171 protein-coding genes, 2 tRNA genes, 12 pseudogenes and 1 riboswitch (1 of these 186 running past the window's edge) are annotated in these 174698 nt (G+C 53.6%); of the genes and pseudogenes, 90 read left to right on the top strand and 95 right to left on the bottom strand.

Going from position 1 to position 174698, the window contains the following annotated elements:
* The 8 genes from Q9J80_RS03655 to Q9J80_RS03620 form a co-directional block, all read right to left on the bottom strand.
* Positions 1-210 (bottom strand): hypothetical protein (locus tag Q9J80_RS03655; RefSeq protein WP_301670202.1); only part of this gene is annotated, 210 nt, incomplete at its 3' end.
* Between the two features lie 118 nt (positions 211-328).
* A complete protein-coding gene (gene hrpA, locus Q9J80_RS03650; RefSeq protein ID WP_301674073.1) occupies positions 329-1720 on the bottom strand; it encodes an ATP-dependent RNA helicase HrpA in 1392 nt (463 codons plus the stop codon).
* A gap of 227 nt (positions 1721-1947) precedes the next feature.
* Positions 1948-3357, bottom strand: coding sequence for a chloride channel protein (locus tag Q9J80_RS03645; protein WP_301674019.1), 1410 nt, complete (start codon positions 3355-3357; stop codon positions 1948-1950).
* A 58-nt stretch (positions 3358-3415) separates the two neighbouring features.
* Positions 3416-4636, bottom strand: coding sequence for a bifunctional glutamate N-acetyltransferase/amino-acid acetyltransferase ArgJ (argJ, locus tag Q9J80_RS03640; protein WP_025457961.1), 1221 nt, complete (start codon positions 4634-4636; stop codon positions 3416-3418).
* A gap of 66 nt (positions 4637-4702) precedes the next feature.
* Entirely contained in the window at positions 4703-5395 is a 693-nt protein-coding gene (locus Q9J80_RS03635) for an LrgB family protein (RefSeq protein WP_301674020.1), read from the bottom strand.
* On the bottom strand, positions 5395-5739 hold the full coding sequence (locus tag Q9J80_RS03630) for a CidA/LrgA family protein (RefSeq protein WP_301674021.1): 345 nt from the start codon (positions 5737-5739) through the stop codon (positions 5395-5397). Before Q9J80_RS03630 ends, Q9J80_RS03635 begins: the two co-directional genes overlap by 1 nt.
* A 144-nt stretch (positions 5740-5883) precedes the next feature.
* Positions 5884-6102, bottom strand: a complete 219-nt coding sequence (locus Q9J80_RS03625) for a hypothetical protein (protein WP_301674022.1) — start codon at positions 6100-6102, stop codon at positions 5884-5886.
* Positions 6103-6120: 18 nt separating this feature from the next.
* Entirely contained in the window at positions 6121-6702 is a 582-nt protein-coding gene (locus Q9J80_RS03620) for a C40 family peptidase (RefSeq protein WP_301674023.1), read from the bottom strand.
* A gap of 244 nt (positions 6703-6946) precedes the next feature.
* Here Q9J80_RS03620 and hslO point away from each other — a divergent pair, with 244 nt between their 5' ends.
* The gene (gene hslO / locus Q9J80_RS03615; RefSeq protein ID WP_301674024.1) at positions 6947-7852 is read left to right on the top strand and encodes an Hsp33 family molecular chaperone HslO; all 906 of its coding nucleotides are present in this window, start codon (positions 6947-6949) and stop codon (positions 7850-7852) included.
* A 68-nt stretch (positions 7853-7920) separates the two neighbouring features.
* On the opposite strand, the gene Q9J80_RS03610 is transcribed toward hslO, so the two are convergent.
* From Q9J80_RS03610 to purL, 4 genes are all read right to left on the bottom strand, one after another.
* A complete protein-coding gene (locus Q9J80_RS03610; protein WP_301674025.1) occupies positions 7921-8235 on the bottom strand; it encodes a hypothetical protein in 315 nt (104 codons plus the stop codon).
* 155 nt (positions 8236-8390) lie between these two features.
* A complete protein-coding gene (gene mgtE, locus Q9J80_RS03605; RefSeq protein WP_301674026.1) occupies positions 8391-9845 on the bottom strand; it encodes a magnesium transporter in 1455 nt (484 codons plus the stop codon).
* Positions 9846-10078: 233 nt separating this feature from the next.
* A complete protein-coding gene (gene gloB, locus Q9J80_RS03600) occupies positions 10079-10831 on the bottom strand; it encodes a hydroxyacylglutathione hydrolase (RefSeq protein ID WP_301674027.1) in 753 nt (250 codons plus the stop codon).
* 94 nt (positions 10832-10925) lie between these two features.
* Positions 10926-14846 carry a phosphoribosylformylglycinamidine synthase gene (gene purL / locus Q9J80_RS03595; protein ID WP_304674154.1) on the bottom strand — a complete coding sequence of 1307 codons (3921 nt, stop codon included), beginning with the start codon at positions 14844-14846 and terminating at the stop codon, positions 10926-10928.
* A 223-nt stretch (positions 14847-15069) separates the two neighbouring features.
* Here purL and Q9J80_RS03590 point away from each other — a divergent pair, with 223 nt between their 5' ends.
* The 3 genes from Q9J80_RS03590 to Q9J80_RS03580 all read left to right on the top strand — a co-directional run bounded on the left by Q9J80_RS03590 (position 15070) and on the right by Q9J80_RS03580 (position 16435).
* A complete protein-coding gene (locus Q9J80_RS03590) occupies positions 15070-15405 on the top strand; it encodes a hypothetical protein (protein ID WP_003754652.1) in 336 nt (111 codons plus the stop codon).
* A gap of 123 nt (positions 15406-15528) precedes the next feature.
* A complete protein-coding gene (locus Q9J80_RS03585; RefSeq protein ID WP_025456947.1) occupies positions 15529-15867 on the top strand; it encodes a P-II family nitrogen regulator in 339 nt (112 codons plus the stop codon).
* Positions 15868-15961: 94 nt separating this feature from the next.
* Positions 15962-16435 carry a DUF2004 domain-containing protein gene (locus Q9J80_RS03580; protein ID WP_003713577.1) on the top strand — a complete coding sequence of 158 codons (474 nt, stop codon included), beginning with the start codon at positions 15962-15964 and terminating at the stop codon, positions 16433-16435.
* A 32-nt stretch (positions 16436-16467) separates the two neighbouring features.
* Here Q9J80_RS03580 and Q9J80_RS03575 read toward each other — a convergent pair whose 3' ends face one another.
* The 6 genes from Q9J80_RS03575 to fetA form a co-directional block, all read right to left on the bottom strand.
* Positions 16468-17226 carry an iron ABC transporter ATP-binding protein gene (locus tag Q9J80_RS03575; protein ID WP_304672859.1) on the bottom strand — a complete coding sequence of 253 codons (759 nt, stop codon included), beginning with the start codon at positions 17224-17226 and terminating at the stop codon, positions 16468-16470.
* Positions 17227-17307: 81 nt separating this feature from the next.
* The gene (locus Q9J80_RS03570; protein WP_304672860.1) at positions 17308-17934 is read right to left on the bottom strand and encodes an FmdE family protein; all 627 of its coding nucleotides are present in this window, start codon (positions 17932-17934) and stop codon (positions 17308-17310) included.
* A gap of 89 nt (positions 17935-18023) precedes the next feature.
* On the bottom strand, positions 18024-18995 hold the full coding sequence (locus Q9J80_RS03565) for an iron chelate uptake ABC transporter family permease subunit (RefSeq protein WP_304671674.1): 972 nt from the start codon (positions 18993-18995) through the stop codon (positions 18024-18026).
* Positions 18985-19953 carry an ABC transporter permease gene (locus Q9J80_RS03560; RefSeq protein ID WP_002242016.1) on the bottom strand — a complete coding sequence of 323 codons (969 nt, stop codon included), beginning with the start codon at positions 19951-19953 and terminating at the stop codon, positions 18985-18987. The genes Q9J80_RS03565 and Q9J80_RS03560 overlap by 11 nt, the downstream gene beginning before the upstream one ends.
* A gap of 163 nt (positions 19954-20116) precedes the next feature.
* Complete coding sequence (locus Q9J80_RS03555) at positions 20117-21082, bottom strand: siderophore ABC transporter substrate-binding protein (RefSeq protein ID WP_304674153.1); 966 nt, start codon at positions 21080-21082, stop codon at positions 20117-20119.
* A gap of 151 nt (positions 21083-21233) precedes the next feature.
* On the bottom strand, positions 21234-23366 hold the full coding sequence (gene fetA / locus Q9J80_RS03550) for a TonB-dependent siderophore receptor FetA/FrpB (RefSeq protein ID WP_304674152.1): 2133 nt from the start codon (positions 23364-23366) through the stop codon (positions 21234-21236).
* 1620 nt (positions 23367-24986) lie between these two features.
* Here fetA and groES point away from each other — a divergent pair.
* The 4 genes from groES (at position 24987) to Q9J80_RS10870 (ending at position 29860) form a co-directional block, all read left to right on the top strand.
* Positions 24987-25277, top strand: coding sequence for a co-chaperone GroES (groES, locus tag Q9J80_RS03545; RefSeq protein ID WP_301674035.1), 291 nt, complete (start codon positions 24987-24989; stop codon positions 25275-25277).
* 92 nt (positions 25278-25369) lie between these two features.
* Positions 25370-27004 carry a chaperonin GroEL gene (gene groL, locus Q9J80_RS03540; protein WP_304671678.1) on the top strand — a complete coding sequence of 545 codons (1635 nt, stop codon included), beginning with the start codon at positions 25370-25372 and terminating at the stop codon, positions 27002-27004.
* A 1231-nt stretch (positions 27005-28235) separates the two neighbouring features.
* The gene (locus Q9J80_RS03530) at positions 28236-29771 is read left to right on the top strand and encodes a sodium-dependent transporter (RefSeq protein WP_304671679.1); all 1536 of its coding nucleotides are present in this window, start codon (positions 28236-28238) and stop codon (positions 29769-29771) included.
* A complete protein-coding gene (locus Q9J80_RS10870) occupies positions 29768-29860 on the top strand; it encodes a methionine/alanine import family NSS transporter small subunit (RefSeq protein WP_118820167.1) in 93 nt (30 codons plus the stop codon). The genes Q9J80_RS03530 and Q9J80_RS10870 overlap by 4 nt, the downstream gene beginning before the upstream one ends.
* A 52-nt stretch (positions 29861-29912) precedes the next feature.
* Here Q9J80_RS10870 and Q9J80_RS03525 read toward each other — a convergent pair whose 3' ends face one another.
* The 3 genes from Q9J80_RS03525 to lptM form a co-directional block, all read right to left on the bottom strand.
* Entirely contained in the window at positions 29913-30344 is a 432-nt protein-coding gene (locus Q9J80_RS03525) for a toxin-antitoxin system YwqK family antitoxin (protein ID WP_304671680.1), read from the bottom strand.
* Positions 30345-30546: 202 nt separating this feature from the next.
* Positions 30547-31767 carry a diaminopimelate decarboxylase gene (gene lysA / locus Q9J80_RS03520; protein ID WP_301674039.1) on the bottom strand — a complete coding sequence of 407 codons (1221 nt, stop codon included), beginning with the start codon at positions 31765-31767 and terminating at the stop codon, positions 30547-30549.
* A gap of 10 nt (positions 31768-31777) precedes the next feature.
* Positions 31778-31969 carry an LPS translocon maturation chaperone LptM gene (gene lptM / locus Q9J80_RS03515; protein WP_003681403.1) on the bottom strand — a complete coding sequence of 64 codons (192 nt, stop codon included), beginning with the start codon at positions 31967-31969 and terminating at the stop codon, positions 31778-31780.
* Between the two features lie 50 nt (positions 31970-32019).
* Between lptM and cyaY the strand changes: the two genes are divergently transcribed.
* The 5 genes from cyaY (at position 32020) to glnE (ending at position 36559) form a co-directional block, all read left to right on the top strand.
* Positions 32020-32343: an iron donor protein CyaY gene (cyaY, locus tag Q9J80_RS03510; RefSeq protein ID WP_301674040.1), complete on the top strand. Its 324-nt coding sequence runs from the start codon at positions 32020-32022 to the stop codon at positions 32341-32343.
* A gap of 32 nt (positions 32344-32375) precedes the next feature.
* Complete coding sequence (locus Q9J80_RS03505) at positions 32376-32795, top strand: DUF2251 domain-containing protein (RefSeq protein ID WP_301674041.1); 420 nt, start codon at positions 32376-32378, stop codon at positions 32793-32795.
* A 21-nt stretch (positions 32796-32816) separates the two neighbouring features.
* Positions 32817-33323, top strand: coding sequence for an S-ribosylhomocysteine lyase (gene luxS / locus Q9J80_RS03500; RefSeq protein WP_107819167.1), 507 nt, complete (start codon positions 32817-32819; stop codon positions 33321-33323).
* Between the two features lie 135 nt (positions 33324-33458).
* Complete coding sequence (locus Q9J80_RS03495) at positions 33459-33671, top strand: hypothetical protein (RefSeq protein WP_308446910.1); 213 nt, start codon at positions 33459-33461, stop codon at positions 33669-33671.
* A gap of 197 nt (positions 33672-33868) precedes the next feature.
* Positions 33869-36559, top strand: coding sequence for a bifunctional [glutamate--ammonia ligase]-adenylyl-L-tyrosine phosphorylase/[glutamate--ammonia-ligase] adenylyltransferase (glnE, locus tag Q9J80_RS03490; RefSeq protein WP_304671681.1), 2691 nt, complete (start codon positions 33869-33871; stop codon positions 36557-36559).
* Positions 36560-36829: 270 nt separating this feature from the next.
* On the opposite strand, the gene Q9J80_RS10960 is transcribed toward glnE, so the two are convergent.
* Together Q9J80_RS10960 and app are read right to left on the bottom strand one after the other, a co-directional pair.
* Positions 36830-37447, bottom strand: coding sequence for a methyltransferase family protein (locus Q9J80_RS10960; protein ID WP_308020923.1), 618 nt, complete (start codon positions 37445-37447; stop codon positions 36830-36832).
* An 800-nt stretch (positions 37448-38247) separates the two neighbouring features.
* Positions 38248-43254 carry an adhesion and penetration autotransporter App gene (app, locus tag Q9J80_RS03480; protein WP_301674044.1) on the bottom strand — a complete coding sequence of 1669 codons (5007 nt, stop codon included), beginning with the start codon at positions 43252-43254 and terminating at the stop codon, positions 38248-38250.
* A gap of 447 nt (positions 43255-43701) precedes the next feature.
* Between app and mnmE the strand changes: the two genes are divergently transcribed.
* A complete protein-coding gene (gene mnmE / locus Q9J80_RS03475) occupies positions 43702-45048 on the top strand; it encodes a tRNA uridine-5-carboxymethylaminomethyl(34) synthesis GTPase MnmE (protein WP_304671682.1) in 1347 nt (448 codons plus the stop codon).
* A gap of 1601 nt (positions 45049-46649) precedes the next feature.
* On the opposite strand, the gene hupB is transcribed toward mnmE, so the two are convergent.
* Complete coding sequence (gene hupB, locus Q9J80_RS03470) at positions 46650-49082, bottom strand: hemoglobin-haptoglobin-utilization protein HupB (protein WP_304674151.1); 2433 nt, start codon at positions 49080-49082, stop codon at positions 46650-46652.
* Between the two features lie 30 nt (positions 49083-49112).
* A pseudogene (locus Q9J80_RS03465) lies at positions 49113-50137 on the bottom strand (transferrin-binding protein-like solute binding protein).
* Positions 50138-50313: 176 nt separating this feature from the next.
* On the opposite strand from Q9J80_RS03465, the gene Q9J80_RS03460 reads away from it, so the two are divergent.
* Positions 50314-51831, top strand: a complete 1518-nt coding sequence (locus Q9J80_RS03460) for a surface lipoprotein assembly modifier (RefSeq protein WP_304674150.1) — start codon at positions 50314-50316, stop codon at positions 51829-51831.
* 58 nt (positions 51832-51889) lie between these two features.
* On the opposite strand, the gene Q9J80_RS03455 is transcribed toward Q9J80_RS03460, so the two are convergent.
* Positions 51890-53776, bottom strand: coding sequence for a bifunctional chorismate-binding protein/class IV aminotransferase (locus tag Q9J80_RS03455; protein ID WP_301674049.1), 1887 nt, complete (start codon positions 53774-53776; stop codon positions 51890-51892).
* 167 nt (positions 53777-53943) lie between these two features.
* On the opposite strand from Q9J80_RS03455, the gene ppk2 reads away from it, so the two are divergent.
* A complete protein-coding gene (gene ppk2, locus Q9J80_RS03450) occupies positions 53944-54873 on the top strand; it encodes a polyphosphate kinase 2 (RefSeq protein ID WP_118792395.1) in 930 nt (309 codons plus the stop codon).
* Positions 54874-54954: 81 nt separating this feature from the next.
* On the opposite strand, the gene aldA is transcribed toward ppk2, so the two are convergent.
* From aldA to Q9J80_RS03435, 3 genes are all read right to left on the bottom strand, one after another.
* Positions 54955-56397 carry an aldehyde dehydrogenase gene (gene aldA / locus Q9J80_RS03445; protein ID WP_301674050.1) on the bottom strand — a complete coding sequence of 481 codons (1443 nt, stop codon included), beginning with the start codon at positions 56395-56397 and terminating at the stop codon, positions 54955-54957.
* 107 nt (positions 56398-56504) lie between these two features.
* A complete protein-coding gene (locus tag Q9J80_RS03440; protein ID WP_301674051.1) occupies positions 56505-57422 on the bottom strand; it encodes a helix-turn-helix transcriptional regulator in 918 nt (305 codons plus the stop codon).
* 19 nt (positions 57423-57441) lie between these two features.
* Positions 57442-57597 (bottom strand): hypothetical protein, encoded by a 156-nt coding sequence (locus tag Q9J80_RS03435; RefSeq protein WP_304678530.1) that lies wholly within the window; start codon positions 57595-57597, stop codon positions 57442-57444.
* On the opposite strand from Q9J80_RS03435, the gene Q9J80_RS03430 reads away from it, so the two are divergent.
* The 9 genes from Q9J80_RS03430 (at position 57596) to Q9J80_RS03390 (ending at position 62909) form a co-directional block, all read left to right on the top strand.
* Entirely contained in the window at positions 57596-58396 is an 801-nt protein-coding gene (locus tag Q9J80_RS03430; protein ID WP_003676043.1) for an ABC transporter ATP-binding protein, read from the top strand. The genes Q9J80_RS03435 and Q9J80_RS03430 overlap by 2 nt on opposite strands.
* A gap of 47 nt (positions 58397-58443) precedes the next feature.
* Positions 58444-59220 carry a lipid asymmetry maintenance ABC transporter permease subunit MlaE gene (gene mlaE / locus Q9J80_RS03425; RefSeq protein WP_127263500.1) on the top strand — a complete coding sequence of 259 codons (777 nt, stop codon included), beginning with the start codon at positions 58444-58446 and terminating at the stop codon, positions 59218-59220.
* A gap of 50 nt (positions 59221-59270) precedes the next feature.
* Positions 59271-59768, top strand: a complete 498-nt coding sequence (gene mlaD, locus Q9J80_RS03420; protein ID WP_301674052.1) for an outer membrane lipid asymmetry maintenance protein MlaD — start codon at positions 59271-59273, stop codon at positions 59766-59768.
* Positions 59769-59804: 36 nt separating this feature from the next.
* The gene (locus Q9J80_RS03415) at positions 59805-60395 is read left to right on the top strand and encodes an MlaC/ttg2D family ABC transporter substrate-binding protein (protein ID WP_301674053.1); all 591 of its coding nucleotides are present in this window, start codon (positions 59805-59807) and stop codon (positions 60393-60395) included.
* Positions 60396-60451: 56 nt separating this feature from the next.
* On the top strand, positions 60452-60730 hold the full coding sequence (locus Q9J80_RS03410) for an STAS domain-containing protein (protein WP_301674054.1): 279 nt from the start codon (positions 60452-60454) through the stop codon (positions 60728-60730).
* Complete coding sequence (locus Q9J80_RS03405; RefSeq protein WP_301674055.1) at positions 60727-61554, top strand: MlaA family lipoprotein; 828 nt, start codon at positions 60727-60729, stop codon at positions 61552-61554. Before Q9J80_RS03410 ends, Q9J80_RS03405 begins: the two co-directional genes overlap by 4 nt.
* 124 nt (positions 61555-61678) lie before the next feature.
* Complete coding sequence (locus Q9J80_RS03400) at positions 61679-62041, top strand: hypothetical protein (RefSeq protein ID WP_002229974.1); 363 nt, start codon at positions 61679-61681, stop codon at positions 62039-62041.
* Positions 62041-62424 (top strand): acyl-CoA thioesterase, encoded by a 384-nt coding sequence (locus tag Q9J80_RS03395; protein ID WP_301674056.1) that lies wholly within the window; start codon positions 62041-62043, stop codon positions 62422-62424. Before Q9J80_RS03400 ends, Q9J80_RS03395 begins: the two co-directional genes overlap by 1 nt.
* Positions 62421-62909, top strand: a complete 489-nt coding sequence (locus tag Q9J80_RS03390; protein ID WP_301674057.1) for a peroxiredoxin family protein — start codon at positions 62421-62423, stop codon at positions 62907-62909. The genes Q9J80_RS03395 and Q9J80_RS03390 overlap by 4 nt, the downstream gene beginning before the upstream one ends.
* Positions 62910-62939: 30 nt before the next feature.
* On the opposite strand, the gene Q9J80_RS03385 is transcribed toward Q9J80_RS03390, so the two are convergent.
* The gene (locus Q9J80_RS03385; RefSeq protein WP_301670277.1) at positions 62940-63455 is read right to left on the bottom strand and encodes an acyltransferase; all 516 of its coding nucleotides are present in this window, start codon (positions 63453-63455) and stop codon (positions 62940-62942) included.
* Positions 63456-63590: 135 nt separating this feature from the next.
* Between Q9J80_RS03385 and rpmE the strand changes: the two genes are divergently transcribed.
* The 4 genes from rpmE (at position 63591) to Q9J80_RS03365 (ending at position 66797) form a co-directional block, all read left to right on the top strand.
* Positions 63591-63806, top strand: coding sequence for a 50S ribosomal protein L31 (gene rpmE / locus Q9J80_RS03380; protein WP_003713538.1), 216 nt, complete (start codon positions 63591-63593; stop codon positions 63804-63806).
* A gap of 143 nt (positions 63807-63949) precedes the next feature.
* Positions 63950-65626 carry an ArnT family glycosyltransferase gene (locus Q9J80_RS03375; protein WP_304671402.1) on the top strand — a complete coding sequence of 559 codons (1677 nt, stop codon included), beginning with the start codon at positions 63950-63952 and terminating at the stop codon, positions 65624-65626.
* A gap of 101 nt (positions 65627-65727) precedes the next feature.
* On the top strand, positions 65728-66333 hold the full coding sequence (locus Q9J80_RS03370; protein WP_301912565.1) for a glutathione S-transferase N-terminal domain-containing protein: 606 nt from the start codon (positions 65728-65730) through the stop codon (positions 66331-66333).
* Positions 66334-66404: 71 nt separating this feature from the next.
* Complete coding sequence (locus tag Q9J80_RS03365; protein WP_025456704.1) at positions 66405-66797, top strand: ClpXP protease specificity-enhancing factor; 393 nt, start codon at positions 66405-66407, stop codon at positions 66795-66797.
* A 2-nt stretch (positions 66798-66799) separates the two neighbouring features.
* On the opposite strand, the gene Q9J80_RS03360 is transcribed toward Q9J80_RS03365, so the two are convergent.
* The 4 genes from Q9J80_RS03360 to ltgA form a co-directional block, all read right to left on the bottom strand.
* The gene (locus Q9J80_RS03360; protein WP_304671403.1) at positions 66800-66931 is read right to left on the bottom strand and encodes a hypothetical protein; all 132 of its coding nucleotides are present in this window, start codon (positions 66929-66931) and stop codon (positions 66800-66802) included.
* Positions 66932-67434: 503 nt separating this feature from the next.
* Entirely contained in the window at positions 67435-67881 is a 447-nt protein-coding gene (locus tag Q9J80_RS03355; protein WP_301668478.1) for a GatB/YqeY domain-containing protein, read from the bottom strand.
* 134 nt (positions 67882-68015) lie between these two features.
* Positions 68016-68228: a 30S ribosomal protein S21 gene (gene rpsU, locus Q9J80_RS03350; protein WP_002214819.1), complete on the bottom strand. Its 213-nt coding sequence runs from the start codon at positions 68226-68228 to the stop codon at positions 68016-68018.
* 288 nt (positions 68229-68516) lie between these two features.
* Positions 68517-70364, bottom strand: coding sequence for a lytic transglycosylase LtgA (gene ltgA, locus Q9J80_RS03345; RefSeq protein WP_304671404.1), 1848 nt, complete (start codon positions 70362-70364; stop codon positions 68517-68519).
* A 480-nt stretch (positions 70365-70844) separates the two neighbouring features.
* Between ltgA and Q9J80_RS03340 the strand changes: the two genes are divergently transcribed.
* From Q9J80_RS03340 to Q9J80_RS03320, 5 genes are all read left to right on the top strand, one after another.
* Positions 70845-71582 (top strand): methionine ABC transporter ATP-binding protein, encoded by a 738-nt coding sequence (locus Q9J80_RS03340; protein ID WP_301674060.1) that lies wholly within the window; start codon positions 70845-70847, stop codon positions 71580-71582.
* Position 71583: 1 nt separating this feature from the next.
* Complete coding sequence (locus Q9J80_RS03335) at positions 71584-72270, top strand: methionine ABC transporter permease (protein WP_301674061.1); 687 nt, start codon at positions 71584-71586, stop codon at positions 72268-72270.
* A 195-nt stretch (positions 72271-72465) separates the two neighbouring features.
* Positions 72466-73332: a MetQ/NlpA family ABC transporter substrate-binding protein gene (locus Q9J80_RS03330; protein WP_301674062.1), complete on the top strand. Its 867-nt coding sequence runs from the start codon at positions 72466-72468 to the stop codon at positions 73330-73332.
* Positions 73333-73393: 61 nt separating this feature from the next.
* Positions 73394-73612 carry a hypothetical protein gene (locus tag Q9J80_RS03325; RefSeq protein ID WP_301674063.1) on the top strand — a complete coding sequence of 73 codons (219 nt, stop codon included), beginning with the start codon at positions 73394-73396 and terminating at the stop codon, positions 73610-73612.
* 97 nt (positions 73613-73709) lie between these two features.
* The gene (locus Q9J80_RS03320; protein WP_304671405.1) at positions 73710-73904 is read left to right on the top strand and encodes a transporter; all 195 of its coding nucleotides are present in this window, start codon (positions 73710-73712) and stop codon (positions 73902-73904) included.
* A 76-nt stretch (positions 73905-73980) separates the two neighbouring features.
* Here Q9J80_RS03320 and Q9J80_RS03315 read toward each other — a convergent pair whose 3' ends face one another.
* Positions 73981-74550, bottom strand: a complete 570-nt coding sequence (locus tag Q9J80_RS03315) for a UbiX family flavin prenyltransferase (RefSeq protein WP_301674075.1) — start codon at positions 74548-74550, stop codon at positions 73981-73983.
* Positions 74551-74706: 156 nt separating this feature from the next.
* On the opposite strand from Q9J80_RS03315, the gene Q9J80_RS03310 reads away from it, so the two are divergent.
* From Q9J80_RS03310 to Q9J80_RS03220, 18 genes and pseudogenes are all read left to right on the top strand, one after another.
* Complete coding sequence (locus tag Q9J80_RS03310) at positions 74707-75567, top strand: ParB/RepB/Spo0J family partition protein (RefSeq protein WP_301674065.1); 861 nt, start codon at positions 74707-74709, stop codon at positions 75565-75567.
* Positions 75568-75799: 232 nt separating this feature from the next.
* A complete protein-coding gene (locus tag Q9J80_RS03305) occupies positions 75800-76153 on the top strand; it encodes a F0F1 ATP synthase subunit I (protein ID WP_301674066.1) in 354 nt (117 codons plus the stop codon).
* A complete protein-coding gene (gene atpB / locus Q9J80_RS03300; RefSeq protein WP_301674067.1) occupies positions 76143-77009 on the top strand; it encodes a F0F1 ATP synthase subunit A in 867 nt (288 codons plus the stop codon). Before Q9J80_RS03305 ends, atpB begins: the two co-directional genes overlap by 11 nt.
* Positions 77010-77066: 57 nt before the next feature.
* Positions 77067-77303, top strand: coding sequence for a F0F1 ATP synthase subunit C (gene atpE, locus Q9J80_RS03295; RefSeq protein ID WP_003676106.1), 237 nt, complete (start codon positions 77067-77069; stop codon positions 77301-77303).
* A gap of 73 nt (positions 77304-77376) precedes the next feature.
* Positions 77377-77847 (top strand): F0F1 ATP synthase subunit B, encoded by a 471-nt coding sequence (locus Q9J80_RS03290; protein WP_301674068.1) that lies wholly within the window; start codon positions 77377-77379, stop codon positions 77845-77847.
* A gap of 4 nt (positions 77848-77851) precedes the next feature.
* Entirely contained in the window at positions 77852-78385 is a 534-nt protein-coding gene (locus tag Q9J80_RS03285; RefSeq protein ID WP_301674069.1) for a F0F1 ATP synthase subunit delta, read from the top strand.
* A 10-nt stretch (positions 78386-78395) separates the two neighbouring features.
* Positions 78396-79943 (top strand): F0F1 ATP synthase subunit alpha, encoded by a 1548-nt coding sequence (gene atpA / locus Q9J80_RS03280; RefSeq protein WP_301674070.1) that lies wholly within the window; start codon positions 78396-78398, stop codon positions 79941-79943.
* A gap of 24 nt (positions 79944-79967) precedes the next feature.
* Complete coding sequence (gene atpG / locus Q9J80_RS03275; protein ID WP_300906352.1) at positions 79968-80843, top strand: F0F1 ATP synthase subunit gamma; 876 nt, start codon at positions 79968-79970, stop codon at positions 80841-80843.
* Between the two features lie 38 nt (positions 80844-80881).
* Positions 80882-82279, top strand: a complete 1398-nt coding sequence (atpD, locus tag Q9J80_RS03270) for a F0F1 ATP synthase subunit beta (protein ID WP_003750991.1) — start codon at positions 80882-80884, stop codon at positions 82277-82279.
* 10 nt (positions 82280-82289) lie between these two features.
* Positions 82290-82712 (top strand): F0F1 ATP synthase subunit epsilon, encoded by a 423-nt coding sequence (locus Q9J80_RS03265; RefSeq protein WP_003750992.1) that lies wholly within the window; start codon positions 82290-82292, stop codon positions 82710-82712.
* A gap of 172 nt (positions 82713-82884) precedes the next feature.
* Positions 82885-83790: a glycine--tRNA ligase subunit alpha gene (gene glyQ / locus Q9J80_RS03260; protein ID WP_002223091.1), complete on the top strand. Its 906-nt coding sequence runs from the start codon at positions 82885-82887 to the stop codon at positions 83788-83790.
* A 76-nt stretch (positions 83791-83866) separates the two neighbouring features.
* The gene (locus Q9J80_RS03255; RefSeq protein WP_002223090.1) at positions 83867-84277 is read left to right on the top strand and encodes a 50S ribosome-binding protein YggL; all 411 of its coding nucleotides are present in this window, start codon (positions 83867-83869) and stop codon (positions 84275-84277) included.
* A 20-nt stretch (positions 84278-84297) separates the two neighbouring features.
* Entirely contained in the window at positions 84298-86361 is a 2064-nt protein-coding gene (gene glyS, locus Q9J80_RS03250; RefSeq protein WP_304672718.1) for a glycine--tRNA ligase subunit beta, read from the top strand.
* 69 nt (positions 86362-86430) lie between these two features.
* Positions 86431-87471 carry a glycosyltransferase family 2 protein gene (locus Q9J80_RS03245; protein WP_304674149.1) on the top strand — a complete coding sequence of 347 codons (1041 nt, stop codon included), beginning with the start codon at positions 86431-86433 and terminating at the stop codon, positions 87469-87471.
* Positions 87471-88310 carry a glycosyltransferase family 25 protein gene (locus Q9J80_RS03240; protein WP_304672876.1) on the top strand — a complete coding sequence of 280 codons (840 nt, stop codon included), beginning with the start codon at positions 87471-87473 and terminating at the stop codon, positions 88308-88310. Before Q9J80_RS03245 ends, Q9J80_RS03240 begins: the two co-directional genes overlap by 1 nt.
* An 11-nt stretch (positions 88311-88321) precedes the next feature.
* Positions 88322-89241, top strand: a pseudogene (locus tag Q9J80_RS03230) (glycosyltransferase family 8 protein).
* 58 nt (positions 89242-89299) lie between these two features.
* A pseudogene (locus tag Q9J80_RS03225) lies at positions 89300-90298 on the top strand (glycosyltransferase family 2 protein).
* A gap of 18 nt (positions 90299-90316) precedes the next feature.
* Positions 90317-91123, top strand: a complete 807-nt coding sequence (locus Q9J80_RS03220) for a glycosyltransferase family 25 protein (RefSeq protein WP_304674146.1) — start codon at positions 90317-90319, stop codon at positions 91121-91123.
* 466 nt (positions 91124-91589) lie between these two features.
* Here the strand turns inward: Q9J80_RS03220 and Q9J80_RS03215 are convergent, their stop codons facing one another.
* Positions 91590-92315, bottom strand: coding sequence for a 16S rRNA (uracil(1498)-N(3))-methyltransferase (locus Q9J80_RS03215; RefSeq protein WP_304671411.1), 726 nt, complete (start codon positions 92313-92315; stop codon positions 91590-91592).
* Positions 92316-92418: 103 nt separating this feature from the next.
* On the opposite strand from Q9J80_RS03215, the gene Q9J80_RS03210 reads away from it, so the two are divergent.
* A complete protein-coding gene (locus Q9J80_RS03210) occupies positions 92419-93213 on the top strand; it encodes an inositol monophosphatase family protein (protein WP_002236180.1) in 795 nt (264 codons plus the stop codon).
* 335 nt (positions 93214-93548) lie between these two features.
* Here Q9J80_RS03210 and Q9J80_RS03205 read toward each other — a convergent pair whose 3' ends face one another.
* The 20 genes and pseudogenes from Q9J80_RS03205 to Q9J80_RS03110 form a co-directional block, all read right to left on the bottom strand.
* Entirely contained in the window at positions 93549-94034 is a 486-nt protein-coding gene (locus tag Q9J80_RS03205) for a YchJ family protein (protein ID WP_304671412.1), read from the bottom strand.
* A 64-nt stretch (positions 94035-94098) separates the two neighbouring features.
* Positions 94099-94845, bottom strand: coding sequence for a 3-oxoacyl-ACP reductase FabG (fabG, locus tag Q9J80_RS03200; protein WP_304671413.1), 747 nt, complete (start codon positions 94843-94845; stop codon positions 94099-94101).
* A 61-nt stretch (positions 94846-94906) separates the two neighbouring features.
* Positions 94907-96472: a glutamine-hydrolyzing GMP synthase gene (gene guaA, locus Q9J80_RS03195; RefSeq protein WP_304671414.1), complete on the bottom strand. Its 1566-nt coding sequence runs from the start codon at positions 96470-96472 to the stop codon at positions 94907-94909.
* A gap of 99 nt (positions 96473-96571) precedes the next feature.
* A complete protein-coding gene (msbA, locus tag Q9J80_RS03190) occupies positions 96572-98437 on the bottom strand; it encodes a lipid A export permease/ATP-binding protein MsbA (RefSeq protein WP_301672755.1) in 1866 nt (621 codons plus the stop codon).
* 123 nt (positions 98438-98560) lie between these two features.
* Positions 98561-99487, bottom strand: coding sequence for an ACP S-malonyltransferase (gene fabD / locus Q9J80_RS03185; RefSeq protein ID WP_301672756.1), 927 nt, complete (start codon positions 99485-99487; stop codon positions 98561-98563).
* Positions 99488-99512: 25 nt separating this feature from the next.
* Positions 99513-99884, bottom strand: coding sequence for a DUF1294 domain-containing protein (locus Q9J80_RS03180; protein ID WP_118811746.1), 372 nt, complete (start codon positions 99882-99884; stop codon positions 99513-99515).
* A gap of 46 nt (positions 99885-99930) precedes the next feature.
* Positions 99931-100893, bottom strand: a complete 963-nt coding sequence (locus Q9J80_RS03175; RefSeq protein WP_304671415.1) for a beta-ketoacyl-ACP synthase III — start codon at positions 100891-100893, stop codon at positions 99931-99933.
* A gap of 26 nt (positions 100894-100919) precedes the next feature.
* Positions 100920-101122: pseudogene (locus Q9J80_RS03170) on the bottom strand (hypothetical protein).
* A gap of 19 nt (positions 101123-101141) precedes the next feature.
* A complete protein-coding gene (locus Q9J80_RS03165) occupies positions 101142-101558 on the bottom strand; it encodes a DUF6911 family protein (RefSeq protein WP_304671416.1) in 417 nt (138 codons plus the stop codon).
* Between the two features lie 27 nt (positions 101559-101585).
* Positions 101586-101720 (bottom strand): annotated as a pseudogene (locus Q9J80_RS03160) (MafI family immunity protein); the annotation flags it as partial.
* A gap of 1 nt (position 101721) precedes the next feature.
* Positions 101722-102150: pseudogene (locus Q9J80_RS03155) on the bottom strand (hemagglutinin repeat-containing protein); the annotation flags it as partial.
* Positions 102138-102521 (bottom strand): hypothetical protein, encoded by a 384-nt coding sequence (locus Q9J80_RS03150; RefSeq protein WP_176608552.1) that lies wholly within the window; start codon positions 102519-102521, stop codon positions 102138-102140. The gene Q9J80_RS03150 and the pseudogene Q9J80_RS03155, both read right to left, overlap by 13 nt.
* A 70-nt stretch (positions 102522-102591) precedes the next feature.
* On the bottom strand, positions 102592-103035 hold the full coding sequence (locus Q9J80_RS03145; RefSeq protein ID WP_107863543.1) for a hypothetical protein: 444 nt from the start codon (positions 103033-103035) through the stop codon (positions 102592-102594).
* A complete protein-coding gene (locus tag Q9J80_RS03140) occupies positions 103029-103415 on the bottom strand; it encodes a hypothetical protein (protein WP_170316285.1) in 387 nt (128 codons plus the stop codon). The genes Q9J80_RS03145 and Q9J80_RS03140 overlap by 7 nt, the downstream gene beginning before the upstream one ends.
* A 23-nt stretch (positions 103416-103438) precedes the next feature.
* Positions 103439-103651: a hypothetical protein gene (locus Q9J80_RS03135; protein ID WP_019272236.1), complete on the bottom strand. Its 213-nt coding sequence runs from the start codon at positions 103649-103651 to the stop codon at positions 103439-103441.
* A gap of 32 nt (positions 103652-103683) precedes the next feature.
* Positions 103684-103800, bottom strand: a pseudogene (locus Q9J80_RS03130) (MafI family immunity protein); the annotation flags it as partial.
* A gap of 135 nt (positions 103801-103935) precedes the next feature.
* On the bottom strand, positions 103936-104991 hold the full coding sequence (plsX, locus tag Q9J80_RS03125; RefSeq protein WP_301672761.1) for a phosphate acyltransferase PlsX: 1056 nt from the start codon (positions 104989-104991) through the stop codon (positions 103936-103938).
* An 88-nt stretch (positions 104992-105079) separates the two neighbouring features.
* Positions 105080-105607, bottom strand: a complete 528-nt coding sequence (locus Q9J80_RS03120) for a phosphoribosyltransferase (RefSeq protein WP_301672762.1) — start codon at positions 105605-105607, stop codon at positions 105080-105082.
* Positions 105608-105781: 174 nt separating this feature from the next.
* The gene (rpmF, locus tag Q9J80_RS03115; protein ID WP_002214744.1) at positions 105782-105961 is read right to left on the bottom strand and encodes a 50S ribosomal protein L32; all 180 of its coding nucleotides are present in this window, start codon (positions 105959-105961) and stop codon (positions 105782-105784) included.
* Positions 105962-105994: 33 nt separating this feature from the next.
* Complete coding sequence (locus tag Q9J80_RS03110; RefSeq protein ID WP_301672763.1) at positions 105995-106495, bottom strand: YceD family protein; 501 nt, start codon at positions 106493-106495, stop codon at positions 105995-105997.
* 147 nt (positions 106496-106642) lie between these two features.
* Here Q9J80_RS03110 and Q9J80_RS03105 point away from each other — a divergent pair, with 147 nt between their 5' ends.
* Together Q9J80_RS03105 and Q9J80_RS03100 are read left to right on the top strand one after the other, a co-directional pair.
* The gene (locus tag Q9J80_RS03105; RefSeq protein WP_301666973.1) at positions 106643-107233 is read left to right on the top strand and encodes a Maf family protein; all 591 of its coding nucleotides are present in this window, start codon (positions 106643-106645) and stop codon (positions 107231-107233) included.
* A gap of 46 nt (positions 107234-107279) precedes the next feature.
* Entirely contained in the window at positions 107280-108005 is a 726-nt protein-coding gene (locus Q9J80_RS03100; protein ID WP_301672764.1) for an SAM-dependent methyltransferase, read from the top strand.
* 96 nt (positions 108006-108101) lie between these two features.
* Here the strand turns inward: Q9J80_RS03100 and yidC are convergent, their stop codons facing one another.
* The 4 genes from yidC to rpmH form a co-directional block, all read right to left on the bottom strand.
* Positions 108102-109748 (bottom strand): membrane protein insertase YidC, encoded by a 1647-nt coding sequence (gene yidC, locus Q9J80_RS03095; RefSeq protein WP_301672765.1) that lies wholly within the window; start codon positions 109746-109748, stop codon positions 108102-108104.
* Between the two features lie 172 nt (positions 109749-109920).
* Entirely contained in the window at positions 109921-110142 is a 222-nt protein-coding gene (gene yidD / locus Q9J80_RS03090) for a membrane protein insertion efficiency factor YidD (protein WP_002214730.1), read from the bottom strand.
* Positions 110143-110206: 64 nt separating this feature from the next.
* On the bottom strand, positions 110207-110572 hold the full coding sequence (gene rnpA / locus Q9J80_RS03085; protein WP_301672766.1) for a ribonuclease P protein component: 366 nt from the start codon (positions 110570-110572) through the stop codon (positions 110207-110209).
* A 2-nt stretch (positions 110573-110574) separates the two neighbouring features.
* Entirely contained in the window at positions 110575-110709 is a 135-nt protein-coding gene (gene rpmH, locus Q9J80_RS03080) for a 50S ribosomal protein L34 (protein WP_002214728.1), read from the bottom strand.
* 429 nt (positions 110710-111138) lie between these two features.
* On the opposite strand from rpmH, the gene dnaA reads away from it, so the two are divergent.
* Entirely contained in the window at positions 111139-112695 is a 1557-nt protein-coding gene (dnaA, locus tag Q9J80_RS03075) for a chromosomal replication initiator protein DnaA (RefSeq protein ID WP_301672767.1), read from the top strand.
* A 79-nt stretch (positions 112696-112774) separates the two neighbouring features.
* Positions 112775-113878 carry a DNA polymerase III subunit beta gene (gene dnaN / locus Q9J80_RS03070; RefSeq protein ID WP_301672768.1) on the top strand — a complete coding sequence of 368 codons (1104 nt, stop codon included), beginning with the start codon at positions 112775-112777 and terminating at the stop codon, positions 113876-113878.
* A 416-nt stretch (positions 113879-114294) separates the two neighbouring features.
* On the opposite strand, the gene ppk1 is transcribed toward dnaN, so the two are convergent.
* The 3 genes from ppk1 to Q9J80_RS03055 all read right to left on the bottom strand — a co-directional run bounded on the left by ppk1 (position 114295) and on the right by Q9J80_RS03055 (position 117483).
* Positions 114295-116352, bottom strand: coding sequence for a polyphosphate kinase 1 (ppk1, locus tag Q9J80_RS03065; RefSeq protein ID WP_301672769.1), 2058 nt, complete (start codon positions 116350-116352; stop codon positions 114295-114297).
* A 165-nt stretch (positions 116353-116517) separates the two neighbouring features.
* Positions 116518-116961 carry a murein L,D-transpeptidase gene (locus Q9J80_RS03060; protein ID WP_118820151.1) on the bottom strand — a complete coding sequence of 148 codons (444 nt, stop codon included), beginning with the start codon at positions 116959-116961 and terminating at the stop codon, positions 116518-116520.
* Positions 116962-116967: 6 nt separating this feature from the next.
* Positions 116968-117483 carry an outer membrane protein assembly factor BamE gene (locus Q9J80_RS03055; protein WP_301672770.1) on the bottom strand — a complete coding sequence of 172 codons (516 nt, stop codon included), beginning with the start codon at positions 117481-117483 and terminating at the stop codon, positions 116968-116970.
* Positions 117484-117747: 264 nt separating this feature from the next.
* Here Q9J80_RS03055 and leuS point away from each other — a divergent pair, with 264 nt between their 5' ends.
* The 6 genes and pseudogenes from leuS (at position 117748) to Q9J80_RS03030 (ending at position 122924) form a co-directional block, all read left to right on the top strand.
* A complete protein-coding gene (leuS, locus tag Q9J80_RS03050) occupies positions 117748-120378 on the top strand; it encodes a leucine--tRNA ligase (protein WP_301672848.1) in 2631 nt (876 codons plus the stop codon).
* 204 nt (positions 120379-120582) lie between these two features.
* A pseudogene (locus Q9J80_RS03045) lies at positions 120583-121373 on the top strand (DpnI domain-containing protein).
* A pseudogene (locus Q9J80_RS10865) lies at positions 121346-121510 on the top strand (DNA adenine methylase); the annotation flags it as partial. The pseudogenes Q9J80_RS03045 and Q9J80_RS10865, both read left to right, overlap by 28 nt.
* Positions 121434-121616, top strand: coding sequence for a leucyl-tRNA synthetase (locus Q9J80_RS03040; RefSeq protein WP_234403386.1), 183 nt, complete (start codon positions 121434-121436; stop codon positions 121614-121616). The pseudogene Q9J80_RS10865 and the gene Q9J80_RS03040, both read left to right, overlap by 77 nt.
* 222 nt (positions 121617-121838) lie before the next feature.
* The gene (locus Q9J80_RS03035; RefSeq protein ID WP_118792450.1) at positions 121839-122573 is read left to right on the top strand and encodes a M48 family metallopeptidase; all 735 of its coding nucleotides are present in this window, start codon (positions 121839-121841) and stop codon (positions 122571-122573) included.
* A gap of 36 nt (positions 122574-122609) precedes the next feature.
* Positions 122610-122924, top strand: a complete 315-nt coding sequence (locus Q9J80_RS03030) for a hypothetical protein (protein ID WP_167435415.1) — start codon at positions 122610-122612, stop codon at positions 122922-122924.
* Here the strand turns inward: Q9J80_RS03030 and Q9J80_RS03025 are convergent.
* The 5 genes and pseudogenes from Q9J80_RS03025 to tpiA all read right to left on the bottom strand — a co-directional run bounded on the left by Q9J80_RS03025 (position 122893) and on the right by tpiA (position 125685).
* Positions 122893-123204 carry a helix-turn-helix domain-containing protein gene (locus Q9J80_RS03025; RefSeq protein WP_301672772.1) on the bottom strand — a complete coding sequence of 104 codons (312 nt, stop codon included), beginning with the start codon at positions 123202-123204 and terminating at the stop codon, positions 122893-122895. The two genes, Q9J80_RS03030 and Q9J80_RS03025, sit on opposite strands and share 32 nt — an antisense overlap.
* A pseudogene (locus Q9J80_RS03020) lies at positions 123201-123570 on the bottom strand (type II toxin-antitoxin system RelE/ParE family toxin). The gene Q9J80_RS03025 and the pseudogene Q9J80_RS03020 overlap by 4 nt, the downstream one beginning before the upstream one ends.
* A gap of 885 nt (positions 123571-124455) precedes the next feature.
* A tRNA-Leu gene (locus Q9J80_RS03010) sits at positions 124456-124541 on the bottom strand.
* A 13-nt stretch (positions 124542-124554) separates the two neighbouring features.
* Complete coding sequence (gene secG / locus Q9J80_RS03005) at positions 124555-124905, bottom strand: preprotein translocase subunit SecG (protein ID WP_301672773.1); 351 nt, start codon at positions 124903-124905, stop codon at positions 124555-124557.
* Between the two features lie 6 nt (positions 124906-124911).
* On the bottom strand, positions 124912-125685 hold the full coding sequence (tpiA, locus tag Q9J80_RS03000; RefSeq protein WP_301672774.1) for a triose-phosphate isomerase: 774 nt from the start codon (positions 125683-125685) through the stop codon (positions 124912-124914).
* Between the two features lie 158 nt (positions 125686-125843).
* Here tpiA and Q9J80_RS02995 point away from each other — a divergent pair, with 158 nt between their 5' ends.
* The 3 genes from Q9J80_RS02995 (at position 125844) to Q9J80_RS02985 (ending at position 127533) form a co-directional block, all read left to right on the top strand.
* A complete protein-coding gene (locus Q9J80_RS02995; protein WP_301672775.1) occupies positions 125844-126371 on the top strand; it encodes a free L-methionine (R)-S-oxide reductase MsrC in 528 nt (175 codons plus the stop codon).
* 102 nt (positions 126372-126473) lie between these two features.
* Positions 126474-127130, top strand: coding sequence for a protein-L-isoaspartate O-methyltransferase family protein (locus tag Q9J80_RS02990; protein WP_304671417.1), 657 nt, complete (start codon positions 126474-126476; stop codon positions 127128-127130).
* Positions 127131-127206: 76 nt separating this feature from the next.
* Complete coding sequence (locus tag Q9J80_RS02985; protein WP_301672849.1) at positions 127207-127533, top strand: rhodanese-like domain-containing protein; 327 nt, start codon at positions 127207-127209, stop codon at positions 127531-127533.
* 54 nt (positions 127534-127587) lie between these two features.
* Here Q9J80_RS02985 and Q9J80_RS02980 read toward each other — a convergent pair whose 3' ends face one another.
* From Q9J80_RS02980 to fba, 9 genes are all read right to left on the bottom strand, one after another.
* Complete coding sequence (locus Q9J80_RS02980; RefSeq protein ID WP_301672777.1) at positions 127588-129606, bottom strand: prolyl oligopeptidase family serine peptidase; 2019 nt, start codon at positions 129604-129606, stop codon at positions 127588-127590.
* Between the two features lie 95 nt (positions 129607-129701).
* Complete coding sequence (argA, locus tag Q9J80_RS02975) at positions 129702-131012, bottom strand: amino-acid N-acetyltransferase (RefSeq protein WP_301672778.1); 1311 nt, start codon at positions 131010-131012, stop codon at positions 129702-129704.
* Positions 131009-131431: an MJ0042-type zinc finger domain-containing protein gene (locus Q9J80_RS02970; protein ID WP_301672779.1), complete on the bottom strand. Its 423-nt coding sequence runs from the start codon at positions 131429-131431 to the stop codon at positions 131009-131011. The genes argA and Q9J80_RS02970 overlap by 4 nt, the downstream gene beginning before the upstream one ends.
* Positions 131432-131504: 73 nt before the next feature.
* The gene (gene pyrE / locus Q9J80_RS02965; RefSeq protein ID WP_301672780.1) at positions 131505-132146 is read right to left on the bottom strand and encodes an orotate phosphoribosyltransferase; all 642 of its coding nucleotides are present in this window, start codon (positions 132144-132146) and stop codon (positions 131505-131507) included.
* A gap of 61 nt (positions 132147-132207) precedes the next feature.
* A complete protein-coding gene (locus Q9J80_RS02960; RefSeq protein WP_301672781.1) occupies positions 132208-132951 on the bottom strand; it encodes a uracil-DNA glycosylase family protein in 744 nt (247 codons plus the stop codon).
* Positions 132945-133385, bottom strand: a complete 441-nt coding sequence (gene rimI, locus Q9J80_RS02955; RefSeq protein WP_301672782.1) for a ribosomal protein S18-alanine N-acetyltransferase — start codon at positions 133383-133385, stop codon at positions 132945-132947. The genes Q9J80_RS02960 and rimI overlap by 7 nt, the downstream gene beginning before the upstream one ends.
* Positions 133382-134059, bottom strand: coding sequence for a tRNA (adenosine(37)-N6)-threonylcarbamoyltransferase complex dimerization subunit type 1 TsaB (tsaB, locus tag Q9J80_RS02950; protein WP_301672783.1), 678 nt, complete (start codon positions 134057-134059; stop codon positions 133382-133384). The genes rimI and tsaB overlap by 4 nt, the downstream gene beginning before the upstream one ends.
* 138 nt (positions 134060-134197) lie before the next feature.
* Complete coding sequence (locus Q9J80_RS02945) at positions 134198-135037, bottom strand: factor H-binding protein (protein WP_301672784.1); 840 nt, start codon at positions 135035-135037, stop codon at positions 134198-134200.
* 156 nt (positions 135038-135193) lie between these two features.
* Positions 135194-136258, bottom strand: coding sequence for a class II fructose-bisphosphate aldolase (fba, locus tag Q9J80_RS02940; RefSeq protein WP_301672785.1), 1065 nt, complete (start codon positions 136256-136258; stop codon positions 135194-135196).
* 196 nt (positions 136259-136454) lie between these two features.
* On the opposite strand from fba, the gene Q9J80_RS02935 reads away from it, so the two are divergent.
* Both Q9J80_RS02935 and dxs read left to right on the top strand, forming a co-directional pair.
* Positions 136455-137372 carry a tyrosine recombinase XerC gene (locus tag Q9J80_RS02935; protein ID WP_301672786.1) on the top strand — a complete coding sequence of 306 codons (918 nt, stop codon included), beginning with the start codon at positions 136455-136457 and terminating at the stop codon, positions 137370-137372.
* Between the two features lie 85 nt (positions 137373-137457).
* Positions 137458-139383, top strand: coding sequence for a 1-deoxy-D-xylulose-5-phosphate synthase (dxs, locus tag Q9J80_RS02930; protein WP_301672787.1), 1926 nt, complete (start codon positions 137458-137460; stop codon positions 139381-139383).
* A gap of 176 nt (positions 139384-139559) precedes the next feature.
* Here the strand turns inward: dxs and Q9J80_RS02925 are convergent, their stop codons facing one another.
* Positions 139560-140528, bottom strand: a complete 969-nt coding sequence (locus tag Q9J80_RS02925) for a hypothetical protein (RefSeq protein ID WP_304671418.1) — start codon at positions 140526-140528, stop codon at positions 139560-139562.
* Positions 140529-140605: 77 nt separating this feature from the next.
* On the opposite strand from Q9J80_RS02925, the gene Q9J80_RS02920 reads away from it, so the two are divergent.
* Entirely contained in the window at positions 140606-141898 is a 1293-nt protein-coding gene (locus tag Q9J80_RS02920) for a DD-carboxypeptidase/endopeptidase Mpg (protein ID WP_304671419.1), read from the top strand.
* A gap of 349 nt (positions 141899-142247) precedes the next feature.
* Here Q9J80_RS02920 and Q9J80_RS02915 read toward each other — a convergent pair whose 3' ends face one another.
* A complete protein-coding gene (locus tag Q9J80_RS02915) occupies positions 142248-142934 on the bottom strand; it encodes a 7-cyano-7-deazaguanine/7-aminomethyl-7-deazaguanine transporter (RefSeq protein WP_301672790.1) in 687 nt (228 codons plus the stop codon).
* 73 nt (positions 142935-143007) lie between these two features.
* Positions 143008-143481 (bottom strand): preQ(1) synthase, encoded by a 474-nt coding sequence (queF, locus tag Q9J80_RS02910; protein ID WP_301672791.1) that lies wholly within the window; start codon positions 143479-143481, stop codon positions 143008-143010.
* 3 nt (positions 143482-143484) lie between these two features.
* Positions 143485-143529: riboswitch (PreQ1 riboswitch) on the bottom strand.
* Positions 143530-143922: 393 nt separating this feature from the next.
* On the opposite strand from queF, the gene Q9J80_RS02905 reads away from it, so the two are divergent.
* From Q9J80_RS02905 to rpmG, 4 genes are all read left to right on the top strand, one after another.
* Entirely contained in the window at positions 143923-145077 is a 1155-nt protein-coding gene (locus Q9J80_RS02905) for an HlyD family secretion protein (RefSeq protein ID WP_301672792.1), read from the top strand.
* A gap of 23 nt (positions 145078-145100) precedes the next feature.
* Positions 145101-146624: a fatty acid resistance MFS efflux transporter permease subunit FarB gene (farB, locus tag Q9J80_RS02900; RefSeq protein ID WP_301672850.1), complete on the top strand. Its 1524-nt coding sequence runs from the start codon at positions 145101-145103 to the stop codon at positions 146622-146624.
* Between the two features lie 249 nt (positions 146625-146873).
* Entirely contained in the window at positions 146874-147107 is a 234-nt protein-coding gene (gene rpmB, locus Q9J80_RS02895) for a 50S ribosomal protein L28 (protein ID WP_002216391.1), read from the top strand.
* A 28-nt stretch (positions 147108-147135) separates the two neighbouring features.
* The gene (gene rpmG / locus Q9J80_RS02890; RefSeq protein WP_002212306.1) at positions 147136-147291 is read left to right on the top strand and encodes a 50S ribosomal protein L33; all 156 of its coding nucleotides are present in this window, start codon (positions 147136-147138) and stop codon (positions 147289-147291) included.
* Between the two features lie 212 nt (positions 147292-147503).
* Here the strand turns inward: rpmG and ubiM are convergent, their stop codons facing one another.
* From ubiM to rplU, 4 genes and pseudogenes are all read right to left on the bottom strand, one after another.
* Complete coding sequence (ubiM, locus tag Q9J80_RS02885) at positions 147504-148688, bottom strand: 5-demethoxyubiquinol-8 5-hydroxylase UbiM (RefSeq protein ID WP_301672793.1); 1185 nt, start codon at positions 148686-148688, stop codon at positions 147504-147506.
* A 149-nt stretch (positions 148689-148837) separates the two neighbouring features.
* Positions 148838-148945, bottom strand: a pseudogene (locus Q9J80_RS02880) (IS5/IS1182 family transposase); the annotation flags it as partial.
* Positions 148946-149027: 82 nt separating this feature from the next.
* Positions 149028-149300 (bottom strand): 50S ribosomal protein L27, encoded by a 273-nt coding sequence (gene rpmA / locus Q9J80_RS02875; RefSeq protein ID WP_002212328.1) that lies wholly within the window; start codon positions 149298-149300, stop codon positions 149028-149030.
* Between the two features lie 24 nt (positions 149301-149324).
* The gene (gene rplU / locus Q9J80_RS02870) at positions 149325-149633 is read right to left on the bottom strand and encodes a 50S ribosomal protein L21 (RefSeq protein WP_301672794.1); all 309 of its coding nucleotides are present in this window, start codon (positions 149631-149633) and stop codon (positions 149325-149327) included.
* A gap of 223 nt (positions 149634-149856) precedes the next feature.
* On the opposite strand from rplU, the gene Q9J80_RS02865 reads away from it, so the two are divergent.
* The 4 genes from Q9J80_RS02865 (at position 149857) to pilB (ending at position 153399) form a co-directional block, all read left to right on the top strand.
* On the top strand, positions 149857-150831 hold the full coding sequence (locus Q9J80_RS02865) for a polyprenyl synthetase family protein (protein WP_301672795.1): 975 nt from the start codon (positions 149857-149859) through the stop codon (positions 150829-150831).
* 3 nt (positions 150832-150834) lie between these two features.
* Positions 150835-151281 carry a DUF441 domain-containing protein gene (locus tag Q9J80_RS02860; RefSeq protein ID WP_301666924.1) on the top strand — a complete coding sequence of 149 codons (447 nt, stop codon included), beginning with the start codon at positions 150835-150837 and terminating at the stop codon, positions 151279-151281.
* Positions 151282-151301: 20 nt separating this feature from the next.
* A tRNA-Arg gene (locus tag Q9J80_RS02855) sits at positions 151302-151373 on the top strand.
* 349 nt (positions 151374-151722) lie between these two features.
* Positions 151723-153399, top strand: a complete 1677-nt coding sequence (pilB, locus tag Q9J80_RS02850) for a type IV-A pilus assembly ATPase PilB (RefSeq protein ID WP_118792469.1) — start codon at positions 151723-151725, stop codon at positions 153397-153399.
* An 84-nt stretch (positions 153400-153483) separates the two neighbouring features.
* On the opposite strand, the gene Q9J80_RS02845 is transcribed toward pilB, so the two are convergent.
* The 5 genes from Q9J80_RS02845 to Q9J80_RS02825 all read right to left on the bottom strand — a co-directional run bounded on the left by Q9J80_RS02845 (position 153484) and on the right by Q9J80_RS02825 (position 158047).
* The gene (locus tag Q9J80_RS02845; protein ID WP_301666922.1) at positions 153484-153693 is read right to left on the bottom strand and encodes a DNA gyrase inhibitor YacG; all 210 of its coding nucleotides are present in this window, start codon (positions 153691-153693) and stop codon (positions 153484-153486) included.
* Positions 153686-154318: a dephospho-CoA kinase gene (gene coaE, locus Q9J80_RS02840; RefSeq protein ID WP_301666921.1), complete on the bottom strand. Its 633-nt coding sequence runs from the start codon at positions 154316-154318 to the stop codon at positions 153686-153688. The genes Q9J80_RS02845 and coaE overlap by 8 nt, the downstream gene beginning before the upstream one ends.
* A 1-nt stretch (position 154319) precedes the next feature.
* On the bottom strand, positions 154320-155180 hold the full coding sequence (locus Q9J80_RS02835; protein ID WP_301666920.1) for a prepilin peptidase: 861 nt from the start codon (positions 155178-155180) through the stop codon (positions 154320-154322).
* Between the two features lie 73 nt (positions 155181-155253).
* The gene (pilG, locus tag Q9J80_RS02830; protein WP_301672796.1) at positions 155254-156486 is read right to left on the bottom strand and encodes a type 4 pilus assembly protein PilG; all 1233 of its coding nucleotides are present in this window, start codon (positions 156484-156486) and stop codon (positions 155254-155256) included.
* Between the two features lie 241 nt (positions 156487-156727).
* Entirely contained in the window at positions 156728-158047 is a 1320-nt protein-coding gene (locus tag Q9J80_RS02825) for an MFS transporter (RefSeq protein ID WP_301672797.1), read from the bottom strand.
* Positions 158048-158364: 317 nt separating this feature from the next.
* Here Q9J80_RS02825 and pgi point away from each other — a divergent pair, with 317 nt between their 5' ends.
* The 4 genes from pgi to fabI all read left to right on the top strand — a co-directional run bounded on the left by pgi (position 158365) and on the right by fabI (position 161977).
* Positions 158365-160008 (top strand): glucose-6-phosphate isomerase, encoded by a 1644-nt coding sequence (gene pgi / locus Q9J80_RS02820; protein ID WP_301672798.1) that lies wholly within the window; start codon positions 158365-158367, stop codon positions 160006-160008.
* Positions 159978-160112, top strand: a complete 135-nt coding sequence (locus Q9J80_RS02815) for a hypothetical protein (RefSeq protein WP_301672799.1) — start codon at positions 159978-159980, stop codon at positions 160110-160112. The genes pgi and Q9J80_RS02815 overlap by 31 nt, the downstream gene beginning before the upstream one ends.
* Before the next feature lie 103 nt (positions 160113-160215).
* Positions 160216-161037, top strand: a complete 822-nt coding sequence (dapD, locus tag Q9J80_RS02810; protein WP_002224875.1) for a 2,3,4,5-tetrahydropyridine-2,6-dicarboxylate N-succinyltransferase — start codon at positions 160216-160218, stop codon at positions 161035-161037.
* Between the two features lie 154 nt (positions 161038-161191).
* Positions 161192-161977, top strand: coding sequence for an enoyl-ACP reductase FabI (gene fabI, locus Q9J80_RS02805; RefSeq protein ID WP_002223367.1), 786 nt, complete (start codon positions 161192-161194; stop codon positions 161975-161977).
* 244 nt (positions 161978-162221) lie between these two features.
* On the opposite strand, the gene ilvE is transcribed toward fabI, so the two are convergent.
* The 5 genes from ilvE to Q9J80_RS02780 all read right to left on the bottom strand — a co-directional run bounded on the left by ilvE (position 162222) and on the right by Q9J80_RS02780 (position 166621).
* The gene (ilvE, locus tag Q9J80_RS02800; RefSeq protein ID WP_304671420.1) at positions 162222-163220 is read right to left on the bottom strand and encodes a branched-chain-amino-acid transaminase; all 999 of its coding nucleotides are present in this window, start codon (positions 163218-163220) and stop codon (positions 162222-162224) included.
* An 81-nt stretch (positions 163221-163301) separates the two neighbouring features.
* Positions 163302-164105, bottom strand: a complete 804-nt coding sequence (locus Q9J80_RS02795; protein WP_301672801.1) for a LicD family protein — start codon at positions 164103-164105, stop codon at positions 163302-163304.
* Between the two features lie 112 nt (positions 164106-164217).
* Positions 164218-164946 (bottom strand): NTP transferase domain-containing protein, encoded by a 729-nt coding sequence (locus Q9J80_RS02790; RefSeq protein ID WP_301672802.1) that lies wholly within the window; start codon positions 164944-164946, stop codon positions 164218-164220.
* Positions 164943-165821 carry a DMT family transporter gene (locus Q9J80_RS02785; protein WP_301672803.1) on the bottom strand — a complete coding sequence of 293 codons (879 nt, stop codon included), beginning with the start codon at positions 165819-165821 and terminating at the stop codon, positions 164943-164945. Before Q9J80_RS02785 ends, Q9J80_RS02790 begins: the two co-directional genes overlap by 4 nt.
* Positions 165821-166621 (bottom strand): choline kinase family protein, encoded by an 801-nt coding sequence (locus Q9J80_RS02780; protein ID WP_301672851.1) that lies wholly within the window; start codon positions 166619-166621, stop codon positions 165821-165823. The genes Q9J80_RS02785 and Q9J80_RS02780 overlap by 1 nt, the downstream gene beginning before the upstream one ends.
* Positions 166622-166921: 300 nt before the next feature.
* Between Q9J80_RS02780 and Q9J80_RS02775 the strand changes: the two genes are divergently transcribed.
* The 4 genes and pseudogenes from Q9J80_RS02775 to Q9J80_RS02760 form a co-directional block, all read left to right on the top strand.
* Positions 166922-167236, top strand: a complete 315-nt coding sequence (locus Q9J80_RS02775) for a LapA family protein (protein WP_301672804.1) — start codon at positions 166922-166924, stop codon at positions 167234-167236.
* 10 nt (positions 167237-167246) lie between these two features.
* Positions 167247-168416 (top strand): lipopolysaccharide assembly protein LapB, encoded by a 1170-nt coding sequence (lapB, locus tag Q9J80_RS02770; RefSeq protein WP_304672720.1) that lies wholly within the window; start codon positions 167247-167249, stop codon positions 168414-168416.
* A gap of 23 nt (positions 168417-168439) precedes the next feature.
* Positions 168440-168856 carry a lactoylglutathione lyase gene (gene gloA, locus Q9J80_RS02765; RefSeq protein WP_301666907.1) on the top strand — a complete coding sequence of 139 codons (417 nt, stop codon included), beginning with the start codon at positions 168440-168442 and terminating at the stop codon, positions 168854-168856.
* A 53-nt stretch (positions 168857-168909) separates the two neighbouring features.
* Positions 168910-169017, top strand: a pseudogene (locus Q9J80_RS02760) (IS5/IS1182 family transposase); the annotation flags it as partial.
* Positions 169018-169134: 117 nt separating this feature from the next.
* Here the strand turns inward: Q9J80_RS02760 and Q9J80_RS02755 are convergent.
* On the bottom strand, positions 169135-172083 hold the full coding sequence (locus Q9J80_RS02755) for a FimV/HubP family polar landmark protein (RefSeq protein ID WP_304672714.1): 2949 nt from the start codon (positions 172081-172083) through the stop codon (positions 169135-169137).
* A gap of 288 nt (positions 172084-172371) precedes the next feature.
* On the opposite strand from Q9J80_RS02755, the gene Q9J80_RS02750 reads away from it, so the two are divergent.
* The 5 genes from Q9J80_RS02750 to Q9J80_RS02730 form a co-directional block, all read left to right on the top strand.
* The gene (locus tag Q9J80_RS02750) at positions 172372-172902 is read left to right on the top strand and encodes a septation protein A (protein ID WP_304672713.1); all 531 of its coding nucleotides are present in this window, start codon (positions 172372-172374) and stop codon (positions 172900-172902) included.
* 2 nt (positions 172903-172904) lie between these two features.
* On the top strand, positions 172905-173195 hold the full coding sequence (locus tag Q9J80_RS02745; protein ID WP_304672712.1) for a YciI family protein: 291 nt from the start codon (positions 172905-172907) through the stop codon (positions 173193-173195).
* On the top strand, positions 173195-173473 hold the full coding sequence (locus tag Q9J80_RS02740) for a BolA family protein (RefSeq protein WP_304672711.1): 279 nt from the start codon (positions 173195-173197) through the stop codon (positions 173471-173473). Before Q9J80_RS02745 ends, Q9J80_RS02740 begins: the two co-directional genes overlap by 1 nt.
* Before the next feature lie 48 nt (positions 173474-173521).
* A complete protein-coding gene (locus Q9J80_RS02735) occupies positions 173522-174388 on the top strand; it encodes a peptidyl-prolyl cis-trans isomerase (RefSeq protein WP_301672808.1) in 867 nt (288 codons plus the stop codon).
* A gap of 69 nt (positions 174389-174457) precedes the next feature.
* A protein-coding gene (locus Q9J80_RS02730; protein WP_301672809.1) for a peptidylprolyl isomerase crosses the window boundary here: on the top strand, positions 174458-174698 show its 5' end (the start). The gene runs 518 nt beyond the window's last position; only the first 241 of its 759 coding nucleotides appear in the window; it begins with the start codon at positions 174458-174460; its stop codon lies off the right edge, out of view.

The raw sequence follows: 174698 nt of genomic DNA, 5'->3' as shown, positions 1-174698 counted from the left end.
GGGGGGGGGGAATGGAATATCCCATTCTAATTGAAAAGAATCAGAACCCTGAGTTAGTAGATTTAAATGATTTTGTAAATAGGTAATACTGACAGATTTGTACAATTCAGCAACTGGTGATGTGGTATTTTGTAAATAATGGGTTATACAGGCAAGTTCATGCATGTCGCTATCAAAATTCAGCTTTTTTCTGACTGTAGAATATTTCATAAATTTCATCTTCCAAATTATATTTTATACACGTTTTTTTGAATTAAAGTGGTAGCCTATTTCAAAGCGGAACCGTCTGAAATATTGAGTTTACTGATATAAACTAAGTATTCTATTTTCAGACGGCCTCCACCGCCCCCAACTCCAACAACACCTGAAAACCGTCATTGATATACCGTGAATCGGGCATTTCTAAAAACGGGAATGCTGCCACATCGCCGAGTTTCAATGCTGCCATGCGCAGGATGACGGCGGCGAGGTTGCTGCGGACGATTTCGGGGTCGGTAAATTCGGTGCGGCTGTTGAAATCTTCTTCTGAAAACAGTCGGATACACACGCCTGCGGAGACGCGTCCGCAGCGGCCGGAGCGTTGGCGGGCGGCGGCTTGGGAGATTTTTTCGATATGAAGCTGCTCCACTTTTGCCCGCGCGGAATAGCGTTTGACACGCGCGAGGCCGGTGTCGATGACGTATTTGATGCCCGGCACGGTGAGCGAGGTTTCGGCGACGTTGGTTGCCAGCACGATGCGGCGTTTCGCGCCTGAGGGGTGGAAGATTTTGTGCTGTTCGGCGTGCGACAGGCGTGCGAATAGGGGCAGGATTTCGTCGTTGCGGCGCAGTGTGGATTTGCGCAGGGCTTCGGCGGCTTCGCGGATTTCGCGTTCGCCCGGCAGGAATACCAAGATATCGCCTTCGCCGTGTCGCGCCAATTCGTCCGCCGCATCGACAATCGCGTCGGTCAGCTCCACTTCCGCGTCGTCTTCGTCTTTGCCGGTCAGCGGGCGGTAGAGGATTTCGACAGGATACGTCCGTCCGCTCACTTCCAGCACGGGCGCGCCGTTGAAGTGTCGGGAGAAGCGTTCTGCGTCTATGGTTGCCGAGGTGATGATGACTTTCAAGTCGGGGCGGCGCGGCAGCAGCTGTTTCAGGTAACCCAGCAGAAAGTCGATGTTCAGGCTGCGTTCGTGCGCTTCGTCGATGATAATTGTGTCGTAGGCGGCGAGATAACGGTCGGTCTGGGTTTCCGCCAGCAGGATGCCGTCGGTCATCAGCTTGACGCAGGCATCGCGCGAGGTGTGGTCGGTGAAGCGCACCTTATAGCCCACCGCGCTGCCGATTTCCGATTTCAGTTCTTCGGCAATCCGCTCTGCCACGGAACGTGCTGCCAAACGGCGCGGCTGGGTATGCCCGATCAGCCCCGCCGCCCCGCGCCCGAGTTCCAAGCAAATCTTGGGCAGCTGCGTGGTTTTGCCCGAACCGGTTTCGCCGCAAATAATTGTTACCTGATTTTCGGCAATGGTTTTTTTGATTTCGTCAAGTTTCTCGTGAACGGGCAGGGTGTTGTCGAACTCGGGTTTGGGTAATGCTGCCAAACGCTTCAAGAAGATTTCGTGCGATTTTCGGTATTTTTCTTCGACTTTGGACAAGCCGCCGTATTTGTTGGGATTTTTGAAGGCGGATTGCAGGAAGTGGCGGTCTTTGGAGAGGGTTTGGGAGAGGTCGGGAAACATGATTGGTGCGTGTGCGGTAAAAAATAGAATTATAGCAAACGCTTTGGTTGGGTTCGGGCAATATCGGGATGGGGAAATGCCGTCTGAAAACCGCATTCTGTCGTTCAGACGGCATTGTTGCTGAAATTTCAAGCGGCGGCGGAACGGTATCCGAATCAAGGCGGTTTGCCCTGCGTCCCGTCCCGGCTGTGTGAAGGGGCGGCTGTCGGCGTTTGATCGGGGGCGTTTTAATTTTCAGACGGCATTCCCGTTTTGCTGTTTGCGGCTTGCGGTCTTGCGGGTGCATTGCCGGTTTGGGCGGCGGTTTCCTGAAGCACGCGCTGGCGGAAGCGCATTCCCGATGCGTGGTAGAACGGACGCGGCGAAAACTGGCGTGAAACCTGCGAGGCGAAAATGCAGGCAATCAGCATCCAAAACAGCAGGCTTTGTCCGCCCGTCATTTCCATGACGACGACGGCGGAAGTAATCGGCGATTGTGTCGCGCCCGCCAGAAATGCCGCCATGCAGATGAGGACGATGATGTTTGCACCCTGCGATATGTCGGCGATGGCGGCGATATGCTTGCCCAAAACCGCGCCTATGGTCAGCGAGGGGGTGAAGATGCCGCCCGGTATGCCCGCCCAATAGCTGAATACGGTGGCGAGCCATTTTGCCGCCGCCAGCCCGACGGGGGCTTCGTAGATGCCGTGCAGGGCTTGGGCGGCTTCGTGGTAGCCGGTGCCGTAGGTTTTGCCTTGGTAGAGCGTGCCGAGCAGGGCGAGCAGCAGCCCCATCAGTGCCGCCAGCAGCAGCGGACGGTTGCGGATAAAGCCGCGTATCTTGCGTGGTGCAAATGCCGCTGCACCCTGATAGAGCAGCCGTCCGAACAGGCCGCCCGCCGCGCCGCAAACCAGCCCCGCCGCCACGACCCACATCAAAATATTTTCCAACACGCCGCCGTTGAAACCCGAAAAATACGGGTTGTTGCCCTGAATGGCAACCTGTATGAAACCGGAGGCGAGCACGCCCAAAAGAATCTGCCGTTCCCAGCGCAGCATAATGCCGCGCCCGAGTTCCTCAATGGCGAAAATCACGCCCGCCAGCGGCGCGTTGAACGCGGCTGCCAAACCGCCCGCCGCGCCCGCCGCCATCAAATCGTTTTCCTGCATCCCTTTGAATGCCAAACCGTGTTTTTTGCACCACGCGCCCCACGCCCCCATCACTGCCGAGCCGACCTGAACGGACGGGCCTTCGCGCCCGATGGACGCGCCGAACAGCATACCCAAAAAGGTCAGCGGAATCTTCAGTAGCGTCTGCCCGAGGCGGAGCAGGCGCGTTTTTTGTGCGCCGTAGGGCAGCGACAGCGAGGCGATGACCTGCGGGATGCCGCTGCCCGATGTGTATGGCGCATATTTGCGCGTGAACCAGACGATGACGGGCAGTCCCAGCGGCAGGGCAATCCATGCGAACCACGGGTATTGTTGAACCAGTTTGGCGTTCAGTTCCAGCGCAAAATCGGCAAGGTGGGCAAAAAACAGCGCAGTCAGGGCAACGAGTGCCGAGCCTGCCAGGAGGAACAGAAAGGCGATGCTTTTGCGCGACAGGCGGCGGGTTTGGCGGATTTTGTGGGCGAGGCGGCGGGGGAATGTGGAGGTCATGGTATGTTGTCCGGCGGTTCGGACGGCATTTATGTATGCCGTCTGAAGCCGTGTCGGGTCAGGAACGGTAGTCGGCGTTGATGGAAACGTATCCGTGCGACAGGTCGCAGGTATAGACGGTGGCGGCGGCTTGTCCGCGATGCAGCTTGATGCGGACGGTGATTTCGTCCTTCGACATCACTGCCTGCCCTTGTGCTTCGGTGTAGCTTGCGGCGCGTCCGCCGTGTTCGGCAACCAAAATATCGTCGAGATACATTTCCACGAGGTCGGTATCGAGGTCGGCAACGCCGGCATAACCGATGGCGGCGAGCAGCCTGCCGAGGTTGGGGTCGGAGGCGAAAAAGGCGGTTTTGACCAGCGGCGAACGTGCCACGGTGTAGGCGGCTTGGCGGGCTTCGTCGCGGGTTTTGGCGTTTTCGACGCGGACGGTGATGAACTTGGTCGCGCCCTCGCCGTCGCGGACGATGGCTTGGGCGAGTTCGAGCGCAAGGCTGCACAACAATTCTTTGAGTTGGGCGTAACGCGGGTCGGCGATGTTGTCGATTTCGCTTTGGCTGTTTTTGCCGGTGGCGATGATGACGAAACTGTCGTTGGTGCTGGTGTCGCCGTCAACGGTGATGGTGTTGAAGGTTTCGTCGGCGATTTCCTGCGTCATCAGTTGGAGGACGGGTTGGGAAACTTTGGCATCGGTGGCGATGAAACCGAGCATGGTCGCCATATTGGGATGAATCATGCCCGAGCCTTTGGCGATGCCCGTGGCGCGGACGGTGTGTTTGTCGCCGACCTTGCCTTCGCGCGAGGCGGCTTTGGGAACGGTGTCGGTGGTCATGATGGCGCGTGCCGCTTCGTTCCAGAAGGCAGGCTGCATTTTGGGCAGCGCGGCGATGATTTTGTCGGCGGGCAGCGGTTCGAGAATCACGCCGGTGGAGAAGGGCAGCACCTGGTTCGGTTTGCAGCCGATTTGCCGGGCGGCGGCGGCACACACTGCCAAAGCATCGATTCTGCCCTGTGCGCCCGTACCCGCGTTGGCGTTGCCCGTGTTGATGACGAGGGCGCGCACGCCGTCTTCGTCGAAAAGGTGCGATTTGGCGATGTGGACGGGAGCGGCACAGAAACGGTTGGTCGTGAAGACTGCACCGACGGTGCTGCCGGCGGCTATGGCAATCAGTGTCAGGTCGGTACGCTCGGGCTTCTTCACGCCTGCTTGGGCGGTGTAGAGGGCAATGCCGTCGATGTCGAGCAGTTGTTCGGCGGTTTTTTCGGTCAGGTTGACAGCCATAACGGTTCTCCTTGCGAGTGTGTTGGCGTTCAGACGGCATGGGTTGAAATGCCGTCTGAAACAGGTTCAGAACCCCAAAACGGGGATAATCAGCGGCGCAATCAGCGCGGTCAGCACGCCGTTGAACGTCAGCCCCAGCCCCGCGTATGCCGCCATACGGCGGCTGCGTTCGAGCGAGGCGGCAATGCCCATCGCGTGCGAGGCCGTGCCGAGCGACATACCCACGGACGAGGGCATGACGACGGTGTTCTTCAGCATTTTGTAACCGGCAATCTGTCCGACCAGTCCGGCAATGATGACGGTGGCGGCGGTAATGGCGGGAATGCCGCCGATGGAGCGGGTGATTTCGATGGCGATGGGGTTGGTCACGGATTTGGAGGCAAGGGAGAGGACGATTTCGCGTTCCGCGCCCAGCCATTTGGCAAAATACATCCCCGTAACAATGCCCGTAACGCTGCCCGCAAGCTGCGAAACGATGACGGGCAGCCACTGGTTGAAGATTTTACGGCGGTTTTGGTAGAGCGGCACCGCAAGCACGACAACGGCGGGCTTGAGCCAGAAATCAATGAATTGTGCGGCGTTGTGGTACACCGCATAATCGATACCGAGGATTTTCAGGTAGGCAATCAGCACGATAGTGCTGACGAGTACGGGGTTGCAGAAGATATTGCCCGTGCGCGTGCGCACGATAATTGCAAGCGCGTACACGGCAAGCGTGAGAAAAAGCAGGATGCCGGGCTGCCTGAGGATTTCGTTCATCAGATAATGCTCCGTATCCAGCGGTGAACCTTGCCCGTAACCAGCAGTACGCACAAAGTGCTGGCGGAGGCGGAAACCAGTATCGAAAACCAATCGTCGGCAATCAAATCCAAATAGCTGATAACCGCCACGCAGGGCGGCACGAGGAACAGCGTCAGGTTTGCCATCAGTGCGTCGGTAAGCTGTTGCAGCCAAGACGTTTTGACCCAACCCGCCTGCAAAAGCGCAAACAGCACGCCCATGCCGACGATGCTGCCGGGCAGTTTGATGCCTGCTAGGAAAACGGCGGTTTCGCCGGCGGCGATGCAGCCGAGGATGATGAGGAGCGCGCGGATGATGTTCATGTTGTGTGTCTGTCTTTTGACGGCGTTGTGATAAATTTTGTTAACTGTTTAATCATAACGTCAAATATGCCGTCTGAAAAGCCGGAGCCGCGCACAAACGCAAAAACGGCACGGATAAACCGTGCCGCAGCAACCGGGGCGTGTTCAGACTTTGCGGTAGGGATTTTCCAAACCTTCAATCAGCGCGAGCAGGTAATCGCGCAACTGACGTTCGCCGCAACCCATCAGCAGCGCGTCTTCAAACGCGTCTTGTGCTGTTTGGTACAGTTCGGTCATGTTTTCAGTCATTACTTTGACCTTTTCGGTACAGGACACGATCTGTCCGTCATCGTCGTACCATTTGGGCATTTCGGGCATACTCATTGCGTATTCCTTGGGAAATCAGTTCAGAAAGCGGGACGGGTCGTTTTTCTTGACGCGGCGGGCGAACGCGTATTTGCCGCTCCAATATTTGTGGCTCAGGCTGGTGATTTCGATATTTTTCCCCGTGCGCGGCGCGTGGATGAAGCGGTCGTTGCCGATATAAAGCCCGACATGGGAAATGCGGCTGCCGCCGAGCGTGCGGAAAAACACCATATCCCCGGGCTGCAATTCGCTTCGGGAAACGGGTGCGCCCATCCGCGCCTGTTCTGCCGCCGTGCGCGGCAGGTTGATGCCCATAGCGCGTTTGAAGATGTGCTGCATAAAGCCGCTGCAGTCGAAACCGGTAGAAACCGATGTGCCGCCGTAGCGGTAGGCGATGCCCAAGAGCCCCATCGCATTGCCGATGAGTTCGTCGGCATTGCCCGACCTTCGGACGGGGGCTTGGTTGACGGGTAAAACGGGCTGTTCGCTTTCGGCAAACTGTTTGAGAATTTGCTCGCGTGTGCTGAGCAGGTTGGTCAACTCGTCGGCAAAGGCGGGGCGGACGGCAAACATCAGCCACAAAACCGCCCAAACTGCCGGTTTGAAAAAAGAATCCATATCGGTGTTTCCGCGCAGGAGGCATCGTGCCGCCGTGCGATGTTATGCTGTATCAGTCGAAAATATCTTGTTGATTGTATATAAAAAAACGGCTGTTTGGCAAAAAACGGCTTGTTAGATTGGGTTAATATATTGATTTTTATATAATTTATTGAGAACTTGGGAAACGCACCCGCCGTCCGCCTTGTTTTCGCGCCGACCGCAACCATATATCCGCCATCCGAACAATTAATCAGAGAGAATAATGAATCAAACCTCCATCAACCGCGCCGATGTGCGTACCCGCTTTATCTTCGACGATATGCCCGTGCGCGGGCTGCACGTCCGTCTGGAAAACGTGTGGCAGCACATCGTGAAGCAGAAAAACTATCCTTCCGCCATCCGTCGTGCTTTGGGCGAGTTGTTGGCGGCGGGTGTGTTGCTGTCGGGCAACCTTAAAAACGAAGGCACGCTGATTGTGCAGGTTCAGGGGCAGGGGCGGCTGAAAATGCTGGTTGCGGAAGCGACTTCCGACCGTACCGTCCGTGCGACCGCGCGGTGGGACGAAACCGCAGAAATAGCCGATGACGAAAGCCTCGGCGACCTTTTGGGGGAGGGCGGCGTGTTCGTATTGACGCTGCAACCCAAAGACGGCGAACCCTGGCAGGGCGTAGTGCCTTTGGAAGGCGACAGCATCGCGCAAATGTTGGTGAACTATATGAAACGTTCCGAACAGCTTGATACGCACATCGTCCTGTCTGCAAGCAGCGAAGCGGCGGGCGGTCTGCTGGTGCAGCGTCTGCCCGAAGCGGAGGCGGACGAAGCGTGGGAACACGTCAGTACGCTGGCGCGCACGCTGACGGCGGAGGAGCTGGCAGAATTGGATGCGCAACACGTTTTATACCGCCTGTTCCACGAAACGCCGCCGCGCGTGTTCGAGCCGGAAATGTTTGAATTTTCATGCACCTGTTCGCGCGGCAAGGTCAGCGATATGCTGCTGATGCTGGGTGGGGAAGAAGTCGGCGGCGTGGTGGCGGAACAGGGCAGCATCGAAGTCGATTGCGATTTTTGCCACAGCAAATATGTGTTTGACGAAACCGATGTCAATGCGCTGTTTGGTGCGGACGTGGTCGATATTGCGCGCAACCGTTCCGACAGCCCTGTGCAGTAACCGTATATTCAAATGCCGTCTGAAAATCCGTGAGGGAGGTTTCAGACGGCATTTTTACGGACAGAGGGTCAAAGTTTGTTGTGTATTTTTTTCAGTGTGAGGGAAATTCCTACCAGCAGATTCAATAGCGCGGCAGTAGAAACCGAACCGATTAGAAAACCAAATCCGATGCCCCCTTGATTATTCTCTGTCGCACTTACAAAAGCCAACAGACCAAACAGGCACATAGCTCCAGCACAAAATCTCAAAAAATTTTCCGAAAAAGATGCTGTCAGCGGCAAGTTCTCTTCCGCTTGAGTTTCCGAAGGGGTTACATTTGTTTCCTGATTTTGATTGTCTGTCGTCATTTCCTTGTTTTCTTTCTCAAAAAATATCGCCGCCACAGTGGACGCATGGCAGCAAGTCTGAAAAGGGATTCTACCCCTCCCTGAATTAATTCAATATTCATTCTCAACAGAGTCGGACTCCGGCAAACGCAAAAATGCCGTCTGAAACAGATTCCGCTTCAGACGGCATTTTCATGTGTTTCAGACGGCATTTAAAGCAGGAACAGGGTGGCGAGACCCAAGAAAATCAGGAAGCCGCCGGAATCCGTTACCGCCGTAATCAGCACCGAGCTGCCCAACGCGGGGTCGCGTCCGAACTTTTCCATTACCACGGGAATCAATACGCCGACGGTTGCCGCCAGCAGCAGGTTGAGCGTCATCGCGGCAACCATGACCAAACCGATGCCGAGGCTGCCGTAAAGCAGCCATGAAACCGCGCCCATGACGGTTCCCCAGATAATGCCGTTGACCAAGGCGACGCCGACTTCTTTTTTCAACAGCCTGCCTGCCTGCATGCCTGTCAGTTGCCCCATCGCCATGGCGCGGACAATCATGGTAATCGTCTGATTGCCCGAGTTGCCGCCGATGCCGGCGACGATGGGCATCAGTGCGGCGAGAGCGACGATTTTTTCGATACTGCCTTCAAATGCGCCGATGACGCGGCTGGCGAGGAAGGCGGTGCAGAGGTTGACGGCGAGCCACATCCAGCGGTTTTTGACGGAATCCAAGACGGGGGCGAACAGGTCTTCTTCTTCCTGCAAACCTGCCATATTCAGCATATCCGCTTCCGATTCTTCGCGGATCACGTCCACCATCTCGTCGATGGTAATCCTGCCGATGAGCTTTTTGTTTTCATCGACGACGGGCGCGGTAACCAAGTCGTAGCGTTCAAACGCCTGCGCTGCTTCTTCCACATCGTCTTCGGCGCGGAAACGCACGACATCTTTCGCCATCACGTTTTCCACCAAGTCTTCGGGATCGGCGACTAAAAGTTTGCGGATGGGCAGCACGCCTTGCAGCACGTCGTTTTCATCAACCACAAAAATCTTGTCGGTATGGTCGGGCAGGCTGTCGAAGCGGCGCAGATAACGCAGCACCACTTCGCAGGCGACATCGGCGCGGATGCTGACCAACTCGAAGTCCATAATCGCGCCGACTTGGTTGTCTTCATACGACATTGCCGCCTTGACTTGGGCGCGTTCTTCCTCATCGCGCGTCTGTAAGGCTTCATAAACCACTTGGTGCGGCAAATCGTCTGCCAGCTCCGCCAATTCGTCCGCGTCCAAATCATCGACCGCCGCCAACAATTCGTCCTTGTCCATCGACTCGATCAGCGTTTCGCGGACTGCATCGGACACTTCCAGCAGCACTTCGCCGTCGTCTTCCGGTTTGACCAGAATCCAGACGATATTGCGTTCGCGCGGCGGCAGCGATTCCAACACCGCCGCCACGTCGGCAGGGTGCAGCTCGCTCAAGAGGACGGTCAGCTCGGTCAGTTTGTCGCGCAGCGGCGCGTCTTCGAGCGGTGTACCGTTTTCGATTTGTTCAAAAGCAGGTTCGAGGATTTCGCAGAGGGAGTGGACACGGTCGAAATCGGCGGAAGGGCGTTCGGTATGGTTTTGACCGGTTTCGCCATCGTGTGTCGGAGGAGTGTGTTCGATGCTCATAAATGCTCCGCCCGCCGTGTGCGGGGAGGCATTCCGGCAGGATGGTTATTGTCGTTTGGAATCGGAAGGGGCGTTCAGTAAAAACGAACTGGGAAGGTCCATAATAAAAGCCTGACGGTACAGGCGCAGGGTTGGAAACGGCACTATTCTACTCCCTTTTGGAACGGTTTACTATTTTTAACGCAAATGCCGTCTGAAACGCGGGTTTCAGACGGCATTTTTCAGAGGGCAGGTCAGCGGTAGGCGTTTTTCAGTTCGCGCAGGGCGGCGAAGACCGCCAAGCCGTTGTTTAAGGTTTGACCCGTCAGGGTTTCGGCACGTTGGCGGACTGCGGGGATTTCTGTCCGCAAAAACGGGTTGATGCGGCGTTCGTGCGCGAGGGTAACGGGCAGGGTAGGCGTGTGTTCTGCCGCTTTCAGTGCCGTCTGAATGTCGGCGTTGTCCGGCTCGATATGGGCGGCGAAACGCAGGTTGGCGGCGGTGTATTCGTGTGCCGGGTAGAACAGGGTGTTTTCGGGTAATTGGTTGAACCGTTGGAAGCTGTCGTAAAGCTGTTCGACCGTGCCGGTAAACACGCGTCCGCAGCCGGCGGAAAACAGGGTGTCGCCGCAAAAGACGTGTATGCCGTCTGAAGTTTCCATGAGGTAGCTGATATGGCGGTCGGTATGGCCCGGGGTTGCCCAAACGGTGATTAACCCTTCGCCGAAGGTAAATTGGGTGCCTGCGGTTACGGTGTGGGTGGCGGCTTCGATGTCGGTTTCACCGTAAACGGGCGATTCCATGTAGCCGCGCCACAGTGCGGCCGCACCGCCTTCGTGGTCGGGGTGGGGGTGCGTTACCCATGTTTGGGCAAGCATGAGTCGGTTGCGTACGAGGAATTCCAATACGGGTGTGGGGTCGGAGGGGTCGACGCAGACGGCATGGTTGCCGTGCTGTATCATCCAGATGTAGTTGTCGGTCAAGGCTTTGACGGGTGTGATTTTCATGAGTGTTCCTCGGTGGACGGATGCCGTTTAAAGGATGGTATGCCGGAATGCCGTCTGAAATATTCTTCAGACGGCATTGGTTTGAGTAGGGCGGTTAGCCCAAGGCTTTTCTTGCACCGGCAAAGAGGCGATACCAGCCGGACAATTCCGTCCAGTCTTCCGGTTTCCAGCTCATTTGTGCGGCACGGTACACGCGTTCGGGGTGGGGCATCATAATGGTAACGCGGCCGTCGGCGTTGGTAATGCCGGCGATGCCCTGCGGCGAGCCGTTGGGGTTGAGCGGATAGGTTTGGGTAACCTGGTTTTGACCGTCTACATATTGCAACGCAATGCCCAAATCGGCAGAAATGTTGCCGCCGTGAAGTGCGAAGTCGGCGCGTCCTTCGCCGTGGCTGACCACGACGGGCAGGCTGGAGCCTTGCATTTCGTTCAGAATCAGCGACGCGGATTTTGGAACATGAACCATACTCAGGCGCGCTTCGAACTGTTCGCTCAGGTTGCGTTTGAACTTCGGCCAGCCTGCCGTGCCGGGGATGATTTCGGCGAGGTTGCTGACCATCTGGCAGCCGTTGCACACGCCCAATGTCAGCGTGTTCGGGTCGGCGAAGAAGGCGGCAAATTGGTCGCGCAGAGCAGGGTGGAACAGAATCGATTTCGCCCAGCCTTCGCCCGCGCCGAGTACGTCGCCGTAGCTGAAGCCGCCGCACGCCGCCAGCATTTTGAAGTCGGCAAGGCGGAAGCGGCCTGCCATCAGGTCGGACATATGCACGTCGTAGGCATCGAATCCGGCGCGGGTGAACGCGGCGGCCATTTCGATTTGCCCGTTTACCCCCTGTTCGCGCAGGATGGCGATTTTGGGTTTCGCGCCGCTGTTGACGAAAGGCGCGGCGATGTCTTCGTTCACGTCAAACTTCACGTCGGCAAACAATGCGCTGCGTTCGTTGTCGTCAATCAGGGCAAACTCGCTGTCGGCGCAGGCAGGGTTGTCGCGCAGGCGTTGGATGGCATGGCTGGTTTCCTGCCATGCGCGTTGCAGGTCGGTGCGGTTTTGTTCCAATACGATGCCTGCTTGGTTGCGGATAACGATTTTCTCGTCAGTACCGATGGTCGCAACGGCATGCAGTGCCAAATCAGCTTCTTTAAACAAAGCTTCTACTGCCGCAACATCTTGTTTGGCAATTTGAATCACTGCGCCCAACTCTTCATTGAACAATGCGCGGATACTTGCTTCATTGACATCGGCTTGGTTGGCAACCAGCGAGGTCAAATCCACATTCAAGCCGCACCGTGCAGCAAACGCCATTTCCGCCAACGTGGCAAACAAGCCGCCGTCGCTGCGGTCGTGATACGCCAAGAGTTTGTCTTCGGCGACAAGCTGTTGAATCACGCCGTAAAAGTCTTTCAGACGGCCTGTATCGTCCAAATCAGGCGCGTCGCCGCTCATATTGTTGTACACCTGACCGAACGCAGAGCCGCCCATACGCGCTTTGCCGAAGCCCAAATCGACAAACAGCAATACGCTGTCTTCGACGTTTTTCAATTCGGGCGTAACGGTTTTTCGCACGTCTTTAACAGGCGCGAACGCGGAGATAATCAGGCTCAATGGCGAGACGACGGATTTTTTCTCTTCGCCATCCTGCCAAACGGTTTTCATCGACAGGCTGTCTTTGCCCACGGGAATGCTCAAATCCAGTGCCTGACAGGCTTTGGAAACGGCTTCGACGGTGCGGTAGAGTTTTTCGTCTTCGCCTTCGTTGCCGCACGCCGCCATCCAGTTGGCGGAAAGCTTGATGTTGCCGATGTCGCCGATATTGGCTGCCGCGATGTTGGTGATGGCCTCGCCGACGCACATTCTGCCCGAGGCAGGCGCATCAAACAGGGCGACGGCCGGTTTTTCGCCCATAGACATTGCTTCGCCGCGATAGGTGTTGAAGCCCATCATGGTCACGGCGCAGTCGGCTACCGGGGTTTGGTATTTGCCGACCATTTGATCGCGGTGCGTCAAACCGCCGACGCTGCGGTCGCCGATGGTAATCAGGAAGTTTTTAGCTGCTACGGTAGGCAGGCGCAAAACGCGGTAGGCGGCTTCGGTAATGTCGATATCGCCGGCGTTAAACGGTTTTTTCCCAAAGGGATTCCCTTCGGTCGCATACGGCGTAACCGTTTTGTCGGTACGCGTGGTTTTGGGCGGTTTGCCGAGCAAGATGTTCAATGGCAAATCGACGGGGTTGTTGGAGAACAAATCGTCGCGCACTTTCAAATGGCCGTCGTCGGTCGCCGTGCCGACCACGGCAAACGGGCAGCGTTCGCGTTCGCAGATGGCGCGAAAGGTGTCCAAATCTTTTTCCAAAATCGACAACACATAACGCTCTTGCGATTCGTTGCACCAAATTTGCAAAGGCGTTAAACCGTGTTCTTCCAGCGGCACTTCGCGCAGCTTGAATACCGCGCCGCGTCCGGCATCGTTGACGAGTTCGGGGAAGGCGTTGGACAAACCGCCCGCGCCCACGTCGTGGATGGAGATAATCGGGTTTTTATCGCCAAGCTGCCAGCATCGGTCGATCACTTCCTGCGCGCGGCGTTCGATTTCGGGGTTGCCGCGTTGTACGGAATTGAAGTCTAAAGAAGCGTCGTTTGTACCGGTATCCATCGAAGAAGCCGCGCCGCCGCCCAAACCGATAAGCATACCCGGGCCGCCCAGTTGGATCAGCAACGCGCCTTCGGGGATTTCGTCTTTATGCGTCTGCTGCGCCTGAATGCTGCCCAAACCGCCTGCAATCATAATCGGTTTGTGGTAGCCGCGAACCTGACCGTCGAACTTCTCTTCAAAAGTGCGGAAGTAGCCCAAGAGGTTCGGGCGGCCGAATTCGTTGTTGAACGCCGCGCCGCCGATGGGGCCTTCAATCATAATGTCCAGCGGCGAGGAAATATGTTCCGGCTTGCCGTAATCTTGTTCCCACGGCTGTTTGAGGCCGGGGATGTTGAGGTTGGACACGGTAAAGCCGGTCAAGCCCGCTTTCGGACGCGAACCTTTGCCCGTTGCGCCTTCGTCGCGGATTTCGCCGCCCGCGCCCGTCGCCGCGCCCGCAAACGGCGCGATGGCGGTCGGATGGTTGTGCGTTTCCACTTTCATGATGATATGCGTGTCTTCTTCGTGGAAACGGTAGCCTTGGTTTTCCGCCGCATCCGGATAGAAACGCTCGATTTTTGCGCCTTCGATTACGGACGAATTGTCTTTATAAGCGACGACCGTGCCTTCGGGATGCGCGTTGTGCGTGTCGCGTATCATGCCGAAGAGCGATTTGGGCTGTTTTTCGCCGTTGAGGATGAAGTCGGCGTTGAAGATTTTGTGGCGGCAGTGCTCGCTGTTTGCCTGCGCGAACATCATCAGCTCAACATCGGACGGATTGCGCTGCAAAGCCTGATAGTTTTCAACCAGATAATCGATTTCGTCGGCGGAGAGTGCCAAACCCATTTCGGTATTGGCTTTGACCAAAGCCTCTTTACCGCCGCCCAAAACATCGACGGTGGAGAAAGTTTCGGATTCGAGATGGTGGAATAATTTGGATGCCGTCTGAAAATCGGGCAATACGGATTCGGTCATGCGGTCGTGCAGCAAAGCCGCCCATTGCTGTTTCTGTTCATCATTCAGACGACCTTCCAGCCACACCGCCATACCGCGCTCGATGCGTTCGATGCCTGCCAAACCGCAATTTTCCGCAATATTGGTTGCTTTGGAAGCCCACGGCGAAATCGTACCCAAACGGGGCGTGACCAAAAACAAATGCAAGCCCTCGCGCGCTTTTGGCGTTTGTTCAACGCTTTGCGCCGCCAACAAGGCTTGCAGTTTTTCGACAGTCGCGGCATCCAATGCTTTCTCGCTGCCGACAAAATACCAAAATTCGCTTTTCAGTTTCACTTCGGGCAGACCGAGTGCGGCGGCTTTTTGCAAGAGTTTTTCAACACGGAAATCGGAAAGGGCGGTAACGCCGCGCAAGGGCAAAACAACAGACATAATTCGGCTCTCAAATGCGGTTGGGAAAATGTCATTATACGCGAAAAGGACGGTTTCGTTAGCGCGTGTAAGCGAAAAAATGTTTACAATTTTACAAATACAATCAATGTAAAAACCTTTGTCATGTCAGTCGCGTTCTGAGAAATGTAATTTATATTCTGAAATATAGTAAAATCACGTCCGCTTTTGAAATTGTTTGGACAAGCTAAGAAGGAGTTATGCAATGTTTATTGTTTGGAGTGGGAAGGGGCTTTTGGTTGTTTTGTCTCTGATTATCGGAGTTATCTGTGGTTTTGCCTTGGGAGATTGGTTGAAAGATGCAATTTCCTCAAATTTCGTTTTTATGTTAAGCCTTTGTATTGCTGCACTTTGCAACTACTTCTTTAGTAAGTGGTTTATTTCCGATAAAGTAAAAACCTATACTGACAATGAAACAGGAGAAATAATCGGCGTGAGAGACAACTCAAGCCTGTTTTTTCTGCGCAACCGGTATTGGACATGGATTTTCGTCTTTTTGGCTGCTGTTTTTTTTGTAATGTTCATAATCGAACAATTTTAGCAACGAGGCATTGATATGTATGTTTTGCATGTCAAACACATTGTTTTATCGGACAGTAATCCCCGCAGGATGTCGACTCAAGAATTTCCGTAGATGCAAATATGGAATCCTAAAGGAACAATTATGAAAAAAATCGAAGCCATCATCAAACCGTTCAAACTCGACGACGTGCGTGAGGCGTTGACGGAAATCGGCATTACGGGCATGACCGTCAGCGAGGTTAAAGGGTTTGGAAGGCAGAAGGGGCATACGGAGATTTACCGGGGCGCGGAATACGCCGTCGATTTCCTGCCCAAAGTCAAAATCGAGCTGGTGTTGGCGGATGACGCCGTGGAACGCGCGATTGACGTGATTGTCGAGGTGGCGCGTTCGGGCAAAATCGGCGACGGCAAGATTTTTGTGCTGCCGGTCGAGGAGGCAATCCGTATCCGCACGGGTGAACGTTCGGACGCGGCGGTTTGAGCGTTTGGAATGGAAATGCCGTCTGAAAGGCGGAATACCCCTTTTCAGACGGCAGGAAAACACCACCCCGCCAATAATTCAAGGAAAACCAATTATGCCTGTTTCACATCCTTATTTTGAAACCTTATCGGCAGGAAGCCCGGAAAACGGACCGGACGTTTGCTGGGAACGCGAGCTGCCTGTCAACGGCGATACCGTCGAAGTCTGTTTATGGACTGGCGGCGACGATGAACTGACTGCCGAAAAATTAGACGCATTCGCCGCGTTTTTAGCGCGTTTGGAAGAAGCGGACAAAATGGCCCGAGCCGCCATTGCCGAATATTTAACCGAAGACGGCGAATATTTGAATTTCCACATCACTGAAATAGAAGATGCGGACTACCCCGACAACCCCGAAGAATTTGCCCGCGCCATGCGTTTGGAGAGCATCTCTTTATGGACGGAGGAACTGCCAGACTGCGACTCGATTGTGATGGACTACATGATAGACCGAGAAAAAAGCGACGAAATACTGGCCGTCAAACTGTTCGCCGACGGCGGCATATGCGGCATCGACTGGGAAAGTTAGCCCCTTTTCAGACGGCATTTTCTTTTTGAGCTTCAGATGTGGTGGACGATGAGTTTTTTGCCTTCGTAGTCGAGTACGTCCACATCCATGTCGAACAGTTCTTTGATGTTGTGTACGGTGAACACTTCTTCGGGCGTGCCGGTCAGGGCGACTTTGCCGTTTTTCATGGCGACGACGTGGTCGGCGTAGGCGGCGGCCTGGTTGATGTCGTGCAATACGACGACGGTGGTGCGTTTGTGTTCATCGGTCAGCCGGCGCAGGATTTGCATGAGGCAGCGGGCATGATACATGTCGAGGTTGTTCAGCGGTTCGTCCAGCAAAACGTAGTCGGTGCGCTGGCAGAACACCATGGCAATCATGGCGCGTTGGCGTTGGCCGCCGGAAAGCTCGGTCAGGTAGCGGTCGGCGAAGTCTTGCAGGTGGAACTCGGCAAGCGCTTCTTCGACGATGGTTTTATCCGTTTCAGACGGCCTGCCTTGATGGTAGGGATAGCGGCCGAACATGAGCAGGTCGCGCACGGTAATGCGGCTCATGATGCTGTTTTCTTGGGTGAGGATGGAGAGCGTGCGGGCGAGTTCGGCGGTAGGGGTGGTTTTGATGTCTTTGCCTGCGTAGCTGATGTCGCCGTGTACCAGAGGCTGAAGCCGTGCCATAAAGGAGAGGAGGGTGGACTTGCCTGCGCCGTTCGGACCGATCAGCGCGGTAATGCCGCCTTCGGGAATGTCGAGGCTGACGTCGTTGAGGATGGGGTTGCTGCCGATGGTGTGGCTGACGTTGCGGATGGTAATCATAGGCGGGTCCGAAAATAGGAAATTGGGGTTTCAGACGGCCTTGAGTTTTAAGGCCGTCTGAAACTTATTGATTATGACGTTTTAGATTTCTTTGACGGTGACAAATTCGGGATTGTCGGCTTGGTCAATCAGGAAGGCGCGGACGCGTTCTTGCCAAAGTTCGCCGAATTGTTTGAGTTCGTCGGCACTTGCGCTGCCGCTGACGGCTTTGGGCATGATGTCGCGCATTTGCGGCGCAAAGGGTTGGAGCGCGGCGTTGAGGCTGACGGCAACGGTTTTGCCGGTATCGCGGCGGCGGAGCGCGAGTGTGCCGTTGATTTCGCCCGCACCAAAGGACAAGAGGTGGCGGCGGGCAAAGCGTCCGGCTGGGCCTACGCCGCCAAAGCCGGTTTCGGGTGCCGCGCCGGTAAGGAGTTGGACGACGGAAGCGGTAACGCCGGTCGTGCCTTCGTCTCGCCCGCCCTGCATAAAGGCTTCGATGTCGCCGCGTTGCGGCAGCTCTGCGCCGTAAAGGGCTTTGAGTCCTTTGATGACCATCAGGTAGGCTCCGGCGACGGTCGGGCAGGAGTGGCCGCACAGGCGCACGGCATCGGCGTAGCGGTAAGTGAGGATGCCGTTTTCGGCCGCGCCGAGGAATTCGGCCAATGCGTCTTGGACGGTAATGGTCGGGGCGTCATCGAAGAATGAAGGGAGGCGTTCTTGTGTCATGAGGGTTGTCCTTTATGGGTTTGCTTAGGCCGTCTGAAGGTTTCAGACGGCCTGAATTTAATTTTTGCGAGTGTTTGGACACGTTTAATTTATTTCTTTTTCAACACCAAATATAAAAATACCAATCCGCCTGCAAATTCAACGACCACGCTTAATACCGCCTTCATGCCCAAGAAGTGTTCGAATACGGTCTGTCCGCCGACCAGGAGGATGCCGCCGATGCAAACCGTCATCGGCAGGCGGACGGAATGGCGGACGGAAGGGGAAAAGTGGTTGGCAAGCGAGGCGGCGAGAAGCCCGAAAAAGCTTACCGGACCGACAACGGCGGTCGCCGTCGCCACCAGCGCGGCAATCCAAAGCAGTATCCATAAGGTGTTGCGCGTGTAGCTGATGCCCAAATTGACGGCTTGGTCGCGCCCCAAAAGGTGTACGTCCAAGCGGTAGCGTTCGCGCCAAACGACCGCCGCGCTGACGAGCAGAATCAGCGCGCCTATGCCCAAAAGCTCGCTGTGGACGGTATTGAATCCGGCAAACATATTTGCCTGCGCCGCCGTAAATTCTTCGGGGTCGATCATGCGCGAAAGCAGCGACGACAGGCTGCGGAACAAAATCCCGAAAATCACGCCGATTAAAATCATACGCGGCAAATCGCGTCCGCCCTGACGGATGAGCGTGTAAAACAGCAGCAGCGAGCCGCCCATCATAACAACCAGTTCAAAGCCGAATTTGCCCGTCAACGGCAGGGAAGCATAGCCCACGCCGCCGAACGTAAACACCAGCAAGGTCTGCAAAAACACATACAGCGAATCGAAACCCAAAATCGAAGGGGTCAGAATCGGATTGTTGGTCAGCGTTTGGAAAAGCTGGGTGGACACGCCGACCGCATAGGCGACCATCAGCAGCGCGGCAAGTTTGGTCAGGCGCAGGTGCAAGACAAAGTCCCAATCGCCTTTGACGTTGAGCGTTAAAAACAGGATGCAGGAAACCAGCAACAGCGCAAAGGCAACCCACAACGGACGGCTGCTTCCTGCCATAAAACCGATATTTTTTTCAGACGGCATGAGCAGGTTTCCTTAACAAAAGCCACAAAAACAAAGCCGTACCCAACACACCAAAAACCGTAGAGACCGGAATTTCAAACGGAAACACAATCACGCGTCCCAAAATATCGCACAGCAGCACCAAAGACGCGCCCAGCAAGGCCACCGCAGGCAGGCTTTGGCGCAGCCTGTCGCCTATCAGGCGGCTGATGATGTTCGGCACGACCAGCCCGACAAACGGAATATTGCCGACCGTAACGATAACCAGCGACGTAATCAAAGCCACAATAATCAAACCCGACCACAACACCGCCGTCCGGTTCAAACCCAAATTCACGCTCACCGTCTCGCCCAGCCCCAAAATCGTCAGCCGGTCGGCAATCAGATAGGCAAACACCGCCAAACCGCCCGTAATCCAAAGCAGCTCGTACCGCCCCAGCAGCACGCTCGAAAAATCGCCCTGCTGCCATACGCCCAACATTTGCAGCATTTCGTTTTCATACGCGATAAACGTCGCCACTGCCTCAACCACGCCGCCAAAAATAATCCCGACCAAAGGCACCATCAGTTGCGCCGTCGGCGGCAGGCGGCGTATCAGCAGCATAAACACCAGCATTCCGATTAGCGCGGCAACGGCGGCAACCGACATTTTGACCGGCAGCGGCGCGGCAGGCAGCAGCAGGGACATCAGAAGCAAACCCAAAGCCGCGCTTTGACCCGCGCCCGCCATAGAAGGCTCGACAAAACGGTTGCGCATCAAAATCTGCATAATCATCCCCGCCACCGCCATAGACGCGCCCGTCAGCACAATCGCAAACGTGCGCGGCAGGCGGCTGATGAACATCACTTGCTGGCTGTCCGACAGCGAAAACACATCCGACCAGCGGAAATCGGCAACGCCGACCGACAGGCTGACGGCAAACAACACCGCCAGCAGCAAGAGGTTGGTCAGGTTGAGGGAAAAAGGTTTGGCAGTCATAAACAGAAGGGAAAAGCGTTAAGGCGTAGAAGATTCAAACAAGGCAGTCCGAACCGTCGGAGCGGAAAGCCTTGTTTGAAGCCTCCGTATCGGGCAATGCCGTCTGAAACACAGGAAGCGGTTTGCATCCGTGTTTCAGACGGCATCGAATGCCGCCGTTTCATTATTTTGCCGCGTTAAAAGCGTCGGTAACCTGTTTGCTTGCATTCAGCAGCTCTTGCGCGCCACCGGCCGCCAAATAAGTTTCAGGAACGAGGTAAACGACCTGTCCTTTTTTCCATGCGGTTGTTTCGGCAACCAGCGGATTATTCAACACGTCTTTCGCCGCCTGACCCTCTTCGCCGATGGCCGCGCTGCGGTCAAGGACGAACAGCCAGTCGGGATTTTTCTCTTTCAGGTATTCAAAGCTGATAGGCTGGCCGTGGCTGCCTTCTTTAATTGATTCATCGACAGCGGGAACGCCGATGTCTTTGTGCAGCCAGCCGCCCAAGCGTGAAGACGGGCCGAAGGCGGACATCTTGCCGCCGTTGACCAAAATCACCAAACCTTTGCCTTTGCCTTGCGCGGCAGTTTTCGCGGCTTCAAACGACGCGTCGATTTCCGCCTTCAGCTTGTCGGCTTCCGCCTGTTTGCCGAAGATTTGCGCCAGCGCGTCGATACGCTCTTTGGCACTTTCTTTGAGGTTGGCGGTTTCGGCGGTCATCTCGATGGTCGGCGCGATTTCGTTCAATTTGTCAAACGCCTTGGCGGCGCGGCTGCCGATGATGATGAGCTGCGGTTTGTAGGCGTTGAGGGCTTCGTAATCCGGCTCGAACAAAGTTCCGGCGGGTTTCGTGGTTTTGAAATATTCCTCTAAATACGGCAGGCGGTTTTTGTCGATGGACAAACCGGTTTTCACGCCCAGTTTGCTTAAAGTATCGAGTACGCCCAAATCGTAAACGGCGATGCGTTCGGGGTTTTGCGGTATTTGAACATCGCCGCGCGCGGTTTTGACGGTAACGGACGCGCTTTCGGATTGTGCGGCGGAAACCGCCTGTTCTTTGGCTTGTGGGGCAGAGTCGGAATTTTGCGGCGAACACGCGCCCAAGGCGAGGACGGTGCAGAGGGTCAATGCGGTCAAACGCAACATAGGTGTCTCCAAAATGGGGATATTGGGGCAAAGCCGCCGGTCGGACAAACCAGAACGGCTTTAGAAAAGGATAAATGATAACCTATATCAAATTATCAGAACAGATGCCGTCTGAAAGGCTTTCAGACGGCATTTTTTCGGGATATGCGTTTTAGAACTTGTAGTTCACGCCCAAGCGTACATCACGTCCCACGCCCGGCAGGGTATTGTTCCAGCGTTGGCTGTGCGGATAGTAGAACTTGTTGAACACGTTGTTAACCGAAAGATTGACATTGAGCGTGTCTTTGCCCAGCGGTTTCCAGTTGGCGAAGACATCGTTCACACCGAAACCTTGGCGTACAACGTTTTCCAATTTGCCGTTGCGGTCTTTTTGACCTGCCACCAATATCGAACCCACGGCTTTTTGAACATAGCGTCCGCGCCAGCCGATTTCCAGATTCGGATTTTGGAAGCGGTAGGCAAGGGAGGCCGTCCAAGTGCGGCCGGTTTGTGCGCCAAACTCGGGGTTCGCGCTTAACAATTTATCTTTGTGCGTATCGTAAAAACGCGGTTTGCTGTGGCTTACGCCGACTTTGGCAGTCAGGCCGCCGGTGCGGTAGGACGCGCCCAATTCGTAACCGTGGTTTTTGATGTAGCCGGCATTGACGGCTTCACGGATGACAACAGAGTCGTGGCGGTTTTGCGGATTGGCAAGCGCGTCTTTGATGGTTTGCCAGAAGTAGCTGCCGTTTGCGGCAAACGTGCCGTCGTTGTAGTTGAAGCCGATTTCGGTATTGCGCGCGCGTTCGGCTTTGGTACCGTCGGCAATCGAGATGATGCCGCGCTTGCCGTGGGTTTGCAGCGCGTCATACAGGCGCGGGCTGCGGCTGGCGTAGTTGTGGCTCGCGCTGAAGCTCCAGTGTTCGTGCGGCTGCCAAATTACGCCGAAACTCGGGTTAAGGTTGCTGCTTGAAACGGTTTTGCCGTCGTGGGTTTTCACCTTGAAGCGGTCGTAACGCAGCCCGCCGGTCAGGGTAAAGCCGTTAATTTCGTGAATGGCTTCGATATACGCGCCGGTATCGGTTTTGGTCGGGTTGGTCAGGCGGTAGGCTTTGACAATTTTTTCATTGTCACGGTTTTTTTGTATTTCTGCCGGGGTTGCACCAGCTTTATCTGTTATTGCAAATTCGCCGTTCAAAAACGCTTGCGGTTTGATTTCCTGATGGCGGTAGTTGATACCGTATTTCAACAGGGTTTGTTCGGCAAGGCGGCTGTCGAAGTTGAAATTCATACCCTGAGTGGTGATTCGGGTATGGTTGGGGCCTTTTACACCGCCTGCGTAACCGCTGCCGCTGTCATCGGCGGAATAGCGTTTGTTTTCCAACACATAGGCATTGGCGTTCAGTTTTTCGACAAAACCCAGGTTTTTGCCCGTGTACTCCAAGTTGGTGTTGGATTGGGTGGTTTCGCGGTATGAGGGTTTCTGCCTGTCGTTTTTAGGATTGGGATCGAAGATTGTAAATTCTTCACGGACGGTACGGATGCCTCGGTGTTGGTCTTTCATATGGCTCAACACGATGCGGTGGTCGCCGTCGCCGAAGCTTGTTCCGATTTTGGCGAGGTAGCTGCGTTTGTCCAGCGCGCTGTACGGTACGGTTTTGCCGCCGTTGGGACTTTTGTAGCCTTTACCTGCTTCGTAATCTTTTTCATCGTTGCGGTTGTAAGAGAACAAGCCGTCGAAGTTGCCCTCTTTTCCGAATACGCTTGCGCCGTAGCTTACGCCTTCGTTGCTGGCAAAGCCGCTGTTGAGGCGTACGCCCCAGTTTTTATCCAAGCCTTTGAGCAGGTCTTGGGCATCGACGGTTTTGGCGATAATCGCGCCGTTGGTCGCGCCGATACCGGCAGAAGCAGAACCCGCGCCTTTTTGTACGGAAACGACTTTAACCAAAGCGGGATCGACAATAAATCTGCCTTGGTGGTAAAGGATTTGGCTGTCGGAATAGGCGTTGTCCACCTTGATGTCGACAGAGTTCTGACCCATACCGCGCAAGGTCATATGTTGGGACGTGCCGTTGCCGCCGCCGAAATCGATGGACGGCTCTTCTTTTAAGAGTTCGCGCATATCGGTTGCGGTGCTTTCGTCTTTTTGTTGAAGCGTAACGATGTTGGTACGGATTTTGCTGCCTTGGCGGTCGCCTTTTACGGTAACGGTATCCAATGCGACATTGGCATTGCCTGCCGCGTGGGCAAAACCTGCCGCCAGGGTAAGCGAGAGCAGGCTGAGGCGGAACAATGGGGCGTTCATTCAGTCGTCCTTTTGAGTATATGAAGGGAAGTTAAGCCAAACCGTTAAGATTTGGCAGAATAAGAAAAATAATTAATAATTATTTTTATTTATATTAACAGGGGGGGGGATTTTTGCAAAGCTGATTATCGTTTTTATTTGCATTGTGTTGTTTTTTGTTGACAGGTTTTGTCGGAAATGTAAAAAAACGGCGGAAATATAGTGGATTAACAAATGCGGGAATGACGAAAAGCAACCTTTCCGCGTCATTCCCGCGAAAGCGGGAATCTAGAACCCCTAACGCGGCAGGAATCTATCGGAAATGACCGAAACCGAACAGACTGGATTCCCGCCTGCGCGGGAATGACGAAGCCTGCGCGGGAATGACGAAAAGCAACCTTTCCGCGTCCTTCCCGCGAAAGCGGGAATCTAGAACCCCTAACGCGGCAGGAATCTATCGGAAAAAACCGAAACCGAACAGACTAGATTCCCGCCTGCGCGGGAATGACGAAGCCTGTGCGGGAATGACGAAAAGCAACCTTTCCGCGTCATTCCCGCGAAAGCGGGAATCTAGAACCCCTAACGCGGCAGGAATCTATCGGAAAAAACCGAAACCGAACAGACTGGATTCCCGCCTGCGCGGGAATGACGAAGCCTGTGCGGGAATGACGAAAAGCAACCTTTCCGCGTCCTTCCTGCAAAAGTGGAAATCTAGAACTCCTAACGCGGCAGGAATCTATCGGAAAAAACCGAAACCGAACGAATCTAGGAACTCAAAGCTGCAAGAATTTATCAGAAACAACCGGAACTTAAAAAACTAGATTCTCGCCTGCGTGGGAATGACGAAAAGCAACTTTTCCGCGTCATTCCCGCGAAAGCGGGAATCTAGAACCCCTAACGCGGCAGGAATCTATCGGAAAAAACCGAAACCGAACGAACCTAGATTCCCGCCTGCGCGGGAATGACGAAGCCTGCGCGGGAATGACGAAAAGCAACCTTTCCGCGTCATTCCCGCGAAAGCGGGAATCTAGAACCCCTAACGCGGCAGGAATCTATCGGAAAAAACCGAAACCGAACGAACCTAGATTCCCGCCTGCGCGGGAATGACGAAGCCTGCGTGGGAATGACGAAAAGCAACCTTTCCGCGTCATTCCCGCGAAAGCGGGAATCTAGAACCCCTAACGTGGCAGGAATCTATCGGAAATAACTGAAACCGAACGAACCTAGATTCCCGCCTGCGCGGGAATGACGAAGCCTGCGCGGGAATGACGAAGGGTTAAAGAAATGACGAGAAACGGCGGTAATTTATCGGGAATAACCGAAAACGAACGGAAATCAGGACAAGGCGACGAAGCCGCAGACAGTACAAATAGTACGGAATCGATTCACTTGGTGCTTGAGCACCTTAGAGAATCGTTCTCTTTGAGCTAAGGCGAGGCAATGCTGTACCGGTTTTTGTTAGTCCACTATAAAAAACGGCGGAAATAAATTTTTTTCCGCCTCACTTGAATTTGCCCGCACACACCCTAATTTTGCCGACTTATACGGGCAGCCGCCTGACGGCAGCCCGGTTTCCACTTCAATCTGTCCGAACCGTTCGGGCAGATGATTGTTTTCAAACCATTTTATCGGAGCATAGATATGACCATCCGTCCTTTACACGACCGCGTTGTCGTCAAACGCTTGGAAGCTGAAGAAAAAACCGCATCGGGCATCGTTTTGCCGGGTGCGGCCACCGAAAAACCCGATATGGGCGAAGTCATCGCCGTGGGTGCGGGCAAAATCGGTAAAGACGGCGCGCGCCGTCCGCTGGATGTCAAAGTCGGCGACAAAATCATCTTCGGCAAATACAGCGGCCAAACCGTCAAAGCCGACGGCGAAGAGCTGTTGGTAATGCGCGAAGAAGACATCTTCGGCATCGTTGAAAAATAAATACGGACACGATGCCGTCTGAAACGGCAAACCGCCTTCAGACGGCATAAACGGTTTTATCAGACAGTTTTAATGATTTTTGGAGAATTGAAATGGCAGCAAAAGACGTACAGTTCGGCAATGAAGTCCGCCAAAAAATGGTAAACGGCGTGAACATTCTGGCAAACGCCGTACGAGTAACTTTGGGCCCTAAAGGCCGCAACGTGGTGCTCGACCGCGCTTTCGGCGGCCCGCACATCACTAAAGACGGTGTGTCTGTTGCAAAAGAAATCGAATTGAAAGACAAATTCGAAAACATGGGCGCGCAAATGGTGAAAGAAGTTGCGTCTAAAACCAACGACGTAGCCGGCGACGGTACCACTACTGCAACCGTATTGGCGCAATCCATCGTTGCCGAAGGCATGAAATACGTTACCGCCGGTATGAACCCGACCGACCTGAAACGCGGTATCGACAAAGCCGTCGCCGCTTTGGTTGACGAGCTGAAAAATATCGCCAAACCTTGCGACACTTCTAAAGAAATCGCCCAAGTCGGCTCTATTTCCGCCAACTCTGACGAACAAGTCGGCGCGATTATCGCCGAAGCGATGGAAAAAGTCGGCAAAGAAGGCGTGATTACCGTTGAAGACGGCAAATCTTTGGAAAACGAGCTGGACGTGGTTGAAGGTATGCAGTTCGACCGCGGCTACCTGTCTCCTTACTTCATCAACGACGCGGAAAAACAAATCGCCGGCCTGGACAGCCCGTTTGTTTTGCTGTTCGACAAAAAAATCAGCAACATCCGCGATTTGCTGCCCGTGTTGGAACAAGTGGCCAAAGCCAGCCGTCCGCTGTTGATTATCGCTGAAGACGTAGAAGGCGAAGCCTTGGCGACTTTGGTGGTGAACAACATCCGAGGCATCCTGAAAACCGTTGCCGTGAAAGCTCCGGGCTTCGGCGACCGCCGCAAAGCGATGCTGCAAGACATCGCCATCCTGACCGGCGGCACGGTGATTTCCGAAGAAGTCGGCCTGTCTCTGGAAAAAGCGACTTTGGATGACTTGGGTCAAGCCAAACGCATCGAAATCGGTAAAGAAAACACCACCATCATCGACGGCTTCGGCGACGCAGCCCAAATCGAAGCGCGTGTTGCCGAAATCCGCCAACAAATCGAAACCGCAACCAGCGATTACGACAAAGAAAAACTGCAAGAGCGCGTTGCCAAGCTGGCAGGCGGTGTGGCAGTAATCAAAGTTGGTGCCGCTACCGAAGTCGAAATGAAAGAGAAAAAAGACCGCGTGGAAGACGCGTTGCACGCTACCCGCGCAGCCGTTGAAGAAGGCGTGGTTGCAGGCGGCGGTGTCGCCCTGTTGCGCGCCCGTGCCGCTTTGGAAAACCTGCACACCGGCAATGCCGACCAAGACGCAGGCGTACAAATCGTCTTGCGCGCAGTTGAGTCTCCACTGCGCCAAATCGTTGCCAACGCAGGTGGCGAACCCAGCGTGGTTGTGAACAAAGTGTTGGAAGGCAAAGGCAACTACGGTTACAACGCAGGTTCCGGCGAATACGGCGACATGATCGAAATGGGCGTACTCGACCCTGCCAAAGTAACCCGTTCCGCGCTGCAACACGCCGCATCTATCGCCGGTTTGATGCTGACTACTGATTGCATGATTGCCGAAATCCCTGAAGAAAAACCGGCTGTGCCCGATATGGGGGGAATGGGCGGTATGGGCGGCATGATGTAAGCAATGCCGTCTGAAGCCTTCAGACAACAAGCCGCACGGTCAACGCCGTGCGGTTTTTTTGCGAATAAGTGCAGCTAAGGCGCAAACCTTAAAATTATAGTGGATTAACAAAAACCAGTACGGCGTTACCTCGCCTTAGCTCAAAGAGAACGATTCTCTAAGGTGCTGAAGCACCAAGTGAATCGGTTCCGTACTATTTGTACTGTCTGCGGCTTCGTCGCCTTGTCCTGATTTAAATTTAATCCACTATACCAACGCCGTTCTTTGCATTTTTGTTTTTTGATACGCGCGCTTTTGTTTTATTTCCCGCCATCCCAAAAACGAAGAGCGGCAGGAATTTATCGGAAAAACAGCAACCTTTCCGCTGTCATTCCCGCGAAAGCGGGAATCTAGGTTCGTCCGGTTTCGGTTATTTCCGATAGATTCCTGCCGCGTTGGGGGTCTGGATTCCCGCCTATGCGGGAATGACGGGACTTTAGGTTTTTGTTTTTCTGTTGTTGCGGGAATGACGAATTTAAATATTGTAGGAATTTATCGGAAATTTAATATTCCACCATAGAAATTTATCGGAAAAACAGCACCTCTCCGCCGTCATTCCCGCGAAAGCGGGAATCTAGGTTTGTCCGGTTTCGGTTATTTCCGATAGATTCCTGCCGCGTTGGGGGTCTGGATTCCCGCCTGCGCGGGAATGACGGGACTTTAGGTTTCTGTTTTTGTTTTTCTGTTTTTGCGGGAATGACGAATTTAAATATTGTAGGAATGACGAATTTAAATATTGTAGGAATGTATCGGAAATTTAATATTCCACCATAGGAATTTATCGGAAAAACAGCAACCTTTCTGCCGTCATTCCCGCGAAAGCGGGAATCTAGGTTTGTCCGGTTTCGGTTATTTTTGATAGATTCCTGCCGCGTTGGGGGTCTGGATTCCCGTCTGCGCGGGAATGACGGGACTTTAGGTTTTTGTTTTTCTGTTTTTGCGGGAATGACGGGGAAGTTGGCGGTTGTTTCTTATGGAGTGGTTTTTGTATCTGAATAAAAAATTTTTTCGTTTTCAAGCCTTCACCGCTTGCCATCGGCGTTAAATTTTTTTACGATAAGCACATAGATTGTAAACAATCGGCCACAAGCCGGTTTGTTTTTTCAGAAGACATTATCCCTGTCAGACGCTGTTTCTATATATGTTTGCCTATAACGGCTTGTTTTTAATAAATAATTCAAGAGGTATCAACGTGTCTGATTCCAAAACGAAAGAACGCGCCACATTCGGCACGCGCCGCGCGTTTATGATTGCCGCCATCGGGTCCGCCGTCGGCTTGGGCAATATTTGGCGTTTCCCCTATATTGCTTTTGAAAACGGCGGCGGCGCATTCATGCTGCCTTACTTGGTCGCCCTTCTGACAGCCGGTATTCCGCTGCTGCTGCTTGATTATGCCATCGGACACCGTTATCGGGGTTCCCCGCCGTTGGCTTTCCGCCGCCTCGGACGCTGGTTTGAACCAGTAGGCTGGTGGAATGTGATGACCAATATCGTCATCTGCATCTATTACGCAGTGATTATCGGTTGGTCGGCAAGTTATGTTTATTATTCGTTCAATGCGGCATGGGGTGTTAATCCGCAAGACTTCTTCTTTAAAGACTTCCTGAATATGGCCGGGCCTGAGGCTTTGGGATTGGATTTTGTCGGTAAAGTTGTCGGGCCGTTAGTCGGCGTATGGGTTTTCACATCGGTCATTATGGCTTTGGGCGTGCAAAAAGGCGTGGCTGGCGCATCGTCTTTCTTTATGCCGTTGCTTGTAATCATGTTCTTGATTATGGTCGGCATTTCACTGACCCTGCCGGGTGCGGCAAAGGGGCTGGACGCATTGTTTACGCCGGACTGGTCCAAGCTTGCCGATCCTAAGGTCTGGGTTGCTGCTTATGGTCAGATTTTCTTCTCTCTTTCCATCTGTTTCGGCATTATGGTTACTTATTCTTCTTACTTGAAGAAGAAAACGGATTTGGGCGGCACGGGCTTGGTAGTCGGGTTTGCCAACAGCAGTTTTGAGTTGCTCGCGGGTATCGGCGTGTTTGCCGCACTGGGCTTTATGGCGCAGGCAAACGGGCAGGCGGTTAATGAAGTTGCCTCCAGCGGTATCGGTTTGGCGTTTATCGCTTTTCCGACCATCATCAATCAGGCTCCCATGGGTGCACTTATCGGCGTATTGTTTTTCGGTTCGCTGGTGTTCGCCGGCGTTACGTCGATGATTTCCATTCTTGAAGTGATTGTGGCGGCGATTCAGGACAAACTGAACATCGGGCGCGTCAACGCCACGCTGCTGGTCTGCATTCCGATGGGCATTGTTTCCACGCTGTTGTTTGGTACGGCGACGGGGCTGCCGGTTTTGGACGTGATGGACAAATTCGTCAATACCTACGGCATTGTGGCATCCGGTTTCTTGTATGTTTTGGCGATTATCGTATTTCGCAGGCTGCCGGAGTTGCGCAAGCATCTTAACGCCTTGTCCTCCATCCGCATCGGCGGCTTGTGGACGGCCTGCGTCGTGTTTACCGTCGTGATGCTCGGCTATATGCTGTATCAGGACACCGCCGGATTGTTGGAGAAAAACTATGGCGATTATCCGGATGGTTTCCTCAATATTTTCGGCTGGGGGATGTCGGCGGCGTTGGTCGTGTTCGGGCTGCTGCTGTCGCTGCTGCCTTGGAAACACGGTCAGGATTTTAATGTCAAAGACGAACACGAACATGAACAAGGAGAAGAAAAATGAGTACTTCCGCCATTGTGATGATGGTTGTCTCAATCGTGATAATCTGGGGAGGGCTGCTGCTTTCCCTATTAAGGTTGCCGAACGAGTAAGCCTTTAGAGCGTTAAAAATGCCGTCTGAACCGCTTCAGACGGCATTTGCCTTTACGGCTGCCATTCGCGTTCCACCTTGCCCGACGCATCCAAAGTTTGCGCTCGGACGATATGCCCGTCCCGGTACAGGATGCGCGTCCGCAATATGCCCTGTTCGGTATAGCCTTGCGACCAGCCTTGCGCCACGCCGTTTTCAACCGGCGTGTGCGAATGCAGTTTGCCGTTTGGGTGGTAAATATCGACAAAGCGGTCGAACACGCCGTTTTTGACGATGCTTTTCAAGACGCGCCCGTTTGAGGCGCGGGTGCTGAATGCGCCGTCCGGCGTGCCTGAAGGCGGCCGACTGTATGGGTTGGCGGGTTGGATGGGTGCGCTTTTCGGCAGGGTGTGAAGCGGCGGCCGGTCGGAGGGAAGGGCGGTGCAGCCCGCCGAAAGGAGGGCAGACAAAGCGGCAAGCAGGAGGATGGTCGGGGCGTGCTTCATTTCAATTCCTTAGATTGCACCCCATAAAAGGGGCGCGTAATTTTTTTCAACCATTCCCTTCGGCAGCCGGGCGAGACGGGGATTTGTTGCGTCGTCATTTGAAAACAGGCTGTGTTTGAATATTCCGCCGATGCGGCCCTAAGATGTCACTTTAAACGGACAATGCCGTCTGAAGGCTTCAGACGGCATTTTGATGTTCGGCTTACAGGCAGGCGAGTTCGTTTGCCATTTGCTGTTCCAAGGTTTCGCGCCGGCGGATGAGTTTGTATCCGCTGCCGTCAACCAACACTTCCGCCGCACGGTTGCGCGCGTTGTAATTGCTCGCCATGCTGGCCCCGTATGCGCCCGCGCTGCGGATAAGCAGCAAATCGCCTTCTTCGCAGGCGATGGTGCGGTCTTTGCCGAGGAAGTCGCCGGTTTCGCAAATCGGGCCGACGATGTTGGCAGTCAGCGGCGAGATGTTTTTGGTTTCAACCGCTTCGATGTGGTGGTAGGCATCATATAGGGCGGGGCGCATCAAATCGTTCATCGCCGCATCGACCATCACAAAGTTTTTCTCTTCACCGTGTTTGACAAACTCGACGCGTGTCAGCAATGCGCCTGCGTTGCCCGCCAAACTGCGGCCGGGCTCAAGAACCAGTTTCAGACGGCGTGTGCCGATCAGTTTTTGAACGGCTTGGGCATACGCGCCCAAATCAGGGACGCTTTCGTCTTGGTAAACGATGCCGACGCCGCCGCCCAAGTCCAAATGTTCCAAAACAATGCCTTCGGCGGCAAGCGCGTCAACCAAAATCAAAATGCGTTCGCAGGCTTCGACAAGCGGGCTGAGGTCGGTCAGTTGCGAACCGATGTGGCAGTCGATGCCGATGATTTTCAAATTGGGCTGTTGTGCGGCATGGCGGTAGGCTTCGAGCGCGTCGGCGTAGGCGATGCCGAATTTGTTGGCTTTCAGACCTGTGGAGATGTAGGGATGGGTTTTGGCATCGACATCGGGGTTGACGCGCAGGGAGACGGGCGCGGTTTTGCCCAAGCGTTCGGCAACCTTTTGAATGCGTTCGATTTCGGGGATGCTTTCCATATTGAAGCATTTCACGCCGGCATTCAGCGCGAACTCGATTTCTGCTTCACTCTTGCCCACACCGGAAAAAATCGTTTTCGCCGCATCGCCGCCTGCCGCTAAAACACGCGCCAACTCGCCGCCGGATACAATATCAAAACCGCTGCCCAACGAGGCGAAGTGTTTGATGATGCTCAGATTACCGTTTGCCTTGACGGCATAGCAGACGAGCGGGGAAAGCGCGGCAAACGCAGTTTGGTAGTGTTCAAATGCTTCGGTCAGCGCGGATTGGCTGTACACATAAAGCGGCGTGCCGAATTCTTCGGCAAGGCGGGGGTAGGGGACTTGTTCGCAAAATAGGGTCATATCTTCGTTTTCATTTTCGGGTTGGTGGGGCAGATTGCGGCTTGCTTTGAAGCTGCAAACCGGTTTGGATTGCGCCGAAACGCGCCGTATCGCCTTCTTTGGGCAGGTAGAGGTCGCCTTTGTAACCGCAGGCAGAGAGCAGCAGAGCTGTTGCCGCTGCAAAAAATACGCCGTATTTCATCAGTAAAACTTTCTTCATCATTACGAATGTGGCAAGATTCGGTATCTTAAACAAAAAACACACAAAAAGCCATGATGACCGAAAGCGAGTTTATCCGCGCGAGCGAAGCATTATTTGAACATATCGAAGACCAAATCGACGAAAACGGCTGGGATTTCGACTGCCGGTTTGCCGGAAACGTCCTGACCATCGAAGCCGAAAACGGCACGCAAATCATCGTCAACCGCCACACGCCCAACCAAGAATTATGGATTGCCGCCAAAAGCGGCGGCTACCATTTCGCCGAACAAAACGGCAAATGGCTGGCAACACGCGACGGATGGGATTTTTACGATGTTTTAAACGAAGCCCTGAGCGCGGCTTCGGGCGAAGCGGTGGAAATTGCCGAATTGTAATTTGAGTGTTATCACAAAGAGAGCGTTACCCAATGGCACAATTACCGCTATATCTGACTTCCGAAATCAAAGACTTTACTGTCGGCACGCCCGAAGTTTTACAATCATTTTTCGAACATGTCCCTTATGGCGTTGTCTTCGAAGACGACGGCGACACAGGCTACTTTTATGCCGCCTCTAAAGATGGGATTCTGGATGCTTTGCATATCTACAATGTCGAAGATGTATCCGACAAACATATCCCCAATCATGTCTTGATTTTATGGGATGATGCCTGCACCATAGCCGCATTGTGTGTCAACGACTACATTCATGCCGTCTATGATTTTGTCGAACAGGCAGGATATTGCCGCAACGGCTTCCCTGAAGCAGGCGGCGAATGGGTGAAAGTCGGAAACCGCGTCTTGGACGATGAATTGCTGGACAAAATCCTATCCCGAAAACCTACATAAACCACTCAAAAGGATACCCAAATGCCCCTGTTAGACAGTTTCAAAGTCGACCACACCCGTATGCACGCCCCCGCTGTACGCGTGGCGAAAACCATGACCACGCCCAAAGGCGACACCATTACCGTATTCGACCTGCGCTTTTGCGTTCCCAACAAAGAAATCCTGCCTGAAAAAGGCATACACACGCTGGAGCATTTGTTTGCAGGCTTTATGCGCGACCACTTGAACGGAAACGGCGTGGAAATCATCGACATTTCCCCGATGGGCTGTCGCACCGGTTTCTACATGAGCCTTATCGGCACGCCTTCCGAGCAGCAGGTTGCCGATGCGTGGCTGGCTTCGATGCAGGATGTTTTGAATGTCAAAGACCAAAGCAAAATTCCCGAGCTGAACGAATACCAATGCGGCACTTATCTGATGCACTCGCTCGCCGAAGCGCAACAAATTGCCCAAAACGTGTTGGCGCGCAAAGTGGCGGTGAACCGAAACGACGATTTGGCTTTGGATGAAAGCCTGCTGAACGCTTAATCTGTTTTGAAATGCCGTCTGAAAGCCGGAATCTGTCTTCAGACGGCATTTTGTTTTCCGACAGTTTATAAACTGTCGTTGTTTCTTGACAGAAACAACGACCTTATTTATTTGAAACGATTGGAGGACATGATTATGGGCTTTTGGGGGAGTGTGGGAAGAGCAGCAAAAGCAGTAGGCGAGGGAATGATTGAAGCCGGTAAAGAGTATAAGGCATTGAAAATGGAATATGCGGAGAAATCAAGTGAGGAGCTGCATGAAATCGTAAAGAGTGATGGTTTTTTTAAAAATTCTACACGGGAGAAAAGTGCGGCTTATGCTGTTTTAAAAGAGCGTGGCGAGGTGTGAACAGGAAACGGCGGCATTTGCCGCTGTTTTTTATCGGTAGGAGTCCGTCCGAATATTGGGGTAAGGTTTCAGGCGGCATCGAAGATTGCTATGATATAGTGCCTTGACTTTAAACCAAGACAGCATTGTCTCGCCCTGTCCTGATTTAAAGTTAATCCACTATCCCATTCCCATCATCCTTCCAAACGGAATCCAAAATGTCCGACCACCGCCTCGACACCGCCCGCCGCCATTCCCTGTTCCTCGCCCGCCAGCTCGACAACGGCAAACTCAAGCCTGAAATTTTCCTGCCCATGCTGGCCAAGGTGTTGACCGAAGCGGATTTCCAAGCCTTTGCCGACTGGGACAAAATCCGCGCGGAAGAAAACGAGGAAGAATTGGCGCGGCAGTTGCGCGAGTTGCGCCGCTATGTCGTGTCGCAGATTATCGTGCGCGATATCAACCGCATCAGCGATTTGAACGAAGTAACCCGCACGATTACGCTGTTTGCCGATTTTGCTGTCAATACCGCGTTGGACTTTGCCTACGCCTATTATCGGGACATGTACGGTACGCCGATCGGGCGTGATACGAAATCGCCGCAGCATTTGAGCGTGGTGGCGATGGGTAAGGCGGGCGGCTATGAGTTGAACGTGTCTTCCGACATTGATTTGATTTTCGTCTATCCCGAATCGGGCGACACCGACGGCAGGCGCGAACGGGGCAATCAGGAATTTTTCACCAAAGTCGGGCAGAAACTGATTGCGCTGCTGAACGACATTACCGCCGACGGTCAAGTGTTCCGCGTCGATATGCGGCTGCGGCCGGACGGTGATTCGGGCGCGCTGGTATTGAGCGAAACCGCGCTGGAGCAATACCTGATTACGCAGGGGCGCGAATGGGAACGCTACGCGTGGTGCAAAGGCCGCGTGGTTACGCCGCATCCGAACGACATCAAAGTGCTGGTGCGCCCCTTCGTGTTCCGCAAATATCTGGATTACAGCGCGTATGAAGCGATGCGCAACCTGCACCGCCAAATCCGCAGCGAAGTCAGCAAAAAAGGCATGGCGGACAACATCAAACTCGGCGCGGGCGGCATCCGCGAAGTCGAATTTATCGCCCAGATTTTCCAGATGATACGCGGCGGGCAAATGCGCGCGCTGCAACTGAAAGGCACGCAGGAAACGCTGAAGAAACTTGCCGAGCTGGGCATCATGCCGTCTGAAAACGTTGAAACCCTGCTTGCCGCCTACCGCTTCCTGCGCGACGTCGAACACCGCCTGCAATACTGGGACGACCAGCAAACCCAAACCCTGCCCACCTCGTCCGAACAGCAACAACTGCTCGCCGAAAGCATGGGTTTCGACAGCTACGCCGCCTTTTCAGACGACCTCAACGTTCATCGGAACAAGGTCAATCAGTTGTTCAACGAAATTTTGAGCGAACCCGAAGAACAAGCACAGGACAACAGCGAATGGCAATGGGTATGGCAGGAAAAGCCCGACGAAGAAGAGCGGCAATGCCGTCTGAAAGCATATGGGTTTGATGCCGAAACCATCGCCGCAAGGCTCGACCAAATCCGAAACGGTCATAAATACCGCCACCTTTCCGCACACGCCCAGCCGCGTTTTGACGCCATTGTGCCGCTGTTCGTACAGGCGGCGGCAGAGCAACCCAACCCGACCGATACATTGATGCGGCTGTTTGACTTCCTCGAAAACATCAGCCGCCGCTCCGCCTATCTCGCCTTTCTCAACGAACATCCGCAAACCTTGGCGCAACTGGCGCAGATTATGAGCCAAAGCTCATGGGTGGCGGCGTATCTGAGCAAATACCCGATTCTGTTGGACGAACTCATCAGCGCGCAGCTTTTGGATACCGCTTTCGACTGGCAAGCCCTCGCCGCCGCCCTTTCAGACGGCATCGAAGCCTGCGGCGGCGACACCGAGGCGCAAATGGACACCCTGCGCCGCTTCCAACACGCCCAAGTCTTCCGCCTCGCCGTCCAAGACCTCGCCGGACTGTGGACAGTAGAATCCCTCTCCGACCAACTCTCCGCCCTTGCCGACACCGTCATTGCCGCCGCCCTTTCGTGCGCGTGGGCGGACATGCCCAAAAAACACCGCGACACCCCGCAATTCGCCATCGTCGGCTACGGCAAACTCGGCGGCAAAGAACTCGGCTACGCCTCCGACCTCGACTTGGTCTATCTTTATGACGATCCCCATCCCGATGCAGGCGACGTGTACAGCCGCCTCGCCCGCCGCCTGACCAATTGGCTTTCCGCCGCCACCGGCGCAGGCAGCCTCTACGAAACCGACCTGCGCCTGCGCCCCAACGGCGACGCCGGTTTCCTCGCCCACAGCATCGCCGCCTTCGAAAAATACCAGCGCGAAAACGCCTGGACGTGGGAACACCAATCCCTCACCCGCGCCCGCTTCATCTGCGGCACACCCGAAATTCAGACGGCCTTCGACCGCATCCGCACCGAAATCCTCACCACCGAGCGCGAACAAACCGCCTTGGCAGGCGAAATCATCGAAATGCGCGAAAAAATGTTCCCCACCCATCCGCCTGCCGACAGCAACGTCAAATACGCGCGCGGCGGCGTGGTCGACGTCGAATTTATCGTCCAATACCTCATCCTTGCCCATGCCCGCCGATATCCGCAACTCCTCGACAACTACGGCAACATCGCCCTATTGAACATCGCCGCCGACTACGGCCTCATTGACAAAACCCTCGCCGGACAAAGCCGCACCGCCTACCGCTTCTACCGCCGGCAGCAGCACAACACCAAACTGCGCGACGCGGCAAAAACCGAAGTAACCGGCGAACTGTTGGCACATTACGGCAATGTCAGGAAATTGTGGCGGGAAGTGTTCGGGGAGGACGTGAAATTCAAGTAAAGCAGGTATTGCGAAGGGGGGATTAAGTCATTAGCCGCATAGCGTGGGTTCTACGATCTACGCCATCAAAACAAAAGGTCGTCTGAAAACGCTTTTCAGACGACCTTGCTAGCAATAATCTCCCCGTGTGCAAAGCCCATACTAGGGGTTCTATAGTGGATTAAATTTAAACCAGTACGGCGTTGCCTCGCCTTGCCGTACTATTTGTACTGTCTGCGGCTTCGTCGCCTTGTCCTGATTTAAATTTAATCCACTATAACTATGTGTGGTTTACAGCAAAAACGGTATAAACCTGTTTTTCACACGCGATTTATATTCCCTGTATTGCTCATTGCGGCTAAGCACCTGTTCTTCATAATTCATGCGTAAAAACTGAAGCAGATACAATAGGGTCAACACTTCAATATTCCACAATGAGAAATTGTTGAGTAGAAACGCCATATGCCCGATGAAATAGCCGAAATAAATCGGATGCCGTACCAAGCGATAAGGGCCGGTATCCACCACGGTTCGACAGGCAGGTAAAAGTCCGAAGCTCCTGCCCAGATAAATTTTGGCGTAAATCTGCCAACAGATACCGAAAACGAGCAAGACAGATGCAACATTATCGGAAATCAATTTGCCCCCCCCCAACGCAATGGCAAAAAAATAAAAAGTCGCCCCCATCGTTGCCAATACGGGTAAAAGAGAGAAATTTCGAGTATCCGTAAATTTAGAGAAAACCACGAGAAAAACCGTAATACACTCCCCTGCCAACAACAGCAATACGACTGGATTTCCCGTCATCATATAGTTTTCTAAAACGGTTTTGATAAAATAACTCAAAGCCGTAACCGCCATTATTTTCATGGTCAGCTCTAAGGCAAGCTGCCTATAATTCAGCTTCATAACTTTCCCTTTATTGATATTTTTTAAGCAGATAATGCAGGTTTTGTTGGCTTTGAACCCAATCTACCCAACCCGTAGCGCGGGCTTTGCCCGCGAATCAAACCCAAAATTTCAGACGACCTCTTTTACCCGCCATTATCGTGGGCAAAGCCCATGCTACAACAATACGAAACACGTAGTAACACATCCCCGCCACACACAACCTATCGGCATGGTGTGGGTAAAAAATTCTTAGTACATATAGGTCGGATTCTCGAATCCGACATTTCAATCATTCCCGAATTTTTGCAATGTGTGAACATCGGTTCTTTTGTCGGATACTTGTATCCGACAAAAGCCTGCCATCTCAAATAGCCGTCGGATTCGAGAATCCGGTCTGTCAAACCGATGTTGGAAGTCCCTGAAGCCGAGTTGGATTTGGTGAAAGAAAAACTGCCGCAGATTATAGCGGCAGTGGGTCGGGTATGAATTGGGAAGAGGCGCATTGATGTTGCAGAAACTTATCTGAAAAAACCTTGTCGCCGTCATTCCCGCGAAAGTGGGAATTTAGTCTGTTCGGTTTCTTTGAGTAACTTTTAATTCGTCATTCCCACGAAAGTGGGAATCTAGTCCGTTCGGTTTCGGATTCTTTTGAGTTTTGAGTAACTTTTAATTTGTTATTCCCACGAAAGCGGGAATCCGGAAACTCAAAGAGGCAAGAATTTATCGGAAACGACCGAAACTCAAAAAACCGGATTCCTACTTTCGCGGGAATGGCAATATGGCTATTTTCTATTTTAATGATAACCCCTTTTGTTTGCTTACCAGCGGTAGCCTAATTTGATGCCCGCGCTGTGCTGCGCTTCCAATTGCGGTCCCTTGGCGGCGGCAGCGTGTAGGGACAGCGTGAAACCTTTGATTTCGGCGTTTACGCCCCATTCCGCACTGCGGGTTTTGCCGAAATCCTGAGCCAATACGGCGGTGTTGACGCGCGTCCGGACTTTGCCGGAAGCGGCATCGGTATAGGACAGGCTCAAATAAGGCGTGATGGAAATGTGTTGCGCCGGTTTGAATGAATAATCTGCCTTAATGCCCGCGCGGTAGCGGTTGAATGCAAGGCCGGGGGTGGCGATATTGACGTTTTCGTAGCGGTAATCCGCCTTTTGGACGAAATAGCGCGTTGCGCCGATGTGCGGTTCGATGCCGAATCCGCCGAAACCGGCGCGGTATCGTGCCTGAATGCCGTAATGCAGCACGCGGCGGCGGATTTTGCTTCCGATGCCGTCTGAAAGGCTGCCGCTGCTGAAACCCGCGCCCGCGCTGATGCCGATGTCGAACCTGCCGATGCCGTATTGTCCGAAAACGGCGCTGTGGGCAAGCCGTGCCGAGTTGCCGCTGCCGTCGTCGAAGGTGTTTTCGGTCCGGTTGTGCGAAAACAGGATGCCGACGCGACCGCTGCCGAGGTTTTTCTGCATACCGATTTGGCGCAGGTCGGTTTGTTGGCGGTAGGCGCGGAAATCTTGCGAACGGTAGTGTTTGGTGTCCCGGATGCCGCTTGTCCAAACGGCGTTGCGGCGGTCTTCGGCAAACACGCGGTCCAATTCGTCCTGTACGGCGAAAACGCTGTTGAGCGTGGCGGAAAATTCACTCAAACCGCTATTGGCATAACGGCTGATCAGGTCGCGTTGCGGTTGGGGCTGCGGTTGCGGCAAATCCCGGCGGGCGCGGCGGAAGGCGGAGGTAACCGGCCGGGTTTCCGCTTCGCGCTGTTTCGCCAAGGCGGTGTCTTTATCCGCCTGCGCCTGTTTTTTCTCTTCCTCCGCCTGCATAATGCCGGCATTTTCCCCGCCTGCCTGCCGGGCCAGTTCGGCAACGCTTTCTGCCTTCTCGGCGGCATCGCGCCCGGCCGCATTCAGCGCGTCAAGGCTTTGCGCGTTGTCTTTTTCCGCCTGTTTCTTGGCTTCCGCCGCGCCTTCGCGCGCCGCTTCCGATTGCCGGGCGGCGGTTAGGGCGGTTTGCGCCTCCTGTTCTTTTTGCGCTTTGTCGGACTGCCTGCGTTCCAACAAAGCCCGTTTTGCCTCCAGCCCTGCGCGTTCGGCTTTGGCGTTTTGCAGTTCCGCCTCCGTTATAACCAGCTCTTCCTTCACGTTCGCCAGTGAAAGCACCATTGATTGCAAATCTTGTTTTTCTTTCGCCGTTTCCTCGATTTTGTCGGCAAGGGCTTTTGCCTCCCCGGCGGCGGCAACGGCTTTTTCACGTTCGTCCCTGATTCGGTTCAGGCGCGTCAATTTGGCTTCCGCCAAATAGATTTTGGCGGTTTGTTCGGCAATTTGCGCCTTCGCCAGCGCAAGGTTTGCCGCGTCCGCATTTTCCGCGCCTTCCAAGGTGTTGCCGCGCCGGTAGCCGGCATCGGCTTCTTCGGCGCGCCTGCCTGCTTCGGCCGCCGCCGTTTTTGCCTGCGCCCACGCGGCTTCTTTTTCCGCCTGTGCGGCTTGGGCGGCGGCGGTTTGTTTTTTTGCCTCTTCAAGTTCGGCATTGAGGCGGTTCAATTCGCTTTCAGACGGCACGGCCCCGGAAATTGCCGCCTTTTTCAAGCGCACCTTTTCTTCTTCCTCCTGTTGTCTGGCGGCAAGTTGCGCCTGTTTCGCCGCCAGGGCGGCTTCTGTTTTTCCCGCTTGGTCGAGTTTGTCGGAAAGCTCTTGCTCTTTGACCGGATTATACAGGCGGAACTCGCCGTCTTTGCGGATAAGCTGATAACGCCACGCGCCGGCATCGACGTGTTCGTTTTGCAGGGTGAAATTAAGGTTTTCGGACAGCGGTTTGTTGTCTTTCCCTTCCACTACCGTCAATTGCTCGAGGCTTACGGGTTCGTTGCCGGTATTGTTGACAGCCAAGGTGTAAGTGCCTTCGGAACTTTCCGCCAGCTTCAATTTGTCGCCGCGGTAGCCGAAGAGTTCCGACATAAAGCGGAATGTTCCCTGACCGTTCAATTTGCCGTTTACCGTCAGCGTGTTGAAACGGGATTCTGCCGAAGCCGGAGGTGTAACGGATAATAGGGAACGGCGCGAACGGCGGCGCGGCGCATCTGCCGCACTGCCGGTTTGCGCGCCTTCCGTATCGTGTCGATAGGCGGAATTGAGTGTAATGGTGGCGTTGTCAAGGTTTAAATTGCCTAATTCCGTGCCCGACGGCAGCGTCCATTCGCTGTCTTTTAAGTGTAATGCCGTATCCTTGCCGCCGCTGATTTGTCCGGTAAAGCGGCTGTTTTCAAAATGGAATACTGCCTTATCGGCTAGGGAGACATTGCCGTTGAGTGCGGAATGGCTTACGTTTGCCTTAGCGTTGTCGGAAAGCGTCAGACTGCCGTTTTGTGCGGCGTTGTTGCTTAGATTAAATGAAGCATTGCCCGAAGCCGATGTGTTGCCGTTTAATGTGGCTTGATTAAATGTTGCTTGGGCATTGCCCACGAGGCTAAGGTTGCCGTTTTGGGTGGCGTTGTGGCTGACTGTATAACGTGTATCGCCATTTGCACTAAGATTGCCGTTGAGTGTGGCAAGCCCCGTGAGATTTAAATGAGCGTGATCGGCAAGGCTGACATTGCCGCTGATGTCGGTCTTGGTCAATGAAGCAATCACTTTATCGTCGGTAATGGTTTTTTCGGTACAGCTTGTCAGACCCGTCCAGTCCGAACGTGTACAGATTGTGTGGCTTTGATGCGGTGCGACACCAAAAACTGCTTGGGCGTGATTGCTCAAATGCCAATCGCCTTCCACTTTGGCAACATTGCGGGAAACCACCGCCTGTCCGCCCTGAATATGGAAATTTTCCGCTTTAAACGTGCGGTCGATCCAGTCGTTGTCCCACACGATTTCTCCGTGCGGAATGCCCTCTTTTTGCGACCAATGGTTGTTTAAATGATTGTAGGCGTGCGGTGTCGGTCTGCCGCTGAAAAACAGTTTGCCGTTTGTTTGCGTGATGTTGCCGTTTAAATTTGTTCCGCCGGAAAGCAGTAAAGTGCGATCCGCTTCTGTCGGTTGGTAATTCAGATTGAGCCGACCGTTCGTTTTGGCCGCATCTTTCTCGCCAAACCAGCCGTTGTAGGCAATTTCTTTTTTGCTATCCAAGCTGTTGTTATTGCCGGTTGTGGCAATATCTTTATTGCCTGTAATGGTAACGGTGGATTCTTTGTCTTGATTGTGGTTGACAATCATCGCCCCTTCATCGGTATTTTGAATGCGGTGGAACGAAAGCGAATGCCCGTTCAAATCCAAACGACCGCCGCGAAAGCCGAAATAGAGTTTGTCGGGGTTGAACTGATTATCGGCATTCAGTTGCACCGTACCCCTGCCACTGACCAAGCCGATTTCGTTAAAGGCTTGTTTTTTGTGTTGTTCATCCTCTTGCTGATCCAAGATGACTTTACCGTCGCCCACGCTGATCGAGCCTTGGTTTTCCCCTTTGGCTTGAACCAGCAGCGTGCCTTTGCCGATTTTGGACAGGCGGTCGTTTGCCATGCCGTTTACTTTCCAAGTAACGGTACTGCCTTCGCTGGTATGGATGCCCGCGCCTTGCCACGTTTCGTTGTTTTCAGGCGAGACCGTAAAATTACCCTCAAAATATAAACCGCCCGCGCCTTGGTTGATGTTGGTGGACAAGGTAACAGTGCCGTTTTTTTGGTCTCCGAAATACAGGTTTCCACCGTTATTCAAACGAGGCAGGTATATATTTGGCCCTTGGTATTGGTAAACGTCGTCTTTACCTTCGGCAGGCAATTTGTCGTCTTTCAAGCCGATTCGGACTTCAGATGGTCTTCCTGTTTGTTGTTTGACAATGCCGCTGCCGTCGCCTTTGTCTGTAATGGTGTATGCACCATTGCCCGACGGGCTATAAAACGATGTACGCAAATCTTTTTCAAGGATTTCATCAAAAAAAGACTTGCGTACCAGTTGGAATGTATTCTCTTTCCCCGCCCAAGGGTTGCCGGTTCTCAATACGCCGTTAATCAACCATTTTTGTTTTTCCGCATCATAAATAAACATAGGCGAGCCGCTGTCGCCGCTTGAGCCTGCAATAGGAATGGGACCGTAATTGCCCGCTTGGCGCACATCACCGCTCAGACTTGACCAGCCGCCCCCTGCTCCGCCTTGGTTGTGTGTATTGCCTGCTGTCAGGTAATGATATGCGCCGGCAACTTGGTCGCCGCTGTCTTGATCGTTTCGCCAAAACTGCCACCCGGAGCCGATACGGACGCGTTCGGGATATTTCGTCCTATCTGTATATTTGTTGCCGTCCATATCAGAAGTCATATCGATTGGGGCGGCTTCCGTAACAAATTTATGTAAGCGTGGGTTGTGGTAGTCTTTCTCATAAGGATGCGTTTCATCGTTTTTATAGTTATTCCGTTTTGCAATCTTATAAGAAAAACGGTGCTGATCGGGATTGCCTCCCTCCGCACCAAAATCAACATCGCGATAACCTACATTATGCGCCACGCTCACAATATATTGATCGCCCACCAATGCCGCCACGCCGTTACGCGATACCACAGAAAAATCAATCATCGGGGCTTTCGTCATCGATTTGCCGACCAACTCCCCTTTTTTGTTGTAAACCTCAATATCTTTCGCCCCGACTGCAAACTTGCCTTTATTTTCGGCAAAGTCGCGATAGTATTGGTAGTTGATGCCGAAATAAGTGTGTCCCGCCCGGGCTTGGGGCAGAATGCCGAACGACAGGCATATGGCCAAGTAAGCGGGCGAGAAGCGGATGCGGCCGGTTTTCGGGGCTGTGCGGTGTGTTTCGGTTGTCCGTTTGTCGGTTGTTTTCATTATTTTTCCTTATCTGACGGGATTCGGGTTTGTTTGGGAGGACGCGGCTTCCGCTTCCGCGCGGCGCGCGGGATGTGCCTATATGTGCGGTTCGGCGTATTTTGCCGCTTCTGTTCGGAGATGGTGCAGGGAAGGGCGGGAAGGAAAAAAACGGGGATTTTTATCAACCCGCCGGAGCCGGGGCAATTGATGGGTTGCACATAAAGGTATCATTCTGAATGCGAAATCATATCACACTTTACTTTATCCCCGTTCCTTTTCGGTCGGAACCCCGCCGTTTTCGGCGATAAAAACCGACCGGAGGCGGAATGCGGGGCGGGGTTGTGCCGTGCGGTGTCGGAATATCGTTTTACACAAGCCGGCAATGCCGTCTGAAAGCCGAACCGTCGGACTTCAGACGGCATTTGCTATAATCGCGGCTGTTTTTGATTGTTTTTCGGGGGTTTTATGTCGGATAACGTTCCAACGATTGCGGCAGTCGCTACCGCGCCCGGACGCGGCGGCGTGGGCGTGATACGCATATCGGGGAAAAACCTGCTGCCGATGGCGCAGGCTTTGTGCGGAAAAACGCCCAAGCCGCGCGTGGCAACCTATGCGGATTTTACGGACGCGGACGGACAGGCAATCGACAGCGGGCTTTTGCTGTTTTTTGCCGCACCGGCAAGTTTTACGGGCGAAGATGTTATCGAGCTTCAGGGACACGGCGGGCCGGTGGTGATGGATATGCTGCTGAACCGCTGTTTGGAACTGGGCGCGCGCCTTGCCGAGCCGGGCGAGTTTACGAAGCGTGCGTTTTTGAACGACAAACTGGACTTGGCACAGGCGGAAGGCGTGGCGGATTTGATTGACGCATCCGGCCGTTCGGCGGCGCGTCTGGCGTTGCGCTCGCTCAAGGGCGATTTTTCGCGGCGGATACACGGTCTGGTCGAAGACTTGATTACCTTGCGGATGCTGGTCGAAGCGACGCTGGATTTTCCCGAGGAAGACATTGATTTTCTCGAAGCGGCAGACGCACGCGGCAAACTGGACGGCTTGCGCCGCGCCGTGGATGATGTGCTTGCCAACGCGCAGCAGGGCGCGATTTTGCGCGAAGGTCTGAATGTCGTATTGGTCGGCGCGCCGAATGTGGGCAAGTCCAGCCTGCTGAACGCGCTGGCGGGCGACGAAGTGGCGATTGTTACCGATATTGCCGGAACGACGCGCGACGCGGTCAGGGAACGTATCCTGATTGACGGCGTTCCGGTGCATATTGTCGATACGGCAGGTTTGCGCGAGACTGACGACGTGGTCGAACGCATCGGCATCGAACGCAGCCGCAAAGCCGTATCCGAAGCCGATGTCGCGCTGGTGTTGGTCGATCCGCGCGAAGGCGTGAACGACAAGACACGGGCGATTTTGGACGCGCTGCCGTCGGATTTGAAACGCATCGAAATCCACAGCAAATCCGATTTACATGCACACGCGGCAGGCGGGTTCGGTACGGGCGCGGAAACCGTCATCGCGCTGTCGGCGAAAACCGGCGACGGCTTGGACGCGCTGAAACGGACGCTGTTGCGCGAGGCCGGTTGGCAGGGCGAAAGCGAAGGGCTGTTTTTGGCGCGGACGCGGCACGTCAACGCACTCAAAGCAGCGCAGGAAGAATTGTCGCTGGCGGCATTGTGCGGCAACCATCAAATCGAGCTGTTTGCCGAACACTTGCGGCTGGCGCAGGTCGCTTGCGGCGAAATTACGGGCGAGTTTACGGCGGACGACCTGCTCGGCGTGATTTTTTCGAGGTTTTGTATCGGAAAATAAACGGATCGAAAGCATCGTGGCGGTGTCCGGCTGAACATTCCGTTATCCCATAAAAACGGGAATCCGATCCGTTTGGTTTTGGTTTTTTTTTGAATTTCGGGCAACACTTGAATCTTCATTCCGCGCAGGTGGAAATTATCGGTGCGGTACGGCAACTTTTTTCGATATGAAAAGACCGTCATTCCTGTAAAAACAAAAAAATCAAAAACAGAAAACTGAAATACCGTCATTCCCGCGCAGGCGGGAATCCAGGACGTAAAATCTAAAGAAACCGTTTTTCCCGATAAGTTTCCGTGCCGACAGACCTGGATTCCCACTTTCGTGGGAATGACGGTGGAAAAGTTGCCGTGATTTCGGATAAATTTTCGTAACGCATAATTTCCGTTTTACCCGATAAATGCCCGCAATCTCAAATCCCGTCATTCCCCAAAAACAAAAAATCAAAAACAGAAAACTGAAATACCGTCATTCCCGCGCAGGCGGGAATCCAGCCCCGTCGGTGCGGAAACTTATCGGGAAAAACGGTTTCTTTAGATTTTACGTTCCGGATTCCCACTTTCGCGGGAATGACGGGATTAAAGTTTCAAAATTTATTCTAAATAACTGAAACTTAACGAAATAGATTCCCACTTTCGTGGGAATGACGAATTTTGGGTTTCTGTTTTTGGTTTTCTGTTCTTGTGGGAATGATGAAATTTTAAGTTTTAGGAATTTATCGGAAAAAACAGAAACCGCTCCGCCGTTATTCCCGCGCAGGCGGGAATCCAGCCCCGTCGGCATGGAAACTTATCGGGAAAACGGTTTCTTTAGATGTTACGTCCTAGATTCCCGCTTTCGCTGGAATGACAGGATTAAAGTTTCAAAATTTATTCTAAATAACTGAAACTCAGCGAACTAGATTCCCACTTTCGTGGGAATGACGAATTTTAGGTTTCTGTTTTTGGTTTTCTGTCCTTGTGGGAATGATGAAATTTTAAGTTTTAGGAATTTATCGGAAAAAACAGAAACCGCTCCGCCGTCATTCCCGCGCAGGCGGGAATCCAGCCCTGTCGGCACGGAAACTTATCGGGAAAACGGTTTCTTTAGATGTTACGTCCTAGATTCCCACTTTCGTGGGAATGACGTGGTGCAGGTTTCCGTGCGGATGGCTTCGTCATTCCTGCGCAGGCGGGAATCCAGCTCCGTCGGTACGGAAACTTATCGGATAAAACGGTTTCTTTAGATTTTACGTTCCGGATTCCCACTTTCGTGGGAATGACGGGATTAAAGTTTCAAAATTTATTTTAAATAACTGGAACTCAACGAACTAGATTCCCACTTTCGTGGGAATGACGTGGTGCAGGTTTCCGTGCGGATGGCTTCGTCATTCCCGCGCAGGCGGGAATCCAGGTTCGTTGAGTTTCAGTCATTTCCGATAAATTCTTGCAGCTTTGCGTTTCTAGATTCCCACTTCCGTGGGAATGACGGAGAGTTGCGGGAATGACGGAGAGTTGCGGGATTGGGCTTGGTACAAGCCTGAAAGGGGGCGGCGGTGCGACCGTAAAAAATGCCGTCTGAAACCCAAATCATCGGGTTTCAGACGGCATTGGCACATCAGGAGCTTAGAACTTCGCTTCGATGGTGAAATTGTAGCTCCTGCCCGGCGAGGTAAAGCGTTGGATGCCGGCGTGGGTTTTGTTGTCAACGCGGTTGACCGTGCCGAACTCGCGGATGCTGCGTAAAGATTCCCAAGTGTAGTACTGCTTGTTGGTAATGTTGTACGCGGCGGCGCGGAGCGTAACCTGTTTGCCGATGTTGAGGTAGGCGGAAAGGTCGAACAGCGTATAGGCCTTGCTGTGTTTGGCATAAGGCCACGGGTTGTTCAAATCGTCGTTGCTGTGGACGGTGTCGGACGGCTTTTTGGCGGCGGTGCGCGTGGCGTAGGCGTTGATGCCCCAGCGTTTGGAAGACGCGTCATAGCCCAAGCTGTAAATTGCCGTCCACGGCGAAAGCGCGTTGATGGGCGTTTCTTTGCCGTTGTTTTGCGTTGCCTTGCCTTTGATGTAGCTGACGTTGAGGCCGGTGTGCAAACCTTTGGGCAGCCCGATGCTGTCGAGGTTCCAAGTGCCGTTAAACTCTATGCCTTTCACCCAGGCGGCGGTGCGGTTTTGGTTTTGCCAGACGGGCGAGCTGACCAATGCCGTGCCCGTGCCGTCTGAAAGCGGGGCGTAGGTGGGTTTGTTCGGATCATCTGACGAAACGCCCATATACGTCAATTCGATAAAGTCGCGGTATTTGGTTTTGAAGCCCGAGAGCTTGAAGTTGCCCGCCTTGCCGCTGCCCGCCAGACCCAATTCCCAGTTTTTGGCTTTTTCGGCTTTAAGGTTGGGATTGGCTTTCAGGTAGAAATCGGGGTGCGGGAATAAGAGCCAGGTTTCGTCCGAAGTCGGCGCGCGGAAGCCGGTGCTGTATTTTGCCAACAAGTGCAGATGCTTGGTAAACCGCCAGTCGAACCCCGTGCCGTAGCTGAAGCCGGCGTGCGCGCGTTCCGAACCCAAATGGGGAATCTGCCCTCGGATGGCGGTGGTGTATTTCGGATTGTCTTTCGCGCTGCTGCTGTTTTTGTCGTAGCGTATGCCCGCATTCAGGCGGAAGCGGTCGTTGCCGCCCAAGTGAAACGCATTGTTCCAATAGGCAAATTTATATTTCGACCGGTTTTCGATCAGCATCGTGATTTTGGCATCGTTGGACGTGAGGATTTTGGGGTCGTACAGTTTTGCGAAATAGCTGTAATCCGAGTTGGCATTGTCCCCCCTGCCGCCGCCCAAGCCGTATTGCGCCGCCCAAACAGCTTTGGAAAAGTCGAGTTGTTTTTCAAAATCGGCAGTCCATTGCGCGGTGTTTTGGCGGATGTGCCGGAACGAATGGTAAACCTCGCCGTTGATGCCGTTTGTATCGTAATTTTTCGGGACGTCCCAAGTCCAAGTGTTCATATCGATGCGTTGTTTGTCGTAACGCAGCTTGAGGCTGTCCCACGGGCCGTGTTCCAATTCGTTTTTGTATTCGACGCCGGTGCGGCGGCGGTAGCTCACGTCTTGGCGGTGGCGGTAGTCGCCCGTCGCGGGAGAGTAAATTGTACCCACCCACAAATTAGACAGCTCGTTGGTAAAACGGTCGGTGCGCGAGTCTTCAAAAATCCAGCCGATGCGGTTGCGGTCGTTGAAATTGTAGCCCAGCTTGAACAGGGTGCTTTTGTTTACCCATTCTTGCGGGTCGGGTCGGGAGCGCGCAACCCCTGTGGCAACATAGGTCTGGTACTTGCTGAATGGTTGGGTTGGGCTGAAAACATACCCCTTGTTTTCAATTTTGACATCGCCCTCGGTCGAGCGGTTTTTGGTTTCTTTGCCGAAGCGGCGGGTATAAACCAATAAGGCATCCAAACCAAAGAGCCGGCCGGCGGCGGTGATGCTGCTGAACTTTTGGCTGTTTTTGCCGACGCTGCCGCCCTTTATCCCCAAATGGTAGGGCTTGTCTTCGGAAACATAGTCGCTTGCGGATTTGGTCTGATAATTGACTGCGCCGCCCAATGCGCCGCTGCCGGATTTGAGCGAGTCCGCGCCTTTGGTGATGGTAACTTCCGAGAAGTTTTCGGGTTCGGAAGTATTGCGGTTGGCATTGAAGTTGCCGTATGCGCCGAACAATTCTTGGAAGGCTTCAGACGACCTGCTTTCTGCTTGTGCCAGTCCGTCCACATTGATGGCGACGCGGTCTTTATCGACACCGCGTATGGTAAAGCCGTTGGAGCCCGCCCTGCCGCCTTCGACGACGGAAATGCCGGGGTCGTAGCGCACCAGGTCGTGTTCGTCGTTGACCAAGAGCTTGTCTAAGGTTTTGCGGCGGATTTTTTCTTCGCCGAGTTTTTGGGTTTTGTGCGTGCCGGTAACGGTAATTTCGTTCAGCGTTTGGGCGGACTGCGGCGCGGGGTCTGCCGCAAAGGCGGGAAACGCTTGGGCGATGGCGGCGGCAGCCAATACGGGCTTGAAGGGGATGTGCATAAGAAAACCTTTTTAAAAGCGGATTAATTATTATTTTGTGAGATGGGTGGTCTCTTGATCGGTGGTGTTGTTAAGTTCTTTTTTATAACTCACGCCGCCGAATACGGTATCGAGGGAGCGGTCGCCGTCAAAGGTGATTTTGCCGCCTATGCTGGTGTCGCTGTCGTAACTACTGTTGAACTTGCCAAAAAACTTGCCTTCCAATTTGCCGTTTTTGCCGCCGGACGTGGCATCGCCGGAAAAGGTCAGACCGGTAATCGTTGCGTTTTCAATTTTCACACTCGGCCCGTAATCGCTGTTGCCGCGGATTTCGCCTGCCAGTTTGTTGCTGTTGAAATTGGCGGTGATAAAGGAAAGGACGGGGGTGTTGGTGTAACCGGTAAAAGAGCTGCCTTTGGGCGGCGTATAAGAGGAGGTAACAAATTGCCCGTCTTTGACGCGGATGCCCCAAACCTGATAAGTGATTTTGCCCTTGCCGGTGGTTTCGGGAGTGTCGTCGCCCCAGGAGTATGCCGGTTTCGGCGTTTTGCCGACGGGGAAGCCGCCGGCGAAGAGGTCGATTTCGCCGTTGGGGCCTATCCACGCCCCGAATTTCATATAATCTTGTTTGGTAATTTCCGCTTCACTGGTTGCCCCGGAGTCGCTGCAGCAGATAAAGATGCGGCTGCCGTCGGCAAGCCGTTGCCCTGCGTAGCGGTCGGGAATTTTGTAGTCGGGGGAGGAATAGCTGGGGACAATGGGGTCGGAATAAGATGAAAGGGTGTATTGCGCGCCGCCGGGTGTTTGGAAGATGAATGATGTTTCTTTGGTTTTATAGCCGGGGAAAGGTTCTTTTTCTACTTCCCGCTGCTGAATGGAAATACCGGATGTGCTTCCTGTGCCGGCGGTGTTGATGTTTTCGATATTGTTGCTATCGCTTGATAACGTTACCTCGCCGGCGGGCAGCGGCGTGGCGGTGGGAATGGAGAAGGGGACGTGCGGTTCGGCTACCCCCCCCCGGCACAGGCGGCAAGGGCGGCGGCAAGCGGCAGTAAGGACAGGGCTTTGTATTTCATCGCATACTCAATCTTGATGATGTGTTAATAATAGTTTTGATTATCAGTTTAAATGTTATATGATGTCAACTGTTTTGTGGGGCGATGCAAAACCGGTTTTCACGGTTTTCTGCCTGTTTTTCGGATGGTTTGACGTGTTTCGGCGGCGTGTTTGCCGGAAAGGTAAATGACAGGATATGTTGTATTTCAGATACGGTTTTTTGGTTGTTTGGTGTGCGGCAGGTGTTTCTGCCGCCTATGGGGCGGATGCGCCTGCAATTTTGGATGACAAAGCTTTGTCGCAGGTGTGGCGGTCGGTGTCGGATAAATGGGCGGAATCGGATTGGAAAGTTGAAAATGATGCCCCGCGCGTGGTTGATGGGGATTTTTTGTTGGCGCACCCGAAAATGTTGGAACATAGTTTGCGCGACGCGCTCAACGGCAATCAGGCGGATTTAATCGCTTCGTTGGCGGATTTGTATGCCAAGCTGCCGGATTATGATGCAGTTTTGTACGGCAGGGCGCAGGCTTTGCTGGCGAAATTGGCGGGAAGGCCGGCGGAGGCGGTGGCGCGGTATCGGAAGCTGCACGGGGAAAATGCGGCAGACGAGCGGATTTTGCTGGATTTGGCGGCGGCGGAGTTTGACGATTTCCGGCTGAAGTCGGCAGAAAGGCATTTTGCCGAGGCGGAAAAATTGGATTTGCCGGCGCCGGTTTTGGAAAATGTGGGGCGTTTTCGGAAAAAAGCGGAGGGGCTGACGGGCTGGCGTTTTTCGGGCGGTATCAGCCCGGCGGTCAATCAAAACGCCAATAATGCCGCGCCGCAATATTGCCGGCAAGACGGAGGCAGTCAGATATGCAGTGTCAGCCGGGCGGAGCGGGCGGCAGGCTTGAATTATGAAATCGAGGCGGAAAAGCTGACGGCGTTGGCGGACAATCATTATTTGTTGTTCCGTTCCAATATCAGCGGCACAAGCTATTATTTCAGTAAAAAATCGGCTTATGATGACGGGTTCGGCAGGGCGTATTTGGGATGGCAGTATAAAAATGCGCGGCAGACGGTGGGGATTTTGCCGTTTTATCAGGTGCAGTTGTCGGGCAGCGACGGCTTTGATGCGAAAACAAAACGGGTAAACAACCGCCGCCTGCCGCCGTATATGCTGGCGCACGGAGTCGGCGTGCAGCTGTCCCATACTTACCGCCCAAACCCGGGATGGCAATTTTCGGTCGCGCTGGAACATTACCGCCAACGCTACCGCGAACAGGATAGGGCGGAATACAATAACGGCAGGCAGGACGGGTTTTATGTTTCGTCAGCAAAACGTTTGGGCGAATCGGCAACTGTGTTCGGCGGCTGGCAGTTTGTGCGGTTTGTGCCGAAACGCGAAACGGTGGGCGGCGCGGTCAATAATGCCGCCTACCGGCGCAACGGTGTTTATGCCGGTTGGGCGCAGGAGTGGCGGCAGTTGGGCGGTTTGAACAGTCGGGTTTCCGCGTCTTATGCCCGCCGCAACTATAAGGGCGTTGCGGCTTTCTCGACAGAGGCGCAACACAACCGCGAATGGAATGTCTCGCTGGCTTTGAGCCACGACAAGTTGTCGTACAAAGGTATCGTACCGGCGTTGAATTATCGTTTCGGCAGGACGGAAAGTAATGTGCCGTATGCAAAACGCCGCAACAGCGAGGTGTTTGTGTCGGCGGATTGGCGGTTTTGAATGGTGGGATAATGCCGTCCGAACTTTGGAAACAGGTTCGGACGGCATTTTTGCGCGTTCAGGCAAGGGCGGCGGCAAATACGCCGCGCAAGGCGTTGGAGAGGCGGATTTCTTCGGCTTCTTGCAGTGTTTTTTGTGTGATGTGTGTTTCGATCACTTGATTTGTGTGCAAATATTTTTGCGGTTCGTCCAACACGGCTTGGCGCATTATGCCGTTTAAAATGTCTAAATCTGAAGAGGGCGTAAGCCATTGTCCGCGATGTTTGATGAAGACGTTGCTTCTGCCGCCTTCGAGCAGGATGCCGTCCGAATTGAAAAACAGGCTGTCGAACGCGCCTTGTGTTTCGGCGGTTTGCCACGCTTGGTCGAAGAGGGCGCGGTGTGTGGTTTTGAAGCGGCGCAGGTAGTTTTGTGCGGACAGGACGGTGGGCGAAATGATGACGCGCTGTTTGTCAGCCAAATGGTTTAAAACGGCGCGGGACAGGCTGATGCCGTCTGAAGAGAGCAGGGCTTTGATGCGGAACACGCCGTCGGGCAAGTGGGCAATGTATTGTTTGATTTGATTTTCGCAACCGTCGGGCAGGGGCAGGTTGAGGGCTTGCGCGGAGGTTTTCAGACGGCATAGGTGGCGGTCGAGCAGGGTGCATTGCCTGTTTTCCACGCGCAGGGTTTCAAAAATGCCGAAGTCGGGGCGCAGTTCGTTGAGGAAACGGGCTTTCCAGCCGCATTCGCGATATTCGGCGGCGGGGTCGCTGTCGATGACGATGCCGGAACCGACCCCGTACACGCCCCGATACGGCGGATTGGCTTCAAACGGATACGGCGTTGCCCCGCCTTGCCCTGCCGTTCGGGCTTGCACGTTTGAATCTGGGCTGCCGATGCCTGAAACAATGCCGTCTGAAGCCGGGTTTGAAGCGGGTTTGAGCGACAGGGTGCGGATAACGACGTTGAATATGCCTTCAAACCCCAAGCCGCCGGAACACGGGTTCAAATAGCCGATGCTGCCCGTATAAAGTCCGCGCGCTTCGGTTTCGAGCGTTTCGATAATCTGCATACTCATTTTTTTGGGCGCGCCGGTGATGCTGCCGCAGGGGAAGGCGGCGCGGAGGATGTCGGCGACGGTGATGTGCGGCAAGGCTTGGGCCCGGATGGTGCTGGTCATCTGCCAGACGCTGCCGAAACGCGATACTTTAAACGGCTCGGGTACGCATACTTTGCCGGTTTGGGCGATTTTGCCGAGGTCGTTGCGCAGCAAATCGACAATCATCACGTTTTCGGCGCGGTTTTTCGGGTCGGTTTGCAACTCGGCGGCGCGGCGTTCGTCTTGTCCGTCGCCCAAAATCGGCGCGGTGCCTTTCATCGGTTCAGTGCCGATGGTGCCGTCTGAACCGATTTTGAGGAAGAGTTCGGGCGAGAAACACAGCGTCCACGCGGATTGCCCCTCCGCATCGGGCAGGTGGGACAAGACGGCATAGGGGACGGGCTGGCGCAGGCGGCGGTAGAGGCTGACGGGATTACCGTAGGCTTGCAGGTGCAGGCGGGTGGTGTAGTTGATTTGATAGGTGTCGCCGCGCCGGATGGCTTCGTGGATTTGGCGGATGTGGTTGAGGTAATCGGCTTCGGATACGGAGGATTGCGGCGTGGAAATGCCGGCGGGGATGCCGTCTGAATGTCGGGCAAGCCAGCTTGCGGCATCGGTGTCGGCGCAGTCGGTAAACCAGTGCAGGGCAAGATTGCCGCCGCGTTCGGACTCCATCCCCATCAGCGGCAAACCGAATTCGTAGTCTGCAAACAACACGGCATGCAGCCCTTTTTGCCAACCCTTTTGCAGCGTATCGTCCAGCGAATCCAGTTCGTTATGATGGAAAAGGCGGCTTTCTACATGATTTTGATAGAGTTTTGCGCGGCCGCTTACGGCATCGTCAAACAAGGCGAAATAGGGCATGGCGGTTCAGTCAAATGGTTTGATTATACGCCCTTTTTACACATATTTTCAGATGATTCGGCAAATATCGGCAAAATGTAATTTTATGTAGAGAAAGTGGGGGCGAAGGTGTAAAATTGTGAAAACAGATTTTGTTTTCCAACCTGAACACAACCAAGGAGGCCTTTATGGCAGACCACCAGCTGCAACCGTTTGAAAACGTAGAATTGGGCGAAAAGCAAGACCAGCTCCAAGTATTTGAAAAAGCTGTTTTGGAACACGAAGGCAAAGGTTCTGCCGAAGATTCCGGCACTGCCCCGCTGCCCGAAAACTACCCCTACCGCAAACGTATGCGCCGCGCCGCCTACGAAGCCGAAAAAGCCAAACTACAAATCGAGCTGCTGAAAGTGCAAAGCTGGGTTAAAGACTCCGGCCAGCGCATCGTCAGCCTGTTTGAAGGCCGCGACGCGGCAGGCAAGGGCGGCACCATCAAACGCTTTATGGAACATTTAAATCCGCGCGGCGCGCGCGTGGTCGCTTTGGAAAAACCGACTGACACCGAACGCGGACAATGGTATTTCCAACGCTACATCCAAAACCTGCCGACTGCGGGCGAAATGGTATTCTTCGACCGCTCGTGGTACAACCGCGCCGGCGTGGAACGCGTGATGGGCTTTTGCGAACCCAACGAATATATGCTCTTTATGCGCCAAACCCCAGAATTAGAGCGTATGCTCGTTGCCAGCGGCATCCATCTGTTTAAATTCTGGTTCTCCGTATCCCGCGAAGAACAACTGCGCCGCTTCATCTCCCGCCGCGACGACCCCCTGAAACACTGGAAACTGTCCCCCGTGGATATCCAGTCGCTCGACCGCTGGGACGACTACACCGAAGCGAAAAACGCGATGTTCTTCCATACCCATACCGGCGACGCGCCTTGGGTCATCATCCGTTCCGACGACAAAAAACGCGCCCGTTTGAACTGTATCCGCTACTTCCTGCACCAGTTGGATTACCCGGGCAAAGACGTGAAAGCTATCGGCAAAGTGGATGAAAAAATCGTCCTCGTCCCCGATACGCGCTACAAAGACAAAAACATCGACCTCGGTCATGACTGATTGCCGGTGAAGCAATAAAAATGCCGTCTGAACCTGAAAACGGGTTCAGACGGCATTTTCTATCGGGGTTTTAAAGCGGCATTAAATGTCGGTTTCCAGATAAACGACTTGGGTTTGCAGATATTCTTCCAAACCGTGTTTGCCGTCCGCGCCGCCGATACCGGATTTTTTCCAACCGGCGTGGAAGCCCTGCATCGCTTCAAAGTTTTCGCGGTTGATGTAGGTTTCGCCGAATTGCAGACGGCGGGTAACGTAGAAGGCTTCGTTTAAATTAGTCGTATAAACAGAACTGGTCAGACCAAACTCGCAATCGTTAGCCAGTGCGATGACTTGGTCGAGCGTGTCGAAAGCGGAAACGGGCAGCACGGGGCCGAAGGTTTCTTCTTTCATAATGTCCATACTGTTGTCAGTGTCGGTCAGCAGGGTCGGCTCGAAGAAATAGCCGCGTCCTTCGGCGCGTTTGCCGCCGCAAACCAATTTCGCACCTTGTTTGACGGCGCGTTCCACTTTTTCGGCAACGGCTTTGACGGCGCGTTCTTCAATCAGCGGGCCCATTTCCAGCGCGCCTGCTTCGGCTTCGGCAGGGTTGCCGTAGCGCACGCCTTTCATCGCGGCGGTCATTTTTTCGATAAACGCGTCTTTCAGGCTGCTGTGGACATAGACGCGCTCGGCGCAGTTGCAGATTTGACCGGTGTTGCCGACGCGGGAAGCCAAGATGGATTTCACCGCCAAATCCAAATCCGCGTCTTTCAAAACGATGGCGGGGGCTTTGCCGCCGAGTTCCAACGAGACTTTGGTAATGTTGGCGGAAGCGGCTTCCATCACTTGGCGGCCCGCTTCGACGGAGCCGGTCAGGCTGACCATATCGACTTGCGGATGGGCGGACAAGGCATTGCCGATTTCCGCACCGGGGCCGTTTACCACGTTGAACACGCCGGCCGGCAGTCCGACCGCATCGACGATTTCGGCGAAGATGTGGCAGTTGATCGGGGTTACGCTGCTGGGTTTGACGACGATGGTGTTGCCCGTTACCAAAGCGGGCCCCATTTTGCGGGCAATCAGGAAGAAGGGGAAGTTCCACGGCAAAATGCCGGCGATTACGCCCAGCGGACGTTTGAACAATAAAATATTTTCACGCGGGCGGTCGCTTTGGATGATTTCACCTTCGTAACGGCGCGCCCATTCGGCTTGGTAATCGAGATAGTCGGCGGTGAACATCACTTCCACGCGCGCCAAGTCTTTGGTTTTGCCGCCTTCGGCAACGATGGTGTCGGTCAGCTCGTCGGCGCGTCCGCGTATGCCTTGGGCGATTTTGCGCAAATACGCGCCGCGTTCGACCGCAGGCAGACGCTCCCATGCCGGTTGCGCCGCACGCGCCGCCGCTACGGCGCGGTCAACGTCCGCTTTGCCGCCTTTGGGTTCGCGGGCGATGACTTCTTCGGTGGACGGGTTCAATACGTCGCGCCATTTGCCGTTGAAGTCGTTTTCAAAGCGACCGTTGATGTACATGGCCAATTGTTTCATTTCGGGTTCTCCAGTTTTGTAGTCGGATGTAGTTTTAGTTTATTCCCAAATAAATTGCCGTACAAGTTTCTTTACACGCGGATTTCGGGTTTCAAATCAAATGCGGCTTACCGGTTTTCTTTTTTGGTTTCCGCAGGCGTACTGCCGAAATATTGCCTGAATGCCTGAGTAAAGCTGGAAACGTGGCGGTAGCCGCATAAATATGCGGTTTCGCCTATGCTTTTACCCCCGTTTTGCAACAGGTAGAGCGCGTGCTGCATTTGTTTGTGGTGCAGCCACTCGCTTGCCGTAATGCCGAAATGGCCGCGCATACGGCGTTGCAGCGTCCTTTCGCTGATGTTCAGCGCGTCTGTCAGCCGGTTGACTTGGTGTGCGCCGCCGTCGAACGCGGCATTCAGGGTGCGGCTGAAGTCTTCAGACGGCATAGCGTCTGCTTCCGCCGTTTCTCCCGCCGTCGGCCCGATGCTGTCCGACACCGTGTCCCACAAATCCGACAGCAGCCGCAAAACGTCTGCCTCGCGGCGCAATGTTTCGCCCAAATGCCCCCTTGGGACGGCTTGCAGGCAGGATGCCGCCAAGCCGCGCAGGTTTGGGGGCAAATCCCATATCCTGACCGGCTCGCGGTAAAGCATGGGGGCGAAACGCGCGTATTCCGGGCGCAACAGCCATTGTTCCATACCTTTAATGGTCATTTTGACCGTTTTGCCGCCGCGATAAAGATAGCGGCTGAACAGGACTTCTTCCCCGACAGCAATCAGAACGATCTTGCCGCCGTCCGCATCGATTTGAAAACGGCGGCGGTTGATGCCGAAGTCCAAAGAGCCTTCCAGCAACAGCACGAACGACACATAAGGTTCGGCGAGGCGGCTGCTGCAAAAATCACACCGTGCCGTTACCGTGCCGCCGTGGATGGAAATGCCGTTGGACAAAGTATCGAAACGGTAGCCGCCCTCCACATAGCTGCCGCCGCCTCTTTTGACCAGATTGACGAACCGGCTGCTGTTCAAATGTTCTGCTTTTTCCATAGTTTTCTGATAAAGGTTATCATTTGAAAGATAACATTTTTCGCCACAGCAAACAATCCGCCGCCGACAACGGCATTTTCACAACACTTGCCGTCCGTATGCCGTCTGAAAATTGCCCGTCTTTCCGATAAGCCTTAAAATACACGCCGTCAAACCTATCGTTTTGCCTGCACATGAGTCCCTTCCCTTTTATCGAAATGAAAGATGTCGCCTTTGCGTATGGCGACCGCCCGATTCTGAAGAACATCAATTTCAGTATTCCGCAAGGCAATTTTGCTGCCGTAATGGGCGGTTCGGGCAGCGGCAAAACCACGCTGATGAGGCTGATTACAGGACAGATTCGTCCGCAGTCCGGGCAGGTTTTGATTGAAGGACGGGATTTGGCGGGCTTTTCGGCTGACGAGTTGTATGAACACCGCCGCCGTATGGGTGTGTTGTTCCAACACGGCGCACTGTTTACCGATTTGTCTGTATTTGACAATATTGCTTTTCCGATGCGAGAACTGACGCAACTGCCGGAAGCGGTGATTCGAGATTTGGTTTTGTTGAAACTGAACGCGGTCGGTCTGCGCGGCGTGGAAAACCTGATGCCGTCCGAGTTGTCCGGTGGGATGTCGCGCCGCGTCGCGCTTGCCCGCACAATCGCGCTCGACCCTGAAATCATGTTGTACGACGAGCCGTTTACCGGCCTCGATCCGATTTCCTTGGGTGTGATTGCCCACTTGATCAGCCGCGTCAACAAGGCTTTGCGTTCGACCAGTATTATGGTAACGCACGACATTGAAAAATCTTTGGAAATCGTCGATCAGGTGATTTTCTTGGCGCACGGCGAAATTATGTTCTCCGGCTCGCCGCAGGAAATGCGCGAACTGGATTCGCCTTGGGTGCGCCAGTTTGTCGGCGGGCTGGCAGACGGCCCCGTAGCATACCGTTATCCGGCGCAAACGTCGTTGCATCAGGACCTGTTGGGATAAATGAGTTGATGCCGTCTGAAACCGTTGAACTTTACATATAGAAATTTATGAATTTTATCCGTTCCGTCGGGGCGAAAACCCTCGGCTTTATTCAATCCCTCGGCAGTATTACGCTGTTTCTGCTGAACATTCTGGCGAAATCCGGTACGGCTTTCGTCCGTCCGCGCCTGAGCGTGCGCCAAGTGTATTTTGCCGGCGTGCTGTCGGTGTTGATTGTTGCCGTTTCAGGGCTGTTTGTCGGCATGGTCTTGGGTTTGCAGGGCTATACGCAGTTGTCGAAATTCAAATCCGCCGATATTTTGGGCTATATGGTCGCGGCTTCGCTGTTGCGCGAACTGGGTCCCGTGTTGGCGGCGATTCTGTTTGCCAGCAGCGCGGGCGGTGCGATGACCAGCGAAATCGGTTTGATGAAAACGACCGAACAGCTCGAAGCGATGAACGTGATGGCGGTCAACCCCGTCGCCCGCGTGGTTGCGCCGCGCTTTTGGGCAGGCGTGTTTTCCATGCCGCTTTTGGCTTCGATTTTCAACGTGGCGGGCATTTTCGGCGCGTATCTGGTCGGTGTAACCTGGCTGGGCTTGGACAGCGGCATTTTCTGGTCGCAAATGCAGAACAACATCACGATACATTACGATGTAATCAACGGTCTGATCAAATCCGCCGCGTTCGGCGTGGCGGTAACGCTGATTGCCGTGCATCAGGGCTTCCACTGCGTCCCGACCTCGGAAGGCATTTTGCGCGCCAGCACGCGCACGGTGGTTTCGTCCGCCCTGACGATTTTGGCGGTCGATTTTATATTGACCGCGTGGATGTTTACAGATTGACAGGCCGTCTGAAGACGAAACGCGGAACATCGGATATTCAAGGAACTTTAATGAAAAAGAATGTATTGGAATTTTGGGTCGGACTGTTCGTCCTGATCGGCGCGGCGGCGGTTGCCTTTCTCGCTTTCCGCGTGGCGGGCGGCGCGGCGTTCGGCGGTTCGGACAAAACCTACGCCGTTTATGCCGATTTCGGCGACATCGGCGGTTTGAAGGTCAATGCCCCCGTCAAATCCGCAGGCGTATTGGTCGGGCGCGTCGGCGCTATAGGGCTTGACCCGAAATCCTATCAGGCGAGGGTGCGCCTCGATTTGGACGGCAAATATCAGTTCAGCAGCGATGTTTCCGCGCAAATCCTGACTTCCGGTCTGTTGGGCGAACAATATATCGGCCTGCAACAAGGCGGCGACACCGAGAATCTCGCCGCAGGCGATACCATTTCCGTTACCAGCTCCGCCATGGTTCTGGAAAACCTGATCGGTAAATTCATGACCAGCTTCGCCGAGAAAAACGCGGCGGGCGGCGACGATGCGGCAAAAACCGCCGAATAAACGTACACCATCATATTCAAACTAGGACACTTAATCATGAAAAAAACCTCTTTCATCAGCGCACTGAGCATCAGCATCTTGAGCATCAGCATGGCGGTTGCCGCCCCTGCCGACGCAGTAAACCAAATCCGTCAGAACGCCACTCAAGTATTGAGCATCTTAAAAAACGGCGATGCCGGCACTGCCCGCCAAAAAGCCGAAGCATACGCAACCCCTTATTTCGATTTCCAACGCATGACCGCACTGGCGGTCGGCAACCCTTGGCGTACCGCGTCCGACGCGCAAAAACAAGCGTTGGCCAAAGAATTTCAAACCCTACTGATCCGCACTTACTCCGGTACCATGTTGAAATTCAAAAATGCCAACGTTAACGTTAAAGACAACCCCGTCGTCAATAAGGGCGGCAAGGAAATCGTCGTCCGCGCCGAAGTCGGCATCCCTGGTCAGAAGCCCGTCAATATAGACTTCACCACCTACCAAAGCGGCGGCAAATACCGTGCCTACAACGTCGCCATCGAAGGCGCGAGCCTGGTTACCGTGTACCGCAACCAGTTTGGCGAAACCATCAAAGCCAAAGGCATAGACGGGCTGATTGCCGAGTTGAAAGCCAAAAACGGCAGCAAGTAATCCATAAGCCATGCCGCGAGTCTGAAGGCGGCATGGATTTTTTCCTACCGAACACTATGCATACAGAACTCAACAACGGAACACTGCACATCGGCGGCGACATTACCGTCAAAACCCTGACCGGGGACGCATTTGAGCGTTTCCGGCAGCAATGCCGTCTGAAAGAAACCATTGCCGTCGATTTCGGCGGTGTCAACCGTGCCGATTCCGCCTGCGTGTCGTTGCTGCTCGAAATATTGCGCCGACGCAAAGACAGTATCAGGCTGACCGGCATTCCCGAATCCGTGCGCGCACTGTCCGAACTGTACGAAATCAAAGATTGGCTGAAATCATGAAAAAAACCGCCTACGCCGCCCTCCTGCTGATCGGGTTCGCCTCTGCCCCTTCATTTGCCGAAACCCGTCCTGCCGATCCTTATGAAGGGTATAACCGCGCCATCAGCAGGTTTAACGATCAAGCCGACCGCTACATTTTTGCCCCTGCCGCGCGCGGCTACCGCAAAGTTGCGCCGAAACCCGTCCGCGCCGGCGTGTCCAATTTTTTTAACAACCTGCGCGACGTGGTCAGCTTCGGCAGCAATATCTTGCGCTTGGACATCAAGCGCGCAAGTGAAGACCTCGTCCGCGTCGGCATCAATACCACTTTCGGCTTGGGCGGACTCATCGACATCGCCGGCGCGGGCGGCGTTCCCGACAATAAAAACACTTTGGGCGACACGTTTGCCTCGTGGGGATGGAAAAACAGCAATTATTTCGTGTTGCCCGTCTTAGGACCGTCCACCGTCCGCGACGCGCTCGGCACGGGCATTACCTCTGTTTACCCGCCTAAGAATATCGTCTTCCGCACCCCGGCCGGGCGTTGGGGAAGCTCTGCCGCTGCCGCCGTCAGTACGCGCGAGGGCCTGCTTGATTTGACCGACAGTCTGGACGAAGCCGCCATCGACAAATACAGCTACACGCGCGACCTCTATATGAAAGTCCGTGCGCGGCAGACCGATGCAACACCTGCCGAAGGTACGGAAGATAACATCGATATCGACGAATTGGTCGAAAGTGCCGAAACCGGAGCGGCAGAACCCGCCGTTCACGAAGATTCCGTATCCGAAACACAGGCAGAAGCAGCAGGGGAAGCCGAAACGCAACTTGGAACACAACCCTAAAGCCATGCCGTCTGAAAATCCGTGTTCAGACGGCATTCCCTTCTGTCGGAACGGACAGTCCGACACTACAGATTGGGCTATAATCCCTTTTTTGCGCATACCGCGCGACAGCAAAGGAAAAACCATGTACGAAGTCAACCGCAGCGTATTCGTCCTCATCCCCTTAGAACCTTTTTGGAACTGGCTGCAAACCCTGCCGGGCAACCACCTCGACGGACTGACCCTCGAAGACATCCAAGCCGATGCCAATTCCTACCTTGTCCGCCCGTGCGAAACCGCCGATGAAGTCTGGGACGAAATCGAAGCCCGTTTTGAAGACATTTTCGCCGCCGAACTTGCCGACTGGTGCGAAGACGAACGCGAGTGGCCCGCACTCGATGCCGACATTTTCAACGAATGGTTCGACATCCAGCTTTCTACCGTCATTACCGACCTCGAACACGAACCGCTTGCCCGCGAAGCCTTCCAACCCATCAATCTCAACTGATGAAGCTGACCGTCCGCAACTACCATCTCGACGGCTACGGCCATGTCAACAATGCGCGCTACCTCGAATTTCTCGAAGAAGCGCGCTGGGCGTTTTTTGAAGAACGCGGACTGCTGCACGAGTTGGCAGACCTCATGCTCATTGTTGCCCGCATCGACATCCGATACAGCCGCCCCGCCGTCGAAGGCGACGTATTGCAGTTTTCATGCCGTCTGAAAACCCCCGGCACGCGGCGCATTGTGCTGACCCAGACGATTATACTGCCAAACGGCAAAACCGCCGCAGAAGCCGACATCACCCTGATGCCCGTCCACGCCGCCGCACAACGCACCGTCAGCCTGCCCGCCACCCTTGCCCGCGCACTGGAAGCCTTGTCCGAATGAAAAAAATACTCACCGCCGCCGCTGTCGCACTGATCGGCATCCTCCTTGCCATCGTCCTCATCCCCGACAGCAAAACCGCGCCCGCCTTCTCCCTGCCCGACCTGCACGGAAAAACCGTTTCCAACGCCGACCTGCAAGGCAAGGTAACCCTGATTAATTTTTGGTTTCCCTCCTGTCCGGGTTGTGTGAGCGAAATGCCCAAAGTGATTAAAACGGCGCATGACTACAAAAATAAAGATTTCCAAGTCCTCGCCGTTGCCCAGCCCATCGATCCGATAGAAAGCGTCCGCCAATATGTCAAAGACTACGGTTTGCCGTTTGCCGTCATGTATGATGCGGATAAAGCCGTCGGACAGGCGTTCGGCACACAGGTTTACCCGACTTCCGTCCTTATCGGCAAAAAAGGCGAAATTCTCAAAACCTACGTCGGCGAACCCGATTTCGGCAAACTCTACCAAGAAATCGATACCGCGCTGGCGCAATAGCGCGTTTGCATTCATGCTTTCAGACGGCATTTAATCATCCAGCAGATTCTTTTTCACCACTGCCGGATTGCCTGCCGCCAAAGAGTAGGGCGGAATGTCTTTTGTAACCACCGCGCCTGCGCCCACGACCGAACCGCGTCCGACGGTTACGCCCGCCATCACAATTACCCTGCGCCCCAGCCAGACATCGTCCTCCAACGTAATCGGACGGATTTCCGTGTAGCCCTCAAAGCGTTTGTTTTCACGGTCAAACTTGTGGTTGGTCGAATAGAACAGGCATTCCGGCCCCATCATCACATTTTTGCCAACCACCAGCCCACGGCAGATTTCACAGTTTACCCCGATACCGGAACCATCGCCCAAAACCGTATCCGGAAACACATAGGCACCGCGTTCGATATTGACCCCGCGTCCGATATGCGGAGAAACCCGCCGTGCCAGAAATATGCGTACGCTTTTGCCGATGATGCCGATGCCGCGCATATGAGACGGCGGCAATAGGGAACCGGCGAAGCGCAGCAGCAGGGAAAAAAACTTCACCCTCATAAAACTTCCTTCAGAGTAACCTTTTTGCATTTTATCGAATATCCTCTTGACGAAACAACAGAAAATAGCGAGAATGCCGAGCTTGTCTGAAGCATAGGTACATCCCCTATGCCCGCTTTTTTGAAAGGAAATCAAATGAAACAAGGTATTCACCCGAACTACCACGAAGTCAACGTTACCTGCTCCTGCGGCAACAAATTCGTAACCAAATCCGCGATGGAAAAAGAAAACTTCAACATCGAGGTTTGCTCCCTGTGCCACCCGTTCTATACCGGCACCCAAAAAATCGTCGATACCACCGGCCGCGTGGACAAATTCAACAACAAATTCGGCAACCTGTTCAAACGCTGATAGCCGATTTGCAAAAAGACTGCCCCGTGCAGTCTTTTTTGTTGCCGGTCTTTTTATGTCTGATGCCGTCTGAAGCAGTCTCTGCACGACCTTTGTGCGAATATTTGCTACACTTGGCAATCCATCCATTTCTTCTTACGCTTATGTTGACCTATACCCCGCCCGATACCCGCCCGCCCGCCAAAACCCACGAAAAACCGTGGCTGCTGATGCTGATGGCGTTTGCCTGGTTGTGGCCGGGTGTATTTTCACATGATTTATGGAATCCTGCCGAACCTGCCGTTTATACCGCCGTCGAAGCACTGGCAGGCAGCCCCACCCCCTTGGTTGCCCATCTGTTCGGTCAAACCGACTTCGGCATACCGCCCGTTTATCTTTGGGTTGCCGCCGCGTTCAAACATTTGCTGTCGCCGTGGGCTGCCGACCCATACGATGCCGCACGCTTTGCAGGCGTATTTTTTGCCGTTGTCGGGCTGACTTCCTGCGGCTTTGCCGGTTTCAACTTTTTGGGCAGACACCACGGGCGCAGCGTCGTCCTGATTCTCATCGGCTGTATCGGGCTGATTCCGGTTGCCCATTTCCTCAACCCCGCTGCCGCCGCCTTCGCCGCCGCCGGACTGGTGCTGTACGGTTATTCTTTGGCTCGCCGGCGCGTGATTGCCGCCTCTTTCCTGCTCGGTACGGGTTGGACGCTGATGTCGCTGGCGGCAGCTTATCCGGCAGCATTTGCGCTGATGCTGCCCCTGCCAGTGCTGATGTTTTTCCGTCCGTGGCAAAGCAGGCGTTTGATGTTGACGGCAGTCGCCTCGCTTGCCTTTGCCCTGCCGCTGATGACCGTTTACCCGCTGCTCTTGGCAAAAACGCAGCCCGCGCTGTTCGCGCAATGGCTCGACTATCACGTTTTCGGTACGTTCGGCGGCGTGCGGCATGTTCAGACGGCATTCAGTTTGTTTTACTATCTGAAAAACCTGCTTTGGTTCGCACTGCCCGCGCTGCCGCTGGCGGTTTGGACGGTTTGCCGCACGCGCCTGTTTTCGACCGATTGGGGGATTTTGGGCGTTGTCTGGATGGCTGCCGTTTTGGTGCTGCTCGCCGCCAATCCGCAGCGTTTTCAGGACAACCTCGTCTGGCTGCTGCCGCCGCTCGCCCTGTTCGGCGCGGCGCAACTGGACAGCCTGAGGCGCGGTGCGGCGGCGTTTGTCAACTGGTTCGGCATTATGGCGTTCGGACTGTTTGCCGTGTTCCTGTGGACGGGCTTTTTCGCCATGAATTACGGCTGGCCCGCCAAGCTTGCCGAACGCGCCGCCTACTTCAGCCCGTATTACGTTCCCGACATCGATCCCATTCCGATGGCGGTTGCCGTACTGTTCACACCCTTGTGGCTGTGGGCGATTACCCGCAAAAACATACGCGGCAGGCAGGCGGTTACCAACTGGGCGGCAGGCGTTACCCTGACCTGGGCTTTGCTGATGACGCTGTTCCTGCCGTGGCTGGACGCGGCGAAAAGCCACGCGCCCGTCGTCCGGAGTATGGAGGCATCGCTTTCCCCGGAATTAAAACGGGAGCTTTCAGATGGCATCGAGTGTATCGACATAGGCGGCGGCGACCTGCACACGCGGATTGTTTGGACGCAGTACGGCACATTGCCGCACCGCGTCGGCGATGTACAATGCCGCTACCGCATCGTCCGCCTGCCCCAAAACGCGGATGCGCCGCAAGGCTGGCAGACGGTTTGGCAGGGTGCGCGCCCGCGCAACAAAGACAGTAAGTTCGCATTGATACGGAAAACCGGGGAAAATATATTAAAAACAACAGATTGAGCCGAATTTCTGGATTAAGTGCCGGAAATTGCGTATAATTGCGCGATTAAATCTTTATAAATCAGCCGTTTTGCAGGCATCACACAGGAGCGACAATTATTATGATGACCCTCTATTCCGGCATTACCTGCCCCTTCAGCCACCGCTGCCGCTTCGTTTTGTACGAAAAAGGTATGGATTTTGAAATCAAAGACGTCGATATTTACAATAAGCCCGAAGACCTCGCCGTCATGAACCCGTATAACCAAGTCCCCGTGCTGGTCGAGCGCGATTTGGTGCTGCACGAGTCCAACATCATCAACGAATACATCGACGAACGCTTCCCCCATCCGCAGCTTATGCCCGGCGATCCCGTTATGCGCGGCAGGGGCCGGCTGGTGCTGTACCGTATGGAAAAAGAATTGTTCAACCACGTCCAAGTTTTGGAAAACCCCGCCGCCACCAACAAGGAACAGGCAAAAGCGCGCGAAGCCATCGGCAACGGTCTGACCATGCTTGCCCCTTCGTTCAGCAAAAGCAAATACATCCTCGGCGAAGATTTTTCTATGATTGATGTCGCCATTGCCCCGCTGCTGTGGCGGCTCGACCACTACGATGTCAAACTGGGCAAAAGTGCCGCGCCGCTGCTCAAATACGCCGAGCGCATCTTCCAGCGCGAAGCCTTTATCGAAGCACTGACACCCGCCGAAAAAGCCATGCGCAAATAAGCCCGGAATGCTTGCAAAACCCGCCGTTTTGCAGGCATTTTCACATTCAGGCACACCACACGGAATCCATTATGCCCACTTCCACCAAACCCTACATCCTCCGCGCCCTCTGCGAATGGTGCAGCGACAACAGCCTCACACCGCACATCCTTGTCTGGGTCAACGAACACACGCGCGTCCCCATGCAGTACGTCCGCGACAACGAAATTATGCTCAACATCGGCGCGACCGCTACGCAAAACCTTCAAATCGACAACGATTGGATCAGTTTTTCCGCCCGTTTCGGCGGACAGGCGCACGACATATGGATACCTGTCGGACACGTCCTCAGCCTTTTCGCACGAGAGACCGGCGAAGGTATGGGGTTTGAATTGGAGGAGTACCGCCCCGATACGCCGCCTGAAAACACTTCTGCCGAAACCGCGCCCCGACCCGCCAAAAAAGGCTTGAAATTGGTCAAATAAATCTATGCCGTCTGAACGGAATCGTGTTTCAGACGGCATTTTGTCCGACGGGGCGCAAACGGAATCCGTTTATCGGCAAAACCCGTTTCGTGCATCGAAACCGCGTTGCCCCTGCCGATTCGATATTGGGACATTATTGCATCAGCATCAGAGCGCAATTATGGTGCAGCTAACCAAGCGATAGAGCAGCAACGCCAAGCAGAGCAGCAGATACAGCGGTAGAAGCAGAGTATAGGTTTGGGTATTGGATAGCGAGAATTACATAATAAGATAAAAAATAAATCCCAGTACTGTAATTACTAAAACGGTTAAAAAGTTTTTTAGTTTTCTCTTTATACCATTTTCTTTCCAAGGTTTGAACTCTGTTAAATCAACAATGAAATCAACAATTGAGTCAAAAAGTGCTGAAAAAAAATTCATCAAATACTCCTGTGGAAAACCCTGTTGCTAGTAGCAACAGGGTGTCAGATTGTTACAGACCCATTAAGGTCATTGTAACAGGAGAACGCCAACGAGCAGCGGCAGTTGCTGCGCATGAGCGTGTTGCAAAATTTTTATAAATATCATCAAACCATGAAAATGCCGTCTGAACCTGCGATACGGGCTTCAGACGGCATTTTGTCCGATATTCGGGCAATCAGGCGGTCAGTACGGCTTTCAGGATTTTGTTGACTTCGCCCATATCGGCTTTGCCGGCGAGACGGGTTTTCAATACGCCCATCACTTTGCCCATATCCGCCATACCTGCCGCTCCGGTTTCGGCAACGGCGGTATCGACCGCAGTACGGATTTCGCCGGCGGAAAGCATTTGGGGAAGGTAGCGGTGCAGTACCTCGATTTCGGCGTTTTCTTTGTCTGCCAAATCCTGACGGCCGGCTTCAGTGTAGATTTTCGCGCTGTCTTTGCGCTGTTTGACCATTTTGGTCAGGATGGCGGTGATTTTGGCATCGTCGGCTTCGGTGCGTTCGTCCACTTCAAACTGTTTGACGGCGGCGTTGATGAGGCGGATGGTGCCGAGGGAAACTTGGTCTTTGGCGCGCATCGCGGTTTTCATGTCTTCGGTAAGGCGGATTTTCAGGCTCATGATGTCCTCGCTGGGATGTCGGATGGAAACGGCGGGTTTCGATGCCGTCTGAAAAGCAAAACACACCGCAGAGCAGGTCTTGCGGTGTGTCCTCATATCACAGGGCTGACCTGTAATCTGTACTGCTTGGATGTTTAGTACATTTTAGGAGGCAGTTGTTGGCTGCGCAGGCGTTTTTGCAGGCGTTTTACGGCAGCCGCTTTTTTGCGTTTGCGTTCGGTAGTCGGTTTTTCGTAGGCTTCGCGGGCGCGCAGCTCGGTCAGCAGGCCGGTTTTTTCTACGGCGCGTTTGAAACGGCGCATAGCGACTTCAAATGGTTCATTCTCTTTTACGCGGATTGCAGGCATTTTATTTCCTTTAATAAATTCGGTTGTTTCATCTGCCCATCATATCGGTGGAAAGGGTAGGGCAGACGGTGTTGAAGGTTTACCGTATCGCTGTGCCTTGCGGCGGCGGGATACGCGCCGTGACGGAAACATCACCTCCTAACGGGTCGGCTTGTGCCGTGTCAAGCTGCTTGAAAAAGCAGGAAAAACAATTTTCGGATTGTCTTATATTTATGGTTCGCCGTCAATGCCGTTCGGGATAAAAATGCCGTCTGAAAGACCGGGCGGGTTTCAGACGGCATCGGTACGTCAGCGTGCAGGAACAATGCCCATACGCTGTTTGAGCGGTATGTGCGGCGCGCCGAAGAGGGAGGCGTAGTAGGCGGCATTGGTCATCACTTTTTTGACATAGTCGCGCGTTTCGGAAAACGGGATGGTTTCGGCATATACCGCGCCCTCAAGGGGGATATCCGCCTGCCATCGGCGCGCCCTGCCGGGACCGGCGTTATAGCCTGCGGTGGCGAGGACTTCGTTGTTTTGCAGGCGGCGTTTGGTGTCCGCCATATACCACGTCCCCATACGGATATTGCCGTCGGCGGTGTAAAGTTGTGCGGCATCCATACCGATTTTGCCGGCGATTTCGCGCGCGGTGGCAGGCATGACCTGCATCAGCCCCTGCGCGCCTACGCCGGATTGCGCGCCCATAACGAAGCGGCTTTCCTGACGAATCAGCCCGTAAACCCACGCCGGATCGACATTAACATTTTGCGCGTGGCGGATTACGGTGTCTTTAAAGGGCGAAATATAGCGCAATGTGTAGTTGAGTTTGCGGTCGGTGCGTTCCGCGCTGTTGACCGCCATATCGTAAAAACCGTGGTCGAACGCGGTTTGCGCGGCGGTCAGCAGCTTGTCCTCATCGAAGCCGCGTGTGGCGAAACGCCATTCCGCCTGAGCCTGACGGCGCATTTTCGCATCGCCGGTGGTTCGGCTGTTTCGGAACAGCACCAGCGCGCGCTTAATCGCGCCGTCTTCCGCCATACGGAGGACGCTGTTTTTGCCGACATCGGGAACATTGTTGCGCGTATCGATTTTGCGCCCCAACTCTTCCCCTGCCAGTACGGCATAAAAATTCCTGCCCGTTGCTGCCGCCTGTTTGTAAAGTTTTTCCGCCTCTTGCGTGTTGCCCGTTGCGGCGCGGCTGCGTGCCAGCCAGTAGAGCCAGGTCGGGCTTTTTTGCAGTTTTTCGGGCATATGCGAGATAACGGAGGCCAGCTCGTCCCAACGTTGGGCGCGCAAGGCGGCGCGGGCGTACCACTCGATTTGGTCGTCGGTCAGTTGGCGGCGGTCGGCAACCTTGCCGTAATAGTCCAAGGCGGCAGGCACATTGAGGTTTTGCGACTGATAATGCCCCAATACGCCCCACGCGAAACTGCTCTGTTCGGGGCTTAAACCGCTTTCCATTTCGGACAGCCGGGCGGCGGCATCCGGCGATTTGCGTGCTTCTTTGCTGATGACGTTCAACAGGGCATATTCGCGCGAACCTTGTGTGCCGCCGTCAAACGGGCTGCCCAATGCGGCGGCAAGGTTGCGCGCGTCTGTGGTTTGGCGGACGGCAAGCAGTCCGCGCACGCGCCTCCAGGCATTGTTGCTGTCCAACAAGCCGGATGCGGCTGCCTGTTCCAACAGTTTGGTGCAGCCCGAAGGCAGTTTGCCCGTATTTTTGACCAGTTCGGCGGCACGCGTATAGTCGTTGCGGCTCGAATCGGCGTAGCATTCGACTTCTTGGGCGCGCCCTTCAGGTTTGAGTTTGGCGTATTCCTGTGCAAACAGCGTCCACTGTCTGCGTGCGCCCAAAGACTTCAGCCACTCGTTGCGGACATTTTCCGCCATCGCGCTGTCGCCGGCGTTTTCCAAATAGGCGGCGACTGCCGCATCGTTTTTCTGTTTCACTGCATCCAGTGCGGACGGGTAGCCGCCGTAATCTGCCAGCGTTTTTCCTTCGGGTTCGGCAGGGCGGGTGGGAACGCTTGCCGAAAGACCGGCAGTTTCTATATTGTCTGCCGGGGTCTTGCCGCCGGGCGCGTGTGTCGAAGAACACGCGGCAAGCACCAAGGCTGCCAGCAGCGGCAGGGAATGCTTCAGAGAGGGTGGGTACATCGGATTTCCTTAAGAATCGGAACCCTGAATGGTCAGGGTTGGAAAAGACAAAATGCCGTCTGAACAGGCGTTTGCCCGAATTATATGCCGAAACTGCACCGCCTTTGGAATGTTTACGACATAATTTATATTTTTCAATCATTTGCCGTTTGGGCGCGAACCGCTGCCTTTGCCCGTTTCAGACGGTATAGTGGATTAACAAAAATCAGGACAAGGCGACGAAGCCGCAGACAGTACAAATAGTACGGCAAGGCGAGGCAACGCTGTACTGGTTTAAATTTAATCCACTATATTGTCCGAAATGGTTGCCCGCTTCCTGCCTTATTGACAAAAAAAGGCTTTCCCGATAATATCCTACGAAAATTAACCTGCCGATTTGACACAGCTTGCGGGCATAACAGCTAAAGCGTTCCGACAATTTCAGCTTTATCTTCCGCGCCCGTTGTGTCCGACATCGGGCTTTGTTTTATGGAAAAGACAATGATTATTTTGGACAAGGTTTCCAAGCATTACCAAACGCGCGACAAGACCCGTTTTGCCGCCGTCGAGTCGACCAGCCTCGAAATCCGCGACGGCGAAATCTTCGGGCTGATGGGCTATTCCGGCGCGGGCAAATCCACCCTGTTGCGGCTGATTAACCTGTTGGAACGTCCCGACACGGGCAAGGTCAACGTCTGCGGACAAGAGCTGACCGCGCTCGATGCCACCGCATTGCGCCGGGCGCGGCAGAATATCGGCATGGTGTTTCAGCAGTTCAACCTGTTGAACAACCGCACCGTCGCCGGCAACGTCGCTTTTCCTTTGGAAATCGCCGGATGGCCGTCTGAAAAAATCAAAGAACGTGTTAAAGAATGCCTTGAAATCGTCGGCCTGACCGAACGCGCCAGCCACTATCCCGCCCAGCTTTCAGGCGGGCAGAAACAACGCGTCGGCATCGCCCGCGCGCTCGCACCCAAACCCCAAGTCATCCTCGCCGACGAACCGACTTCCGCCCTCGATCCCGCTACTACGCGCAGCGTCTTGGAATGTTTGGAAGACATCAACAAACGCTTCAACGTAACCATCGTCATCGTAACCCACGAAATGAGCGTCATCAGACGACTGTGCGACCGCGCCGCCCTTTTGGACAAAGGTAAAGTCGTCGAAATCGTCGAAGTACGCGGCAACCAAATCCACGCCCAATCCGACATCGGGCGCGAACTGATTCGGGAGGACTGATATGGCAGACTTAACATTCGAACAAGCCGTTTCCACCATCGTTGGCATGAAAGACGAAATCGTCCGCGCCTTGGGCGAAACCTTCGTGATGGTCGGCTTGTCCACCACATTCGCCGTCATCTTCGGCACGCTGCTGGGCGTCTTGCTTTTCGTAACCTCCAGCCGCCAGCTGCATTACAACAAGCCGGTAAACTTCCTGCTCGACAACTTAGTCAACCTGATGCGCGCCTTCCCTTTCGTCATCCTGATGATTGCCATGATACCCGCCACCCGCGCCATCGTCGGCAGCACCATCGGCCCGATTGCCGCCTCGCTGGTATTGAGCGTGTCGGGATTGTTTTATTTTGCCCGACTGGTGGAACAAAACCTGCGCGAAGTCCCCAAAGGCGTGATTGAAGCCGCCACCGCTATGGGCGCATCGCCGCTTGCCATCGTCCGCAAAGTCCTCTTGAACGAAGCGCGCGCGGGCATGGTTTCCAGCATTACCGTGCTTGCCATCGGGCTTTTGTCATACAGCGCGGCGGCAGGAATGATAGGCGGCGGCGGCTTGGGTGACCTCGCCATCCGCTACGGCTACTACCGCTACCAAACCGAAGTCATCGTCTTCATCGTCGCCCTCCTCGTGCTGCTGGTCATCCTGATTCAAAGCATCGGCAACGCGTTGGCGAGGAAATTGGACAAACGTTAAACCTAGAATGCCGTCTGAAGCCCGGATGAAGCAGGCCTTCAGGTCTGAGGACGATACGGCGGGGTGAAATATCCGCCGTACTGTTAAAAATGCTATAGAATCTTTTCTGCGGCAAATGCCGTCTGAATGTTAAACTATGACGGATTTATTGCCTGCAGCTTTAGTTTGAAACTTTCCCACATATCAGGAGATAACATGACAAACTTCTTCAAAACCCTTTCCGCCGCCACACTCGCGCTTATTTTGGCGGCTTGCGGCGGTCAAAAAGACAGCGCGCCCGCAGCCTCTGCTGCCGCCTCTTCAGCCAATAACGGCGCGGAGAAAAAAGAAATCGTCTTCGGTACAACGGTCGGCGACTTCGGCGATATGGTCAAAGACCAAATCCAACCTGCGTTGGAGAAAAAAGGATACACCGTCAAATTGGTTGAATTTACCGACTATGTGCGCCCGAATCTGGCATTGGCGGAGGGCGAGTTGGACATCAACATCTTCCAACACAAACCCTATCTTGACGATTTCAAAAAAGAACACAATCTGGACATCACCGAAGCCTTCCAAGTGCCGACCGCGCCTTTGGGACTGTATCCGGGCAAGCTGAAATCGCTGGAAGAAGTCAAAGACGGCAGCACCGTATCCGCGCCCAACGACCCGTCCAACTTCGCACGCGCCTTGGTAATGCTGAACGAACTGGGTTGGATTAAACTCAAAGACGGCATCAATCCGCTGACTGCATCCAAAGCGGATATTGCCGAAAACCTGAAAAACATCAAAATCGTCGAGCTTGAAGCTGCGCAACTGCCGCGCAGCCGTGCCGACGTGGATTTTGCCGTCGTCAACGGCAACTACGCCATAAGCAGCGGCATGAAGCTGACCGAAGCCCTGTTCCAAGAGCCGAGCTTTGCTTATGTCAACTGGTCTGCCGTCAAGACTGCCGACAAAGACAGCCAATGGCTTAAAGACGTAACCGAGGCCTATAACTCCGACGCGTTCAAAGCCTACGCGCACAAACGCTTCGAGGGCTACAAATACCCTGCAGTATGGAATGAAGGCGCAGCCAAATAAGGCAGTCGTATAAGGAGCTGTTCATGCTATCCCAGAACAAATTACCGATGAAGTAGTTGATATGGTTACTAGAATCATCAATGAAATTGCTATTTGCTCTAAACGAATTGAAACAACTCTTGAAGTTACTCAAAAATTACTCTACAAACGTTTTCCTGTTCAAATTCTGATTGGAAAAATTGGAAAAAAACGATTAGGCAAATTGCTATCTAAATGGTTTGAAAGTATTTACAGGAATTTTGCCACTCGCGCGTGTACAAATACTGCTGCCGCTCGTTAGCGCTCACCTGTTACAATCGCCCTAATGGGATTGTAGAATTTATCCCTACGCAAATTCTGCGTAGGGATTTTTTGAATTATTTTATTGAAGAAACAAAATGGAACTATGGAAAGCTATTTGGCACACTGTCTTTGATTTTTTTAGTGAACTTTTTGATGAAAAACCGTGGCAAGAGAAAGATACAAAAAGTAAATTAAAAATACTAGGTGCATTATTGCTAGGTGCTATATTAACTTTTATCTTTTATATTTTATATTTTATAAAAGCCCCCGCTAACAAGCAGGGGCTTTAAATTTGAGTAAGTGCAACCTTGGGTAAACAATGATGCCGTCTGAACCGTATCCGTGTTCAGACGGCATTTTTGTCCTTTAATCCGCCATTCCCTGCCATTCCGCCGAATCCGGCGTATCGATTCCGAAAAGCGACAAAGCGTGTGCAACACTGTGTGTAACAATATCGTCTGCAGTTTGCGGTTTGCGGTACATCGCAGGAACAGGGGGAAACACCACGCCGCCCATTTCCGTTACCCGCTTCATATTGTCCAAATGGGCAAGGTTCAGCGGCGTTTCGCGTACCATCAGCACCAGCCGCCGCCTTTCCTTCAAAACCACATCCGCCGCACGCGTCAAGAGGTTGTCGCCGAAACCGTGGGCGACCGAGGCAAGCGTCCGCATCGAACAGGGTGCAACCAGCATCCCGTCCGTTTTAAACGTACCGCTGGCAATGCACGCCCCGATATTGCCGATCGGATGCACGAAGTCGGCCAAGGCATATACTTCATCTCTCGCATAAGCCGTTTCCGAAGCGCGCGCCATCTCCGCACCTTTCGATACCACAAGGTGCGTTTCGACATCTTGCGTAAGCAGAAGCCGCAATGCCTTAATGCCGTAAGCAAAGCCGCTTGCCCCGCTGATGCCGACAATCAACCGTCGAGTCATCATCCGCCTTTCCGTTATGCCGCTGGCAGCGGCAAAGCGGTTATTATAGTGAAAAAAACGATTCGAGATAAACACGGATACAAATTGTCGGCAACACTCAATATCCGATAAAATACCGACTTTATCATTACATTTGAACACGTAAGGGAGAAAGGCATGGCGAAAGTAAAAGGCGGATTGGGGCGCGGTTTGGATTCGCTGCTCGCTAACGGTGCAGACAACAGCAGCGGCGACCGATTGACCACGGTTGCGGTTAAAGATATCCAGCCCGGCCGCTATCAGGCGCGTGTTCAAATCGATGACGAAGCCTTGCAGGAGCTGGCGGATTCGATTAAGGCGCAAGGCGTGATACAGCCCGTCATTGTGCGGGAACACGGTTTGTCCCGGTACGAACTGATTGCAGGGGAGCGGCGATGGCGCGCCTCCCAGCTTGCTGGCCTGACCGAAATCCCTGTCGTTATCAAGACTATCAGCGACGAAACTGCACTGGCCATGGGGTTGATAGAAAACCTTCAGCGAGAGAATCTCAACCCTATCGAAGAAGCGCAGGGGTTGAAACGTCTTGCCGACGAGTTCGGACTGACCCACGAAACCATCGCAAAAGCCGTCGGTAAAAGCCGCAGCGCCATTTCCAACAGCCTGCGCCTTTTAAGCCTGCCCGAACCCGTGCAGGAAATGCTTTACCAACGCCGCCTCGAAATGGGACACGCCCGCGCACTGCTGACCCTGCCCGTCGTAGAACAGCTCGAGTTGGCGCAAAAGGCTGTCAAAAACGGCTGGTCGGTGCGCGAAGTCGAACGCCGCAGCCAAGTCGCCCTTCAAAACAAACGTTCCGAGTCCAAAAAAACTGCCGCCGCAGATATCGGCCGCCTGAATGATTTGCTGACTGAAAAACTGGGTGTCAACGCTGAAGTCAAAACCGTTAACCACAAAAAAGGCAGGATTGTCCTGCATTTCGACACGCCCGAAACCTTCGACCACATTTTGAAGCAGTTGGGCATAGATTACCGGCCTTAATTTTGCGGGATATGCCGTCTGAAACATAAAACGTAAAGAAATTCGGACAAACTTTCCAATAATCTGTAATTATATGTAATGTGTGTTAGAATAACACCTGCTGCCGTTATTCAGGCGGCGGGCGCGGCGGATTGGGATACGTTGTTTCACAAAGATTAACTGTCGCTTGACGTAATAAGGCTTCTAAATTATATTAGCCGCGCCTCAAATCCGAGGCGGAAACATTCCCTTTATGAAGCAGATTATCGTCCTACAATCCGCCGTATTGTCCATATGCGCCGCAGTTGCCTTTGCCGTATGGGGTTTTGCCGGACTCCTTTCGGCGGTCGGGGGCGGTTTGTCCTATCTGCTTCCCACGTTTGTTGCAGTTTTACTTTTAAAACTTTTCAGGGGAAACCCCTTCCTGCAAAGCAGGATGTTTGTCTTCGGAGAGATTTTAAAAGTAGTGCTGTCGCTGTTGTCCATGCTCGCCGTATTTGCAATATGGCATCAATCGCTGGTGTTCGCCCCGTTTCTAATGGGGCTGCTCGGTGTCAGCCATCTGGTTTTTTTAGTATTGTTGAGAGTGAAAGATTATGGCAGGTGAAACCATTACCGCTGCCGACTACATCAAGCACCACTTGCAGAGCTTGACCAGTTTGTCGGATGTTACTCAGGGTCAGGGACTGAAAAACATTGCTGATTTTTCGTTTATTAACCTTGATGCCGTCTTTTTTGCCGTCCTGTTGGGCGTAATCGGCAGCTTCCTGTTGTGGCGCGGTGCAAAAAAAGCAACAGCAGGCGTTCCCGGACGTTTCCAGGCTGCAGTGGAAATCTTGTTCGAGTTTGTGGACGATATGTGTAAGAGCATCATCCACAATGAACAGTCTAGAAAAGCCATCGCCCCTTTGGGTTTGACGCTGTTTGTCTGGATTTTCCTGATGAACGCGATGGATATGCTGCCGGTCGATTTGCTGCCGATGGTATGGCAGGGCATTACCGGTAACCATCACGCCCTGCTGCGCGTCGTGCCGACTGCCGATTTGAACACCACTTTGGCACTCGCTGTCGGCGTGTTGCTGATTTGTATCTATTACAACATCAAAATCAAAGGATTGGGCGGCTGGTTTCACGAGTTGTTCAGCGCGCCTTTCGGTGCAAAACTCGCACCTGCGAACTTCCTGCTGAATTTGGTCGAGTTTCTTTCTAAAACCGTATCACACGGTATGCGGTTGTTCGGCAATATGTATGCGGGCGAATTGGTATTCTTGCTGATAGCCTTGCTTGGCGGTGCTTGGGCAGCTTCCGGCAGCGTCGAAGTAATGGATCCGATTCTGTTTGTATTCCACATTATTGCCGGTTTGGCATGGGCGATTTTCCATATTTTGGTAATTACCCTGCAGGCGTTTATTTTCATGGCGTTGGCGTTTGTCTATATCGGACAGGCACATGATGCGCACTGATTTTCCTAAGTAGTTTGTTTTTTGTAGTTTAACCTTTGTTTCTTTAAGGAGTTTAAAATGGGTTTGATTGCTATCGCATGTGGTTTGATCGTTGCATTGGGCGCACTGGGTGCCTCTATCGGTATCGCAATGGTTGGTTCTAAATATTTGGAGTCTTCTGCTCGCCAACCTGAACTGATCGGTCCGCTGCAAACCAAACTGTTCTTGATCGCTGGTCTGATTGATGCGGCATTCTTGATCGGTGTGGCTATTGCCCTGTTGTTCGCCTTCGTTAACCCGTTTGGTGCTGCGTAATCAAGACGGAGAAATCCGTTCAGATACAGGCTTACCGTCTGTTTGATTAACCCAGATACGAAGGTTAAGTAACGTGAATATTAATGCAACCTTATTTGCTCAAGTCCTAGTTTTCTTTGGCTTGGTTTGGTTTACGATGAAATTCGTATGGCCTCCGATTGCCAAAGCATTGGATGAGCGTGCCGCAAAAATCGCTGAAGGCTTGGCAGCTGCCGAGCGTGGTAAAAGCGATTTCGAGCAGGCAGAGAAAAAAGTTGCAGAACTCTTGGCAGAAGGGCGTCATCAGGTAACCGAAATGGTTGCCAACGCCGAAAAACGTGCCGCCAAAATTGTCGAAGAAGCCAAAGAACAGGCTTCTTCCGAGGTGGCGCGCATTGCAGCTCAGGCAAAGGCCGATGTGGAGCAGGAATTGTTCCGCGCACGCGAATCCCTGCGCGAGCAGGTTGCCGTGTTGGCTGTCAAAGGTGCCGAATCTATTTTGCGCAGCGAAGTCGATGCTTCCAAACACGCAAAACTGCTCGATACCCTGAAACAGGAGCTGTAATCTTATGGCAGAGTTCGCAACGATTGCCAGACCTTATGCAAAGGCATTGTTCGGTTTGGCTCAGGAAAAAAACCAAATTGAGTCTTGGTTGGGCGGACTGGAAAAACTTGCGGCGGTTGTTCAGGAAGGGAAGGTGGCTTCATTGATTGACCGTCCTGAAACGAATGCTTCAGAAAAAGCAGATATCCTCATCGATTTGGTCGGTTTGAAAGACAAGGAGTTGAAAAACTTTGTTATCGTCTTGGCCGGGCAGAAACGTTTGTCGGTATTGCCGGAAGTATATGCTCAATATCAAGACTTGACCTTATCATTCAACCATATCAAATCTGCCGTCATTTACAGTGCCTATCCGTTGACCGACAAACAGGTTGGCGAGTTGGCGCAAATGCTGAATAAGCGTTTCGACAGCGAGCTGAAAATCTCTGTCGAAATCGAACCGGAGCTGATTGGCGGCATAAAAGTTGAAGTGGGAGATCAGGTTTTGGATTTGTCTGTACAAGGCAAACTGAGTGCCTTGTACACGACTATGACGAATTAGGAGAGTTTTCATGCAGCTTAATCCTGCTGAAATTAGCGATCTGATTAAAGCCAAGATCGAAAATCTGTCTGTAAATGCCGAAGTGCGTACCCGTGGTACGGTGATTTCGGTAACTGACGGTATCGTTCGCATCCATGGTTTGTCAGATGCAATGCAAGGTGAGATGCTCGAATTCCCGGGCAACACGTTCGGCTTGGCGATGAACCTGGAGCGCGACTCCGTCGGTGCCGTAGTGTTGGGCGAGTACGAACATATTAAAGAAGGCGATACAGTTACCTGTACCGGCCGTATTTTAGAAGTGCCGGTCGGACGCGAACTGGTCGGGCGCGTCGTTGATGCATTGGGTCGGCCTATCGACGGTAAAGGCCCGATTAATACAACTTTGACTGCACCAATTGAAAAAATCGCACCGGGCGTAATTGCGCGCAAATCGGTTGACCAGCCGATGCAAACCGGTCTGAAGGCGATTGACTCTATGGTTCCTGTCGGTCGTGGCCAACGTGAGTTGATCATTGGTGACCGTCAAACCGGTAAAACAGCCGTAGCACTGGATGCCATCGTTAACCAAAAAGGTACAGGCGTTATCTGTATTTATGTGGCTATCGGTCAAAAAGCATCTTCTATTGCCAACGTAGTACGCAAATTGGAAGAGCATGGCGCGATGGAACATACTATCGTGGTTGCCGCAACTGCTTCTGAAGCCGCTGCACTGCAATACATCGCTCCTTACTCCGGTTGTACCATGGGTGAATTCTTCCGTGACCGCGGTGAAGATGCATTGATTGTGTATGATGACTTGTCTAAACAAGCCGTTGCATACCGTCAAATTTCCCTGCTTTTGCGCCGTCCGCCTGGCCGCGAAGCCTATCCCGGCGATGTGTTCTACCTGCACTCCCGTCTGTTGGAACGTGCGGCACGTGTCAATGAACACGAAGTGGAGAAATTGACCAACGGCGAAGTAAAAGGCAAAACCGGTTCTCTGACCGCGTTGCCGATTATCGAAACCCAAGCGGGCGACGTATCTGCTTTCGTTCCAACTAACGTCATTTCGATTACCGACGGTCAGATCTTCTTGGAAACCGACCTCTTCAACGCCGGTATCCGTCCTGCAATCAATGCCGGTATTTCCGTATCGCGCGTAGGTGGTGCAGCACAAACCAAAGTCATCAAAAAACTGGGTGGCGGTATCCGTTTGGCGTTGGCACAGTACCGTGAATTGGCAGCGTTCTCGCAATTTGCTTCCGATTTGGACGAAGCAACACGCAAACAGTTGCAACACGGTGAAGTGGTTACTGAATTGATGAAACAAAAACAATTCAGCACATTGAACACTGCCGAAATGGCATTGACTTTGTGGGCGATCAACAACGGTTCTTACGCAGATGTTCCGGTATCCAAAGCCTTGGCTTTCGAAGCAGAATTTCTGAGTTTCGTACGTACGCAACATCCTGAGGTTCTGGAAGCGATTAATGCATCAGGCGCAATGTCTGACGAAAGCGAAAAAGCATTGACCGAAGCCATGAAATCTTTCAAATCTTCTTACGCTTACCAAGCATAAGTATTGAGATGAAAGGAGTCTGAAATGGCAGTCGGAAAAGAGATTCTCACCAAAATCCGTAGTGTTCAAAATACTCAAAAGATCACTAAAGCGATGCAAATGGTGTCGACCTCTAAAATGCGGAAGACTCAAGACCGGATGCGCTTAGCGCGTCCGTACGCCGAAAAAGTGCGTACAGTGATGAGCCATCTTGCACAGACTAATGCCGATCATGGTATCAAACTGTTGGAGCCGCACCGCGAAGTGCGTCGTGCCGGTTTCATCTTGATTACCTCGGATAAAGGTTTGTGCGGTGGCTTGAACGCAAACGTACTGAAAAAGTTTTTGGCGCAAGTTCAAGAGTATCAGGAACAAGGCATCGAAGTCGAAGTCGTGTGCCTGGGTAGCAAAGGTTTGGCTGCATGCCAAAGCATCGGTTTGAACGTTATTGCCAGCGCAACCAATTTGGGCGACACCCCAAAAATGGAGGCGTTGCTTGGCTCTTTGACCGAAATCTTCCAACGTTATGAGAAGCATGAATTAGACCGTATCCATATGGTTTACTCACGTTTTGTCAATACAATGCGCCAAGAGCCGCGTATGGAAGTGTTGCTGCCTATCGGTGAAAACGTTATTGACGACGGAACAGGTCATTCTTCATTTACTTGGGAATATCTCTACGAGCCGAGTCCTATCGCCGTATTGGAATATTTGGTTCGCCGCTATTTAGAGTCTGTGGTTTATCAGGCATTGAGCGACAACATGGCATCCGAACAAGCCGCGCGTATGGTAGCGATGAAAGCCGCGACCGACAACGCAGGCAATGCCATCAAAGAATTGCGCTTGGTGTACAACAAATCGCGTCAAGCCGCGATTACCACAGAATTGTCAGAAATTGTAGCAGGTGCAGCGGCAGTTTAATGCCGTCTGAAGCCTGAACAGGAAATTAGGATACGATAATGAGCCAAGGCAAAATCGTACAAGTTATTGGTGCGGTGGTTGACGTGGAATTTCCACGCGACGCTATCCCGCATGTTTACGATGCCCTGAAATTGGACGAGAACGGTCTGACTCTGGAAGTTCAACAGCTTCTGGGTGACGGCGTTGTCCGTACTATTGCAATGGGTAGTTCAGACGGCCTGAAACGCGGCATGTCTGTAAGCAATACTGGTGCGCCAATCACTGTGCCGGTAGGTAAAGGTACTTTGGGTCGTATTGTCGACGTATTGGGTACGCCTGTTGATGAAGCAGGTCCGATCGATACCGACAAGAGCCGTGCCATTCACCAAACTGCTCCGAAATTCGACGAGTTGTCTGCAACTACCGAATTGTTGGAAACCGGTATTAAAGTGATCGACTTGCTGTGTCCGTTTGCTAAAGGCGGTAAAGTAGGTCTGTTCGGTGGTGCCGGTGTAGGCAAAACCGTGAACATGATGGAATTGATCAACAACATCGCCAAAGCGCACAGCGGTCTGTCCGTGTTCGCAGGTGTGGGTGAACGTACCCGTGAAGGTAACGACTTCTACCACGAGATGAAAGATTCCAACGTATTGGATAAAGTAGCCATGGTGTATGGCCAAATGAACGAACCTCCAGGCAACCGTCTGCGCGTTGCTTTGACCGGTTTGACTATGGCCGAATACTTCCGTGACGAAAAAGATGAAAACGGTAAAGGCCGCGACGTATTGTTCTTCGTCGACAACATCTATCGTTACACTCTGGCCGGTACCGAAGTATCCGCACTGTTGGGCCGTATGCCGTCTGCAGTGGGCTACCAACCGACATTGGCTGAAGAAATGGGTCGTTTGCAAGAGCGTATTACCTCTACCCAAACCGGTTCCATTACTTCCATCCAAGCCGTATATGTACCTGCGGATGACTTGACTGACCCGTCTCCAGCGACAACTTTCGCACACTTGGATGCTACCGTCGTACTGAGCCGTGATATTGCCTCTTTGGGTATTTACCCGGCAGTTGACCCGCTTGATTCTACTTCACGCCAATTGGATCCGATGGTATTGGGTCAAGAGCACTACGACGTAGCGCGCGGTGTGCAGTCCACTCTGCAAAAATACAAAGAATTGCGCGACATTATCGCCATTCTGGGTATGGACGAATTGTCTGACGAAGACAAACTGACTGTAATGCGTGCCCGTAAAATCCAACGCTTCTTGTCTCAACCGTTCCACGTTGCCGAAGTGTTTACAGGTTCTCCCGGCAAATATGTCGCCCTGCGCGATACCATTGCCGGCTTCAAAGCCATCTTGAACGGCGAATACGACCACCTGCCCGAACAGGCATTCTACATGGTCGGCAGCATCGAAGAAGCGGTAGAGAAAGCGAAAACCTTAAACTAAGGAGGTCGGCATGAGCGTCATGCAAGTTGAAGTGGTCAGTAGCGAGCAAAACATCTATTCGGGCGAAGCCGGCTTTGTAGTGGTTCCGACCGTTCAAGGTGAGCTTGGTATTTACCCGCGACACGAGCCGATTATGAGTTTGGTGCGGCCGGGAGCTTTGCGTTTGACTGTTCCCGGCGAGGATAAAGAGGTTTTGGTTGCTGTTTCCGGTGGTGTTTTGGAAGTACAGCCTGATAAAGTAACTGTCTTGGCGGATGTTGCCGTCCGCAGTGCAGAAATGGATCGGGCGCGTGCCGAAGAAGCGAAAAAAGCTGCCGAAGCCGGCATCTCTCAAGCCAAAGACAACAAGGATTTGGCGGAGGCGCACAAGGCATTGGCTGCCGCAATTGCACAGCTCAAGACTTTGGACTATATCCGTTCGCACAAAAAATAAAACTTGTGTGGTTTGGGAAAGCACGGTCGTTTGGCCGTGCTTTTTATTTTCCGGATTTAAATTAAAAAATTATCCATCCCCTGGTTTCAAATCAGGCTGTCTTCGAGATAAATCTATTCAAGCGGCTATGGAAACAGTAAAATAAAACCTTTATTTTATCGAACAATAAGCCATGCTTACCTTCCAACAAATCATCTTCAAGCTGCAAACATTCTGGGCAGACAAAGGCTGCACCGTCATCCAACCTTTCGATATGGAAGTCGGCGCCGGCACTTCCCACCCCGCCACCTGCTTGCGCGCGCTCGGTCCCGAGCCTTGGTTTGCCGCCTACGTCCAACCCAGCCGACGCCCTAAAGACGGCCGCTACGGCGACAACCCCAACCGCCTGCAACACTATTATCAATTCCAAGTCGCCCTCAAACCCGCCCCCGCCAATATCCAAGACCTCTATCTTGATTCTCTGCGCGAATTGGGCATCGACCCCAAAGTGCACGATATCCGCTTTGTCGAAGACGACTGGGAAAACCCCACCCTCGGCGCGTGGGGTTTAGGCTGGGAAGTCTGGCTCAACGGCATGGAAGTAACCCAGTTTACCTATTTCCAACAAGTCGGCGGCATCGACTGCACGCCCGTACTCGGCGAAATCACCTACGGCATCGAACGCTTGGCGATGTACCTGCAAGGCGTGGAAAACGTCTATGACCTCGTTTGGGCAAAAACGCCGGACGGCAACACCGTAAGCTACGGCGACGTGTACCACCAAAACGAAGTCGAACAATCCACCTACAACTTCGAATACAGCGATGCCGACTGGCTCTTGCGCCAGTTCAACGACTACGAAGCGCAAGCCAAACGCCTGCTCGCCGTTGAAGGAGCAAGCCTCGCCCTGCCTGCCTACGAGCTGGTCCTCAAAGCGGGGCATACGTTCAACCTTTTAGACGCACGCGGCGCGATTTCCGTTACCGAGCGGGCAACTTATATTGGACGTATTCGTGCATTGAGCCGCGCCGTGGCGCAAAAATATGTCGAAAGCCGCGAAAAACTGGGCTTTCCCTTAATGAAGGCAAACGCCGCCTAAGGGGCAGGCGATTTTTTACGTTCGGGCGGCACGATATGGCAGCCGTCCGTAACCCATTATATATTTTAGGAAACTTATGCCTGTCTATTTCCGCACCCCAAGCAGGAAACGCCTGCACAAAATGAACCGCCGCCAGCATAAAAAGCTACATTTGGGCGAGTTTCAAACATTGATTTTCGGCGTTCAAGGCAGTTTGCACCAAGCTGAGGACGATGCCGAAGCGTTCGGCCGCTTTATGGACGAGCTGATTGCGTATCTTGCGGTAAACGGCTTAGAAATGGCGGGCGGGGGCGATTGCGGCGATTTTTCGTGCCTGTTTCAAAAATCCGGCACCAGAAGCTTGGGCGAAACCGAGAAAAAAGCCATTATCTCTTGGCTGGCAGGTCGCGAAGATGTCGCCACTTTGTACGCCACCCCGCTGGTTGACGGTTTTTACGGGGATGACGGCTGGGAAAGTTACAGCGAAACCTATAAACAGGCAGATTAACCAAATTCAAAGAAAGCCGAATGATGACCCAAACCCTTTTAATCGAACTCCTTACCGAAGAACTTCCGCCCAAAGCCCTTAATAATCTGGGCAACCATTTTGCCGCCGCCGTTGCCGAAGGCTTGGAAAAAGCGCAACTGGTTGACGGCGCAGCCGAACTTACCGCCTACGCTTCTCCGCGCCGTTTGGCGGTTCAAGTCAAAAACGTCAAAGCCGTTCAAGCCGACCAAAAAATCGTGAAAAAAGGCCCTGCCGTGGCGAATGCCATGAAAGACGGTGCGCCGACCAAGGCTTTGGAAGGTTTCGCACGCGGTGCGGGGGCGAAAATCGAAGATTTGACCATCGTCCACGACGGCAAACAGGATGTGTACGCCTATGAATACGTCCAAACCGGCAAACCGTTGGGCGAGCTTTTGGAAGACATTATCAATCAAGCGGTTAAGAAACTGCCGATTCCGAAAGTGATGCGTTGGGGCAGCAGCACGTTTACCTTCGTGCGTCCTGTACATAGTCTGATTGTGCTGCACGGCGGCGACATTGTGAACGTCAGCATTTTGGGTTTGCAAAGCGGCAACAAAACTTTGGGACACCGTTTCCTTTCCAGCGGCGAAATCACCATTGAAAACGCCGACAGCTACGCCGAACAAATGCGTGAGCAAGGCAAAGTCGTCGCTTCGTTTGCCGAGCGCAAAGCCGCGATTCAGACGGCATTGGAAGGGCAGGCACGCCGTCTGAACGCCACCGTTGCCGCCGATGAGGCTCTGTTGGACGAAGTAACCGCGCTGGTCGAATGGCCTGTTGTTTTGGAAGCCGGTTTTGAAGAACACTTCCTCGCCGTGCCGCAGGAATGCCTGATTCTGACGATGCAGCAAAACCAAAAATACTTCCCGCTGCTCGACCAAAACGGCAAGCTGATGAACCGCTTCCTGCTGGTTTCCAACCTGCAAACCGAAGACCCGTCGCACATCATCCGAGGCAACGAACGCGTCTTGCGCGCGCGCCTGTCTGATGCCGAGTTCTTCTACAAACAAGACCAAAAAGCGACCTTGGAAAGCCGCCTGCCCAAGCTGGTAAACGTGGTGTACCACAACAAAATCGGTTCGCAAGCCGAGCGCATCGAACGCCTGCAAAGCATCGCCGCCCACATTGCCAAAGCATTGGGTGCGGATGCCGCCGCAGCCGAACGCGCCGCACGTTTGGCGAAAGCCGACTTGGTAACCGAAATGGTCGGCGAGTTCCCCGAACTGCAAGGCACGATGGGCAAATACTATGCCCGTTTGGACGGCGAAACCGAAGAAATCGCTGAAGCCATCGAGCAACACTATCAGCCGCGTTTTGCCGGCGACAAGCTGCCCGAAAGCAAAATTGCCGCCGCCGTGGCACTGGCGGACAAGCTGGAAACCCTGGTCGGCATTTGGGGCATTGGTCTGATTCCGACCGGCGACAAAGACCCATACGCCCTGCGCCGCGCCGCCTTGGGTATTTTGCGGATGCTGATGCAGTACGGTTTGGACGTAAACGAACTGATTCAGACGGCATTCGACAGCTTCCCCAAAGGTTTGCTCAACGAGAAAACGCCGTCTGAAACCGCCGACTTTATGCAGGCGCGCCTTGCCGTGTTGCTGCAAAACGATTATCCGCAAGACATCGTCGCCGCCGTACTTGCCAAGCAGCCGCGCCGTTTGGACGATTTGACCGCCAAATTGCAGGCTGTTGCCGCGTTCAAACAACTGCCTGAAGCCGCCGCGCTCGCCGCCGCCAATAAACGCGTGCAAAACCTGCTGAAAAAAGCCGATGCCGAGTTGGGCGCGGTTAACGAAAGCCTGTTGCAACAGGACGAAGAAAAAGCCCTCTTTGCCGCTGCGCAAGGCTTGCAGCCGAAAATCGCCGCCGCCGTCGCCGAAGGCAATTTCCAAACCGCCTTGTCCGAACTGGCTTCCGTCAAACCGCAAGTCGATGCCTTCTTCGACGGCGTGATGGTGATGGCGGAAGATGCCGCCGTAAAACAAAACCGCCTGAACCTGTTGAACCGCTTGGCAGAACAAATGAACGCGGTGGCCGACATCGCGCTTTTGGGTGAGTAACCGTTGTACAGTCCAAATGCCGTCTGAAGCCTTCAGACGGCATCGGACGTATCGGAAAGGGGGAACGGATTGCAACCTTTAGTCAGCGTATTGATTTGCGCCTACAACGTAGAAAAATATTTCGCCCAATCATTAGCCGCCGTCGTGAATCAGACTTGGCGCAACTTGGAGATTTTGATTGTCGATGACGGCTCGACAGACGGCACACTTGCCATTGCCAAGGATTTTCAAAAGCGGGACAGCCGTATCAAAATCCTTGCACAAGCTCAAAATTCCGGCCTGATTCCCTCTTTAAACATCGGGCTGGACGAATTGGCAAAGTCGGGGGGGGGGGAATATATTGCGCGCACCGATGCAGACGATATTGCCGCCCCCGACTGGATTGAGAAAATCGTGGGCGAGATGGAAAAAGACCGCAGCATCATTGCGATGGGTGCGTGGCTGGAAGTTTTGTCGGAAGAAAAGGACGGCAACCGGCTGGCGCGGCACCACAGACACGGTGCAATTTGGGACAAACCGACTCGGCATGAAGACATTGTCGCCGTTTTTCCTTTCGGCAACCCTATACACAACAACACCATGATTATGAGGCGCAGTGTCATTGACGGCGGTTTGCGTTACAACACCGAGCGGGATTGGGCGGAAGATTACCAATTTTGGTACGATGTCAGCAAATTGGGCAGGCTGGCTTATTATCCCGAAGCCTTGGTCAAATACCGCCTTCACGCCAATCAGGTTTCATCCAAACACAGCGTCCGCCAACACGAAATCGCGCAGGGCATCCAAAAAACCGCCAGAAACGATTTCTTGCAGTCTATGGGTTTTAAAATCAGGTTTGATAGTCTTGAATACCGCCAAACAAAAGCAGCGGCGTATGAACTGCTGGAGAAGGATTTGCCTGAAGAAGATTTTGAACGCGCCCGCCGGTTTTTGTATCAATGTTTCAAACGGACGGACACGCCGCCCGCCGGCGCGTGGCTGGATTTCGCGGCAGACGGCAGGATGCGGCGGCTGTTTACCTTGAGGCAATACTTCAGCATTTTGCACCGGCTGATTAAAAACCGCCGGCAGGCGCGGTCGGATTCGGCAGGGAAAGAACAGGAGATTTAATGCAAAACCACGTTATCAGCCTAAGTTCCGCCGCAGAACGCAGGGCGCACATTGCCGCAACTTTCGGCGCGCACGGCATCCCGTTTCAGTTTTTTGATGCACTGATGCCGTCTGAAAGGCTGGAACAGGCGATGGCGGAACTCGTCCCCGGTTTGTCGGCGCACCCCTATTTGAGCGGAGTGGAAAAAGCCTGCTTTATGAGCCACGCCGTATTGTGGAAACAGGCGTTGGACGAAAGCTTACCGTATATCGCCGTATTTGAAGACGACGTTTTACTCGGCGAAGGCGCGGAGCAGTTCCTTGCCGAAGACGCTTGGCTGGAAGAACGCTTTGACCCCGATTCCGCCTTTGTCGTCCGCTTGGAAACGATGTTTATGCACGTCCTGACCTCGCCCTCCGGCGTGGCGGACTACTGCGGGCGTGCCTTCCCGCTGTTGGAAAGCGAACACTGGGGGACGGCGGGCTATATCATTTCCCGAAAGGCAATGCATTTTTTCTTGGACAGGTTTGCAGCCCTGCCGTCTGAAGGGCTGCACCCCGTCGATTGGATGATGTTCGGCAACCCTGACGACAGGGAAAGGATACCGGTTTTCCAGCTCAATCCCGCCTTGTGCGCCCAAGAGCTGCATTATGCCAAGTTTCACGACCAAAACAGCGCATTGGGCAGCCTGATCGAACACGACCGCTGCCTGAACCGCAAACAGCAAAGGCGCGATTCCCCCGCCAACACATTCAAACACCGCCTGATCCGCGCCTTGACCAAAATCAGCAGGGAAAGGGAAAAACGCCGGCAAAGGCGCGAACAGTTAATCGGCAAAATCATTGTGCCTTTCCAATAAGAGGAGAAAAGATGGACATCGTATTTGCGGCAGACGACAACTATGCCGCCTACCTTTGCGTTGCGGCAAAAAGCGTGGAAGCGGCCCATCCCGATACGGAAATCAGGTTTTACGTTCTCGATGCCGGCATCAGTGAGGCAAACCGGGCGGCGGTTGCCGCCAATTTGCGGGGGGGGGTAATATCCGCTTTATAGACGTAAACCCCGAAGATTTCGCCGGCTTCCCCTTAAACATCAGGCACATTTCCATTACGACTTATGCCCGCCTGAAATTGGGCGAATACATTGCCGATTGCGACAAAGTCCTGTATCTGGATACGGACGTATTGGTCAGGGACAGCCTGAAGCCCTTATGGGATACCGATTTGGGCGATAACTGGGTCGGCGCGTGCATCGATTTGTTTGTCGAAAGGCAGGAAGGCTACAAACAAAAAATCGGTATGGCGGACGGCGAATATTATTTCAATGCCGGCGTATTGCTGATCAACCTGAAAAAGTGGCGGCAGCACGATATTTTCAAAATGTCCTGCGAATGGGTGGAACAATACAAGGACGTGATGCAATATCAAGATCAGGACATTTTGAACGGGCTGTTTAAAGGCGGGGTGTGTTATGCGAACAGCCGTTTCAACTTTATGCCGACCAATTATGCCTTTATGGCGAACAGGTTTGCGTCCCGCCATACCGACCCGCTTTACCGCGACCGGACCAATACGGCGATGCCCGTCGCCGTCAGCCATTATTGCGGCCCGGCAAAGCCGTGGCACAGGGACTGTACCGCTTGGGGTGCGGAACGTTTCACAGAGTTGGCGGGCAGCCTGACAACCGTTCCCGAAGAATGGCGCGGCAAACTTGCCGTCCCGCCCGTGAAGCGTATGTTTCAAAGATGGCGCAGAAAGCTGTCTGCCAGATTCTTACGCAAGATTTATTGACGGGGCACGCCGTCTGAAGCCTTCAGACGGCATCGGACGTATCGGAAAGGGGAACGGATTGCAACCTTTAGTCAGCGTATTGATTTGCGCCTACAACGCAGAAAAATATTTCGCCCAATCGCTGTCCGCCGTAGTGGGGCAGACTTGGCGCAACTTGGATATTTTAATCGTCGATGACGGCTCGACGGACGGCACGCTTGCCATCGCTCGGCGTTTCCAAGAACAGGACGGCAGGATCAGGATAATTTCCAATCCCCGCAATTTGGGCTTTATCGCCTCTTTAAACATCGGGCTGGACGAACTGGCAAAATCGGGCGGCAGGTATATTGCGCGCACCGATGCCGACGATATTGCCGCCCCCGGCTGGATTGAGAAAATCGTGGGCGAGATGGAAAAAGACCGCAGCATCATCGCAATGGGCGCGTGGCTGGAAGTTTTGTCGGAAGAAAACAATAAAAGCGTGCTTGCCGCCATTGCCCGAAACGGCGAAATTTGGAAAAACCCCCTGACCCATCAGGAAATCGTGTCTGCCTTTCCCTTCCGCAACCCCATACACAACAACACGATGATTATGCGGCGCAGCGTCATTGACGGCGGTTTGCGGTTCGACCCCGCCTATATCCACGCCGAAGACTATAAGTTTTGGTACGAAGCCGGCAAACTGGGCAGGCTGGCGAATTATCCCGAAGCCTTGGTCAAATACCGCTTCCATCAAGACCAGACCTCTTCCAAACACAACCTGCAACAGCGCAGGACGGCGTAAGAAATCAGGGCGGGGTATTGGAAGGCGGCAGGCATAGCCGTCGGGGCGGACTGCCTGAATTACGGGCTTTTGAAATCAACGGCATATGCGTTGCACGAAAAAGCCTTGTCCGGACAGGATATCGGATGCCTCCGCCTGTTCCTGTACGAATATTTCTTGTCGTTGGAAAAGTATTCTTTGATTGATTTACTGGATTTTTTGACAGACCGCGTGATGAGGAAGCTGTTTGCCGCACCGCAATATAGGAAAATCCTGAAAAAAATGTTACGCCCTTGGAAATACCGGGGCTATTGAAACCGAACAGGGAAAATCATGCAAAACCACGTTATCAGCCTAAGTTCCGCCGCAGAACGCAGGGCGCACATTGCCGATACCTTCGGCAGGCACGGCATCCCGTTTCAGTTTTTCGACGCACTGATGCCGTCTGAAAGGCTGGAACAGGCGATGGCGGAACTCGTCCCCGGCTTGTCGGCGCACCCCTATTTGAGCGGAGTGGAAAAAGCCTGCTTTATGAGCCACGCCGTATTGTGGAAGCAGGCGTTGGACGAAGGTCTGCCCTATGTTGCCGTATTTGAGGATGATGTCCTGCTTGGCAAAGACGCAGAAAAGTTCCTTGCCGAAGATACCTGGTTGGAAGAGCGTTTTGATAAGGATTCTGCCTTTATTGTCCGTTTGGAAACGATGTTTATGCACGTCCTGACCTCGCCCTCCGGCGTGGCGGACTACTGCGGGCGCGCCTTCCCGCTGTTGGAAAGCGAACATTTTGGTATGGCGGGCTATATCATTTCCCGAAAGGCAATGCGTTTCTTCTTGGACAGGTTTGCCGTTTTGCCGTCTGAACGCCTGAAGGCGGTGGATTGGATGCTGTTCAGCAGTTTTCTCGACAAAGGGGGGATGACGGTTTGCCAACTGACCCCCGCCTTGTGCATCCAAAGCGAAACCCTGCCCAGCCAACTGAAAAACGGCAGGCAGGAATCGTACCGCAACCGCCGCTCCCCGAAGGTTTTGTTGAAACGCGCTTTGGGAAAAATCGGCAGGGAAATCGAAAGGGCGAGGGAACGGAAACGTCAGAAAAAATTGGAAAAACACCTTGGGCGGCACGTCGTCCCGTTTGAATAGGTTTTGGCCTTTCCTTATTTGGCGGGTGTGCGCTGTCCCTAAATTTATGTTGGGGAATCCGGTTTGTTCGGTTTCACTTGTTTTCGGGTAAGTCCTAATTCGTTATTCCCACGAAAACAGAAAACCAAAAACAGAAATCTAAAATTTCGTCATTCCCGCGCAGGCGGGAATCCAGTCCGTTCGGTTTTGCTTGTTTTAAGTTTCGGGTAACTTCCACTTCGTCATTCCCACGAAAGTGGGAATCCGGTTCGTTGAGTTTCAGTCATTTCCGATAAATCACCGCAATGTTAAATTTCTAGATTCCCGCTTTTGCGGGAATGACGGCGGAGAGGGTTTGTTGTTTCGGATAAATCCCTGTAGTTTTTCGTTTCTAGATTCCTGCCTGCGCGGGAATGACGTTATTTGAACCTACTATCTTAATCGGCTGCAAAATGCCGTCTGAACGGGTTTCAGACGGCATTTCTGTTTATGCGAAATCGCCCCAAAGCGTCTGCATGGCGGCGAGGGCGGCGAGGGCGGCGGTTTCGGTGCGCAGGATGCGTTTGCCCAATGTTACGGCTTGGAAGCCGGCATCAAATGCCTGTTGTTCTTCCTGTTCTGTCCAGCCGCCTTCAGGGCCGACCATAAAGACGATTGCGCCGGACGGGTGGCGGATGTCGCCGAGTTTGCGGGCGCGGTTGATGCTCATAATCAGCTTGGTGCTTTCAGACGGCATTTTGTCGAGTGCTTCACGGTAGCCGATGATGGGCAGTACGGGGGGAACGGTGTTCCTGCCGCTTTGTTCGCACGCGGAGATGACGATTTCCTGCCAGCGTGCGAGGCGTTTGGCGGCGCGTTCTCCGTCGAGGCGGACGATGCAGCGTTCGCTGATGACGGGCTGTATGGCGGTTACGCCGAGTTCGACGCTTTTTTGCAGGGTAAAGTCCATGCGATCGCCGGAGGAGATGGATTGGATGAGTGTGATGTTGAGCGGGGACTCGTTGTCGGTCGTGTCTTCGTGCAGGATTTCGGCCTCGGCGCGGCGTTTTTCCAAAACGGTCAGCCGTGCGGCATGTGCCTTGCCTTTGCCGTCGAAGAGGGTGATGTTTTCGTTGGGGCGGATGCGCAGGACGTTGAGGTGGCGGACGATGTTGTCGGGCAGGTTGACGGTTTGTCCGACGGAAAGGTTTTCGGGCAGGTAGAATCGGGGCATAGTTTTTGGCGGTTCGGACGGTTATAATCCGTCGCAGCGGCGTGATGGAAACGGACATTATACGTTCGCGCGCCGCAAGTTCAAAATATGAGGACAGTAGGAAGTGTTACACCGTTTGCAGAAAGTCGTGCGCCATATCGCGCAAACCGAAATTATGCCGCGTTTTTTGAATACGCCGTCTTGCCGTAAGGAAGACGGTTCGATGTTGAGCGAGGCGGACATTGCCGCGCAGACGGCTTTTGCTGCCGCGTTGCCGCTTCTGATCGATTGCCCGATGTTGGGCGAGGAAATGTCGCGGCAGGAACAGTCGGCTTTGTGGGAACAATATTCGGGGGAAAAGGGGCTGTGGATTGTCGATCCGATAGACGGGACGAACAATTTTGTCAACGGGCTGCCGCATTTTGCGGTGTCGGTGGCGTTTGTCCGCAACGGGCGTGCCGAATTGGGCGTAATCTACAATCCGGTCAGCGGCGAATGTTTTTATGCCGAACGCGGGCAGGGGGCGTTTTTAAACGGGACGCGCCTGCCTTTGCGTTTGGTGGACAAAAAGTTGAACGAGGCAATCGCGGGCGTGGAAATCAAATATCTGCGTTCGGGCAAACTGTCCAGCCGCATGAGTACGCTCGCGCCTTTTGGAACGATACGCAGTATGGGCAGCAGCACGCTGGACTGGTGTTATCTGGCGTGCGGGCGTTATGATGTTTATGTTCACGGTGGGCAGAAGCTGTGGGACTATGCTGCGGGTGCGTTGATTTTCGAGGAGGCGGGCGGCAGGCTGACGACTTTGGAAGGCGACGGGTTTTGGAGTGGTGAACACGTGTTCAAACGCTCGGTCGTCGCCGCGCTCGAACCGAAGCTGTTTGAACGCTGGGTCGGGTGGATACGGGAAAACCAGTAAGGTCAACGGGTTTTCAGGCTAATGGTTTGAATAAACGGGATTTGCCGCCTTCACGCGCCGTCCGGCATCCCGTGGGTTTGTGTTTTCCGTGAGGGGCAATGCGGGGGCGGTTTTGGATTGTGCGCCGGAACATCGGTTATATTTTCAAAATTAACGTTACTTAACATTTATACGGGTAAAATCCCTTCCGCTGATTACCGCTGCCGTTTCTCCCTTTTCGGCAGTGCAGCAAGTAAGACGTTTTCCCGCAATGTATTGACCATTCATACTTACCCTTGGTATGAATGGTTTTTTTTGCGCGTTGAAAATGCCGTCTGAACGTTCAGACGGCATTTTTATGCGACAGGTTTCAGATATTTGCCGCAGCAGGCTTTGAATTTCTTTTCAGAACCGCAAATGCAGGGCTGTTTCATGGTAGGCAGCGGAACAGTCGGATCGATGAAATACCATTGCTCCGCTATTTTCACGAATGCCGACAGCTCGTGATGCCCTGCTCGGTTTTCCCCATCTTGGAAGTAGGCTTTAAATTCGACTTGGGCGTGGTCTTTGCCGAGTATCTTGTGCGAGATGACGTTCAAGCCCAGCCATTCGGTTTCTCTGCTCCACTGCATCAGTTCGGCGGCATCGAGGAATGTTTGTTGCGCCGGAACGGTGGTGGCGATGATGTAGTCGATAAGGTGCAGCACATACGCGCTGTACCGCGAACGCATGAGGGCTTCGGCGGTGGGCGGCAGGATTCGGCGAAGGTGCAATGGGCGGCAGCAGCCGGCATAGCTTGTGCCTGAGCCGCAGGGGCAGGGCAGGTGGTGGTGTGTGTTCATTTTGTTTGGGAATGCAAATGCCGTCTGAAAAGGTTTCAGACGGCATGGTTAAAAAGTCTGTCCGTCAGGGCATCAACATGCCGCCGTTGACGTGCAGCGTTTGACCGGTAATGTATTTTGCCTGATCGGAAGCCAAGAACAAGACTGCATCGGCAATATCTTGTGCCTCCCCGAATTTGCCCAACGAAGTTTGCGCTTCAAAGGTTTTGCGGGTTTCTTCGGGCAGGGCGCGGGTCATGTCGGTGTCGATAAAGCCCGGGGCGACGCAGTTGACGGTAATGCCACGGCTGCCGACTTCGCGCGCCATGGATTTGGAGAAGCCGATTAAGCCTGCTTTTGCCGCGGCATAGTTGGTTTGACCGGCATTGCCCATTACGCCGACGACGGATGTGATGTTGATGATGCGGCCGGAACGTTGTTTCATCATACCGCGCAAGACGGCTTTGGAGGCGCGGAAGACGGATTTTAGGTTGACCTGCATGATGTCGTCCCACTCTTCTTCTTTCATGCGCATTAAGAGGTTGTCGCGGGTGATGCCGGCGTTGTTGACCAGAATATCCAGTTTGCCGAATGCTTTTTCGATGTCGGCAATCAGGTTTTCGACGGTTTCGGGTTCGGCGGAATTTAATACGCGACCTTCGCCGCCCCATTGCGCCAACCGCTCGCTAATCGCCGCCGCACCGCTCTCACTAGTCGCCGTACCGATGACTTTGGCACCGGCTGCCGCCAGTGTGTCGGCAATCGCCGCGCCGATACCGCGCGATGCGCCTGTTACCAATGCGACTTTGCCGCTTAAATTTTGTGTACTCATATTTTTTCCTTTTTTCCGATAACCAAAGGACTGTGCCGTATTGAACAGCACAGTCGGCCGTTTATTCCCATTCAATCGTGGCAGGCGGTTTGCCGCTCACATCGTAAACCACGCGGTTGATGCCTTTGACTTCGTTGATGATGCGGTTGGACACTTTGCCCAACAAGGAATACGGCAGTTCCGCCCAATGCGCGGTCATAAAGTCGCTGGTGATGACGGCGCGCAGCGCGACGACGTAGTCGTAAGTGCGTCCGTCGCCCATCACGCCGACGGATTTGACGGGCAGGAATACGGCAAAGGCTTGGCTGGTCAGGTCGTACCAAGACGTGCCGTTTTCGTCGGTGGTGTTGCGCAATTCTTGGATGAAAATATCGTCTGCCTGACGTAATAGGTCGGCGTATTCTTTTTTCACTTCGCCTAAGATGCGCACGCCCAAACCGGGGCCGGGGAACGGATGGCGGTACACCATTTCGCGCGGCAGACCCAAGGCAACGCCCAGTTCGCGCACTTCGTCTTTGAACAGGTCGCGCAACGGCTCAAGCAGCTTGAGCTTCATGTTTTCAGGCAGGCCGCCGACGTTGTGGTGCGATTTGATGGCGTGGGCTTTTTTGGTTTTCGCGCCTGCGGATTCGATTACGTCGGGGTAAATCGTGCCTTGCGCCAGCCATTTGGCGTTGGTCAGTTTTTTCTCTTCGGCATCAAATACTTCGATAAATTCCGCGCCGATGATTTTGCGTTTTTTCTCCGGGTCGGTAACGCCGGCGAGTTTCGCCATAAACTGCCCTTCGGCATCGACGTGTATCACTTTCACACCCAAGTTGCGGGCAAACATGTCCATCACCATGTTGCCTTCGTTCAGGCGCAACAAACCGTGATCGACGAACACGCAGGTCAGTTGGTCTCCGATGGCACGATGAATCAGCGCGGCCGCTACGGAAGAGTCCACGCCGCCTGACAAACCTAAAATCACTTCGTCGCTGCCGACTTGTTCGCGGATTTTGGCAACGGCTTCTTCGATGTAGTTGGGCATCGTCCAGCCCGGTTGCGCGCCGCAGATGTCCAAGACAAAGCGGTTCAACAGGGCGCGGCCTTGTTTGGTGTGGGTCACTTCGGGGTGGAACTGGATGCCGTAGAATTGTTTTTCGGCGTTTTCCATCATGGCAATCGGGCAGGACGGGGTGTCGCCGATGACGGCGAAACCGTCGGGCAGTTTGGACACTTTGTCGCCGTGGCTCATCCATACGTCCAATGTATTGGGCGCGTCGTCGTAAATATCGCGGGTCAGTTCGCTGTCTATGGTTTTGACTTGCGCATAACCGAATTCGCGCTGGTTGCCGGGCTGTACTTCGCCGCCCAAGTGGTGCGCCATAAACTGCATTCCGTAGCAGATGCCCAAAACCGGAATGCCCAAATCAAAAATACCGGTATCCGCCTGATAGTCGGATTCGTAAACGGAATTGGGGCCGCCGGAAAGGATGATGCCTTTGGGGTTGAAGGCTTTGATTTCGTCCAAAGGCATATCGAAGGAATGCAGCTCGCAGTAAACGTGGGCTTCGCGCACGCGGCGGGCGATGAGCTGGGTAACTTGCGAACCGAAGTCGAGGATGAGGATTTTGTCTTGGGTCATAATGGGTTTTGCGGTGATTGAAGATAATCGGATGGGTCGGCGGATATGATGCCGTCTGAAGGGGTCGGAGCGATTGTACCATTTCAGACGGCATTTTGTTTATGCCGTCCGGACGGCGGCATCTTTGTTTGAGATATTGCGTAACATCGTGTAGTAGCCGTTTTGGGACATCAGTTGTTCGTGTGTGCCTTGTTCGATGATTTTGCCGTCGTCCATCACGATGATGCGGTCGGCTCCTTCGATGGTGGTCAGGCGGTGGGCGACGATGATGCCGGTGCGGTTTTCCATCAGGCGTTCGAGTGCCTGTTGGACAAGGCGTTCGGATTCGTTGTCCAGTGCGCTGGTGGCTTCGTCCAATAATAATATCGGCGCGTCTTTCAAAATGGCGCGGGCAATGGCGACGCGTTGCCGCTGTCCGCCGGATAAGTTGCTGCCGTTCGATCCGATGGGCTGGTGCAGTCCGAGCGGGGATGCGTCGATCAGGCTTTGCAGGTTGGCTGCTTGGAGGGCGGACAGGACTTCGGCTTCGCCTGCGTCGGGACGGCTGTATCGGACGTTTTCAAAAAGAGTATCGTCAAACAGGAATACGTCTTGGGAAACGAGGGCAAATTGGGCGCGCAGGCAGTCGAGTTTGATGTCGGCGATGTCGATACCGTCTATGCAGATGTTGCCGGCAGACGGTTCGACAAAGCGGGGCAGCAGGTTGACGACGGTGGATTTGCCGCTGCCGGAACGTCCGACTAGGGCGACGCGTTCGCCTTGTTTGATGTCGAGGTTGAAGTTGTCGAGGGCTTTGATGCCGTCTGAACGGTATTCGACATCGACGTTGCGGAAGCTGATGCGCCCTTCGACACGCTGCGGCGCGAGTGTGCCTTTGTCCTGTTCGGGCGGGGTGTCGAGAAATGCACATACGCCGTCGGCGGCGAGGAACATCGTCTGCATCGGGATGCTGATGTTGGCAAGGCTTTTGATGGGTGCGTACATTTGCAGCATCGCGACGATGAATGCCATAAATTCGCCGATGGTGGTGTAGCCGTTTTGGCTTTGCCACAGGGCGATGAAGATGACGACGGCGAGGGCGATCGAGGCAATCAGTTCGCTGAACGGGGAATGTGCCGCCGTTGCCTGCGTGATTTTTTTGCTGAGGCGGACGATGGTGCGGTTGACCGCGTCGAACCGGTTTGCCGCCTGCGCCTGCCCGTTGAACAGCTTGACGACGCGGTGTCCCTGATGGGTTTCGGCAATCACGTTGTTCATCGTGCCTATGCTTTTTTGCGAGTCGGAAATGACGTGTTTCAGACGGTCGCGGTAGTAGCGCGAGAGCAGGGAGAGCAGGGGGAACATCAGGACGACGATGAGGCTGAGCTGCCAGTTGAGGTAAAGCAGGACGATGGTCAGGCCGGTAACGATCATCGTGTCGCGCGTGAGGACGGTGAAGATGTCGCTGGCGTTGCTGACCGACTGTTCGGTCAGGTTGAGCATATTCATCAGTACGGTGCCGGACGGCGTTTCCTGATGGTAGCGGGAGGAAAGGGTCAGCATTTTGGCAAACATATCTTTGCGGATTTTGCTGATGGTCATCACGGAGACCCAAGTCATCAGATAGGTGCTGGTAAAGCGGCAGATGCCCCGGATGATGACGAGGATGATGAGAAAGAGCGGGACGGTCCAGATTTTGTTTTCCGTCCCCCAAACCATATAGGTAAACTGTTCGCGCCAGTTTTGCAGGGTGGAAATGATGCCGGCGGCGGCAGACAGCTCGGGCGGCGCGGCGGGCGCGGAAAAGCCGTGGTTAATCAGGGGGGCGATGAAGGCGGCAAGGTAGCTTTCGGTGGCGGCAACGCCGAAAATGGCAATCAGGGCGGCAACGATGCGGATTTTGTAGGGGCGGACGTATGCCATCAGGCGCATAAAGCTGCGCGCGTCTTCTTTTTTAAACAGTCCGAAAGTCAGTTTTTCTATCATATCGGTAGGGCGGGAACTGCAATGGCAGCCGCTGTCGGTGGTTTGGTTGGGATGGATTATAGCGTAAATACGGGGCTGCCGCCGTTTGCGGTACGGACGGGGCAGCCTGCGTTTGAAATGTGGTCAGTGCGCTTCGATAAAGGCGGCAACCTGTCCGGCATCGGTCAGCGCGCTGCACGCGGCGGCCTTGTTGATGCGTTTTGCCAATCCCGCCAACACTTTGCCCGGGCCGCATTCGGCGGATTCGGCAATGCCGTCTGAAACAAGGGCGTTGACGGTTTCCGTCCAGCGTACGGGGCTGTAAAGCTGGCGGACGAGCGCGTCTTTGATTTTGTCGGCATCATCGTAGGCGGCAACGTCGGCATTGTGGATGACGCGGATTTGCGGCTGCTTGATTACAACCGATTTCAGGGCTTCGGCAAGTTTCTCGGCGGCAGGCTTCATGAGGCTGCAATGGGAAGGTACGGACACGGGCAGCGGCAGGGCGCGTTTGGCACCGGTTTCTTTGGCAGCAGCCATGGCGCGTTCGACGGCGGCGGCATTGCCTGCAATCACGACTTGTCCGGGCGAGTTGAAGTTGACGGCTTCGACCACTTCATCCTGTGCGGATTCGGTGCAAATCTGCCTTACCTGTTCATCTTCCAAACCCAAAATTGCCGCCATTGCGCCCACGCCTTGCGGTACGGCAGACTGCATCAGTTCGGCGCGCAGGCGCACGAGTTTGACCGCATCGGCAAAATCCAATGCGCCGGCGGCGACAAGCGCGGTATATTCGCCGAGGCTGTGTCCGGCAACGGCGGCAGGCGTTTTGCCGCCCGCTTCCAAATAGGCGCGGTAAACGGCAGCGCCGGCGGCGAGCATGATGGGTTGGGTATTGACGGTTTGTCCGATGATTTCGGAATCGCTACCGTTAATCATCGCCCACAAGTCTTGACCCAATATGGCGGATGCTTCGTCAAATGTGTTTTTGACGACGGCCTGCCCTGTAAAGCCGTTCATCATGCCGAGGCTTTGAGAACCTTGTCCGGGAAAGAAGAATGCAAAAGACATGGTATTCCTTTATTTGGTTGGATAATCAGAGATGTTGCCCGAGTTTTACAAAAAGTTCGGGCGGAACGAAATAATCAATCAGGATGCAGGTCGCCAGGACATTGCCCGAAACAGTTAGACGAAACAGCACAACAAAACGCTTTTTCGCCGTTTTATGCCTGAATATCCTGCTGCCCAAGTATGCGCCCGTCCAACCGCCGAACAAGGCAGGCAGGAGCAGGCGGTGTTCGGGAATGCGGCGTTGCCCCCGTATGGCGCGCCGTTTGTCGATGCCGTAAAGTGCAAACGCATAGAGGGACAATATTGCGTAACACGCACCCAATATGGGGAAAAACATCGAGACGGCAGGTAAAAATGCCGCACACGCAATCGGTTTGAAGAAAGCCTGCCGCTTCATGATATGGGAAATGCCGTCTGAAAACCTGCTTCAGACGGCATGGTATTCAATATTGCAGCAATACCGCGCCCCACGCGAAGCCGCCGCCTATGCCTTCGAGCAGCAGGTTTTGCCCGCGTTTAATCTGTCCGTTGCGGATGCCTGCGTCCAGAGCCAGCGGAATCGAGGCTGCGGACGTGTTGCCGTGGTCTTGGACGGTCAGGACGACTTTGTCCATACTCAGCCCCAAATGTTTCGCAGTGGATTCGATGATGCGGCGGTTTGCCTGATGGGGGACAATCCAGTCGATTTGTTCGGCGGTATAACCGGCTTCGCTGATGACTTCGTCGGCGATTTTTGCCAGCATTTTGACGGCAAACTTAAATACGCCCGGTCCGTCCATAGTGATATAAGGAGATCCGCAGATTTTTCCTTCGGCGATTTGTCCGGGCGCATTGAGCAGGTTCAGGTAGTTGCCGTCTGCCTTCAGCTTGCCGTGGATGATGCCCGGTTTGTCCGCCGCGCTTAAAACCACCGCTCCCGCACCGTCGCCGAACAACACACAGGTTGTACGGTCGTTCCAGTCTACAATGCGGCTGAAGGTTTCCGCACCGATGACCAGTGCGTTTTTCGCCATGCCGCTTTTGATGTAGGCGTTTGCCGTCGTCAGCGCGTACATAAAGCCCGCACACACTGCCTGAACGTCGAAGGCGGGGCAGCCGTTGGTGATGCCCAATTTTTGTTGCACGATGGTCGCAGTAGACGGAAACTGCATATCCGGTGTTGCCGTTGCCACGATAATCAGGTCGAGTTCACTGCCGTTCAAACCTGCGGTATCCAGCGCACGGCGCGCCGCTTCGGCGGCAAGGTCGCTGGTTTTCTCGTTTTCGGCTGCAATATGGCGGAATTTGATGCCCGTGCGCGCGGTAATCCACTCGTCCGAGGTATCCACTTTTTGGGCAAGGTCGTCATTGCTGACGCGGTTGGCAGGAAGATAGCTGCCCGTGCCGGAAATTTTGGTATACTGCATGGGAACGGCCTTTTTAGAGAGTTGGTTCAGATTCGGCTATTGTAAGCGAAAACCGATGATTGCCCAATACGGGCAGGGTGCAAATGACGGAAATCGGGATGTGGGTGTGGTTTGGGATACAGATGGTTTTCAGATGCAGATTGCCGTGGACAGGCAGGGCGGGGTTGCTGATATGCTGTTTTAAGTGAAGGAAATGCCGTCTGAAAGCCCAAGCTGCTTCAGACGGCATTTTGATTGTTGGGTTTCCATCAAATTATTGGTGCCGGTGTTTGTTTTTGTATCATAAATTCAGAAATTATTTTTTGAATTGTAGAAACATTTTTAGAGGTATGCTCAATAGGGTAGAAGTCTCCCCAAATTTCCATTGTATTTCCACTATAATTTTCCGTTTTAAGGTTTTTGACTTCAATATCCCCGTCTTCTAAAATTGTTTGAATCATTGGCAAATAATATCCTTTTTCAAAATAGACAGTTAATTCGGTATTGCCAAATTTGGGTTCAGGAATAATTCTGAAAACAAGGACGCCGGCTTTTTTCTCAAAATTTGATACGGAAAAAAAGTGATTGATTTCCCTAATGTCAGGATTTTCCAAAACGGGGATTTGGATTCGCTCCCCGTTGTCTGCCATAAAAAATCCGCCAAAAACAACCGTCGATGTTTTCATGTTTATCAACCCATTGGCTTTATTTGGTTAATCGGACGTGCTTTCTATCTCAAATTCCTTGTTGATAAAAGAAATTTCCCGGGATTCTTGTTCCGTCAGCCGGACATCGAAATCTTCGATATAAGTACACAGGATTTCAAAAGCCAAAAAACGTTCCGAATGCGGCTTCGTCACTGATTTGGATATTTTGGGTGTTGATGCCGCTGCGGGTGATGCTGTTTTGGCTGTCGTTGTCCTTGCCGTAACCTATGCTGGCAGATAGACCGTCTTTGGCGTTACCCATCCAGCCACCTTTGACATTGCCATCGGTGCCAATACCGAAACTTTCGCCTTCGTAATGGCTGTGGTTTTGGATGTCTCTGAAGCTGAGTGTGTCGGTGGCGAATTGGTTTCTGCCGTTATCTTCCGCGCTTTGGGTGGAGGTGATGAGTCCGCCTTTGAGGTCGGTGTGTCCTTTGATGTTGATTTGATAACCGTCTTCACCCGCAAATATGCCGCTTTGCTCATTCACAGACGCATAATCCGCATTCACTTTGGACTTGCTATAACTCACACTGCCTGAAACGCCGTAACCCATTATTACCATTTTGTTGAATATCCTTTATTATTAAGCATACATCTTGCATTATCCCCAATACAATTTATCGATTTGACTGCATTATCATTGTATTTATTATCATAATATTTTTTTATAATATATTGATAATTACCCTTTTCATCAGGTAATTGATATAATTTATATATTTCAGGACAAGCAACGGAAAGGCAACTTCTGAAATCATCAATTCGTTGTTCGTTAGTCGTATTATTTTTAACAAAATATTCAATATCGTTGTTTGCTCTTGTCGTCATATCATCAAAAGGATAATGACAAGACGAAGTTGCAAAAAAGCAAGGATTACAAGAAGTTGTCATTACCATTATAAAAACAATAATGACAACTTTAAAACAACGCGTAATCATAAATCAATGCCCACTTAATTTCATAATCACTTGGATAAAGTCGCTATCAACTATATCGGCAATAGCAAATTTAATGGTTTTCATTTAACAATTTCTCCATTTCTTTTTTATAATCTATTTTCTGAAATTCTGCGGTTTTTTGATAATAATCATAACCACCCAAAGAACTCAAACAAATAATGTGCATATTTCTAACTGCATTATAAGCCAATTCCTTATCATTTCTTGGAATACCTTTTTCTTTAAGTATGAAAATGTAATTATCAAAATCTTGCGGAATATTTAATTCCCGTATATTGGAAAAATACATATTAACACAATATTTAATATCACTCCTAACTTGATTTATGCTTTTATTAGGATTTTTTCTAATAACATTTTCAATATCAGAACTTACAGGACAATGAACGCTTTGTGGGGCAACAAAGCATTTTTCATTATCAATAGTTGTGTAATAACAGCCCTGCATTATCAACAATACAAGGGCTGTTGATAATAAGCGGAACATTACCATTTTGTTGAATATCCTTTATTATTTTTCATGCATTCTCCAATCTTTCCGTAGCATGTCATGACATCATCTGCATTCTTATAGCCCTTTTTATAATCATCTTTATATTTTCTACGAATAATCTCCCTATAATCTCCATTTTCATCTGGTAGTTGATATTTTTGATAAACTTCTGGACATGCATAAGAAATACAATAGCGTAAATCCGCAATTCTTGTTTCTTTGCTCGTATTATTCTTAACATAATATTCATCGTCGCTATTTATAGGATAGTTTTTTCTAAAAGAATAATCACAAGAAGAAGTTGCAAAAAAGCAAGGATTACAAGAAGTTGTCATTACCATTATAAAAACAATAATGACAACTTTAATATAGCATTTCATAACAACCACCAATATATAGATAATCAATGACCAGTAATTTTCATAATCGCTTGGATAAAATCCTGATCGACTATATCAGCAATAGCAAACGGTGCGGCGACAGGAATGGCGACGGCGGCTGTTACTGATGAACCTATTGCGTCTTTTTTGTTAGTAGTTCTTCGGTCAAGAGTGGTATTACCCTGTTCATAGCCTGCGTCTTTTCCACGATAAAAGCCCCACATTTGACCGCCCATAAAATCGTGTGTTCCAGCAAAACCCTCTACAAATGAATATAATCCAATGCGGATTCAATCAGACGGGCATCAAGCCTGCCTTCAAGGGATTTTCCGAACTTCATCATCCGTTTGTCTAGAGCTTTCATCCGTTTTTCTAATGTCTTCATTTTTCAAATACTCCTTATTTTACAAGGCGATATTTGGGAAGTGCCGGACAGGCGCATCGCCGTCCGCACCCGCAGGTTTGGTGCGGGCGGATGCCGTCTGAAAGGGGCGGGGGCGTTCAGACGGCATCGTGCGTGTTACAGACCGCCGGCATTTTCGTTTTGGGCGGCTTTGGCAGTTTCGAGTGCGGCGAGCTGTTCGGCTACGCCTTGTTCGATTTTGGAAAGGCTGGCAGACTTGGCTTCATGGTAGGCTTCTTCGAGGGCATAGCGGAAACCGGTTTCGTCTGTGCCGCCGTGGCTTTTGATGACGATGCCGCGCAGCCCGAGCAGGATGGCTCCGTTGAATTTGCGCGGGTCGAGTTTGTTTTTCAGCCCTTTGAGGGCGGGCAGGGCGGCGATAGCGGCGAGTTTGTTGAACAGATTGCTTTGGAATTCGCGGCGGATGGCTCCGCTCATGAATTTGACCGCGCCTTCGATGGTTTTGAGCATGACGTTGCCGACAAAGCCGTCGGCGACGACGACATCTGCTTCGCCGTAGAGGATGCCGTTGCTTTCGATGTTGCCGATAAAGTTGAGTTTGCTGTTTTGCAGCAGTTTGTAGGTTTGTTTGACGGTGTCCGTACCTTTGATGTCTTCTGTGCCGACGTTGACCAGCCCGACGCGCGGCTGTCCTTTTTGAGGATGGAGTGCGTGGACGAGTTCGCTGCCGATAACGGCAAATTGGGCGAGCTGTTCGGGCGTGCAGTCGACGTTTGCGCCGAGGTCGAGGGCGAGGGTAACGTGGTCGGTGTCGGAAGGAAGGAATTTGGCGATGGCGGGGCGTTCGATGCCGGGTATGGTCTTGAGGACGAAGCGTGCGGTTGCCATGAGCGCGCCCGTGTTGCCTGCGGATACGGCGGCTTGGGCTTTGCCTTCTTTAACTTGGTTGACGGCGATGCGCATGGAGGAGTCTTTTTTGTTTTTCAGGGCGGATTGCGGCGCTTCGTCCATGCCGACAACTTGGGTGGTATGGCAGATGTCGATGCGTTCCATCGGTGCGCCTGCCTCGGTCAGGGCTTGGCGCAGCTGCGTTTCGTCGCCGGTCATAATCAGGCGGACATCGGGGTGTGCTTGGAGGAATGCGGTTGCGCCGGGTACGGTAACGGCAAGTCCTTGGTCGCCGCCCATGGCATCTACGGCCAATGTAATCATAGGGTTTCTCCGGTAGGTTTTCTGTCTGCGGCAGGGGTCGTGCGGGCTTCAGACGGCATCGGTTCGGAAAATATGCCGTCTGAAAGGGTCAGCCTCGGCCGGCCTCGGCAAGGCGGTTGTGTTCGTCGATGTCGGGTGCGTCCCACGGATAGTTGATCCACCAGTCTTCTACGGTGATGCCGCTGAAATAGGGAATGCCTTCGGGGATTTTGCCTGCTTTGGCTTTGATTTTTTCGTGCAGTACGGCGACGCCGACAGTGCCGAAGTCTTCTTTGAGCAGTTCTTTCAGGCAGAACTCCATGGTTACGCGGCTGTCGTCCACTTCATCGACGACGAGCACGTTTTTGCCCCGCAGAGCTTCGGGGACGGGGTCTAGCCATTGGACTTTTTTGACTTCTTCGGTAACCTGTCCTTCGTTGTCGCTGTCGTAATAGGCGGTGGTTACGGCATAAATCGGAATTTCCAGAAAACAGCGCAGCATACGTGCCGGAATAAAGCCGCCCCCGCCGATAGCGATCATGGCATCGTATTTGACGCCGGAGTTCCGGATTTTTTCTGCCAATGCTTTGATGACGCGGTGGATGTCATCGTAGGTGTACCAGATTTTCTGTTTCATCGGAATTTCCTTGGTGGTTGGGGCTTTTGGAATATTTTCACGGAGTATTATACGGAACGCTTTGCCCCTGTGTGTTGACGTATGGCGAAAGTTTGGACGGATGGCGCGTCCAATGCAAAAAAAGCCAGTAATTGCATGGCAATGTTCTGGCTTTTTCAGTCAGTCGAATAGGGATTATTCGCCTTTGGCTTTGACCACTTTGCGGCCGCGGTACATACCGTTGGGGGAGATGTGGTGCGGGCGGTGCACTTCGCCGGTTGTGCTGTCGACAGACAGTGCGGGCGCGGTCAGTGCGTCGTGCGAACGGTGCATACCGCGTTTGGAAGGGGATTTTTTGTTTTGTTGAACGGCCATTTCAAGCTCCTAGATAAATAAACTGTGTCCTAATTAACTGCTTTTCAAACCTGCCAAAACAGCAAAGGGGTTGGGTTTGTCTTGGTTGGCGGATTCCGGAAGGGTATTGCCGCAGTGTCCGTGTCGCGGCGAAAAGGGCAGGGACATCAGGATTTGGTCTTCTACCAATGCGCGCACGTCGAGTTCTTTTTCAATCAGTATGCCTTCGAGTTCTTCGTCGGCAAGCATGGATTCGTCCAAGGACTCTTCGTCGGAAAACAGGACGATACGGCTGCTTTCATCGAGCATGAACGGCATGGGTTTGATACATCTCTGGCAAATCAGGGGCATATCGGCTTTGACGTTCAGGTCGAGGAACAGGCGTTGCAGCCGGTCGCGACCGCCGGTCAGTGTAAACGATATTTTGGTCTGCCTGTCGGCGGGATAATCGTGCAAACTGACTCGCTCGTCCAATTCTTCCAGCAGAAAACTGCCTTGCAGGTTCTGCCCTTCGGCGGCAAAAATTTCCGGGTCAATCAAATTAGGGTCTGACATAAACGGGGTATGATATAATTTAGATGTTCTAACGTCAATATTTTTAAGAAAAATGTTGCGGTACGCCGAAGGCGAGTATCCGTGTTTCGGCGCATGGCTGGATTTTAACGCCCGTTTGAGTGTGTTTTCAACGGTAAGGAGGATGGGATGGGTTTGGAACTGCCTTTGATTTTGGGTACGAGTTCGGTTTTCCGCCGCGAACAGATGGAAAGGCTCGGCATTGCCTTTCAGGCGGCATCCCCCGATTTTGACGAAACGCCGATGTTGGGGGAGTCTGCCCCTCAGACGGCATTACGCCTTGCCGAGGGTAAGGCGAGGTCGTTGGCAGGGCGTTTCCCCGAGGCGTTGATTGTCGGTGCGGACCAGGTGGCGTGGTGCGACGGCAGGCAGTGGGGCAAGCCGATGAACCTTGCCAACGCGCAAAAGATGCTGATGCATCTGAGCGGCAGGGAGATTGAGTTTTACAGCGCGGTCGTGCTGTTGAATACGGTTACGGGCAGGATGCAGCGGCATATCGATAAGACGGTGGTCGTGATGAGGCAGCTGGACGAGCTGCACATCCTCCGCTATTTGGAGCGCGAGCCGGATGCGGTTTATTGTTCGTGTGCGGCGAAAAGCGAGGGTTTGGGCGCGCTGTTGATCGAACGGATTGAAAGCACCGATCCGAATGCTTTAATCGGTTTGCCGGTTTTCCGTCTGGTCGATTTTTTGAAGAATGAGGGCGTGGAGGTTCTGTAACTGCCCGTTTGTGCCGTCTGAAGGGTTCGGACGGCATTTTTAACCGATGAGTGAGGGAATGATGGCTGCTGTTTTGTATTTGATTCCTACGCCTTTGGGTACGCCGGACACGCCGTGCCTGCTGCCGCATGAACAACGGGCGGTTGTCGGGCTGACGGATTTTGTCGTGGAAGCGGAAAAAACGGCGCGTGCGCACTTGAAACATTTGGGCGTGACTACGCCTATCCGCGAACTGAATCTGCAAACGCTGAATGAACACACGGATTTGAAGACTTTGCCGGAATTGCTGAAGCCTTTGCAGGAAGGGCGCAGTATGGGCATCGTCAGCGAGGCGGGTTGTCCGGCCGTTGCCGATCCGGGTGCGAATCTGGTGGCGTTGGCGCATAAACACGGTTTTGAAGTGCGTCCGCTGGTCGGGCCTTCCAGCCTGCTGCTGGCTTTGATGGCTTCGGGTGCGAACGGGCAGAACTTTGCGTTTAAGGGTTATCTGCCGTCTGAAAAAAATGAGCGTATTCAGCGTCTGAAGGCTTTGGAGCAACGGTCGCGCCAGCAGAATGAAACGCAGCTGTTTATCGAAACGCCGTATCGCAACGATGCGTTGTTGGCTGATGCGGTGGAAAACCTGCATCCTGAAATGCGATTATGCGTGGCCACGGACTTAACCTTGCCGACACAGGAAATCATCAGTCAGACAATTGCGCAGTGGCGGAAAAGAAAAGAAATGCCGAATTTGAAAAAACGCCCGACGATTTTTGTGCTTCATGCCGCTTAAAACTGTATTGGGTTAAATCTCAAACTGTATTTGTTTGGGGGGGAATAAAAAAGGCCGTCTGAACAACAGACGGCCTTTGCGTTGCCTAAGCTTTTATCAAGAAACGACTTCGCCTTGGGCGCGTTGTTTTTCGATGCTGCGGTTGATGTGCCACTGCTGGGCGATGGTCAGGAGGTTGTTGACCACCCAGTAGAGCACCAAGCCGGCAGGGAAGAAGAAGAACATCACGGAGAAAACCAAAGGCATGATTTTCATCATTTTCGCCTGCATTGGGTCGGTCGGCGGCGGGTTCAGATAGGTTTGGGCGAACATCGTTGCCGCCATAATGATGGGCAGGATGTAGTAGGGGTCGGCGCGGCTGAGGTCGGTAATCCAGCCCAGCCAAGGTGCCTGGCGCAATTCTACAGAGGCGAATAATGCCCAGTACAATCCGATGAAGACGGGGATTTGCAACAGCATAGGCAGGCAGCCGCCCAGCGGGTTGATTTTTTCGTCTTTGTAAAGCTGCATCATCGCCTGCTGTTGCGCCATACGGTCGTCGCCGTATTTTTCTTTGATGGCCTGCAGTTTGGGCGCGGCGGCACGCATTTTCGCCATCGAACGGTAGGAGGCGTTGGTCAGCGGATAGAGGACGGCTTTGACGATGATGGTTAAAACGATGATCGCCCAGCCCCAGTTGCCGATGATGTTGTGCAGTTGGTTCAGAAGCCAGAAGAGCGGGGAGGCGAACCAGTGTACTTTGCCGTAGTCTTTTGCCAGTTGCAGTTTGTCGGCGATGTTTGCGATAACGGATGTGGTCTGCGGGCCGGCGTAGAGGTTGATGGAGGCTTCGGATTTCGCGCCGTTTTGGATAGCGGCTAAAGGCACGCTGACGCTGGTGCTATACAGGTTGTCGTTGCGGCGTTTGATGTCGATACGGCAGTCGCCTGCGGTACAGACGCTTTGTCCGCCTTTGGGCTGCAAAATCCAAGCGGACATAAAGTGGTGTTCGATCATACCGAGCCAGCCGGTCGGGGTTTTGCGGATGTATTCGGCCTCGGATTTGCCGGATTTCGCATCGTCGTCCAAGTCGGAGAAGCCGACTTTTTGGAAGTCGCCTTCAGGGGTGTAAACAACAGGGCCGACGTAAGAGCGGGTAAAGTAGCCTTGACCCTCGGGTTCGCTGTGGTCGCGGACGATGCGGTAGTCCGCACTCAGGTTGGCGGTTTGACCGCTACCGTTGGCGATGTCGAAACGGACGTTGACCAAGTAGCTGCCTTTGGTGAAGGTATAGACTTTGTCGATTTTCAGACCGTTGGTTTCAGGCGCGCTCAGGCGGACTTCGACTGAGTCGCCGTTGAGGGTGTACTGTTTTTGCGGTGCGCTAAAGCCGATGCCTTTCAGAATGTTGTTGCCTTGCGCGTCCAGCAGTTCGGATTGGGCTACGTAGGTGTATTCTTTGCCGTCGCCAAACAGGACGAACGGTTTGTTTTCGTCGCCGGTTGCCTTGTATTTGAGCAGGGTCAGCCGGCGCAGGTCGCCGCTTTTTTCATCAATGACGGCTTGAACCGTGTCGGTCGTTACGGTAATCGGCGTTGCGGGCGCGAGCGCGGCTTCGGCGGAAGCGGTTGCGGCGGTTTGCCGCTGTTGCTGCGCGGCTTGTCCGGGCGCGGGCGCGGTTTGGGGGGCGGGGAACATTTTTTCCCAGCCGATCATAATCGCCAGCGCGATGGCGAAAAACGCCGTGAGTCTTTTAAAATCCATATAGAGTTTCCTGAATGGTCGGAAATGCCGCAGGTTGCGTGTTCCGATAGACGGGGAATAAGGGCGGGCTTCATACCCGACGGTCGTACCGCCAGCCCGAAGGTTCAGACGGCATTATATAGAAACCGATGGGAAATAAAAGGAAAGCGTGCAATTTGAATATTGCGTCGGGTCAGGGAACGGGGTCGTGTCCGTGTCCGCCGAAAGGGTGGCAGCGTGCAATGCGCTTGATGGCGAGCCTGCCGCCTTTGAATGCGCCGTATTTTTTGACCGCTTCGACCGCGTATTGCGAACAGGTCGGCGTATAGCGGCAGCGGGGCGGAATCAGCGGGCTGATGCAGTATTGGTAAAACCGTATCAGTCCCAGCAGGAGTTTGGACAATAGGAAATTCATCGGGATGTTCCTTGTATGGGAAACCCGTTGCCGTCTGAACCTTGCCTGTAGAGTACCGTTTTAATCATACCCGTTTCCCGCATTCGGTTGCGGGGTTGCCGAACATGAGTTGTGCCAGTTCCGTCCTTGCCTGTTTTGCGGTAGCCCTGTCGAATTTACGGTGGACGCGCACGACGAAATCCTGCGGCGGAAGATTGTTTTTGTTCAACCTGAACCAGTCGCGGATGACGCGTTTCATATAGTTCCGCTCGTTGGCGCGTTTGGCGGTTTTTTTGCCGACCACCAGACCGATGCGGGGATGCCCCGCCCCGTTGCCGTCGGAACGCGCAACTTGCAGGAAGTCGAGGCTGCGGCGGTTTCTGAATGCAAAAACGGATGAAAAATCATCCGTTTTCAACAAGCGGTACTGCCTTCCGAAGCGGTAGTCCAAAATTACACCGCCAGGCGTTTGCGGCCTTTGGCACGGCGTGCTGCCAGTACTGCGCGGCCGCCGCGTGTTTTGGAGCGCACCAGGAAGCCGTGGGTGCGTTTGCGTTTGGTAACGGAAGGTTGATAAGTGCGTTTCATGATGTTTCCTAAAATAGAATGGGTAGATAATTAAACCGTGAATTACACTCCAATTTGCCGTTTTTGTCAATCAATATAGAAACTTTGCAGGAGGATTGCTCGATTGCCTGCGGATTTCTGCCACCTTTCTGTGGATAAATTTTTGCACGGGTTGTGGATAAAATGTCGGCGAGTCGGTATAATCGGTTCGCTGCATTTTGAACCGATGCGCGTTCAGAAGATTTGTTTTCTTTTTGAAAATATTATATTTTCTTTATTTTCGATTTCATCGTATTTCCTTTTCGGTTGAAACCCCGCCTTTTAGGGCGGTAGAATCAGAATTTATTTGAGAGGGGCGGCGTAACCCCTTCCAAATCAGGGCAACACACAGGGCGACGCTTTATGTGTCGCCCTGTGTGTTGAAACATTTTTACCGATTCGAGCCTATCCATGACATTAGCAGAGTTTTGGCCGCTGTGCCTCCGCCGTCTTCACGATATGTTGCCTCACGGGCAGTTTGCGCAATGGATTGCGCCCCTTACCGTCGGTGAGGAGTGTGGCGTATGGGTGGTGTACGGCAAGAACCAGTTTGCCTGCAATATGCTCAAGAGCCAGTTTGCCGGAAAAATAGAAGCAGTGAGGGAAGAGTTGGCTGCCGGCCGTTCCGCCTTCGTATTCAAACCGGGAGAAGGCGTGCGTTATGAGATGGCGGCGGTTGAAGGTGCTGTCGAACCTGCCGAGCCGTCCTTGCACGCGGTGTCGGAGGGAATGTCCGTGCAGGAGGTTCTGTTGGACGAGCTGCCGTCTGAAGAGCCTGTCAAACCCGCTGCGTCGAAAACGGCGGCGGATATTTTGGCAGAACGTATGAAAAACCTCCCGCATGAGCCGCGCCATACTGCCGAATCTGCTTCCCGTCCGGAATCGGCGGCAGTTGCCAAAGCACGGACGGACGCGCAGGCCGGTGCGGAAGAGGCGCGTTACGAGCAGACCAACCTGTCGCGCGATTACACGTTCGGCACATTGGTCGAAGGCAAGGGCAACCGCCTTGCAGCTGCCGCCGCGCAGGCGATAGCGGAAAGTCCGGGACAGAGTTATAACCCGTTTTTCCTGTACGGCAGCACGGGTTTGGGCAAAACCCACCTGGTGCAAGCCATCGGCAACGAGCTCTTGAAAAACCGTCCCGATGCCAAAGTGCGCTATATGCATTCGGACGATTATATCCGCAGCTTCATGAAAGCCGTGCGCAACAACACTTACGACGTGTTCAAACAGCAATACAAGCAATACGACCTGCTGATTATCGACGACATCCAGTTCATCAAAGGCAAAGACCGTACGATGGAAGAGTTTTTCTATCTGTACAACCATTTCCACAACGAGAAAAAACAGCTCATCCTCACTTGCGATGTTTTACCCGCCAAAATCGAAGGTATGGACGACCGCCTCAAATCGCGTTTCTCTTGGGGGCTGACTTTGGAACTTGAGCCGCCCGAATTGGAAATGCGCATCGCCATTTTGCAGAAAAAGGCAGAGGCGGCGGGCATCAGTATCGAAGACGAAGCCGCGCTGTTCATTGCCAATCTGATCCGTTCCAACGTGCGCGAGCTTGAAGGCGCGTTCAACCGTGTCGGAGCGAGCAGCCGCTTTATGAACCGTCCCGTCATCGACATCGATTTGGCGCGTACCGCTTTGCAGGACATTATTGCCGAGAAGCACAAAGTCATCACCGCCGACATCATCATCGATGCGGTGGCGAAATATTACCGCATCAAAATCAGCGACGTACTCGGCAAAAAACGCACGCGCAACATTGCCCGTCCGCGTCAGGTTGCCATGAGCCTGACCAAAGAACTGACCACTTTGAGCCTGCCGTCTATCGGCGATTCGTTCGGCGGACGCGACCATACGACCGTCATGCACGGCATCAGGGCGGTGGCGAAACTGCGCGAGGAAGACCCCGAGTTGGCGCAGGATTATGAGAAACTGCTGATTTTGATTCAAAACTGACCAGACACGCCTTTCAGACGGCATGACATTGCCCATGCCGTCTGAAAGGTAAGAAATCCAACCGATTTAAGGAGCGAAAATGTTGATTTTACAAGCCGAACGCGACAGCCTGCTCAAGCCGCTGCAAGCCGTTACCGGCATCGTCGAACGCCGCCACACCCTGCCCATCCTGTCCAACGTCCTGATTGGGGGCAGGGGCGGGCAGACCCAGCTTTTGGCAACCGATTTGGAAATCCAAATCGACACTGCGGGTCCCGAGGGCGGCGCGGGCGACTTCCGCATCACCACCAATGCCAAGAAATTTCAGGACATTTTGCGCGCGCTGCCTGCCGGTGCGCTGGTGTCGCTGGATTGGGACGACAGCCGTCTGACGCTGAAGGCGGGCAAATCGCGTTTTGCCCTGCAGACCCTGCCTGCCGCCGATTTTCCGCAAATGAATATCGGCGAGGATGTCAGTGCCGTTTTCGAGTTGGAACAGGAAGCCTTCAAGTCCATGCTTTCACAGGTTCAATACAGTATGGCGGTGCAGGACATCCGCTATTATCTCAACGGTCTGCTGATGCAGGTTGAGGGCAGCCAGTTGCGCCTTGTGGCGACCGACGGACACCGCCTTGCCTATGCAGCCTGCGCGATTGATGCGGATTTGCCGCGCGCCGAAGTGATTTTGCCGCGCAAAACGGTTTTGGAGCTTTTCAAACTGTTGAATAATCCGTCCGATCCGATTCAGGTGGAACTCTTGGACAAGCAGGTTCGCTTCCGTTGCAACGGCACAACCATCGTCAGCAAAGTCATTGACGGCAAATTCCCTGATTTCAACCGTGTGATTCCTTTGGATAACGACAAGATTTTCGTGTTGTCGAGGGCGGAATTGTTGGGCGCGTTGGAACGTGTGTCCATTCTTGCCAACGAAAAATTCCGTGGCGCGCGCCTGTTCCTGCAACCCGGGCTGTTGAGTGTCGTGTGCAGCAACAACGAGCAGGAAGAAGCGCGCGAAGAAATCGAAATCGCCTATCAGGGCGGCGAACTCGAAGTCGGTTTCAATATCGGCTATCTGATGGACGTGTTGCGCAACATCCATTCCGACGATATGCAGCTTGCCTTCGGCGATGCCAACCGCTCGACGCTGTTTACCGTGCCGAACAATCCGAATTTCAAATATATTGTGATGCCGATGCGGATTTGACGGTTTTCCGGAACACGATGCCCGTATTGGAGATATGCCCCGAACCGTGCAGACGGATTCGGGGTTTTGTTCGGCTGTCGGAAGGGTATAGTGGATTAACTTTAAACCAGTACGGCGTTGCCTCGCCTTAGCTCAAAGAGAACGATTCTCTAAGGTGCTGAAGCACCAAGTAAATCGGTTCCGTACTATCTGTACTGTCTGCGGCTTCGTCGCCTTGTCCTGATTTTTGTTAATCCACTATAATGCCGTCTGGAATGTGGCGGATTGGGGTTGGGAGCGTATAGGGGAAGTGCTTGTGCGGAAATGGCGAAGGTGTGTTTTTGATTCCAGTCCGCCCTGTTTGGATTGCTGCAAAACCATGCCGTCTGAAACGGAAAGGTTTCAGACGGCATGGTTTTTGATTGGGGCGGTGCGGGTCAGCCTCCGAGCAAATCCCACAAATCGTTTTGCAGGTCGGCTTCGCTTTCGCCTTCGGCAGGCGCGGCGCGGATATAGCTACCGTCGGGCTGCATCAGCCACGCGTGGGTATTGTCTGCCAATGCCATTTCCAAACCTTCGCGGATGACGCGTTTTTTGAGTTCGGGCGCGGCAATCGGCGTGGCGGTTTCGATGCGGCGGAAGAAGTTGCGCCCCATCCAATCCGCGCTGGAGATAAAGGTATCGTCCGCGCCGTTGTTGTGGAAACAATACACGCGCGCGTGTTCGAGCTGCCTGCCGACGATGGAGCGGACGCGGATGTTTTCGGACAGGCCTTTTATACCCGGGCGCAAGGTGCACATACCGCGCACAATCAAATCGATTTGCACGCCTGCCGCGCTTGCCCGATACAGGGCTTCGATGACGGTCGGTTCGATGAGCGAATTCATCTTGGCGGTAATCCGCGCCGGTTTGCCGGCTTTGGCGTGTTCGGTTTCGCGTGCGATGCGGTCGATAACCATTTTGTGCAGGGTAAACGGACTTTGGTAGAGTTTGTTCAGCCGCCCGGGTTTGCCCAAGCCTGTGATTTCCATAAACAAAGTGTTCACATCGGCGGTGATTTGTTCGTCGGCGGTAATGAGGCCGAAGTCGGTGTAGATGCGCGATGTGCCTTGGTGGTAGTTGCCCGTGCCGAGGTGGGCGTAACGCTTGAGCACGCCGTCTTCGCGGCGGATGACCAGTGCCATTTTGGCGTGGACTTTGTAGCCGAACACGCCGTACACGACGTGCGCGCCCGCCTCTTCGAGCTGCTTCGCCCAGTTGACGTTGTTGGCTTCGTCAAAACGCGCCATCAGTTCGACGACGACGGTTACTTGTTTGCCGGCGAGTGCCGCCTTCATCAGGGCGCGGACAAGTTCGGAGCGCGTGCCGGTGCGGTAAATCGTCATTTTGACGGCAAGCACGGCGGGGTCGGCGGCGGCTTCGCGTATCATATCGACCACGGGATCGAAGGATTGGTAGGGGTGGTGCAGCAGGATGGGCGATTGGCGCACCAAATCGAAGATCGGGCTGTTTTTGCCCAAGGCTTTCAGACGGTCCGGTGTGTGCGGCGGGAATTTCAAATCGGGGCGGTTGACTAGGTCGGGGACGGCGTTGAGGCGCACGAGGTTGACCGGACCTTTGACCTGATAGAGTTCGGCGGCGGTCAGCCTGAATTGCGACAGCAGGAAGTCGCGGATGTAGGCGGGACAGGTGTCGGCGACTTCGAGCCGCACGCCGTCGCCGTATTCGCGGTCGTGCAGTTCGTTTTGAATGGCGGCGCGGAGGTTTTGCACGTCTTCTTCGTCAACGGTCAAGTCGCTGTCGCGCGTGAGGCGGAACTGGTGGCAGCCTTTGACGTTCATGCCCGGGAAAAGTTTGCCGACGTGGGCGTGCAGGATGGACGACAGGAAGACGAAGCCGTGTCCGCCGCCACACAGTTCGGACGGCAGGGGAACAACGCGCGGCAGGATGCGCGGTGCCTGGACAATCGCCATACCCGAAGGTCTGCCGAATGCGTCTGTGCCGTCGAGTTCTACGGCAAAGTTCAGCGATTTGTTCAGCGGGCGTGGGAACGGGTGGGAGGGGTCAAGGCCGATGGGGGTCAGAATCGGCAGCAATTCGCGGTCAAAATAGTCTTCAATCCATTTTTTCTGTGTGTCTGTCCAATTTCGGCGGCGGTAAAAAAAGATGCCTTCTTGTGCCAGTTCCGGTTGAAGGATGTTGTTAAACAGGTCGTATTGGTGCCGAATCAGCGAACGTGCTGCCTTAGTAACGTCCGCAATGGTTTCAGACGGCATTTTGCCGTTGTCCAGCTTGCGCCGGGGATGCAGTTTGTTTTCACGCTTGAGCCACGCCATGCGGACTTCGAAGAATTCATCGAGGTTGGATGAAACGATGCACAGGAAACGCAGGCGTTCCAGCAGGGGGACGTTTTTGTCTTCTGCCTGCGCCAAAACACGGCGGTTGAATTCCAGCAGGCTCAGTTCTCGGCAGAGGATGCGGTTTTGTTCGTGCATAAGGTTCTCCTAGGTGCTGTCTGATTGTTCTGTTGGAAAAGGCAGGTAATGCCCCTGAAATCTTGAAGGTGTTTTTAACGTTTTTCAGACGGCATATGCATGGCTTTTATCAGGATTTGGGGCATGATGTGAAAACGGATACCGCTATATACGGTATCCGTCTGTTTAAATTACTTCCAATACAAAATAATGGCGCAGTTTTTCGTATACCGCGTCGCTTACGTTGATGCAGCCGTTGGTCATAATCCTATCGGACACAACCGAAGATGCGATACGTTCGCTCCGTCTTTCCGACGGTATCTGATTCCAAACGCGGTGCAGGGCAAACAGGAAGTCGCCTTCCTGTTTGAAGCCGATAACTTCGCCGCCGTATCCGGGTTTGTCGGTGCTGTTCAGTGTCAAATCAAACTTTCCTTTGGGTGTGGAAACGCCGATAAGGACAGGATGGCACTGATGGTCATCGGCAAAACAGAGTTCCGCTTTGGATGTGTTTACGATGACTTTTTTCTTTTGAATATAGGCACTGACCGCATCCGGTTGCCCCTGTGCATATACGGGGGCAACCATCGATAGGCCGCATAATATCTCTAAAAACAGGCGGAACGGCATATTGGATTATTGGCGGATACGTTTAGGCGTTGCCGGCACGATTTCGCGGATGATGACTTGCGGCTCGGCTTTGGGTGCGGGCGGCGGGCAGGCGGCATCTTTTGGGAATACGGGATTCCAGTAGAAGCTGCGGGCAAATTTATCTTTATCGAAAACCACTTTGTATTGGCAGGTGGTAACGCCTTCTACGCCGGAAGTGTTTTCAGGATCGGTACCTATGCCCGGGGTGTGGAAGTGGAACAGGTAATCCCATTCGCGTACGCCGTACATACCTTCGTCGTAATGCGGGCGGCCCAGGATTTTGTAGATGTCGTCTTTGCTCAGGCCGGGGCGCATCTGATCCAGTTCGTCATAAGTCGGGAATGTGCCGCGCTTGTTGTCGAGCGTTACGGAATAAGGTTTCGGGAAAACCGGATTGTCGGTCGTGCCGTCGGCTTTGACGTTGCTTTTGGTTGCGCAGGCAGACAGAACGCCGGCTGCCAATACTGCTAAGCCAAGTTTAACGATTTGTTTTGTTTTCATGTGCAAAGTCCTTTTTGTCTGATACCTGTTTGCCGTCTGATTTGGCAGACTTGTTACAGGGAGTTTAAACGTTTGATTTTGGTTTGTAATATTAGCATAAAAAACGTGCGTATCAGTAAACGCAGTGTATTTGTACGGCATACGGAATGATGCGCGTGCGAATTTACGCATCCTGCCGACAATTTGCCGATTCGCCGACATCGGCAACCTGTTATAATTCCTCTTTTAAATTTCTAACGTTTTCAAGCGAAAAACAGAATGACCATGCAAGAACATTACCAGCCCGCCGCCATCGAGCCTGCGGCGCAGAAAAAATGGGACGACGAGCGTATTTTCAACGTCTCCGAAGACGCTTCCAAACCCAAATACTACTGCCTCTCCATGTTCCCCTACCCCAGCGGCAAGCTGCACATGGGGCATGTGCGCAACTATACCATCGGCGATGTCTTGAGCCGCTTCAAACTCTTAAACGGCTTCAACGTCATGCAGCCTATGGGTTGGGACGCGTTCGGCATGCCGGCGGAAAATGCGGCGATGAAAAACAATGTCGCCCCTGCCGCATGGACGTACGACAACATCGAATACATGAAAACCCAGCTCAAAAGCCTGGGTTTTGCGATTGACTGGGAACGCGAAGTCGCTACCTGCAAACCCGAATACTACCGCTGGGAACAATGGCTGTTTACCAAGCTGTTTGAAAAAGGCATCGTGTACCGCAAAAACGGCACGGTAAACTGGGACCCTGTCGACCAAACCGTCCTTGCCAACGAGCAAGTCATCGACGGGCGCGGCTGGCGTTCGGGCGCGTTGATCGAAAAACGCGAAATCCCGATGTATTACTTCAAAATCACGGATTACGCCGAAGAGCTGCTCAACGATTTGGACAAGCTGGAACACTGGCCGGAACAAGTCAAAACCATGCAGCGCAACTGGATCGGCAAATCACGCGGTATGACCGTGCGCTTTGCTATTTCAGACGACAGCAAACAAGGCTTGGAAGGCGATTACGCGAAATTCCTGCAAGTTTATACCACCCGTCCCGACACGCTGATGGGCGCGACTTATGTTGCCGTTGCCGCCGAGCATCCGCTGGCAACCGCCGCAGCCGCCGACAAACCCGAATTGCAGGCATTTATCGCCGAATGCAAAGCCGGCTCGGTTGCCGAAGCCGACATGGCGACAATGGAGAAAAAAGGCGTGCCGACCGGCCGCTACGTCATCAACCCGCTTAACGGCGACAAACTGGAAGTGTGGATTGCCAACTATGTATTGTGGGGTTACGGCGACGGCGCAGTGATGGCGGTTCCGGCACACGACGAACGCGATTTCGAGTTCGCCACCAAATACAATCTGCCGAAAAAACAAGTCATTGCCGTCGGCGACAACGCATTCGACGCAAACCAATGGCAAGAATGGTATGCCGACAAAGAAAACGGCGTATTGGTCAACAGCGGCGACTTGAACGGTATGAATTTTCAGACGGCCTTCGACGCCATCGCCGCCAAACTGCAAAGCCAAGACGCAGGCGAACCGAAAACCCAATACCGCCTGCGCGACTGGGGTATTTCGCGCCAACGCTACTGGGGCTGCCCGATTCCCATCGTCCATTGCGAAAAATGTGGCGACGTCCCCGTCCCTGCCGACCAACTGCCTGTCGTTTTGCCCGAAAACGTCGTACCCGACGGCATGGGTTCGCCACTGGCAAAAATGCCCGAGTTTTACGAAACCACCTGCCCATGCTGCGGTGGCGCGGCGAAACGCGAAACCGACACCATGGACACCTTCATGGAATCGAGCTGGTATTTCTTCCGCTACATGTCGCCCAAGTTCGCAGAAGGCATGGTATCGGCTGAAGCCGCGAAATACTGGGGCTCGGTCGACCAATACATCGGCGGTATCGAACACGCGATTTTGCACCTCCTGTACGCGCGTTTCTTCACCAAACTGATGCGCGACGAAGGTTTGGTCAATGTTGACGAACCGTTTGAACGCCTGCTCACGCAAGGCATGGTCGTCTGCGAAACCTACTACCGTGAAAACGACAAAGGTGGCAAAGACTGGATCAACCCCGCCGATGTCGAGCTGACCTTTGACGACAAAGGCCGCCCTGTTTCCGCCGTCCTCAAAGCCAACGGACTGCCCGTCGTCATCAGCGGCACGGAAAAAATGTCCAAGTCCAAAAACAACGGCGTCGATCCGCAAGAACTGATTAACGCCTACGGCGCGGACACCGCCCGCCTGTTCATGATGTTTGCCGCCCCGCCCGAACAGTCCCTCGAGTGGAGCGACAGCGGCGTCGAAGGCGCACACCGCTTCCTGCGTCGTCTGTGGCGTACCGTTTACGAATACCTGAAGCAAGGCGAAGCAGTCAAAGCGTTTGCAGGCAGCCAAGACGGTTTGTCCAAAGAACTCAAGGACCTGCGCCACAAACTGCATTCCACCATCGCCAAAGTCAGCGACGACTACGGCCGCCGCCAGCAGTTCAACACCGCCATCGCCGCCGTGATGGAACTGCTCAACCAATACGACAAAACCGACACCAACGGCGAACAAGGCCGAGCCGTCGCCCAAGAAGTATTGGAAGCCGTCGTACGCCTGCTGTGGCCGATTGTGCCGCACATCTGCGAAACCCTGTGGAGCGAATTGAACGGCGCGAAACTGTGGGAAGCAGGCTGGCCGACAGTCGATGAAGCCGCCTTGGTCAAATCCGAAATCGAAGTGATGGTTCAAGTCAACGGCAAACTGCGCGGCAAAATCACCGTCGCCGCCGACGCATCCAAAGCCGACCTCGAAGCCGCCGCACTCGCCACCGAAGGCGCGGTGAAATTCATGGAAGGCAGGGCCGCGAAGAAAATCATCGTCGTTCCCGGACGCTTGGTGAATATCGTCGTCTAAGCCGCTGCTTTTAAGGTTTAGCCATACGGAGAAAGGCCGTCTGAAAACTTGGAAACAGGGTTTCAGACGGCCTTTTTAAGGCAGATTGGGTTGTCTGCATGACAGACCTCAAATATAGCGGATTAACTTTAAACCGGTGCGGCGTTGCCCCGCCTTGCCCTGATTTTTGTTAATCCACTCAAACTTAATCTCAAAATCCAAAATATGAATTTATTTTTCGATACCGAATTGGGAAAGCAACAAAATAAAGCAACCCACAAAATCCGTGTAATGAGCGAGGCTTGGCTGGAAAAAAACGGCTACTGCCCCTGTTGCGGAAGCAAGCCGATGCAGAGATTTGCCAATAACAAACCTGTTGCAGACCTCTTTTGCCCAAATTGCCACGAGCAATATGAATTAAAGAGTAAAAATCAAAAAAACATAGGCAACAGCGTGCCTGACGGTGCATATCGCACCATGCTGGAGCGCATCCGGTCAGATACCAACCCCAACTTTTTCTTTCTTGCATATAAAAAAGCGGATTACTCCATACGGCAATTGGTGCTTGTACCCAAACATTTCATCACGCCGGACATGATTATTCCCAGAAATAAAGGCATTAAAAACCGGCCGCACCACATTATGTGTTCCATCAATCTCGCCCCTTTGCCTGAAAGCGGCAAAATATTCTTAATAGACGATTCCCGCATTATCGAACCCGAAACCGTTCTGAAAAAATGGCAATCCAACCTGTTTTTACGCAACAAAAATGCGGAGCACAAAGGCTGGCTTTTGGCTGTTATGAAATGTATCGATCAACTCCCCGAAGAATTCACATTGTCGCAAATGTATGAATTTGAAAACAAACTATCCATCCAATTTCCCCAAAACAACCATATCAAAGACAAAATCCGCCAACAGTTGCAAATCTTGCGCGACCAAAATACGATCGAATTTATTGGTCGCGGACTTTACAAAAAATCAATAAATTGCGCCTAACTCCCAAGGCGTTTTGATTTCAAATCATGATACTGAATTTGAAAGGGATATTTATTCTTCTGCCATTCTGAAAACAGATGAAGTACAACGCAATATCGCTGCAAAGGGGCGCAGCCGTAAAAAAGTCGGGGAATTATTGGCAATTTATGATTGATTTCGACAAACCGTCCGCCTCCGAAGGTGAAGTGAAATTCATAGAAGGCAAGCATGCCAAGAAAATCATCGCAGTACCGGAAAGGAGGACGGGCATTGCGGTGTAAATCTTTTTTAAAACATTAAATAATGTTAAGATGCCGTCCGAAATCCGTTTTGGATTCAGACGGCATTTTTTAAATTTAATTTTTTAAGGGATAAGCCTAATATGAAATTTCCTTCCTTCCTTCCTTCCTTCCTTTAAACGGATAGTCTGCCTGTCGGCAGTCATTTCGATATTGGGAGGTTGTGCGGTCGTTGCTGATGTTTACGGTCATGATTCCGCCACAATGAACGCTGCGGCTGCCAAAGATTATATGAAAACGGTTGAGTTAAACAAGTCTGCCGGCAATGTCGATACCACATCCAGAACAGCCCGCAGGGTGCAGGCAGTATTTCGACGTATGCTGCCTTATGCCAATGCGGCAAATAATACCGGCCATAAGTTTGACTGGAAAATGACGGTTTTCAAAAACGATGAGCTGAACGCGTGGGCGATGCCCGGCGGGAAAATGGCGTTTTATACGGGGATAGTCGACAAACTCAAGCTGACCGATGACGAAATTGCCGCCATTATGGGGCATGAAATGACGCACGCCCTGCATGAACACGGTAAAAATAAGGTCGGGCAGCAAATCTTGACCAATACGGCGGCGCAGATAGGCACGCAGATTATATTAGACAAAAAACCGGACACTAATCCGGAATTGGTCGGATTGGGTATGGATATTTTGGGGACGTACGGTCTTACCTTGCCTTATAGCCGCAGCTTGGAAGAAGAAGCCGATGAGGGGGGAATGATGTTGATGGCGCAGGCAGGCTATCATCCGGCGGCCGCTGTCAGGGTTTGGGAAAAAATGAATCAGGAAAACGACCAAAACGGCTTTATTTATGCTATTACCTCTACCCATCCGACAAACAATGCCCGTATAGAAAATCTAAAACGGTTGTTGCCGACCGTTATGCCGGTTTATGAGCAAAGTGTCAGAAATAAGGGGCGCGTTAATAAAAAACGTCGGCGGTAAGGGAAGGAAATCGAGAATTTGAGCCGTTGTTTCAAAATGCCGTCTGAAATCCGTTTGAGATTCAGACGGCATTTAAACAGTTCTGCGCCCCGCCCGTTTTGCCTTCAAGCCCGCGCCTCCGATGCGGGCGCAAAAAAATCCCCGTGCCTCGCGGTCGGGCTATGCCGTCTGCACCGCCGCCGTTTCGGCTTGGTTTGTGCGGTCGGGCATTTGTGCGGCTATGCCCTGATATTCGGTTCGGCGGTCTTGCCTGTCTTGGCAGGCATATTCAGCAGCGCGTCTATTGTGAACTTGCTGATTTTGCCGTTTGCCAAGCCGGTTACGCAATGGCTTCGATGCCCTTGTTTTTGACGATGGTCAGCAGCTTCAACGCCGCGCCGCTGGGCTTTTTAACGCCCCGCTCCCAAGCCGAAACGTGATTTTTTCCCACGTTGAGATAGATGGCGAAAGCGGCTTGCGATAGTGCCTCCTTCTCCCTGATTGCCTTAATATCTTCGCCGGTTAACGGCTTGATTTCGGTCAGGCATGATTTATCAAAGCCGCGCATAGTCTTTTTGTCGATTGCGCCGATGTTGTAAGCCCCTTCCATCATTTCATGAATGGCGGCTAATACCTCGCTTTTGTATTTCATGATTCTATCTCCATGATAATGCCGTCTTCTTTCAAAGCCGCCAGCTCTGCCCGCGTGTATTTCAGATAATATGCGGCGGCTTTTCGGTAAACGTCCAGTTCTTTATCCGAAATGTTTTCCCTGTCGTTCTTGGCAAAGGCGTAAACAAGAAAATGCCCTGTCTGCCTGTTTGAACAGTATCAGGCTGCGATAGCCGCCGCTTCTGCCTTGTCCTTGCCGCGCTATGCGCTGCTTAATCACGCCGCCGCCTAAATCTGCGTCTATCAGCCCATTATCCGCCCTCTCTACCGCTTCCAGCAGCTCGGAATCGTTGATTTTGTGCTTCTTGGCAAATTTCGCTATCCACTGGTTTTTGAATATCCGCATTGTGTAGCCGTTGATTAGTGATACTTGGAATTATACCAGAGACAGACAACACGGCAAGCCATCTTTTTTATGCCCCGCAATTTCTCCGTTTATGCCGCCTGAAACACCGGCGGCTAACCTGATTATTTTTTAATCAATCGCTTTTAATGGCTCAAATTGTGTTTTTAGCGCGTTTCGCTGTCTTCCTATGCCCCGCAATATATAAGTGGATTAAATTTAAATCAGGACAAGGCGACGAAGCCGCAGACAGTACAAATAGTACTGCAAGGCGAGGCAACGCTGTACTGGTTTAAATTTAATCCACTATAACCAAGCGGTTTAACCACCTTTCCTCCCAGAAATTGGCGCATTTCCGTGCGTTTCGGCTTTCTGTCCCACTGCGCTCCCACCGCCAAGACGGCAAAAAAACGCAAACACACAAAACCCGCCACCAACCCGTTACTACTTGTTACCGTAATCGTTACCGATTTTTATTTTTTTATTATTTTATTTCATATACTTATTTTTATAATATCTTTCAGTAACGGCGGTAACGGGTAAGGGTAGTGCATTTCTATATAGGGATTTTCCGAAAACCAAAAAAATCGCCCTGTATCTTGGACAGTTTTCCCCTGTTCCTTACGGTTCGTCAGTATTCCCCGCAAGCTCTTTTCCGCTTGGCATTCCTGATTTGGCGGTCGTTCAGCTTTATTTTTGCAGTATTTTTCGGATACCGTAAAAAATCAGGTTAGTTCAATTAGGGCGGATTGGACGGGATTGCACAGTCAGGAAGGGGGACGGCAGGATAACAATCAGTCTGAAAACCTTGTATTGATTGGGATTGGTTGGCGACGTTGGATGGGATTGAACAAAAAACGCCTGAAATTTTCAGGCGTTTTTGTGTGTTGGTGCCGACAGCGAGATTTGAACTCGCACAGCCTACGGCCACTACCCCCTCAAGATAGCGTGTCTACCAATTTCACCATGTCGGCATTTGAAAAACTGTTATTTCTGCTGCTGAGGAACAGGGGCAGAAGGTTCGGTATTGTTTACGGGTTTGGGTGCTTGCTGGGTCTGTTGTACGTTGCTGAAGTCCAAACCGTGTTTTGTCGTGTGGGTGTGAATATACACCATAGCCATACAGCTTGCAAAGAAAAATGTTGCTGCAACGGCGGTCGAGCGGCTGAGGAAGTTGGCGTTGCCGGCAGAGCCGAATACGCCTTGCGCGCTGCCGCTTCCCGATCCGAAGGTCGCGCCTGCATCCGCGCCTTTGCCGTGTTGGAGCAATACTAACACGATGACGGCCAAGGCGGAAATGATATTAATAATCCAAATAAGGGTTTTGAAGGCTTCCATATTTCTCTACGCATTTTGTGCGGCACTGATGATGGCGGTAAAGGAGTCGTATGACAATGATGCGCCGCCGACGAGTGCGCCGTCCACATAAGGCACTGCGAAGATGTCGGCCGCGTTGTCCGCCTTCACACTTCCGCCGTAAAGGACGCGGATTTTAACATCGCTTCCGCACAAAGACAAGATTTCTTTGTAGATGAATGCGTGCATATCGGCGATTTGTTTTACGGTGGCGACTTTGCCGGTGCCGATTGCCCAAACCGGCTCGTAGGCGACGGCGATGTTTTTGGTGTCCAGCCCTTGCAATATGGAGAGTTGGTGGGCGATGACTTCGTGTTCTTTGCCGGCTTCGCGCTCCTCGAGGCTTTCGCCGACGCACAATAACGGAATCAGTCCGACGTTGAGGACGTTTTCCATTTTGCGGCGTTGGATTTCGTTTTTTTCGCCGAAATAGAGGCTGCGTTCGGAGTGTCCGATGAGGACGATGTCTGTGCCGATGTCGGCGAGCATTTCGGCGGACACTTCGCCGGTGTATGCGCCGTTGTTGGGGAAGCGGCTCACGTCTTGGGCGCAGGTGAGGATGCGGTTGTTTAAGACGATTTGCATGGCGTTGTGCAGTTGCAGCAGGTAAACGGTCGGGGCGGCGAGTCCGATGAGGACGCGTTCGGCGGTGGGGAGGATGCGGAAGCGGTGCATCAGTGCGTTGTTGTTCTGGAGCCGGCCGTTCATTTTCCAGTTGCCGATGACCCATTTTTGATCCCACATTCCGATTTGGTGATACATCTTTTTTGCTCCGTGTCGTGTTTTTTCTGTCTGCCGCGTGTGGCGCGTTGCAATGTGAAGTTTAGTGGATATGCGGCGGGTTCGCAACTTGGGGCGGGCGGCTGCAGGGCGGTTTGGAATGCTGTTTCGGGCAGGCTGTTTTATAATGGCTGCCTGATATGTATGCAAATATGGGAGATGTGATGCACGTGCTTCATTTTTCGGCTTCGGATAAGGCCGCGCTTTATCGGGAGGTGTTGCCGCAGATTGAGTCTGTGGTGGCGGACGAGACGGATTGGGTGGCGAATTTGGCGAACACGGCGGCGGTTTTGAAGGAGGCGTTCGGCTGGTTTTGGGTGGGTTTTTATTTGGTCGATACGCGTTCGGACGAATTGGTTTTGGCACCGTTTCAGGGGCCTTTGGCGTGTACGCGGATTCCGTTCGGACGCGGGGTGTGCGGTCAGGCTTGGGCGAAGGGTGAAACGGCGGTTGTTAAGGATGTGAACGCGCATCCCGACCATATTGCCTGTTCGTCTTTGTCGCGTTCGGAGATTGTCGTGCCGCTGTTTTCAGACGGCCGCTGTATCGGTGTGTTGGACGCGGACAGCGAACATTTGGCGCAGTTTGATGAGACAGATGCTTTGTATTTGGGCGAACTGGCGAAGATTTTGGAGAAGCGGTTTGAGGCTTCGCGTCAGGCGGCTTGAGACTGGCAAAACGGGCGGGCTTCGCGTACCGAAGTTGGCGCGGCGGTAGTGTGGTTTTATAATGCCTGCCATTGATAAAACAATTATTTGACGGAGCACTAAATGGATTTTGAAAAAGCGCGGTTCAATATGGTCGAACAGCAGATCCGTCCTTGGGATGTGTTGGATTTTGACGTGTTGGACGCTTTGGCGGAGATTCCGCGCGAGCGTTTCGTGAACGAGTCTTTGCAGGGCTTGGCGTATGCGGATATGGAGCTGCCGCTTGCCAACGGTCATAAGATGCTCGAGCCGAAAGTCGTGGCGCGGCTGGCGCAGGGTTTGAAGCTGACGAAAAACGATACGGTTTTGGAAATCGGCACGGGTTCGGGCTATGCGACCGCGCTTTTGGCAAAATTGGCGGGCAAAGTGGTTTCGGACGACCTCGATGCCGAACAGCAAAACCGCGCCAAAGCGGTGTTGGACGGCTTGGGTTTGGACAATATCGATTATGTGCAAAACAACGGACTGAACGAACTTTCCGCAGGTGCGCCGTTTGATGCGGTTTACGTCGGCGGTGCGGTCAATATTGTGCCTGATGTGTTGAAACAACAGTTAAAAGATGGCGGACGCATGGTGGTTATCGTAGGACGCAAACCTGTTCAACGCGCGCTTTTGATTACGCGTCAAGGCGATACGTTTGAAGAGAAGGCACTGTTCGATACTTTGGTGGCCAATTTGACCGACAAGGATGCTCATCCTTTCGACAGTTTTAATTTTTGATGTTCGGATTGTGATGCCGTCTGAAAGCAGATTGCGTTTCAGACGGCATTTTGCTCGATTGGGGAAAGGAAACCCGATGGATATTGTGCAACTCTCGCCGTTGGCACTGAAAATTTGGATGGATGAGGGACGGGCGTTCCGACTGTTGGACGTGCGTACGGATGAAGAGGCGGCGATTTGTTCGCTGCCCGATGCGGTACATATCCCGATGAATCTGATTCCGCTACGGCAGAACGAACTGCCGGACGACGGCGTGCCGCTTGTGGTGTATTGCCATCACGGCATCCGCAGCCTGCATACGGCGATGTATTTGGCGGACGCGGGGTTTGAAAACCTGTACAACCTTCAGGGCGGCATCGACGCGTGGGCGGTTGAGGTTGACGGCAACATGATGCGTTATTGAGGCAGGCATTTCAGACGGCATTCCTTATCGGATACGGTACGGAATGCCGTTTGTTTATGCTGCCAAAAATTCTTTGAGGAACAATAAGACGCAGGTGAGTTCGTCGGCGGATTCGCGTTGCGTACCGTTGCCGGTATGTCCGCCGCCGTCAGGCGAGTAGAGCCAAGATTGCGGCGAGGTTTCGCGCAGTTTGGCGTAGAACTTGAGCGCGTGGGCGGGATGGACGCGGTCGTCGCTGAGGCTGGTGGTGATGAGCGCAGGCGGATAATCGATGCCGTCTGAAAGATTGTGATACGGCGACAATTCGCCCAGCCGGCGTTTGCAGACTTCGTATTTTTGCGGGTTGCCGTATTCGTCCGTCCAGCTTGCGCCGGCGGAGAGCAGCGGATAGCGGATCATGTCGGTCAGCGGCACTTCGCACACCAGCGCGCCGATGCTTTGCGGTTCGCGCACGAAGGCGGCGGCGGTAATCAGGCCGCCGTTGCTGCCGCCCTGCAAACCGATGTGTTTGGGCGAACTCATGCCGCGTTCGGACAAATCGCGCACGACGGCAAGCAAATCATCGACGCTTTTGTGTTTGCTGATTCCCTGCGCCGCCTGATGCCAGCGCGGGCCGAACTCACCGCCGCCGCGTATGTTCGCCAACACGAAGGCGTTGCCCTCTTCCAACCAGTATTTGCCGATGCTGCCCAGATAATGCGGCAACTCGGGTACGCCGAAACCGCCGTAGGCATAAACCAGCGTCGGCGTGTCGGGCGCAGCGTTTTTGCCGACGTGGAAATAAGGGATGCGCTCGCCGTCGGCCGAAGTCGCCCAAAACTGCCGCACTTCGATGCCGTCTGAAACAAACTGCTGCGGCTGGCGGCGCATGACGGTCAGTTCCATCACGTTCAAATCCAATGCAAACAGCGTCAGCGGCGTGGTGAAATCGCTGGCGGCAAGGTAAACCACGTCGCCGCCCCAAGGCTGGTCGGTCATTTCCAGCGCGCCCGAAGGCAGGCGCGGCAGTTCGGCCTCCTGCCATTTGCCGTCGGCAAACCGCCACGCTTTCAGACGACCCTGTACGTTTTCCAAAAGGCTCGCCACCACGAAACGCTTAGTCGTTTCCACGCTTTCCAATGCCTGCGTTTCATCGGGCGCAAACAAAAGCTGCGCCGCCCCGAGTTCGCCCCGATTCAGCTTCACCGCCACCAGCGCGCCGCTCGGATAGCTTTGGTTCGCGCGGTGCCAGTCCTTGCGCAGCGTCAGCAAAAGATGCCCCGCCAGATAGCCGACCACGTCGCAATCATTAGGCAGGTTCAACGGTTTCGCCTCGCCTTCAGACGACACCTGCAAATACGTCTTGGTGTAAAAACCGTCCGACGCTTCAATCAAATCAATCGGCGAACCCTGCGGATCAAGGTAACGCCACGCGTTCACCATCATCGCGCCTTTATCAATTTGGTAAACCGGCAGGCTTTCCTCGAAACTCTTGCCGCGCTCCACCAGCCACACTTCGCGCGGATAGCCCGATTCGGTCAACTGGCGTTCGTCCCAAGCCGGACACACCCACACGCTGTTTTCATCGCGCCACGACACATGGTTTTTGCCTGCCGGAAAGTGAAAACCGCCTTCTACCAATTCCCCTGCTTCCAAATCCACTTCCAGCGTGTACGCCGTATCGCCGCCCGATTTGCTCAGCGTTAATAACGCGCGGTTGGGCTTTTCCACCAAGTGCGACACGCCGCCCAAATACACATCGTCGCCAAGCAGCTCGTCGAAATCCGCCACCGAAAACAGGATTTTCCACTCGGGATAGCCCGAACGGTACGTCGCCGCCGTACACACGCGGTACACGCCCTTCGGATATTCCGCGTCCTGATGGAAATGGTACATCCGCGCGCGGTGTTCCTGACAAAACGGAATCTGCCGCGTGTCCTGCATTTGATTCAAAATGCCGTCTGAAAGCGCGCGTGCCTTGCCGTTGTTTAAAAAACGCGCGCGCGTTTCGGCATTCGCTTCAGCAGCGAAGTTTTGCGTTTCGGCGGAATTGAGGTTTTCAAAATGGCGGTAGGGGTCGGGGTAGGATTTCATCGGGGTCCTTGAGGGTTGGGCAGGTCTTTATCATCGGGGAAATGCCGTCTGAAACGGGGTTCAGACGGCATTTCTGCGGCGGCTTTCCGTTGCGGTCAGCGGTGCAGGCGACGCACCAGAATATGCGAGTTCCGTCCGTTGTTGCGGTAGGCTTTGCGCCGCGTTTCGGGCAACTCGTCTTCCGATGCCGTATGAAAGCCGCGTTCGGCAAACCATTCGCCGGTATTTGTGGACAGTGCGAACAGCCTGCTTATGCCTATGCCGCGCGCCTTATCGATAATGTGGGCAAGCAGGCGTTCGCCGTAGCCGCCGTCCTGTGCCTGCGGCGAGACGGCAAGGCAGGCGATTTCGCCGCAATCGGCTTCGGCAAAGGTTTTCAGGGCGGCGCAACCGTACAGGTTGCCGTCGTGTTCGAGGATGGAAAATTCGGAAATGTGGTTTTCGAGGTATTCGCGGCTGCGGTGCAGCAGGATGCCCTGTTCTTCCAGCGGACGGATGAGGGCGGCAATGTGCGGGATGTCGCCGCTGTGCGCCTGCCGGATGGAGACGAAGGCTTCTTTGGCAATGGACGTGCCGATGCCGTTGCGGGTGAAGAGTTCTTGCAGCAGGCTGCCGTCGGCGGCCCCGTTGAGGATTTGGACGCGATGCACGCCGCCTTCGAGCGCGGCAACGGCGGACGAAATCAGCCGTCGCGTTTCGCCGCCGGCGTGTTCCGCCAGCGATTGCGCTTCCTGTGCCGAGAGGGTTTCGGCGAGCGTGCCGTCGGGGCGGGAAATGCCGTCTGAAAGGGTCAGGTAAACGAGTTTTTCGGCCTGAAGCGAGACGGCGACGGAAGCGGCGGTTTGAAGCATATCGAGATGGAAGGTTTTGCCGCCGTAGGAAGGCCCGAGCGGCGGCAGCCAGACGATATTGCCCGCGTCGAGTTGGAAGCGGAGGACGGCGGTGTCGGTTTTGCGGATAACGCCCGCGTATTCCATATCGGTTCCGTCAATCACACCTATCGGACGGGCGGTCAGGAAGTTGCCCGATACGAGCGGGACGGAAGGCGCGCGCGCGAGCCCGGAAACGCTGCCGCACAATGCGGCTTCAAAACGGCTGCGGACGGTGCCGGCAAACTGCTGCGCCTGTTCGAGCGAGGTTTCGTCGGTAACGCGCAAGCCCCGGCAATAATGCGGCGCGCGGCCTTGCGCGGCGGCGTGGCGGTCGAGGAAGTGGCGCGCGCCGTGGATGAGGACGAGCCTGATGCCCAGTTGCGACAACAGCCCGATGTCGGCGGCGAGCTTGTTTAAGGTATCGCCTTCGAGCAGGCGGTCGTCTATGCCGGCGACCAGTGTCGTGCCGCGCATTTGGCGGATGTAGGGGGCGGCTTCGCGGAAGTGGGCGACAAAGAGGTCGGGCGCGCTCATAGGATGACGAGGTAGGAAAGCTGCATAATGAGGACGATAAGGGCAAACAGGGCGGCAATAGTCCAGTTGAACCCTTCCTGACGTACAGGGGCGGCGGCAGGCACGGCAACCTGCGGTGCGGCGGCGGTTGCGGGCGGAATATCGGGCGGGGTTGTGCCGCCGTTGAGGATGCCGGCGATTTCGTCGCGGGAAATCTGTTTTTTGCCGATGGCGTTCGTGCCGATGCGGTGGACGAGTTTGACATCCGAAACAGCTTCGGGCAAATCGTTGAATATGGGTTCTTTCGTGCTTGCCAGATGGTCTTTGGCTTTAAACAGCCCTTCGCATTTTTGGCAGACGACGAAGCCTTGGGCGACGTTGAGCTGGGTTTCTTTGACCCAGAGACGGGTTTTGCAGTGGGGGCAGAAACAGGCGGGCATGGTATTTCCTCGTGTGTGTCAGGTTTGATGCCGTCTGAGGCGTAAGGCGGTTCAGACGGCATATGCTTTGTTTTTATTCTACGCCGTACTGCCGACGGTAGGCTCGGACGGGTTCGAGGAACTGTCCGAATTCGGGGTTGTTTTGCAACAGGATGAACAAATCGTTCAGGCTGGCGATGGGGGCGACGGGCAGGCCGTATTGTTTTTCCACTTCCTGAACCGCGCTCAATTCGCCGGTGCCTTTTTCCATACGGTCGAGCGCGATGGCGACGCCGGCGGGGGTTGCACCCTCCGCTTCAATCAGTTTGATCGATTCGCGCACGGATGTTCCGGCGGAAATCACATCGTCGATAATCAGCACACGCCCTTTAAGCGGCGCACCGACCAACACGCCGCCTTCGCCGTGGTCTTTGGCTTCTTTGCGGTTGTAGGCAAACGGGACGTTCACGCCTTTTTCCACCAGCATCATCGCGGTTGCCGCCGCCAAAATAATGCCTTTGTAGGCGGGGCCGAACAGCATATCGAACCCGATGCCGCTTTCAATGATGGATTGTGCATAGAATTTTGCCAGTTGCAGCGTGGACGCGCCGTCGTTGAAGAGACCGGCATTGAAGAAGTAAGGCGACTGCCGTCCTGCCTTGGTGGTGAATTCGCCGAATTTCAAAACATTTTGGGCGAGGGAGAATTTGAGGAAATCTTGGCGGAAATCAGTCATTTTGTGCTTTCTGTCAGATATTGGGACGCAGTTGCGATTCTACCGCCCCGTGCGGCGCGCTTCAACTGCCGCCTCCTTGCGCCAAGACACGTTTGAGCTGCTTGAGCGTCTGCCAGGCGCGGGCTTTGAGTTCGGGTTGGCGCAACAGCCGGGCGGGATGGTCGATGATGAAGAAGGGGCGGCCGGCGCACAGGGTTTCAATCATCGCCTGCCGTTCCGGTTTGACAAATGCCTGTCCGAGGAAAAGGACGGTGGGGGCGCGGCAGCCGTCGAGTTCGCGGGCGATTTGACCCAGCGCATTTGCGATTGCCGCTTCAGACGGCATCGGGTTGCCGACGGCGGCGGTTTTCACCCAACAGGTTTTGTGGACATAAGCGGCATCGAGCCCTGCGGCCTTGAGGATGTTGTCGAGCAGGATGCCCGGTTTGCCGTGGAACAGTTGCCCGTAAACCGCATCCTCGATCGGCGGACACAGGCTGACGACGGCAAGCTTGGTGATGCCCGAAGCGGCGGGAACGGGGGCGATGCCGTCTGAAAGGTCGGGCAGCAGGTCGGCTTCGGGTGCGGGAACGGGTTTGCGATCGTGTTCGGGTGCGGCGGTTTTCAGTGCCGCCATCGTTTCGAGCCGCGCCTGACCGTTATGGGGCTGGGAAGGGCGAATCGGCTCGGCGCGGACGGTTTGGGGACGTGCCTGTGTCGGGATTGCGGGTGTGTTTTTGGTCGGCAGGACGACGGCGGTCTGTTTCAGCCACATCGGGCCCAAGCCCAAAGCCTCGTGCAGGTGGAGGTAGCGCGCGCTTAACATATTTTCTCCATTAAGACGGCATCTTCGGTTTTACCGTCGGCTGTACGGTAATAGTTTTTCCGCCTGCCCGCAATGCTGAAGCCGTGTTTGGCATACAGTGCCTGTGCGGCGGCGTTGCCTGCGCGGACTTCGAGCAGCAGGCGTTGCGTGCCTTCGGGCAGATGTGCGAACCAATATTCGAGCAGGGCGGACGCGACACCCCGGCGGCGGTATGCAGGAGCGGTGGCAATCAGGTGCAGTTCGGATTCGTCGGGCAGGTTCTGCCAAACGATAAAGGCGGCAATCCCGCCGTCTTTTTCCGCAAGGAAAACCTGTTCGGACGGCGAAACCAGTGCGGATTCGAATTGGCGTTGCGTCCATGCGGACGGGTTGCAGACGGCATCGAGCGCGGCGAGTGCCGCGCAATCGGCATAAACGGCACGGCGGATGTTCACGGGCGCGCCCTCCGTTCGGCCTGTTCTTTGGCGGTCAGGGCGATTTTGTTGCGGACGTAGAGCAGTTCGGCGTGTGCCGCAGCGACGGCGGGAAAACCGCCTTCTGCCGCCAGATTGAGGAAGTCGGCAGCGGTCGGCATATCGGGTTTGCCTGCGAAGGGCGGACGGTTTTCCAGCGCGAACGCATTGCCGATGCCGTCTGAAAAGACGTGTCCCTCGGGGAGGGTAATGTCTGCCGTCCTACCGACTTGATAATCGCTCAAACGGCGGCGGTTCAGCGTGTCGAACCATGCATAAAACACTTCGCCCATACGAGCGTCCGTAGCGGCAAGGATGCAGCTTTGCGGCGGCGGCAGCGAGGCGGCGGCATCGAGCGTGGGAATGCCGATTAAAGGCGTATCGAACGGCGTTGCCAAACCTTGCGCCACGCCGATGCCGATACGCAGTCCGGTAAACGCGCCGGGGCCTTTCGCATAAACAATCGCCCCCAAATCGGCGGCGGTAATGCCCGCATTTCGGAACAGGGTGCGGATTTCCGTCAGGATCAGTTCGGATTGGCGGCTGCCGGCCTCCTGATGGAACAGACGGGTTTCACCGTCGGCACGCAGAGCGAGCGACAAATAGGAAGTTCCGGTATCGACGGCGAGGACGGGGCGGTTGAAATCGGCTTGCATGGTGTGGTTCTCGTTGGTTCAGACGGCATTATATAGTGAAACCGGCTTGCCTGCCGTGCCGTCGTGTCCTAGGGCGGTATGGCGCAAAAATGCCGTCCGAACGGTAAATTATCGTGTTCGGACGGCATTTTTCAAATGCTACTGTTTGCCGGCTATGCCGATTTCGTGAACCTTTTCCCCTATCTTCACGGTTGCCGAGCCGGCGATTTCTTGGGCGCGGTCGCCGAAAAGGGCGAGGTGGTAAGTGCCTTTTTCTTCGCTGCCGTAGCGCGTGTCGCCCAAAATGACGGCGTGTGATTTTTCATCTGCTTTGAGTTCGGCGGAGGCCAGATCGACATTGAGTTCGGGCGTTTTCAGGTGTTCGATTCTGCCGTAACCCTGTTTGTTGGTAAAATCGATGGTGTAGTGCAGCCTGCCGTTCGGGTCGTCGGAGCTGAATGCTTTGCCGTGATACTCGGCTTTGCCGCCGGGCAGTTGGTTGAAGGCGGTATGTTCTCCGCCCAAACCGCTGACAAGGAAGGAGCGTTGGTTTATCAGGCTGTCGATTTTGTCGGGATTGTTGACTTTTTCAGTCTGTAGGGCAACGAGGGCGGAGTGGTCCTGTTTGTATATTTGGAATTCGCCGCTTGCCAGCATGATGGTTTGTCCGTCCACTTCGATTTTTTGCACGAAGTCGAAGCGGCTGATTTTGTCGTTCTTCAGTTTGCCCGTGTTGAGGCTGTTGTCTTTACCGCCGGCTTTGAAAGTTTTTTCCGCACCTTGTGCCGACAGGGTCAGTGTTCCGTTTTGGGGAATGGAGTCTTCCAATGTCAGGGATTTCAAACCTTTGTCTTTATGGTCGAGCGGCGCAGTTAGTGCATCGGCAAGCCCCGTGCCGATGTCGGCGGCGACACCGCCGCTTCCGCCGCCTCCGCTGCTGCAGGCGGTCAGAATCAGGGTGGCGGTCAGGGAAAGGCAGCAGAAGGCAGTTCGGTTCACAGGTTTACTCCCAGTCATACACAGAATAGATAATATATAAACGTTTTGGTTGCGGTATCTTTTTTGCATACTGCATCAATGAGGCAGGTCAAAGAAGCAAAAATCAAATACCGTCCGAACAACGGTTCAGACGGTATTTTGTTTACAGGCAACCTGTTATTTGACGATTTGGTTCAATTCGCCCTTGGCATAACGGTTTGCCATTTTTTCCAAAGAAATCGGTTTGATTTTGCCTGCCTGACCTTCGCAGCCGAACGCAAGATAGCGGTCGAGGCAGATTTGCTTCATGGCCTCAATGGTTTTGCTCAGGTATTTGCGCGGGTCAAAGTCGGACGGGTTTTCAGCAAGGTAGCGGCGTACCGCGCCGGTGGAAGCAAGGCGCAAGTCGGTATCGATGTTGACTTTGCGCACGCCGTGTTTGATGCCTTCGACGATTTCTTCAACCGGCACGCCGTAGGTTTCGCCGATATTGCCGCCGTATTCGTTGATGACTTTCAGCCATTCTTGCGGAACGGAGCTGGAGCCGTGCATCACGATGTGTGTATTGGGCAGGGCTTGGTGGATTTCTTTGATGCGGTCGATACGCAATACGTCGCCTGTGGGCGGACGAGTGAATTTGTACGCGCCGTGGCTGGTGCCGACGGCAATAGCCAATGCGTCAACGCCGGTATCTTTAACGAAACGCACGGCATCTTCGACGCTAGTGAGCATTTGGTCGTGGGAAAGTTTGCCTGCCGCGCCCACGCCGTCTTCTTCGCCTGCTTCGCCGGTTTCGAGGTTGCCCAATACGCCGATTTCGCCTTCGACGGATACGCCGCAAGCGTGGGAGAAGTTAACCACGGTACGTGTGGCGTTGACGTTGTATTCGTAAGAAGAAGGGGTTTTGCCGTCTTCCATCAGCGAGCCGTCCATCATCACGGAGGAGAAGCCCAGTTGGATGGAGCGTTGGCATACATCAGGAGATGCGCCGTGGTCTTGGTGCATCACGACGGGGATGTGCGGGAATTCTTCGACAGCCGCCAAAATCAGGTGGCGCAAAAACGGCGCACCCGCGTATTTGCGCGCGCCGGCGGATGCTTGAACGATGACGGGGGCGTTGACTTGGTCGGCCGCCTCCATGATGGCGCGCATTTGTTCGAGGTTGTTGACGTTGAAGGCGGGCAGGCCGTAGCTGTTTTCGGCGGCGTGGTCGAGCAGTTGGCGCATGGATACGAGTGCCATTTTTGTCTCCTTGGGCAGTGGGGGTAAATAAGTTGGATTATAATGTTTTTTGCGGCAAAAAACTACAAACCGCTACATTGATTTTATGTTAACGATAACGGCGGGCAGACGGGTCGGATTTTGGGCGGTTCGGGGTTTTGGTGTGTCGTTTATGATAATGTTTTCACTGGTTTTTTGATATTTGTGTGGGACGGTTATGGTTTTGGACGGGTTTGCGGCGCATTTTGACGCTTATTTGGAAAACATCGTGCGCGAGGGCAAGTCGGAGCACACGGTTGCGGCATACCGGCGCGATGTGGAAGAACTGTTTGTGCTGTTGGCACAAATGCCGTCTGAAGATGCAGGCGGCGTGCCGCAGGATTTGTCGCGGCGCGATTTTACGGCGGCGTTGCGGCGGCTGTCGCAGCGCGGTTTGGCTGGTCGGACGCTGGCGCGCAAGCTGTCGGCGTGGCGGCAGTATTGTGTCTGGCTGGTCAAACGAGGTCTGCTGCATACCGACCCGACCGCCGATATCAAACCGCCGAAGCAGCCCGAGCGCGTACCCAAAGCCCTGCCGCAGGAATGGCTGAACCGGATGCTGGATTTGCCCGTGGACGGCGGCGACCCGCTGGCGGTGCGCGATCACGCGCTGTTCGAGCTGATGTACGGCAGCGGTTTGCGCGTGAGCGAGATACACGGCTTGAATGCAGATGATGTATATTTGGACGAGGCGTGGGTACACGTTACCGGCAAAGGAAGAAAACAACGTCAGGTGCCGCTGACCGGCAAAAGCGTGGAAGCCTTGAAAAACTATCTGCCGCTGCGTCAGACGGCATCGGACGGCAAAGCCCTGTTTACCGGCAGGAACGGCACGCGCCTGAGCCAACGCCAAATCCAAAAACGCCTCGAATCGTGGGCGGTGAAACACGGCGACGGCAGGCACGTTTCGCCGCATATGATGCGCCACAGCTATGCCGGACACCTGTTGCAGGCTTCGCGCGACATCAGGGCGGTGCAGGAGCTGCTCGGACACAGCAGCCTTTCGACCACGCAGATTTACACCAAGCTCGATTTCGACCACATCGCCCGCCTCTATGACGAAGCCCACCCGCGCGCCAAGCGGCAGGACGAATGACATACGGCAAAATCAGCCGTCAGCCGCACACTCTTGATATATAATTGACCGTTGCACCCGGACGACACATAAAAAAAGACACACCATGAACCCAAGCCCCCTACTCGACCTGATTGACAGCCCGCAAGACCTGCGCCGCCTGGATAAAAAACAGTTGCCCCAAGTCGCCGCCGAGTTGCGAGAGTTTCTGTTGGAATCTGTCGGGCAGACCGGCGGGCATTTCGCCAGCAATTTGGGCGCGGTCGAACTGACGGTTGCGCTGCATTATGTGTACGACACGCCCGAAGACCATTTGGTCTGGGATGTCGGCCATCAAAGCTATCCGCACAAAATCCTCACCGGCCGCAAAAATCAAATGCACACCATGCGCCAATACGGCGGTTTGGCCGGTTTTCCGAAACGCAGCGAGTCGGAATACGACGCGTTCGGCGTGGGGCATTCTTCCACATCCATCGGCGCGGCTTTGGGCATGGCCGTTGCGGACAAACAGTTGGGCAACAACCTCCGCAGCGTCGCCATCATCGGCGACGGCGCCATGACGGCGGGTCAGGCGTTTGAAGCCCTAAACTGTGCAGGCGATATGGATGTCGATTTGCTGGTCATCCTCAACGACAACGAAATGTCGATTTCCCCCAACGTCGGCGCGTTGCCCAAATACCTCGCCAGCAACGTCGTGCGCGATATGCACGGACTGCTCAGCACCATCAAAGCCCAGTCGAGCAAGGTTTTGGACAAGCTGCCCGGCGCGATGGAGTTTGCCCAAAAAGTCGAACACAAAATCAAAACCTTGGCAGGCGAAGCAGAACACGCCAAACAGTCGCTGTCGCTGTTTGAAAACTTCGGCTTCCGCTACACCGGCCCCGTGGACGGGCACAACGTCGAAAATCTGGTGGACGTATTAAAAGACCTGCGCGGCCGCAAAGGCCCTCAGTTGCTGCACGTCATCACCAAAAAGGGCAACGGCTACAAACTCGCCGAAAACGACCCCGTCAAATACCACGCCGTCGCCAACCTGCCCAAAGACGTTTCAGACGACCTCAAAACCGCAACGTCGTCTGAAAAAGAAAACAAACCCGCCGCCAAACCGACCTATACGCAAGTGTTCGGCAAATGGCTGTGCGACCAGGCGGCGGCTGATTCCCGATTGGCGGCGATTACCCCCGCCATGCGCGAGGGCAGCGGACTGGTCGAATTCGAACAACAATTCCCCGACCGCTATTTCGATGTCGGTATTGCCGAGCAGCACGCCGTTACCTTTGCCGGCGGTTTGGCTTGCGAAGGCATGAAGCCCGTCGTGGCGATTTATTCCACCTTTTTACAACGCGCCTACGACCAACTGGTGCACGACATCGCCCTGCAAAACCTGCCCGTTTTGTTTGCCGTTGACCGCGCGGGCATCGTCGGTGCGGACGGCCCGACTCATGCCGGTTTGTACGATTTGAGCTTCTTGCGCTGCGTGCCGAATATGATTGTTGCCGCGCCGAGCGATGAAAACGAATGCCGCCTGCTGCTTTCAACCTGCTATCAGGCAGACGCCCCCGCCGCCGTCCGCTATCCGCGCGGCACGGGAACAGGCGCACCCGTTTCAGACGGCCTTGAAACCGTAGCCGTCGGCAAAGGCATCGTCCGCCGCCAAGGCGAGAAAACCGCATTCATCGCCTTCGGCAGCATGGTCGCCCCCGCATTGGCGGTTGCCGAAAAACTGAACGCCACCGTCGCCGATATGCGCTTCGTCAAACCGATAGACGAAGAACTCATCGTCCGCCTCGCCCAAAGCCACGACTACATCGTTACCGCCGAAGAAAACGCCGAACAAGGCGGCGCAGGCAGCGCGGCGCTGGAAGTGTTGGCAAAACACGGCATCTGCAAACCCGTTTTGCTTTTGGGCGTTGCCGACACCGTAACCGAACACGGCGATCCGAAAAAACTTTTGGACGATTTGGGCTTGGGTGCCGAAGCAGTGGAACGCCGCGTACGTGCATGGCTGCCTGACCAATATGCGGCAAACTAAGCCACCCGTTATCGGCAGGTGAAACCCTTGCGTTTTTTACCGACGGTTTCTGTGCCGGCTTGTTCGTCCTAACAGTAGGAAACATGATTGTCCGGCCGGATATCATGCAAGACAAAATGCCGTCTGAAACCATGACGCGGTTTCAGACGGCATTGTTGCGGTTTTGTTCGGCAAGCTTACCAAATTCCGTCAAAGTTCCTCGTACCGCGCCAGAATTTCCACCTGTCCGCAGCGGTAAACGTCAGCGTGCCACCGTTTAATCCGTCTGTGGAGATGTCCAGCCGTTTGATTTTGCCGGTGCGGACGGCTTCGTAGATCGGTGCGAACCAGCGTTCTTCCCACTGCTGCAATATTGCCGCATACCGCTCCCTGTCCCCTGTCAGGGCGGTCAGGCGCAAATCGTCCATAAACAGGATATGGTGCGTGTCGGGCAGGTATGCCGCCGTTTCTTCATAGGCGCGGAAGTTGTCGGGCAATGCGCGGCGGTCGGGGTGGAAACGGCTCCAAACCGTATCGGCGAAAAGCGTGCCGCCTTGCGCGCCGCCGTTTGTGCCGTCCCAAAACCATAAGCCGTTCAATTCGGGCAGCCCGCGTTTTTTGCGGTTATGGTTGACGGGATGCGCGGCCAGCCACATTTGGATTTCGGTTTGGACGCGCAACCACGTTACCGCATCTTCTCCGTCCGGCTGATCGTCCGCGCCCAACAATCCGCCCAAGTCCAAAACGGGCTTCGCGCCCCAGCGGTACGCGCGGGGAAGGGAAACCAGCCATAATTCGGGCAGGACGGGAACGAAACGCCACGGAATATCGCCGTAAAACGCCGACAGGTCGCGGCAGAGCCGTTCCGCTTCATCCGTACCGACGTTCAGATATTCCGCCGTCAGCACATTTGCCTGATGCATCCCCATCTTTTGCCAGACGGGCGTGGCGAGCGCGACGGCTTCAGACGGCATATTCAGGCTTTGCGCCGCGCGTTCCACCAGTCTGCCGCACCACAAATAACGCGCGTAAAATGCCGAAGCCGTGCAGCTTTGGCGGTGCAGCGAGCCGTATTGCAGGATTTTGTTGAAAGCGTGCAGGCATAGAGGTATTCGGATTTCGTCTTCATCCAAATTGAGCGAGGGAATGGCGAGGGTGAGTTTCATCGTTTGGCGTTTCAGAAATGCAGGTCAGGCGCAACATTATAGAGGATTCGGCGCAAACGCCGTCAAAAAGGAACAATATGGCTGTCTTCCCACTTTCGGCAAAACATCGGAAATACGCGCTGCGTGCGCTTGCCGTTTCGATTATTTTGGTGTCGGCGGCATACATTGCTTCGACAGAGAGGACGGAGCGCGTCAGACCGCAGCGCGTGGAACAAAATCTGCCGCCGCTGTCTTGGGGCGGCAGCGGTGTTCAGACGGCATATTGGGTGCAGGAGGCGGTGCAGCCGGGCGACTCGCTGGCGGACGTGCTGGCGCGTTCGGGTATGGCGCGGGACGAGATTGCCCGAATCACGGAAAAATATGGCGGCGAAGCCGATTTGCGGCATTTGCGTGCCGACCAGTCGGTTCATGTTTTGGTCGGCGGCGACGGCGGCGCGCGCGAAGTGCAGTTTTTTACCGACGAAGACGGCGAGCGCAATCTGGTCGCTTTGGAAAAAAAAGGCGGCATATGGCGGCGGTCGGCTTCTGAGGCGGATATGAAGGTTTTGCCGACGCTGCGTTCGGTCGTGGTCAAAACGTCGGCGCGCGGTTCGCTGGCGCGGGCGGAAGTGCCCGTCGAAATTCGCGAATCCTTAAGCGGGATTTTCGCCGGCCGCTTCAGCCTTGATGGTTTGAAGGAAGGCGATGCCGTGCGCCTGATTTACGACAGCCTGTATTTCCACGGGCAGCAGGTGGCGGCGGGCGATATTCTGGCGGCGGAAGTCGTTAAGGGAGGCACAAGGCATCAGGCGTTCTATTACCGTTCGGACAAGGAAGGAGGAGGGGGCGGCAATTATTACGATGAAGACGGCAGGGTGTTGCAGGAAAAAGGCGGCTTCAACATCGAGCCACTGGTCTATACGCGCATTTCTTCGCCGTTCGGCTACCGTATGCACCCCATCCTGCACACTTGGCGGCTGCACACGGGCATCGATTATGCCGCACCGCAGGGAACGCCGGTCAGGGCTTCCGCCGACGGCGTGATTACCTTTAAAGGCCGGAAGGGCGGATACGGCAACGCGGTGATGATACGCCACGCCAACGGTGTGGAAACGCTGTACGCGCACTTGAGCGCGTTTTCGCAGGCGGAAGGCAATGTGCGCGGCGGCGAGGTCATCGGTTTTGTCGGTTCGACCGGGCGTTCGACGGGGCCGCACCTGCATTACGAGGCGCGCATCAATGGGCAGCCCGTCAATCCTGTTTCGGTCGCATTGCCGACACCCGAATTGACGCAGGCGGACAAGGCGGCGTTTGCCGCGCAGAAACAGCAGGCGGACGCGCTGCTTGCGCGCTTGCGCGGCATACCGGTTACTGTGTCGCAATCGGATTGAAGTTTGAACCGGCGACGAAAACAATGTCGTCTGAAAATCTGCAAACAGGTTTTCAGACGGCATTTGCAGTTGATTAAAATAAAGTTAAGCCAAGGAAGCACTGCCGTCATTCCCGTACGGGCGGGAATCCGGACACCACGGCACGGAAACTCATCCGCCGTCATTCCCGCGAAAGCGGGAATCTAGAAATACAACGCGGCAGGAGTTTATCGGAAATGACTGAAACCCAACGCACCGGATTCCCGCTTTCGCGGGAATGACGAAGTGGGTGGGAATCCGGATTTATCCGTTCCGGCAGTGTTTGCAAATAAAAGAAAACTCAACCGTCCCGATTCCCTACAGAGCTGTTTTACGGATTTTGCAGCGAGGGCACGGGGCGGTCTTGCGCCTGTTTGGTTTGCAGGGCCGTCAGTTTTTTCGTCAGCAGATTAAGTATCACGCCGTAGGCGGGCAGGAAGAAGAGGGTGCAGACGGTAAGTTTGAACAGGTAATCGACAAAAGCGATGCCCTGCCAGTTTGCCGCCATAAATTCATCGCTGCTTGCGTAAAAGGCAACGGCAAAAAATACTAACGTGTCCAGTGCATTGCCGATGACGGTTGATGCGGTCGGGGCAATCCACCACGCTTTCAGACGGCGTAATTTGTCGAATACGAAAATATCAAGGATTTGTCCGAGCGCGTAGGCGGCAAAACTTGCCAGCGCGATGCGTCCGACAAAGGTGTTGAATTGGGACAGCGCGCCCAAGCCCGTCCAACTGCCGTTGTGGAACAAAACGGAAAAGACGTAGGAAAGCAAAAGGGCGGGGAACATCACCCAAAAGATAATCCGCCGTGCCAAGTGCGAACCGAAAATGCGGACGGTCAAGTCGGTGGCAAGGAAGATGAAGGGAAAGGAAAATGCGCCCCAAGTGGTATGGATGCCGAAAATTTGGAAGGGGAACTGCACCAGATAGTTGCTGGCGGCGATGATGAGGATATGGAAAAGCACCAGCCAGAAGAGTGCCTTCTGTTGCTGTGCGGCGGTAAATGCGTACATAAAAATCTTTCGGAAAGGCGTTCAGACGGCATACCGTATCGAAGGAATGCCGTCTGAAAGTGGGAAGGACGGATTATTGGCTGTCGTGTTCGAACAAGCGTTTACGCGCCAATGTTTCGAACTCGGTGCCTGCTTTGCCGTAATTGGCGAAAGGATGAATGGCGATGCCGCCGCGCGGTGTGAACTCGCCGAATACTTCGATGTATTTCGGATCCATCAGGGCGATGAGGTCTTTCATGATGATGTTGACGCAGTCTTCATGAAAATCGCCGTGGTTGCGGAAGCTGAAGAGGTAGAGTTTCAGGGATTTGCTTTCCACCATTTTGATGTGCGGGATGTAGCGGATGATGATGGTGGCGAAGTCGGGCTGCCCGGTCATGGGGCAGAGGCTGGTGAATTCGGGGCAGACGAATTTGACGAAATAGTCGTTGTCGGGATGTTTGTTGTCGAATGCTTCGAGAATTTCAGGCGCGTAGCCGGTCGGATATTGGGTTTTTTGATTGCCCAAAAGCGAGATGCCTTGCAGCTCTTCGGTATTGCGGGACATAGGGTTTCCTTAGTTTTTTAGTGTGGGAGGTTTTCGAACCACGGGGCGGCGATTGTAATATAAGCGGCGGTATCTGTGTAGTTTTCTTCAGACGGCATGGTTTGGACGGCGGCGTTTTCCGTGTCATATATAGTGGATTAACAAAAACCAGTACAGCGTTGCCTCGCCTTAGCTCAAAGAGAACGATTCTCTAAGGTGCTGAAGCACCAAGTGAATCGGTTCTGTACTATTTGTACTGTCTGCGGCTTCGTCGCCTTGTCCTGATTTTTGTTAATCCACTATATAAACGAAATATATTTTCAGTTTTGCCGCCTGAAGCGTTGTTTTTTGAATATTGCATCTAAAATACTGACTTGATTGCGTTATTGCGCGGATATAGAATCTGCCTCCTATTGAAAGAATATTGTTTATATGGAATCAGGAAATTCGGAACCTAATCTTATGGATACGCACACGGACGAAACAAAACTTCAAAACACGCAAGCCAAACGCAAACGCCGCCTGACAGCATTGACGCTGCTGTTCGCGCTTGCCGCCGTCGCCGCCGTATCGGCGTTTTTTTTATGGTGGCAGCACGAAGAGGAAACGGAAGACGCTTATGTTGTCGGACGCGTGGTTCAGATTACGCCGCAAACGGGCGGTATGGTGCGGAAGGTGTTGCATGATGATACGGATGTTGTGAAGAAAGGCGATGTGTTGGCCGTATTGGACGACGGCAATTATGTGTTGGCGTATGAACGGGCGAAAAACGAGCTGATTCAGGCGGTGCGGCAAAACCGCCGGCAAAATGCCGCCACTTCTCAGGCGGGGGCGCAGGTTGCTTTGCGCCGGGCGGATTTGGCACGTGCGCAGGATGATTTACGCCGCCGGTCTGCTTTGGCGGAATCGGGAGCCGTGTCCGCCGAAGAGCTGGCACATGCCCGTGCGGCAGTGTCTCAGGCTCAGGCGGCAGTTAAGGCGGCTTTGGCGGAAGAATCTTCAGCGCGTGCGGCTTTGGGTGGTCAGGTCGCTTTGCGCGAACAGCCGGCGGTTCAGACGGCAGTCAGCAGGTTGAAAGATGCGTGGTTGAACCTTCAGCGGACGCAAATCCGCGCGCCGGTGGACGGTCAGGTGGCAAAGCGTTCGGTACAGGTTGGACAGCAGGTGGCGGCCGGTGCGCCGCTGATGGCGGTGGTGCCGTTGTCGGATGTGTGGGTTGATGCCAATTTTAAAGAGACGCAGTTGCGGCATATGAAAATCGGACAGCCTGCCGAGCTGGTGTCCGATTTATACGGTAAACAAATTGTTTATCGCGGCAGGGTGGCAGGGTTTTCGGCAGGTACGGGCAGCGCGTTTTCGCTGATTCCGGCGCAAAATGCCACGGGTAACTGGATTAAAGTGGTGCAGCGTGTCCCTGTCCGTATCGAATTGAACCGTGAAGATGTAGACAGGCATCCGTTGCGCATCGGTTTGTCGATGACGGTAAAAGTGGATACTTCCGCCGCAGGCGCGCCTGTTTCAAAAACGCCGGATGCCGTGTTGCCGGAAACTGAAGGCACGGATTGGTCGGAAGCTGACAGACTGGTGGACGAAATTCTTGAGCAATACGCGCATTGATGCCGTCTGAAACGGAGAACGCAATGGATTATCCACCGCTTAAAGGTGCGGCATTGGCATGGATTACGCTATCTTTGGGGCTTGCCGTATTTATGGAAGTTTTAGATACGACTATCGCCAATGTCGCCGTTCCCGTTATCGCTGGCAACCTCGGTGCGGCAACTACTCAGGGGACGTGGGTCATTACTTCTTTTGCTGTGGCAAACGCCGTTTCCGTGCCGTTAACGGGCTTTTTGGCAAAACGTATCGGCGAGGTCAAATTGTTTACCGCCGCCGCCGTCGGTTTCGTCATCACATCGTGGCTGTGCGGCATCGCGCCCAACCTTCAGTCGCTGGTAATTTTCCGCATCTTGCAGGGCTTTATCGCCGGGCCGCTGATTCCCTTGTCGCAAAGCCTGTTAATGGCATCCTATCCGCCCGCAAAACGGACGCTGGCACTGGCATTGTGGGCAATGACCGTCGTTGTCGCCCCTGTTCTTGGGCCGATACTCGGCGGTTGGATTTCCGGAAACTGGCATTGGGGTTGGATTTTCTTCATTAATATCCCTATCGGTATCATATCGGCATGGATTACATGGAAACATTTGAAATATCGGGAAACGGAAACCGTTAAAATGCCGACCGACTATGTCGGGCTTACATTGATGGTAGTCGGTATCGGCGCGTTACAGATGATGCTGGACAGGGGTAAGGAACTCGACTGGTTCGCCTCTGGAGAAATCATTACCTTGGGCGTAGTCGCACTGGTGTGCTTGTCGTATTTTATTGTTTGGGAATTGGGAGAAAAATATCCGATTGTCGATTTATCGCTGTTTAAAGATCGGAATTTTACCGTCGGCGTAATAGCCACATCATTGGGTTTTATGGTGTATATGGGGACGCTGACCCTGCTGCCGTTAGTGTTGCAGACCAACCTGGGCTATACCTCCACGTGGGCGGGGCTTGCCGCCGCGCCCGTCGGCATCCTCCCAGTTTTCTTGTCACCCATTATCGGCAGATTCGGCAACAAGGCCGATATGCGTCTGCTCGTAACTGCCAGCTTCCTGACCTTTGCCTTTACTTTCTATTGGCGTACGGATTTTTATGCCGATATGGATATTGGCAACGTCATCTGGCCACAGTTTTGGCAAGGTGTCGGTGTCGCCATGTTTTTTCTGCCGCTGACTACCATCACACTGTCGCACATGAAGGGAGGGCAGATTGCCGCCGCCGGCAGCTTGTCGAATTTCTTGCGCGTGCTTATGGGCGGTGTCGGCGTATCATTCGTCAGTACCCTGTGGGAACGGCGCGAAGCGTTGCACCACACACGCTTTGCCGAACATATCACGCCCTATTCTGCAACATTGCATGAAACGGCGGCGCATTTGTCCCAACAAGGCATTTCCGACAGTCAAACCCTAGGCATCATCAACAACACCATCACACAACAGGGCTTCATCATCGGATCGAATGAAATCTTTATGGCAGGCAGCCTGCTGTTCATCATCATGATTCCTGTCATATGGCTGGCAAAACCGCCGTTCCACAGCGGCGGCGGTGGACATTGAGGGATTTGAAAACTTGAAATGCCGTCTGAAAATACTGGAAATATGTTCGGACGGCATTTTGAATGCAGCAGTTCCCGAAATCCGCTATAATCGCGCCCCATCTGTTTCGCACCTGCAAACGTTCCACAGATGCGACAATTGGAAGGATTATCCGCGCAAAACAGCCGTTTTTCTCTAAAACACTTGAACTAACACTGTTTTTCGTGGTATAAATTACGTTTTACTATTTTAGAAGTTTGGAGACTGACCATGGCACGAGTTTGCAAAGTGACCGGCAAACGCCCAATGTCTGGCAACAACGTATCACACGCCAACAACAAAACCAAACGTCGTTTTTTGCCTAACTTGCAATCACGTCGTTTTTGGGTAGAAAGTGAAAACCGCTGGGTTCGCCTGCGCGTTTCTAACGCCGCTCTGCGTACCATCGACAAAGTAGGCATTGATGTCGTATTGGCTGATTTGCGTGCTCGCGGTGAAGCTTAATTTAAACCCTTAGTTAAGGATTACTGCAATGCGCGATAAAATCAAACTGGAATCCAGTGCAGGTACTGGTCATTTCTATACCACTACCAAAAACAAACGCACTATGCCCGGCAAATTGGAAATCAAAAAATTTGACCCAGTTGCCCGCAAACACGTAGTGTATAAAGAAACTAAACTGAAATAATTTCCGTTTGGTAAATAAAGCCTCCGATTGTTCGGAGGCTTTGTTTTTAAGTATTGTAAATTTCTTATTTTCAGTCGGTGTCAGATGATATTGTGTAATCAGTCAATTTATACAGGGTAATGGATTTGTCTGTTGAACTTGAACGGCAATATAGCAGGCAGTCAAATAAAATGCCGTCTGAACATGTTTCAGACGGCATTTTTTATATGATTTTAACCGGTCAGTTGTTTGGTGATCAGTTTCTTCAGCGGCGGGAAATTGTTGCTGGCACGCAATACCAAGCCGCGCAACAGTTTTGCCGGTGCGGTCTCATTGGTAAACAGTTTCAGCATCATATTGGTTCCGTGATAAAGCGGCTGGGCATGCAGCATATGTTTGTTACTGTATTTTTCCAATAATGAAGATGCACCGATGTCTTGACCGCGCTGTTCGGCTTCGATAATCAGTTTGGCCAAGATGTCCGCACTGGAAAGTCCGAGATTAAAACCGTGTGCTGTTACAGGGTGCATACCCACAGCCGCATCGCCGATCAGCGCGCTGCGTTTGCCGTAGAAACGTTTGGCAATCATGCCGACAAGGGGGTAATGGTGGATGCTGCTGACCAGTTTCATGTCGCCAAGCTTACCCTTGAGTTGTTCTTTTACGCTTGCGGCCAATTCTTCAGGCGAAAGGTTTTGAACGCTGTTGATTTTATCGGTATCGACGGTAATGACGGTATTGGTCAGGTGTTCTTCCAGTGGCAGCAGTGCGATGGTGCGTCCGTAATGGAAGCATTCGTAAGCGGTATGCTGGTTGGAAAGAGTATGTTTCATGCGGCAGACGAACATGGTTCGGCTGTAGTCGTGCATATCTGAAGAAATACCGAGTTGTCGGCGGGTTTGTGAGAAACGGCTGTCTGCTGCCAAAAGGAGGCGTGCAGTCAGGATTTTGCCGTTTTCCAAAATGACTTGCGCTTCATTATCAGATGTTTTGACTTCTTTAACGGCCGTATCGGTCAGAATGCTGACATTGTCGAGTTGTGATACGACTTCATAGGCGGCACGGCGGATATTGTGGTTGGAAATCAGATAGCCCAAACAGTCGGCAGGTTCGCCGCGCGCTTCAGTCGGTTGGGGAAAGTGGAGCTGGTAGTCGGAACGTCCGTTCAGCACTTTGGCATCGCGCAAAGGGTAGATTTCGTTTTCGGGAATTTTGTCCCACATACCCAAACGCTGCATGATTTCGCGGGAAAAATGGGTCAGGGCGATTTCGCGTCCGTCATAGGGAGGATTTTGCAGAACAGTCAGTGGGCTGCGTTCGATCAGGGTAACTTTCAAACCGCTGCCGGCAAGTTCGGCTGCAAAACTTAAACCCGCCGGGCCTGCGCCGACGACGAGGATGTCGCTGTGTAAACTCATAAAATATCCTTTGCATAGGCGGATGCCGATGATTTCAGACTGCATTTGTAAGGGCTTGAATGCCGTTTGAACTATCTGTAACAGATAGGCGATTATATCAAAACCCACTGTTGAAGAAATATGCAGGGGAGGGTGTATGCGGATTTTTATAGTGGATTAACTTTAAACCAGTACGGCGTTGCCTCGCCTTGCCGTACTATCTGTACTGTCTGCGGCTTCGTCGCCTTGTCCTGATTTAAATTTAATCCACTATACTTTCAGCTTAATGTGTATCAAATCGGGTGTGGGGTATGTAAAAAGCCGCATCGTGAAAAGATGCGGCTTCAGGTATCGGTTGGATTATTCTTCAGAACCGGTGTAAGGACGGATGCTGACAGTTTTACGGTTCAGCGCGCCTTTGGTTTTGAATTCGACATAACCGTCAACTTTGGCGAACAAAGTGTGGTCTTTGCCCATGCCTACGTTGTCGCCTGCGTGGAATTTGGTACCGCGTTGGCGTACGATGATGGAACCTGCGGGAATCAGCTCGTTGCCGTAGGCTTTAACGCCCAAGCGTTTGGCTTCTGAATCGCGACCGTTGCGGGTGCTGCCGCCTGCTTTTTTACTTGCCATTTGTAATGCTCCTAAGTTTTAAGGTTAGGCGATTGCCACGATTTCGATTTGGGTGAAATTTTGGCGGTGGCCTTGGCGTTTTTGGTAGTGTTTGCGGCGGCGCATTTTGAAGATGCGGACTTTTTCGCCACGACCGTGTGCCACTACTTTAGCCGTTACTTTTGCACCTTCGATAAAAGGTGCGCCAACTTTTATAGATTCGCCGTCAGCAATCATCAAAACTTCGGTCAGTTCGATTTGGCTGTCGAGTTCGGCTGGTATCTGTTCTACTTTCAATTTTTCGCCGACGGAAACTTTATACTGTTTGCCGCCGGTTTTTACGACCGCGTACATACTCAACTCCATAAGGGTTATGGTTAATATCCGCACACCATTGTGCGAAGCTTGGCATTGTATTGTTATTTGCCTGTTTTGTCAAAGTTTGCGCGGTTCGGATAACCATATGCCGTCTGAAAAGATGTGCCCTGATGGCTTTGCTGATATAATTGCCCACTATTTGAATCAGCTTTCAAGCGGTATCTGCCGTTTGACGGAAACGTAAACCTGAGAGTCTGCCATGCTCGAGAATCTGCCCTATTTCCGGCGACATCTGCCTGAAGACCTTGCCAAAGTCAATGAAGTCATCAACCGTGCGGTGCAATCCGATGTCGCACTGATTTCGCAAATCGGTACATATATCATCAGCGCGGGCGGCAAACGCCTGCGTCCGATTATGACGATTTTGGCGGGTAAGGCGGTCGGTTATGATGACGGGAAACTGTATTCGTTGGCGGCGATGGTCGAGTTTATCCACACTTCGACGCTGCTGCACGATGACGTGGTCGATGAAAGCGATTTGCGCCGTGGGCGGGCAACGGCAAACAATCTGTTCGGCAATGCGGCGGCAGTGTTGGTTGGCGACTTTTTATATACACGCGCCTTTCAGCTGATGGTTGCCTCGGGCAGTATGCGCGTTTTGGAAGTGATGGCGGATGCGACCAACATTATTGCCGAGGGCGAAGTCATGCAGCTGATGAACATCGGCAATACGGACATTACCGAAGAACAATATATCCAAGTCATCCAATATAAAACGGCAAAATTGTTTGAAGCGGCGGCGCAGGTCGGTGCAATTTTGGGCAATGCCCCGCCCGAATACGAGCAGGCGTTGAAAGATTACGGTATGTATGTCGGTACGGCATTCCAAATTATTGACGATGTGCTGGATTATTCGGGGGAAACCGAAGAAACAGGTAAAAACGTCGGCGACGATTTGGCAGAAGGAAAACCAACTTTGCCTTTGATTTATCTGATGCGTCAGGGTTCCGAACAGGTTGCGAACGATGTGCGTACTGCTTTGGAAAATGCAGATCGCAGCTATTTTGAGAAAATCCACGATTATGTCGTCCGTTCGGATGCTTTGGCATATTCGATAGGCGAGGCGCGCAAAGCAGTCGATTGTGCCGTTGACGCGTTGGATGCCCTGCCCGACAGCGAAGTGAAGGATGCCATGATTCAGCTGGCGAAGGAATCTTTGGTCAGGGTGTCGTAACCGATGAATTTCAGTTTTGTTCCCCTGTTTCTGGTTACGCTGATTCTGTTGGGTGTGGTCAGCAACAACAATTCGATTACCATCTCGGCAACCATATTGCTGCTGATGCAGCAGACGGCATTGGTACAGTTTGTCCCGTTGGTCGAGAAGCACGGATTGAATCTCGGTATCATTCTTTTGACCATAGGGGTTTTGAGTCCGTTGGTTTCAGGAAAGGCGCAGGTTCCTCCTGTTGCCGAATTTTTGAATTTTAAAATGATATCCGCCGTTTTTATCGGTATTTTCGTGGCTTGGCTGGCGGGACGCGGCGTGCCTTTGATGGGACAGCAGCCGGTATTGGTAACGGGCTTGCTGATCGGTACGGTCATCGGGGTGGCATTTATGGGCGGTATCCCTGTCGGGCCGTTGATTGCTGCCGGCATCTTGTCTTTTGTTGCCGGAAAGGTTTAAAATCTCCCTTTTCATTTCGGCTCGCCATAGTTCAACGGATAGAACGTATGCCTCCTAAGCGTAAAATACAGGTTCGATTCCTGTTGGCGAGGTTTGACGATTTGCATTTGTCTGTTTCCCGTGTTGCGGGAAGTTTCCGATATAAGGCCTTTCAGTGTTGGAAGGCTTTTTTGCCATCTGAAAACTTTTTCTTCCTGCTTGAAAAACCGACCTTTAGGACGGTAGAATCATGAAATGATTTTCAGGTTCCGTAAAAGATGTTCCGGCTTGGAAATCTGTTGTTTTATGATATAGTGGATTAAATTTAAATCAGGACAAGGCGACGAAGCCGCAGACAGTACAGATAGTACGGCAAGGCGAGGCAACGCTGTACTGGTTTTTGTTAATCCATTATAAAAGCTGTACAGGTATAACAATGAATAAATTTGGGGATAAGGTCGTATGAGCGTAGGTTTGCTGAGGATTCTGGTTCAAAACCAGGTGGTTACTGTTGAGCAGGCCGAGCATTATTACAAGGAGTCGCAGGCGGGTAAGGAAGTGTTGCCGATGCTGTTTTCAGACGGCGTCATTTCGCCCAAGTCGCTTGCGGCATTGATTGCGAGGGTGTTCAGTTATTCGGTTCTTGATTTGCGCCATTATCCGCGCCACAGGGTGCTGATGGGGGTGTTGACGGAGGAGCAGATGGTGGAGTTCCACTGTGTGCCGGTTTTCCGTCGGGACAACAAAGTATTTTTTGCGGTTTCCGATCCGACCCAGATGCCGCAAATTCAGAAAACCGTTTCTGCCGCAGGGATTGCGGTTGAGTTGGTCATTGTCGAGGATGACCAGTTGGCGGGTTTGCTCGATTGGGTGGGTTCGAGATCGACATCGCTGCTTCAGGAGCTTGGAGAGGAGCAGGAGGAAGAGGAAAGCCACACCCTGTATATCGACAATGAGGAGGCTGAGGACGGTCCTGTTCCGAGGTTTATCCATAAAACTTTGTCTGATGCCTTGCGCAGTGGGGCATCGGACATTCATTTTGAGTTTTACGAACACAATGCCCGTATCCGCTTCCGTGTGGACGGGCAGCTCCGCGAGGTGGTTCAGCCGCCCATTGCGGTAAGGGGGCAGCTTGCTTCCCGGATTAAGGTGATGTCGCGTTTGGACATTTCCGAAAAACGGATACCGCAGGACGGCAGGATGCAGCTGACCTTTCAAAAGGGCGGCAAGCCTATCGATTTCCGTGTCAGCACATTGCCGACGCTGTTTGGCGAAAAGGTCGTGATGCGGATTTTGAATTCCGATGCCGCGTCTTTGAACATCGACCAGCTCGGTTTTGAGCCGTTCCAGAAAAAATTGTTGTTGGAAGCGATTCACCGTCCTTACGGGATGGTGCTGGTAACCGGTCCGACGGGTTCGGGTAAGACGGTATCGCTCTATACCTGTTTGAATATTTTGAATACGGAGTCGGTAAATATTGCAACGGCGGAAGACCCTGCCGAGATTAACCTGCCGGGCATCAATCAGGTTAACGTCAATGAGAAGCAGGGGCTGACTTTTGCCGCTGCTTTGAAGTCTTTCCTGCGTCAGGATCCGGACATCATTATGGTCGGTGAGATTCGTGATTTGGAAACTGCCGATATTGCGATTAAGGCGGCACAAACAGGGCATATGGTGTTTTCCACCCTACACACCAATAATGCGCCGGCGACGTTGTCGCGTATGCTGAATATGGGTGTCGCTCCGTTTAATATTGCCAGTTCGGTCAGCCTGATTATGGCGCAGCGTCTTTTACGCAGGCTGTGTTCGAGCTGCAAACAGGAAGTGGAACGCCCGTCTGCCTCTGCTTTGAAGGAAGTCGGCTTCACCGATGAGGACCTTGCAAAAGATTGGAAACTTTACCGCGCCGTCGGTTGCGACCGTTGCCGGGGACAGGGTTATAAGGGGCGTGCGGGCGTGTATGAGGTTATGCCCATCAGCGAAGAAATGCAGCGTGTGATTATGAACAACGGTACGGAAGTGGATATTTTGGACGTTGCCTATAAGGAGGGTATGGTGGATTTGCGCCGGGCCGGTTTGTTGAAAGTTATGCAGGGCATTACTTCATTGGAAGAGGTAACGGCAAATACCAACGATTAGGTTTGAGAATGAAAATGCCGTCTGAAGCGTGTTTGTTTCAGACGGCATTTGACTTTCAGGGTGTTTGCCGGGAAGGCGGGGCGGTCAGCGGTATGCCCCGTCGGGTTCGGATATTTCCGGCAAACTTTCCGTTTGGTCGGAAACCGTATATTTCCCGTCTGCCCATCCGCCCAAGTCGATCAGTTTGCAGCGTTGCGAACAGAAGGGGCGGAATGCGTTTTCCGGTTTCCATATTACTGCCGTTTGACAGGTCGGACATTTGACTTGAAGGCGTGTTTGCCGCGATTCAGCCATTGTGTTTTCCTTGTGTTGGTTTTGAGGCGAAAATCCCTGAATAAAACGCGTGCAGGCGCATTGTTTTCTCACGCAGGCTTTTGAGGCTGCCGTTATTGAGCAGCACATCGTCTGCAAGCAGCAGGCGTTCGGATTCGGATGCCTGATGGCTGATGATGTCCGCCACCTCGCCGCGCGTCAGCCCGCTGCGTGCCATCACCCTGCCGATACGTTTTTCCAAAGGTGCGCTTATGGTCAGGACACGCCGTATCAGGCTGATAAATTGACGCTTCTCCGTCAGCAGCGGGATTTCGACAATGCCGTAGGCCGCATCGGTAAAGGTTTCTTGCTGTTTTTTGATTTCTGAGAAAATCAGCGGCAACATCACGGATTCGAGCAAGGCTTTGCGCGATGGGGAGGCAAAGATTTCTTTACGCAAGATGTCGCGCCGCAACAAACCCTGTGTGTCGAAAACGGTGTCGCCGAACAGCCGCCTGATTTCCGGCAGGGCGATGCCGTCTGAAGCCGTCAGCGAGTGCGCCGCCGCGTCCGCATCGATGCGCGGCACGCCCAAATCGGCAAAACATTGCGCGGCTGCCGATTTGCCGCTGCCGATTCCGCCGGTCAGCCCGACCCATGCCGTCATCTTACAGCACCGGATGGGTCAGCCACCAGTTGACCGCCCGCCATACGGAATCGTTTGCCGCAAAAATTATCCAGCCCGAAACTGTCAGTGCGGGGCCGAAGGCAAAATGCTGCCCCTTGGCGATGCGCATAACGATTGCCGCAATCAAACCGATCAGTGAGGAAACAAAAATCAGCATGGGCAATGCGGATATGCCGAGCCACGCGCCCAATGCGGCAATCAGTTTGAAATCTCCGTTGCCCATACCGGTTTCGCCTTTAATCAGTTTATATACCGCGCATAAAAGCCATATTGAACCATAGCCGGCAACCGCACCTAAAACGGCAGACTGCAAAGGCACGAAGCCGCCGTCCAAATTAAATATCAGCCCCAGCCAAATCAAGGGTAATGTCATCGAGTCGGGCAGGTATTGGGTGTCCGCATCGATAAAGGTCAGGGAAATCAGAAACGCGGTCAGCACCAATCCGCCCAGCGTAATCCAAGACCAGCCGTATTGCCAGGCGACCAGCCCGAACAATACGCCGGTCAGCAGCTCGATTAAGGGATAACGTATGCTGATTTTGGTGCGGCAGGAAGCGCATTTGCCGCGCAGGAGCAGGTAGCTGACAATCGGGATGTTCTGCCACGCGCGTATCGGTGTGCGACATTTCGGACAGCAGGAATCCGGCTTCATCAGGTTGAAGGTACGGCTTTCCTCGTCGGTCAGCGGCAGGTTTAAATGTTCTTTGGCAAATACCGTCCAGCCACGTTCCATCATAACGGGCACGCGGTAAATGACGACATTCAGGAAGCTGCCGACCAGCAGCCCCAAAACCGCCGCCAAAGGTACGGCAAACGGAGGCAGTACAGATAAAGCAAACATATTTTGCCCTCGATATATTCAAAGCAAAAACAAACCGGCGCAGAACCAATCCGCGCCGGATCCGTATGACGGGTCAGCCGACCACGTTGCCCAAGTTGAACAACGGCAGATACATAGCGACCAGAAGCGTACCGATGACCAAGCCCAAAATCACAATAATAATCGGCTCCATCATAGCGGACAGCCTGCCGACCGCATTGTCCACCTCGTCTTCATAAAATTCGGCGGCTTTGTTGAGCATATCGTCCAAAGAACCCGATTCCTCGCCGATGGAGGACATCTGCACCATCATATTGGGGAACAGTTCCGTCGCACGCATCCCGGAAGTCATGGACAGGCCTTGGATGACGCGCGTACGGATTTCCCGGGTGGCTTCTTCATAGATTAAATTGCCCGCTGCACCGGCGGTGGAGTCCAAGACATCGACCAAAGGCACGCCTGCCGCAATCAGTGTCGCCGTCGTCCTGCCCCAGCGGGCAATCGTCCCTTTGCGGACGATGTCTCCGAAAATCGGCATACGCAGCAGCAGGGCATCCATACGCCGTTGGATTTTAATCGAACGCGCCTTCAATTTGAGGAAGCCGTATATGGCAAAGCCGAGTGCGATCAGCACCATCCAGCCGTATGAGACGAAAAAGTCGGACATATCCATCACTGTTTGGGTCAGTGCGGGAAGCTCCGCGCCCATATTGGCGTAAACCTCTTTAAAGGCGGGCAGTACGAAAATCATCATCACGAATACCAAACCGATGGCGACGGCGATGACGGATACCGGATAGGTCAGCGCGGTTTTTACCTTTTTGCGGATGGCCTGGGTTTTTTCCTTGTAAACTGCCAATTTGTCCAACAGGCTTTCCAACACGCCGCCCGTTTCGCCCGCCGCAACTAGGTTGCAGTAGAAGCGGTCGAAATATTTAGGGTGGTTGGAGAATGCGCGGCTCAACGTGCTGCCCTGTTCCACATTGTTGCGGATTTCCATCAGCATTTCCGTCATAGACGGGTTGCCGTGTCCGCGCGCCACAATTTCAAATGCCTGCATCAACGGAAGGCCCGCTTTAATCATCGTGGACAGCTGGCGGGTAAAGACGGTGATGTCTTCTTGTGTGATTTTGCGCTTGGAGCTTGTTTTCACACGGGTAACCTGCAACGGGCGGATGCCGCGTTTTGCCAGTTTTTTGCGCGCCTCTTCTTCGGTAAACGCGGATACTTCGCCGTTGACCAGTTTGTCGGAGGCGGAATGCCTGCCTTCAAAGATAAAGCGTTTTTCTTTCTTTGCGAACAAAGAAAATCCCCCATTTTTAGCCATATTCTAGCCCCGTAAAGTAATTGGAATAAAATGTAAGAAATATCGTTAAAAAACAGTATCGGCGTGTTCCCAGTAAGATGGAAACCGCCGACATCCCGCCTGCGGGCGGCAAACGGGACGGAATCGGATGCGATTATACCTTATTAGGCGGCTGTCCGGCATTTATCCGCCTGTAATTAATCCGGCCGGCTGCCGTTTGCAGGGCGGCTGCCTTCAGACGGCACGGCAGGGGCGGGATTCGTCAGGATTCGGACGGTTTGCCTTTGGTTTTGATGCCCAGCGTCAGGACGGCGGCGACGGCGAGGAAAATGCCGGCAAAGGTCATGGCGTTGGCGGGGTTTGCGCCGAGAAAGGTGTTGTAAACCCAACCGAAGGTTACGGTTTCGATCAGCATGGGGATGACGATCATCATGTTGACGATGCCCATGTACACGCCGTAACGCGCTTTGGGGATGGAGTTGACGACAATCATGAACGGCACGCCCATCATGCTTGCCCAACCTACACCGAAACCGATCATGGGTGCGAACATGAGGTATTTGTCGGAAATATGGGGAATTGCCAACAGTGCGGCGGCAGCAAGGGAAACGGCGAAGGCGTGGACGTATTTGGCGGCGTATTTGCGTGCGAGCCACATCAGTCCGAACGCGGAAACAAAGGTTACGATGTTGTAGAAACCGTTGATCAGACCCGTCCAGGCGACTGCCTGTTCGTAGGCGGCTTTGTCGGCGGCGGTCGAGTGCCAGACGGATTGGACGATGCTGTGGGAGATGTATTGCCAGTAGATGAAGAGGGCGTACCACTGGAAGAGGTACACAAGGGCGAGCTGCCACAGGGTTTGGGGCATTTCTTTGATGGCGGCGAAGATGTCTTTGACCGCGCCCAAGGGATTGCCCGTTTTGGCTTTCAACTCGGCGGCTTCTTTGCCTGTGGGCATTTTTTCCTGCGTGGAGAGGATGGTAATGAGCACCGAGCCGATGGAACAGACTGCGCCGATGTAGAAAGAGCCGAATACCCAGTAGGGAATGCCTGCTTCGGAGGTCTGCTTGAGCCAGCCGATTTGTTGGAAGATGTAGAGGGAGACGTTTGCCAGCGTGATGCCCAAGCCGGTAAACACGGACTGCATCAGAAAGCCGGTAGGCTGCTGTTTCTCGGGAACGGTGTCGGCAACGAAGGCGCGGAAGGGTTCCATGGCGGTGTTGTTGCTGATGTCCAAAAGCCAAAGCAGCATCACGGCGACCCACAGGGCGGTAACGTGCGGATAGATGAAGAGGCAGAGGCTGCACCCGATTGCGCCGATGAGGAAATACGGACGGCGGCGGCCCAGGCCGGGTATCCAAGTGCGGTCGGACATCGCGCCGATAAGCGGTTGCACCAAAAGCCCGGTAATCGGTCCCGCCATATTGAGGACGGGCAGTTGTGCGGGGTCGGCCTGAAGGAAGCTGAAGATGGGGTTGATGGCGGTCTGCTGCAAACCGAAGCTGTATTGGATGCCGAAGAATCCGAAGTTCATCAGCATGATTTGGCGAAGCGTCATTGCCGTTTGTGGGGAAACCTTCATATCGACCTGCTCCTGAGGAAAATGGGAAGAAACAACAATTTGCGAAGCGGTGTGCCGCTTTCTTTTGCCAACCGTGCCGTCGTGCGGCATCTTGTAGGTATCTTACAGACGATAACCCCCGTCTTTCATTCGATTACAAAGAATAGCACAAGTTTTTTGCATCCTGCACCTTCATCGGTATCCTGCTTGATAAAAATCAATTCTACTGCCGTCTGAAAGCGGGGCGTAGTGTTTCCGTGATTCGCCAAAGCCGCTGCCGTTTGTTAAACTACATTCTGCTACATTTTAATCCGGTTCTGAAAAATCAAGGAAAACAGATGAATGCCTTTACCCGTGCATGGTATGCGCTCGAACGCCATTATCAGGATACGCGTCATGTCCTTTTGCGCGACCGCTTTGCCTGCGAACCGGACCGGTTTGAGCGTATGCACGAGCGTTTGGACGGGATGTTGTTCGATTACAGCAAAAACCGTTTGGGCGAAGATACGCTGCAACTGCTCTGCAATCTTGCCGACGCGGCGGATTTGGAAGGGAAAATGCGTGCTTTGCGGACGGGTGCGAAAGTCAACGGCAGCGAGGGGCGTGCCGCGCTGCATACGGCTTTGCGCCTGCCCGACGGTGCGGATGCCGTTTATGTGGACGGCAGGGACGTGTTGCCCGAAATCCGCCGCGAGTTAAATCGTGCGTTGGAGTTTGCACGCGGTTTGGACGACGGTTCGTACAAGGGGGCGACGGGAAGGCGGATTACGGATTTTGTCCACATCGGCATAGGCGGATCCGACCTCGGGCCGGCGATGTGCGTGCAGGCACTCGAGCCGTTCAGACGGCATATCGCCGTCCATTTTGCCGCCAACGCCGACCCTGCCTGCCTAGATGCGGTTTTATGCCGTCTGAACCCTGAAACAACAATGTTTTGCATTGCCAGCAAGTCTTTCAAAACGCCCGAAACCTTGCTCAATGCAGAGGCAGTCAAGGCGTGGTATCGCGGTGCAGGGTTCTCGGAACAGGAAACGGCGCGCCATTTTTGCGCGGTGTCTGCCGATACGGATGCAGCGCAAAGTTTCGGTATTGCGGCGGAACGCGTGTTTGCGATGTACGACTGGGTGGGCGGACGCTATTCCGTCTGGTCGCCCGTCGGTTTGCCCGTGATGGTTGCGGTCGGCGGGGCGCGTTTCCGCGAGTTGTTGGCGGGGGCGCACGCGATGGACAGCCATTTTTTCCACACGCCGCCGCGCCGCAACATTTCCGTGCTGATGGCGCTGATTGCCGTGTGGTATAACAATTTCCAGCACGCTGACGGGCAGACCGCCGTTCCGTATAGCCACAACCTGCGCCTGCTGCCGGCGTGGCTGAACCAGCTCGATATGGAGAGTTTGGGCAAAAGCCGCGCTTCAGACGGTAGTCCCGCCGCGTGCAAAACGGGCGGCATCGTGTTCGGCGGTGAAGGGGTCAACTGCCAGCACGCCTATTTCCAACTGCTCCACCAAGGCACGCGCCTGATTCCCTGCGACTTTATCGTCCCGATGACGGCGCAGGGCGTGGAGGACGGACGCAACCGTTTTACCGTTGCCAACGCTTTTGCACAGGCTGAAGCCTTGATGAAGGGCAAAACCTTGGACGAAGCACGCGCCGAACTGGCAGATTTGTCCGAAGCGGAACGCGAACGTCTCGCGCCGCACAAAGAGTTCCCCGGCAACCGCCCCAGTAACAGCATCCTGCTCGACCGCCTCACGCCCTACAATCTGGGTATGCTGATGGCGGCTTACGAACACAAAACCTTCGTCCAAGGCGCGATATGGAACGTCAACCCCTTCGATCAGTGGGGTGTGGAATACGGCAAACAGTTGGCAAAAACCATCATCGGCGAACTGGAAGACGGCACGTCCGTACACGATGCCTCGACCGAAGGGCTGATGGCGTTTTACCGCGAATGCCGTCTGAAAGGCGGCGGTGCGGCATAAAGGTACTGCCGCCGTTCTGTATTGATTCGGGTACGGAAAAGGCAATGCCTGCCGCCCGCCCGATTCCGAAACGCCGGCATCCGGCAAACCCGCAGCGCGGCTGACGGGCGGGCGTTTGTATGGCACAATAGCACGTTTGTTCCAACCGCTATGCCGTCTGAACAATACCGGCAAGCGTCCCGAAATATCTCGAACCAAGGAAACATTATGTCTTTGCAAAACATCATCGAAACCGCCTTTGAAAACCGCGCGGACATCACTCCGACCACCGTTACTCCCGAAGTTAAAGAAGCCGTGTTGGAAACCATCCGCCAGCTCGATTCAGGCAAACTGCGCGTTGCCGAACGCTTGGGCGTGGGCGAATGGAAAGTCAACGAATGGGCGAAAAAAGCCGTGCTGCTGTCCTTCCGCATCCAAGACAACGAAGTCCTCAACGACGGCGTGAACAAATACTTTGACAAAGTGCCGACCAAGTTTGCCGATTGGTCTGAAGACGAGTTCAAAAACGCAGGCTTCCGCGCAGTTCCGGGTGCGGTTGCGCGTCGCGGCAGCTTCGTTGCCAAAAATGTCGTGCTGATGCCGTCTTACGTCAACATCGGCGCATACGTCGACGAAGGCGCGATGGTCGATACTTGGGCAACCGTCGGCTCTTGCGCGCAAATCGGCAAAAACGTCCACTTGAGCGGCGGTGTCGGTATCGGCGGCGTACTCGAACCCCTGCAGGCCGCACCCACCATCATTGAAGACAACTGCTTCATCGGTGCGCGTTCTGAAATCGTTGAGGGCGTGATTGTCGAAGAAGGCAGCGTGATTTCTATGGGCGTGTTCATCGGCCAATCCACCAAAATCTTCGACCGCACCACCGGCGAAATCTACCAAGGCCGCGTACCGGCAGGTTCGGTCGTCGTGTCCGGCAGTATGCCTTCCAAAGACGGCAGCCACAGCCTCTACTGCGCCGTCATCGTCAAACGCGTGGACGCGCAAACCCGCGCCAAAACCAGCGTGAACGAATTGTTGCGCGGCATCTGATGCCTTAAACCGTATTTGAAACGTCCAATGCCGTCTGAAATCCGCTTCAGACGGCATTGCCGTTTGCACGCTGCAAAGTGAAAACACAGAAACAGGGACAATTTGCTATAATCAACGGTTTAGAACGAACCGAACACTATTTGAAGGATACAAAATGGGTTTTCTGCAAGGCAAAAAAATTCTGATTACCGGCATGATTTCTGAGCGTTCCATCGCTTACGGCATCGCCAAAGCCTGCCGCGAACAGGGCGCGGAACTGGCGTTTACCTACGTTGTGGACAAACTGGAAGAGCGCGTCCGCAAAATGGCGGCGGAATTGGATTCCGAACTCGTGTTCCGCTGCGATGTCGCCAGCGATGACGAAATCAACCAAGTTTTCGCCGACTTGGGCAAGCATTGGGACGGCTTGGACGGTTTGGTGCATTCCATCGGCTTCGCGCCGAAAGAAGCCTTGAGCGGCGATTTCCTCGACAGCATCAGCCGCGAAGCGTTCAACACCGCACACGAAATTTCCGCATACAGCCTGCCTGCGCTGGCAAAAGCCGCCCGTCCGATGATGCGCGGCAGAAACTCCGCCATCGTCGCCCTGAGCTACTTGGGCGCGGTACGCGCGATTCCGAACTACAACGTGATGGGTATGGCAAAAGCCAGCCTTGAGGCAGGCATCCGCTTTACCGCCGCCTGTTTGGGCAAAGAAGGCATCCGCTGCAACGGCATTTCCGCCGGTCCGATCAAAACGCTTGCCGCCTCCGGCATCGCCGATTTCGGCAAACTCTTGGGACACGTCGCCGCCCACAATCCCCTCCGCCGCAACGTTACCATCGAAGAAGTCGGCAATACCGCCGCCTTCCTGCTGTCCGACCTGTCGTCCGGCATTACCGGCGAAATCACTTACGTTGACGGCGGTTACAGCATTAATGCCTTGAGCACCGAGGGATAATCCGCCGTTTTCAAATCCGTGCGCTGTCCGTGCCGCATATCGGTTTCGGGCGGCGGTTTGCCGTCTGAAGCGTATTTCCAGAGAAATGCCCGACTTGCGGCAGGCGGGATGGGAAATGCGGACGCTTGTTTTAACTGATTGCCTTTGTGCCGACTTGCGGCAGGCGCGGCGGAAACGGTCCGGATGCGAAAATGCCGTCTGAAACGCCAAACGGGTTTCAGACGGCATTTTTTTATTTAAAGCATCAGCACACTTCGACCAGCCAGCCGTATTTGTCTTCCGCCAAACCGTACTGGATGTCGGTAATCGCCTTACGGATGGCATAGCCGCGTTCTTGGCTTTTCACTTCGATTTCTTTGCCGCCGATGACGAAGGAAGTAACCGGCGAGATGACCGCAGCCGTACCGGTCAGAATCGCCTCCGCACCGTTTTCCACAGCAGCTTTCAGTTCGTCAACCGTGAAATTACGTTCGCTGACGGTATAGCCCAAATCTTTGGCAACCGTCAGTACGGAATCGCGGGTTACGCCGTGCAAAAACTCGTCGGTCAGCGGTTTGGTAATGATTTCATCGCCGTTAATCAGGATAAAGTTGGACGCGCCGGTTTCCTGCACGTCGCCGTTCGGGCAGAATAGGACTTGATTTGCGCCGTATTCGGCTTTCGCCTTCAGCACCCAGTGCATGGCGGAAGCGTAGTTGCCGCCGCATTTGACGCGGCCCATGTGCGGGGCGCAGCGGATGTGTTCGGTTTCCACCAAAATTTTGACGGGCGAGCCGACTTTGAAATAGTCGCCGACGGGGGAAGCCAAAATATACAGCAGGGCGGTTTCGGAAGGAGAACCGGCCTTGCCGATAACGGGATCGGTACCGATTAAGGTCGGGCGCAGGTACAGCGCGGCAGGCGCATCGGGAATTTCATCGGCGGCACGTTTGACCAGTTCGACCAAAGCATCGAGATAAGCTTGGGTTTCGGGGCGCGGCAGGTGCAAAATGTCCGCACTTTGCTGCATGCGCGCGATATTGGCAGTCGGACGGAACAGTACGATTTTACCGTCTGCCTGACGGAAAGCTTTCAGTCCCTCGAAACATTCGCTGCCGTAGTGCAGGGCGTGCGCGCCGGGTGCGAGGGTGAGGTCTTGCGAGGATTGCCATTCGGCAGCCTGCCATTTGCCTTCGCGGTAGGCGAGGACAGGCATTTGACTGTGAAAAACGCTGCCGAATACGGCGGGTACGGGTCTGCTCATAATGTAAAGCCTTTCTTATTCGGATATGTATCCGGACATTTTAATCCGTATCGGGGACGGATGACAATCTGCCGTCCGCGCTCATTCGGACAACAGGTATGCTTCGGACGTATGGTGCGGTTTCCGTTCTTCTTCGGGCGGCAGCCGCATATAGTCGCCGTAATATTGCGTCAGGTGTTCGTGGTAGCCGTTCATCACTTGAAACTGCCTGCCCTCGAATGTTTTATAGACGACGCTGTCGAAATATTTTTTGGGCATATAGGATTTCCGCCAGCCGCCGTAATCAGATAAAACCAAGCCGATGAAACCGCATTCCCGAATCGGGTAGGCGGTTTGGAACTGTTGCAGGTTGCGCGTCATTTTGTCGAACAGGAAACGGCTCAGGCTGCCGAGGATTTTGTGTTTCAGGCTGCCTTCTTTTGCCTTCAGCCACCTTTTTTTGCAGGAAGAAAAGCGCAGCTTGATGCGGCGGTGCCGTTTCATCATACGGAAAATGGTTTTTGGTTCGTCAGGTACGCCGTCATAAATGAAAATGTCGATAAATAAAGGGCTTTTTTTGCCGTATGCGTCGATGAGTTCTGCACGCGGATCGAAGATTTTTGCCATTTCCCCGGTATGTCGGGCGCGGATGTCTTCGGCGGTTTCCAAAAAATAGTGCGGGTGCGCGGTTTTTTGCCAAACGCCGACAAATTTTTGGTATTCGTCGCGGTGCATATAAACGTCGATGTCGTCGTCCCAAGGGATGAAGCCTTGGTGGCGTATCGCGCCGATCAGTGTGCCGCCGCCGAGCGAATAGCGGATGCCGTGCCGTTCGCACAGGGCGTGGAAATCGTCCAAAATGTCGAGGCAGACGAGCTGTTGTTCCCTGAGTGTCAGTTTTTTCATTTAAATTCCTTATATATTGCACCCCGTCAAAGGGGCGCATTGCTTTTCTTTACGGTTGGAACGCCGTCATCCGCAGCGGCAAACCCGTCGGGCAATACGGCAGGGGCGCGTTTTATGCACCGCCTTGCGCGTCGGGGCATTGCCGCTCTTTAAGGGGGGAGAGTTGCCGCAAGATGGCGCGGTAGTCTTCTTGGTCGTCCATTTCAAATATGTCGCCGCTGCCGAGCAGCTCGGTGCGGATGTCCAGTTTGCCGAGGTGTTCCATCGGGATGTTGTCCCAATAGAGTTTGGGGTTTTCCAAGCGTTCCGCGCCGGCGTATGCCCCGAGCAGGTTTAAGATGGTGCGGCAGTCTTCCGCCGTCCAATAAGACACGCCCGACAGGCTGGGGCGGGGCTGGGAACCGATGTCGATGCGGACGACCCGTCCGATGCCGTCTGAAACGGGCAGCCATTCGTTGTGCGTGCGGGCGCGGACGACGGTGAAATAGGTGCTGTGCTGCGGGCGGTTTAAAAAAATATTGCGTCCGAGCACCACGTCGGCATCGACGACGTAGCAGCCGTTGAAAAAATCACGCGCCAGCGAAAAGGAATAGATGCTGTTGTATTCCCGATATTTTTCGTTGTGAATCAAAATACAGCCGTATTTTTCTTGAAGATAATCGAATTGCCGGTGCAAATGGCCGGTCACGACGGCGATATTGCTTATGCCGGCTTCGCGCAGGAAGGACAGCGTCCTTTCGAGGTTGGGTGTGCCACAGATGTCCAAAAGGGCTTTGTGGACGGTTTGCGTCATTTCTTTAAAGCGGCTGCCCAGCCCCGCCGCCAAAATAATGGCATTCATATTTCACCTTTCCGCCCGCATAGGCTCAATGCCGCGCCGGTTCCCAACAAAACCGCCCACATTATGGCGGACGGCGGAACCGGGTGGCGGTAAACGAAAAACCCCAAAACCATCGCCCAAACAGGGTAGGTAATGTTCAAAGCCATCGCCTTGAGGGGTTTCAACAGATAAATCGCCTGATAATAACAGGCATAAGACAACGCGCCGAAGGCAATAATGCCGATGATGCGCGCGTCGTACAAATCGGAGGGGTTTAAAGAAAACCCCCGGGCAGACAGGCAGACAAGGATCAGCAGGTAGCCGCATACCGATCCGCACAGGCGCAAACAATAAACCTGAAGGCCGGAGAGCGTACGCATCGTCCGGGCAGACAAAACAACCTCGAGCGACCAGCCCGAAACGCACACCGCGATACAAACCAACCCCAAAGCGTTCAGTCCGCCCCGTCCGCCCGCATCCGCAGCCAAGCCCGCCGAAGAGAGTACCGCCAGCGCGAAACCGGCACGCGCCGCCGCTCCCGTGCGTTCCTTTAAAAACCAAGCCGACAAAGCCGCCGCCAATACGGGGAACAGGGACGATAAAGGCGCTGCGTAATATACCGTCAGGTAATGGATGCCCAAAAGGTATGCCGACATACCGACCGGCCCGCCGAGCAGTCCCGACAACACGGGCCGCCAAAAAACGCCGCGAAACCCCGGCCGCCCGCCGCTCCCCAAGCCCGCCCACACTGCCGACAAAGAACACAAATCAATCAAAAACAGCAAAAAAACCATCTGTCCGAATGCCGCGCCGCGCGCAAACGGCAAACGGTCGAACAACAGGCCGGAAGCCGCCCAAAATACCGCCGAGGCCGCTCCGAACAGATAACCGCGCATCACGGCAGCACCTCCGACAGTTCAAACGCCGCCGCCAGCCGCCGTGCCGCATAACCGCCGAAATCTTCGCCCTGTTCCTCTTTAACCTTCGTCCACAAAAACCACAGCACGTTTTGGCAAAACCGGTGGATGTTCAGGCGCGCCGCCGCGTCCCGCGCCGAGATGCCGTCTGAAGCCCCGCCGGCAAGATAGGCCTCCAGCAGGCAGCCTGCCGCTTCAGACGGCATCCGCCCCTCCTCGATAACGGCGGCAAGGTCGAACAAGGGGTCGTTCATACCCGAATACTCCCAATCGATAAAAAACAGCCCCTCCCCCTGCAACAGCATATTTTCCGGTACCAAATCATTGTGGCACGGGCGAAGGGGCAGTTTCCGGCATACGCCTTCCAGCCGCCAAAAAGCATCCGCAAGCCTGTCCATACGCGCGTCCGCCTTCAGGAACAAATCCTTGTCCTGCAATAAGGAAAAATACCGGCGGAATGCGTCAAAGGCATTGAATGTGTTGCGGAAGGCAAAGTTTCCGCCGTGCAGCCGGCGCAGGTTGCCCGCAACCAGGCGCAGGTAGCGTTCGTCTTGCAGTTGCGTTTGATTTAAGGGCGCGGAGTTTTCCAGATAACGCGTCAGCTTCACACCGCTTTGCACATCCAAAACGGGCGTTTCCACATTCAACCCGGCGCGGTACGCCAAATCATTGTTGAACGCCTCGTGCTCCCGGTCGATTAAGGCGGCGCGGGCGGGATGGGGCAGGCGCAGGACGAATTTCCCGCCGGGCAGGTCCAGCAGGATATTTTGGTTGGTCATCCCCCCGATGGGGGAGAAGGGGACGGCGTGGCGCGTGAGAAAATCAAATACTTCGTCAGGCTTGCGGCAGGTTTGGGCAAAGCCTACAATTTTATTGATTGATTGATTGATTGATTGATTGATTGATTGCATGGCATTTCTGTATCGGCGCGAGGAGTTTGTCTTTGCATATTTTAGCATTGCGGCCTGTCCGTGTCAGCGGCTTCCCTATCCGGAAACGTTCAAATCGTTTAAACTTGCACAATCCGGCTGCCGCACCGTTTGGGTGCGCCGCCCGTCTGTCTTACCTGCGGAACACATATGAAACTTATTTATACCGTCGTCAAAATCATCATCCTGCTGTTCTTCCTGCTGCTTGCCGTCATTAATACGGATGCCGTTACCTTTTCCTACCTGCCGGGGCAGAAATTCGATTTGCCGCTGATTGTCGTATTGTTCGGCGCGTTTGTCGTCGGCATCGTGTTCGGAATGTTTGCCCTGTTCGGGCGGCTGCTGTCCTTGCGCGGCGAAAACAGCCGCCTGCGTGCGGAAGTGAAGAAAAGTGCGCGCTTGAGCGGACAGGAATTGACTGCGCCGCCGGCACAAAATGCTGCCGAATCTGCCAAACAGCTTTGAGAAAGCCGATATGGACAATGAATTGTGGATTATCCTGCTGCCGATTATCCTTTTGCCCGTTTTCTTCGCAATGGGCTGGTTTGCCGCCCGCGTGGATATGAAGACCGTGTTGAAACAGGCAAAAAGCATACCGTCGGGATTTTATAAAAGTCTGGATGCACTGGTTGACCGCAACAGCGGACGTGCCGCCAGGGAATTGGCAGAGGTCATCGATCAGCAGCCTCAGTCATACGACTTGAACCTCACCCTAGGCAAGCTTTACCGTCAGCGTGGCGAAAACGACAAAGCCATCAATATGCACCAAACATTGCTGGACTCTCCCGATACAACCAGAGCCAAGCGTGCGCGCGTATTGTTTGAATTGGCGCAAAACTATCAAAGTGCGGGGTTGGTTGACCGTGCCGAACAGATTTTCCTCAGTCTGCAAGACGGTGAAATGGCGCGTGAAGCCAGACAGCACCTGCTCAATATCTACCAGCAGGACAGGGATTGGGAAAAAGCGATTGAAACCGCCCAACTTCTCAGTCACGACGAACAGACATATCAGTTTGAAATCGCACAGTTTTATTGCGAACTTGCACAGGCTTCATTGTTTAAGTCCAATTTTGATGTTGCACGTTTTAATGTCGGTAAAGCCCTTGAGGCCAACAAAAGATGTACCCGTGCCAATATGATTTTAGGCGACATTGAATACAGGCAGGGCAATTTTCCTGCATCGGTTGAAGCGTATGCCGCCATCGAGCAGCAAAATCATGCCTATTTGAGCATGGTCGGAGAGAAACTTTATGACGCTTATGCGGAGCAAGGAAAGCCTGAAGAAGGATTAAATCGCCTGATAGGGTATATGCAGACCTTCCCGGAACTTGACCTGATCAATGTCGTGTATGAAAAATCCCTGCTGCTCAAGGGCGAGAAGGAAGCCGCGCAAACCGCCGTCGAACTTGTCCGCCGCAAGCCCGACCTCAACGGCGTGTACCGCCTGCTCGGTTTGAAACTCAGCGATTTGGATCCGGCCTGGAAAGCCGATGCCGATATGATGCGTTCGGTTATCGGGCGGCAGCTACAGCGCAGCGTGATGTACCGTTGCCGCAACTGCCACTTCAAATCCCAAGTCTTTTTCTGGCACTGTCCCGCCTGCAACAAATGGCAGACGTTTACCCCGAATAAAATCGAAGTTTAACCACCACCGAGAGGAACACAAAAATGCGTTTACTCCATACCATGCTCCGTGTGGGCAATCTTGAAAAATCCCTTGATTTTTACCAAAACGTTTTGGGCATGAAACTGCTCCGCCGAAAAGATTATCCCGAGGGCAGATTTACCCTTGCCTTCGTCGGTTACGGCGATGAGGCAGACAGCACGGTTTTGGAGCTGACCCACAATTGGGATACGGAGCAATATGATTTGGGTAATGCCTACGGACATATTGCCATTGAAGTCGACAACGCCTACGAGTCTTGTGAACGTGTGAAGCGGCAGGGCGGAAACGTCGTCCGCGAAGCCGGCCCGATGAAACACGGCACAACTGTGATAGCCTTCGTCGAAGACCCCGACGGCTACAAAATCGAGTTTATTCAAAAGAAAAGCGGCGACGATTCGGTTGCCTATCAAACTGCCTGATACCGCCGCCGCCAATGCCGTCTGAAGCCTTTAGGGGTTCAGACGGCATTTTTTATAGTGGATTAAATTTAAATCAGGACAAGGCGACGAAGCCGCAGACAGTACAAATAGTACGGCAAGGCGAGGTAACGCCGTACCGGTTTAAATTTAATCCACTATATTGCCGGCGGTTTGCTGTTTGAGCCTGTGCCGGTTCAAACTTTATCCGTTACACAGATAAGGCAAAAAAAGATGCCGTCTGAAACGGCATCCTTGATCTGCGAAAGGGCAGTTGGGAATCAAATACCCAATTCCTGAGCCAATGCTTGGGCACGTTTGAGTACATCACCTTCCGCTTCTTCCAGCAATTCCTGCACTGTCTCGGCAGCGGCATCGCGGTCGCCGATTTCGAGATACATTTTGGCAAGGTCGTATTTCGCTTCGGACGGTGCGTCAGAACCCACAGATTCCGAAGTGAAACCGGTATCTGCATTGTTCGGGATATTCTCTTCCGCAAGGGAAATGCTCCAATCTACCGTTTCCTTCTCGCCGTCTTTCAGGAAGTCGGGCAAAGCGTCTGCCTCAGAGGTGTTGGAATCAGGCATTTCCAAAGTGATTTCCGCTGTTTTTTCCTCAACGGCAGGTACTTCAGAAGGTTGAAGTAATGCGGACAAATCGTCGGCAACGGTGTGGAAGTTGGGCGTTTCGGCAACAGTTTCCGTTATATTTTCCTCAACAGCCGGTGCTTCAGAAGGCTGAAGCAGTGCGGACAAATCGTCTGCGGCGGTGTGGAAGTCGGGCGTTTCGGCAACAGTTTCCGTTACATTTTCCTCAACGGCAGGTACTTCAGAAGGTTGAAGTAATGCGGACAAATCGTCGGCAACGGTGTGGAAGTCGGGCGTTTCGGCAACAGTTTCCGACGCATTTTCTTCAACAGCCGGTGCTTCAAATTCCTCAACAGCAGGTACTTCAGCAGGCTGAAGTAATGCGGACAAATCGTCGGCAACGGTGTGGAAGTCGGGCGTTTTATCAACGGTTTCCGCTGCTTTTTCTTCAACAGCCGGTGCTTCAAATTTCTCAACGGCCGGTGCTTCAGAAGGCTGAAGCAATGCGGATAAATCGTCTGCGGTGGCTTTGAAATCAGCTATTTCGGCAACGGCTTCTGCTGCGGTTTCCCCAACATCAGGCGTTTCAAACGGTTGCAGCAGCGCGGACAAATCATCGGCAACGGTTTCCGTTACATTTTCCTCAACAGCCGGTGCTTCAGCAGGCTGAAGCAATGCGGACAAATCGTCTGCGGTGGCGTTGAAATCGGGCGTTCCAGGCGCAGTTTCCGCGACGGCATCGGTTTCGTACACTTTCAGGAAATCGTGCAACTCTTCCGGTGTTTGGACTTCGGCAACTGTTTTTTCCAAGATGGTTTCGGGCGAGGAAGCCTTCAGGAAGCCTGCTAGTCCGAAGGGTGCGGCAGGTTTTGCGGAAGCTGTTTCTTCTGTTCCGATATGGTTGTTTGGGAACAGGTTGTTGTAGAAATCGGTATCGATGGTTTCCGGTTTGTTTTCGGCAGTTTGGGCGACAGATTCCGGTTTGGGCGTGTCGATGACGATTTTAACAGGGTTGTACGGGTTGAAGGTCTCGGGCTCGTACACGCTGTCTGTGGATTCGATTTTGTTCCAATCGGCATCCGCACGTTTTTGGGTTTCTTCATCCTGCGTAAGTGCGCCGGATAAAATGCCGTTTTGCGCGGCTGCCAGGCTGTCAAAATCCAAGTCGATGCGGTTGGAAGGCGTATCGGTTTCGACATCGAACGTTTGTTTTGCCGACAACTCTTCTTCAGATTCCCTACCTAAGGCAAGTGTGTCGTTTACATCATTTTTCGGAGCGGGTTCGGGCGTTGCCGGAGTTTCGACTTCGGCAAAGGTGATTTCTATGCCGTCGTCTGCCGCGTTGTCAAGGTCAGGCTCTTCTTCAGGGAAGGATTCTTCGGTACGGCGCGCGCGTTTGGATTGGGCAAGGCGCAAAAGCAGCAGCAGGGCAATCAATGCCGCGCCTCCGCCGGCAAGCAGCAAGGTGTACGAACCGTCGAACAGACCGTCAAACAGTCCGCTTTCGGTTTCTTCTTCGGCAGGAACCTGTTCGACAGGTTCGGCAACGGGTTCGGCGGCAACTTCACTGGCTGTTTCCGCAACAGGTTCGGAAACGGCGTTGCCGATTTCGTCGGTCGGCGTGTCGATGGCAGAAGCGGCGGCTTCTTGGGGGGCGGATTCGGCAGCAGTTTCCGATGCGGCAGTATTTGCAGCGGGTACAGGTTCGGGTTGGCGTTCTGTCGCCGAAGCCGGAGTTTCGGACACTGCGGGTTTGGGTTCGGGTCGAACGGCCGGTTTTTCCGCTTTTGCTTCGGGCGCGGCAACTTTTGCTTCAGGTTTTTCAACCGGTTTTTCGACAGGTTTCTCTATCGGTTTCTCTACCGTTGCCTGTTTGGACGGTTCAGACGGCATGGATGCGGTTTCGGCTTTGGGTTTCGCCGTTTGCGGTTTGGGTTGTTCCGCTTTGATTTTTTTGGGTGCTGCCGCTTTGATTCTGTTCAGATTCGGAATGTGAAGCACGCTGCCCGCACGCAGTCTGCCGTGTGCGGAAACATTTGGGTTTGCCTTCAGTAGCGCATCGGCAACCTGTTCGAGCGTCAGGTGTTTCGGACGGATGGCGGCGGCAATCTGTTTGAGCGTTTCGCCTTTGCGGACGGTATGGGTTTTACCGTTGTGCGCCGGTTTGACGGCTGCGTTTGCGCTGTCTTTTTTATCGGTTTTGCGGAGGGCTTGGGCGTTTTGATTTTCTTGGGACTCTGCTGTCGGAGCGGTTTTGCGGTGTGTCTTGCCGTCTGAAAGTGCAGATTTGGTTTTGGGCGAGTAGCCGACAGGATCGAGGATGGCGGTGTATTCGCGTACCTGCGCGCCTGCACCGATGCGGAACACCAGGACGGGATCGCGGACTGCCTGCGCGGAAGAAACGGCAATGACGGCTTTGTCGCCCAACCTGTGGACTTTGGCGGTCAGGCCTTTTTCGGAAACGGTAACGCTGCCGCCGCCTAGCAGGGCTTTGGCTTCTTCGCCGGTTACGGTAATGCTGCCGGAAAAGGGTTCGTCAAGGTTGGACTGGATATTCAGCCCGCCCAGTCCCGCATGTGCTTGAAAGGATGCGGCAAGTGCGACGGAGGCGGCAATCAGTTTGATTTGTCTGTTGTTTTTCAAGATGTATCCCCTGTGGGTTGACGGCTGAATACGGTTTGACCGCGTACAGTCTGTAAATTTCGTCATCAGGCATCGGCAATACGGACGATAGGGTGCGGATAAGCAGAGGTCCCGGCCGAAACTGTATTTTAAAGCCAATTTTACAAATTATGACATATCTCCATCTTTTTTCAAAAACATCTGTGCATATTTGCATTAATCAAAACAAAATTTGTTGGTTTTGCAGGTGCAAAAACAGGGTTCTGCCTGTATGATTAGCGTTTATTTGATTTGCTTTCTCATTTGGATATGAAATTTGTCAGCGACCTTTTTTCCATCATCCTGTTTTTCGCCACCTATACCGTTACCAAAAACATGATTGCCGCTACGGCGGTTGCCTTGGTTGCAGGCGTGGTTCAGACGGCTTTTCTGTATTGGAAATATAAAAAGCTGGATACGATGCAGTGGGTCGGACTGGTGCTGATTGTCGTATTCGGCGGCGCAACCATTGTTTTGGGCGATAGCCGCTTCATTATGTGGAAGCCGACAGTATTGTTCTGGTGCGGGGCGTTATTCCTGCTGGGCAGCCACCTTGCGGGTAAAAACGGCTTGAAGGCGAGTATCGGCAGGGAGATTCAGCTTCCGGATGCTGTATGGGCGAAATTGACTTATATGTGGGTCGGTTTTCTGATTTTTATGGGTATTGCCAACTGGTTTGTGTTTACTAGGTTTGAAGCGCAATGGGTTAACTATAAGATGTTCGGTTCGACTGCGCTGATGCTTGTTTTCTTTATTATTCAGGGTATTTATCTGAGTACCTATCTGAAAAAGGAGGATTGACTGTGGAATATTTTATGTTGCTGGCAACAGACGGGGAGAATGTGCATGAAGCGCGTATGGCGGCACGTCCCGAACATCTCAAACGCTTGGAGGTGCTGAAATCGGAAGGCCGGCTGCTGACCGCGGGTCCGAATCCTTTGCCGGAGGATTCGAACCGCGTTTCGGGTAGTTTGATTGTGGCGCAGTTCGAGTCTTTGGATGCGGCGCAGGCTTGGGCGGAAGACGATCCCTATGTTCATGCCGGCGTGTACAGCGAAGTGCTGATCAAGCCGTTTAAAGCGGTGTTCAAATAATGCCGGCCGTCGATTTGATCCGCGAACGCCTGCAGACGCTCGATCCTCTGGTGTTGGAAATCGGCGATGAGAGCCATCTGCACAGGGGACACGCGGGCAATACCGGCGGCGGACATTATGCTGTTTTGGTTGTCAGCGGCCGTTTTGAAGGCGTAAGCCGCCTGAACCGCCAGAAAACGGTCAAATCGCTGCTCAAAGATTTGTTTGCAGACGGCATCATCCACGCGCTCGGCATCCGGGCGGCTGCCCCTGACGAGTATTTCCATACGGCGGACTGAATGAAGTCTGCCCGAACATTTCAATTTAAAATTTAAAGAGAGAAGATTATGAAAGCAAAAATCCTGACTTCCGTTGCACTGCTTGCCTGTTCCGGCAGCCTGTTTGCCCAAACACTGGCAACCGTCAACGGTCAAAAAATCGACAGTTCCGTCATCGATGCGCAGGTTGCCGCATTCCGTGCGGAAAACAGCCGTGCCGAAGACACGCCGCAACTGCGCCAATCCCTGCTGGAAAACGAAGTGGTCAACACCGTGGTCGCACAGGAAGTGAAACGCCTGAAACTCGACCAGTCGGCAGAGTTTAAAGACGCGCTTGCCAAATTGCGTGCCGAAGCGAAAAAGTCGGGCGACGACAAGAAACCGTCCTTCAAAACCGTTTGGCAGGCGGTAGAATATGGCTTGAACGGCGAGGCATACGCGCTGCATATCGCCAAAACCCAACCGGTTTCCGAGCAGGAAGTAAAAGCCGTTTACGACAATATCAGCGGTTTTTATAAAGGTACGCAGGAAGTCCAGTTGGGCGAAATCCTGACCGACAAGGAAGAAAATGCGAAAAAAGCGGTTGCCGATCTGAAGGCGAAAAAAGGTTTCGATGCTGTTTTGAAACAATATTCCCTCAACGACCATACCAAACAGACCGGCGCGCCGGTTGGATATGTGCCGCTGAAAGATTTGGAACAGGGTGTTCCGCCGCTTTATCAGGCAATTAAGGACTTGAAAAAAGGCGAATTTACGGCAACACCGCTGAAAAACGGCGATTTCTACGGCGTTTATTATGTTAACGACCGCCGCGATGTGAAAGTGCCTTCTTTTGAGGAAATGAAGGAACAGATTGCCGGCAACCTTCAGGCGGAACGGATTGACCGTGCCGTCGGCGCGCTGTTGGGCAAGGCAGACATCAAACCTGCAAAATAATCTGAAAACGGGATACGGAGGCAAGACGTTCAGACAGGCGTTTTGCCGCCGCACAGGACAGGGAATACCATGAAACAGAAAAAAACCGCTGCCGCAGTTATTGCTGCAATGTTGGCAGGTTTTGCGGCAGCCAAAGTACCCGAAATCGACCCGGCTTTGGTGGATACGCTGGTGGCGCAGATTATGCAGCAGGCAGACCGGCATACGGAGCAGTCCCAAAAACCGGACGGGCAGGCTGTCCGAAACGATGCCGTCCGCCGGCTGCAAACTTTGGAAGTTTTGAAAAACAGGGCATTGAAGGAAGGTTTGG

Source organism: Neisseria blantyrii, assembly GCF_962747855.1.
Classification (GTDB): domain Bacteria; phylum Pseudomonadota; class Gammaproteobacteria; order Burkholderiales; family Neisseriaceae; genus Neisseria; species Neisseria viridiae.
Note: the sequence above shows the minus strand (reverse complement) of the source record. Positions and strands in the feature narration are given on the sequence as shown.

Excerpts from the sequence above, each read along its gene's own strand:
- hrpA (WP_301674073.1), bottom strand. The coding sequence starts at position 1,720 with ATGTTTCCCGACCTCTCCCAAACCCTCTCCAAAGACCGCCACTTCCTG.
- Q9J80_RS03645 (WP_301674019.1), bottom strand. The coding sequence starts at position 3,357 with ATGACCTCCACATTCCCCCGCCGCCTCGCCCACAAAATCCGCCAAACC.
- argJ (WP_025457961.1), bottom strand. The coding sequence starts at position 4,636 with ATGGCTGTCAACCTGACCGAAAAAACCGCCGAACAACTGCTCGACATC.
- Q9J80_RS03635 (WP_301674020.1), bottom strand. The coding sequence starts at position 5,395 with ATGAACGAAATCCTCAGGCAGCCCGGCATCCTGCTTTTTCTCACGCTT.
- Q9J80_RS03630 (WP_301674021.1), bottom strand. The coding sequence starts at position 5,739 with ATGAACATCATCCGCGCGCTCCTCATCATCCTCGGCTGCATCGCCGCC.
- Q9J80_RS03625 (WP_301674022.1), bottom strand. The coding sequence starts at position 6,102 with ATGAGTATGCCCGAAATGCCCAAATGGTACGACGATGACGGACAGATC.
- Q9J80_RS03620 (WP_301674023.1), bottom strand. The coding sequence starts at position 6,702 with ATGGATTCTTTTTTCAAACCGGCAGTTTGGGCGGTTTTGTGGCTGATG.
- hslO (WP_301674024.1), top strand. The coding sequence starts at position 6,947 with ATGAATCAAACCTCCATCAACCGCGCCGATGTGCGTACCCGCTTTATC.
- mgtE (WP_301674026.1), bottom strand. The coding sequence starts at position 9,845 with ATGAGCATCGAACACACTCCTCCGACACACGATGGCGAAACCGGTCAA.
- gloB (WP_301674027.1), bottom strand. The coding sequence starts at position 10,831 with ATGAAAATCACACCCGTCAAAGCCTTGACCGACAACTACATCTGGATG.
- purL (WP_304674154.1), bottom strand. The coding sequence starts at position 14,846 with ATGTCTGTTGTTTTGCCCTTGCGCGGCGTTACCGCCCTTTCCGATTTC.
- Q9J80_RS03590 (WP_003754652.1), top strand. The coding sequence starts at position 15,070 with ATGTTTATTGTTTGGAGTGGGAAGGGGCTTTTGGTTGTTTTGTCTCTG.
- Q9J80_RS03585 (WP_025456947.1), top strand. The coding sequence starts at position 15,529 with ATGAAAAAAATCGAAGCCATCATCAAACCGTTCAAACTCGACGACGTG.
- Q9J80_RS03580 (WP_003713577.1), top strand. The coding sequence starts at position 15,962 with ATGCCTGTTTCACATCCTTATTTTGAAACCTTATCGGCAGGAAGCCCG.
- Q9J80_RS03575 (WP_304672859.1), bottom strand. The coding sequence starts at position 17,226 with ATGATTACCATCCGCAACGTCAGCCACACCATCGGCAGCAACCCCATC.
- Q9J80_RS03570 (WP_304672860.1), bottom strand. The coding sequence starts at position 17,934 with ATGACACAAGAACGCCTCCCTTCATTCTTCGATGACGCCCCGACCATT.
- Q9J80_RS03565 (WP_304671674.1), bottom strand. The coding sequence starts at position 18,995 with ATGCCGTCTGAAAAAAATATCGGTTTTATGGCAGGAAGCAGCCGTCCG.
- Q9J80_RS03560 (WP_002242016.1), bottom strand. The coding sequence starts at position 19,953 with ATGACTGCCAAACCTTTTTCCCTCAACCTGACCAACCTCTTGCTGCTG.
- Q9J80_RS03555 (WP_304674153.1), bottom strand. The coding sequence starts at position 21,082 with ATGTTGCGTTTGACCGCATTGACCCTCTGCACCGTCCTCGCCTTGGGC.
- fetA (WP_304674152.1), bottom strand. The coding sequence starts at position 23,366 with ATGAACGCCCCATTGTTCCGCCTCAGCCTGCTCTCGCTTACCCTGGCG.
- groES (WP_301674035.1), top strand. The coding sequence starts at position 24,987 with ATGACCATCCGTCCTTTACACGACCGCGTTGTCGTCAAACGCTTGGAA.
- groL (WP_304671678.1), top strand. The coding sequence starts at position 25,370 with ATGGCAGCAAAAGACGTACAGTTCGGCAATGAAGTCCGCCAAAAAATG.
- Q9J80_RS10870 (WP_118820167.1), top strand. The coding sequence starts at position 29,768 with ATGAGTACTTCCGCCATTGTGATGATGGTTGTCTCAATCGTGATAATC.
- Q9J80_RS03525 (WP_304671680.1), bottom strand. The coding sequence starts at position 30,344 with ATGAAGCACGCCCCGACCATCCTCCTGCTTGCCGCTTTGTCTGCCCTC.
- lysA (WP_301674039.1), bottom strand. The coding sequence starts at position 31,767 with ATGACCCTATTTTGCGAACAAGTCCCCTACCCCCGCCTTGCCGAAGAA.
- lptM (WP_003681403.1), bottom strand. The coding sequence starts at position 31,969 with ATGATGAAGAAAGTTTTACTGATGAAATACGGCGTATTTTTTGCAGCG.
- cyaY (WP_301674040.1), top strand. The coding sequence starts at position 32,020 with ATGATGACCGAAAGCGAGTTTATCCGCGCGAGCGAAGCATTATTTGAA.
- Q9J80_RS03505 (WP_301674041.1), top strand. The coding sequence starts at position 32,376 with ATGGCACAATTACCGCTATATCTGACTTCCGAAATCAAAGACTTTACT.
- luxS (WP_107819167.1), top strand. The coding sequence starts at position 32,817 with ATGCCCCTGTTAGACAGTTTCAAAGTCGACCACACCCGTATGCACGCC.
- Q9J80_RS03495 (WP_308446910.1), top strand. The coding sequence starts at position 33,459 with ATGGGCTTTTGGGGGAGTGTGGGAAGAGCAGCAAAAGCAGTAGGCGAG.
- glnE (WP_304671681.1), top strand. The coding sequence starts at position 33,869 with ATGTCCGACCACCGCCTCGACACCGCCCGCCGCCATTCCCTGTTCCTC.
- Q9J80_RS10960 (WP_308020923.1), bottom strand. The coding sequence starts at position 37,447 with ATGAAGCTGAATTATAGGCAGCTTGCCTTAGAGCTGACCATGAAAATA.
- app (WP_301674044.1), bottom strand. The coding sequence starts at position 43,254 with ATGAAAACAACCGACAAACGGACAACCGAAACACACCGCACAGCCCCG.
- mnmE (WP_304671682.1), top strand. The coding sequence starts at position 43,702 with ATGTCGGATAACGTTCCAACGATTGCGGCAGTCGCTACCGCGCCCGGA.
- hupB (WP_304674151.1), bottom strand. The coding sequence starts at position 49,082 with ATGCACATCCCCTTCAAGCCCGTATTGGCTGCCGCCGCCATCGCCCAA.
- Q9J80_RS03460 (WP_304674150.1), top strand. The coding sequence starts at position 50,314 with ATGTTGTATTTCAGATACGGTTTTTTGGTTGTTTGGTGTGCGGCAGGT.
- Q9J80_RS03455 (WP_301674049.1), bottom strand. The coding sequence starts at position 53,776 with ATGCCCTATTTCGCCTTGTTTGACGATGCCGTAAGCGGCCGCGCAAAA.
- ppk2 (WP_118792395.1), top strand. The coding sequence starts at position 53,944 with ATGGCAGACCACCAGCTGCAACCGTTTGAAAACGTAGAATTGGGCGAA.
- aldA (WP_301674050.1), bottom strand. The coding sequence starts at position 56,397 with ATGAAACAATTGGCCATGTACATCAACGGTCGCTTTGAAAACGACTTC.
- Q9J80_RS03440 (WP_301674051.1), bottom strand. The coding sequence starts at position 57,422 with ATGGAAAAAGCAGAACATTTGAACAGCAGCCGGTTCGTCAATCTGGTC.
- Q9J80_RS03430 (WP_003676043.1), top strand. The coding sequence starts at position 57,596 with ATGAGTCCCTTCCCTTTTATCGAAATGAAAGATGTCGCCTTTGCGTAT.
- Q9J80_RS03435 (WP_304678530.1), bottom strand. The coding sequence starts at position 57,597 with ATGTGCAGGCAAAACGATAGGTTTGACGGCGTGTATTTTAAGGCTTAT.
- mlaE (WP_127263500.1), top strand. The coding sequence starts at position 58,444 with ATGAATTTTATCCGTTCCGTCGGGGCGAAAACCCTCGGCTTTATTCAA.
- mlaD (WP_301674052.1), top strand. The coding sequence starts at position 59,271 with ATGAAAAAGAATGTATTGGAATTTTGGGTCGGACTGTTCGTCCTGATC.
- Q9J80_RS03415 (WP_301674053.1), top strand. The coding sequence starts at position 59,805 with ATGAAAAAAACCTCTTTCATCAGCGCACTGAGCATCAGCATCTTGAGC.
- Q9J80_RS03410 (WP_301674054.1), top strand. The coding sequence starts at position 60,452 with ATGCATACAGAACTCAACAACGGAACACTGCACATCGGCGGCGACATT.
- Q9J80_RS03405 (WP_301674055.1), top strand. The coding sequence starts at position 60,727 with ATGAAAAAAACCGCCTACGCCGCCCTCCTGCTGATCGGGTTCGCCTCT.
- Q9J80_RS03400 (WP_002229974.1), top strand. The coding sequence starts at position 61,679 with ATGTACGAAGTCAACCGCAGCGTATTCGTCCTCATCCCCTTAGAACCT.
- Q9J80_RS03395 (WP_301674056.1), top strand. The coding sequence starts at position 62,041 with ATGAAGCTGACCGTCCGCAACTACCATCTCGACGGCTACGGCCATGTC.
- Q9J80_RS03390 (WP_301674057.1), top strand. The coding sequence starts at position 62,421 with ATGAAAAAAATACTCACCGCCGCCGCTGTCGCACTGATCGGCATCCTC.
- Q9J80_RS03385 (WP_301670277.1), bottom strand. The coding sequence starts at position 63,455 with ATGAGGGTGAAGTTTTTTTCCCTGCTGCTGCGCTTCGCCGGTTCCCTA.
- rpmE (WP_003713538.1), top strand. The coding sequence starts at position 63,591 with ATGAAACAAGGTATTCACCCGAACTACCACGAAGTCAACGTTACCTGC.
- Q9J80_RS03375 (WP_304671402.1), top strand. The coding sequence starts at position 63,950 with ATGTTGACCTATACCCCGCCCGATACCCGCCCGCCCGCCAAAACCCAC.
- Q9J80_RS03370 (WP_301912565.1), top strand. The coding sequence starts at position 65,728 with ATGATGACCCTCTATTCCGGCATTACCTGCCCCTTCAGCCACCGCTGC.
- Q9J80_RS03365 (WP_025456704.1), top strand. The coding sequence starts at position 66,405 with ATGCCCACTTCCACCAAACCCTACATCCTCCGCGCCCTCTGCGAATGG.
- Q9J80_RS03360 (WP_304671403.1), bottom strand. The coding sequence starts at position 66,931 with ATGTCCCAATATCGAATCGGCAGGGGCAACGCGGTTTCGATGCACGAA.
- Q9J80_RS03355 (WP_301668478.1), bottom strand. The coding sequence starts at position 67,881 with ATGAGCCTGAAAATCCGCCTTACCGAAGACATGAAAACCGCGATGCGC.
- rpsU (WP_002214819.1), bottom strand. The coding sequence starts at position 68,228 with ATGCCTGCAATCCGCGTAAAAGAGAATGAACCATTTGAAGTCGCTATG.
- ltgA (WP_304671404.1), bottom strand. The coding sequence starts at position 70,364 with ATGTACCCACCCTCTCTGAAGCATTCCCTGCCGCTGCTGGCAGCCTTG.
- Q9J80_RS03340 (WP_301674060.1), top strand. The coding sequence starts at position 70,845 with ATGATTATTTTGGACAAGGTTTCCAAGCATTACCAAACGCGCGACAAG.
- Q9J80_RS03335 (WP_301674061.1), top strand. The coding sequence starts at position 71,584 with ATGGCAGACTTAACATTCGAACAAGCCGTTTCCACCATCGTTGGCATG.
- Q9J80_RS03330 (WP_301674062.1), top strand. The coding sequence starts at position 72,466 with ATGACAAACTTCTTCAAAACCCTTTCCGCCGCCACACTCGCGCTTATT.
- Q9J80_RS03325 (WP_301674063.1), top strand. The coding sequence starts at position 73,394 with ATGGTTACTAGAATCATCAATGAAATTGCTATTTGCTCTAAACGAATT.
- Q9J80_RS03320 (WP_304671405.1), top strand. The coding sequence starts at position 73,710 with ATGGAACTATGGAAAGCTATTTGGCACACTGTCTTTGATTTTTTTAGT.
- Q9J80_RS03315 (WP_301674075.1), bottom strand. The coding sequence starts at position 74,550 with ATGACTCGACGGTTGATTGTCGGCATCAGCGGGGCAAGCGGCTTTGCT.
- Q9J80_RS03310 (WP_301674065.1), top strand. The coding sequence starts at position 74,707 with ATGGCGAAAGTAAAAGGCGGATTGGGGCGCGGTTTGGATTCGCTGCTC.
- Q9J80_RS03305 (WP_301674066.1), top strand. The coding sequence starts at position 75,800 with ATGAAGCAGATTATCGTCCTACAATCCGCCGTATTGTCCATATGCGCC.
- atpB (WP_301674067.1), top strand. The coding sequence starts at position 76,143 with ATGGCAGGTGAAACCATTACCGCTGCCGACTACATCAAGCACCACTTG.
- atpE (WP_003676106.1), top strand. The coding sequence starts at position 77,067 with ATGGGTTTGATTGCTATCGCATGTGGTTTGATCGTTGCATTGGGCGCA.
- Q9J80_RS03285 (WP_301674069.1), top strand. The coding sequence starts at position 77,852 with ATGGCAGAGTTCGCAACGATTGCCAGACCTTATGCAAAGGCATTGTTC.
- atpA (WP_301674070.1), top strand. The coding sequence starts at position 78,396 with ATGCAGCTTAATCCTGCTGAAATTAGCGATCTGATTAAAGCCAAGATC.
- atpG (WP_300906352.1), top strand. The coding sequence starts at position 79,968 with ATGGCAGTCGGAAAAGAGATTCTCACCAAAATCCGTAGTGTTCAAAAT.
- atpD (WP_003750991.1), top strand. The coding sequence starts at position 80,882 with ATGAGCCAAGGCAAAATCGTACAAGTTATTGGTGCGGTGGTTGACGTG.
- Q9J80_RS03265 (WP_003750992.1), top strand. The coding sequence starts at position 82,290 with ATGAGCGTCATGCAAGTTGAAGTGGTCAGTAGCGAGCAAAACATCTAT.
- glyQ (WP_002223091.1), top strand. The coding sequence starts at position 82,885 with ATGCTTACCTTCCAACAAATCATCTTCAAGCTGCAAACATTCTGGGCA.
- Q9J80_RS03255 (WP_002223090.1), top strand. The coding sequence starts at position 83,867 with ATGCCTGTCTATTTCCGCACCCCAAGCAGGAAACGCCTGCACAAAATG.
- glyS (WP_304672718.1), top strand. The coding sequence starts at position 84,298 with ATGATGACCCAAACCCTTTTAATCGAACTCCTTACCGAAGAACTTCCG.
- Q9J80_RS03240 (WP_304672876.1), top strand. The coding sequence starts at position 87,471 with ATGCAAAACCACGTTATCAGCCTAAGTTCCGCCGCAGAACGCAGGGCG.
- Q9J80_RS03220 (WP_304674146.1), top strand. The coding sequence starts at position 90,317 with ATGCAAAACCACGTTATCAGCCTAAGTTCCGCCGCAGAACGCAGGGCG.
- Q9J80_RS03215 (WP_304671411.1), bottom strand. The coding sequence starts at position 92,315 with ATGCCCCGATTCTACCTGCCCGAAAACCTTTCCGTCGGACAAACCGTC.
- Q9J80_RS03205 (WP_304671412.1), bottom strand. The coding sequence starts at position 94,034 with ATGAACACACACCACCACCTGCCCTGCCCCTGCGGCTCAGGCACAAGC.
- fabG (WP_304671413.1), bottom strand. The coding sequence starts at position 94,845 with ATGAGTACACAAAATTTAAGCGGCAAAGTCGCATTGGTAACAGGCGCA.
- guaA (WP_304671414.1), bottom strand. The coding sequence starts at position 96,472 with ATGACCCAAGACAAAATCCTCATCCTCGACTTCGGTTCGCAAGTTACC.
- msbA (WP_301672755.1), bottom strand. The coding sequence starts at position 98,437 with ATGATAGAAAAACTGACTTTCGGACTGTTTAAAAAAGAAGACGCGCGC.
- fabD (WP_301672756.1), bottom strand. The coding sequence starts at position 99,487 with ATGTCTTTTGCATTCTTCTTTCCCGGACAAGGTTCTCAAAGCCTCGGC.
- Q9J80_RS03180 (WP_118811746.1), bottom strand. The coding sequence starts at position 99,884 with ATGAAGCGGCAGGCTTTCTTCAAACCGATTGCGTGTGCGGCATTTTTA.
- Q9J80_RS03175 (WP_304671415.1), bottom strand. The coding sequence starts at position 100,893 with ATGCAGTATACCAAAATTTCCGGCACGGGCAGCTATCTTCCTGCCAAC.
- Q9J80_RS03165 (WP_304671416.1), bottom strand. The coding sequence starts at position 101,558 with ATGAAAACATCGACGGTTGTTTTTGGCGGATTTTTTATGGCAGACAAC.
- Q9J80_RS03150 (WP_176608552.1), bottom strand. The coding sequence starts at position 102,521 with ATGATTACGCGTTGTTTTAAAGTTGTCATTATTGTTTTTATAATGGTA.
- Q9J80_RS03145 (WP_107863543.1), bottom strand. The coding sequence starts at position 103,035 with ATGGTAATGTTCCGCTTATTATCAACAGCCCTTGTATTGTTGATAATG.
- Q9J80_RS03140 (WP_170316285.1), bottom strand. The coding sequence starts at position 103,415 with ATGAAATGCTATATTAAAGTTGTCATTATTGTTTTTATAATGGTAATG.
- Q9J80_RS03135 (WP_019272236.1), bottom strand. The coding sequence starts at position 103,651 with ATGGGCGGTCAAATGTGGGGCTTTTATCGTGGAAAAGACGCAGGCTAT.
- plsX (WP_301672761.1), bottom strand. The coding sequence starts at position 104,991 with ATGATTACATTGGCCGTAGATGCCATGGGCGGCGACCAAGGACTTGCC.
- Q9J80_RS03120 (WP_301672762.1), bottom strand. The coding sequence starts at position 105,607 with ATGAAACAGAAAATCTGGTACACCTACGATGACATCCACCGCGTCATC.
- rpmF (WP_002214744.1), bottom strand. The coding sequence starts at position 105,961 with ATGGCCGTTCAACAAAACAAAAAATCCCCTTCCAAACGCGGTATGCAC.
- Q9J80_RS03110 (WP_301672763.1), bottom strand. The coding sequence starts at position 106,495 with ATGTCAGACCCTAATTTGATTGACCCGGAAATTTTTGCCGCCGAAGGG.
- Q9J80_RS03105 (WP_301666973.1), top strand. The coding sequence starts at position 106,643 with ATGGGTTTGGAACTGCCTTTGATTTTGGGTACGAGTTCGGTTTTCCGC.
- Q9J80_RS03100 (WP_301672764.1), top strand. The coding sequence starts at position 107,280 with ATGAGTGAGGGAATGATGGCTGCTGTTTTGTATTTGATTCCTACGCCT.
- yidC (WP_301672765.1), bottom strand. The coding sequence starts at position 109,748 with ATGGATTTTAAAAGACTCACGGCGTTTTTCGCCATCGCGCTGGCGATT.
- yidD (WP_002214730.1), bottom strand. The coding sequence starts at position 110,142 with ATGAATTTCCTATTGTCCAAACTCCTGCTGGGACTGATACGGTTTTAC.
- rpmH (WP_002214728.1), bottom strand. The coding sequence starts at position 110,709 with ATGAAACGCACTTATCAACCTTCCGTTACCAAACGCAAACGCACCCAC.
- dnaA (WP_301672767.1), top strand. The coding sequence starts at position 111,139 with ATGACATTAGCAGAGTTTTGGCCGCTGTGCCTCCGCCGTCTTCACGAT.
- dnaN (WP_301672768.1), top strand. The coding sequence starts at position 112,775 with ATGTTGATTTTACAAGCCGAACGCGACAGCCTGCTCAAGCCGCTGCAA.
- ppk1 (WP_301672769.1), bottom strand. The coding sequence starts at position 116,352 with ATGCACGAACAAAACCGCATCCTCTGCCGAGAACTGAGCCTGCTGGAA.
- Q9J80_RS03060 (WP_118820151.1), bottom strand. The coding sequence starts at position 116,961 with ATGCCGTTCCGCCTGTTTTTAGAGATATTATGCGGCCTATCGATGGTT.
- Q9J80_RS03055 (WP_301672770.1), bottom strand. The coding sequence starts at position 117,483 with ATGAAAACAAAACAAATCGTTAAACTTGGCTTAGCAGTATTGGCAGCC.
- leuS (WP_301672848.1), top strand. The coding sequence starts at position 117,748 with ATGCAAGAACATTACCAGCCCGCCGCCATCGAGCCTGCGGCGCAGAAA.
- Q9J80_RS03040 (WP_234403386.1), top strand. The coding sequence starts at position 121,434 with ATGAAGTACAACGCAATATCGCTGCAAAGGGGCGCAGCCGTAAAAAAG.
- Q9J80_RS03035 (WP_118792450.1), top strand. The coding sequence starts at position 121,839 with ATGAACGCTGCGGCTGCCAAAGATTATATGAAAACGGTTGAGTTAAAC.
- Q9J80_RS03030 (WP_167435415.1), top strand. The coding sequence starts at position 122,610 with ATGCCGTCTGAAATCCGTTTGAGATTCAGACGGCATTTAAACAGTTCT.
- Q9J80_RS03025 (WP_301672772.1), bottom strand. The coding sequence starts at position 123,204 with ATGAAATACAAAAGCGAGGTATTAGCCGCCATTCATGAAATGATGGAA.
- secG (WP_301672773.1), bottom strand. The coding sequence starts at position 124,905 with ATGGAAGCCTTCAAAACCCTTATTTGGATTATTAATATCATTTCCGCC.
- tpiA (WP_301672774.1), bottom strand. The coding sequence starts at position 125,685 with ATGTATCACCAAATCGGAATGTGGGATCAAAAATGGGTCATCGGCAAC.
- Q9J80_RS02995 (WP_301672775.1), top strand. The coding sequence starts at position 125,844 with ATGTATGCAAATATGGGAGATGTGATGCACGTGCTTCATTTTTCGGCT.
- Q9J80_RS02990 (WP_304671417.1), top strand. The coding sequence starts at position 126,474 with ATGGATTTTGAAAAAGCGCGGTTCAATATGGTCGAACAGCAGATCCGT.
- Q9J80_RS02985 (WP_301672849.1), top strand. The coding sequence starts at position 127,207 with ATGGATATTGTGCAACTCTCGCCGTTGGCACTGAAAATTTGGATGGAT.
- Q9J80_RS02980 (WP_301672777.1), bottom strand. The coding sequence starts at position 129,606 with ATGAAATCCTACCCCGACCCCTACCGCCATTTTGAAAACCTCAATTCC.
- argA (WP_301672778.1), bottom strand. The coding sequence starts at position 131,012 with ATGAGCGCGCCCGACCTCTTTGTCGCCCACTTCCGCGAAGCCGCCCCC.
- Q9J80_RS02970 (WP_301672779.1), bottom strand. The coding sequence starts at position 131,431 with ATGCCCGCCTGTTTCTGCCCCCACTGCAAAACCCGTCTCTGGGTCAAA.
- pyrE (WP_301672780.1), bottom strand. The coding sequence starts at position 132,146 with ATGACTGATTTCCGCCAAGATTTCCTCAAATTCTCCCTCGCCCAAAAT.
- Q9J80_RS02960 (WP_301672781.1), bottom strand. The coding sequence starts at position 132,951 with ATGTTAAGCGCGCGCTACCTCCACCTGCACGAGGCTTTGGGCTTGGGC.
- tsaB (WP_301672783.1), bottom strand. The coding sequence starts at position 134,059 with ATGCAAGCCGATTTCAACCGCCCCGTCCTCGCCGTCGATACCGGAACT.
- fba (WP_301672785.1), bottom strand. The coding sequence starts at position 136,258 with ATGGCACTCGTATCCATGCGCCAACTGCTCGACCACGCCGCCGAAAAC.
- Q9J80_RS02935 (WP_301672786.1), top strand. The coding sequence starts at position 136,455 with ATGGTTTTGGACGGGTTTGCGGCGCATTTTGACGCTTATTTGGAAAAC.
- dxs (WP_301672787.1), top strand. The coding sequence starts at position 137,458 with ATGAACCCAAGCCCCCTACTCGACCTGATTGACAGCCCGCAAGACCTG.
- Q9J80_RS02925 (WP_304671418.1), bottom strand. The coding sequence starts at position 140,528 with ATGAAACTCACCCTCGCCATTCCCTCGCTCAATTTGGATGAAGACGAA.
- Q9J80_RS02920 (WP_304671419.1), top strand. The coding sequence starts at position 140,606 with ATGGCTGTCTTCCCACTTTCGGCAAAACATCGGAAATACGCGCTGCGT.
- Q9J80_RS02915 (WP_301672790.1), bottom strand. The coding sequence starts at position 142,934 with ATGTACGCATTTACCGCCGCACAGCAACAGAAGGCACTCTTCTGGCTG.
- queF (WP_301672791.1), bottom strand. The coding sequence starts at position 143,481 with ATGTCCCGCAATACCGAAGAGCTGCAAGGCATCTCGCTTTTGGGCAAT.
- Q9J80_RS02905 (WP_301672792.1), top strand. The coding sequence starts at position 143,923 with ATGGATACGCACACGGACGAAACAAAACTTCAAAACACGCAAGCCAAA.
- farB (WP_301672850.1), top strand. The coding sequence starts at position 145,101 with ATGGATTATCCACCGCTTAAAGGTGCGGCATTGGCATGGATTACGCTA.
- rpmB (WP_002216391.1), top strand. The coding sequence starts at position 146,874 with ATGGCACGAGTTTGCAAAGTGACCGGCAAACGCCCAATGTCTGGCAAC.
- rpmG (WP_002212306.1), top strand. The coding sequence starts at position 147,136 with ATGCGCGATAAAATCAAACTGGAATCCAGTGCAGGTACTGGTCATTTC.
- ubiM (WP_301672793.1), bottom strand. The coding sequence starts at position 148,688 with ATGAGTTTACACAGCGACATCCTCGTCGTCGGCGCAGGCCCGGCGGGT.
- rpmA (WP_002212328.1), bottom strand. The coding sequence starts at position 149,300 with ATGGCAAGTAAAAAAGCAGGCGGCAGCACCCGCAACGGTCGCGATTCA.
- rplU (WP_301672794.1), bottom strand. The coding sequence starts at position 149,633 with ATGTACGCGGTCGTAAAAACCGGCGGCAAACAGTATAAAGTTTCCGTC.
- Q9J80_RS02865 (WP_301672795.1), top strand. The coding sequence starts at position 149,857 with ATGCTCGAGAATCTGCCCTATTTCCGGCGACATCTGCCTGAAGACCTT.
- Q9J80_RS02860 (WP_301666924.1), top strand. The coding sequence starts at position 150,835 with ATGAATTTCAGTTTTGTTCCCCTGTTTCTGGTTACGCTGATTCTGTTG.
- pilB (WP_118792469.1), top strand. The coding sequence starts at position 151,723 with ATGAGCGTAGGTTTGCTGAGGATTCTGGTTCAAAACCAGGTGGTTACT.
- Q9J80_RS02845 (WP_301666922.1), bottom strand. The coding sequence starts at position 153,693 with ATGGCTGAATCGCGGCAAACACGCCTTCAAGTCAAATGTCCGACCTGT.
- coaE (WP_301666921.1), bottom strand. The coding sequence starts at position 154,318 with ATGACGGCATGGGTCGGGCTGACCGGCGGAATCGGCAGCGGCAAATCG.
- Q9J80_RS02835 (WP_301666920.1), bottom strand. The coding sequence starts at position 155,180 with ATGTTTGCTTTATCTGTACTGCCTCCGTTTGCCGTACCTTTGGCGGCG.
- pilG (WP_301672796.1), bottom strand. The coding sequence starts at position 156,486 with ATGGCTAAAAATGGGGGATTTTCTTTGTTCGCAAAGAAAGAAAAACGC.
- Q9J80_RS02825 (WP_301672797.1), bottom strand. The coding sequence starts at position 158,047 with ATGAAGGTTTCCCCACAAACGGCAATGACGCTTCGCCAAATCATGCTG.
- pgi (WP_301672798.1), top strand. The coding sequence starts at position 158,365 with ATGAATGCCTTTACCCGTGCATGGTATGCGCTCGAACGCCATTATCAG.
- Q9J80_RS02815 (WP_301672799.1), top strand. The coding sequence starts at position 159,978 with ATGCCGTCTGAAAGGCGGCGGTGCGGCATAAAGGTACTGCCGCCGTTC.
- dapD (WP_002224875.1), top strand. The coding sequence starts at position 160,216 with ATGTCTTTGCAAAACATCATCGAAACCGCCTTTGAAAACCGCGCGGAC.
- fabI (WP_002223367.1), top strand. The coding sequence starts at position 161,192 with ATGGGTTTTCTGCAAGGCAAAAAAATTCTGATTACCGGCATGATTTCT.
- ilvE (WP_304671420.1), bottom strand. The coding sequence starts at position 163,220 with ATGAGCAGACCCGTACCCGCCGTATTCGGCAGCGTTTTTCACAGTCAA.
- Q9J80_RS02795 (WP_301672801.1), bottom strand. The coding sequence starts at position 164,105 with ATGAAAAAACTGACACTCAGGGAACAACAGCTCGTCTGCCTCGACATT.
- Q9J80_RS02790 (WP_301672802.1), bottom strand. The coding sequence starts at position 164,946 with ATGAATGCCATTATTTTGGCGGCGGGGCTGGGCAGCCGCTTTAAAGAA.
- Q9J80_RS02785 (WP_301672803.1), bottom strand. The coding sequence starts at position 165,821 with ATGCGCGGTTATCTGTTCGGAGCGGCCTCGGCGGTATTTTGGGCGGCT.
- Q9J80_RS02780 (WP_301672851.1), bottom strand. The coding sequence starts at position 166,621 with ATGACCAACCAAAATATCCTGCTGGACCTGCCCGGCGGGAAATTCGTC.
- Q9J80_RS02775 (WP_301672804.1), top strand. The coding sequence starts at position 166,922 with ATGAAACTTATTTATACCGTCGTCAAAATCATCATCCTGCTGTTCTTC.
- lapB (WP_304672720.1), top strand. The coding sequence starts at position 167,247 with ATGGACAATGAATTGTGGATTATCCTGCTGCCGATTATCCTTTTGCCC.
- gloA (WP_301666907.1), top strand. The coding sequence starts at position 168,440 with ATGCGTTTACTCCATACCATGCTCCGTGTGGGCAATCTTGAAAAATCC.
- Q9J80_RS02750 (WP_304672713.1), top strand. The coding sequence starts at position 172,372 with ATGAAATTTGTCAGCGACCTTTTTTCCATCATCCTGTTTTTCGCCACC.
- Q9J80_RS02740 (WP_304672711.1), top strand. The coding sequence starts at position 173,195 with ATGCCGGCCGTCGATTTGATCCGCGAACGCCTGCAGACGCTCGATCCT.
- Q9J80_RS02735 (WP_301672808.1), top strand. The coding sequence starts at position 173,522 with ATGAAAGCAAAAATCCTGACTTCCGTTGCACTGCTTGCCTGTTCCGGC.